The organism is Streptosporangium sp. NPDC049376, assembly GCF_044466505.1.
GTDB lineage: Bacteria > Actinomycetota > Actinomycetes > Streptosporangiales > Streptosporangiaceae > Streptosporangium.
Window position 1 is genome coordinate 1 of sequence record NZ_JBITMT010000002.1, and the last position, 226,130, is coordinate 226,130.

Consider the following 226,130-nt stretch of genomic DNA (forward strand, 5'->3'; position numbering starts at 1 on the left):
CTTGGTAGGCCACTACCCCACCAACAAGCTGATAGGCCGCGAGTCCATCCCCAACCGAAAAAACTTTCCACCACCATCCCATGCGGGAAGAGGTCATATCCGGTATTAGACCCGGTTTCCCAGGCTTATCCCAGAGTCAGGGGCAGGTTACTCACGTGTTACTCACCCGTTCGCCGCTCGAGTACCCCGAAGGGCCTTTCCGCTCGACTTGCATGTGTTAAGCACGCCGCCAGCGTTCGTCCTGAGCCAGGATCAAACTCTCCAAACAATGCTTTTCGAGTCAACCCCGGCTGAAAGCACACCACCTCAACGCCGAAACGGCGGGAGGCGGGTGTATCAACCAAAGGAATCCATCCCCGCACGGATCATGTCGCCATGTCGTGCGTTAGGACGGGTTTGTGCTTCATGCACTGGCTTTTAGCACACTGTTGAGTTCTCAAGAAACGGACGCGTTCACCGTCCCCCCGAACCGTTTTACCGGCCGGAATTCCGGGGCGTTTCGTTTCGTTCATTTCGTTGTGTCTTTATTCTTTCAGACCCGCTTTTTCGTGTCAAACCGATCCGACCGGATCGCATTTTCTTCGATAAAGCCTGTCCGAGGAATTTCAGACCGCCCCGTCTCCGGAGCAACCCTTCCAACTTACTCCAACATCCGGGCCTTGTCGAACCGGCACTCTGCGCGACGCATGCGTCATGCAGGGAAAGTGGATCAGTGGAAGGGGTCCCGGGGCCTTGGCGATCTTCGCCGACCCCCTCGGGCCTGTGAACTCTATGTAAGGCCTCCGTCGCCGTCAAATCGACGATCACCCTGCGATCGAAGAGGTGATCGGAACGGTGATCAAAACAGGGAACGCATCAAAGACCACCCCACAAGGCCGCTTCTCTTCCCATATGGGTAGAGATCCAATATGACGGAGCAAAGACGGATTCCCCGGGCTCTCGTCGTGCTGCTCTGCGCGGCGGGCGCGGTGGTCACACTTGCCGGAGTACGGGAAGCCGGGTCGATCATCGGGCCCGTTCTGCTCGCACTGGTGCTCGTTCTGGCGGTCGCCCCTGTCAGGGCAAGACTGGAAAGGCGGGGCGCGCCCGGCTGGACGCTCGTCGCGGCTCCCCTGGCTCTCGTACTGCTCCTGCTGTTGAGCATGGTCGCGGTCCTCGCTCTCTCCGCCGCACAGCTGACGACCCTCGCCTCCACCTACGGGCAGCAGTTCGACCAGTTCGTCGTCCAGATACAGCAGTTCGCGGCGCGACTGGGCATCGGCAACCAGCAGGTGAACCAGGTGATCAGAACCCTCGACCCGGGAAAGGTCTTCGGGATCATCAGCGGCTTCGCCTCCGGACTGCTGGGGGTCTTCTCCAGCCTGGTGATCATCGTCATCGTGGTGCTGGCGATGTGCCTGGACGCCCGGGCCATCTCCTCCGTCCTGTCGTCCCGCCTGGCTCGGGAACACTCCGAACTCGTCACGGCGCTCGGCCACTTCGCGCACAACACCCGCCGTTATCTGGTCGTCTCCACGGTCTTTGGGCTTGTCTGCTCGGTGTTGGACGTCATCGCGCTGTGGGTGCTCGATGTCCCGCTTCCGATTCTGTGGGGTGTGCTGGCGCTGTTCACCAACTACGTCCCCAACGTCGGCTTCGTCATCGGACTGATCCCGCCGGCGCTCCTCGGCCTGCTGCAGGGCGGTCCCAAGACCATGGTCCTGGTGATCGTCTGCTACATCGCGATCAACTTCGTGGTCCAGTCACTCGTCCAGCCCAAATTCCTCGGGGACGCGGTCGGCCTGTCCACGACGGTGACCATGATGTCCCTGCTGCTGTGGGCGTTCGTGCTGGGCCCGCTCGGAGCGTTGCTCGCCATTCCGCTGAGCCTGCTGGCCCGCGCCCTGCTGGTGGACAGCGACCCCGAGGGGCGGTGGGTCGCGGCGCTCATCTCGGGGAAAGTCGTCGAGGACGGCCGGGACCGAAAACCCGCGAGGCCGTCCTAGCCTGGAGGCATGTACCGCGAGTGGGCCCCGGATCCGGCGATCGCCGGGCGGGTGACCTGTGTCTGGACGAGCCTCGCCGTCTCGGCGGCCACGCAGCTTGTGGTTCCCGACGGCTGTGTCGACCTGATCTGGGGGCCGGACGGCCCGCACGTCGCCGGGCCGGACACCGGGCCGATGCCGGTGCGGATGCGCCAGGGCGACCGTTACACGGGGGTCCGTTTCCGGCCTGGCGCGGTGGGCGAGGTGTTCGGCGTTCCGGTCGAGGCGCTGCGTGACGCCAGGGTGCCGCTCGACGAGCTGGGGGTGTTGCCGGGCCTGACGCCCCGCACCATGCAGGAGACGCTGGCCGTACGGTTGCGCGAGGTTCCTGAGCCTGATCCGGCGGCGCCGGCCATCGCCGAGGCGCTGCGGACGGGCAGGACCGTCGCCCAGGCGGCTTGGGAGCTCGGTCTCGGGGAGCGGCAGCTGCATCGGCGGTCGCTGCGCGCCTTCGGGTACGGGCCGAAGACGCTGCAGCGGGTGGTGCGTTTCCAGCGGGCGTTGCGGCTGGCCAGGCGCGGGACGGCGCTGGCCGAGGTCGCACTGGCCAGCGGATACGCCGACCAGTCCCACATGGCCAACGAGGTCAGGCGGCTGGCCGGGGTGTCCCTGGGCGGGCTGCTCAGCCGGTGACCCGTTCTCCGGGCGGTGTGGGCGGAGCGTCCAGCCTGATACCGAAATGGTCGCGGTAGGCGGCCAGGATCTCGGCGTCGGTGGTCAGGGTGGTCTCCTCGCGCTCGTCCCCCACGGTGCGGACGAGCTGCCTGTCGTTGAGCGTGAGACGCCCGTCCTCGGTGAGGAGGGAGCACACGAGCGAACGGGTGAAGTGGGACTTGGGCGAGGTCTGCTGCCACCAGCAGGTCGCCTCGTAGTCGGCCAGGACGCGTGGCCGCCGTTCCAGGCGATATTGGGGCACGCCGTTCTGCAACACGTCGATGTCCCCCTCCTCTGCCTCGACCAGCCGGAAGACCCCGCCCTGGTCAGCCTGGTCGGTGCGCAGGTCGAGCCGGAGGGGACGGTTGACGAACCTGCCGAACCCGACGTCGACGAGCCACGGCTCCGGGGTGTCGACGCGTAGCGCCATGTGGTCGAAGGGCGGGCCGAGCGAACCTCCGGAGAAGACCCTGGCCGCCAGCATGGTCACCCGGTAGCCCAGCGAGCGGAGCAGTACGGCGAAGGCACCGTTGAGCTCGTAGCAGAAGCCGCCCCTGCGGCGACCGACGATCTTGTCGATCAGGGCCTGTTCGCTGAGCGTGACGGGTTCGCCGAGGTGGATGCTCAGGTTCTCGAACGGCACCGTCCGCAGGTGACGCAGGTGCAGTTCGCCGAGAGCCTCGGCGTCCGGGCGCGGAGGGCGGGCGGCGCCGATCCGCGCCAGGTATTCGTCCATGGGGGTGTTTCCCGTTCAGGCTGCGGCCGGGGCCGTGGGAGACAGGGGATCCGAGGCCTTGGAGACGCGGCGCGCCCAGGGCATGGCCATGACCAGGATCGGCAGCAGGACGATGGAGGCGCGGGACCAGATCGAGTGCATGGCCCACCAGGTGTCGGTGTCGAACTGGGTCAGGTAGAGGTAGCCGCAGCCCGCCCAGAGGGACACGCCGATGATGGCCGGCCAGGCGAAGCGGGTCGGGCGGGCGACCAGGAACGGCATGAACCACAGCAGGTACTGCGCGCCGAGTCTGGGCGTGGTGACCATGAAGGCGAGCAGCAGGGCGGTGGTGAGGTCGATCGGGTCGGCCCGGCGCCAGAGGAAGGCCACGACCAGCATGGTGAGGTAGATCAGCCGGGTGCCGAAGGTCGCGATCCCGGAGTGGAGGGTCCAGTCGCCACCGACGAGGATGGCGCTGTAACCCCACTCACCGACGATCGGCCTGACGTCTCCCATGACGCGGATGACCTCGGGAAGCTGATCCAGCGAGGTTCCGGCGAAGACGGGCAGGGTGGCCAGGAAGAAGATCGGTGGTACGGCCGTCGCCACGAACGCGGCCAGCCGGGAACGGAAGGTCGGCAGCAGCAGGAGCATCCCGGGGATCAGCCAGATCGGCCAGCTCTTCGCGCACAGGGCCAGTCCCATCAGCAGGCCGGCGATGATCGCCCTGCGCATGACGGCCGAGTCGCCGTCGCGGGGGGCGAGCGCCGTACGCACCGAACCACCGGGGGCGAGCGCGCCGCCCGGCGCGGTGAGGCTCCGTACGGCTCCGCCCAGCCCGAGGGCGGCGACGCGTTCGCGCGCCAGGGCGAACACGTCGATCCTGAGGCCGGGGCGCTCGGGGTCGCCGGGGCCGCGGGCGACCACGAAGGCGGCGACACCGAAGAGCAGGGCGACGGGTTCGACCTGTCCGTGGATCGAGGCGACGAGGATGGCCAGCGGGTTGCAGGCGTACTGGAAGGCGCGCAGGGAGGCCTTGCCGCCGCCCGCGAGCTTGCCGACGAGCGGGATCAGCGCGATGTCGGCGACCACGGTGACGAGCCTGCCGCCGATCTCCCACGGGATGCCCAGCCACAGCAGCAGGCCGTACACGTAGGGGATGGTGGGCAGGAAGTGCCAGCCGCCCTCACTGCCGATCACGGGGTCCTGACGTCTGAGGATCGCCTCGCCCGCGGGCTTGAAGCTCTCCATGAAGTCGACCGGCTGCCATCTGCTCATCGCGGCCAGGACCATGATGAGCACCCGGAACACGATGCCCACCACGAGCACGAGGATGGGAGACGGGCGCCAATCTCGCCACTGGGCGACCAGAGCCAGCACGACACCTGTGACGAGGACAAACCCCGTGAGAATTGCGTAGTCCATGACGGTAACAGCCTGCCGGAACCGGTCGCCTCACGCCCACTCGGTCTCGAAAACGAGACCTGTCTCTCAGCTTACATCACTCAAAGCTCTACAATCGTTACAAATGGTAGCCCCTGGGGGTGAGTCCTGGTCGTTCGGCAAGTGGATCGCCGAACCGCCCAGGAGGGTGTGGGTGGCGCCGGCCCTGCTGGTGCTCGGGGTGGGCTTCGTCGCGCAGAACCGGGTGCCCGCCAGGATCCGCTGGATGGTATTCGGCGTGACCTGGCCGCTGTGGCCGGCCCTGCTCGTGATGCCGGTCGTCGGCGTGCTCATCGGGGTGCCGGCCCGTCGCCGGTCGGCGCGGCGGAGGTGAAGGCCTTCCTGGTGTAGAGCAGCGCGCCCAGCGCCGTCAGGGCGAGCAGGAGATAGCCGATCGTGTAGGCGTGGGCCACGGAGTAGACCACTCCCATGACCAGTGGCGGGAAGTAGCCGCCGAGACCACCCGCCGCGCCGACCAGGCCGGTGACCGTTCCCACCCTGGACGGCTCGACGAGTTTGGCGACCAGGGCGAAGACGCCACCCGTGCCGAGGCCGAGGAACAGAGCCGTCAGCACGAAGCACAGTCCGGCGGGGATCTCGGCGGGCGGTTCGAAGGCCAGCACGACCGCCATGATCGCGGTCCCGGCGAACGAGACCAGCAGCACCCTGCTCGCGCCGATCCGGTCGGACAGCGCACCGCCGACCGGCCTGGCGAGGACCGCGGCCATCGAGAACCCCGCGTCGCGCAGGCCCGCTCCGGTCTGGGTGAAGCCGTAGACGACCTGCAGCAGGGTGGGCAGGTAGGTCGAGAAGGCCACGAAACCGCCGAAGCAGACGGCGTAGAGGAACGCGCACTGCCAGGTCGCCTTGATCTTGACGGCCTCGCGCATCCGGGGCAGCGCGGGCGCCGTCGCGGGTCGCCATTCGGGTGAGTCCCGGCTGACCAGCAGCATCACGACGCCCATCACGGCCAGCAGCACGGCCATCAGCACGTGGGTCTGGGCCCTGCCGAGCCACTCGACCAGGCGGGGCGTCAGGAACGCCGAGACGGCGGTGCCGCCCATGCCCATGCCGAAGACCCCGGTGGCGAAGCCGCGCCGTTCCGGCCGGTACCAGGCGTTGACGAACGGGATGCCGACGGCGAAGGAGGTGCCGCCGAGGCCGAGCAGGAAGCCCCACAGCAGCAACCAGCCGTAGGAGTCGGACCAGCCGACCCCGAGCACCGGGACGATGGTCACGAAGCACGCGACGGCGAACATGAGCCGCCCGCCGAGCTTGTCGGTGAGCACGCCGACCGGGATGCGGCCGAGCGAGCCGACCAGCACCGGGATCGCGACCAGCAGGGAGGTCTGGGGCGGCGACAGGCCGAGCTGCCTGGTGTAGCTCCCGGCGAGGGGCCCTATCAGGTTCCACGCCCAGAAGGTGATGGCGAAAGCGGTCGTTGCGAGCACCAGGTTGACGACCTGGCCCCGGCGAAGTTCGTTCGGCATGCGCACCCCCGACATCACAAATGGTAACCATCTGTGATGGATCACTCACAAGGGGTGCAGCCCGCGAAAGGAAAGATGGACGGATTCCGGCCTGCGACCTTGGCCGGAATCCGTCCGCCGGGCGGAAACTCAGCAGCTAAGGTTGCCGCCCGGAGTCACACCGAGGATCTGAGTGAACCTCTGGTAGCTGTTGATCCTGCTCTGCACCTGGGAGGGGTTGCCTCCGTTGCACTCCAGGGCGCCGTTGATGCTGCGGATCGTCTCACCGAATCCGGCGCCGTTGACCATGGCGTTGTGCGGGGTCATCGTGCCGGGGCCGTTCTGGGTCATCCAGTACCAGATGCCGGTCTTCCAGGCCACGGCCGGGTCGTTCTGCACCAGGTTGGGGTTGCGCAGCAGGTCGATGCCCAGGGCGTCGCCGGCGGCCTTGTAGTTGAAGTTCCAGCTCAGCTGGATCGGGCCCCGGCCGTAGTAGGCGGCCTGGCCGGCGGGGCAGCCGTACGGCTGGCTGGCGTCGCAGTAGTGCGGGTAGTTCGAGGTGTTCTGCTCGACGACGTAGACCAGGCCGCCGGTCTCGTGGCTGACGTTGGCCAGGAACGCCGCCGCCTCCTGCTTCCTGACCGTGTCACTGCCGGTGCCCGCGAACGCCGGGTAGGCGCTCAGCGCGTTGACCAGGCCGTTGTAGGTGTAGAAGGGGTTGCGGCTCGGGAACATCTGGTTGAACTGCGCCTCGCTGACCACGAAGCCGCCCGGGTTCGGCGTCGTCGACGTCGGGGTGGGCGTGGGGGTCGGCGTGCCGGAGGGGCGGCAGACGTACGGCGACCAGTACCACGTGCTGATCACGGGGTCGTAGCCCGGGTTGTCGTGGGTTGCCTGGTAGTAACGGCCGTTGGTGTACCTGACGATGTCGCCGGTGACGTAGTTCCTGCCCGCGACCCAGTCGGGGTGGTCACAGGTCGGGACGGTCGGGGTCGGCGTGGGGGTCGGCGTGCCGTTCCCGCACACCCCCTGGTCCGCCCACACGATGGCGACGCCCGGGGTCTCGTTCTGGGTCCACCACTTGGCCGACCAGTTGTGGCCGTTGTAGGAGGCGGTGTTGCCGCCCGTGTAGACCTTCGAGGAGTTCCAGGGGTCCGCGCAGGCGGCGGCGACCGCGGTGGAGGTGGTTGCGGTCGTTGAGGCGGTCGTTGAGGCGGAGGCCGCCGGGAGGACGACCGCCAGGGCGCCTGTCACCGCGGCCGCGGCGATGGACGCCATGATGCGTAGTCTCGTCACTTGCTCACTCCTTGGGGCGAAGTCCTTGGGTGGAGTCCTGCGCGGACTCCTGGGGGAGTCCCTGGGGTGATGTCCTGGGGCGGAGACACGGGGACCGGCAAAGACAATCGGCGCCGGAGGTCCGTCTCCCCCGGCGCCGATGGGAACCTCGCCGCCGGGGGTCCGTCTCCCCCGGCGGCGATGAACACCTCGCCTCCGAGGGTCCGTCTCCCTCGGTGACGATGTACACCTCGCCGTCGGAGGTCCGTCTCCTCCTCCGGCGATGGAGACCTCACCGCCGGGGGTCCGTCTCCCCCGGCGGCGAGGGGCCTGTCAACTCAGGGCGTCAAGGTAGGCCCTGTGGTTGCGGGAGAACTCGAAGTTGTTGTACTTGTCCCAGTTGATCGACCAGGTCATCAGACCCCGCAGGCCACGGTAAACACCCTTCGGCTTGTAGGAGCCGCAGTTGGTGCCCTTGCTCAGGCAGTCGAAGGCCTTCTGGACCTCGGCCACCGAGGTGTAGCCGTTGCCCGCGTACTGCGCGGCGGGCAGGCCGATGGCGACCTGCTCGGGGCGCAGGGCGGGGAAGACGTTGTTCGGGTTGCCCGCGATCGGGAAGCCCGCCAGCAGCATGTCGGTCATCGCGACGTGGAAGTCGGCGTTGCCCATCGTGTGGTACTGGTTGTCAAGACCGGTGATCGGCCCGGAGTTGTAGTCCTGGACGTGCAGCAGGGTCAGGTCGTTACGCAGCGCGTGGATGACCGGCAGGTAGGACCCGGCCCGCGGGTCGGCGGAGCCGCTCGCGCCGGGACCGTAGAACTGGTAGCCGAGCTGGACGAAGAACGTCTCCGGGGCCATGGTCAGGACGAAGTTGGCGCCGTACTTGGCCTTGAGGGTCTTCAGCGCGGAGATCAGGTTGACGACGACCGGGGTGGTCGGGGACGCGAGGTTGGTGTCACCGGCGTTGAGGTAGAGCGAGTGGCCCTCGAAGTCGACGTCGAGGCCGTCGAGGCCGTATTTGTCGATGATGGCGCTGACCGACTCGACGAACTTGTCACGCGCGGCCGTCGTGGTGAGCTGGACCTGGCCGTTCTGGCCGCCGATCGAGATCAGCACCTTCTTGCCCTGGGCCTGCTTGGCCTTGATCGCCGCGATGAAGTCGGCGTCGGACTCCACGCTGGGGCACTCGGCGACCGGGCAGCGCACAAAGCGGATGTCACCGGAGGTCACCGAGGTCGGCTCTCCGAAGGAGAGGTTGATGAAGTTCCACTCCTTGGGCACGTCGGCCATCCGCACGTAGCCGGAGCCGTTGGCGAAGGAGGCGTGCAGGTAGCCGACCAGCACCTTGTTCCCGGGCGGCGGGCTGTCGCCGACCGTGACCGAGACCTCGGCGGACTTGCTCGACTCACCGACGGGGTTGAAGGCGCTGACCCGGTAGGCGTAGGTGCCGGCCGGGAGGGTCTCGCTGAAGCCCCGGGTCGTCGTCGTGCCGACCTTGGTGTTGCCCCGGTAGACGTTGTAGCCGGTCACGCTGCCCGTGCCGGGGTTCCAGCTCAGCGTCACGGTGGTGCCGTTGACCGTGGCGGCCAGACCGGTCGGGGTTCCGGGCGGCGGCGGGGTGTCGTTGCCGACCGTGACCGAGACCGTGGCGGACCTGGCCGACTCACCGACCGCGTTGACCGCGCTCACCTGGTAGTCGTGGTTGCCGGGCTGGGGGCTGTCCGCGTAGGTGGTCGTCGTGGCCGAGCCGACCTTGGCGCCGTCGCGGTAGACGTTGTAGCTCGTGGCGCCCTCTGAGGCGTTCCACTTCAGCGTGGCGGTGGTCACGCTGCCCGTGCCGGTCAGGCCGGTGGGGGTGGCGGGCACCTGCGGGGTGTCGTTGCCGACCACCAGCGTGACCGACGCCGACTTGGCCGACTCGCCCACGGCGTTGACCGCGGTCACCTGGTAGACGTGGGAGCCCGCCGGGGCGCCCAGGTCGGTGTAGGTGGTCGTCGTGGCCGAGCCGACCTTGTTGCCGTCACGGTAGACGTTGTAGCTGGTGGCCCCCTCGGAGGCGGACCACTTCAGCGTGGCGGTGCTGGGGGTGCTGCTGCCGGTCACGTTCGTGGGAACGGCGGGCGCCCCGGCTCCGGGAGGGCCGTCCAGGACGATGTCGTCGGCCTGGTAGGCGCCCTGGCCGTACCAGCCGTTGACGTAGACCGTCACCGAGTTGGTCGAGGCGCCGGTGGTGAAGGTCCGGGTCAGCTGGGAGTAGGCCGACGGCGAGGACGTCCACGTGCTCTGGTCGGTCGTGCCGGTGCCGGTCACGCCGAGGAACACGTAGCCGCCGCGCACCCAGCCCGACAGCGAGTAGGAGGAGGACGGCTTGACGCTGACCGTCTGCTGGCAGCGCGCGGTGTCCGAGCCCTGCGGCGTGGCCTGCAGGGCCTTGGACCCGCCGTGCACCGGCGAGGAGACCGCCGTCGCGCCGGAGGAGGCCGTGCAGGTCCAGCCGGACAGGCCGTCCTCGAAGCCGGGGTTGTTCGCGATGTTGGCGGCGCTGGCGGGCGTCGCGGCGAGCATCGTGCCGCCGATCGCCAGTACGGCCGCCGTGGCGAGCTTCCTGAGGTTCATCCGGTGAATCCCTTGAAGATTGTGGTGAACTCCCACGGCGACTGTGAGATGCCGCTGCAGGTGGGCGATACCTGACCGTTGGGGCAGCCGCCGTTGTCACGGCCGGCCGACCAGAAGCCGATGTAGGCCACGTGGTTGCTGTTGGCCCAGTTGAGCAGCGAGCGCGCGTCCGCCTGGGTGGTGGTCGACCCGGTGTCGTTCTTGCCGATCATCGGGGTGAGACCGAGCATCTTCTTGAGCTGCGCGTCGGTCTTGGCGGGCCAGACGCCCTTCATCTGGTTGAGGGTCGCCTGGGCGGCGCTGATCAGTGCGGCGCCCCAGTTGCCGCTGTAGCCGAAGTCCATCAGCATCGGGTTGACGATGAGGTTGAGACCCTTGGCGGCGGCGTCCTGCAGGATCGACACGGAGAACGGGTCGAGGCCGTAGTCCGCGCCCTGGATGCGCAGCGTGTAGCTGATCACGGTGCCGCGCTCGGTCTGGAGCTGCTTCAGCGCGGTGTTGACCTTGTTGACGTCGATGGAGGCCTCGACGTCGACGTCGAGGTGGTTGGTGCCGACGGTGTCGAGCACCTTCTTGTAGGCGGTGAGCAGCGCGGCGGAGGTGCCGCAGGTGTGCTCAAGGTAGGGACCCTGGGCGCCACCGGTGGCCACGATGACCTGGCCGCCCTTCGCCTGGAGCGCCTTGACGTCGTTGATGATGCGCGGCTCGTCGATCGGGATGGTGCCGCCCCAGGCCGGGTTGCAACCGGTGCTGTCGCCGAGGGCGAAGGCCAGGGTGTAGTTCTTCACCCCGGTGGCGTTGGACGCGCTGACCAGGGAGGGCGTCGGCATCGTGATGTCGATGTAGGGCGCGTAGCGGATCTCACCGGTCGGAGGGAGGGTGTCGTCGCTGGTCTTGCCGCTGACCGAGGGACCGTACGCGGAGCAGTTGTTCGATCCGTCGCACGCCCTGACCCGGAAGCCGTAGGTGGTGTTGGCGGTCAGGCCGGTCGCGGTGTGGCTCAGGTTCGCCCCCGCGCTGACCGGGGCCCCGTTGTCCCTGGAGACCTCGTAGCGGTCGACCTTGCCCGAGTCGTCGGTCGAGGCCGACCACGCCAGGTTCAGCGAGTTGGCCGTGGGACCGCCCACGGTCAGGCCGGCCGGCACGCTCGGCGGGGTGGTGTCGGGGCCGCCGGTGGTGGTGCCGTTCACCACGGATGTGTAGGCGGAGCAGTTGTCCGAGCCGTCACAGGCGCGGACCCGGAAGCCGTAGGTGGTGCTGGCGGTCAGGCCGGTCGCGGTGTGGCTCAGGTTCGCGCCGACGCTGACCGGCGTCCCGTTGTCCCGCGACACCTCGTAGCGGTCGACCTTGCCGGAGTTGTCGGTCGAGGCCGACCAGCTCAGGCTGAGCGTGCTGTTGGTGGCGCCGCCGACGGCCAGGTTGCCGGGGACGGTCGGCGGGACGGTGTCCGGGGGCGGGGTGTCGTCACCGGGAGGGCCGTCCAGGACGATGTCGTCGGCCTGGTAGGCGCCCTGGCCGTACCAGCTGTTGACGTAGATCGTCACGGACTTGGTGGACGCGCCGGTGGTGAAGGTCCGGGTCAGCTGGGAGTAGGCCGACGGTGAGGACGTCCAGGTGTTCTGGTCGGTCGTGCCGGTGCCGGTCACGCCGAGGAACACGTAGCCGCCGCGCACCCAGCCCGACAGCGAGTAGGACGAGGACGGCTTGACGCTGACCGTCTGCTGGCAGCGCGCGGTGTCCGAGCCCTGCGGCGTGGCCTGCAGGGCCTTGGATCCGCCGTGCACCGGCGAGGAGACCGCTGTGGCCCCCGAGGCCCCCGAGCAGGTCCAGCCGGTCAGGCCGTTCTCGAAGCCGGGGTTGGTGGCGATGTTGGCGGCGTGGGCCGGCGTGGCGGCGAGCATCGTGCCCCCCACCGCCAGTGCGGCCACCGCGGCGAGCCTCCTGAGGTTCATCCGTTGTACCCGACGAAGATCTTGGCGAACTCGTAGGGCGTCTGGGGGATGTTGGTGCACTTGTACAGGGGGCCGTTGCAGGCGTTGCGGTCCCGCGTGCCCTCCCAATACGAGAGCATCCCCAGGTGCTTGGACTTGGCGAAGGCGACGAGCTGGCGGGCGTCGGCCTGGTCGAAGACCCTGCCGTCGTCGTTCTTGCCGAGCATCGGGGTGACGCCGAGCATTCTCCACAGCTGGGCGTCGTTCTTGGCCGGGTAGAGGGTCTTGAGCTGGTTGAACGTGCTGTTGGCCGCCTGGATGGCCGCGTCACCGTAGTCGGCGTCACGGTAGTAGTCCATGGCCATGACGTTGACCAGGTCGAGGTTGACCCCGGCGTCCCTGGCCGACTTGACCACGTTGATGCCGCTCTCGACGAGGCCCTCGGGCAGCACCGGCAGGGTCAGCGAGATCTTGAGGTTGGGGTAGGTCTGCTGGAGCTTGGCCAGCGCCTGCGACCTGCGGTTGACGGAGGCGGTGTCCTGGGTGGCCGCGCCCTCGATGTCCAGGTCGATGTACTTCAGGCCGTAGGTGTCGACGACCATCTTGTACTCGTTGTAGAGCGCGGTGACGTCGGTGCAGGCCTGGGCTAGCTCGACGCCGCTGGCGCCGCCGAAGGAGATCTTCACGTCACCGCCGGCCGCCCTGATGGCGTCGATCTGGTCCTTGGCCCACCCGGAGCGCGGGTCGAAGGCGCCGAACCAGGTGGCCTTGCAGGTCCCGGCGCCGATGAAGGCGAGGGTGTAGTTCTTGACCCCGGAGGCCGTCACCATGTCGGACAGGACCGGCGTCGGCCAGGCGCCCATGTCGACGTAGGGGGCCATCCACAGGTTCCCGCCGGGCTGGACCGTCGGAGTCACGGTGGGAGTCACCGTCGGGGTCACGGTGGGCGTGACCGTGGGGGTCACGGTGGGCGTGACGGTCGGCGTCGGCGTGGGGGTGGAACCGCCGTCGCAGGGGTTGCCGTTGAGCGTGCAGCCGGTCGGCGAGCCGGTGCCGGTGGAGACCCAGCCGAAGGTGGCGGTCGCGCCGGGCGCGAGCGTGCCGTTGTAGTCACGGTTCTTGAAGGTGTACTTGCTCCCGGACTGCGTCATGAGCGAGTCCCAGTAGGAGCCGACCCCGGTGCCCGAGGGCAGGTCCAGGACCACCGTCCAACCGTTGAGCGTGGTGGTACCGGTGTTCTTCACGGTGATCTGGCCGGTGTAACCGCCCGACCACTCCGATGCCTTGGTGAAGGTCGCGGTGTCCGCCTGGGCGGGCACGTTGACAAGCAGTGTCGCTCCGCAGGCGAGCGCCGCGGCGACGGCGAGCGTCGACAGCCGCACTCGTGTTGATCGTTGGTTCATGACCTGCCTCATGGGACTTCTGGGGGGTGTGGGGGGTGTCATGGGGTGTCATGGGGGTACGGCCCGCGGCCCGGTGCACGGGGCCGCGGGCCGTACCGGCTAGAAGCCGGCGGTGATCTTGGTGAACTCCCAGTCGGCCTGCGCGACGCCGCTGCAGGTCTCCTGGACGCCGCCGCCGGGGCAGGGGCGGTCACGGTTGGTCGACCAGAAGGCCAGGCGGGTCAGACCCTTGGACTTGGCGTAGTCGGTGATCTGCTGCCAGGTCGCCGGGCTGGTCACCTCCTGCTGGTCGGACAGACCGTTCATGCCGGAGATGCCCATGTGGGCGTAAGCCTGCGCGTCGGTCCAGCCGTTGGCGGACTTCAGCGCGTTCTTCAGACCCTCGGCCGCGTTGACCGTGCTCTGGTACATGTTCGCGCCGCCGTTGAAGTCGAACGGCATGATCGTGTAGTTGTCGATCGGCACGGCCAGCGCCTTGGCCTGGTTGATCAGGCGGATGCCGTGGCTGGTCGGGCCGGTGGTCGCGGTGCCGAAGGTCACGACGATCTTGACGTTCGGGTTGGCGGCCTTGACGATCTTGAGACCGTTGAGGATGCGGTCCTGGACGGTGTAGTTCTCGAACTCGTCGGTGTTCTCGATGTCGAAGTCGACCACGGCCGGGCCGACCGCGTCGATGACCTTCTGCACGGCGCCGGCGAAGGCCTGCGGGGTCGAGCAGTTCGGGCCGAGCTTGTTACCGCTCCAGCCACCGAAGGAGATCTGGACGTTGCCGCCCGCGGCCTTGACCGCGTTGATCGCGGCCTGGTCGGCGCCACCGGTCAGCGGACGCTGCCCGTCCCAGGCCGGGTTGCACCCGTTCTGGGCGAGGATGAAGGCCATCGTGAAGGACTTGATGCCGGTGGCGTTCATGACGGTGGTGACGCTGGGCGGGTTGCCCCAGCCCATGTAGAGGTACGGCGCGCCGGGCATCTTGGCCGGGTTCGGGTTGGTGCAGCCCGTGGTGGTGCCGGTGACGGCGGCGCTGGCGGCCGACTCGCCCTGAGAGTTGTAGGCCTTGACCGTGTAGGTGTGCGGCTCACAGGTGCCCAGGTTGGAGACCGTCGCCGAGGTGCCGGTCACGGTCGCCTTCACCGTGGAGCCCTCGTAAACGCGGTAGCCCGTCACCGTGCCCGAGGAGGCGCCCCACGACAGCGAGATGGAGGTGTCGGTGGTGCCGCTCACGGTCACGTTGGCCGGTGCGCCGGGGGTGCCGGTGGTGCAGCCGGTGGTGGTCGCGCTGACCGGGTCGGTCTTGGCACCCTCGCCCGCGCCGTTGTAGGCCGCGACGGTGTAGGTGTGCGCCTCACAGTCACCCAGACCGGAGATCGTCGCCGAGGTACCGGTCACGGTCGCCTTCACCGTGGAACCCTCGTAAACCCGGTAACCGGTCACCGTACCGCTGGCCGCGCCCCACGACAGGGACACGCTCTTCGAGCCACCGGTCGCCGTCACCGCGCCGGGCTTGCCCGGGGCGGTCTCGGTGCTGCCGCCGCCGCAGTCGGCGCCGTTGACCTTGCAGCCGGTCGGGGTCGCGTCACCGGGGGAGGCGATGAAGCCGAAGCTCACGCTGCTCCCGGCCGGGAGGCTGCCGTTCCAGCCGACGTTGCTGAGCGTGAAGTGGGTACCGCTCTTGGTCAGGCTGGCGTCCCAGGCGGAGCTGACGTTGCCGCCCGCGGGCAGGTCGAACTCGACCTTCCAGCTGCTCAGGGCGGCGCCGCTGTCGTTCTTGATCGTGTACTTGCCTTCGAAGGCCGAGCCCCAGCTTGAGGTCTTGGTGAAGGTCGCCGTCACCCCGGCCGCGTGGGCCGGGGAGGAGGCGAGCAGTACACCCGAGGCGGCGATGGCCGCCGCCACGAGAATACGAAGAGGACGCATGTTCCCTCCATGGGGAAGAGGTGCGAGAAGTGCGGTCTTACTTGGGGGGTGTCACTTCGTCGTGACCTAGGTAGGGCCCGCGCCCCGGGGGCGGAAGACGCGGGCCGTACCGGCTGTGTGCCCTGGGAGGTGCTTCCCCTAGGGAAGAGTGGCGAGGTGCGGCTTGACGGTCTTGGAGAAGTTCCAGTTGTTGCTGGCGTCCCAGTTGATCGACCAGGTCATCGCGCCCCTGATGCCGGGGTAGGCGTTCGGGGGAACGAAGGAGCCGCAGTTGGTCTTGGTGGCCAGGCAGGTCAGCGCCTGGTTCACCATGGAGGGCGCGACGATGCCGCCGCCCGCGGCGCCGGGGCCCGCAGGCAGGCCGAGCGCGACCTGGTCGGGGCGCAGACCGTTCTCAAGCTGGATGCAGGCCAGGGCGGTCATGAAGTTGACCGTGCCCTGCGAGTAGGCCGCCATCTTGTCGCAGCCGAGCATGGAGCCCGAGTTGTAGTACTGCGTGTGGACAACGGTGAGGATGTCCTTGATGTTCAGCGCGAGCTTGAAGTACTCGGCACCCGGCGACTGCATGTCGATCGTCTGCGGCGCCATCGTGATGATCAGGTCGGAGCCGGCCTTGGCTCGCAGCGACCGCAGGGCCTGACCCATGTAGGTGGCGTTGAGGCCGTTCTCCAGGTCGATGTCGACGCCGTCGAAGCCGTAGTTCTGCATCAGGGCGTAGACGCTGTCGGCGAACCTGGTCGCCGCGGCCGAGCTGGCGACCTGGACGCGGCCCTTCTCACCGCCGACCGAGAGGATGACCTTCTGGCCGCGCGAGTGCACGGTCTGCACGTCGGCCTTGAACTGGGCGTCGGTGTAGCCGCCCAGGGAGGCCGACAGGCCCGGGTCGATGCCGAAGACGACCTCGCCCGCGGTGGAGCTGGCCTCGCCGAAGGAGACGGCGATCAGGTCGTACTCCTTCGGCACCGAGGAGAGCTTCAGCTCGACCGCGGGGTTGTCGAAGTTGTGCCAGTAGCCGGTGAGGAAGTGCTTGGGCAGCGGGGTGGTGGTGCAGCCCGTGGTGCTGGTGCTGGCCGGGTCGCTCTTGGCGCCCTCACCGTTGTCGTTGTAGGCCGCGACGGTGTAGGTGTGCGCCTCACAGTCACCCAGACCGGAGATCGTCGCCGAGGTACCGGTCACGGTCGCCTTCACCGTGGAACCCTCGTAAACCCGGTAACCGGTCACCGTACCGCTGGCCGCGCCCCACGACAGGGACACGCTCTTCGAGCCACCGGTCGCCGTCACCGAGCCGGGCTTGCCGGGGGCGCCGGTGGTGCAGCCGGTGGTGCTCGCGCTCGCCGGGTCGCTCTTGGCACCCTCGCCCGCGCCGTTGTAGGCCGCGACGGTGTAGGTGTGCGCCTCACAGTCACCCAGACCGGAGATCGTCGCCGAGGTACCGGTCACGGTCGCCTTCAGCGTCGAGCCCTCGTAAACCCGGTAACCGGTCACCGTACCGCTGGCCGCGCCCCACGACAGGGACACGCTCTTCGAGCCACCGGTCGCCGTCACCGCGCCCGGCTTGCCCGGGGCGGTCTCGGTGCTGCCACCACCGCAGTCGGCGCCGTTGAGCTTGCAGTTCAGCGGTACGGAGTTGGCGCCGCCCGGGGTGCCGAGGAAGCCGAAGCTCACGCTGCTGCCGCTGGGGACGCTGCCGTTCCAGCCGACGTTGCTGAAGGTGATGTGCTGGCCGTTCCTGGTCAGCGTGGCGTCCCAGAACGAGCCGACGCTGACACCGGCGGGCAGGTCGAACTCGACCTTCCAGCTGCTCATGGCGGTGCCGCTGTCGTTCTTGATCGTGTACTTGCCTTCGAAGCCCGACCCCCAGTCGCCGACCTTGACGAAGGTCGCGGTGGCCGAGGCGGCCTGTGCTGGGAGTGCGACCGCCGTCGCCGCCGCGGCGAGGGCCGCCGCGGCGACGAGCGATCCGGCTATGACGCGAAATCTCACGTTAACCTCATGCATTCGGTGGGGGGGTGGCCGTACGGCTCGCGCTCCTTTTTTGGGGGGTGCTCCTCTGCAGGCGGCGAGGAGGCGGAGCGCAAGCCGTACGGCGGGTAGGGCGCGGTCCCGGGGCCGCAGGAAGGCCGGGTCCACGCCATGGTTCAGCGCAGGCCGTCGCCCGGCACGCCGAACGAAGAGGCGCCGTCGCTGGTCGTCTCTTGGTTCGCCGTACCGGTCGCGTGCCCGATCTTCCGGTGTTCACCGGTGATGACCGGCTGTACGCCGACCCGCGGAGTCCGGCCGACGGTGTGTTCGGCCCGTGCGGACGCGCGCGGATCGCCCGGGGTGTTCCGCGTGGCCGCGTCGTTACGGCTCACGCTGGTCGAAACGCTGGTCGAAACGCTGGTCAAGGCGATGATGGAGCCGAGATGCCGCCCGTGACCGGTGGGCGGCGTGTTCTCGCGCCGGGTTTGCCGGTGCGCGGGAACCGCGATGGTGACATCCTTGGGCGTGTGCCCGCCCCGTGGCCCCGACCACCGGCCGCAAGGCCGGACGAGGGTGGCGGTGGTGGTGCCACCTGGCGCGAACGCCCCGTGCGGGGAGCTTGCAGCCTCAGTCAGGACGAGTAAGGGAAGGGTACGCCACATGATCGCTCCCTTGACAGGGGAACCTGGGGGGTGGAGTCGTCCGAACGGCCGGACCTTCACATGGTGATGACTGCCGTCTTGGCGTTCTCGCAGCTCGCGATCGATCAAGGCGGTGGGGGGCGCACCATCGTCGTCTCGTCTCCTCATTTCTTTTAGGAAAGTTTCCTAAGAGTTGTCGCGATCGTAGCCTTGACAGAGATTTGCCACAAGGCCCAAAAGCTCAAGGATTCAACGATCCAGCTAGGCACGTTCCAAAATCTGCCCTCCTTTCCGCCTCCGCGCGCCGGTCACTCCTCGCCGAGCACCTGTGACAGCGGTTTGCGGGTGAGATCGGGAACCTCCGCGTCGTGGGCCGCGTAACCGACCGGGAACAGAATGTAAGGGCGCTCACTGCCGGGACGTCCGCAGATCTCGGTCAGGAACGCCATCGGGTTCGGGGTGTGGGTGAGCGTCGACAGACCCATCTCGTGCAGCGCGGCGATGAAGAACCCGCACGCGATGCCGACGCTCTCGTTGACGTAGTAGTGCTTGACCCGGGTGCCGTCGGGGCGGACGCCGTACTTCTCCGCGAAGCAGACCACCAGCCACGGCACCGTCTCCAGGTAGCCCTTGTCCGAGGTGGTCTCCAGGTGGGCCAGGGCCTCGCGCCACTCGGCGGTCAGCCGGCCGCCCTCGTAGTTCTGCCGCTCCTCGATCTCGGCGGCCTCCCTGATCCGCTTCCTGGTCTCCGGGTCGCCGACGACGATGAACTTCCAGGGCTGCTGGTGCGCCCCTGACGGCGCGGTGTTGGCGGACCTGATCGCCAGCTCGACGCACTCGCGGGGCACGGGCTCGTCACTGAAGAAGCGCACGCTCCTGCGCCGGTCCATGTGCTCGTAGAACCTGCGGCCCCGCTCCACCATCTCGGCCTCGGGGTACCGCGTGGGCCGGTAAGGAATGAAAGGGTGGGAATGCTCGCGTGCCATTTCTCCTCCATCTTTGCCGTATATGCCATATATGCAGGCGTAGTGTGATTGGCAGTCCCAGACTGGGCAACACACCCGCCGTTTCACTGCCAGATCGTCGGTGAAGGGCACGGCGCGCACTTCGGAGGTGGACAGATTGGCAGCCCGGCGGAACGGCCTGGACGAGCTCGACCGCAAGGTGCTCCACCTGATCAGGGAACGCCCGAGGACCGGGCTGCTGGAGATCTCCCGCCTCCTCGGCGTCGCCAGGGGCACCGTCCAGGCCCGCCTCGACCGGATGGTCTCCGACGGGGTGATCACCGACTTCGGCCCCAACCTCTCCCCCCGCGCGCTGGGGTACCCGGTGCAGGCCTTCACCACGCTGGAGGTCGAGCAGGTCTCCAGGGCCGAGATCTCCGCCGCGCTCACCGCGATCCCCGAGGTCCTGGAGGCCCACATCGTCACCGGCCCCGGCGACGTCTGGTGCCGGATCGCGGGCCGCGACCACGAGCACATCCAGGAGGTCATCGACGAGACCCTCACGATCCCCGGCGTACGGCGCAGCAGCACGGTGATCACGTTGTCCACGGTCGTCCCGCACCGGGTCCAGCCCCTGGCCGACCGAGGCTGAGACACCGGTTCCCGGGAACAGCCGGCCTCCGGCGGGCGATCCGGAGGCGGGCATGCCGGCGGCGGAGGCGGACTGCCGAGCCGGGGAGGCCGGGAAGGGCTGTGACAGGACGAACGGCGGGCCGCCGCGACGGCCCGCCGTACCGGACTCCGGTCTCAGGCGGCGCTGAACCCGCCGAACAGTGCCAGCGCAAGCCCGAGGGCGACGACCACGTTGACCAGGGTCGCGGCGGCGAAGACCCCGACCGGGCGCCAGCCCGCCTCCCGCAGCGAGGCGACCCTGAACTCCAGGCCGATGCTGACGAAGGCCAGGATCAGGAACCAGACCCGCAGGTCGTTCACCTCCCCGATGACCGCCTTGGCCTGCGTGACGGCGACCGTGCCCTGCCACCAGGTGGCGATCACCGAGGCGGCGACGAAGCCGAGCACGAACTTCGGGAAGCGCCGCCAGAACTCGCCGAGACCCGGCCCGCGCGTGCCGGGGCGCCGCTCGACCCGGAAGGCGAAGTAGGCGGTCAGCCCGATGGTCACGACGCCGATCAGGGCGTTCTGGGTGACCTTGACGATGCTCGCCACCGCGAGCGCGTTGTCGCCGACGATCGCGCCCGCCGCCGTCACCGCCGCGGTGGTGTCGATGTTGCCGCCGATCCACGCCCCGGCGACCTCGTCGCTGAGCCCGAACACGCCCGCGAGCCAGGGCAGGACGAAGATCGAGGGCAGCGCGAAGGCGATCACCAGACTCGCGCTGTAGGCCAACTGCTCACGCCTGGCCTGTACGGCTCCCGCCGCGGCGATGGCCGCGCTCACCCCGCAGATCGAGACCGCGGCCGACAGCAGCGCGCGCAGCCGTTCCTCAAGGCCCAGCCTGCCGCCGAGCCACCAGGTGAACAGGAACACCGAGGTGATCAGCACGATCGCCTGGACGATCGCGGGACCGGCGGCCGTGACGATCACCCTGAGGTTGATCGAGGCGCCCAGCAGGACCAGGCCCGTCTTGATGAAGAACTCGGTCCTGAAGCCGCCGGACAGGCGCTCTCGCACCCCGGCCAGGGTGAGCGCGGCGTTGCCGGCCAGCCCGATGACGATCGCGTAGACCGGGTACTCGACGGTGGCCGCGATGTTCCCGAGCGGGGTCCCCTTGAGCAGTTCGGGGACGTTCTGGTCCAGATAGCGGGTCGCCGCGGCCAGCAGCAGCACGACCAGGACGCCCGACAGCGCCCATCCGGCGCCGCCCTGACGCCGGGACACGACGTTCGTCTCCTCGATGCTCATCAGGGCACCAGCCCTACGGGGATCACGCCGACGAGGACCAGTGCCAGCAGCACCAGACCCACGATCGTGGCCGCCCAGTCCTCGTTGACCGCCGTGCGGCCCTCGCTCTCCACCGCGGTCTCCACAGGGGGATCGGTCTCGCTCATCTCACGACCTCACTCGTCGTCCGACGTCACCCCCGAGTCATTTCCATGGTAATTCGATAGGGATTAAAGGTAAAGCGGTACGACGCGTGGCGGTAGCGTGTGACGGATCACGCAACGTCCCCCTGGAGCACGACCATGTTCTTCGGCATAACCGACATATGGACTTATGTCCTCGGCGCCTTCTTCATCATCCTGTTGCCCGGCCCGAACTCGCTCTACGTGCTCACCACCGCCGCGCAGCGCGGCGTACGCCAGGGATACCGCGCGGCCGCCGGGGTGTTCATCGGCGACAGCGTCCTGATGGTGCTCGCCTCTGCCGGGGTCGCCTCACTGCTGAAGTCGACGCCGATCCTCTTCAACGTCGTCAAGTACGCCGGCGCGGCCTACCTGGCGTGGATCGGCTTCCAGATGCTGCGCGGCGCCTGGCGCTCCTGGCGGACGTCACAGGACGCCCAGGCGGCCCAGGGAGCGCAGGCCGGGCGGACGACGCAGGCCGCGTCCCGGCGCGGTGGGGAGAACCCCCTGCGCAAGGCCCTCGTGATCAGCCTGATGAACCCGAAGGCGATCCTGTTCTTCATCTCCTTCTTCATCCAGTTCGTCGACCCGGCCTACGGCATGCCCGCGCTGTCGTTCCTGATCCTGGGCGCCATCTGCCAGGTGTTCAGCATGCTCTACCTGTCTCTGCTGATCTTCGGTGGAACGTTCCTCGCCGCCCAGTTCAGGACGCGCCGCAAGCTGGCCGCCGGGCTGACCACCGGGGTCGGCGCGCTCTTCCTCGGCTTCGGCGCGAAGCTGGCCACGGCCTCCATGGGCTGACGCCTCCCCGGCCCCGGCGGGACGGCTCGGGCACTCACCCGGCTCGGATACGGTGAATCGCCGTCCGGCACGGGAGTCTCCGTCCCCCGATCCGAGACGGGCGGCGGCCGTCCCCTGGGGAGCGTCATGAGCCATCCGCCCGTCGTCCTGCCCCGCCTCACCGCCCTGGTCCGGCAGGCCGTGCCCAAGCTCCTCGAAGGGGTGGTCGCCCCCCTGGCCGTCTTCTACGCCGCGCTGGCCGTGCTCGGGCTCAACGGGGCCCTGATCGCGGCGGTGAGCTGGGTCTACGCGGGGGTCGGCTGGCGCCTGGTCCGGCGGGTCAGGGTGCCGGGGACGATGGTGCTGGCCGCCATCGCGATCACCGTGCGGGCGCTGTTCGGGCTGTGGAGCGGAAGCGCGGTGGTCTACTTCCTCCAGCCGGAACTGGGCACCATCTGCATCAGCGTGGCCTTCCTCGCCTCGGTGCGGCTGAACCGGCCGCTGGCGCAGAAGCTCACCCTCGACTACATCCACCTGCCCTCCGCGGTGCTCAGGCACGAGCGGGTGCGGCGGTTCTTCGCCCGGATCACCCTGCTGTGGGCCTTCGTGCTGCTGGCCAACTCCTCGGTGAGCATCTGGCTCCTGCTGCACGAGTCGATCGGCACCTACCTGCTGGTCCGCACCGGCGTCGTCGCGCTGATCAGCGGTCTCGCCGCGGCCGTCTCCGTCTACGCCTTCCGCCGCGTCCTGCGCCGCCTGCACCACGACCCGGCCCCCGCCTGAGCGTTTCCCTCCCCGCCGGGGAAACCGTCCTCGTCTGAGCCACGAAGACAGGGGCAGGGAGGCCCTCATGGACATCGCGGAAAATCCGAAACGCTGGCTCGTGCTGCCCGTCTTCATCCTCGCCCTCGCCCTGGTCGCCGCGGCCGGGGCGCTGGCGGCGGGAGACGCGGGCGGTGAGTACCTCATGCTCGACCGCCCCGCGTGGGCACCGCCGCGGTGGCTGTTCGGTCCCGCGTGGACGGTGCTCTACGTCATGATCGCGCTGTCGGGCTGGCTGGCCTGGTCGGCGCGCGGCCTGACCCCCGCGCTCGGTGTCTACGCCGTCCAACTCGTCCTCAACGCGCTCTGGACCCCGCTGTTCTTCGGCGCCCACCTGTACGGCGTCGCCTTCGCCGAGATCGTGGTGCTCTGGGGGACGATCGTGGCCACCGTCGTCATGTTCCGGCCGATCAGCCGCCCCGCCGCCTGGCTGCTGGTGCCGTACGCGCTGTGGGTCACCTACGCGGGCGCGCTGAATCTGGCCGTCTGGCTGATGAACTGACCCCGCCGTCGCGGGATCTCCCGCCGGAACAGGAGGGCGCATGACGAAAGTAGGGGGTCACCACGACCGAACGCGGGATGTGCCGACCGCCCTCTGCTTCCTAGGGTCGAGATGACGCGCCCCTGAGGGGCCCTCAGGGGGCGCTCCCCGAAAGCTCGGGGACTCCCCCTGATGCCCGACATGCGGGCCGCCCGGCACCGTGCTGTGTGCGGTTCCCGACACCTACAGGAGTGCGGCTGTGACACAGGCCATCCTCGACGCCGTCCACCAGGCGATGTCCTCGCCGTGGATCTATCTGGCGCTGTTCGCGCTGGCCATGCTCGACGGCTTCTTTCCCGTGGTCCCCGCGGAGACGGCCGTCATCACGGCCGGTGTCTTCGCCGCCTCGACCGGCGCACCCAGCCTGTGGCTGGTGATCGTGGTCGCGGCACTCGGAGCGTTCGCGGGCGACCACATCTCGTACGCCATCGGGCGCACGACCAACAGCCGCCTGAGGGGCGGAAGGCGCAGCGGCAAGGCGATCGCCTGGGCGGAACGGGCCCTGGCAGAACGCGGCGGGCTGGTCCTGGTCGTGGCCCGTTACATCCCCGCGGGCCGGACCGCGTGCACCCTCACCATGGGCGCCGTCGCCTACCCCCGGCGCTCCTTCGCCCTCTTCGACGCCCTGGCCGCCGTGTCCTGGGCGATCTACTCGGGGCTGATCGGCTTCGTGGGCGGCGCCGCCTTCGAGAACGACCCGATCAAGGGGCTGCTGCTCGGCCTCGGCATCGCCCTGTCGATCACGGCGGTGGTCGAGGTGGTCCGCTTCACCCGGCGGCGCCGTACGGCCGAGCGGCGCGAGCGGACCGCGGCCGGGGTCCGCGACTGACCCCTACCTCCTTTCCCCCGCGCCCGCGGGGAGGGAACTCCGTCACCTCGGAGAAGGCCGTCGCTCCGGCCACGAGGCCCTGACGGCCCCCGAGCCCGACCCCGGGGAATTCCCCGGGGAGTCAGGGAGAACCCCGATGGTTCCGGGGTCCGTGCCGCGAGACGCTGCCACTGGTTCACCGGAAGACCCCAACCGGTCGCTTCCTTGAGGTGTCTCGGCCATCTCGCCATGTCTTCATCTGCAGTGGAAGGAGTGCGCATGACCGTGTTGGCCGTCGGCCTGGCGTTGCTGGGATCGCTGTTCTTCGCGCTCGGAGCCGCGTTGCAGCAGCACGAGGCGGCCGGTGCGGAACGACCCACGATCGGCCGTCTGTTCCGGCGCCCGCGATGGCTGCTCGGCGGGCTGTCCATCGGGGTCGGGACCGGCCTGCACGTCCTCGCCCTGAGGTACGGCCCGCTCACCGTCGTCCAGCCGATGGGCGTGGCCAGCCTGCTGTTCGCCCTGCCCTGCGCCGCCGCCCTCGGCGGTCGCAGACCCACGTCCCGTGAACTGTCCGCCGCCGCGGTGATCGCCGTCGGGCTCGGCGGCCTGGTGCTGGTCGTGCCCCAGGGCACCGGAGACCCCCACCTGAGCACGACGGGGGTGGTGGCCCTGCTCGCGGGGGCGGCCATCACCGCCCTGGCCCTGTGGGCGGCCTCCCGGCGGACCTCTCCGGCGGGACGGGCCGGGCTGCTCGCCATGGCCGCGGGCGTGCTCTACGGGGCGACCGCCACCCTCACCAGGGTCCTGGTCTACGGCGACTGGGACCTCTGGCTGGTGCTCGCCGTACCGCTGCCCTGCCTGGTCGCGCTGGTCCTGCTGCAGCACGCCTACGCCGCCGGCCACTTCGGCGTCGCCTTCGCCGCGCTCCAGGTGGCGGACCCGCTCACCGCCGTCGTCTTCGGAGCCCTGCTGCTCGGTGAACCGCTGCCGACCGGCGCGGTGAGCACGCTGACCGCGCTCGCCGCCGCCTGCCTCACCGCCGCGGGCACGGTCGCGCTGGCCCGTACGACCCCGCTGTCCCCCAACGTCCGATTAGATCGATGAAGGAGTATCGATGGTCACCTCAGCCGCCCCGATCCTCGCCCCGTCCCCCCTTCCCCAGAGGCCGAGACGGGTTCTGATCGCCACCGACACCTACCCGCCGGACGTCAACGGCACCGCCTACTTCACCCACCGCCTGGCCTGTGGCCTGGCCGGGCGGGACAACGAGGTCCACGTGATCTGCTGCTCCGACGAGGGCCCGGCCAGGACCGAGTCCCTCGACGGGGTGACCGTGCACCGGCTGCGCTCGGCCCCGCTGCTGGTCCACCCGACCATGCGCGTCTCCCTCCCCTCCAGGCTCGACCGGTTGGTACGGCACATCGCCCCCGACGTGCTCCACGTCCAGGGACACTTCGTGGTCGGCAGGGCCGCGATCTCGGCGGCCAGGCGCGGCGGCGTCCCGGTGGTCGCGACCAACCACTTCATGCCCGACAACCTCTTCCAGTTCGCGCACGTCCCCGGGCCGCTGCGGGAGCAGGTCGCCCGGCTGGCCTGGCGCGACTTCAACCGGATCTTCTCCCGTGTCGACCGGGTCACCACGCCGACCAGGATCGCCGCCGGGCTGCTCACCGACCGGGGCTTCACCCGCTCGGTCGAGGCCGTCTCCTGCGGCATCGACCTCGCCCGCTTCCACCCGCACGCCGAGCCCAGGGCGTGGGCGCGCAAGGCCTTCGACCTGCCCGACCGGGACACGGTGCTGTTCGTGGGGCGCCTGGACGAGGAGAAGCGGCTTGAGGACCTCGTCCGCGCGCTGCCGTACGTCCTCAACGAGACCGACGCGCAGATCGCGCTGGTCGGCACCGGCGGGCAGCGGGCGGCACTGGAGCGGCTGGCGCACCGGATCGGGGTCGGCGACCGGGTGATCTTCCTCGGTTTCGTGCCGGACGAGACGATCCCGCAGGTGTACGCCGCGGCGGACGTGTTCGCGATGCCCAGTGTCGCGGAGCTGCAGAGCATCGCGACGCTTGAGGCCATGGCGACGGGCCTGCCGGTCGTCGCCGCCGACGCGATGGCCCTGCCCCACCTCGTACGGCCCGGCGAGAACGGCCACCTGTTCGCCCCCGGCGACGTGCGGGGGCTGGCCAAGCACCTGGGCGACCTGCTGCGCAGCCCGCAGGCGCGCGCCTCCATGGGCGCCGTGAGCCGCTCGATCGCGCTGACCCACGACCACCAGGCCTCCCTGGCCAGGTTCGAGGCGATCTATCAGGAGGTGGCGCGGTGAGCGCGGGCGCCCTGGGCAGGGGCGCCGTCGGCACGGGAAAGGAAAGCGAAGGAACCGTGAAAGAGGAGAACGCGGGCGCACGCGCCGTGTGGCGCTGGCCGGGGGTCGCGGCGGCGCTGCTGGCCGTCGCCGCGACGCTCTACGCGCACGTGGCCGCGGGCCAGGTCGATCCGATGACGACGTTGATCAGCGACTACGCGCTGCTGGGCGCCAGTGCCCCGGCGATGGTCCTCGGCACGATCGCGCTCGCCGTCGGCTCGGTCTGGGTCTCCTACGGCCTGGCCCGGGTGGACCCGGCGCGCAGCGCCGCCGCCCGGGTGCTGTTCCTGGCCGGGGCCGTCGGCCTGCTGCTGACCGCGGCCTTCACCACGGACACCGCCGCCGGGACCCTCTCGGCGGGCGGGGAGATCCACCGCTGGTCGGCGGCCGTGGTCTTCACCGCGCTGCCCTGCGCGGGCTGGCTGCTCGGCAGGAGGTTCAGGAACCCGCTGCTCTCGGTCGTCAGCGCGCTCTCGGTGGTGCTCCTGGCCGCCTTCCTGGCCGCCCACCCGGGCTCGCTGGTCTCCTCCCTCATCGACGGCCCCGGCTACTACGGCCTGCTCCAGCGCCTGCTGGTGCTGAGCGACGCCCTGGTCGTCCTCCTCGCCTCCCTCGGTCTGGGCGGCAGAGGTGAGACATCTCGCGTACCGACCCTCGGGGTACCTACGCTAACGTAGGTTACGGTTCCGTAGTCTGTGAGGGAGAAGACCGCAATGCGCGAGTTCAGCCAGACCGAGCTGTTGCTTGAGCTTGAGCCCGTCGTCGCCGGGGAGCTGGACCGGCATCACAAGGTGGCGAAGGAGTGGTTCCCCCACGAATACGTCCCGTGGTCCGAGGGCAGGGACTTCGACGGCGTGCTCGGCGGCGAGGCCTGGGTCGAGAACGACTCGAAGCTGCCCGAAGAGGCGCGCGTCTCCCTCATCGTCAACCTGCTGACCGAGGACAACCTCCCCAGCTACCACTACGAGATCGCCACCGCCTTCGGCCGCGACGCCGCCTGGGGCACCTGGGTGCACCGGTGGACCGCGGAGGAGGCCCGGCACGGCGCCGCCCTGCGTGACTATCTGACGGTCACCCGCGCGGTCGACCCGGTCGCCCTCGAACGCGCCCGCATGTTCCACATGGAGGAGGGGTTCACCAACTCCTACGAGGGAGTGCTCCACTCACTGGCCTACGTCTCCTTCCAGGAGCTGGCCACCCGGATCTCGCACCGCAACACCGGCAGGGCCTCCGGCGAGCCGAACTGCGAGCGGCTGCTGGCCAGGATCGCCGCCGACGAGAACCTGCACATGCTCTTCTACCGGAACCTTCTCGACGCCGCCTTCAAGCTGGCCCCGAGCCAGACGATGCGCGCCGTCACCGACGTGGTGACCACCTTCCAGATGCCGGGGACCGGCATCGAGGGCTTCAGCCGCAAGGCGATGATCATCGCCAACGCCGGGATCTACGACCTGCGCCTGCACATCGACGACGTCCTCATGCCGGTGCTGCGGCAGTGGGCCGTCTTCGACATGAAGGACCTCGACGGCGAGGGCGAGAAGGCCCGGGAGGAGCTCGCCGAGTTCCTCGCCCGTCTGGAGGTCTCCGCCTCCCGCTTCGTCGAGCGCCGCGAGGCCCGCCGCGCCCGCGAGGCCGCCCGCTCCTGAACCTTCTCGCGCCTTCCGCCGGGGGCTCGGGAAGCGGCCCCCGGCGGAAGGACGCGCGGATCAGGACTTCGCCAGGTCCGCGAGCGGGACCCCGGGGTCGGCGAGCCGCTCGGCGTCCACGGCGACGCCCGAGCGGATCAGGTTCTGCACCGGGCCGATGCCGTCGTCCCACAGGTTGACGTGCATGCCCGCCACGACGCGGCCCCCGCTGAGCCAGAAGGCGTAGAAGGCCTGTTCCTCCCGCTCTCCCCTGACGACGACGGAGTCGTAGCCGCCCGGCTCGAACCAGCCGGAGAACTCCATGCCCACGTCGTACTGGTCGCTGAAGAAGTAGGGCGGCCTGTCGTAGACGACCTCCTGGCCCAGCATGGACCTGCCCGCGGCGAGGCCGCCGTTGAGCGCGTTGGCCCAGTGCTCGACGCGGACGCGGGTGCCGTACAGGGGGTTGAAGGCGTTGGCCACGTCACCGGCGGCGTAGACGTCGGGGTCCTCCGTGCGCAGCGCGGCGTCGACCAGGACTCCGTTGTCCACCGGCAGACCGGACAGTACGGCCAGCTCGGCGTTGGGCCGCACGCCCACGCCGACGATCACGACGTCGGCCGGGACCTCCACCCCGTCGTCGGTCGCGACGGCCCTGACGCGCCCGTCACCGAGGACACCGGTCACCTGACGGCCAAGCCTCAGGTCGACCCCGTGCCGCCGGTGCAGGTCGGCGAAGAAACCGCCCATCTCCGGCCCGAGCGCGGCCTGCAGCGGCACCGGGCGCGGCTCGACGACGGTCACCTCGCAGCCGTACTCGCGGGCCGCCGCCGCCGTCTCAAGGCCGATCCAGCCCGCGCCGACGACGACGACCCGGCCGCCGCCCTTGATCGCGTCACGGAGCCGCTGTGAGTCTCCGAGGTCACGCAGGTAGTGCAGGCCCTCAAGGTCGGCGCCGGGCACGTCGAGGCGGCGCGGGGAGGCGCCGGTCGCGAGCAGCAGCTTGTCGTAGCCGATCTGCCCTCCGCCGTCCAGCTCCAGCCTGCGCGCGCCCCGGTCGAGGTCGGTCACCTGGCTGCCGGACACCAGCTCCACGGAGTGCTCGCGGTACCAGGCCTCGTCGTGGACGTAGACCTTGGCCTGGTCCTCCTTGCCCAGGAGATAACCCTTCGACAGCGGAGGACGTTCGTAGGGCAGTTCGGACTCGGCGCCGACAAGGGTGATCCTGCCGTCGAAGCCCTCCTCCCGCAGGGACTGGGCGGCCTTCGCGCCTGCGAGGCCCGCCCCAACGATGACGTACGTCTGCTCGGTGGTCATGCTCCTCTTCTTATCGGATTACCGCCCCGCTATCGATCAGTTGGCGTGATCCGTCTCCACGGCGGCGCTCCCCCTTATTTCATCACTTGTTGACTTTCTGGTCGCACCGACCTACGTTTACGGGAGAAAGACACTGATCACCGCCCGTGGCCTTGTGGAGGCTCGCCGATGTCCGCCAGCCCGTTGATCCTGCCGTTCTCCGACATCGGAGCGGAGGCGCTCCCCCTGGCCGGCGGCAAGGCCGTCAACCTCGGCGTGCTCACCAGGGCCGGTTTCCCCGTCCCGCCCGGGGTCTGCCTCACCACACGGGCCTACCGCGCGGCCACCGAGGGAGCGGGTCTCGGCGACGTGCTCGACGCGCTGGCCACGACCCCCGCCGGGGACGTCACGGCCCTGAACGAACTGGCCGCCAGGGCCCGCGCCCTCGTGCTCGCCGCCCCGGTGCCCCCCGAGGTCGCCGAGGCCGTACGGCACGGCGTGCGCGGTCCCGGCGGTCCCTCCGGCCCGGTCGCCGTGCGCTCCTCGGCGACCGCCGAGGACCTGCCGCACGCCAGCTTCGCCGGGCAACAGGACACCTACCTCAACGTGGTGGGCGAGGAGGCCGTGCTCGACGCGGTCAGGCGCTGCTGGGCCTCGCTGTGGACCGACAGGGCGGTCTCCTACCGGGCGGCCAACGGCGTCGACCACCGGTCCGTCCTGCTGGCCGTCGTGATCCAGGAGATGGTCTCCTCCGAGGTCGCCGGGGTGATGTTCACCGCCAACCCCGTCACCGGCAGGCGGCACGAGGCGGTGATCGACGCCAGTCCCGGGCTCGGCGAGGCCGTGGTCTCCGGCTCCGTCAACCCCGACCACTTCGTGGTGGACGTCGCGACCGGCCGGATCACCGGGCGGCGCCCCGGCGACAAGCTGCTGGCCGTACGGCCGCTGCCCGGGGGAGGCGTCGAGCATGTCGGCCTCGGGGACGGGACGGGGTCGGCCTGCGTCACCGACGACCAGGTCAGGGCGCTGGCCGCGCTGGGCGGGCGGGTCGAGGAACACTACGGGAGCCCGCAGGACACCGAGTGGGCCATCGACGCCGACGGCGCGCTGTGGCTGACCCAGTCGCGCCCGATCACCACCCTCTTCCCCGTCCCCGAGAGCGCCGCGGCGCGGGCGGAGGGCGGCCCCCGGATCTACTTCTCCTTCAGCGTCGCGCAGGGCGTCTACGCGCCGTTCACCCCGATGGGCGTCTCGGCCTTCCGGCTGATCTCCTCCTCGATCTCGGCGCTGGCGGGGAACCCGGTGGCCGACGTGACCGCCGGGGCCCCGCAGCTGACCGAGGCGGCCGGGCGGCTGTTCCTCGACGTCACCGGCGTCATGCGCGGACGGGCCGGCCGTGCGATCGTGCCGCGCCTGCTGGACGTGATGGAGGCCAGGTCGGCGGTGGTGCTGCGCGGCCTGTTCGACGACCCCCGTTTCGGGGTGACCCGGCGCTCCGTGCTGCCCGCGCTGCGGCGGGTGCTGCGGATCGCGCGCCGCTTCCGCGTCCCCTCCAACGTCGTGCGGGCCGTGCTGGACCCCGGGGCCACGCGGGGGCGGGTCGAACGCCTCAGGTCACGGCTGCGGGCCGAGCTGGCGCCGCTGCCGGAGAGCGCCACCCCGCTTGAGCGGCTCGACCGGGTCGAGCGGACGCTGAGCGCGCGGACCGTCCCCCTGCTTCCCCACGTCGTGCCCGGCCCCATCGCCGGGTTCGCCATGCTGGGCCTGGCCGCCCGTCTCCTGGGCGGACGGGCCCGGCCCGGGGAGCTGACGACCGTGCTGCGCGGGCTGCCGCACAACGTCACCACCGAGATGGACCTGGCCCTGTGGCGGCTGGCGGGCCGGATCAGGCGGGACGCCGACGCCGCCGCCCTGCTGCTCACCGTCCCCGCCGCCGACCTGGCCCGGCGCTTCCACGACGGGACGCTGCCGCGGACGGTCCAGCGGGAGCTGCGGGAGTTCCTCGCGGTCTACGGCGTCCGCGCGGTCGCCGAGATCGACCTGGGGGTGCCCCGCTGGTCGGAGGACCCCACGCACGTCCTGGGTGTGCTGGCCAACTACCTGCGCCTGGACGACCTCTCCCAGGCTCCCGACGAGGTGTTCGCCAGGGGCGCCGCGGAGGCGGCCGTCATGATCAGGACACTCGCCGCCCGGGCCGGTGGCCTCCGCGGGCCGCTCGTCCGCTTCGCCCTCGGCAGGGCGCGGGCCCTGGCCGGGCTGCGTGAGCTGCCCAAGTTCCTCGTGGTGACCGTGCTGGCCGCGATGCGCGCCGAGCTGGCCGCCGTCGGGGCCGAACTGGCCTCCCGCGGCGTCCTCGACTCCCCCGGCGACGTCTTCTTCCTGACGATCGGCGAGGTCAGGGCCCTGCTGTCTGCCCCGCCCGCCGACCCCGCCGGTTCCCGGGCGCTCGTCGCGGAACGGCGCGCCCAGGCGGACCGGGAACGGCTGCGCAGGCACCTGCCCAGGGTCGTGCTGTCCGACGGCACCGAACCCGAGGCCGTCGCCACGGCGGAGCCGGTCGACGGCGCGCTGACCGGGACCCCCGCCTCGGCGGGGACGGTGACCGGGACGGCCAGGGTCGTCCTCGACCCCGTCGGGGCCCACCTCGAACCCGGGGAGATCCTGGTCTGCCCCTCGACCGACCCCGGCTGGACACCGCTGTTCCTCACCGCGGGCGGCCTGGTCATGGAGATGGGCGGGGCCAACTCACACGGCGCCGTGGTGGCCAGGGAGTACGGCATCCCCGCCGTCGTCGGCGTCGCCCACGCGACCGAACACGTCGTCACCGGCCTGCGGATCACGGTCGACGGCACCTCGGGAACGGTGACCACGACCTGAGGCGACCTGAGGCTCATCCGCGCAGCACCTCCGCACACCACCCGAGGCCCGTCACGGCCCGGTCGACCAGCGCCTGGTCGGCGAACTCGTCCGTGCCGAGCAGGCCGAGCAGGGCGAAGGTGTCGACGGCGTAGGCGGCGATCGTCCGCTCGTCGGCCGGTTCGCCCCCGGCCCGGCCGTACCCCGCGAGCAACGGCCCCTCCAGCAGGCCGTAGGCCCTCATCCGGCCGAGTTCGGCGGCGGGGTCGCCCATCGTGCAGTTGGACAGGTCGAGCACCGCGACGAGGTCGTCCCCGTGAAAGCACAGGTTCTCCCTGCGCAGATCCATGTGGAGCAGCCGCAGCGGCGCCCGCCCGGCCCGCTCCCCGGCCACCGCCGTGGCCGCCTCGACGAGCGCCCGGTGCCCGTCGAGGGGGACGCGGGCGGCCAGCGCGCCCACCCGGGTCTCGATGCGCCTGGCCATCGCCTCCGGGGCGCAGTCCGCGCCCAGTCCCGCGCGCCGGGACGCCGGGACGTCCGCCGTGTGAACGCGCGCCAGGACCTCACCGAGGCGGCGCAGCCGCGTTTCGCCGAGTTCGGCCGCTCCGTCGTCGGGGACGAGGTCCAGGAGCATCCACGACCGCTCGCCCTCACCCCGGGCTCGCCGCCACCCCCTGAGACCGGCGACGGGCACACCCGACCGGGCGAGAACCCCGTGCGCCAGGACCTCGCGTTCGAGGACGGCCCCGAAGTCGACCGTCCCGTCGTAGGCCGTCGGGGTGACCTCCCGCAGCGGCACCCTGAGCACGAACCGCCGTTCGCCGTCCGCCTCGACGAGCAGCGCGGCGTAGTCGGCGCCCCGGCGCCAGGGTGAGATCACACACCCCGGCGGCAGCCGGTCGGCCAGCTGCCGGGCCATCCACCCGGCGAGCCGTTCCTCGTCGGGAATCTCCAGACCGCGCAACACGACATCCCCCCTGTCCCCGTTCCCCGCCCGATTGTAAGAATCGGCTCGGTGGGTCGCCTCGGGAAAGGACCGTCACGTGTCCCGTGATCGGATCGCCGTGCTCGGCGAGTGTGTCGCCGACGCCTTCGTCACCGGTACGGCGCCGGGAGGCGGGCTCGCCCTGCGGGTCCTGCCCGGCGGCGGTCCCGCCAACACCGCCGTGGCCCTGGCCCGTCTCGGCACGCCCGTCCGCTTCCTCGGGCGGATCTCCCGTGATCCCTTCGGGGAGCTGTTCCGCGCCCACCTGGACGCCTCCGGCGTCGATCTGACCGGCTGCGTGAGCGCGCAGGAGCCCAGCGTCCTGGCCGTCGCCACCCTGGACGAGGCGGGACGGGCGGCCTACTCCTTCCACGCCGAGGGAGCGGCCGACTGGCGGTGGAGTGCGGCGGAGCTGACCGGCGAGCGGGTCGGCGACGCCGTCTGCCTGCACACCGGCTCCCTCGCCCTGGTCCACGACCCCGGAGCGGGGCGGATCGAGGAGCTGCTCGCGCGGGCCGCCGCCGGGGCGACCGTCTCGATCGACCCCAACGTACGCCCCGGCGTCGTCCCTCTTGAGCGCTACCGGGAGGCGATGCCCCGCTGGTGCGCGCTGGCCGACGTCGTCAAGCTGAGCCTCGACGACCTGGAGCTGATCCGCCCCGGTGAGACGGCCGAGCGCGCCTGCGACGCCTGGCACGCCGCGGGTGCCCGGCTGGTCGTGGTGACCCTCGGTCCCGGGGGCGCGCTCGTCTCCCTGGACGGCCTGCGCGTGAGGGTGCCCGCGCCCGCCGTACGGGTCGTGGACACCGTCGGGGCCGGTGACTCCTTCACCGCCGCGTTCCTGCACCGGCTGCACGCGGACGGCCTGCTCGGCGGGCGGCTCGACGCCCTCGACCTGGACGCGGCCGGGCGGGCGGCGGCCTTCGCGGCCGGGGCCGCCGCCCGCACCTGCTCGGTTCCCGGAGCCGACCCTCCGTGGGCCGGTGACCTGTGAGCCTCGCTAGCTCCTCGGTCCCGTGGAGAGGGCCTCGGCCCGTTCGCGCCCGCCCGGCAGCAGGCGGGCGAACCACTCCGAACGGCTGGCGATCAGCGGCCCGAACAGCGCGAGGATGAGCACGTACCCGGCGATGAACGGCGCGAGCCTGCCGTCGAGCCCGGCGGCCACGGCCATGGTCGCCAGGACCAGGGCGAACTCCCCTCTGGAGAGCACGGTCAGTGAGATGTTCACCGCCTGTGTCGCGCCGAAGGAGTTCATCCGGGCGGCCAGTGCCCCCGCCGCCACGTTGAACACCAGGGTGAGCACGACCGCGATGGCGACGGGCCAGGCGACGGAGAGCATGTCCCCGGGCTCGATGGACAGGCCGAACGCGAAGAAGAACAGGGCCGCGAAGGCGTCCCTGAGCGGATGGACGAGCTGGCGGATGCGCGGCGCGGCCTTGGTCGAGCTGAGGATCAGGCCGATCATGAAGGCCCCGATGGCGTCGGAGACGCCGAGTTCCTCCGCGACGCCCGCGGTGAGGATCGCCAGTCCGGTGAACATCACCACGAGCAGCTCGTCGTCCTTGGTGGTCACGAGCCTGTCGACCAACCGGGTGCCCCACCTGGCCAGCGCGGTCAGCGCGATCAGGAAGGCGAAGGCCTTGCCGAAGGAGAGCGCGGCGGCGGCGAAGGAGTCGGCACCGCTGAGCACCGGCTGCAACACCGCCAGGTAGAGGGCGAGGAAGATGTCCTCGACCACGATGATTCCCAGGATGAGGCGGCTCTCCGGGTTGCCGATCCGCCCGAGGTCGACGAGCAGTTTGGTCGCGATGGCCGAGGAGGAGATCCCGACCACCCCGGCCAGGACCAGCGCCTCCCTTGTCCCCCAGCCGAGGGCGAACCCGAAGATCAGGCCTCCCCCGACGTTGAGCAGGATGTAGACGGTCCCGGCGAGCGCCAGCCTGCTGCCGCCCGCGATGAGACTGTCGAGGGAGAACTCCAGGCCGAGGTAGAACAGCAGGAAGATCAGGCCGAGCGTGGCGATGACCTTCAGGTCGGCCGGGTTCTCCACAAGGGCGAGCCCGGGGGTGTGCGGCCCGAAGATGATGCCCGCGAGCATGAACAGGGGGATCGTCGGCAGTCCGATCCGGCCGCCGAGCCTGGCGATGATCCCGGCGGCGAGGAAGGAGCCGCCGAGGGCGATGAGAGCGTCACCCAGTGCCACGGTGGCCTCCTTCCGGCCTGATTCCGGGCATGGTGAAAGCGCATTCGTAGAACATGAAAAAACCTCCGTCGGACGATCTCGATCTGGTGCGTCAGAGATCGCCGGACGGAGGCGCCCGGGGTTCGGACGGGCCGTGTACGGCCCGCGTGACGACGGTGACGGGCGGCCGGGGGCGCAGCCACACCACCCGTGCCGGACCGGCGTGCCGGACCGTGGGCGGAGGCAGGCCGTGCCCCGCCTTGTACGGCGAGGCCGGGGGCAGGATCGCGCCGCTCGCCAGGGCCACGGCGACGCCGGGTTCGTGGCGTAGCCCGTGGTGCGCCTGGAGCGGCGCGTGGATGACGGTGAGCAGAACGAACAGAAGGGAGGCGACCGTACCGACGACCCTCTTCTGCAAACCGGACCCTAACCCTGAGGCGAATTGTCCGTTATTTTATCATCTGTCACCGTCGTTTCCCGGGCCGGGCGCCACGACATCAGGTACGCCCGCTGCCAGAGGATTTCGAGCGGCCCCCGCTCGAAGCGGCGCAGCCACAGCGTGGCCAGCGCCATGAACACCGCGCAGATGGCCGCCCAGGCGGCGACCGTCCACCACGGCCGCAGTCCCTCGAACCGCGTGGCCAGGCCGAGCCCCCAGCCGTAGCAGAGCACCGCCCCCGCCAGGTTCTGGAAGACGTAACAGCTCAGCGCAGTCCTGCCGACGGCCGTCAGCCCCCGGCGCATCCGGCCCTGAACGTCCCCCGCCCTGAGCGCGACCGTCGTCACCAGCCCCAGCAGGCCGAGCGCGACCAGCGGCGGCAGCAGGTAGCGGTCGACCAGGAACCAGCCCTCTCCGGAGAAGGCCGTCAGCAGGTTCAGCGGCGCGCCGACGCCGAGCCCGAGGACCATCAGCCTGCGCCGCAGGACGGCACCGCGTTCCGAGTCCTCGAAGACCCCCGCCCGCACCAGGCGGGAGCCGAGCAGGAACAGCACGACGCCCAGCGGGACGATGAACACGGCCTCGAAGCGGTAGGTGCCCATGTTGACGATCCTGGCGGTGACCTGGTCGAGGTAACCGCCCTCGGCGAACCGTCTCGACGGCGCGGCCCCTGAGGAAAGATCGGCGACGCCGTACAGGAGGGCGAGGGTGATCAGGCCGATCACGGCGGCGAACACCGTCCCCGTCACGATCATCCAGGCCCTGACCACCCGGTCGCTCCTGCCGATGAGGAAGGCCACCAGGACCGAGACCACGGCGTAGCCCATGAGCACGTCGAACTCGAAGATCAGCACGTAGTGGAGCAGTCCCTCGACGAACAGCAGCGCCGCCCGCCACAGGTACCGGCCGGGCCAGGTGACGCCACGCCGTACGGCCGAGCGGTACTGCAGCTCCATGCCCACCCCGAACAGCAGGCTGAGCAGGGCCAGGAACTTGCCGTTGGCCAGGAAGTGCAGGAAGGTATCGGCCGCCCCGCTCCCGGAGAGGGCGTCCATGACCCCGGCCGGCCCCAGGGGGTCGGTGAAGATCCAGATGTTGGTGCCGAGCGTGCCCATGATGGCGATGCCCCTGAGCACGTCGAGCACGTCGATGCGTCGCGTCGTCACCCTTCAACGATCGCCGTCCTCGGCCCGCGGGACATCGTCGCGCGGACCCATCCGTCGGCTACATCGATCTATGTAGCCTCTCCCCCGCTGGGGCGATCTCTAGACCGACAAATCCAGATATGTCGCCCTTCAGAGGTGTTCGGCGAGGAACTCCGCCGTGGCCTCGACCGCCCGGGTGACGCAGGGCTCGACGTCGTAGAGGTCGGTGTGCCGCCGGGCGTCCACCCAGACGAGCCGCTTGGGCCCCTCCATCCGCCGGTAGACCTCCTCGGCGCCCTCCGGGGAGCTCATCCGGTCGATCACCCCGTGCACGACCAGGCCCGGCGTCGGGGCCAGGAAGTCGGCGCCGGTCATGTCGTCCACGGTGAGCAGCTCACCCAGAGAGGCCCTGGTGACCCGGTTTCGCCAGTGCGGGCAGGCGCCCCGCCCCGTGCCGTAGTAGTCGAACGGCTCCGGCCCCGGCATGGCCGCCTCACCCTCCTGCGCCACGGCGGGCAGGTACTCCACCTCCCCGCCCCGGTCCTGACGCTCCATGACCTCGGCGTGGCGGGCCAGCGCCTCCCGGTAGCCCGCCCCCATCGTGGCGCGCGTGCCGTACGGATTGCCGTAGGACCCCGCGATGCCCGCGAAGGCCCCGACCCGGGGGTCGAGGGCGGCGAACCTGAGCGCGTAGCCCGCGCCGAGGCAGATCCCGACCGCTCCGATCCGGCCGCCGTCCGCCTCGGGACGCGAGCGCAGCAGCGAGACCGCGGCCCGCAGGTCACGCAGCTTGCCCTGCGGATCCTCGTGCCCGCGCGGCGTGCCGCCCGACTCGCCCCAGTTGCGGTGGTCGAAGGCCAGCGTCACGTAGCCGGCCCCGGTCAGCGCCTCGGCGTAGCGGCCGGCGACCTGGCCGCGTGTCCCGGTGAACGGCCCGGTCAGCACCAGCGCCGGACACGGCCCCGGCCCCTCGGGCACGCGCAGGTCACCGACGAGTGTGATCCCGTCGGCCTCGAACTCAACCCTCTCGCTCATGCCCCCAGACTGTACGGCTCCGCGAACGTCCCCGGCCCTCGGCCGTACGCGCCGAGAGCCGGGGACGACGGCTAGGAGTCGAACCCGAGACCCATCTTGTCCAGGGTGCGCAGCCAGAGGTTGCGACGGCCCTGGTGGAGGTCGGCCTGGGCGATCGACCAGCGGGTCATCTGGATCCCGGCGGAGCGGACCGGCTCCGGCGGGAACGGCAGCGGCTTCTCCCTGACCATCCGCAGCTCGGTCCGCTCGGTCGATTCGCCGCCGAGCAGGTCGAGCATGACGTTCGCGCCGAACCTGGTCGCGCCGACCCCCATGCCGGTGTATCCGGCGGCGTAGGCCAGGCGTCCGCCGTGCGCGGTTCCGTAGAAGGCGCTGAAACGGCTGCAGGTGTCGATGACGCCGCCCCACCGGTGGGTGAAGCGCAGCCCCGACAGCTGCGGGAAGGTCGTGAAGAAGTGCTCGGCCAGTTTGACGAAGGTCTCGTCGCGCTGTTCGTACTCCGGCTTGATCCTCCCGCCGTTGTAGTAGACCGCGTCGTAGCCGCCCCAGAGGATGCGGTTGTCCGAGGTCAGCCGGTAGTAGTGGAACTGGTTGGCCGAGTCTCCGACGCCCTGCCGGTTGTGCCAGCCGACCGAGGCCAGCTGCTCCTCCGACAGGGGCTCGGTCATCAGCGCGTAGTCGTAGACCGGCACCAGGAAGTGCTTCAGCCTGCGCAGCAGCGGCTGGAACACCCCGGTGCCGAGCGCCACCTTCTCGGCCCTGACCGTGCCGTGCGGGGTGAGCAGCTCCATGTGCGTCCCGGTGTCCCGCATGTGCCTGACCGGCGTGCGCTCGTGGACGCGCACGCCCAGTGAGAGACAGGCCTGCCTGAGGCCCCAGGCCAGCCGGGCGGGGTCGAGCATGGCGCAGCCGTCACGCTCCCAGTGGCCTCCCACGTAGGTGGGCGAGTTCACCTCCGCCCTGACCTGGTCCTGGTCGAGGACGTCGAAACGGACACCCAGCTCCCTGGCGACCTCGACGCTTTGGTGCATCTCCGCGAGCTGCCACGGCTCGGTGGCCACGTGCAGCTCCCCGGTCCGCTCATAGCCGCAGTCGATGCCGTACCTGGCGACCGTCTCGCCGAGCTCGTCGAGGTTGGTCAGTCCCATGTGTTCGAGGAGGGCGATCTCCTCCGGCCAGCGCTCAAGGCCGTTGGCGATGCCGTGGGTGAGCGTCGCCATGGCGAATCCGCCGTTACGGCCGGACGCCGCCCAGCCGATCTTCTTTCCCTCCAGCAGGACGACGTCCAGCGACGGGTCCCGCTCCTTGGCCATCAGGGCCGTCCACAGCCCCGAGAAGCCACCGCCGACCACCGCGAGCCCGGCGGTCGTGTTTCCGAAGAGCCGCGGCAGCGGCTCGGGTTTCGCCGGACTGTCGAGCCAGTACGGCTTGCGCTCCGCGTCAGCAAGAGCCTTCAGCGGATCCACAAATCTCACTTCCCTACGGTGAGTCAAAGAGTCTTTGTGTGTGTCGCGGGGCCTTGGGGGCCACGCGCGGGTTCCCCCCGCCTGAGTCCGATCTCGCCTCCCTGTTCTCTGTCGAGGATCCTGATGCGCCTGAGCCCGTGCCACCGGCGGCGGCACGGGCTCAGGCGACGGTCAAGTGCGGCGGCGGGCGGTCACCGTGTTGACCACGGCGATCACGACGCCTACCGCGAATATAAGCGTTCCCAGGATGTTGACCTGCGGCGGGATGCCGATCCTGGTGGCCCCCCAGATCCACAGCGGGAAGGTCTCCATGGCCCCGCTGGTGAACTGGGTGATCACGAAGTCGTCGATGGACAGCGCGAAGGCCAGCAGCGCGCCGGAGACGACGCCGGGCAGGATCATCGGGAACGTCACCCGCCAGAAGGTGGTCCAGGTGGAGGCGCCCAGGTCCCTGGCCGCCTCCTCGACCGACCTGTCGAGCCCGATCACCCTGGCCCGCACGGTGATGGCCACGAACGACAGCGAGAACAGCACGTGCGCCACGACCACGGTCCAGAACCCGGTGTCCACCCCGGCGCTGACGAACAGCGACAGCAGCGAGGCGCCCATGACGAGCTCGGGTGAGGCGATCGCGGCGAACAGCACCAGGTTGGTCGCGCCCTGCCCGCGGAAACGGTGACGGCCGAGCGCCAGCCCCATGAGGGTGCCGATCACCGTGGTGATCAGCGTGGCGAGCAGGGCCACCTGCAGTGAGTTGCCCACGGCCCCGATCAGCTCGGGGTAGTCGCCCAGCCTGCCCCACCACCTGAGCGTGAAGCCCTGCCAGGTGACGTTCGACTTGCTCGCGGTGTCGTTGAACCCGAAGACGATCATGACCACGATCGGCAGGAACAGCCAGGCGATGACCAGCCAGACGTAGCCCCACAGCAGCCGCTCGCCGAACCTGACCCTGGGTCTGGTGATCTCCGGTGCGCTCATCGGGCCGCCGCCTCCAGCACGTTCTCGGTGCCCAGCGCCCTGGCGTAGGCGAAGATGCCGACCAGCATCACCGCCATCAGAGTGAACGACAGCGCCGCCGCGGTCGGATAGTCGGCGTTGACGAGATACTCGGTCTGGATGATGTTGCCGATCATCGTGTTGGCCGGGCCGCCGAGGATCCCGGCGTTGACGTAGTCGGCGGTCATCGGGACGAACGTCATCAGCACCCCGGCGAAGACCCCGGGCAGCGAGAGCGGCAGCACGACCTTCGTGAAGGCCTGGCTCCTGGCCGCGTAGAGGTCCTGGGCCGCCTCGACCACCCGGGGGTCGATCCGTTCGAGCGCCACGTAGATCGGCAGGATCATGAACGGCAGGTAGTTGTAGACCAGGCCGCCGATCACCGCGACCGTGGTCTGCAGGACGTGGAAGTCCTGGGCCACCAGGCCCATCGCCTTCAACGGCGACAGCAGCAGGCCGTCGTCGGCCAGCAGGAACTTCCACGAGACCGTGCGCAACACGAACGACACGAAGAACGGCAGCAGCACCAGCAGCAGGTAGGTGGACTTGCGGGAACCGCCCCTGAAGGCGATCCAGTACGCCACCGGATAGGCCATCGCGATGGAGACGGCCGTGCCCACGAGGCCGTACCCGACCGAGCGCAGGAACTGCGTCTGGTAGCGCGTCAGGGCGTCGCCGTACACGGAGAAGTCGAAGGTCTGCACGAAGCCGTTCAGGATGTCGCCCTCCTGGGTGGAGACCGAGGCCATGAAGACCATCGGCAGCACCAGGAAGATCAGTAACCACAGACCGCCCGGCAGGATGAGCAGGTAGGGGGTGAGGCGCTTCACCGGGGCTCTCCGTCAGCCCTGGGTGATCGGCTGGAAGATGGACTCGAAGGTCTTCTCCTTGGCCCCGTCGAGGGTCACGTAGGAACGCAGCCTGGCCATGTCGGCGTCCGAGGGGTAGATCATCGGGCTGTTCGCCAGCTGTTCGAGCGCCGCCTTGTCCTCACCGGACTGCTTGGCCGCGTCGGCGAGGACCAGGTCCTTGGTCGCCGGGACCGGCGTGATGTAGTTGATGGCCTCGACCAGGGTCGTCGCGATCTTGGGCTGGTAGACGTAGTCCATGTACGTCAGCGCGTCCACCGGGTTCTGCGCGGTCCTGGGGATGCACATGTTGTCGGTCCAGATCGTGCCGCCCTCCTGGGGGACCACGAACTTGAGGTCCTTGCCCTCGGCGACCTGCTGGAAGATGTCGCCCGACCAGGCCATGGTGATCCACACGTCGCCCCTGGCGAGCGCGTCCACGTAGTCGTTCTCGTAGTACTTGCGCACCAGCCCCGCGTCGCGCTGCGCCTGGAGCCGCTCGGCCGCCTTGCGCCAGTCGGCCTCCGTCGAGGTGTCGGGGTCGATGCCCAGGGAGAACAGCCCGACGTTGGCGATCTCCTCGCTGTCGGTCATCATGCCGACCTTGCCCTTGTACTTGGGGTTCCAGAGGTCCTCGACGCTCTTGACCTCGTCGACGTACTTGGGGTTGTAGGCGATGCCGGTCAGCCCGACCGTCCACGGGATCGTGTGGGCGTTGCCCGGGTCCCACGTCGGGTTCTTGACCTTCTGCGCGGCGTTGGCGGCGAAGTTGGGCAGCTTGGAGTGGTCCAGCGGGGCCAGGTAGTCGAGCTGGATGGCCCGGCCGAGGTGGATGCCGTTGGTCAGCACCATCAGGTCGTGGCCGATGTCGTTGCCCGCGGCGAGCAGCGGCTGGATCTTGCCGAAGAAGGACGGGATCTCCTGGATGACCTCCTTGTAGGAGACCTTGATCCCGGTGTCGGCGGTGAACATCTCCAGCGACGGGTACCTCTTGCCGTCCTTGTCGATGTACAGCGGCCAGTTGGCGAACCGCATCGTCCCGTTGCGCTTCTTACCGGTCCAGAAGTCGGCGACCGCGTCCTTCTTCGGCGTGGTCACGGGCTTCTTGCCCTGGATGCCGCAACCGGCCAGGGCGAGCCCGGCGGCCGAGAGCCCGGCCAGACGCAGGGCGTCGCGGCGGGTGACCGAGCGGTTTTGCGTCAGGCCCCGCAGCAGGGCGGGGTTGGAGCGGGGGTCCATGGCTGTGGTCAACGTCAACTTCCGATCACGTACGAGTGGCGTGCCTGCCACGACAACCAGACGGCCTCGCCACGCTCGGCCGTGCTCGTGCTGTCGAGCGCGTTCTGCTGGAAGACGGTGATCTCGGCGCCGTCGGCGAGGCGCACCGTGTAGCTGTTGTAGAGCCCCAGGTAGACGACCTCGGAGACGGTGCCGCGCACCGCGCTGAGGTCGCCCTCCGGCTCCCCGGCGGAGATCGTGATCTTCTCCGGGCGCACGGTGACCGCGACGCGGTCCCCCGTGACGTGGGCGTCCCCCTCGACCAGGACGCGCCCTCCGTGTCCCGCCCGCAGGACGGCCCGCCCGGCGCCCGTCTCCTCGACGACGCCGTCGAGGAGGTTGGAGGTGCCGATGAAGCCCGCGACGAACGCGGTGGCCGGACGCTCGTAGATCTCACGGGGCGGGGCGAGCTGCTCGACCAGGCCGTCGTTCATGACGGCGATGCGGTCGCTCATGGTGAGCGCCTCGCTCTGGTCGTGGGTGACGTAGACGAAGGTGATGCCGACCTCGCGCTGGATGCGCTTGAGCTCGATCTGCATGGCCTGGCGGAGCTTGAGGTCCAGCGCGCCGAGCGGCTCGTCGAGCAGGAGCGCGCGGGGGTTGTTGACCAGGGCGCGGGCCAGGGCGACGCGCTGCTGCTGGCCGCCGGACATCTCCCTGGGGCGGCGCTTCTCCCGCCCGGTGAGGTCGACGATCTCCAGCATCTCCCCGACGCGCCGTTTGATCTCGGCCTCGGCGACCTTCCTGCGCCGCAGGCCGAAGGCGACGTTCTCCCAGACGTTCATGTGCGGGAACAGCGCGTAGGACTGGAAGACCATGTTCACATCGCGCCTGTTCGGCGGGACCCCGGTGACGTCCTGGCCGTGCAGCCTGACCGTGCCGCGCGAGGGGTCCTCGAACCCGGCGATCATCCGCATGGTCGTCGTCTTGCCGCAGCCCGAGGGCCCCAGGAGGGAGAAGAACTCGCCTCCGGCGATGCTCAGTGTGACCCCTTTGACCGCCTGGACGACCTCACCCTGGGCGAGGTACTCCTTGACGACTCCGGAGAGCTCGATGGCGGGCACCTGGGGGGAGGAGGGGACGGCCGCAACCGCCCCCTCCTCTTCTGAGCCCGCCTGGATTTCGGTCATACCAGGCTTAATCTCTCTGTCTGCGGCTACTCGCCGATGTAGTGCATGACGTGCTTTACGCGAAGGTAGTCGTGAAGGCCGAAAACCGACAGGTCCTTACCGTATCCGGAGTGCTTGAACCCTCCGTGCGGCATCTCCGAGACGAACGGGATGTGGGTGTTGACCCACACGACGCCGAAGTCCAGCCTCCTGGAGACCCGCATCGCCCGGCCGTGGTCGGAGGTCCAGACCGAGCTGGACAGGCCGTACCTGACACCGTTGGCCTTGGCGACCGCGTCGGCCTCGTCGGAGAAGGTCTGCACCGTGATGACCGGGCCGAAGACCTCGTTCTGCACCATCTCGTCGTCCTGGCGCAGGCCGTCGACGACGGTCGGGGCGAAGAAGTAGCCCCGCTCGCCGACCCGCTCGCCGCCGGTCAGCACCTTGGCGTGCCCGGGGACGCGCTCAAGGAAGCCCGCGACCCGCTCCAGCTGGGCGGCGTTGTTGAGCGGGCCGTACAGGGCGTCCTCGACGGACAGGTCACCGGTGACGGTCGCGGCCGCGGCCTCGGTGAGCGCGGCGACGAAGGCGTCATGGACGTCCTCCTGGACCAGCACCCGGCAGGCCGCGGTGCAGTCCTGACCCGCGTTGTACAGCCCGGCGGTCGCGATGGCCTCGGCGGCCGCCTTGAGGTCCTTGACGTCGTCGAAGACCACCACGGGGGCCTTGCCGCCCAGTTCGAGGTGGACGCGCTTGAGGTCGTCGGCCGCCGACCTGGCCACGGCCATGCCCGCGCCGACGGAGCCGGTGATCGCGACCATCTGGGCCGACGGGTGGCCGACGACCAGCGCGCCGGTCTCGCGGTCGCCGACGACGACGTTGAAGACGCCCTTCGGCAGGATCTCACCGATGATCTCGGCGAGCTTGACGGTGGAGACCGGGGTGGTGTCGGAGGGCTTGAGCACCACGGTGTTACCCGCGGCGAGCGCGGGGGCGATCTTCCACACCGCCATCATCAGCGGGTAGTTCCACGGCGTGACCTGGCCGACGACGCCGATCGGCTCGTGCCTGATCACGGAGGTGTGGTCGGCGAGGAACTCACCCGACGTCGGCCCCTCAAGCGTGCGCGCGGCGCCCGCGAAGAACCGGAAGTGGTCGGCGGCCACCGGGGTCTCGTCCTCGGCCATGCGGGCGAGCGGCTTGCCGGTGTTGCGGCACTCGGCCTCGTTCAGCTCATCCGCCCTGGCCTCGATCGCGTCGGCGACCTTCAGCAGCAGACCGGCGCGCTCACCCGGGGTGGTCTGGCTCCACGACTCGAAGGCGGCGGTCGCGGCGGCGTAGGCGGCGTCGACGTCCTCGGCTCCGGAGACCGGGGCCTGAAGGTAGGCTTCCCCGGTGCAGGGGTCGATGACGTCGGAGAACCTGCCGCTTCTGGCGTCCACGAGCTCACCGTCGACGTAGTTGCGCAGCCGGGCGGATTCACGGTTCTCAACCGGGGTGGTCACCGTTGACCTCCTAGTTCTTTCGAGCTGAGTCGTCGAGACTCTTACAGAGGAGAAGACCCTCGACAAGGGATTTCGTTGTTAAGATATCAAATTGCTACGAAATCGCTTGACAGAGACGTAATAACTGACACGATGTCGCACCAGAGCCGCGAGAACACCGGCGACACACACGCATCAGGACGTCTCAGGGAGCGCGCATGACGACCCCGTCCAAGGCACGCCGCGAGAACGACGCCAGACCCGGCACCGTCGTCCTCGACGAGATCTCAAAGAAGATCATCGAGCAGTTACAGGCGGACGGGCGCAAGCCGTACGCGGCGATCGGCAAGGCGGTCGGCCTGTCCGAGGCCGCGGTGCGCCAGCGGGTCCAGCGCCTGATCGACGGTGGTGTCATGCAGATCGTCGCGGTCACCGACCCGCTGACCCTCGGCTTCTCCCGCCAGGCCCTGATCGGCATCAAGTGCGAGGGCGACCTGGAGGCGGTGGCCCAGGAGCTGTCCCTCATCGCCGAGCTCGACTACGTCGTGCTGACCGCGGGCGCGATGGACATCATGGTCGAGGCGGTCTGCGAGAGCGACCAGCACCTGCTGGAGATCCTGGGCAAGATCCGCGCCATTCCCGCGGTCCGCGGCACGGAGACGTTCGTCTTCCTCAAACTCCACAAACAGACCTACTCCTGGGGCACCCGCTGACCCCTTGGAGCGCTTCTCGGGAAGCCCACTACCCTTCTGGGACATTCCTTGGGGGACCCACCGGCCTCCTGGGGCGGCACGCTTTCTGTTAACTTTATTTCCTAATTGCTAGCGTTTCCCCGCGACCACACGCGCGCCTCAGCGACGGAAACGGGTGATCACGAAAGTGGTACCAGGCATGCGACTCTCCAAGGTGTTCTTCAGATACTCGCGACGCGGTCCGTGGGTGCTGCGGGACATCGACCTCACGCTACGGCCCGGCTCCGTCATCGAGGTCACCGGCAAGAACGGAGCCGGCAAGTCCACCCTGCTGCGCCTGCTGGCCGGGATCGTCCCGCCCTCCAAGGGCACCGTCGCCCAACGGCCCCGCGTCGTCGGCTACGCCCCCGACGTCTTCCCCATCGGCCAGCCGTTCACCGTCACCGCCTACCTGACCCACATGGCCGAGATCCGGGGGGTCTCCCCCGACGCCATAGGACGCCTCGCCGACCGGCTTGAGGCGACCCACCTGCTCGAACAGCCGCTCGGCGACCTGTCGAAGGGCAGCGCCCAGAAGATCGGGCTCATCCAGTCGCTGCTGGACCCGCCGGACCTGCTCATCCTGGACGAGCCCTTCGCCGGGCTCGACGCGCACACCCGGGGCGAACTGCCCGCCATGATCGGCGAGATCGCCGCCAACGGCGGGACGGTCGTGGTGAGCGACCACCAGAACCAGCTGGAGAACTTCCCCGGCGCCGACCACTGGCTGGTCGCGAGCGGTACGGTGACCACCCAGGCGGGAGAGCGCCCCAAGCAGGTCGTGATCGAGGTGCTCGTCGACGCCGCGGAGGCCGACGAGGTCGAGCAGAAGCTCCACGCCGACGGCTACACGACCAGGCGGGCCCTGTGACCCCCTCCGCGTCACGCCTTCCCGGCGTCAGGCAGATCACTCCCTACGGCGCCCTCCCCCATCCGAAGGCGGCCGCAACGCCCAGGAAGGCCAGATGATCCCCCTCGTCCGTTTCAAGCTGGCCGCCTACACCCGGTCGCACCGCCTGCTCCAGCCGGTGATCGCCCTGTTCGCGATGCTGGCGATCTTCTACTCGTCGCCGGGACCCGCCCTTGAGGGCTACAGCGACTCGGCCGCGCTGCTCATCGTCGTCTTCGCCTGGGCCGCCAGGAGCCTGCTCGACACCGAGCCGCCGACCCAGCGGCTGATCTCGATGACGGCGGCGGGAAACCCCGGCCGGGAGGTCACCTCTGGCCTGGTCGCCGCCTTCGCCGTCAACCTCGGCCTGGCGGCGGTCGCGATCGTGGCCCCCCTGATCATCCGCTTCGGCGTCCTGCCCGCGCCGGGCGACCTGGCGCGCGGCGTCGGGCTCCACCTGCTCGGGGTGTGCGTCGGCACCGCGCTCGGCGCGCTCGCCAGCGCCCCGATCCTGCCCTCCCCCGCCACCTCCCTGGTGGCCCTGTTCGGCGGCTACACGGCCATGCTGCTGCTCAGCCTCACCCCGATCGGGTCCTTCCTGGTGCCGATCATGCCGTGGATGCGGGCGACCAACTCGGGCAGGCTCGACGAGGTCCTGCTCCCGATCGCCACCGCGACGCTCCTGTGGTCCGCGGCGGGCGTGCTGGCCTACCTCAGACTGCGCCGCTCCCGCCCCTGACGGACGCCGCCCTTGGCCCGTGTCAAGGCGTGACGGCGAGGACCGGGTGCGGCGGGGGGCGCCGGGTGCGGGGACGGGTCGGCACGACGGGCGGCGGCCGGGGGGCCGGCCGTAGGGCCTGGGGGTTGCCGGGGCTGTTCGGGGCTATTCGGCGGCGGCGAGTTGGCCGCAGGCACCGTCGATCTCGCGGCCCCTGGTGTCGCGGACCGTCACCGGGACGCCGTGGAACTCCAGGCGGCGGACGAAGGCCTGCTCGTCCTCCGGGCGGGAGGCGGTCCACTTCGAGCCCGGGGTGGGGTTGAGCGGGATCAGGTTGACGTGCACGAGCTTGTTCCTGACCAGCTTGCCGAGCAGGTCGGCCCGCCACTCCTGGTCGTTGATGTCCTTGATCAGGGCGTACTCGATCGAGACCCGGCGCTTGGTCCTGGCCGCGTACTTCCAGGCGGCGTCGAGGACCTCGGCCACCTTCCAGCGGGTGTTGATCGGCACCAGGGTGTCGCGCAGTTCGTCGTCCGGGGCGTGCAGCGACAGCGCCAGCGTCACCGGCAGCCCCTCCTCGGCGAGCTTGCCGATCGCCGGAACCAGGCCGACGGTCGAGACCGTGACCCCGCGCGCCGAGATGCCCAGCCCCGAGGGGGCGGGCTCGACCAGCCTGCGCACGGCCCCGATCACGGCCTTGTAGTTGGCCAGCGGCTCGCCCATGCCCATGAAGACGACGTTGCTGATCCGGCCCGGCCCTCCCGGGACCTCACCGGAGGCGAGAGCCCTGGCTCCCGCAACCACCTGCTCGACGATCTCGGCGGTGGACATGTTTCGGGTCAGGCCCGCCTGGCCCGTCGCGCAGAACGGGCAGTTCATCCCGCAGCCCGCCTGAGAGGAGACACAGATGGTCGTCCGGTCCGGGTAGCGCATCAGGACGGACTCGACCAGCGCGCCGTCGAACAGCCGCCACAGCGTCTTACGGGTCGTGCCCCTGTCGGTCGTCAGCTCCCTGACCGACGTCAGCAGCTTCGGGAACAGCGCGGTGGCGAGCTTCTCCCTGGCCGCTGCGGGCAGGTCCGTCATGAGGGCCGGGTCGCCGTTGAGCTTCTCGAAGTAGTGCCGGGAGAGCTGGTCCGCGCGGAACGCCTTCTCACCGAGCTCCGTGACCGCGGCCTTGCGCTCGGCCATGGTCAGATCGGCCAGGTGACGGGCGGGCTTCGCCCTGCGGGGCGCCACGAAGGTGAGCTGACCGGGGGCGGGAGTCCGGCTCTGGCTCTGGCTGGCAGTGGACACGGTGCAAAGCCTTCTCTCGACGGTTACGCGAATACTTCGGAAGCGGTGCTCGCCCCTGATCTAGAGTCCGGAGGTATGGCGACAATCCGCTCCACGGGCGAGCGGGGAGACGACGTCGAGGTCGTGTTCACCGACGTCAATCCCTACGGGAGCCGCACCCTGGTGGTCGAACGCGACGAGACCTCCTCGGTAGCTTACCTGCGCGGGCCTCACGGCACGGTTCACGGAGCGGTGTGGCTGGCCAACCACGGCCGCGCCCCCGAGGCCTTCGACCCGTCCCGTCCCGAATCCGGGCTTCCCCCGGTGGCGCCCAGGGCGAACACCGGGCACCCCGACGGCAGGGCACCGCTGGGCAGGTTGCGGGCACTGTGGTTCGAGGAGGGCGACGGCGTCGCCCTGTACGAGAACGACGAGTTGCTGGCGGTCATTCCTGGCTGGGCCGACATGAGCCGCGGCATGCCGGGCTACTCCTTCGACGCCGTCGGAGAGTTCCCGTTCGCCTGGTCGCTTGAGGAGGCCCTGGAGGGGCTGGCCCCCAGGCTGGCCAGGGCCCGCGCCTACTGGGACTGGCGGACGGGTGAGGGAGCCTGGGCGACGTTCCAGCAGTTCGTGATGGGCCACCTGGACAGGACGGTGGGAACGGCGGGCAGGTTCTGGGACGCCGGAGGCGACCGGCTGCCGACGGTCGGCATCACGGAACGGCCCCCCGAGGGTCAACGCGAGTACACCGTCCTGTCCACGGTCGGAATGAGCTGCCAGCCGATGCCGACCGTCGAGCAGTACGTCGAACGGCCCCAGGCCCGCACCAGGATCGAACTCGCCGTCGCCACCCCCGGCGACCCGCGTGAGGCCGCCAGGCTCTTCCTGTGGCTTGCCCAGTATCCCTGGCACTCGGTCACCTGGCTGGGACACGGCCACACCGCCAGGTGGTACCACCGCCCCGAGACGTTTCCGCTCGGCTCCCCCTATGGGGGCGTCATCATGCTGAGCGGCCTGCCCGGCCTGCCCGACCTGTCGGGTTTCGCCTTCGGCGGGGACGACGTCGAGTGGCTGTGGCTGGTCCCGATCACCGCCGAGGAGCTCGACCTGGTCGGCGAGGAGGGCCACCGGGCGCTCCTGCCCCGCCTCTCCTCGGCCCGGATCACCGGGACCTGAGGCTCACACCAGCAGCGTCAGCAGCGCCCAGATCGGGATCAACGCGGCCAGCAGCGAGTCGAGGCGGTCCATCAGGCCACCGTGACCGGGCAGGACGCTGCCCATGTCCTTGACGCCGAGGTCCCGCTTGATCACCGACTCGACGAGGTCTCCCAGCGTGGCGAAGGCGACCGCGACCGCGCCGATCAGCACGCCCTTCCACACGGCGTCGCCGAGCAGCCACGCGACCAGCCAGCCGCCGACGGCCATGCAGGCCAGTGCGGAGCCTGCCAGCCCCTCCCAGGTCTTCTTCGGGCTGATCCGCGGCGACATCTTGTGCCTGCCGAACAGGATGCCCGCGAAGTAGCCGCCGATGTCGCTGGCGGCCGTGGTCGCGACGAAGACGACCACCCGGTCCGGCCCCTGGTCATCGGCGAGCAGAAGCCCGACGAACCCGGCCAGCAACGACGGGTAGACGGTCACCAGCAGGGTCGCGGAGATGTCGCGGACGTAGCCCTCCGTGCCCTGGAACATCCGCCAGATCATCAGCACGAGCACGGTCATCGCGAAGGCGCCGACGAGCCACGCGGGCCCGTCCCTGCCGCCCCAGTAGGCGCCGCAGACCATGATGGCCATCCCGGCCAGAACCGGGACCACCGGGACGTTGATGTCCCTGGCCGCGAACGACTTGACGAGCTCCGTCACGCCGATGCCCACCGCCGCGATCACCACGGCGAGGAAGAGCCACTCGACGAAATAGAGGGAGGCGATGATGACCGCTCCCAGACCGGCACCCACCGCGATCGCGACGGGGAGATTCCGGCCGGTACGGCTACCGCCCGTCGCAGGTTCCACGAGGCCCTACTCTCATGCGAAAAATCCTTGTCCCGCGCGGAAGGCCGGGCGGGACAAGGATCACAGGCTCAGACTTCGAGCAGCTCGGCTTCCTTGTGTTTGAGCAGCTCGTCGATCTTGGCGACGTGCCTCTGGGTGAGGTCGTCGAGCTCCTTCTCGGCGCGACGCACCTCGTCCTCGCCCGCGTCGCCGTCCTTGACCATCTTGTCGAGGGTCTCCTTGGCGTGACGGCGGATGTTGCGGACGGACACCCGGGACTGCTCCGCCTTGGTGCGGGCGACCTTGATGTACTCCTTGCGGCGCTCCTCGGAGAGCTCGGGGAAGGCCACCCGGATGACCTGACCGTCGTTGCCCGGGTTGACGCCGAGGTCGGAGTTGCGGATCGCCTTCTCGATCGCCGCCATCGAGCCCTTGTCGAAGGGCTGGATCACGACCATACGGGCCTCGGGGACGTGGAACGAGGCCAGCTGCTGAATGGGCGTGAGGGCGCCGTAGTACTCAGCGCTGATCTTGTTGAACATCGACGGGGTGACCCGGCCCGTGCGGATGCCGGCGAAGTCGTCCTTCGCCACGGCCACGGCCTTCTCCATCTTTTCTTCGGCTTCGAAGAGAGTTTCGTCAATCACAGCGGCTCCTGCCTTCTCGGTCACTCACCATTCCACACCCGCTTCGCGGAACGCCGTACCATCCGGAGGGGTCCCTCCATATGGCCGGTGCCGCCTTCCGCTCCGCTCACCGCGGTCAGGCTCGCTCCCCGTCTTCCGGGTCACCGACCCGACTCACTCACTTCACGGGAGACTCCTACGTCGCCCACCGCTCCGCTCGCTCCGTCAGGCTCGTTCCCTACCTCCAGGTCACTCACCCGACTCACTCACCTCGCGGGAGACTCCTACGTCGCCCACCGCTCCGCTCGCTCCGTCAGGCTCGTTCCCTATTTCCCTGCCGGGCTCACCAGCGTGCCGATCTTCTCACCGCGTACGGCCCGCAGGATGTTGCCCTCGCCCATGAGGTCGAAGACCACGATGGGCAGGCCGTTGTCCATGCAGAGGCTGATGGCGGTGGCGTCCATGACACCGAGACCGCGGGTCAGCACCTCACCATATTCGAGGTGGTCGAACCTGACGGCGTCGGGGTTCTTCCTGGGGTCGGCGTCGTAGACGCCGTCCACCTGGGTTCCCTTGAGCAGTGCCTGGGCGCCGACCTCAAGCGCGCGCTGGGCGGCGCAGGTGTCGGTCGAGAAGAACGGCGAGCCGAGCCCGGCCCCGAAGATCACCACGCGCCCCTTCTCCAGGTGGCGGATGGCGCGACGGGGCAGGAAGGGCTCGGCGACCTGCTGCATGGTGATCGCCGTCTGAACGCGGGTGTCGATGCCGCGCTTCTCCAGGAAGTCCTGGAGGGCCAGGCAGTTGATGACCGTGCCGAGCATGCCCATGTAGTCGGCCCTGGCCCGGTCCATGCCGCGCTCGGACATCGCCGCGCCGCGGAACATGTTGCCGCCGCCGACCACGACCGAGACCTGGACGCCCTCGCGGACCGCCTCGGCGATCGAGTCGGCCAGCTGCCCGACGACGCGGGGGTCGATGCCCAGCGGCTCGCCCCCGGCGAACGCCTCACCGGAGAGTTTCAACATGACGCGTTTCCAGCGAAGCGGGCCCGCGTACGACGAAACCGCCGACGTAGCGGGGTCTGATTTCTCCTGCACGGCGGCGGCCTCCTCGTTGTTCTAACGCTCTGGTGAGAGAAGCTGGGTCAAGCCTAAGCCTGGCCCACCTTGTAGCGGACGAAGGCCTGGACCTGAACGCCGTTCTCGGTGGCGAACTTGCCGACGGACTTCTTGTTGTCCTTGACGAAAGCCTGCTCAAGCAGGGTGAAGTCCTTGTACCAGCCGTTGATGCGGCCGTCGACGATCTTGCCGATGGCGGCCTCGGGCTTGCCCTCCTCGCGGGTCATCTCCTCGAAGAGCGCGCGCTCCTTCTCGATGACGTCCGCGGGGACCGCGGCGGAGTCGAGGTACTTCGGAGCCATCGCGGCGGCGTGCTGCGCGATGTCCTTGGCGACCTCGGCGTTGGCCGTGTCGAGCTGGACCAGCACGCCGACCGCCGGGGGCAGCTGCGGGTCGGTCTTGTGCATGTAGGCGCCGATGAAGCCGCCCTCAAGGACCGCGAACCTACGGATCTCGATCTTCTCGCCGAGCGCGGCGTTGGCCTCGTCCAGCTGCTCCTTGACGGACTTGCCACCGAGCTCGGAGTCGAGCAGGGCGGGCACGTCGGCCGGCTTGGTGGCCAGGATGTGCTCGACGACCTGGGCCGCGAGCTCCTGGAAGCGCTCGCCCTTGGCGACGAAGTCGGTCTCGCAGTTGAGTTCGAGCAGCGCGGCGGAGGAGTCGCCGTCCTGCTTGAGGGCGATCAGGCCGTTGGAGGCGGTGCGGGCCTCGCGCTTGCCGACGTCCTTGGCGCCCTTGAGACGCAGGAGCTCGACGGCGCGGTCGAAGTCGCCCTCGGACTCCTCAAGAGCCTTCTTGCAGTCCATCATGCCGGCGGCGGTCAGCTCACGAAGCCGCTTGACGTCGGCCATGTTCACGGAAGCCATTGTCTTCTTCCTCGTGGGAATCGTCGTGGATCGGGTGGGTGCCCCGCGCTGGCGCACCCACCCGTGAAAGAGCCTTGCGGGTCGTACGGCCGGGCCGTACGAGGTGGGCCTAGGCCTGCTTGTCGGCGTCCTCGGCGGCCGGGGCGGCGGCCTCGGCCTCAGCCTCGGTGGCCTCGGCGGTCTCGGCGACCTCAGCGGCCGGGGCGGCCTCGGTCGCGGCGGTGGCCTCGGCGCCCGCGAGCAGCTCCTGCTCCCACTCGGCCAGCGGCTCGGCGCCACCGGCGACGGCCGGCTTGTCGTCACCGCGGTTGGCGCCCGCGCGGGCCATGAGGCCGGCGGCGACGGCGTCGGCGACGACGCGGGTCAGCAGACCGACGGCGCGGATGGCGTCGTCGTTACCCGGGATCGGGTAGTCGACCTCGTCCGGGTCGCAGTTGGTGTCGAGGATCGCGACGACCGGGATGTTGAGCTTGCGGGCCTCGCTGATCCCGATGTGCTCCTTCTTGGTGTCCACGACCCACACCGCGCTGGGCACGCGGGACATGTCACGGATACCGCCGAGGGTGCGCTCCAGCTTCTCCTTCTCACGGCGGCGCATGAGGAGCTCCTTCTTGGTGAGCCCCGAGCCCGCGACGTTGTCGAAGTCGAGCTCCTCAAGCTCCTTCAGACGCTGGAGCCTCTTGTGCACGGTGGAGAAGTTGGTGAGCATGCCACCCAGCCAGCGCTGGTTGACGTACGGCATGCCGACGCGGGCGGCCTGCTCGGCGATGGCCTCCTGCGCCTGCTTCTTCGTGCCGATGAACATGATCGTGCCGCCGTGCGCGACGGTCTCCTTGACGAAGTCGTAGGCCCTGTCGATGTAGGACAGCGACTTCTGCAGGTCGATGATGTAGATGCCGTTGCGCTCGGTGAAGATGAAGCGCTTCATCTTCGGGTTCCAGCGACGGGTCTGGTGACCGAAGTGGACGCCGCTCTCAAGCAGCTGCCGCATGGTGACGACGGGGGTGGACATGTGATTGTCCTCCAGGTCGGAGCGCCCATCTCTGGGCGCTGTTCTCGGTTGACGCGACGGTCCGCGACCGTCGCCCTGATGCTCCGAACCGCCTCCAGCCGGGTTCTCACCCGGACCGATGGATGTGGTTCCTGATGGGGCATGCGAAGTCGGCCCGTGAGACACAGGCCATCGAAAATTGTACCCTCAGCCGGGCATCCCGCTGACCTCGGCGCGTCGGCGGCCCCTCACGCGTCGCGGGGAAGGCCGTGCGGCCGCCGTACGGCCCTGGGGAAGAGGTTGACCTGTGCCTCGGCGACCCTGGCGTCCGCGGGGGCCTCGTCCCGGCTGCGCGCGGTGAGCCGGTAGGGGGCGAGCAGCTCGTCGATCCGCCGGTTGAGATCCCCCAGCTCCTCCGAGTCGACCAGCAGGATCGTGCGGGAGAACGCCGTCGCCTCAAGCCAGTGCCTGGGCTCCCGGTCCAGTGCCGCCAGGGCGCGGGCGGCCTCCTCGGCGGCCTGGTCGCGCATGACCTTGATCAGCAGGTCCTTGGCCGTTCGCACCTCGGGACCGTCCTCCGGCTTCCGGGTGACGGACATCCTCTTGGAGGAGCTGCGCCAGAGCCGTTCCCTGCCGTCGCCCCTGGGCGGCGCGTCCTCGGCGAAGCCGTACTTGGCGAGCATGCGCAGGTGGTAGCTGGCCGCGCTCGGGGTGATCCCGACGACCTCGGCGACCTCGGTCGCGGTGGCGGGCCCCTCGACCTGGAGCCGGTTCAGGATCGCCAGCCGCGCGGGGTGGGCGAGGGCGCGCATCGCCACGGGATCGGTGAGCGGCTCACGTTCCTGGGTCATGTGCAAACCGTACCCACCCTTCGATGTGAAGGATTGCCTTCACAATTATGAAGTACTACCTTCATAGTTGTGAAGCATTCCCTTCACACCTGCTCCCCGAAGGTGGTCCTCCGTGCTCCAGACCGTTCCGTTGCGCGCCCAACGCGACTACCGGTTGCTGCTGTCCTCCCGCGCCGTCTCCGAGATCGGCACCGAGATCTCCAAGCTGGCCGTGCCGCTGACCGCCGCCGCCCTGCTCGGCGCCTCCCCGATCCAGATGGGCCTGCTCACCGCCGCCTCCTCGCTGCCCTCCCTGATGTTCGGGCTGCAGGCAGGGGCCCTCGCCGACCGGCTCAGGAGGCACAGGCCGGTCATGGTCGCCTGCGAGGCGGCCTCCGCGATGGCCATGGCCACGATCCCTCTCGCCTGGTTCGCCGGGCTGCTGACGGTGCCGTGGCTGATCGCTGCGGCGTTCGTCGTCGGCACCGGCACCACGCTCTTCCGCGCGGCGAACTTCCCCCACCTGGCCGTGGTGGTCGACGAAAGGCAGCGGACCGAGGCGCTCGCGGGCCTGCACTCGGTCTTCTCCCTCGCCTCCATCTGCGGCCCCGGCCTCGCCGGACTACTCGTCCAGTTGTTCACCGCGCCGTTCGCGATCGTCGCCGACGCGTTCTCCTTCCTGGCCTCGGCGTTCCTCGTCCGGTCGATCAGGACCCCCGAGGACCACACTCCGGCTCCCCCGCGCGGTCTGTGGGCCGAGATCAACGAGGGTCTGCGAACGGTCACCGGCAACCCCGTGCTCAGAACGCTCTGCGGCTGCGGGGTCGTCATCAACTTCTTCGGGGCCGCCTACACGGCGGTGTTCGTGATCTACGCGCTCGCCGAGCTTCACCTGCCCGTGGGGCTGATCGGCCTGCTCACCGCCAGCTTCGGTGTCGGCGGCCTGGCGGCCACGGCCCTCATCCCGCGCCTGACCGCGAAGTACGGCGAGCACCAGGTGATCGCGTGCGCCGTCATCGCCTTCCCGCTCGACTACGTGATCACGGCGACCGCCTCGGGGCCGACGTGGGCCGCCTTCCTGGCCCTGGCCGCCGGCGGGCTGGTCAGCGGTGCGGCCGTCATCGCCTTCTCCGTCTGCTTCGGCGCCGTGGTCCTGCGGGAGACCCCCGCCAGCCTGCGGGGCCGGGTCAACGCGACCAACACCTTCGCCGTCCAGGGCGTGCTGGCCCTCGGCGGCATCGCGGGCGGCCTGCTCGGTCAAGTGCTCGGGCTGCGCCCCGTCCTGTGGATCGGCGCGGCCGGGGTCGCGCTCACGATCCCGTGGATCTGGCTCTCCCCCCTCGGCCGTTCCTCCGCACCGCGAACACGATGACCCCGGTGACCAGCCAGACGAGCCCGGCGACCTTGGCGAGCGGAGCGGCCAGGATGATGATCCAGATCGCGACGAGGCCGCCCGCGACCGGCACGACCAGGTGCCGCCACAGGTCACGGCTCCCCCGGCGAACCCTGAAGTATCCGATCACCGAGCCGTGCAGCATCGTGAACGCCGCCAACGCCCCGATGTCCACGACCGAGACCAGCACGTCAAGACCGTCCGGCCTGCTCGCCGCCCAGACCGAGACGACCAGCGTCACCGCCCCCGCGCTGAGCAGCGCCGCCCGTGGCGTCCCGGAGCCCGGATCGACCGTCGAGAGCGCCCGGGGCAGGCCGCCGTCCCTGGCCATGCCGTACAGCAGCCGCCCGGCCGCGGCCACCGCGGTCATCGCGGCGAACGCGGGACCGACCGCCTTGGCCACCTTCATCAGGCCCGCCAGCCAGGGGGCGACCGACCGCTCGACCACGTCGTAGAAGGCCGTGCCCTGCGTGGCGGGGTCCGCGGCCAGCTCCGCCGGGCTCATCGGGGCCAGCAGGCCGGCCAGGAAGGTCTGCAGCACGAACAGCGCCCCCGCGACCCCCAGGCAGAGCAGCACCGCCCTGCCGACCTGGCGCGAGTCACCGGTCGTCTCCTCCGCGAACGAGGCGATGGCGTCGAACCCCAGGAAGGACAGCACCGCGACCGAGACGGCCCCGATCACCAGGGTGGTCGTGGTCCCGCCGACTCCGGTGAAAGGCGACGCCCACGGCCTGACCGGTCCCTCGGCGACCAGCACGGCCACGGCCATCACCACGAAGATCGCCAGCACCACGATCTCGGCCAGCAGCACGACCAGGCCGACCCGGGCGGCCAGCCGTACTCCCGAGACGTTGAGCGCGGTGGTCACGGCGAAGGCCAGCGCGGTGAAGGCCCAGGCGGGGACGGCGGGAAAGAGCGCGTGCAGCGCGATCCCGGAGAACAGGTAGGCCACGCTGGGGATGAGCAGGTAGTCGAGCATGATCAACCAGCCCGCGAGGAACCCGGCCGCCTGACCGAGTCCCGCCGAGGCGTAGGCGAACACCGATCCGGCCCGCGGCACGACCCGTGACATCTCGGCGTACGACAGAGCGGTGAAGGCCATGGCCACCGTGGCGATGACGTAGACGAGCCCGACCGCCCCCGCGCTCCTCGCGTCGAGCACCCCGAACACGCCGACCGGGGCCAGCGGCCCGATGAACAGCAGTCCGTAGACGATCAGGTCCCGGACCGAGAGCGTACGGCGCAGCCTCGCCCGTGTCTCCACGCCATCCCTCCCCCGCGCAGGATGCACTCGTCCCTGGACCATCCCCTCATCCGGCGTTGTCATCCGGGGTCGCCGCCGGAGGTTCCGGATCGGGCCGCTCACCACCAGGCGGGCGGGTGCTCCCCCTGTCCCGGTGGCGGGCTCGTCCAGTACGGCCGGGCACCGTCGACGCTCCCCGGCGCCCTGACGTAGGTGAGCCTCCCGAACGGGCTGTCCATCTCGCTCAGCAGGTCGGCGACCCGCGGCCCCTTCCCTGTGACGTTCTCCGCCTCGGCGCGGCCGAGCGAGTCGAGCCACAACGCGGTCCTGGCCAGCGACACCTCGACCCGCCAGGAACCTCCCTCCCGCGAACGGCGCGTCAGGGCGGCCATCGCGCCGAAGGCCGCCAGATAGCCCGTGGCGTGGTCGAGCGCCTGGGCGGGAAGCGGGCGCGGCCCGGCCCCGCCGCCACCCTCGTGGGCGATGCCGCACACCATCTGGACCAGACTGTCGAAACCCCGCCTGCCCGCCCACGGGCCGTGCGCGCCGTAGGCGGAGAGATCGACGCACACGATGCCCGGCCTGATCCCGGCCAGTTCCTCCGGACCGAAGCCCAGCGCCTCCAGCGCGCCCGGCCGGTAGGACTGCACGAACACCTCCGCCCCGGCGACCAGGTCACGCAACGCCGCCGCCCCCCGCGCGGTCCTCAGGTCGAGGTGGCAGGAGCGCTTGCCGAAAGCGGTGCCGACCACCAGCCCCGGCACCTCCGGCAGGTGCCCGGCCCCCACCCTGAGCACCCGCGCCCCGTGGGCGGCGAGCGTGCGGGTGGCCACCGGCCCGGCGATCACCCGTGTCAGGTCCAGCACCCGCACCCCGTCCAGCGGCCTGTCCCTCCTCCCGCCCGGTGCCCGTACCGGCCCGTCGCCGATCCTGGTCAGGCCGACGAGCGGCGAGCGCGCGACCGCCGCCCTCTGCGGATGGGCCCGCCACCCGGCACGGCTGCGCATCATGGCCGCGCATCCCCCCTCGGCCGTGACCACCTCCTCGACCTCGAAGGCGGTACGGCCCGCGCACGCCCTGGCGACGGCCTCACCGTCCGCGCCGGCGGGCAACCCGAGGGCGGCCAGCGCCGCGTCCCTGTGGTGGTCGAAGTTGCAGTGCAGCCGGACCCACCCGTCAACGGTCCGGTAGTCGCCGGAAAGCGCCGCCCACCCGGCGGGACGAACTCCGTCGATCATGAAGTGGCGCTCGTCCAGGAAGGCGACCGCCGCCTCGCGGACGTCCACCTCCGCCCCCGTTCCTCCCCCGAGACCGGCCGCCGCGGCGGTCGCGGCCCCGACGGAGACCGCGGCCGCCGTGTCGACGTGGAAGACGGACGGCAGCACCGGCTCCGCGCCGGTGACCCGCAAAGGCGGCAGTTCGACCCCTACCTCGGCGCCCAGCCTTCGCACGAGGTCCTCGACGACCTCTTCTCTCTCCTCACACATGCGACGAAGCCTCGCACTTCGCCTTTCCATCCGCGGGCCTTCGGCGGGTTCTGGCTCTGGACACCACCCGAGGTCGTCTCCCGTATGGGTTTTCCACAGGCCGGCCGGTCCGCGTGCCGTTTTCCACAGAACCGGATTCGGTCCCTCGCGGGCGGGGCGAGCTGCGCGAAGGTCTGGGACCGGAGGTGGTTTCCATGGCCGCGAAGGACGATCTCGGCAGGCACGGCGAGCAACTCGCCGTCGCCTACCTGCTGACCCGTGGCATGCGGGTTCTCGACCGCAACTGGCGATGTTCCGACGGAGAGATCGACGTGGTCGCCCGCGAGGACCACACGCTCGTCGCGGTCGAGGTGAAGACCCGTTCGGGGCGCACCCACGGCACGGCCTTCGAGGCGGTGACCGAGGAGAAGGTCGCCCGCCTGCGCAGGCTCATCGCCAAATGGCGGAACGAGCGGTGCGCCCCGTCCGAACGGTTCGACGCGATCCGTGTCGACGTCGTCGCCCTCGAACGGTTCGCCGGGGCCTTCACCATCCGTCACGAACGAGGGATGTGCTGAATGTCCCTCAGACCATCACAGGGAGTGTGAGAAGTGACCGTCGCGCGCACCCGGTGCGTCGCCCTGCTCGGAGTGACCGGTCATCCCGTCGACGTGGAGGCCGACGTGGGCAGCGGCGTCGCGGGCACGCATCTCATCGGCATGCTGGACACCGCGCTCAGCGAGGCCCGCGACCGGGTCCGCTCCGCCGTGGTCAACAGCCGCCACACCTGGCCGGACGCCCGCATCACCATCAGCCTGTTCCCCGCCAGCCTCCCCAAACGAGGCAGCATGTTCGACCTCGCCATCGCCGTCGCGTTGCTGGCCGCGGCCGGAGTCGTGCCCGTGGCGCGGGTCGCCGACCCGTTCTTCCTGGGTGAGCTCGGCCTGGACGGCTCGCTGAGACCCCTGCGAGGGGTGCTGCCCGCCGTGCTGGCCGCCGCCGCGGCCGGTGCCCGCACCGTCGTCGTCCCGTCCCGCAACGCCGCCGAGGCCGCGCTCGTGCCCGGTGTGACGGTGGTCCCCGTCTCCACCCTGAGCCGGCTGGTCGACTGGTTGCGCGACGACGACCAGACCACCGTGCCCGCGACCCCCGACCCCGCCCCGGACGAGACCGGCGAGTCCGTACGGCCGTGGGCCTCCTCCACCACCGAGAGAAGAGCGGGCACCCCCGACATGGGCGACGTGGCCGGTCAGCCCTTCGCCCGCCGCGCGCTTGAGGTCTGCGCCGCAGGTGGGCACAACCTCTGGATGCTGGGGCCGCCGGGCACCGGCAAGACGATGCTCGCCGAGCGCCTGCCCACCCTGCTTCCCCATCTGGAGCGCGAGCAGGCCCTGGAGGTGACCGCCATCCACTCCGTCGCCGGGGCGCTGCCCGAGGATCGCCCCCTGCTGGTCCGGCCGCCGTTCGTCGCGCCCCACCACACCGCGACCGTGGCGGCCGTCATCGGCGGAGGCAGCGGGGCGATCCGGCCGGGCGCGGTCTCCCTCGCCCACCGAGGGGTCCTCTTCCTCGACGAGGCCCCCGAATACCCGGCGACCGTTCTCGACTCCCTCAGGCAGCCGCTTGAGTCCGGCACGGTGACGGTGTCCAGGGCGATGGGCTCGGTGACGTTTCCCGCGCGGTTCATCCTGATTCTCGCGGCCAACCAGTGTCCGTGCGCGCGTCCCTCGGGGCCCGCCGACCCGTGTCGCTGCACCCCGATGGCCCGCAGACGTTACCTTTCCAGGCTCTCCGGCCCGCTGCTCGACCGCGTCGACATCAAGATCGCACTGCATCGGTCCAGCCGCCGTGAACTTCTCGCCGACCGCCGGTTCATCGAGCCGAGCCGGGTGGTGGCCGAGCGGGTCCTTGCCGCCCGCGAACGGGCCGCGAAACGGTTCGCGGGCACACCGTGGCGGTGCAACGCGGAGGTGTCGGCCCAGGCTCTGCACACCGGCTACCGTCCGGCTTCGAAGGCGATGGCCCCGCTGCTCCGCTGTCTCGACAGCGGAGAGCTGAGCGCCCGGGGGCTCGATCGAACGCTCAGAGTGGCCTGGACGCTCGCCGATCTCGCGGGAAAGAACGCGCCCGAGGTCACCGAGACCAACGCGGCGCTCGGCCTGTGGCTTGGGGAGGCACGATGAACGACCGTCTCGCACGGGTCACGCTGATGCGGGTGGCGGAGCCCGGCGACCCCGTGGTCGGCCGTCTCGTCGCCACCATCGGCGCCGAGGCCGCTGTCAGGCGGATCCGCCGTGGCCGTCCTGATCCGGAGCTCGTCCGCTGGTTCGCCGACACCTGCCGTCCTGCCCCTCCGAGCACACGGCCTTCCCGCCCCGTCCGGCCGGTCTCCGGCGATCGGAACGATCACGCCGCCCACCCACCCGGCGCCGCCGGACACCTCGCCTGGAAGCCGCCGACGAACGAGACAGAGGATGACGATGCCACCTTTGGGGCCACCTTCGGGGCCGCCTTCGAGCCGGATGGCCACGGTGTCCGTCCTGGGGCGAGCGGCGTTCCTCGGCCACGCGCCACGGGGCCGGAGAGCCGGGCTGCTGGCGTTCCTCTCAGCCCGGAGAGCTCCCACGGGGTGTGCGCCACTCTGCCGGACGGCCATGACAGCGCTCCTGGGAGGCGAGCCGGTCAGGTGTCGCTGGACCGGGCGAGGGGTGATCGTGTCCGTCCGGGGCCGGATGATGTTCCTGGGGTGGGCACGGGAGAACACGACCTCCGGAGCGTTTCCGGCGCGTGCGGCGCCCACGCCGGGGGCGACCATCCGGGTGTTCCGGGGGGCTCTCATGACGGCCGCTCCCCCGGTGATCTCACCGCGTCCGGGGGTTCGCCGATCCGGCGTCACGGTTCCTCGTCCCGTGCGGGCGGCGAACGGGCCGTTGAACGGCTCGGCCGGATGTTCTCCTCATGGGCGGCCCGCCTCGAAGCAGCCGATCCCACCCGGGACCTGGCCTCGGGAGAACGGCTCGGGGCCAGACTGGTGGTTCCGGGAGATCCCGAATGGCCGACCCAGCTGAACGACCTCCAGGAGCGCGCACCGTACGGCCTGTGGCTCAACGGGGAGGCGGACCTCCGCTTCTCCTGCCTGCGTTCCGTCGCCGTCGTCGGCTCCAGGGCGGCCACGCCGTACGGCACGCACATGGCCGCGGAGTTCGGCGCCGAACTCGGCGAGCGCGGCTGGAGCATCGTCTCCGGGGGCGCCTACGGCATAGACGGGGCGGCTCATCGCGGCGCTCTCGAAAGCGGGGCGCCGACCGTCGTGGTCCTGGCCTGCGGCACCGACGTCGCCTATCCCAGCGCGCACCACGACCTGTTCGCGGCCGTGCGGTCGCAGGGGCTCCTGGTGAGCGAGTGCCCGATGGGCGCCCGCCCCACCCGGCCACGCTTCCTGATCCGCAACCGTCTCATCGCGGCGCTGTCACGGGGAAGCCTGGTGATCGAGGCGGCCGTGCGCAGCGGGGCGCTGAACACCGCCGGACACGCGACCTCGCTGAACCGCGTCGTGGCCGCCGTCCCCGGGCCCGTGACGTCGGAGATGTCGGCCGGGTGTCATCGGCTGATCCGTCAGGGGGCCGCGGTCTGTGTCACCACCCCGGCGGAGATGATCGAGCTCGTCGGGGTGATGGGAGACGATCTCGCCCCCGAGGTCCGGGGGCCCGTGCTCCCCCGTGACCGGCTGGACCCGGAGACCCGTCAGGTCCTGGAGGTCATCCCCGCCCGTACGGGAGCCGGCCCGGCCGTGATAGCGACGGCCGCGGGCGTCGATCTGGAGACCGTGCTGTCCTGCCTGGGCGGCCTGGCCGCCGCCGGATACGTGGAACGTGTCGCGAAAGGCTGGCGGTTGCGCCCGAACAGATCACCGGGAGGCTGACTCCCTCTCGCCGCGACGAGGGGCTTTGGGGGATCGGCGCGAAACGCGTCACGAGGCCAAGGAGGCCCTACCGGGAACCCGGACGAAACCAGCGAAAGGCGAGCCATGGCTGTCGTATGCCGGCGTCGTATTCGCCCCCACCGGGTCTCTCGACGCCGTCGCCCCCGACCTCCATCGCCTCCCGTCACTTTCCGGACGTCCTGCCCGGGAGGCCGCGCTCAGGGAATCGCGGCCACGGCGGTGATCTCCACGAGTTGGCCGGTGTATCCCAGGCACGAGACGCCCAGCAGGGTCGAGGTGTGCGGGCCCTCCGCGAGGCCGGACTCACGCACGACCTGCCACACCCGGCCGAGGGGTTCGGGGATGTCCGCCACCACGTAAACGGTGCTGGACAGCACATGGCTCAGGTCGCTGCCCGCCGCCTGCAACGCGGTCCGCAGATTGGCCAGCACCTGCCGGGTCTGCGCGACCGGATCACCGGCCCCGACAAGGCCGCCGTCACCGTCCAGCGGGACGGCACCGGCCATGAAGGCCAGCCGCTGACCGGCCTCGACCACGACCGCGTGCGCGTAGTCCGGGGGCGGGAACAGCCCCGCGACGGTCATCCGATGGATCATCACACTCCTGACGCTTGGCTGCCCCACGCACCGGTCTCCCCGCACGTTGGCCTCCCGGCAGACGGGCTTCCCAACATACCGGTCTTCTGACGACGCTGTTCCAGAACGGAACCCCGGCCTCCTGAGGCACCGGTTTCCCGCCATGCCGGTCTCCTGGCGCCCTGGCATGATGATCGCCGTCTCCGGCTCCGGTGTCATCCGGGTTTTCCCGCGCCGCACCCCCGTCATATCCGGCATCCGTCAAGCCCGGATGACCCCACCGCACCCCGCTGACCGTCGAAGCCGAGGCGGCCCGTTGACCTCGCCCCTTGCGGACATGGGCGGCCCGTTGCCTCCACGGCCGCCGGGCACGGGTGATCCTCCGGCCGACCGGGCACCGGATCACCGGGGTCCCACGGGCCAGACCGGGAGCAGCCTGACCCGTCCCTGTCCCAGCAGGAGGAGCGGGTCGAGGTATGAGTGGTCCCGTAACAGACCCCAGTGCAGGCAGGCCGTACGACAGTGGCCGGGAACGTCCTGGACGACGCCGATGACCTCGCCCCGGCTCACCCGCTGGCCACGCCGTACCGAGGGGCGGACGGGAAGGTAGGTCGTCCGCAGGCCGCCGGGGTGAAGCACCGTCACCACCGCCCGTCCGGCGAGCGGCCCCGCGTAACCGATCGTCCCCGCACCGGCCGCGTACACCTCCGCACCGGGGGTCGTGGCGAGGTCGACCCCCCGATGGCCGGCCAGCCACGGCCGGGCCGGAGGGTCGAACCCCCTGAGCACGACGGGACGCCCCACGAGCGGCCGGCCCCACCGGGCGGAGACGGTGTCAGGGGACGCGCCGCGGGTGCCCCCGGCCGCCGGGAGGGCGAACAGCGGCACCACCAGCAGGATGACGAGGAAGGATCTCACGCATCGAGGATGCGCGTTCCCAGCCGGAGACGACGGACCGAACGGCGTTCTGTGGACAGCCGACGTCCCCCGGAGCGGAGGACGTCGGAGGAGATCCCGGCGAAAGACACCGGGAGGGCGCAAACGGGCTCAGTTCGAGAAGCCCTCCTTGGGCATCTCCAGGTCGGGCTTGGCGAGTTCCTCGACGTTGACGTCCTTGAAGGTGACCACGCGGACGTTCTTGACGAACCTCGCGGGCCGATACATGTCCCAGACCCAGGCGTCCTGCATCTTCACGTCGAAGAACACGTCACCGTTCTCGGCGGTACGGACGTCCAGATCGACCGAGTTCGTGAGGTAGAAGCGCCGCTCGGTCTCGACCACGTAGGTGAACAGACCGACGACGTCGCGGTACTCACGGTAAAGCTGCAGCTCCATCTCGGTCTCGTATTTTTCGAGATCCTCTGCGCTCATACCGGTCCTCCTGTCGCACGCCCTTCCCGGGCCGTCTGATCAGACGACACCGGCCCCCATTTCATTTTCACCCATCACCTCACCCGGCCTGGACCTCGCCACCGTCGCGAACGAGAAACGGTGGTCGGGGCACGGACCGTACATCTCCAGTGCTCTGCGATGATCCACGGTGCCATACCCCTTGTGCTCCGCGAAGCCGTACACGGGATGGCGTTCGTGGAGCGCGATCATCATTCTGTCTCGCGTCACCTTCGCCACGATCGACGCCGCCGCCACACAGGCGGCGACCTGGTCCCCCTTCCAGACACCCAGCGAGGGAACCGGCAGGCCGGGGACGGGGAAGCCGTCGGTGAGCACGTAGCCGGGATGGAAGGAAAGCCGCGCGACGGCACGGCGCATTCCCTCGATGTTCGACTTGTGCAGGCCGCGCCTGTCGATCTCCTTCGGAGAGATCGTCACCACGCTGAACGTCCTGGCCGTCATCATGATCCGGTCGTACAGCGCCTCCCGCCGGGAGGCCGTGAGCGTCTTGGAGTCGCCGAGCCCCTCGATCCTGCGCCCGAGGACGACCGCCGCGATCACCAGGGGTCCCGCGCAGGCTCCCCGGCCCGCCTCGTCGACCCCGGCCACCGGGCCCAGGCCACGGCGTGCCAGAGCCCGCTCATAGCCGTACAGGCCTGAGTCGCGCCGGACCACGCTAGGCGTGGGACGGAACGCAATCGTCATCGCACCACGGCAGACATAGCGACCATGAGCAGAGAGTACGCCCCATCCGGACCATTCGGTACCGCTATCTCAGCTTGGTGAAGGTCTCCGGCGTGGAGAGCAGTCCTACCCTGGAGAACGGCCAGTAGATCGCGAAGGCCCGGCCGATGACCGCCTTCTCCGAGATCGTGCCCTCTCCCTCCTGCTCCTCGTGCGTCCGGGAGTCGGCGGAGGCCGAACGGTGGTCTCCCATGACCCACAGCCGCCCCTTGGGCACGACCTTCTCGAACTTCTCACCCGAGGGGAAGTCGTCGGGGTGGAGGTAGGCCTTCTCGTCGAGCGGCACCCCGTTCACCGTGATCCGCCCCTGGGCGTCACAGCACTTCACCGTGTCGCCGCCGACCGCGATGACCCGTTTGATGGTGTCCTCGCCGTCCCAGCCCTTGAAGACGACGACGTCGCCACGATCGGGCGTGCCGGACAGCTTGTTGACGAACACCCGGTCTCCGTTGATCAGGGTGTTCTCCATCGACTCCGACGGAATGGCGAAGGAGTCGAGGACGATCAGGCGCAGCAGCAGCGCCACGAGCACGCCGCCCAGCAGCAGGAGCGCCGACTCGATCAGGCTCTTCCTCTTCGAGCCCTTCTTCTCAGGCTGGGGGGAGGGCTCGTCCTCGGGGGTGACGGGCCTGTTCTCGGGTTCCACGGTCATGGGGTACGGCTACCGCCTCGAACGCCGGCGGCGCCGCCACAGCACCAGGGGCACGGCCCCCGCGAAACCGGCCACGAAGGGGACTGCCTCCCCCGCCGCTACGGCGGCCTTGAGGGCCGGCTGGTTGAAGGTGCTGGGGATGGGGATGATCTCGGCCCTTGAGAAGGGCCACACGATCACGAAGGCCCGGCCGATGACCTTGTCGATGGGGATGCTCCCGCCGCCGGGGTCACCCATGTGCAGGCGGGAGTCCAGGGAGACGGAGCGGTGGTCGCCCATCACCCACAGGCGGCCCGGCGGGACCTTAACGCTGAAGGTCCTGTCGGAGGGGACGTTGCCGGGATAGAGGTAGGCCTTCTCGTCGAGCGGCACCCCGTTCACCGTGACCCGCCCCTGGGCGTCACAGCACTTCACCGTGTCACCGGGCACTCCGATGACCCGCTTGATGTAGTCCTTCTCGCCCGGGACGACGCCGAAGGCGGAACCGGCCCACCTGAAGAAGGCGACCACGGGGTTGGCCGGCTCCTCGATGTTCACCTCGCTGTCCCAGGAGTCGACGCCGGAGAAGACCACCACGTCACCGCGTTCGATGTCGCGGACCCGGTAGACGAGCTTGTTCACCAGGACACGGTCGTTGACCAGGAGGGTGTTCTCCATGGACTCGGACGGGATGTAGAACGCCTGGACCACGAAGGTCTTGATGACGAGCGCGAGCACCAGCGCGACGACGATCAGGACGGGGAGTTCCTTCCAGAAGGCCCCCTTCTTCTTGCCCTCGCCATCGGCCCGCTCGTCCCGGCCGCCCTCGGCGTTCGTCTGGGTCTCTCCGGCGATCACGCCCACCTCGTCCTCGACAGGTCGACGCGAGGCTGCGCCGGACTCCCGGTCTTCGCTAGTCATCGGTGACGAGCCTAGATGATGGAAAGCGCCGGTCAGCCGCCCGCCGGGTTACCTGACAGCTATGGGTCCGCCATAGGAGGTCAAACCCTCCTGCATGCGAATGGCCCGCACCACCGACGGCGGAGCGGGCCAGAACGTTCGAATGCGGGCGCGTCAGCGAGCCTCGCGCTTCTCCTTGATGCGGGCGGCCTTGCCGCGCAGGTCGCGCATGTAGTAGAGCTTGGCGCGGCGGACGTCACCACGGGTCACCACGACGATCTTCTCGATGACCGGGCTGTTCACCGGGAAGGTGCGCTCGACGCCGACGCTGTAGCTGACCTTGCGCACGGTGAAGGTCTCACGGGAGCCACCGCCCTGGCGGCGCAGGACGAAGCCCTTGAACACCTGGATACGGGACCGGTTGCCCTCGATGACCCGTACGTGAACCTCAAGCGTGTCGCCGGGGCGGAAGGCCGGGATGTCGGAACGGAGCGAGGCCTTCTCGATCTCGCTGATCAGCGTGTGCATGACAGTGGTACCTCGTCTAGATGAGCACGTGGAGGTTCATCCGGCCGCGGCGGGCGGCATCGCGATGGACACACGTGCTGAATTGGATGTGTCTGGGAACCGGGCCGTCCGCCCGGTTGCGCGCGCCAACCCGTGGACAGCAAGCGGCAACGCTTCAGTTTGCCATATTTCTCCGACCGACCGGAAATCAGCACGTCAGACCGGGTGGTCGCCCTCCTGAGCGGGCTGTCCCAGCTCCGCCAGGAGCTTCAGGTCGTGCTTGTCCAGGCCCCGCGGGTCGAGCGCGGCCAGCAGCTCGGGCCGGTTTCTCGCGGTACGGCGCAGCGCCTCGTCCCGCCGCCACCTGGCGATCCGGCCGTGGTGCCCGGACAGCAGGATCTCGGGGACCTCGTGTCCCCGCCACTCGGGGGGCTTGGTGTAGACGGGCCCCTCTAGGAGGTTCTCCATCGCCCCCGGCGCGAACGAGTCGTCCACGGCGGAGCAGGCGTTGCCGAGCACCCCGGGCAGCAGCCGTCCCACGGCCTCGACCATCACCAGCACCGCGGCCTCACCACCGGCCAGCACGTAGTCGCCGACGCTGACCTCGTCGACCCGCGTCCGCGTGCCGTACTCGGCCATGACGCGGGAGTCGATGCCCTCGTAGCGGGCGGGGGTGAACAGCAGCCACGGCTCGGCGGCGTACTCCATCGCGAGCCGCTGGGTGAAGGGCACGCCGCTCGGGGTCGGCACGATGATCCGGGCGGGCGCGTCCTGGCCGGTCGAGAGGACGGCGTCGATGGCCTCGCCCCACGGGTCGGGCTTCATGACCATGCCGGGGCCGCCGCCGTAGGGGGTGTCGTCCACGGTGCGGTGGACGTCGTGGGCCCAGTCGCGCAGCTGGTGCAGGCGCACGTCCAGGATGCCGCGCTCACGCGCCTTGCCGATGAGGGAGACGCCGAGCGGCGCGAAGTACTCGGGGAAGATCGAGATGATGTCGACGCGCATGTCAGACGGCCTCGTCCGGGTCGAGCAGGCCCGCGGGCGCGTCCACGACGAGGTGCCCCTTCTCCAGGTCGACCACGGGCACCAGCGCCTTGACGAACGGCACGTAGACCTCCCTGCCCTGCCTGCGCACCACGAGCAGGTCCTGCCCGTGGTGGAGCACGTCGGACACCTCACCGGCGCGCTCCCCGTCGGGGGTGAGCACGGTCAGGCCGATGAGCTGGTGGTCGTGGAACTCGTCCGGGTCGTCGGAGGGCGGGATGTCCGCCGAGTCGATGACGAGCATGGTGCCCCTGAGCCCCTCGGCCCGGTCACGGTCGTCGACGCCCTCGAACCTGACCAGCAGGACCCCGGCGTGGTTGCGGCTCGACCGGACGACGAGCGGGCCCGCGGCGGCGGGGTCGGTGGCGATGGCGGCCCCGGGAGCGAAGCGCCGCTCCGGGTCGTCGGTGCGCACCTCGACGGACACCTCGCCGCGAAGTCCGTGGGGACGGCCGATCCGGCCTACGACAAGCTGCACGCCCGCCTCCCGAGATAGTGGTGTGTGAGAAGACGAACGGGCCACCCACACTGGGTGGGTGACCCGTTCGCCGGTGGATCTCATGTGGGTGCCTGACCCCGTTCCCCGGACCGGAACGCCCGGGGAGAGGGACCTCTAACGGGCCTCGTTCAGGTCGAGCAGGTCGACCCGGATGTACTTGCCGTCGCCCAGGGCGTTCACCACGGTGCGGAGCGCCTTGGCCGTACGGCCGCCACGGCCGATGACCTTGCCGAGGTCCTCGGGGTGGACCCGGACCTCAAGCACACGACCGCTGCGGATGCGGCGCGCGTGAACCTGGACCTCGTCGGGATGTTCGACGATGCCCTTCACCAGGTGCTCGAGGGCCTCCTCAAGCACCTCAGGCCTCGCCTTCCGGCTTCTCCTCCGCGGCCGTTTCCTGGGCCTCGGCGGCAGGCTCGTCGGCCTTCGCCTTCTTGGCGGACTTCCTCGGCGTGGTGGCGTTGTCCAGGGACAGCGCCTCCTTGGCCGCGGCCTCGTAGAGGGCGTGGCGGTCGGCCTTGGGCTCGGCCACCTTGAGCGGAGCCGGAGCAGCCTCGCCCTTGAACTTCTGCCAGTCGCCGGTGAGCTTGAGGAGCTTCAGCACGGGCTCGGTCGGCTGCGCGCCGACACCCAGCCAGTAGGCCGCACGCTCAGCGTTGACCTCGATGCGCGAAGGGTTCTCCTTCGGGTGGTACAGACCGATCTCCTCGATCGCCCGGCCGTCACGCTTGGTGCGGCTGTCGGCGACGACGATGCGGTACTGCGGGTTGCGGATCATGCCGAGCCGCTTGAGCTTGATCTTGACTGCCACGGGTGTGGTCTCTCCTGCATTAGAGCGTGGGTGAGCGGCGTCTCATCGAGTGGGGTACGAGGAGAGGACCGTTCAGGGGACAGGCGCGGCACGCGGGGGTGAGAGGGCACCCACGTGACCACGATGTTCCAACATGTCATTCTGCCAGACGCACAGAGGTGCCCGACCAACGACGCCCCATCCCGCACGGCACGCGGACGGCAAATCTCGGTAATCCGCGTGCGCGGTGGGCGTGCGGCCCGCTTCGCGACGCCGGGCGGCCACCACGAGAACCCCGCCATGGGCGAGGCGGCCGTCCTCGGACCCGTTTCAGCCGGAAGGAGCGCCGTCCTCCCCCGCCCGAGGCCGGGAGAGGACGTTCACCGGGGGCGCACCCCCAGCAGTTCGAGGGCCGTCATGATGATGAATCCGACCATGATGGCCACCCAGATCCATCTGGCCCGCCGATGGAACCGGTCGTCTCCGGTCACTTCTGGCCGGGAAGCTTGAACTTCGAGGGGTCGAAGCCCGGCGGGAGCTCAAGGCCGGGAGGAAGCTGACCGGCTCCGAGCCTGCCGAGGGCGCCGCCCGCGCCGGGGGCGTCGGGGGCCGCGGCGGAGGCGTTCTTGCCGAGTGCGGCCTTGCGCGGGTCGCCGCTGACCCTGCGACCCTTGGCGGCCTTCTTCTGCGCGCCCTTGTTCTTGCGCCCGCCCGGCATGCCGGGGATGCCCAGGCCGCCCGCCATGCGCTTCATCATCTTCTGCGCGTCGAAGAACCGGACGACCAGGTTGTTGACCTCGGTCACGCTGACGCCGGAGCCCTTGGCGATGCGGGCGCGGCGGGAGCCGTCGATCATCTTGGGGTTCTGGCGCTCGCCCGGGGTCATCGAGCGGATGATGGCGGCGACGCGGTCCAGGTCACGGTCGTCGACCTGGTTGATCTGGTCACGCATCTGCCCCATGCCGGGCATCATGCCGAGCAGGTTCTTGATGGGGCCCATCTTGCGGACCATCATCATCTGCTCAAGGAAGTCTTCGAGCGTGAAGCCCTCGCCGGAGGTGAGCTTGCCCGCCATCTTGGCGGCTTCCTGCTCGTCGAAGGTCTTCTGCGCCTGCTCGATCAGGGTGAGGATGTCACCCATGTCGAGAATGCGGGAGGCCATCCGGTCCGGGTGGAAGGCGTCGAAGTCCTCAAGCTTCTCACCCGTCGAGGCGAACATGATCGGCTTGCCGGTGATGTGACGCACCGAGAGGGCGGCACCGCCCCGGGCGTCGCCGTCGAGCTTGGTGAGCACGACGCCGTCGAAGCCGACGCCCTCCATGAAGGCCTGGGCGGTGGAGACCGCGTCCTGACCGATCATGGCGTCGACGACGAACAGGACCTCGTCCGGGGAGACCGCGTCGCGGATGTCGGCGGCCTGCTTCATCAGCTCCTGGTCGATGCCCAGGCGGCCCGCGGTGTCGATGATGACGATGTCGTGCTGCTGGCGCCTGGCGTGCTCGACCGACTGGCGGGCCACGGCGATCGGGTCGCCGACGCCGTTGCCGGGCTCGGGGGCGTAGACCGCCACGCCCGCGCGCTCGGCGACGACCGAGAGCTGCTGGACCGCGTTGGGGCGCTGCAGGTCGGCGGCGACCAGCAGCGGCGTGTGGTTCTGCTCACGCAGCCAGCGGGCGAGCTTGCCGGCCAGGGTGGTCTTACCGGCGCCCTGGAGACCCGCGAGCATGATGACGGTCGGCGGGTTCTTCGCGTAGCGAAGCCGCCGGGTCTCGCCACCCAGGATCTCGACCAGCTCGTCGTTGACGATCTTGACGACCTGCTGCGCCGGGTTCAGCGCCTGGGACACCTCGGCGCCCCTGGCCCGTTCCTTGACCTGGGCCACGAACGTCCTGACCACCGGCAGCGCGACGTCGGCCTCAAGCAGCGCGATGCGGATCTCGCGGCAGGTCGCGTCGATGTCGGCCTCGGACAGGCGCCCCTTGGAACGAAGGGAGGAGAAGACCGATGTCAGCCGGTCGGAAAGCGTCTCGAACACGTGATTGGCCAGCCTCTGCGCTCTCGGGTCTGCGACTCGACATCCCAGCCTATCCGCTGGAGAGGGCGGAACACGCCCTCGCGAGACGGTGGTATGCCCGCGACGTACCGGTCGCGCGGGCGGCGACGGTACGTCCGTGCCCCCTGCCCGGTCCCGCGGGAGACCGCGCCCGCTCTCGCGGAACCGGGCAGGAGGCACGGACGCCGGGACGTCCGGGGCCGGGACGTCCCTGAGGGGTCACCCGGGCACGGCACGACGGCCGCGGGCACACAGCGGGCGCACGATGGACACGCGGTGTGCGTACCGTGGGCACACGGTGACACACAGTGGACATGACGAGACGCCGGGACCGCCGGTCGCGGTTCGGGTCCCGGGCGCCCCGGCCGGGCGGGACTGTCTCAGCGGCCCCAGCCGGGGACGGCCATCCGCATGGTGAGGGCGTGCTCGACCAGTGTGATGAGCGTGGCCTTCACCGCGTCCCTGGAGCGCGCGTCGGTGCGCGAGATCGGGATGTGCGGCGCCAGCGTGAGCGCCTCGCGCACCTCCTCCTCGCCGTGCAGGTAGGTCCCGTCCCAGCCGTTGACCGCGACGACGAAGGGGAGCTTGGCCTCCTCGAAGTAGTCGATCGCCGGGAAGCTGTCGGCCAGCCGCCGGGTGTCGACGAGCACGATGGCGCCGATGGCGCCGCGCACGAGGTCGTCCCACATGAACCAGAACCGGTGCTGGCCCGGCGTGCCGAACAGGTACAGGATCAGGTCCCGGTCCAGGGAGACGCGCCCGAAGTCCATCGCGACCGTGGTCGTCGTCTTGTTCGGGGTGAGGCCGAGGTCGTCGATGCCGGCGCTGGCGTCGGTCATCACCGCCTCCGTGGTCAGCGGCAGGATCTCGGAGACCGCTCCCACGAACGTGGTCTTGCCCACACCGAAGCCACCGGCGACGACGATCTTCGTCGATGTCAGGCCGCCGCCGCGGCTAGAGCCTGCGAAGTCCACTGAGCACCCTTTCCAGCAGGTTGAGATCCGGCTTGCCCGCGTCCAGTTGCGGCTGGTGCAGCTGGACCAGTCCCTCAGCCGCCATGTCCGCGACCAGGATCCGGGTGACGCCGAGCGGGATGCGGAGCATCGCGGAGATCTCGGCGACCGAGCGCACTTGCCGGCACAGGGCACTGATGGCCTGGTACTCCGGCGTGCGGTTGGACAGATCGTGGTGCGCGGACGTCGCCGAGGAGACCAGGGCCTCCATGGCGAGCTGGGTCCGGGGGGCGGTTCGCCCTCCGGTGACGGCGTACGGCCTGACCAGGGAGCTCTGCTCCACGGGCGCCGGTTGCATGAGATGTGAAGGACCACCCTGTTGCCGGTGGGGGTCGTCCATGGACTGGTAGGGAGGCCCGCCTAGCGGGTCCCCCTCACCGGGCCAGCCGCGGCCTGCCACGGCATCCTCCTATGGTCGTCGCCATCACCGGGGGTGTGAGGCCTGGAGTTCGGCGCGGACCGCCGGTGTCAACACCTGGCCCGCTCGTTCGACAAGCAGGGTCATCTGGTAGGCCACGAGACCCATGTCGCAGTCGGCCGCGGCCAGTACGGCCAGGCAGGAGCCGTCGCTGATCGACATGATGAGCAGCAGTCCTCGCTGCATCTCGACCACGGTCTGGGTGACCGCTCCGCCCTCGAAGACCCTGGAGGCGCCTTGGGTCAGGCTGATCAGCCCGGCGGCGACCGCCGCGAGCTGGTCGGCCCTGTCCCTGGGGAATCCATCGGAATACGCCAACGGCAGGCCGTCGGCCGACACAACGACCGTGTGGGCAACGCCTGGGACGTTGTTCACGAAGTCGGTGATCAGCCAGTTGACCCCCCGGGCGGCCTGGCTCATTTCGCGCACGTGTCATCCTCCTTGGCGACCGGGGCGAGCTCGCTCACCGGTCTTCCTCGTTTCCTTCAACGTCACGGCTGAAGTCGGGATAGGGCTGTCCCTCACCGACTTCGCCCCTGGCGACCGCGCGGCCCTGCCGTACTCCTTGCTGGAAGCTCGCCAGGCGGTTGCGTACCGCTTCAGGGGAGACGGAAGGCCTGAACGCGGGGGTCTGGGGGGCCGCGGCCGAGCCGGGCGCGGCCGTACCGGGAACCAGGTTCGCCTTGGGCACCCGCTTGGGCAGCCCGGCTCCGGTCATCCCGCCGAGGGTCGGCTCACTGGCCGCCCGCGCCGCCTGCCAGCCCGCGTCGGCGGGCGAGGACCAGACGTCGGAGGGCGGGGCCACGGGGGGCGGGACGACGGCCCCGGGCTCCTCCACCTTCTCCGGCTTCTCGGGAGTGGGCTCGACCTTCTTGAACCAGTCGGACTCGACGGCGGCGAAGATCGGCAGGAACTCCTCCTTCGCCTCCTCCATGAGCGAGGGCTCGGGAACGACGGGCAGCGGGCCCGTGTTGTCCGAGGGCTCGAACACGCTGCTGTCGAAGAGACGTCCGTTCTGGCCGGGCGGGCCGGGCCAGGAGCCGTCGTTCTCCTTGGCGGGGGTGCTGCTCCAGATGCCCGAGTCGCCGCGCGCGGGCGCGTCCGGCCACACGCTCGTGTCCGGCTGGGAGGCGATCGGCCAGCCTCCCGGCCCGCCGGGCTCACCCGGGCGCGGGGAGCCGGACCAGCCGGTCGCGTCCGAGGAGAGGTTCGACCAGCTCGGGCCGCCTCCCTGCTGCGGCACCTGGCCGGACCACACGCTGTCGAAGGGCGACTGGCTGAAGTGGTCGATCCCGGCGGGGCTGTTCGGCGCCTCGAAGGAGGCGAGCTGCTGCCGTACGTCGAACTGGTCGAAGGGGCTCTGGGTGACGTCGAAGGAGGTGAAGGCCGACTGGGTGGGGTCGAGGGTCGGGCTGGCCAGCAGCGGCGGGCGGTCCATCACCGCCCGCTCCTGCGGGCCCATGGCCGCCGACCAGTCGCCGCCGCCGTTGGTGACCGGCGCCTGACGGGAGTCCGCGTCGGAGAGCAGGTTCTCCGGGATCAGCACCATGGCGGTCAGGCCGCCGCTGTCCTGCTGCCTGAGCTGGACGCGGATGCCGTGGCGCAGGGCCAGGCGGCCGACCACGAACAGGCCCATTCTGCGGGAGACCGAGACGTCGACCACGGGCGGGTTGGCCAGACGCCAGTTCGCCTGGGTGAGCTCGTCGGCGGTCATGCCGATGCCGACGTCGGCGACCGAGACCATCACGCCACCGCCGTCGATCCGGTTGCTGGACACGACGACCTTCGTCTCCTTGGGAGAGAAGGAGATCGCGTTCTCCACCAGCTCGGCGATGAGGTGCACGACGTCGTTGACGGAGGTGCCGACGACGGAGACGCCCGCCGACAGGTGCAGGGCCACCCGCTCGTAGTTCTCGACCTCGGACAGCGAGGCGCGCACGACGTCGATGAGCGGGATCGGCTGGCTCCACCTGCGGGCGGGTTCCTGACCCGCGAGGACCAGCAGGTTCTCGCTGTTGCGGCGCATGCGGGTGGCGAGGTGGTCGAGGCGGAACAGGTTGCCGAGACGGTGCTCGTCCTGTTCGCCCTGCTCCAGGCTCTCGATCAGGGACAGCTGGCGTTCGACCAGGGTCTGGCTGCGGCGGGAGAGGTTGACGAACATCGCGTTGACGTTGCTGCGCAGCGTGGCCTCCTGGCCCGCGAGCCGTACGGCCTCGCGGTGGACCTCGTCGAAGGCGCGCGCGACCTCACCTATCTCGTCGTCGGAGTTGACGCCGATGGGCTGGACCTTGACCGAGTCGGCGTCACCGCTCTCGCGCAGCGACTGGACGGTCTCCGGCAGGCGCTGCTCGGCGACGGACAGGGCCTCGGTGCGGAGCCTGCGCAGCGGCCTGACCAGCGAGCGCGCCATGATCGTGGTGACGATGAGGACCAGCAGGAGCAGCAGGCCGCTGGCGCCTCCGGCGATCACCGCGCCCTGCTGCTCGGCCTCCTGGAGGGTGCGGCTCTGCGTGATGACCGAGTCGGCGACGGCCTTCTCGACCGTGCGCATCTTGTCGATGATGACGCTGGAGGCGTCGAACCACTGGGTCTGGTCGCCCGCGCCGGTGCCGGTCGCGCTGACGCCGACGAGGGGGGCGTTGGCGGTGGCCAGGACGAGGGACCTGAGGCGGATGAACTCGGCTCGGTCGACCTTCTGGCCGCTGACGGTGTCGTCGTAGAACTGGCGCTGGTCCAGCGAGGCCTCGCCCCTGAAGGCGGCCAGTTCGCTGTCGCGCTGGGCGCGGGCGACGATGAACTCGTCGAGGCCCTCGGTGCTGAACTGCCTGTTGGCGAGGGCGACGGCGAGTTCGGCCCGCTCTCTTGAGGCCTGTTCCTTGGCCCTGGCCAGGGCGGCGAAGGCCGCCGCGCTGCTGCTGAGGGACTGGTCGGCGTCGACCTGGACGATCTTCTCGTGGAGCGCGAGCAGGTCGCCGATCGTCTGGGAGTAGGTCTGGATGACGGGCTGGGCGGGCAGCGCGCTGCCGACGACGGTCTTGCGCACGTTGGCGAGCTCGTCGAGGCGGGTGCTCATCTGCGCGATGTCCTCCCGCTCCCGGGAGGCGAAGTCACCGGCCGCGGCGGTGCGCAGCCGTTCGCGCACGACCGTGACGATCTTGTCGACGACGCCGTACTGGTCGTCGAGTTTGGCGCGGGCGCCACGGAGACGGCCCTGGGCCACGTATCTCGCGGCCAGGTCGCGTTCGAGCTGCAGGCCGTGCACCAGGCCGCTCAGGTCGGCCGAGAGCTCTGCGACCACCCTGACCTGCTCGTACTCGGCCGCGTTGTTGACCGAGGCGACCACGCGCAGCCCGCCGAGGACGATCGCCGCGGTCGTGGGGATGACGATGAGTGCGATCAGTCGCGACCGCACGCGCCAGTTCCTGAACGCGAACCTGCTGCCGTTCTCACGGGTGCTGTCACGCCGCCCGCGTTTGGTGGCCTTCACCGCCTTGGCGCCGTCCTCCTGCGCCTCCGTCTCGCCGAAGACCTGGGCAGCAACCAGCCCGGATTCGCGTTCACTGGGGATTGCCGTCCTCACTGGCCTCCGCTACCTCTCCTCGTTTGTCTGATTGGAGGGGAATCCTGTCATGCATCTGATCTTCACGTGACGCGGATGCATCCTTGGGGCGAGGGTTATTGGAGCATAGCCCGAACAGTTCGGCCAATAGCCCATAAGTCGCAACTTATGGGCAATCGGGACTAGATGCTTGCAACCGGGCAACCCCCACCGGGCCTCCCGAGCAGATTTATACGGGGATATCCGCCCCGGCGCCCACTCTTTCACAACATGTCATCGCCCCTTCGGCCGGAGAGTTTGGAACGCTCCGATTCGCCACCGACCCATCCGAAAACCCGACATCAAAAGTCCATATTTGTCCGATTTACCCCTATTAGCCAATACTTGCGATTAAGCACACCCCCTCCGCTACGCTGCTGCACGGCCGGGAGCCCCCTCATCCTGCGCTTTCTTGGACCATCTCCATCGCATGACGGCTTCCGGCGGATCAGGCCCGAACGGCCAATCGCCCCCTAAGGAGACCCCATGCGCCTCGGACCCATCAGCCGGACGTCTCACGCGGAGCAGGTCGGGTGAGCGGTCGGGCCCTGTTGCGCAACAGGGTGTTCTGCGGCGCGCTCGGGGTCACGGCGCTGCTGCTCCTGGCCGAGACCGCGGGCAGGGCGGGCCTGATCGACCCGGACGTCCTGCCGCTGACCTCGACGATCCTGACCAGGACCGCCGAACTCGCCGTCGACGGGGAGTTCCTGACCAACGTGGCGGCCACCATGCTCGCCTGGACCCTCGGCCTGCTCCTCACCGTCGCCGTCACGGTCCCGCTCGGGCTGCTGCTCGGCAGCCTGCCGAGGCTGGAGGCCACGGCCCGGCCGCTGATCGAGTTCCTCCGCCCGATCCCCTCCGTCGCCCTCATCCCGCTGGCGATCCTGCTCTTCCCCGACCGGCTCGACCTCAAGATCGCCGTGATCTTCTACGCCTCGTGCTGGCCGATCCTGATCAACACGATGTACGGCCTGCGGGACGTCGACCCGGTGGCCAAGGAGACCCTGCGCAGCTTCGGCTTCGGGCCGCTGGCCGTACTGTGGCGAGTCTCACTGCCGAGCACCGCGCCGTTCATCGCCACCGGCGTACGGCTCGCGGGCGGCATCGCGCTCATCCTGGCCGTCAGCGCCGAGTTGCTCGCCGGCGGCTCGGACGGCATCGGCGCCTACGTCCTCAAGGCGGGCAGCAGCCCCGACGGCCTTGAACTCATCATCGCCGCGACCGTCTGGGCGGGAATCCTCGGTGTCGTGACGAACAGCCTGTTCATCGGGGCCGAGCGGAGACTGTTCCGCTGGCACACCGCACGGGCGGGGGTGGCCTCGTGAACATACGACGCGCCCTGGTCCGCCTGTGGCCGGTTCCCGTCGCGCTGGTGCTGTGGGAGGTGGGCACCCGGGCCGCGGACAACCCCTTCTTCCCGCCGCCGACCACGATCGCGGTCAGGATGCGGGAGCTGTGGCTCACCGGTCCCCCCGGTCGCCTGTGGCTGAGCGACGCCGCCCTGGACAACTTCCCACCCAGCCTGGCCAGGCTCTTCGCCGGCTGGATCCTCGCCGGGGTCGTCGGCGTCGTGTTCGGCGTGCTGCTGGGCCGCTCGGTCGTCCTGGCGCGTTTCGTCGATCCGCTCGTCCACTTCGGACGGGCGGTCCCGCCGCCGATGCTCCTGCCGCTGCTGATCCCGCTGATGAGCATCGGCACCCCGATGCAGCTGACCACGATCGTGTTCGGCGTCGTCTGGCCGGTGCTGCTCAACACCGTCGAGGGCGCCCGTTACGTGGACCGCCAGCACGTGGAGACCGCCAGGGTCTTCGGATTCTCTCGCCGGCAACGGCTCTGGCGGGTCATCCTGCCCTCCGCGACCCCGAAGATCTTCGCGGGCCTGCGGCTCAGCCTCTCCCTCGCCCTGATCCTCATGGTCGTCTCCGAACTGGTGGGCAGTACCAACGGGATCGGCTTCCAGCTCCGTGACGCGGAGCGCGCCTTCGACCCACCCGGCCTGTGGGGCTCCCTCGTGGTGCTCGGCCTGCTCGGTTACGTGCTGAACCTGGCGTTCTTCACCGCCGAGCGACGGGTCCTGTCCCGGCACCGCGCCGCCAAGCAGACAACCTGAGGAACCTCCGTGCTTGAGATCTCCAACCTGACCCACACCTACGGAAACGGCCCCTCCGCCCACAACGCGCTCGGCGGTGTCGACCTGCACGTCGCCGAGGGGGAGCTGGTGTGCATCGTCGGGCCCTCCGGGTCCGGCAAGTCGACCCTGCTGCGCTCCATCGCCGGGCTGCTGCGCCCGACGGGCGGCCGGATCACGCTCAACGGCACCCCCGTCGCGCAGATCCCGGACGACCTGGCCGTGGTCTTCCAGGACTACAGCCGCTCGTTGTTCCCCTGGATGTCGGTCGCCGACAACGTCTCGCTGCCGCTGCGCCGTAAGGGCCAGGGCAGGAAACAGCGGGCGCTCTCGGCAGCCGAGGCACTCGAACAGGTGGGCCTGGCCTCGGCCGGGAGCAAGTATCCCTGGGAGTTGTCCGGCGGCATGCAGCAGCGTGTCTCCATCGCCCGCGCCCTGGCCTACCGGCCGAAACTGCTGCTGATGGACGAGCCCTTCGGGTCCGTCGACGCCCAGACCCGTGAGGACCTGGAGGACCTGACCCTGCTGGTCCGCGGTCTGCACAACATGACCATCCTGCTCATCACCCACGACATCGACGAGAGCGTCTACGTCGGTGACCGCGTCGTGGTGCTCTCCAAGGCCCCGGCCAGGGTGGTGGGTGACCTCCGGGTCGACCTGCCAGGCCCCCGTGACCAGATCGGCACCAGGGAGCACCCCGACTTCGTACGGCTGCGCGGCGAGGTCGGCCGCCTGGTGCGTGGTGTGCGTCCCGCGCAGACGTCGTCGCTGTGAGAGGCCTGTGAGAGACGCCGCGAGAGCTCTCCCGTGTCCCGGGGCGACCACCCGGGACGCGGGGGACGGGCCGGTGTTGAAGGGTCCTTCAGAAGCGCCGGGCGGGGCGGCGACCGTCCGGCCCGCCTCTGACATGGGGGCACGCGAACGTCGCCGCGCCCCTTGACCACCCCGTTTGAAGATCGGTGTAAAAGGTTTTCGAGACTCCGGTAAATCCGGATCAGATGCCTAGAGCGTTCCATTTTATATCGTACGGATACGAAAGAAAATGCCATACCAGCGTCAAGCCCCACACATTCCGGTGGCCCGAAACGGTCGCGACGCCCGATCTGGCGGCGTCAACTCCCTACATACGGATGGCCGGAAACCGGCAACCCCCCGCAACAGGAGCCTCAATTCCGTCAAGTAGGCACTTCACTAAACCGGTAAATCACCCATTACAGCAACAAAACATGCTATATGGGGACATAAATTATGGACTGTCGCTAAACCCGACGTTAAGGGTTGCTGCTGGATTTGAGAGCATCTACGATCGCTCCTTGATCTCTTCTCCCCGATTCCGGGACGTCCAACTCATGCCGCATTCCCTCACCTCTTCGAGGAGCCACATATGAGGTTCCGTCCACTAACACGAGCATGCCTGGTCATCGTCGCTCTTTCCGTTCTCGCCACCGCCTGCAGCAGCGGGAAAAGCGCAACGAGCGCGGCGAACGGCCTGGAGAAGACCGACATCACCATCGGTATGCTGCCGCTCCCCGAGGTGGCACCGGTTCAGATCGCCATCAGCCGGGGCTTCTTCAAGGAAGAGGGCCTCAACGTCAAGTTCTCCCTCATCGAGGGTGGCGCGGCCGCACTCCCCACGCTGCTCAGCGGTGGGTTCGACGTGCTGCACAGCAACTACGTCTCCGCCTTCACCGCCTCCGCGCAGAACGTCGCGGACCTGAAGGTGATCGCGGAGGCGACCGTCGCGACGCCCGGCTCCTTCGTCCTGTTGACCGCGCCCAACTCGAACGTCACCAAGGTCGAGGACCTCAAGGGCAAGAAGGTCGGCGTCAACACGAAGAAGAACATCGCCACGCTGGCGACCAGCGTGACTCTGAAGGTACACGGCCTGGACGTCGTCCGCGACAAGATTGACTTCATCGAGGTGCCCTTCCCCAACATGTGGCAGGCCCTCAAGAGTGGTCAGGTGGATGCGGCCTTCCTGCCCGAGCCGTTCGTGAGCGCGGCCGCCGCCGACGGCGGTGTGAAGCTCGCCGACACGATGGCCGGCCCCACGGACAGCTTCCCGATCGCGGGCTACTTCGTCACCTCGGAGTTCGCGGGCAAGAGCCCCAAGACCGTCGCCGCCTTCCAGCGCGCCCTGCTGAAGGCGCAGACGGTCGCGGCGAACGACCGCAAGGCCGTCGCCGAGGCGATCCCCCAGTACACCAAGATCAACGCTCAGACCGCGCAGATCATGCAGCTGCCCGGCTTCCCCGTCACGACCAACGCCGTACGGCTGCAGCGGGTCTCCGACCTGATGCTTGAGTACGGCTACCTGCCCAAGCCGTTCGACGTCAACTCTCTCCTGCTCGGAGGACAGAAATGATCGAGGCATACCAGGCGGTCGGCCTGGTTCCCACCATGCGCGGCGTCCGCAACCGGGACGAGATCCAGATCAACCTGGAGCACATCGAACACCTGGTCAAGGCCGCCTCCTGGCTGTCCAGCCTCGACCTGCCCGTCCGCCTGATCGCGATTCCCGAGGGCGCCCTGCAGGGGTTCAACGACGAGGTCCTCGACCTCGACCACGAGGACTTCGCCAGGGAGGTCGCGATCGAGGTGCCCGGTCCTGAGACCGACCGGCTCGGCGCGCTGGCCCGCCAGTGGAACACCTACATCGTCGCCCAGGCCAAGGCCCTGCACCCCGAGTTCCCCGGACGCTTCTTCAACGTCGGCCTGGTGATCGACCCCGAGGGCGCGATCGTCATGACGCACTACAAGACGGTCCCGCTGCTGCCCGTCGAACACTCGGTGACCCCGCACGACGTCTGGGACCGCTGGGTCGAGCTGTACGGCAAGACGCTCGACGCGTTCTACCCCGTCGCCGACACCGCGATCGGCAGGATCGGCGTGCTCATGGCCAACGAGGCCTCCTACCCGGAGAACGCCCGTGGCCTCGCCATGAACGGCGCGGAGATCATCTACCGCGGGCCGTACCCGCACCCGCACGTCGGCAACGGGCTCTACGCGATCCAGAACCAGGCCAGGGCGCTGGACAACAACTGCTACCTGATCGCCTGCAACGTCGGGACCTACTATCTGACCCCCGACTCCGACGTCCCGATCGACACCTTCGGCGGCCACTCGATGGTCGTGGACTACAAGGGGCAGATCGTCGGGCGCCACGACTACGGCGGCGCCTCCTCCTGGGTCTCGGGCACGATCGACATCGAGGCCCTGCGCAGGTTCCGCGCCAACGCGCAGTGGGACAACTGGATCAAGGACCTCAAGACCGAGCAGTACCAGCTCATCTACGAGAAGCCGATCTACCCGAAGAACCTCTACCTCGACCGCAAGCCGTACAACCACACGGAGTTCCGCACCGAGGTGATCGACAGGCAGATCGAGCTGATGCACGAGCGCGGAGTCTGGGTTCGCCCGGAGAAGTAGGAAGAGAAAGACCGGTGTGACCGGGCCGGCTCGCCGGTGAGGCCGGCCCGGTGTGGGATCCGCCGTCGTGGCGGGTCCCACACCGGGAGAGAAAGATCAGACGCGAAGCGTCAGAACGTGCTCGACCAGGGTGATCAGGGTCGACTTGACCGCGTCCCGCGAACGGGCGTCGGTCCGTACGACGGGGATGTGCGGAGAGATCGTCAGAGCCTCCCGCACCTCCTCCTCACCGTGTAAGTGCGTACCGCCGAAGCCGTTGAGGGCGACGACGAACGGCAGCCCCGCCTCCTCGAAGTAGTCGATCGCCGGGAAGCTGTCGGCCAGCCGCCGGGTGTCGACCAGCACGATCGCGCCGATGGCGCCCTTGACGAGGTCGTCCCACATGAACCAGAACCGGTGCTGACCCGGCGTACCGAACAGGTACAGGATCAGGTCCCGGTCCAGCGAAACCCGGCCGAAGTCCATGGCCACCGTGGTGGTCCGCTTGGTCGGGATGTGCGAGAGGTCGTCGACCTCCGCGCTGGCCTCCGTCATAACCGCTTCCGTGGTCAGCGGCATGATCTCGGAGACCGCTCCGACGAAGGTCGTCTTGCCGACACCGAATCCTCCGGCGACAACGATCTTCGTTGACGTCATTCCGGCGTCAGAGCCTGCGAAGCCCACTGAGCACCCTTTCAAGCAAGTTGAGATCCGGCTTTCCGGCATCCAGCGACGGCTGGTGGATCTGCACCAGGCCCTCGGTCGCCATGTCCGCGATCAGCACCCGGGTCACGCCCAGTGGCATGCGCAGCAGGGCGGACAACTCCGCCACCGAGCGCACCTGCTGGGACAACGAGATGATCGCCTGGTACTCCGTGGAGAGCGTGGCGGTGTCCACGCTCATGAAGGTCGCTGAGGAGACCAGGGCCTCCAGAGCGAGCTGCATGCGGGGCGCCGTCCTGCCTCCGGTCACAGCGTACGGACGAATCAGACGATTACGTCCGCTCTTGGCCTGAGGCGTGCTTGGGGGTTCCTCACCCGGGCGCCAACCTGGTGCGTCCATATCACCTCCCTATCGCTGAGCCGACTGCAACTCGGCCCGAAGAGCAGGTGTCAACGCCTGCCCCGCGCGCTCAGCCAGCATGGTCATCTGGTAGGCCACCAGGCCCATGTCACAGTCCGGCGAGGCCAGTACGGCCAGCGCGGAGCCGTCGCTGATCGACATCGTCAGCAGGAGACCCCGCTGCATCTCGATCACGGTCTGCGCGACGGGACCGCCCTCGAAGACCCGGGAGGCTCCCTGGGTCAGGCTGATCAGACCGGCCGTGATCGCGGCGAGCTGGTCGGCGCGGTCCTTCGGGAAGCCCTGCGAGTAGGCCAGCGGAAGACCGTCCGCGGAGACGATCACCGCGTGGGCCACACCGGGCATCTCCTTGACGAACTCGGTGATCAGCCAATTGAAGCCTCGGGCGGCCTGACTGAGTTGGTGGTTCACTGGTTCTCTCCCTCAGCGGCGTTCAACCGCTCGATCATCTCGGCGCGGCCCTGCCGTATGCCTTGCTGGAAACTGGACAGACGACTACGCACCCGCTCCGCCGATATCGGGGGCAGCGGGGCCACCGGAGTGCTCGGGGCCGGGGCGGCCGTTCCGGGCACGAGGTTGGCCTTCGGCACCCGCTTCGGCAGGCCCGAACCGGTTACACCGCCCTCGACGGGCTTCTTCGCGACCTCGGCCGCGGCCCATCCCTGGTCGGACGGGGAACTCCACGGCTGCCTCTCCGGCTGCTCCTCCGAAGGAGGCGGTCCCTGGCGCCCCGGCCGCCTGATGGGCAGCACGGGCGACTCCTCCTGGAGCGACCGCTCCGGTGAGGGCGTCTCCTGCCTTTCCTCCTCCGCGGGCTCGGCTTCGGCCTCGGGGTCGGCCACGAGCTCGGCGGAGGTGTTGCGGAACCAGTCCGATCCTACCGCCGCGAAGATCGGCAGGAACTCCTCGGGCTCGGGCTCCGTCGGCGACACCTCGACCGCGGGCAGGGCCTGGGTGTGGTCCGGAACCTCGCGCCTGGGCGGCGTCCACGGGTCGACCGGCGGCATCTCCGGCCATGCGGGCGGCTGCCCGCCCCTCGGTGGTTCGCCTCCCGGGAACGGCGACTGCGTCGTGGAGAACGACGAGTCGGCGGGGAAGGAGGGGTGGGCGGCCGGGAACGAGGGCTCGGCCGGGAAGGACGGCGGCGCCGCGGGGAAGGACGGCTCGGCCAGGAAGGACGACTCCGACTGACGCGGCGGCTGCGCCGTGGGGAAGGACGGGTCCCCCGCCGGGAACGACGGATGCGCCGGCGGGAAGGACGGCGGGGACGGGGTGAGCGGCGAGGCCCACAGGTCCTCGACCGCCGCCGCGGAGACGACCGGCGCCGACCACAGGTCCGCGACCGAGGGGGCCGGGTTCTGCGGGATCGAGGGCTCCGGAGCGGGCGGGACCGGCAGGGACGGCTGGGCGGGCGGGGCCTGCCTGACGGCGCCCATCGAGGGAACGCTCCCGAACGGGTCGGAGCTGGGCGCCCCGCTGAACGGGTCGTTGCCGGACAGGGCCGAGGGGCCGTTCTGACCGGCCATGGCCAGCTGCGGCATGAGCGGCGACTGGGCGACGACCTGCGGGGGAAGCAGCACGACGGCGCTCAGGCCGCCGGTCTCGGGGCGGCGCAGCTGGACCCGGATACCGTGACGCATGGCCAGCCGGCCGACCACGAACAGGCCCATTCTGCGGGAGACCGACAGGTCGACCGCGGGGGGCTCGGCCAGACGACGGTTGGCCTCGGCCAGCTCCTCGTCGCTCATGCCGATTCCCGAGTCGGTGACCGCCAGGATAATGGCCCCCGTCTCGTTGGCGTTGCCGCTCACCATGATCTTGGTGTCCTGCGGCGAGAAGAAGATGGCGTTCTCGACGAGCTCCGCGATCAGGTGGACGATGTCGTTGACGGCGGAGCCAACGATCATGGTACCCGCCTCGACCCGCAGGCCGACGCGTTCGTAGTTCTCGACCTCCGACAGGGAGGCTCGCACGACGTCGCTCAGCGGAACCGGCTCACTCCACCTGCGGCTCTGCTCCTGACCCGCGAGGACCAGGAGGTTCTCGGAGTTACGGCGCATGCGGGTGGCCAGGTGGTCCAGCTTGAAGAGGCTGGCCAGCTGGGCGTCGTCCTGCTCGCCCTGCTCCAGGTCGTCGATGAGGTCGATCTGCCGTTCCACGAGCGACTGGGTGCGCCGGGAGAGGTTGATGAACATCGCGTTGACGTTGTTACGCAGCCTGGCCTCGTCGCCCGCCAGGCGGATGGCCTCGCGGTGGATCTCGTCGAAGGCCCGGGCGACTTCCCCGATCTCGTCGCGGGAGTCCACGTCGATGGGGGAGACTTCCACGCTCGGATCGGCCTCACCGGTCTCCCGCAGCACGCGGACGGTCTCCGGCAGCCGGTTGCCAGCCACCTCCAGGGCCTCGCTGCGCAGCTGGCGCAGCGGCCTGACCAGCGTTCCCGCCACCCAGGCGGTGACGAGCAGGATCATGATCAGCAGGACCAGGATCGTCGCACCGGTGACGATGGCGTTCTGCTCCTCGGCGGCCTGCAGTTCCTGGCTTCGGGAGGTGACCGAGGCGGCCAGGCTTCGCTCGACGGCGTTCAGTCCGTCGACGAGGGCCGAGGAGGCCTCGTACCAGGCGTTCATGCCCATCTCCCTGGGCAGGCCCAGGTTCTCGCGCATCCGGGAGATGACCAGGGCGCGCATGGCGTCGGCCTTGGAGATCTTCGGGTCGGTGAGCACGTCGTTCAGACGCTTGATGTCCGTCGTCGACGCGGTGGACCGGAAGGTGGCCATCGCGTTGAGCTGGCCCTTGTAGGCGCCCAGGAAGTCGGCGGGGTCGTCGAAGTCGAACCGGCCCTCGATGCGGGCGACGAGCAGAATGCCGCGCTGCCTCGCGACCTGCTCTCTTGCCTGGGTGAGGGCGCCGAGCGCGAGGACGTCACCGACCAGACGTTGGTCACGGGCGCTGCGGCCCAGATCGTCGTGTAGCGTCATGAAGTCGGCGATCATGCGCGTGTACATGCCGAGGGCGGCACGAGGAAGCACGTCGCCGCTGGTGAGAGCCTTTCTCAGGCTGAACAGACCGTTGAGCCAGTTGCGGACCTGGGCGACCTCGGCGACGATGCGCGGTTCCTGGTCGTCGCCCAGGGCGTCGATCGCGGTGAGCACCTTCGTACGGGTCAGGTCGACCCGGCCCTGCATGTCCTTGACCCTGGCCAGGCGCGCCTGCCTGCGCCGGTCGGCGATGTACCAGGCGGTGAGGTCACGCTCGTCGGCCATCTCGTAGGACAGGTCGGTGAGCTGCTCGATGAGCGAGGCGACCTCGGCGTTCTTGCGGTATTCGGTGGCGCCGGTCAGCGAGTTGGTGAGCTGGAGTCCACTCAGCACCACCGCCGCGGCCGTGGGGAGCAGGATCAGCGCGACCAGACGGGGACGCACGCGCCAGTTCGAGGGCAGGAAGCGACTGCCCACCGCTGACTCACGGTGGTTGCGGCGGTCTTGTGTCATCACTGGCCTACGTAACCCCTCGCCGGTTTTGGATACGGCGGTAGCAATTTGAGCACATCCTTTATGTCACTTCGAATGGAGTATGTGCCGCTAAATCCCCACAAAAGGGATATTTGGCGACAAACCTCACGAGGGCCGGAAGGATTCTCTCGCCTCCGGAACCTGGTGCTTGATCATCAAATGGCGCGTAACCGAGTACGCCTGGACCGCCTCCTGACTCATGTCCTTGCCGAAGCCACTGCCCTTGACCCCGCCGTGCGGGGCCTCCGACGCGATGGGCAGATGGTCGTTCACCCAGGTCACACCCACGTCGAGTCGATGGGAGACGCGTAGTGCCCGCGCCACGTCCGTGGACCAGACCGAAGAGGCTAAACCGTACCTGGTGTCGTTGGCCAGCCGTACCGCCTCGTCCTCGTCGTCAAACGGTAGAGCCAGAAGGACCGGTCCGAAAAGCTCTTCTTGGGCGATCTCACTGTCCTGTGTCACTCCCGTGACCAGCGTGGGCGGGTAGTAGAAGCCCGGCCCCTCCTCCGGGACGCCGCCCAGCGCCACCGAGGCGCCCGCGGCGACCGCCCGCTCGACGAAGCCGTGCACGCGTTCGCGGTGCTCACCGGAGATCAGCGGGCCGATGTCGGTCGCCGGGTCCCACGGGTCTCCCGTCCTGATCCCCTCAAGCGTCGCGCGCAGCGCCTCGACGGCCTGGCCGTACACCTCGCGGGCGATGTAGACGCGGGTCGCGGCGGTGCAGTCCTGGCCGGTGTTGTAGGTCGCGCCCATCGCGACCCCCCTGGCCATGTCGGCCAGGTCGGCGTCACCGAAGACCAGCGCGGGCGCCTTGCCGCCGAGTTCCAGGTGGACCTGCTTGGGGAGGACCGCCGCACCGCGCATCACGGCGCGGCCCGTCTCGGTCGAGCCGGTGACGCTCACCAGGTCCACGCCGGGGTCGGCGACCAGCGCCTGGCCCACCTCCGCGCCACCGAGGACGACCTGGAGCAGCCCGTCGGGCGCTCCCGTCCCGGCGAACAGCTCGGCCAGCCGCAGCGTGGTGCCCGGCGTGCGCGGCGCGGGCTTGACGACCACCGCGTTGCCCGCGGCGAGCGCGGGGCCGAGCTTCCACACCGCCATCACCAGCGGGAAGTTCCACGGCGCGATCGCCCCGACGACGCCGACGGGACGGCGCACCAGCACCGAGGTGTAGCCGGGACTGAGCACCCCGGCCCCGGTTCCCTCAAGCGAGCGCGCGGCTCCGGCGAAGAAGCGCAGGTTGTCCACGGCGAAGGGCAGTTCACCCTCGCGGAAGACCGAGGCGGGCTTGCCCGTCTCGCCGACCTCAAGCCGGGTGAGTTCCTGGGCGTCGGCCTCGACCAGGTCGGCGAAACGCAGCAGCACCCTGGCCCGCTCGGCCGCGGTCGCCCCGCTCCACTCCTGGTAGGCCTCACGGGCCCGCCGTACGGCCGTCGCGACCCCGGCCACCGGGGTGTCACGCGCCTCGGACAGGAACTCCCCGGTCGCCGGGTTGATCAACGTGCTCATGGAACTTCTCTCGTCATGTCATGGTGCCGGGGGCGTCAGGCTCCGGCCCGCTCGATCAGGTCGGCGGCCCGGCGCAGGCCGTCGCGGCGGCGGATCTCCTCACCCGCCGCGGCGAGCCGCTCACGCAGCGCGGTGTCACCGAGCAGCCTGTCCAGCGCGCCGGTCAGTTCCTCGTCGGTGAAGGTGTAGGGGGCCAGGCGCACGCCGTAGCCCAGTTCGTCGACGCGCTGGGCGTTGTCGTACTGGTCCCAGAACAGGGGAAGCACGATCATCGGCTTGCCGAAGTGCAGCGCCTCGGTCGTGGTGTTGTTGCCGCCGTGGGTGATGACCAGGTCGACCAGCGGGAGGATCCTGGTCTGCGGCAGGAACTCCGCGCCCCACATGTTCTCCGCGAGCTTGATCTCCTCGTGCAGCGGGCCCTTGGAGACGACGAAGCGGTGCGGCGTCGTGCCCAGCACGTCGATCACCCGCTGCATCAGCGCGACGTCCGCCGAGCCGAGCGAGCCGAGCGAGAAGTAGACGAGGGCGCCCTCCCCCGAGGCCAGCGGCTCGGGCAGCGCGAAGTCCTCGTCGGTCTCGCGCACCGAGGAGTCCAGCCGGTGCCAGGTGTCGCCGAGCGGCCTGTCGCCGGTGTAGTCGAGGACCTCGGGGAAGACGTAGAGGTTCAGGTCACCCTCGTGGACGAAGTCCAGGTCGGGCAGCGGCGGCGCCCCCTGGGCGACGACCCACTCGTTGAAGGAGGTCCACACCTCACGGTGGGTCCTGTCGTACTCGGCGCGGAAGGCCTCCCACTCGGAGCGGTCGTCGGCGGGCAGCCCGGAGAAGACCGGCGCCACGCCCTCGCCGCGCACCTCAAGCGGGTTGCAGGAGACGATCCTGACGAACGGTTTGCCCGCGGTGAGCAGCGCGGGAAAAGTGATCACGTTGTCCTCTACGATCACGTCCGGCCTGACGCGCTCGATAATCTCCTTCAACCGCGGTTCGCAGTACTTCACACCGTCGATGAGCGCGTCCCAGATCGGCTTGGTCACCGTCTCAAGCTGCTCGGCGGTCGACTTGCGATATTCCGGCGCGGTGTCCCGGATGAAGTCCTTCCAGAACTGTCCCGGGTCCTGCTCCTCTTCGGCCGGGGGCGCCAGGTCTACCAGGTCCTCCTCGAATCCGAGGGCGGTCAATTTCCCTTTCCATGAAGCCTCAGCTGCGAAAACGACTCGGTGGCCGCGCTTGCGAAGAATGTCACCGATGCCGATGCAGTTGTTCGTGGGTCCGTAGGCGCTTTCCGGCATGAACAGGATCGTGAGTGACATCACGCCTCCAAGTGACTGGGAGTTATGCGGCTTGAAGAATGATTCAATACTTGCTCTAGCTAAAACGCTAGGAAACGGTCACTATGGACCCCGGTACTGAACCGGGTCCCGAACGAGTGGGGGAATATGACGCGCAAGAGACGGGCGGATCGGCGCCTCGATCTCATCGCCGCCGCACACCGGGCGATCATCCGGCACGGCACCGAGGGGGTGCACCTCAACCACGTCGCCGAGGAGGCCGGTCTGACCTCCGGCGCCGTGCTGTACCACTACCCCCAGCTCGGCGAACTGCTGGTCGACGCGCACCACGCCGGCATGGAGCGCTTCTACGAGCAGCGGATCAAGCGGATCAGCGGCATGCGCGACCCCGTCGAGAAGCTTGTCGTGACCATCCGCTCCGGCCTGCCACACGGTCCCGACGATCCGGAGGTCCGGCTGCTCAACGAGCTCGGCGGAGCCGCGCCCCGCAACAGGATGTACGCCCTGCTGCTCACCACGCTCTACGACCGCCAGGTCTCGATGTACCAGAGCATCCTGGAGACCGGAGCCGCGCTGGGGACCTTCACCCTGTCCGACGACTCCCTGGTCATCGCGCGCAACCTCGTCGCGCTCGAAGACGCGTACGGTTACCGCATAACGGCCCGCCACCCGGTGATCGGCCCGGATGAGGCGGCGGAGCTGATCCTCGCCTACGCCAGGACCGCCACGAACAACCCGCTCAAGACGTCTCATTGAGGGATCAGCACCCCGTCCTCCGCCGCCCAGGTGAGGGTCACCGAAGACCCCACCTGGACCCGCGTCGCCCCCTGCGTCGCCACAAGGACCACGCCGTCGCGACCGGGCACGAGAACCGAGACGTGTGACACGCCGCCGTAGAAGCTGACGTCGGCCACCCTCCCCCGCAACGCTCCGGCAGCCTCAGTGGCCTCAGAAGGCGTATTGTCCACATCCGGGCCCTTGTCAGCGGATGCCGTCCCTTGGCCCTCAGTGACGACCTCAGCGTCCTGCAGGGCCTCCTGCGCCGCCTGCCCGGTGTCACCGGAGGCGTTCTCCCGCTCGGCGGTCCCGGAGGCGTCGTCACCGCCGTTCTCAGAGAGCCGCTCAGCGCCGTTTTCCGCCTCCTCGCCCACGCCGTCGCCGCTCTCAGAGGCGCTCACGGAGGCGCTCTCGGCGGTGCTCTGGACGACGCTTTCGACGGTGCTCTCGACGGCGTCACCCGGATCCGGCGCCACGGGTTCCGCGACCTCCGTGAGCCTGATCCGCTCCGGCCGTACGGCCAGCAGCGCCGCCGCCCCCTCGGGCAGCCCGTCCGGCCCGGCCAGCACACCGACTCCCTCGCAGGTCAGCCCGCCCGCGCAGGCCGTACCCGTGAAGAGGTTGTTGGCCCCGACGAACCCGGCGACGAACGGCGTCGCGGGCCGTTCGTACAGCGTGACCGGGGCGTCCACCTGCTCGACCCGGCCCGCGGACAGGACGGCGATCCGGTCGGCGAGCGACATCGCCTCCTCCTGGTCGTGGGTGACCACGACGAAGGTGATCCCGACCTCGTGCTGGAGCCGCTTGAGTTCGAGCTGCATCTCGGCGCGGACCTTCTTGTCCAGCGCGGAGAGCGGTTCGTCCAGCAGCAGCAGCCTGGGCCGTTTCACGATCGCCCTGGCCAGCGCGACCCGTTGCCGCTGGCCTCCGGAGAGCCTGTCCGGCCTGCGGCCCGCCGTCTCGGCCAGGCCGACCTTCTCCAGGACCTCGGCCACCCGTTCCCGGATCTCGGCCTTGGGCAGCCGCTCCCGCTCAAGGCCGTAGGCGACGTTCTTGGCCACGGTCATGTGCGGGAACAGCGCGTACGACTGGAACATGAGGTTGACCGGGCGGCGGTGCGCGGCCTGGGTGAGCAGGTCGGCGCCGTCGAGGGTGACGGTGCCCGCGTCCGGCGTCTCGAAGCCCGCCAGGATCCGCAGCAGGGTGGTCTTGCCGCAGCCGCTCGGGCCGAGCAACGCGAAGAACTCCCCCTGGCGGATCTCCAGGGAGACCCCCGACAGCGCCGTGACGTCGCCGAAACGGCGGCTGACATCTGTGATCTGCAGCATCAGGACAGTGACTCCGTCAGTCGGGTCATCCGCTGGGCCGCGATCACCACCGTGAAGCTCACGGCCAGCAGCAGCGTCGCCAGCGCGTTGATCTCCGGGGTGACCCCGAAGCGGACCATTGAGTAGATGACGATGGGCAGGGTCGGCGTGGTCGGCGCCGCGGTGAAGAAGGCGATCACGAACTCGTCGACGGAGAGTGTGAACGCCAGCAGCGCACCCGCCACGATGCCCGGCGCGAGCTGCGGCAACGTGACACGCACGAACGTGGTGAACGGCGAGGCGCCCAGGTCCTGCGACGCCTCCTCAAGGGAGTCGTCCACGTGGGTGAGCCGGGTGCGCACGACCGCCGTCACGAACGCCATGCCGAAGACCGTGTGCGCGAGCAGCACCGAGTGCAGGCCGAGCGTCATCCTGACCGCCGCGTAGAAGACCAGCAGCCCGATGGCCAGCACCAGGTCGGGCAGTACGGCCGGCAGCACGCCAAGTGTGTCGAGCACCCGTGACCTGGTGTACCTGGCCAGGCCGACGGCGAGCAGGGTGCCGAGCACGGTCGCGAGCACCGTCGATCCCGCGGCCACGATCAGCGTGTTGACCAGGCCCTCGCGTACCAGGGCGTTCCCGGCGAGCTTGCCGTACCACTTCAGGCTGAGGCCGGTGAAGGAGTAGGGCGACCTCCCCGCGTTGAACGACATGACGACGAGCACGACGATCGGCGTGTAGAGGAACACATAGGTCGCCCAGAAGGGGACGTGGAGGAGACGCGGTCTACGCACGGCGGGCACTCCATGCCTGCAGGAGGAGCAGGACGACCAGCACCGCGAGCAGCGCCAGCGTGAGGGCGGACCCGAACGGCCAGTCCCGCGCGGTGAGGAACTGGTCCCTGATCAGGTTGCCGACCATGATCGAACGTCCGCCGCCGAGCAGTTCGGGGATGACGAAGTTCCCGAAGCTCGGGACGAACACGAACAGGCAGCCGGTCAGGACGCCGGGCAGCGTCAGCGGCAACGTCACCGAGAGGAACGTGCGGGCGGGCCTGGCCCCGAGGTTGGCCGAGGCCTCGGCCAGGCGGGGGTCGAGCCGCTCGATCGCCGCGTACAGCGGCAGCACCATCAGCGGCAGGTAGGAGTAGACCAGCCCGACGACGACGGTGCCCTGGTTGTACAGGAACTCGAAGGGGCCGAGACCGAGCCTGCCCAGGGCGGAGTTGACCAGCCCGGGGCCGCTCAGCAGCACGATCCAGGCGTAGACCCTGATCAGCAGGTTCGTCCAGAAGGGCAGCACGATCGCCACCAGCGCGACCGTCTTCCATTTCCTGGGAAGCCTGGCGATCAGATACGCCGTCGGGTAGCCGAGCAGCAACGCGACCAGCGTGGCGATCAGGGCCGTCCGCAGCGAGCCGAGCAGGATGTCGAGGTAGATCGGATCGGCCAGGCGCACGAGGTTGTCCGCACTGGCCTCGTAGATGACCCCGCCGAAGCGCCCCCTGCGGAACAGGGAGAAGCTCAGGACCGTCACCAGCGGGATCAGCAGCAGGACGATCAGGTAGGCCAGCCCAGGCCCGAGGAAGGCGAGCCGCTCCGCCAGACGTGACCGGCGCGACCGGGAGTTGACGGTCGCGCCGGAGACGGCGGGGGCTGTCACTGCGCTGCCTTGACCTCGGTGGCGAGTCGGGTGTACTTCGCGGAGTCATCGCCCAGGTCGACGATGGACTCGCCGGCGAGCAGCTGGGACGGGGTCATCTGCAGCGGCGCGTTCTTCTGCTTGAGCTCGGCGGGCAGCGCGTCCATGGCGGCCTTGTTCGGAACCTTGTAGAGGATGTTCCGCGCGGCCCAGCCGTGGATCTTCGGGTCCAGGATGAAGTTGATGAAGGCGTGCGCCGCCTCCTTGTTCTTGGAGCCGCGCAGCACGACCATGGTGTCGACCCACAGGTCGCTGCCCTCTCTGGGCACCACGAACTTGATGTTCTTCTCCGAGGTGGGGCACCAGCCGTCCCACGCCTCGACCATGACGGCCTCGCCGCTCTTGAGGCGGTCGCCGAAGGTGACGTCGTCGTAGCCGAGCAGGTTCGGCTTGGCGGCGACCAGCTTCTCCTTGACCTTGGCCAGGTCCTGGTCGTTGCGGGTGTTGACGGACATCCCGAGCGCCTTGACGGCGGGCAGTGCCAGCCAGCGCTCGGTGGTCATCATGGTGACCTTCTTCCTGGCGTCCTCCGGCGGGCTGAGGATGTCGTTCCAGCTCGTCGGCGGCGTCTTCAGCAGGTCACTGCGGTAGCAGATGCCGGTCGTCCCCCAGGTGTAGGGGACGGAGAAGGCGTTGCCCGGGTCGAAGGCGAGCTCCTTGGCCTCGGGGTAGAGGTTGGCCAGGTTGGGGATGAGCTCGGGGTGGATCGGTTCGAGCAGGCCCGCCGCGTTGAGCGCCTGGGCGTACTGGCCGGAGACGAAGGCCACGTCGATACCGGTGTCGGCGCCCCCGGTCAGCTTGCCCATGATGATCTCGTTGGTGTCGTGCGTGGCCACCTTGAGCTTGAACCTGAGCTTCTCCTCGACCCGCGCGGCCAGGTCCTCGGGGGTATAACCCGGCCACACCGAGATGGTCACGCTCTGCTTGGACAGGTTCGCGTTGGGGTTGAGCTGCTCCGCCGACGCCGAGGGGGTCGCCTCGGGAAGGGCCGCCGTGGTTCCTCCGCCGCAGGCCGATACGGCTAATGCGAGACCGGCCACCAGGGTGACAGCCGGAAGACGACGGGGGTACCGGGCACGGGACACGGCCGCTACTCCTTCAGTTTTCGGGATAAGTGGTGGACACCGACCGTTACGGACACGGCAGACCAAACCAGGAGTGTTGCAGCCAACCATAACTTGGGCAAGACTTTGCGCGTCATCACCCCTGGAAAGTTTGGTCCGCCTGTTGCACTCCACTTCAATCTGGACTCGGCTGAACACCGTGCCACAGGCGGGAGACGGCCGCAGTCACGCGCTGGTCGAGGCCCTGAACAGCGAGATTCCCCCTCCCTTCACGGTCAGGAGATTCGGCCCTCTCCCCTTCGCCCCGGTCTCCGACTTTTCAACAGGAGTTCAACTAACGGCCTCCCGTGTTATGGGTTCCGGCGCCGAGCGAGGGGTCGGCGTGGACCAGACCAACCACTCGGTGGTCGTCGGGGAGAGCGTGGTCGTCAAGTGGTTCACCCCGCCCGCCCCGCTCCCCCAGCCCGCCCCTGACGTGCTCGCCCATCTCGCGGAGACCGGTTTCACCGCGACCGCGACGCCGTACGCGGCGCTCTGCCGGGAGGGGAGGCTGCTCGCCCTGGTCACCGCCTACCTCCCCGGCGCGGTGGACGGCTGGCAGTGGTGCGTCGAGGAGGCCGCCGCGGGCCGTACGGCCTTCGCCGCCGACCTGGGCGCGCTGGCCGCCGACCTGCACGCGGCGCTCGCCACCCCCTCCGCGACCTTCCCCGACCCGGTACGGCGGGCGCACGACCTGGGGCGGGACCTGGCCGCCCGCGCCGAGAAGGCCCTGCGGGAGGCGCTCGCCCTGACCGGGGACACAGGGGACACAGCCGGAGACACGGACGGGCGCTGGCTGCGCGAGCGCGCCGACGCGCTGCGCGCCGGGCTGGCGCCGCTGGCCTCGACCGGCCCGACGCCGCTCGTGCGCGTCCACGGCGACCTGCACGTGGGACAGATCCTGCGCTGGCGGGAGGGGTACGCGGTGATCGACTTCGACGGCAACCCCACCGTCACCGAGGCGGACCTCCACCAGCCCGTGGCCCGTGACCTGGCCCAGCTCACCACCAGCCTGGAGCACGCCGGGCAGGTCGCCGTCAGACGCCGCGGCGCCGACCCGTCGGCGACCGGCCGGTGGGCGGCCGAGGCCGTCGCCGTCCTCGGGGAGGCCTACCTGACCCGGCTGGCGGAGCACGGCCACGCCGGCCTGCTGGACCGTTCCCTGCTCCACCCGTTCGAGATCGAGCAGGAGTGCCGGGAGCTGATCTACGCCGCCCGGCACCTGCCCCGCTGGCGGTACGCCCCGATGGGCGTCCTGCGCTCCCGTTACCCGTGACAGCGCCCACCCGTGACAAACGCGTATGCGTCACCCGTGACGGCGCGCGAGCCGACGCCCTACGAGCCGACCAGGAGAGACCGTGAATCCCGAGCTGTACCTCGCCGACCTGGAGGCCAAGCCCGCCGCGCTGGCCGACCTCGCCGGGCTCCTCGCCGAGACCGACCCCTTCGCCGGACTCCCCGGCCGGATCGGGCGGGTGCTCCTGCTGGGCATGGGCAGCTCACGGTACGCCGCGGGGGTCGCCGCGCTGCGGCTGCGGGCGGCGGGGGTCGAGGCGGTCGCCGAGTACGCCTCCGGTGACCTGCTGCCCCCGGCCCTCCCGGACACCCTGGTCGTCGCGATCTCCGCGACCGGCGGCAGCCGGGAGACCCTCGACGCGCTGGCCCGTTACCGGGGACGGTCCTTCGTGCTGGCGATGACCAACACCCCGGGCTCCCCGGTCACCGAGGGGGCCGACCTGGTGGTGCCGATGGCGGCGGGCGAGGAACGCGGTGGCGTCGCCTGCCGGACCTTCCAGCACACCCTGGCCCTGCTGCTGGCCCTGCGCGACCGTCTCACCGGCACCGGCACCGGTGTGCCCGCGCTGCTGCGCCGTACCGCCGAGGCCACCGGCGACCTGCTCGAACGCCGTGACCTGTGGCTTGAGACGGCGGCCGAGCTGCTCGACGGGCCGGACGGCGTCCACACGATCGCCCCCGTCGAGCGCCTGTCCTCGGCCGAGCAGTCGGCGCTGATGTTCCGGGAGGGACCGCGCCGGGCGGCCGACGCCTGCGAGAGCGGCGACTGGTCCCACGTGGACGTCTACCTCACCAAGACCCTCGACTACCGCGCGCTGCTGTTCCCCGGCTCGCGCTACGACGACCAGGCGATGGAGTGGATCACCCGGCGCGGCTCGGCCGTCCTGGCGGTCGGCGGTGAGGTGCCCGGCGCCAGGGCGAGTGTGCGCTACCGGCACGACGACGACCGGGACGTCGCCCTGCTCACCGAGACCCTCGTGGCGGAGCTGGTCGCCGCGCGCTGGTGGCTCGCGGGAGCCCTCGCGGAAGCCTGAGCCGGGTCAGAGGCGGTGCAGCCCGCTGAGGACCCGTTCGAGGGTGGCCAGGTCGGGACCGCCCGCCTCGCCCCTGGGACGGTGCACGCGCACCAGTCCCTCCGCCTCCATGTCGGAGATCAGGACCCGGGCCACGCCGAGCGGAACGCCCAGCAGGGCCGAGATCTCGGCGACCGAGCGGACCTGGTGGCACAGCTCGCTGATCGCGCGGTACTCCCGGACGTAGGACAGGCCGAGCCTGGCCGAGGTGGCCGAGGAGACCAGGGCCTCCATGGCGAGCCCGGCCGAGGGCGTCGTCCTTCCCCCGGTCACGGCGTACATCCTGACCAGGGAACTCTCCTCCTCGGCCGGTTCGGCGGGCCGTTCGCCGTACCAGGGGTCGTGTCCCGCCATGGCTCAGCTCTCCCGTTTCGGGAGTTCGTTGCGGGCCCTGCGCACCCCGTCCTGGAAGCTCGACATCCGGGTGCGCGCCAGGTCGGCCGACCTGGCGTGCCTGGTCGGGGGCGGACCACCCGGGGGGCCGGCGACGGAGCCCGGCACCAGGTTCGCCCGCGGGGTACGGCGCGGCAGGCCGGAGGAGGTCGTCCCCCCGAGGGCCGGGTCGCCTGCGACCTTGGCCGCCTGCCAGCCGTCGTCCCCCGGGGAGGACCACGATCCCGGCTCTCCCGCCACGATCGGGACCTCTCCCGTCGATCCCGGGCCTCCCGTCGAGGCCGAGCCGGAGAACGGGGGCGCGGCTCCGGCGCGGAACCAGCCCGACTCGACCGAGGCGAAGATCGGCAGGAACTCCTCCTCCTGCGCCGGGATCCCGGTGCCGGGCAGCGGCGCGACGGCCTCCTCGGACACGACCGCGGGCGCCGCGAGGACCGCCGCCCCGTTGTGCGTGGTGACCGAGGTCAGGAGTGTCTCGGGCAGCAGGACCATGGCGGTCAGGCCCATCGCCTCCTGCGGGCGGAGCTGGACGCGGATGCCGTGCTTGAACGCGAGACGGCCGACTACGAACAGGCCCATGCGGCGCGCGGTCGAGGCGTCGGCGCCCTGCGGGCCCGCCAGGCGCCGGTTCACCTCGGCGAGTTCCTCCGGCGTCATGCCGATGCCCTGGTCGGCCACCGAGATCATCACGCCCCCGCCGTCGATGACGCCGCTGGAGACCACGACCGGGTTCTCCTTCGGGGAGAAGGACAGCGCGTTCTCCAGCAGTTCGGCGAGCAGGTGGACCACGTCGCTGACCGCGGGGCCGATGACCGCGGCCTCCGCCTGGACGCGGATCGCCACCCGGTCGTAGTTCTCCACCTCCGACAGCGAGGCGCGGACCACGTCCATCAGCTCGACGGGGGTCCGCCAGCGCCGTGCGACCTCCTGGCCGGCCAGGACGAGGAGGTTCTCGCTGTTGCGGCGCATCCGGGTCGCGAGGTGGTCGAGTTTGAACAGGTCGGCCAGGCGCCGGTCGTCGCGTTCGCCGCGTTCGAGCCGTTCGACCAGGGTGAGCTGGCGTTCGACCAGGGTCTGGCTGCGGCGGGAGAGGTTGACGAACATCGCGTTGACGGTGGTGCGCAGCCTGGCCTCCTCCCCCGCCAGCCGTACCGCCTCCCGGTGGACCTCGTCGAAGGCGCGGGCGACCTCGCCGATCTCGTCGCGGGACAGCACGCCGACCGGGACGACCTCGGTGGCGACCTCGCCGTCACGTGACTCGCGCACCTGCTGGACGTAGGCGGGCAGCCGGTCCTCGGCGATCCGCAGCGCCTCCCTCCGCAGCCGCCGCAGCGGCTTGACCAGCGAGCGCGCGACCCCGGTGGTGATCAGGAGCACGACCAGCAGCAGACCGGCGACGCCTGCGGCCGTCAGCAGGGCGCGGCTCTGCTCGGCGGCGCCGAGTTCCTGGCTGCGGGCGACGATGGCCTGGGTGTGCCGCCGTTCGATCTCACGCATCCGGTCGATGGTGACGGTCGCCGCGTCGTACCACTCCTTGGCGTCGTCCTTCCTCGCCAGGTCGAGGCCTTTGAGGGAGGCGCCGGAGGAGGCGCGCAGCAGCACCAGTTCGCGGAGGAACTCGGCCCGGTCGGCGGTACGGCCGTCGGCGGTCTCGCCGAACAGGCGGCGTTCCTCGCTTCCGGCCTCGACGGCGAAGGCCCGGCGCGCGTTGCGTTCCTCGGAGAGCGCGCCGAGGAACCTCTCCATCTGGTCCTGTTCGAACCGGCCCGCGACCAGGACGACGGACAGCAGCGCCCGTTGCAGCGACAGGGCCTCCTTCGCCCTGGCCAGCGCCCCGAGGGTCAGCGCCTGGCCGAACAGCGCGTCGTCGTCGCTGCCCTTGCCGAGTTCGTCGTGGAGGGACAGCAGGTCGCCGATGACCAGGGTGTAGGCGTCCACGGCCGCGTCCGGCAGCAGCGAGGGGCCCATCGCCCGGTCCCGCAGCGGGCCGAGGTCGTCCAGCCGGGTGATCACGGTCTCGACCTCGTCCCTGGTCCGGCCGCCGACCGCGGTCCTGAGCAGGGCCGCGCCGTCCCGCACGCCCGTCGCCTCGGCGTCGACCGCCTCCGTCTGCCGCCGTACGGCCTGTGTCTGACGCTGCGGACGGCCCTGGGCGACGTACCAGGAGGTCAGGTCCCGTTCCTGGGCCAGCGCGTGGGTGAGCGCCCCGATGTGGTCGGAGAGTCTGGCCAGGTCGTTGACCCGCTGGTAGTCGGTGGAGGCGCGCAGGGAGGCGGCGACCTGGATCCCGCCGAGCAGCACCGCCGCCGCCGTGGGAACCAGGATGAGCGCGACGAGCCTGGAGCGCACCCGCCAGTTCCGCAGGCGGAGGCCGCTGCCCGCCCCCTCGATCTTGTGTGTACTCACCGAACGCTGCCTCTCGGTGGACGAATACCGGCCGAATTTCCCACGGCCCCGGCAATTCGAGCACATCTCAACCTATTGGGCCAATCGAACACACCTTCATGAATGACTACTTATGGGACCACACCCCGGAAGTATCAATCCTCATTTCCAGACTGGAATCCTCGTTACGGACATCCTTATATATCCATTACGTTTTTATGCGTCACTTGACCGTTTACACCGTTCCAGTCAACAATTAAGGACAGCCGTTTAAACCACAAAACATCTCCAGAAGGCCACATCATTGTAATTGGCGATATTTCCCTCATATCTTGACTGACTACGTCCTTGGCCCACCGAATCCGGATGTCAGGTTGGAGGAGTCAGTGGTCCCGTCCGGCGGTGCCGCGATCGAGGTGCGCGGGCTGTGGAAGATCTTCGGCCCCGGCGCCGACCGCCTTCCCCGCGACCTCCTCACCCGCCTGTCCCCTACCGAGCTCAGGGAGCGCACCGGCTGCGTCGCCGCGGTCAGGGACGTCGCCCTCTCGGTACGGCCCGGCGAGGCGTTCGTCGTGATGGGCCTGTCGGGCAGCGGGAAGTCCACCCTGATCCGGTGCCTGACCCGGCTGGTCGAGCCGAGCGCCGGAGAGATCACGATCGCCGGGCAGGATGTGCGCACCGCCTCCCCCGCGCAGCTCAGGCAGCTGCGGCGGCACCGGGTGAGCATGGTCTTCCAGCACTTCGGCCTGCTGCCGCACCGGGGGGTCCTCGACAACATCGCCTACGGCCTGGAGATCCAGGGCGTCCCCAGGGCCAGGCGCCGGCGCAGAGCGGGGGAGCTGCTGTCCCTGGTCGGCCTCGACGGCTTCGCCGACGCCCGGCCCGACACGCTCTCCGGCGGCATGCGGCAGCGGGTCGGCCTGGCCAGGGCGCTGGCCTGCGAGCCCGAGGTGCTGCTGTTCGACGAGCCCTTCAGCGCGCTCGACCCGCTGATCCGCAGGGACATGCAGGCCGAGGTCACCCGCCTGCACCGCGAGGCCGGCACGACCATGGTGTTCGTCACCCACGACCTGTCCGAGGCGCTCAGGCTGGGCGAACGCATCGCGATCATGCGGGACGGCGGGATCGTCCAGCTCGGCACCCCCGAGGAACTGGTCGGCACCCCGGCCGACGGCCACGTGGCCGCCTTCGTCAGGGACGTGCCCAGGGGCGAGGTGCTCTCGCTGCGCTGGATCTGCCGCCGCCCGCGTGACGGCGAGCGCCTCGACGGCCCGCCCCTGCCCTCGGGGACCGTCATCCGCGACGCGGTGCCGACCGCGATGGGGACGGCGCTGCCGATCGTCGTCGTCGAGGACGGCCGGGCCGTCGGCGTCGTCGACCGGCTCGACCTGCTGTCCGCGATGAGCGGCCTGCCCGGCGCGGGAACGGCGACGGGAACGGGCCGCGTGTGACCTCCTCCCCTTTACGCTCCCCCTTGAGCTCCCCCGTGCGAGCCGCCCCGGCCCCGCCCGCCGTACCGGCGCTCACCGCCACGGCCGCGGCCACAGTGGCTGCCACAGTGCCGATCGCAGTGGCGGTCGCGGCGATCGTCGTGGCCTGCCACCTGCTCTTCGGGGGAAGCGCGACGCTGCCGCACGACGAGGACGCGGCGGCCTTCCGCCTCATCGGCGACCTGCGCGACTGGGTCGACGCCAACAGGAACGCCAGCCCGATCTTCCTGTTCCTGGTCAACTACGTGCGCCTGCTGGCCGGCGGCCTGAACGACGCCTTCGCCCTGCTCCTGCGGGAGCTCGGCTGGGCCGGGACCATGGGACTGGCGGGCGGGATCGGCTGGCTGGCCGGTGGGCCGAGGACCGCGGTGACCGTGCTGGCCGGGTTCTGCGCGTTCGGGGTGCTCGGTGTGTGGCCGGAGAGCGCCGAAACCCTCGCGCTCGTGCTCGCCTCGGTCCTGCTCTCCCTGCTGCTCGGCCTGCCGCTCGGCGTGTGGGCAGGCCGCTCGGTACGGCTGCGCCGCCTGCTCGACCCGGTCCTCGACGTGATGCAGATCATGCCGACCTTCGCCTACCTGGCGCCGATGGTGCTGTTCTTCCAGATAGGACCGGCCGCGGCCGTCGCCGCCACGACGGTCTACGCGATCCCCCCGGCGATCAGGATCACGGCGCTGGCCGTCGAGCGGGTCTCCCCCTCGGCGGTCGAGGCCTCGGCCTCGCTCGGCGCGACCCGCTGGCAGACGCTGCGCACGGTCCACCTGCCCCTGGCCCGCGCGACGATCGCGCTGGCCGTCGGCCAGACCGTCATGATGGCGCTGTCCATGGTGGTGATCGCCGCGCTGATCGCGGCCCCCGGCCTCGGCTCGGGCATCGTCACCGGCCTGTCCCGGGCCGACGTCGGCCTCATGCTCCCCTCCGGTCTGGCCGTCGTGGTGCTGGCCGTCGTCCTCGACCGGACGGTCGCCGCCTGCGCCGTACCGGGAGGACGGCCGCGCCGGGCCGTACTCGCCGCGGCGGTCCTGGCGCTCTGCGGCGCCGCCGCCTCCCTGCTGCTGGGCACCGGGTTCCCTCCCGGCTGGACGCTCCACCTGGCCGGACCGGTCAACGACGCCGTGACCTGGGCGAAGTTCTCCTGGTACGGCGTCACGGACGCGATCAGGAACCTCGTGACCGAGGCCCTGCTCAACCCGTTGCAGGAGGTGCTGACCTCCTCCCCCTGGTGGCTGGTCGCCGGGGTCGTGCTGGTGGTCGCCTGGCGCCGGGCCGGTCCCCGCGACGCCGTCGTCGCCGTCTGCTGCCTGCTGGCCACGGCCCCGCTCGGGCTGTGGCGGCACACCATGGAGACGCTGACCACCGTACTGACCGGGACGGCGCTGACCCTGGCCGCCGGGCTCGCGCTCGGCGTCGCCGCGGCCCGCTCCCCCCGCTTCTCCGCCGTGCTGCGCCCGCTGCTCGACGCCGCGCAGACCATGCCGTCGTTCGTCTACCTGCTGCCCGCGCTGGCCCTGTTCGGCGCGAGCAGGTTCACCGCGGTCCTGGCCTGCGTGGTCTACGCCCTGCCCCCGGTCGCGCGGCTGGTCCAGGACGGGATCGGCGCCGTCTCCCCGGCGGCCGTCGAGGCCGCCCGATCCTGTGGCTCGACCGAGTGGCAGGTGCTGTGGAAGGTCCGCCTGCCCCTGGCCCGCGGGGCGATCCTGCTGGCCGCCAACCAGGGCGTCGTCATGACGCTCGCCATGGTCGTGGTCGGCGGGCTGGTCGGCGGGGGCGGGCTCGGCTACGACGTCGTCTCCGGCTTCGCCCGGCGTGCCGACTTCGGCATGGGGCTCGCCGCCGGAGTGGCGACGGTTCTGGTCGGGGTCACGCTCGACCGGATCACCAGGGGCGCCGCGGAGCGCCCCGCCAGGAAGGTCCCCCGATGGTCTCCCGGAAAGAAGAGGATCTCATGAGGATCGGACGCAGCATCCGTCTGCTCGCCGGCGCCCTCACCGTCGCGCTTGCCGCGGGATGCGCGGGCGCCAGGGTCGAGACGGGTCAGGCCGCGGCGCCGTCGCCGGCGGACTCCGTCGTGCGGATCGCCGTCAACCCGTGGGCCGGTTACGAGGCCAGTACGGCGGTGCTCTCCCACCTGCTGGAGAAGAAGCTCGGCTACACCGTCAAACGCGAGAACCTCGCCGAGCAGGTCTCCTGGGAGGGCTTCGAGAAGGGCGACGTCGACGTCATCGTGGAGAACTGGGGCCACGAGGACCTGAAGAAGACCTTCATCCAGGACAGGAAGGTCGCCGTCGAGGCCGGTTCGACCGGCAACAAGGGCGTCATCGGGTGGTACATCCCCGGCTGGATGGCCAAGGAGTATCCCGGCATCACCGACTACCGCAACCTCAACAGGTACGCGAACCTGTTCAGGACCTCCGAGTCCGGCGGGAAGGGCCAGCTGCTCTTCGGCGACCCGTCCTACGTCAGCAACGAGGACGCCCTGATCAAGAACCTCGGGCTGAACCTGAAGGTCGTCGTGGCGGGCAGCGAGGCCGCGCTGATCGAGTCCGCGACCCAGGCGCAGCGCCAGCGCAGGCCGCTGCTGTTCTACTTCTGGAAGCCGCACTGGCTGTTCGACAGGATCGACCTGGTCAGGATCACCCTGCCCCCGCACACCGAAGGCTGCGACGCCGACCCCAAGAAGGTCGCCTGCGACTACGCGGAGCTGGACCTCGACAAGGTCGTGAGCAGGAGGTTCGCCGAGACCGGCGGCCGGGCCTACCAGCTGGTCAGGAACTTCTCCTGGACGAACGAGGCGCAGAACGCGGTCGCGAACGACATCGTCAACAACGGCCTGAGCGCCGAGGCCGCCGCGGAGAAGTGGATCAAGGCCAACGAGTCCGTCTGGTCCTCCTGGATGCCCCAGTGAGGGCACTGTCGCATCCGCTGACCCGCCTCGTGGCGGCGGCCGTACTGCTGGTGTGGCTGCCCGGGTGCTCCGCCCCGCAGCAGAGGCGGCCGGTGACCGGCGGCCTCGTGCGGATCGCCGTCAATCCGTGGGTCGGCTACGAGGCCAGCGCCGCCGTCCTCGGTGTGCTGCTGGAACGGGAGCTCGGTTACACGGTGCGGAAGGTGCCGCTCAACGAGACCGAGTCATGGGAGGGAATGGAAAAGGGGACGGTCGACGTCATCGTCGAGAACTGGGGTCGGGAGGCGGAGAAGAAAACCTATATCGAGGACAGGAAAGTCGCGGTCTCCGCCGGGCGCAACGGCAACAGGGGTGTCATCGGGTGGTACGTGCCCCAGTGGATGGCCGAGCGATATCCCGGCATCACCGACTGGCGCAACCTCAACAAATACGCCGGGCTGTTCAGAACCAAGAAGTCCGGTGACGCCGGGCAGGTTCTCGACGGCGACCCCTCCTATGTCACCAATGACGAGGCGCTGGTGCGCAATCTCCGTCTCGACTACAAGGTGGTCTACGCGGGAAGCGAGAAGGCTCTGATCAACGCCGCGGAGGTCGCCACGGAACGGCGGACCCCGCTGCTGATGTACTTCTACGAGCCGCAGTGGCTGTTCACCCGGCTCAAGCTGGTCAAGGTCAACCTTCCTCCCTACGCGATCGGCTGCGACGCCGACCCCAAGAAGGTGGCCTGCGACTACCCTCCCTACCTGCTGGACAAGGTCGTGAGCAGGAGGTTCGCCGAGACCGGTGGCAGGGCCTACGAGCTGGTGCGCAACTTCACCTGGAGCAACGACGACCAGAACGCGGTGGCCGACGACATCGTCAACGCGAACATGACCCCGGAGAAGGCCGCGGAGAAGTGGGTCAGGGAGAACGCGATCGTCTGGAAGGACTGGATCCCCGCCTGACCGGCCGTACGGGAGAGAGCGGCGCGGGAGGGGGCCCTCCCGCGCGCGCCGTGCTCGGAGGTCTCAGACGGGCATGCCGTAGGCGGCGCGGACCCGCAGGACGTGCTCGACCAGTGTGATGAGCGTGCCCTTGACGGAGTCGCGGGAGCGCGCGTCGGTGCGCACGATGGGGACGTGCGGGGCGAGCGCCAGGGCCTCGCGCACCTCCTCCTCCGTGTGGAGGAACCTGCCGTCCCAGCCGTTGATGCCGACCACGAAGGGGAGCTTGGCCTCCTCGAAGTAGTCGATCGCCGGGAAGCCGTCGGCCAGCCGCCGGGTGTCGACCAGGACCACCGCGCCGATGGCGCCCTTGACGAGGTCGTCCCACATGAACCAGAACCGGTGCTGGCCCGGCGTGCCGAACAGGTACAGGATCAGTTCCTGGTCCAGCGACAGCCTGCCGAAGTCCATGGCGACCGTGGTCGTCGCCTTGTTCGGGGTGAGGCCGAGGTCGTCGATGCCGGCGCTGGCGTCGGTCATCACCGCCTCCGTGGTCAGCGGCAGGATCTCGGAGACGGCACCCACGAACGTGGTCTTGCCGACGCCGAAGCCACCGGCGACGACGATCTTCGTCGACGTCAGGCCGCCACGGTTAGAGCCTGCGAAGTCCACTGAGAACCCTTTCGAGCATGTTGAGATCCGGTTGTCCCTTGTCGAGGCTCGGCTGGTGGAGGCGGACGAGTCCCTCGTCCGCCATGTCCGCCACCAGCACGCGGGCCACGCCAAGCGGGACCCTCAGCAGCGCCGAGATCTCGGCGACCGACCGGAACGCCCGGCACATCCTGATGATGGCCTCCTGCTCGGGGGTGAGCAGGGCCAGCTCCTCGTCCATGATGAACGAGGAGGAGACCAAGGTCTCGATCGCCATGTGGTAGCGCGGCTCGGCGCGACCGCCGGTGACCGTGTAGGGACGGAACAGGGGTTCCTCGTCCCCACTTCCATCACTCCCGAGCACGGCCCCCTCCAGTGAACCTCATCGTCATCTCCGGGATGCCTGTAGTTCGGCCCGCAGAGCGGGGGTGAGCACCTGACCCGCACGGTCGACCAGCAGGGTCATCTGGTAGGCGACCAGTCCCATGTCACACTCGGGGGAGGCGAGGACGGCGAGCACCGAACCGTCGCTGATCGCCATGACCAGCAGCAGCCCGCGCTCCATCTCGACCACCGTCTGGGTCACGGCCCCGCCCTCGAAGACGCGGGACGCCCCGACGGTGAGGCTGAGCAGGCCCGCCGCGACGGCGGAGAGCTGGTCGGCCCTGTCGTCGGGGAAACCCTCCGAACTGGCCAGCCGCAGCCCGTCCGCCGACACGCACACGGCGTGCGCCACCCCTGGAGTGCCCCGGACGAACTCGGTGATCAGCCAGTCGAACCTGCTTGCCTCGTGGCTCAGGGTCGTCACGAGCCCTCCTCCTTATCCGCCAGGGTCCTGGCGGAGTCCTCGTTGAGTTCGGCCCGTCCCCGCCGTACCCCCTGCTGGAAACTCGACAGGCGGCTGCGGACCCGCTCGGGCGAGAGGGGCGGCATCGGAGTCGACGGTACGGCCGCGGCCGTACCCGGGACCAGGTTGGCCTTCGGGGTGCGCTTGGGCAGGCCCGCGGCGGTGATCCCGCCGAGGGCCGGGTCGCTGGCCGCCTGGGCGGCCCGCCATCCGGCGTCGGCCGCTGCCTCCCAGTTCTCCGGCTCGCGGACGGGTGTCCGCGGCCTGAGCGGTCGTGCGACGGGCTCGGACGCCTGGCCGGGATCGCCGGCCTCGGCCTCCTGTGAGTCGTCACGTGTCTCCGGGCCGGGAAGGGCCTGCCTGACGGCCTGCGACGTCTGGCCGGCCTCCTCCGGTTCCTCGGTCTCATGAGGTTCGTCGGCCGTCTCGCCGTGCCCGGCGGCCGCCTCGGTCCTGCGGAACCAGGCGGACTCGACGGAGGCGAAGATCGGCAGGAACTCCTCCTGCTCGGGTTCGAGCGGGGAGACCCGTACGGCGGGCATCGACGCGGTCGCCGGGTCGTCGTGGGCTTCGAGCGCGTCGTGGGAGCTGTGCCCCCAGGCGGAGAAGCCGCTCGACGGGGCGGGGGCGCCGCTCGCCGCGCCGCCGCCCGTCCCGGGGACCGGCCGCTTGGGCAGCGGGTAGGCCGTGCCGGACGGGGCGCCGAGCGAGCCCGAGGCGATGGGCTGGTCGGCGGGGATGGGGTGCTCGTCGGGGAAGGACACCGAGCTGAAGGGGTCCGCCTGCGGGAACGAGGGATGTCCCTGCCCGAGGGAGGTGTGCCCGAAGGAGGTCCGGCTGAGGGAGGTGCCCGCGAACGAGCTCTGCCCGAAGGAACTCTGCCCGAAGGAGCTCTGGCTCTGCGACTCCCCGCCCCACGACGGGGTCTGGCTCGGCTGGACCGTCTCGACGATGAGCGCGGCGGGGAACAGGACCATGGCGATGAGGCCACCTGACTCCTGCGGGCGCAGCTGGACCCGGACGCCGTGGCGCAGGGCCAGGCGGCCGACCACGAACAGGCCCATCCTCCGGGAGACCGAGACGTCGACCACGGGCGGGTCCGCCAGGCGCCGGTTGGTCTCGATCAGCTCCTCGTTGGTCATGCCGATGCCGGCGTCGCTGACCGCGAGCAGCGCGCCGCCGCCCTCGATCATGCTGCTGGAGACCACGACCTGGCTGGCCCGCGGGGAGAACTGGATGGCGTTCTCCACCAGCTCGGCGATCAGGTGGACGACGTCGTTGGCCGCGCTTCCCGAGACCGAGAGCGTGCGGTGCACCTTGACCTGGACCCGCTCGTAGTCCTCGACCTCCGACAGGGAGGCGCGCACGACGTCGACGAGCTTGGCCGGCTGGCTGCGCCTGCGGGAGGGCTCGTGGCCCGCCAGGACCAGGAGGTTCTCCGAGTTGCGGCGCATGCGGGTGGCCAGGTGGTCGAGCCGGAACAGGTCGGCGAGCCGCCCGCCGTCCTCCTCGCCCTTCTCCAGGCCGTCGATCAGCGAGATCTGCCGTTCGACCAGGGTCTGGGTGCGGCGGGAGAGGTTGACGAACATCGCGCTGATGTTGGAGCGGAGTTCGGACTCCTCGGCGGCCAGCCGTACGGCCTGCTGGTGGACCTCGTCGAAGGCCTTGGCGACCTCTCCGATCTCGTCCTTGGAGTCGACGGAGATCGGGGCGATGTCCGGCGCCCTGGTGTCTCCCGAGACCCGCAGGTTGCGCACGACCTCGGGAAGCTTGAAACCCGCCACGTCCAGTGCCTCGGAGCGCAGACGGCGCAGCGGCAGGACCATCGAGCGGGCGATGAGGACGGTCAGTCCGAGGATCAGCATCAGCAGGAGCAGGATCAGCCCGGAGGCGATGATCGCGTTGCGCTGCTCGGTGTCCTCAAGCTCCCTGGCCCGGGTGATCACGGCCGTGGCGACCTGGGTCTCGACCTTCCCCATCCGGTCGAGGATCGTGGTGTTGTCGGCGAACCACTGCTTGACGGCGGCGAAGTCGGTCAGCAGGCGCCCCTGCGACTGCGAGCCGCTGGCCAGCACGATCGCCCTGGCCTTGGTCAGCTCGGCCCGGTAGACCTTCTCGTCCATCAGGGCCTTGACGAGGAGCTGGCGGTTGGCGCCGCTCGCCTCGATGGTGAAGTCGGCCTTGTACTCCTCCATGCGCGATCTGGAGGCGATGAACTTCTCGATCTCCTGGGCGGTGATCTGCGAGGGGGCGTAGTAGCCCGCGAGCAGACGCGAACGCTGCCGGGAGACCTCCTCCTTGGCGCGGGCCAGCGCGCTGAGCGCCCGGGTGTTGCCGACGATCTCGGGGTCGTCGCTGACCAGGGTGAGTTCCTCGTGCAGCTGCAGCAGCGGGGCGATCATGATGCTGTAGCGCTCTGCCCGGTTCGTCCCGGGCAGCTGCCGCAGCTCGCCCAGGCCCGCGAGCTGGTAGCCCACGTCCCTGGCCGCCTCCGCGGCGCGCTGGCCGTAGCTGTCGTCGATGTTCTGCAGGTCGAGCCTGACCTTGCCGACCAGGGCGTCGACGGTCTTCGCCTGCGCCGCCGCCGCGTCCTGCAGGCCCTGGTTCGAGGGCTGGAAGGCGGCCCAGGCGACACGGTCACGTTCCAAACCGAGGGCCTGCGCCAGTTCTCGCAGCGATCCGGAGTACTCGGCCGCCGAGGCGGTCCGCTGGTATCCGGCCACGCTGTCGATGGAGGCGACCACGCGCGTTCCGGCGAGCACCACGCCCACCACGGTCGGCACGAGGATCAGGGCGGTGAGGCGCGTCCGCACACGCCAGTTCCGCAAACCGAACCGGGCGGCGAAGCGCCTGCCGCGGCTGTGTGCCGCGGTACCGCCGCCCTCGGTTGTCGCCGTCGTCACCGCTCTCGCTCTACCTCTCACCATCACGACATAGGTGGCCCTCATCAGACCACATGGTCACGGGACGCAATCGACAAAGCCGACAAACCGGACGCAATCGTTACGAAGGTGACGAGAGAACGATTTCCTATGGTTATCGCAAGGCGGCAAGCACCTGGTCCCGCACCAGTGCCCGCTGGGCCTCGTCAGTCAGAGGACGCCCGGCTCTATCGACAACGTAGAAGACATCCACCGCCTCTGCGCCGAGAGTCTCTACACGTGCGGCTCGCACGTCAAGACCACAGTCTCCAAAAGCCCCGCCGATTCGCCACAATAGTCCCGGTCGGTCCCGTGCGCGCACCTCCACCACGGTTGCGGTGTTGGACGCGTCGTCAACAATAGTGACCCGTGGTGGCGCGACCGGCACCCGGGGCGGCCGGGCCGAAGCGGCCCTGCGGGCCAGGCGCCGCCCGATGTCGAGCCGTCCGGCGAGAACGAGCCGCAGGTCAGCCTCCAGGGTCGCCGGATCGGGCGGCGAGCCGTACTCGGGGACGACCGCGAACTCGATCACCGCCGTCGCCCCCGCGGAGGCGGCCGAGGCGGCGCGGACGACCATCCGGTGCGCGGCGAGCACCCCTGCCGCGCTCCACAGCAGCCCGGCCCTGTCCGGGGCGACGACGGTGACCGCTCCCCCGTTGACCCGTACGGCGCCGCCACCGTGTCTGGCCAGGGACGTCTGGGCCGCCGAGAGCACCGGGGCCGGTCTGACGGGCGTGCCGGACAGCACCGAGCGCACCCGGCGCACGAGGTCGGCGACCAGGGACGCCTTCCAGGAGTTCCACGCGGCGGGTCCCGTGGCGCGGCCGTCGGCGACGGCGAGCGCGGCCAGCAGCTCCAGGACCTCGCGTGATCCGACCGCCTCGGCCACCCTGGAGATCGTCACCGGGTCGTCGAGGTCGCGGCGGGTCGCGGTCTCCGGCAGCAACAGGTGGTGACGGACCACCCGCTCCAGGGTCTCCACATCTGGCGCGGAGAGTCCCATCCGGGCGCCGATATCCCGAGCCACGACCGCCCCGGTCACCGAGTGGTCCCCGGGCCATCCCTTGCCGAGGTCGTGCAGCAGCGCGGCGACGAGCAACAGGTCGGGCCGGGCCACCTCGCGGGTGAACGACGCCGCCCCCGCGGCCGTCTCGATGAGGTGCCGGTCCACGGTGTGGCGGTGCACGGGGTTGCGCTGCGGGCGGTGCCGTACACGCTCCCAGTCGGGCAGCAGACCGACCACCACGCCCGCCTGGTCCAGCTCCTCCCAGACCGGCACCGCGGCCTGTCCCGCGCCGAGCAGCCCGACCAGGGCGTCGCGCGCCTCGGCGGGCCAGGGTACGGGCAGCGGCGGCGAGTGGGCGGCGAGCGCGCTCACCGTGGCCTGCGCGAGCGGCAGCCCCGCCTCGGCGGCGGCCGCCGCGGCGCGCAGCACGAGCACCGGATCGGCGCGCGGGTCCGCGTCGCGGGCGAGCACGACCTCGCCGCCCTGCTCGACCACGCCGTCGGCGAGCGGGCGGCGCCCCCTGGGCGCGGGGCCGCCGACCAGCCGGTCGACGGCGCGCCAGGTGGCGTCGAAGGCGTGCGTGACGGTCCGCCCCGCCTCCGCGAGAGCGCGCATCAGCACCTCGGCGTCGAGCAGGCCGAGGACGCCCGCGACCGCCTCCTGCTCCTGGAGCACCAGCCGGTCGCTCCCCCGCCCGGTCACCAGGTGCAGGGCGTGCCGGACGTCCAGCAGCAGTTCGTGGGCCTGCCTGACCCTCGGCCCCGGCGCCGAGGCGACCCAGGCCGCGGCGACCGCCTGCATGACCTGCACGTCGCGGATGCCGCCGCGCGCGTCCCTGAGGTCGGGTTCCAGCAGGAAGGCCAGCTCACCGCGGGCCGCCGCCCGCAGGCCCGCGGCCTCACGAAGCTCGGCGAGCCTGCGCCGAGCGTCGGCCCGCCACCCGGCCAGCACGCCCTCCCTGGCCGCCCTGGTCAGCTCCGGGTCGCCCGCGACGTGCCGGGCCTGGATCAGCCCGAGCGCCGCCTTCAGGTCGTCTCCGGCGACCGCGACGGCCTCCCCGACCGTCCGCACCGAGTGGTCCAGGCCCGCGCCCGAGTCCCAGATCGGGTACCAGAGCCGGTCGGCGACGGCCGCCACGTCGTGCCGGCCGTCGTGCAGCAGGACCAGGTCGAGGTCGCTGCCCGGCGCCTGCTCGCCCCTGCCCAGGCTGCCGACCGCGACGAGCGCGATCCCGGACGGCTCGCGTTCCCCGCTCCCCGCGCCGTCCTTCCCGTACGGCGCGCCGCGGGCGCTCCTCAGCAGTCCGGCCAGCCAGCGGTCGACCTCCGCGGTCCGCTCCCTGCGGGCCGCGGCGTAGGAACGCCGGTTCACAACGCCTCTGGGCCGCGTTCCCCGGTGCGGACCCGCACGACCGTGTCCACGGGGACGGACCAGACCTTGCCGTCCCCGATCTTGCCGGTCTGCGCCGCCTTGACGATGACGTCGATGACGTCGTCGGCGTCGTCCTCCTCGGCCAGCACCTCAAGCCGGACCTTGGGCACCAGGTCCACCTGGTACTCCGCGCCCCGGTAGACCTCGGTGTGGCCACGCTGGCGGCCGTACCCGCTGGCCTCACTGACCGTCATGCCCCTGATGCCGAACTGTTCCAGCGCGGCCTTCACGTCGTCGAGCTTGAAGGGCTTGATGACGGCGGTGATGAGTCTCATGCGTCCACCTTCTTCGCGGTGCCACTGGCCGCCGGGGTCCTGACCGTGACGCCGGAGGCGTGCACGGTGCCCAGGTCGTAGCCGGTCTCGGCGTGGGAGGTGATGTCGATTCCGGTGACCTCGTCGTCGGCGCCGATCCTGAACCCCACGGTCCTGTCGATGATCTTGGCGATGACCCAGGTGACGGCGAACGAGTAGGCCGCGACCACGACCGGGCCCAGCAGTTGCAGTCCCAGTTGCCCGAGGCCGCCGCCGTACAGCAGTCCCTTGCCCTGCTGGCCGAGGAGGGGGTAGGCGGCCAGGAAGCCGAGCGAGACCGCGCCGAGCACGCCGCCGACCATGTGGACGCCGACCACGTCGAGTGCGTCGTCGAAGCCGAGGCGGTACTTCAGGCCCACGGCACTGGCGCAGACCGCGCCCGCGACGGCGCCGATGACGACCGCGCCCCAGGGGTCGACGAAACCGCACGCCGGGGTGATCGCGACCAGGCCCGCGACCGCGCCCGAGGCGACGCCCAGGCTGGTCGCGTGGCCGTCGCGCGCCTTCTCCACGACCAGCCAGGCGCCCGCGCCGACGGCGGCGGCGATCTGGGTGTTCATGAACGCCAGCCCCGCGGTCCCGTCGACGGCCAGTTCCGAGCCCGCGTTGAAGCCGAACCAGCCGAACCACAGCAGGCCCGCGCCGAGCAGCACCAGGGGCAGGTTGTGCGGGCGCATCGGCTCCCTGCGCCAGCCGACGCGCCTGCCGAGCACGAGGGTCAGCGCGAGCGCCGCGGCCCCGGCGTTGATGTGGACGACCGTGCCGCCCGCGAAGTCCTCCACGCCCAGGTCGAACAGCCAGCCGCCGCCCCAGACCCAGTGGGCGACCGGGAGGTAGACCACGCTCGCCCAGACCGCGGTGAACAGCACCCACGCGCCGAACCTGGCGCGGTCGGCGACGGCGCCGCTGATCAGGGCGACGGTGATCACCGCGAAGGTGAGCTGGAAGGCGGAGTAGACCAGGCTCGGCATCCCGGTGCCGTCGGCCTTGGTCGCCGTGCCCACCAGGCTCTGCAGCCCCAGGGCGTCCAGCCCGCCGACGAAGGCGTTGACGATCCCGTTGCCGTTCTCGGTGAAGGCCAGTGAGTGCCCGTAGAGCACCCAGGCGACGGTGACGGTGACGATGCTCGCGAACGACATCATCATCATGTTCAGGACGCTCTTGGCCCTGGTCATGCCGCCGTAGAAAAGTGCGAGCCCCGGAGTCATCAGCAACACCAGCGCGGTGGCCGTGAGCATCCAGGCAGTGGTGCCGCTGTCGATCTTCATTCGAAGCGACCCTCCTTACGAATGGCGCGTGCCTGTCTCAGGTCGCAGTGAACGCCTCCGGGCTCCGTCGACCGTGCGCACTGACGATGCGCCCCAGCGTGTTCCCCGGTGGTTTCACGGCGCCGCACGATGTGTTTCGGATCTGTGAAACTCCACGACACGGTGTTTCAGCCACGTTTCGGACAGAGTCCCCGAAGGCCGCGATCCATCCCAAACCAGCCGCCGGACAGGTTGGTTTTCCCACGAAAGGCCACGAAAGAGAATGCCCCGACACATCGCCACAGGCCGGGACGGTGACACCAGCCCCTTACTCACAAAACGGACGAACGTCAGCAAATATCGACAAGATCATCAATAACTGACTACGAACGGGATCGCCGACCTTATCGTGTGTGACGACAGCGGAATACGCGTACGACAGGAGACCTCCCCCTGTGGTGAAACGTGATGATTCACCTTCCTCCCCGCAGAATCCTTCCGAATGGAAGCTTTCCCAGCAGAAGCCAGAAATCGACACCACCGTCCCGCACTCGGCCCGGATCTGGAACTACTGGCTGGGCGGCAAGGACAACTACCCGGTCGACCGCGAGGCCGGCGAGCAGTTCGCCGAGGTCTTCCCCGGTATCGCCGGGCTCGCCCGCGCGTCCCGGCACTTCCTCGCCCGCGCGATCCGGCACCTGGCCGGCGAGGAGGGGATCCGCCAGTTCCTCGACATCGGCACGGGCCTGCCGACCGTCGACAACACCCACGAGGTGGCCCAGCGGGTGGCCCCGGACTCCCGCATCGTCTACGTCGACAACGACCCCCTCGTCCTGGTGCACGCGGGCGCGCTGCTCACCAGCACCCCCCAGGGCATGACCACCTATATCAATGCCGACCTGTACGACCCGGACACGATCCTGGCCGCCGCGGCCAAGACGCTGGACCTCACCCGGCCCGTCGCGCTCGTGCTGATGCAGATCACCGGGCACGTCCGCGACACCGGCGAGGCGCACGCCATCGTGAGACGGCTCATGGACGCCCTGCCCTCGGGCAGCTTCCTCGCCTTCAACGACAGCGTCGACACCAACGCGGAGAACTTCGCGGCCACGCAGCAGTACAACGACAGCGGCGCGGCCCCCTACCACCTGCGCAGCCCGGAGGAACTCGCCGGCTTCTTCGACGGCCTCGACCTCCTGGAACCCGGTGTCGTCCCGATCACACACTGGCGGCCCGAGGTACCTCTCCTCGACCCGGTCGCCGACGTGGACGCGCTGGGCGGCGTCGCCCGTAAGAGGTAGGTCTCCACCACACCTCGCGCGGACCGCGCCGTGACGGTCCGCGGTGGCCTCTCCCGGACACACGGTGACCACCCCGCCCCCGTACGGGATCTCCCGCGCGGGACGGTGGACGGTCGCCGTGCTCCGGTGTTCCCGAGACCGGCGCGCCGCGGTCCGACGTCGGCGACCGTCGCCAGAAAGTGACTGAACATGAACATCGAGACCGTGAAGGACCGGCCCGACGGCCGGACCACGGACGACTCCCCCGCAGGGAGCGGACCCACCGTCCTGCGGATGCTGCTGGGCGTCCGGCTCCGCAGGCTGCGGGAGGTCAGCAACATCAGCCTTGAGGAGGCGGGCGAGACGATCCGGGCCTCGCGCTCCAAGATCAGCCGCCTGGAGCTGGGACGCACCGGCTTCAAGCAGCGCGACGTGGCCGACCTTCTCACCCTCTACGGCCTCACCGACGAGGCGGAACGAGCCACGCTGCTGGCGATGGCCAAACAGGCCAGCCGGCGCGGTTGGTGGCACCCCTACAGCGATCTGGTGCCGAGCTGGTTCGACGCCTATCTCGGTCTGGAACAGGCCGCCGACGTCATCCGCGGTTACGAGGTCCAGCTCATCCCCGAGCTGCTGCAGACCGAGGACTACGCCCGCGCCGCCATCCGGCTCGCCCACCAGGACGCCACGAGCGCCGAGTGCGAACGTCGGGTCGAGCTGCGCATGAGGCGGCAGCGGATCCTGCACCGGCCCAACGCCCCGAGGCTGTGGACCGTCATCGACGAGGCGGCGCTACGCCGTCCGGTCGGCGGCACGGCGGTGATGCGCGCCCAGCTGGAACACCTGGTCGCCGTCACCGGGCTCAACCACGTCACCGTCCAGGTCCTGCCGTTCAGCGCGGGCGGCCACGCCGCGTGCGGCGGGCCCGTCACCATCCTGCGCATGCCCGAGCAGCAGCTTCCCGACGTCGTCTATCTCAGGCAGCTCATCGGGGCCGCCTGCCCCGACAGGCCGAGTGACGTGCAGCGCTTCTGGCACGTCATGAACCAGCTGGTCGTCCAGGCGGAACCGGCGCTCATGACGCGGGACATTCTTCACCGCTTCATCGAGGAACTCCCCGGACGCTGACCCCGGACCCGATCCGGTACGGCTCCCCGAGGCCGTACCGGATCGTAGGGGTTCAGGCCGCCATCGCCATCTTCCGCAGCCTGGCCAGGGCGTCGCGCTCGATGCGGCGGGCGCGGTCACGGCCGATGCCGTAGCGCTCGCCGACCTCGGTCAGCGTGTGCTCACGGCCGTCGATCAGGCCGTAGCGCCAGCGGAGCATCTCACGGGTCTGTCCCTCAAGGCCGGTCAGCCACTCCTCAAGGCGCTCGCGCTCCAGGATGTCCATGGCCTGCTGCTCGGGGTCGGCCCACGTCTCGTCGGCGATCATGTCGCCGAGTTCGGTCTCGTCCTCGTCGCCCACGCCGAGCTGCAGGGAGACCGGGTCGGAGGCCCAGCGGCGCAGCTCGCGCACCCTCTCGATCGGCAGTTCGAGCACCTCGGCCAGGTCGGCGTCCGTCGGCTCCTGGTCGAACTCGGCCAGCATGTCGCGCCTGACACGCATCAGCCTGGTCATCTGCTCGCCCGCGTGGGTCGGCAGCCGCACCGGCCTGGCCTGCTCGTGGATCGCCCTGCCGACGGACTGGCGGATCCACCACGTCGCGTACGTCGAGAACTTGTAACCGCGCCGGTAGTCGAACTTCTCAACCGCCCTGACCAGCCCCAGGTTCCCCTCCTGGACCAGATCGATCAACGGCATTCCACGCCCTGAGTACTTGCGCGCCACCGCCACCACAAGACGTAGGTTGGCCTGAATGAACTCATCCTTGGCCCGCTGCCCGGAAACAGCCAGTCTTTCGAGCTCCTCGTCGGCGGCGTCCGCGATACGCGGTTCCCGCAACCCGCCGTCGAGCAGTTGCTCGGCGAAGAGACCGGCCTCGATCCGCTTGGCGAGCTCGACCTCCTCCTCCGCCGTGAGCAGGGGGACCCTTCCGATCTCAGCCAGGTATGTCCCAAGCAGGTCTCGATCAGAGACGTGCTGATCCTGCGTCCGATTCCCCGTCGGCCTTGCCATCAGATGGCACCTCGTTCCGCCTGCTTATGGCAGGCCCGCGCGCTCAATCGAGACCCCGGGCGCGCGAACATGCCGCTTGCCTCAACAACGCCCGGACCAGGGCAAAGATTCCCCAAAAAAGTACGCCGAGAGAACGGTTTTGGATTTCCTCCTCAAGGAGGATGTCTCAGGACACAGCGCCATGAGGTCCCCCGGTTCCCCGCCCGGGAGGGCTCAAACCACGCCGCGCACCTCGGCGATCACCGCGGCGAGCGCGGCGCCCACGTCTCCCAGGACGTGCCTGCCCTCCTCGACCACCCGGCGGCCCCCTGAGACCACGGAGTGGACGTCCGCGGCCGTCGCGGCGAAGACCGTGATCTCCACGGCGTCCTCCTGGCAGGCCCCCGCGGTGCGGACCGAGTCCAGGCGCACCGAGACCAGGTCCGCCCAGGCCCCCGGCACGAGCATGCCCGCCTCGGGGAATCCCAGCGAGGCGTGCCCCGCGGCGGTCGCGGTCTGGAGCAGCTCGGCGGCCGTCCAGTGGCCGCGCCGTTCGGTGACGAGCCGCTCGCTCAGCTCGACGCCGCGCGCCTCCTCGAACAGGTCGATCACCGCCTGGCTGTCCGAGCCGAGCGTGACGGGCGACCCCGCGTCGAACAGCGCCCTGACAGGGCCGAGGCCGTCGGCCAGGTCCCGTTCGGTCGTCGGGCACGCGCAGACGTGGGCGCGTGACTGCCCGAGCAGCGCGACGTCCACCTCGGACAGATGTACGGCGTGCACGGCCGTGGTGCGGGGTCCCAGGACGTCGTGCTCGGCCAGGAGCTGGACGGGGCTGGCGGTGTAGGCCTCGACGCACGCGGCGTTCTCCTCGCGCCGCTCGGACACGTGGACGTGCAGCGGGACCGCGTGGTGGTGGGAGAAGGCGCCGACCACGGGCATCTGCTCGGCGGGCACCGCGCGCACCGAGTGGAGCGCTGCCCCGACCTCGACGTCGTGTTCCCCCCGGTAGGCCCCCAGCAGTTCCTCCGCCCGGACCGCCCACCGCTCCGAGTCGCCGTCCCCGAAGCGGAGCTGGGCGCCCGTCAGCGGAACGCCGATGCCACCGGCCAGATAGCAGGTGTCCAGCAGCGCGATGCGCAGGCCCGCCCGTCGCGCCGCCTCGACGAGCGCGTGTCCCATCGCGTTCGGATCGCCGTACGGCCCGCCGCCCGGTGAGTGGTGGAGGTAGTGGAACTCCCCCACACAGGTGATCCCGGCCAGCGCCATCTCCGCGAAGACGGCCGTGGCGAGCCTGTGGTGGGAGTCGGGGTCCAGGGTCGCGGCGACGCCGTACATCCGCTCACGCCAGGTCCAGAAGTTGCCCTTCTCCCGCTGTGTCAGCCCGCGCAGCGCCCGGTGGAAGGCGTGGGAGTGCGCGTTGGCCAGCCCCGGCAGGGTCAGCCCGGCCAGCCGTACGGCCCCGGCGGGAGGGACGGCGACGCCGGAGGCAACCTCGGAGATCCGTGAGCCCGTGACCGTGACGAGCACCCCTGAGGCGACCTCGCCCGGTGGCAGCCAGGCCAGCTCACACCAGTAGGCCGTCTCCGGCACGGACGCTCCCCGCCCGGGCGTCCGGGACGCTCCTGGCGAGGACGGGAAGGAGTCTCCCCGCGCTGCGGCGAACACCCTTCATTATGTGAACAGGGTCGTTCACGGGCGCCCCGCACGGCTCACATGAAGGGCAAAAGGGTCGTCCAAGACACCGCTCAGTTGACCGGGCCCGCGCTGGGACGGACGGTGATCTCGGTGACGTGGGCGTCCGGGGTGGCGCTCACCGCGGTGAGCACGACCCGCGCGACCGACTCGGGCGTCAGATATCTGTCCGGCTCGTAGGCCGCGCCCTCCTGCTCGCGGACCCCGCGCTGCATGTCGGTGTCGATCCGCCCGGGATAGACGGAGGTGACCCGCAGGGCGGGCTCCTCAAGGCGGAGCGCGTCGGCGAGGGCCCGCAGCGCGAACTTGCTGGCGGCGTAGGGGCCCCAGTCCGGGTTGGCCCGCAGTCCCGCCCCGGAGTTGATCAGCACGACCCGCCCCTGGGCCGCGCGCAGGGCGGGCAGCAGCAGCCGGGTCAGTTCGGCGACCGCGACCACGTTGAGGTCCAGGGTGCGCCGCCAGACCTCGGCGGGCGTCGTGGCGATCCGCCCCAGGATCGCCATCCCGGCGCTGTGCACCAGCACGTCGAGCCGGTCGATCCCGGCGACGTCGGCCTCGGTGACCGCGGTCAGCTCGATCGGCCAGGGGCGCGAGCCCGGCAGTTCCGCGGACAGCGCGGCGAGCGCCGCGGTGTCCCGGCCACCGAGCAGCAGGTCGTGGGTGGGGGCCAGGGCGCGCGCGACCGCGGCGCCGACCCCCCGCGAGGCTCCGGTCACCAGTGCCAGGGGACGTTCGGACATGTGGATCACCCTACTCGGGGCGGAAGGTGTCCGGCCCGGGACGCTCCAGGGTGAGCGCGTAGACGTCGTGCGGGTAGTCGTGGCCCGTCGGCCGGACCCTGACCTCCCGCTCGTCGGCCTCCAGGATGACGCACCGGTGCCACCTGCCCTCCTGCAGGAACAGCCACGGCTCGCCCAGCACGGAAAGTCCCGAGCGGTGGACCTCCTCGGCCGCCTCCTCGTCCGGGCGGGGCTCCCCCAGCGGATAGCCGAACACGGTCAGCGGCTGCCAGGCGTCCCCCACCGGCCGCAGGTAACCCAGAAGGGCGCCGTCGTCGTCACGTCTGATCTCTCTCACGCCGGGCACCGTAGCCCACGATTGACATCGTATTCAAACTTGAATAAAAAATTGCACATGTCCTCCACTCGTGTTCTACTGCTCGGCGTACTGCTCGACGGCCCTCTCCACGGTTACGAGGTGCGGCGCCGCCTCGAACTCATGGGCACCCAGCACTGGGCCAACGTGGCCTACGGCTCGATCTACCACGGACTCGCCAAGATGGCCGACGAAGGCCTCCTTGAGCGGGTCGAGGAGGGAAAGGGAGGCAAGACCGTCTATGGGATCACCGAGATCGGCCGTGCGGAGTTCGCCCGGCACCTGATGAGCCACTGGTGGGAGATCAAGCCGATCGTGGACCCGTTCCAGGTCGCTCTCACCTTCATGGACCGGCTCTCACCCGCCGACCTGACCTCGGCGATGGAGGCCAGGGCCGCGCAGCTGCGCTTCTCGATCTCCATGACCGAGCGCGCGATCGGCGGCAAGCAGGCCTTCGGCGCCCCCCGGCACATCGACGAGTGCCTGCGGCTCAACATCCTCCAGCTCCAGGCCCAGCTCACCTGGCTCGAAGAGGCCATGGAGAAGGTTCGCGACGGGAAGCTGCCGTGAAAAGGGGTTGAGCCTCACACCGCGAGAGGGTCCAGCCTTTCCCGGGAGGTCGCGCGAGCGCCTCCCCACCCCCAGTCACCCCCGGACACCCGGCGGAACGGAGTGTAATGATCATCGAAGCGCGCGGACTGCGCAAGACCTTCACCAGGCGCGGGCGAGGCGGAAGCGAGCAGGTCGAGGCCGTCAGAGGCATCGACCTGTCGGTCTCCGAGGGCGAGATCTTCGCCGCCCTCGGCCCCAACGGAGCGGGCAAGACCACCACGGTCAGGATGCTCGCCACCTTCACCGCCCCGACCGCGGGAACGGCCACCGTGGCCGGATACGACGTGGTACGGCAGGCGGCCAAGGTCAGGGAGCGGATCGGGTACGTGGGCCAGACGGGCGGGATGGACGACAACGCCCCCGGCCTCGACAGCCTCCTGCTGGCCGCGCGCCTGGCGGGCCACTCCCGCAGGCAGGCGGCCGTCCGGGCCGACGAACTGCTCGCGGCCTTCAGCCTGACCGAGATCGCCCGGCGCCCCCTCAAAACGCTGTCCGGCGGCCAGAAGCGGCGCTTCGCGCTGGCGGTCGGCCTGGTGAACCGGCCGCCGCTGGTCTTCCTCGACGAGCCGACGACCGGCCTCGACCCGCAGAACCGCGCCAACCTGTGGCAGGAGGTGCGCGCCCTGCGCGACCAGGGCACCAGCGTGCTGCTGACCACCCACTACCTGGACGAGGCCGACGCCCTGTGCGACCGGCTCGTCATCATCGACAACGGCCAGGTCGTGGCCGAGGGCACCCCGCAGGGACTCAAGCGGGAGATCTCCGGGGACGTCGTCACCCTCAGGGTCGACGACCGGGCCGCGGCGCTGCCGCTGCTGGCCGCGCAGCCGTACATCAAGGAGACCCAGGAGCGGGACGACGCGCTGCTGGCCTACCTCGACGACGGCGAGCGCAACCTGACGTCACTGCTGCGCGCCCTTGAGGCCGGCGGGCTGGCCATCCGGTCCATCTCCCTCGACCGGGCCACGCTGGACGACGTCTTCCTGCGGCACACGGGGCGTTCCCTGCGTGACGCCGCCTGACGACCACCCCCACCGTCGAAACGTTAGGACCCCCCATGTTCCGGCACACCGCACTGTTCTTCGGCCACGAGCTGCGCGCCATCCTGCGCAATCCGGCCTGGGTGCTGATCGGCATCATGCAGCCCGTGCTCTACCTGCTGTTGTTCGCCCCGCTGCTGACCACGACCACCCGGGGCGGGACGATGGGTGAGGCGCTGCGGATGTTCACCCCCGGCGCGATGATGATGATCGCGCTGTTCGGCTCGCTCTTCACCGGCTTCGCCATGATCAACGAGACCCGCAACGGCGTGCTCGAACGGTTGGCGGTCAGCCAGGCCTGGCGGCCCGCGATCATCCTCGGCCGGGTCGTCAAGGACATGCTCGTGCTCGCCTGCCAGGCGCTGCTGGTGATGGGCGTCGCCGTGCTCATGGGCCTGCGGCTGAGCCCGGCGGCGGCCCTGCTGATGCTGCTGCTCATGGCCACCACCGGCCTGTTCGCCGCCAGTCTCTCCTACGGCCTGGCGCTGGCCATCCGCGACGAGAACGGCCTGTCGCAGATCGTGCAGTTCTTCGCCCTTCCGCTGACCCTGCTGGCCGGGATGCTGCTGCCGGTCTCCCTCGGCCCGCAGTGGATGCAGACCGTCGCGAGGTTCAACCCGCTCTACTACGCGGTCGAGGCCGGGCGCTCGCTGTTCGCCGAGCGCCTGACCGACACCACGATCCCGGTGGCCTTCGCCGTCTTCCTCGTGCTCGGCGCCCTGACCCTCACCTGGTCCGTGCGTTCCCTGCGGAAGCTGGCGGGCTAGCCGTACCCGGCCGGTTCCCGGTGAAGACCCCGGCCCTGTCGATCATCCGCTCGTACTCCTCAAGCCGGGCCTGCGTCCGCAGCGGCGCCGCGTCCGCCATGGCCTCGACCAGCACCATGGCCAGGGCGAGCGGCGCCGTGTGCGCGTCGAACACCAGGCGTTCACCGACCGGGGCGTCCAGGATCACGTCTGCCTCGAACGGCACGTCGCGCCTGTCGGTGATCACCGCGGTCCGCAGGCCCAGCTCCCTGGCCCCGCGCAGGGCCCGTACGGCCTCGGCCGGATAGCGGGGAAGCACCACGGCGACCAGCCAGGCGGCCCCCGCCCTGCGCGCGGCGTCCAGGCCGTCGGCCAGCTCGGAGCCGCCGTGGGTCAGCAGGCGGACGTCGGGGTGGATCCTGCGGGCGAAGTAGGCGAACGTGGTGGCCAGCCCGCTCGAAACCCGCAGCCCGAGAACGGGCAGCGGCTCGCACCCGGCCAGCGCGGCGCCCAGTTCGGCGATGACCGAGGGGTCGGCCAGCCGGTCGCGCACACTCCGCAGGTTCTCGATCTCCGCGTCGATCGCGGTCTGCAGGTCGTTGGCCCGCGACAGGGGCCGCTCGCTCACCACGAACGGCCGCAGCGCCTGCCTCAGCTCGGGATAGCCGGCGAAGCCGAGCGACGTGGCGAACCTGGTCACCGAGGGCTGGCTCACCCCGGCCCGTTCCGCCAGCTCCACGCTGGACAGGAAGACGGCCTCGGCCAGGTGGTCGTTGAGATAGCGCGCGATCCGCCGCTGCACGGGCGAGAGCCTCCGGCCCTCAAGAAGTCGATCGAGTCCTTCCCCCACGTCCCCTCCAACCGCTCGCCCCTCCACCGGCATTCCATCTCCCTCCCGTCCCGGTGTCGTTCATACACCTCACGGAAAGGTGGACATGACGGCGGAGGCGCCATGGCAGGGGTGAACCCATAAAAAAGGGGGCGTCCCAGGCCGCACGCCGGGACGCCCCATCCTTTCCACCACCGCCACATCGGCCTGTGCCCTGCCCTGTCCCGCACGAACCGGACCGGAGGCCGAACCCGGTGAGCGTCCCGAGGGGCGCTCCTGAGCGAAGAAGAGGCTTCGCACAGGGCGGATGCCCGGTTTCCTCCGGCGCCAACCGACGGAGGAGACCGGCGCCCGAACCATCGCCCTCTCCACCACGTAAATTTGCGGGAGCCTTACGAAACCCGGGAGATCAGTTCGACTCCGGCGGCCGTCTCCCTCAGGTCGGCAGCAGGAACTGGGTCGCGGCCAGCTCGCGGTAGAGGTCGTCGTCGTCGAGCAGCTCCCCGTGGGTGCCGATCGCCCGTACGACCCCGCCCTCCATGACCACGATCCGGTCGGCGCTGGTCACCGTGGACAGGCGGTGGGCGATCACCAGCACGGTCGTCTCCTTCGCCACCTCGGCGATCACCTCGCGCAGCCGCATCTCGTTGACCGCGTCGAGCTGGGAGGTCGCCTCGTCGAGCAGGAGCACCCTGGGCCTGCGCAGCAGGGCCCTGGCGATGGCGACCCGCTGACGCTCCCCACCGGAGAGCATGATCCCGCGATGGCCGACCTGGGTCTCCAGACCCTCGGGGAGCCGGGCGACCAGGTCGTCGAGCCTGGTCAGCGAGAGCACCCGCCGGACGTCGGTCTCGTCGACCCCGGGGGCGGCGAAGACGAGGTTCTCCCGCAGCGTGCCGTCCAGCACGGGCGCGTCCTGCTCGACGTAGCCGAGGACGGCCCGCAGCTCGGGCAGCGGCCAGTCCCGCACGTCACGGCCGTCGACGGTGATCGTCCCCGACTGCTGCTCGTAGAAGCGCTCCAGCAGGGCGAAGACCGTGGACTTGCCCGCCCCCGACGGGCCGACCAGGGCGGTCAGGCCGCGCGCCGGGATCTCGAAGGAGACGCCGCCGTGCACGACCGGCCGGTCCTCGCCGTAGCGGAAGACCACGTCCCGGAAGCCCACCCCGGCGGGAGTCGTGCCGGAGACGCCCGCCGGGGTCCCGATCTCCTCCGCGGGGAGTTCCTCGATCTCCCTGATCCGCCTGACCGCGGCCAGGCCGTTCTGCATCTGGGTGAAACCGTGCACGAGCTGGCCGATCGGGGAGACCAGGTAGAAGAGGTAGAGCAGGAAGGCGACCAGCGAGGAGACCGCGAGCGCACCCGAGGCGACCCGCGCGCCGCCGACGCCGAGCACCGCGACGAAGGCGAGCTGGGCGGCCACCCAGGTGGAGATGCCCGCGATCGAGGTCCACCAGGCGACGGCGACCCCCCTGTCACGCGCCTCGCGGGCCGCGGCGTCCACGGTGGCGATCTCGCGTTCCTCCGCGCCGCTGGCCTTGACCGTGCGGAAGGCCTGCAGCACCCGGTCCAGCACCGCGCCCATCTCGCCGACCGCGACCTGCGCCTGGGTGGAGGCGCGCCGGATGCGCGGCATGACCAGGCCGACCAGCGAGCCGACCACGGCCAGGACCACCAGGGTGACCACCAGCAGCAGCCCGTCCATGACCGCCATCATCACGATGGCGCCGACCAGCATGAACAGCGCGCTGACCATCTCGACGACGCCCTCGGTGAACACCGCGCGCAGCAGTGTGGTGTCCGAGGTCACCCGGGACAGCAGGTCGCCCGGTTTGAGACGGTCGACCTCGGAGACCCGCAACCTGAGGATGCGTCCGACCAGGCCCCGCCTGGCGGCGAAGACCACTCCCTCCCCCATGCGTTCGAGCACGTATCTGCCCAGCGCGCCGACGACCGCGCCCACGACGACCGCGACCGTCAGGCCGAGCACCGGCCCGGCCAGGGACCGGTTCGCGCCGAAGGCGTCGATGACCGTCTTGGCGAGCAGGGGCATGGCCAGGCCGGCGAGCGAGCCGACCAGGCTGAGCGCGCCGCCGAGCAGCAGGGCGGAACGGTGTGGCCTGATGTAGGCGAACAGCGGGCGCCACGACGCGGTCTCTGACAATTCCCGTCTCCTTTGAGATGACATGACCGGCCCCCGACCGACGTGCTTCATATCTACTGCGCACACGCCCCTTTCGAGCGGCACGGCCGGTTTCGTAGACGAAAGTCGATTCCGTCAACATAGGTTGACGCGATCGGCATGTCAACCATGGTTGACGTAAGAGAAGCGGGACACCCGGGGAGGGATGCCCTCTTCGGTCTCCCCAAGGGAAAAATCCATGAATTTTCTGCTCTTTCCGCCGTGCCGCCGCACGAAAGAGCCACCCGGAGCCGGAAGCATTCCAGCGGCGACCAGGCGGCCACCGGCGGGCCGGGCACTCCCCGGGGCACCGCAGGCCGCCGACGCCGAGATCGAACGTTCGCCGGCACGACGGAGCCCCGTCCGCGTCCGTGAGCCTCGGGAGGTTGCATGACATCGGCACAGGTCCCACCGCCCGCGGGCCGGTACGGCGCGCGGGAACGGCGTCGTGGAGGGCTCCTGTTCGTCCTCTCCTGCCTGGCGGTCGCGATGTTCCCCGCCTCCGCCCCGCCCGCCGCCGCGCATCCGCTGGGGGACCTCACCGTCAACCACTACGACGGCCTGCGGATCACCCCCGACCGGATCGAGAACACGGCGGTCGTCGACAGCGCCGAGCTGCCCACCCTCCAGGCCATGACCGAGATGGACACCGACGGCTCGGGCAGGGTCTCCGCCGCCGAACTGGCGGCCTACGGCGCCGCCCGCTGCGCCGCGCTCGCCGGGGCACAGCGGCTGACCGTCAACGGCTCCCCCGTCACCTGGCGTGTCGCCGGGAGCGGCCTGCGGTACGCCCGGGGGCAGGGCGGCCTGCGGACCAGCCGCCTGACGTGCGACCTGACCGCCGACGTCCGCGCCCGGGGGACGGTCGACTTCAGCGACGACTACCTGCCCGACCGGACCGGCTGGCGGGAGATCACCGCGGTCGCCTCCGGCGGTCTGCGCCTGAGCCGGTCCTCCGTTCCCGGGACGAGTGTCAGCGGACGGCTGCGGTCCTACCCGGACGACCTGCTGGCCGCCCCGCTCGACCAGCGGACCGCGCGGTTGAGCGTCACCCCGGAGACAGGTCCCTCGGCGGCCGTGCCGTCCCCGACGCCCGGGCCGTCCGACCTGTCCGGGCTTTCCGGCGGTCCGCTCGGCGGTGTGACGGCCTGGCTCGACCACACCTTCACCGGCCTGGTCGGCACCGACTCGCCGACCGCGCCGCTCGTGCTGCTCTCGGTGCTCATGGCCGTCGCGCTGGGCGCCGGGCACGCCCTCATCCCGGGACACGGCAAGACCATCATGGCCGCCTACCTGGCGGGCAGACGGGGACGCCCGCGTGACGCGCTGATCGTCGGCGCGACCGTCACCGTGACCCACACCGTCGGCGTCCTGGTGGCCGGTCTGCTGCTGACCGTCCTGTCCGCGCTCACCGGCGAGGCGGTGCTCGCCTGGCTCGGCCTGGTCAGCGGTCTGCTGATCACCCTGGTCGGGGCCGGGCTGCTGCGCTCCGCCTGGCATGCCCACCGCACCGGCGAGGCCCCCGCCCACGGTCACGGGCACGGCCACACCCACGGCCGTGCTCCCCTCGTTCCCCGGCGCTCCCCCGTCCGGGAGGTCCCCGGCGGTGCGGCCCACGGGTACGCGCCGGTCGCCGTCCTCGAACGGCGGGCCGATGAGGACCTCCCCCGCGAGCCGACGCCCCGCTCCCGGCGCGGGCTGGTCGGCCTGGGGGTGGCCGGAGGGCTGGTGCCCAGCCCCTCGGCGCTCGTCGTCCTGCTGGGCGCGATCGGCCTCGGCCGCACATGGTTCGGGATCGCGCTGATCCTGGCGTACGGCCTCGGCATGGCGGGCACGCTCACCCTCACCGGGCTGCTGCTGGTCAAACTCGCCGGGCGTCTCGGCCGCCTGGCGGCCGGGGGAAACGGCGTGGCGAGCCGCCTGTCCTCGCTCCTGCCGATCGGCACCGCCGTGGCCGTCATGCTGCTCGGTCTCGGCCTGACCGTGCGGAGCCTCATCGGCGCCGCGTGAACGACCCCGGACCGCCTACTGGGTCTCCTCCTGCAGGCGCGCCCACAGCCCGGCGAGCGCGTCCACGTCACCGGAGCTCCTGAGGGAGTTGCCGCCCGCCCCGCGCCGGTTCCACAGGTGGAGCAGGAGGTCCTCCGGCTCGCCGTCGATCCGTGCGTCCGGCGTCGCCCCCTCCTTCGCCCACACCGCGCGGTCCGCGCGCAGCGTCAGCGCCCACTCCCGGTCCCCGCAGCCCAGCACGACCGTACGGCCGACGCCCTGCTCCCGTTCGGGCCTGCCGCCGAAGTCGTGGGTGATGAAACCGAGCAGCTCGTCGACGCCGTCGGCCGCCGGCTCGGGGTCGACCGGGGTCGGCCCCCCGTCGATCAACTCGGCGTCGATCCGGTGGACGACCGTCTCGTGGGCCATCCTGCGGTACCAGAAGCCGATCGTCTGGTCCGGCGGGAACCAGGTGTGGGAGGGCGCGCCCGGCCCGCGCATGACGAGCTGGTCGAGCAGCGTCTCACGCTGGGAGAGGAACCAGTCCCTGAGCGCGGCGTCGCCGGGCAGCGGCGCCCGCTCGGCCTTCTGCGGGTCACGCCCGAGCCGCATGCACAGGACCTTGTGGTCGTAGACCCCTCCGACGTGGTGGAGCAGGTCACGGCCGGTCCAGCCGGGGCACGACGGCACCCGGGCGTCCAGCCCCCGCTCCGCGGCCGCGAGCAGGAGATCACCGTCGGCGCGGATCAGGTCGAGATAGCGAGTGTGATCCATGGGCGGCATCATGCCGTACGGCCCCGACGGTCTTCTCCCTGTTTCCCGCTCGGCCGGTGGGCGCCGCGCCCCGGCGTCACCGGGCGTCGAGCACCTCGCGAAGCAGCTTCCCGAACTCGGCGGGGTGGGTGCTGAGCCCCGTGTGCCCGCCGGGGAAGTGGACCAGCTCCGTGCCGAACCGCTCCGCCAGGAGGGCCGCGGGACGGTAGGGCAGTTCGCCGTGGGAGTCCGCCCCGGCCGCGAGCACGAGCCGGTCCGACAGGGCCCGCAGCCGGTCCACGTCCGGGACGTGGGCCATGAAGCTCGGGATGACACGCCCGATGAAGTAGGGGGCGTCGGCCATCGACCGTTCGACGCGCGCGGCCGCCCTGGGGGACAGCTCGGCGGCGGGCCGCGCGCCGGCGCTCTCCCCCGGGCGCCTGAGACCGGCCGCGAGCACGGTCGCCGCGGCCATCGACCCCTCCCGGTCGAAGGCCTCCCGGACACGGGCGAGCATCGCGCGGTGCTCGGCGGCGTCCGGCAGCACCTCGGCCAGCGGCGGCTCGTGCGCCACGACACGTGCGACCCGCCCGGGGTGGGCGGTGAGCAGGCGCATCGCGACGATCGCCCCCGAGCTGCAGCCCACCACGCTGACGGGCTTCCCGGGGGACAGCAGGTCGATCAGCCCGAGGGCGTCCTCGGCGTGCTGTTCCACCCGCTGAGGCGCCGCCGGGTCGTCCAGCGGGCTGTTGGACAGGCCGCGCGGGTCGTAGGTGACGACCGTGCGGTCGGCGGCCAGGTCGTCGACGATCTCCTCGAAGGAGGCGGCGCCGCCGGTGCCGCCGGGGATCAGCAGCAGGAGCGGCCCGCGCCCCCGCACCTCGTAGTACAGCTCGGCGCCGTCCACACGCAGGCGTCCGGTGGTCATCTCGGTCATGTCCTCTTTCCTTCACCGTGTGGTTCGTGATCGGCGGGCCAGCGCTCCAGGAGGGTGTGCAGGGCGTCGAGGCAGCGTGACCACGACTCCTCGGCCGGGCGCGAGTGCGCGAACCCGCCCGCCGCCTCAAGGCTGATGAAGCCGTGCAGCATGCTGCGCAGCAGCCGTACCGCGTCGGTCAGGTCGGGCTCCCCGAGGGCGTAGGCGCGCAACATGCCGTAGGTCAGCTCGATCGCGCGCCGCGGCCCGCGCGCCGCGGCCAGGAGCTCGGGGTCGATCTCCGTGGGGATCTGCGTCGCCATGTAGCGGCCCGGGTGTTCGCGGGCGTAGTCCCGGTAGGCGGTCGCGTACGCGACCAGCGCGTCCCTGCCCGCCAGCCCCGCGGTGGCCTCCGCGATGCGGACGCTCTTCTCGTCGGCCGCCAGCAGGGCGATCCGGCCGCGCAGGTCCTCAAGGCCGCGAACGTGCGCGTAGAGGCTGGCGTCCTTCACCCCGAGCCGTCGTGCCACCGCCGACATGGTCAGCCGGTCGAACCCGACCTCGTCGGCCAGTTCGGCACCGGCGAGCGTCACCCGATCCGTCGTCAACCCGGCCCGCGCCATACGCGCCCCTCTCTCCTAGATTCCCTAGACTGTAACTAATCCCATTAATTTCTGTCTAATGAGATTAGTTTCACCGGGCGCGCGACAGTACGGCACGGCGGTTCACCGAGGTCAGCGGCGTGGCCGCAGGCGGGAGGAGGGCAGGTCGTGACGGCCGGAGACGAACTCCTGGAAGGCGATCTTGACCTTGATGGCCGGGCGACGCCAGCGCTCCTCACGGCGCTGCGCCCTGGCCAGCTTCCAGGGCCTCGGCCTTCGGGAGCCCGGGGCGAAGAACCAGTGGGCCCAGGGGGAGCCGGGCCGGGCCAGCCGCAGCGCCCCGACGATCAGCAGCAGCGGGACGAACAGACCGACCATGCCCGTCCAGATCTTCCCCTTCAGCAGGGTGACCACGGCGAGCATGAGATTGAGCACGAGGAAGCCGACCGCCAGCCACGTCCCCTGCGGCGTGCCGTCCGGCCGCTCCCAGCCCAGCGGGCGCAGGCCGAGCAGGAGCAGACCGGTGACGGCGATCGCGATGAACACCGCGTCGACCGACGTGCGGCCCTCCTCCTCCCAGTAGACGTCGTGCAGGTGCAGGATCAGCGCGAACTCGTCCAGGATGAGGGCGGCGCCCACCCCGAAGACGGCCGCGGTCAGGGCGTACCACCCCTGGGACACGCCGGAGACGAGCAGGCCGGAGACCCCGCCGAGCATCGTCAGCACCACGCCGAACACCACATGGTGGATGTGCATGTCGCCGACGCTGACGTTGCCGAACCAGCCGATCTTGGCGCGGATGAGCCGGACGTTGATGCGGGTGAAGACGAAGGCGACGATCAGCGCGACGAAGAAACAGAAGAGCGGTAGCCGTCCTGTTTCCACGATTCGATGTTGGAACAAATCCCCCACTGCACCTTCAGGTTATGCGAGAGCCGTCATGATCACGCCTAACCGGACACTCTGTCCCGACCCGGGGATTTCGCTCGGCCCTCGCCTACGGTTAGGCTGGCCGGGACACCGACGAGCCCGCGCGGGAGAGCGTCCTGACATCCAGGCCAGGACCCCTGAAGGAGCAAGCCCTCCCCGCAAACCTCTCAAGGCAAAGGACCGCGTGGGTAGGTGCCTCTGGAAAGCAGGCCGTACGGCCTCGCCGAAGGTGAAAGTCCGGCAAAAATCGGGCGAAGCTCTCAGGCATCCATGACAGAGGGGGAGGATGCTTCTCATCCGACCCCTGTCTGAGGTGCGAACATGTCCCGACCCACGCCGCTGCGCGGTGTTCACGAGGCCCTCGGCGCGACGCTGACCGACTTCGCGGGCTGGCTGATGCCGCTGCGCTACGGAAGCGAGTCCGCCGAGCACAACGCGGTCCGCCAGGCGGCCGGCCTGTTCGACCTCTCCCACATGGGAGAGATCTTCGTGACGGGCCCGCAGGCAGGCGAGGCCCTCGACTACGCGCTCGTCGGTCACATCTCCGCCCTTGAGCCGGGACGCGCCCGCTACACGATGATCGTCGATCCCCAGGGCGGCGTACTCGACGACCTGATCGTCTACCGCCTGGCCGACCAGGAGTTCATGGTCGTCGCCAACGCCTCCAACTACCCCCGGGTCGCCGCCGAGCTGACCGAGCGCGCCGGGGCCTTCGAGGCCGCGGTCGAGGACCGCTCCGAGCAGTACGCGCTGGTCGCGGTACAGGGGCCGCGCTCCCGCGAGATCCTGGGCGGGCTCACCGACGCCGACCTCGACGGCCTGAAGTACTACGCGGGCCTTCCCGCGACCGTCGCCGGGCTCTCCGCCCTCGTCGCCCGCACCGGCTACACCGGCGAGGACGGCTTCGAGCTGTTCGTCGCCGCCGACGACGCCGAGCCGCTGTGGGCCGCGCTCACCAAGGCGGGCGAGCCGTACGGCCTGCTGCCCGCCGGGCTTTCGGCGCGTGACACCCTCCGTCTTGAGGCGGGGATGCCGCTGTACGGCAACGAGCTCTCCGCTGATCTCACCCCGTTCGACGCGGGGCTCGGCCGTGTGGTGAGGTTTGACAAACCAGGCGACTTCGTCGGCAGGGCCGCCCTTGAGCCGCTCAAGGACGTCCCCCCGGCCCGCCGCCTGGTGGGACTGATCGCGACCGGCCGCAGGGTGCCCCGCCACGGGTATCCGGTGGTCTCCGGCGACGGCGTCGTCGTCGGAGAGGTGACCAGCGGAGCGCCTTCCCAGACCCTGGGCAGGCCGATCGCCATGGCCTACGTGGACAACGGAACGTCCGCTGGACTGGCCGTGGACATCCGGGGCAGTCACGAGCCGGTCGAGGTCGTTGAGCTGCCTTTCTACAGGAGGAAAAAGTGAGTGACATTCCCGAGGAGCTGCACTACACCAAGGAGCACGAGTGGATCTCGGGCATAGACGACGGCCTGACCCTGACCGTCGGCATCACCGCCTACGCCGCCAACGCCCTCGGTGACGTGGTCTTCGTCCAGTTGCCCGAGGCCGGTTCCTCGCTCACCGCAGGTGAGGCGGTCGGCGAGGTCGAGTCGACCAAGTCGGTGAGCGACATCTTCGCGCCGGTCGGCGGTGAGGTCGTCGAGGTCAACGAGGCCGTCGTCGACGACCCCTCGCTGGTCAACAGTGACCCCTATGGCGACGGCTGGCTGTTCCGCGTCCGGCTTGAGGGTGACCCGGAGGACCTGCTGTCCCCCGAGGAGTACACGGCACTCACTTCGGGCGAATCCTGAAATATCTAATCTTGCGTCGTGATCACGCGCGTCCACCGGCGCGCGTGATCACGACCGCGGGACAGCGCAAAGGCAGGGCAGATCAATGGCGATCAGCGTCTTCGACCTCTTCAAGATCGGTATCGGCCCGTCCAGCTCGCACACCGGCGGCCCGATGGCCGCCGCCCACAGGTTCGCCAGAGGGCTCGACCACGACGGCCTGCTCGACAAGACCACCCGGGTCGAGGTCATCCTCTACGGCTCACTCGGCCTGACCGGCAAGGGCCACGGCAGCGACAAGGCCGTCCTTCTCGGCCTGACCGGCGACAAACCCGAACTCGTCGACGTCGACACCGTCGACGAACGGCTGGCCGCCATGCGCGCCTCGGGAACGATCCGGTTGTACGGCTCCCGCGAGATCCCGTTCGTGGTCGGTGAGCATCTCGTCTTCGAACGCAAGATCTCCCTGCCGCACCACCCGAACGGCATGCGGTTCACCGCCTTCGGGGAGACCGGCGACGTCCTGCGGGAGAAGGTCTACTACTCGGTCGGCGGCGGCTTCGTGGTCGACGAGAACGCCACCGGCGCCGACCGCATCAAACCGGACGACACCGTCCTGCCGTACCCCTTCACCACGGCGGCCGAGCTGCTCGGCCACTGCACGGAGACGGGTCTTTCCGTCTCGGGGCTGATGCTGGAGAACGAGAAGGCCTTCGGCCTGTCCGAGCGGGAGATCCGCGACCGGCTGCTGAATCTGTGGCGCGTCATGAGCGAGTGCGTCGGGCGCGGCATCGCCAAGGAGGGCGTGCTGCCCGGCGGCCTGAAGGTCAGGCGCAGAGCCCACCAGCTCCACCGGAGGCTGCAGAGCGAGGCCGCGGAGAAGGACCCGCTGCACGCGATGGACTGGGTCTCGCTGTTCGCCCTCGCGGTGAACGAGGAGAACGCCGCGGGCGGGCGGGTCGTCACGGCGCCGACGAACGGCGCGGCGGGCATCGTCCCGGCCGTGCTCACCTACTACGACCGGTTCGTCCCGAACTCCGACGACGACGGGGTGGTGCGCTTCCTGCTCACCGCGGGGGCGATCGGCGTGCTGTTCAAGGAGAACGCCTCCATCTCCGGCGCCGAGGTCGGCTGCCAGGGCGAGGTCGGCTCCGCCTGCTCGATGGCGGCGGCCGGGCTGACCGAGGCGCTCGGCGGCACCCCCGAGCAGGTGGAGAACGCCGCCGAGATCGGCATCGAGCACAACCTGGGGCTGACCTGCGACCCGATCGGCGGCCTGGTGCAGATCCCGTGCATCGAGCGCAACGCGGTGGCCTCGATCAAGGCCATCACCGCGGCCAGGATCGCGCTGCGCGGCGACGGCCGCCACTTCGTCTCCCTGGACAAGGCGATCAAGACGATGCGCGACACCGGCCGCGACATGCTCGACAAGTACAAGGAGACGAGCAGGGGCGGCCTGGCGGTGAACGTCATCGAATGCTGACCCGGCCTCCCGGCAAACACGCCAAACTCCACGAACTTTGACATCTCACCCGGCCACTCGCCGTAGCGCCCCTATGCTGGGTGCCGCTGTCACCGAGAGTCGGGAGGACGTCGTGCCGACGGAGGTCTCACAGCCGGAGAAGACACGTCCGGGAGGCCGGGCCCGCCACCGCGCGTCCGCCCTCCCCGGCGACCACCGTGACCACAGCGGCTCCCCGGGCTCCCGTGGTTCCCGTGGCTCTCACTGGTTCTTCGCGCTGGCCCTGCTCGCCGGGATCGGGGTGCGCGCGCTGGCCGTGCTCGGTTACCGGCCCACGCTGTGGTTCTGGGCCGACTCCTTCGTCTACCTCGGCGCCGGACTCGACCCCCGGCCGATGGAGTCCCGGCCCTCCGGCTACTCCCTGCTGTTGTGGGCGCTGCGCCCGCTGTCCAGCGTCCAGGCGGTCGTGGTGATCCAGCACCTGCTCGGGCTCGCCACGGCGTTGTGCGTCTACCTCCTGCTGCGCCGCCGGGGAGGGCTGCCGGGGTGGGGGGCGACGCTGATCACGCTCCCCGTGCTGCTCGACGTCCACCAGGTCCAGCTCGAACACCTCGTCATGGCGGACCTGCCGATGGAGTTCCTCGTGGTCGCGGCGGTCACGCTGGTGATGTGGCGGCGGCGCCCGCCTGCGTGGGCGGCGCTGCTCGCCGGGCTCCTGCTCGCGGCGGCGACCGTGACCAGGACGATCGGGCTGCCGCTGGCCCTCGTGGTGCTGGTGTGCATGGTGATCGGACGGTCCGGATGGCGGGCGGTCACGGCCACCGCGCTGGCCTGCGCGATCGGCCTGGGCGGCTACGCGGCCTGGTTCGCCTCCGAGTACGGCAACTACGGCCTGACCAGGGGAAACGCCTTCCTCTGGGCGCGCACCATGACCTTCGCCGACTGCGCCAGGATCAAACCCGCCGGTCCCGAGGCCGCACTGTGCCCGACCGTCCCCGTCGCCGAGCGCAAGGCCCCGCCCGTCTACATCTGGGACGCCTCCTCTCCCCTGAACAAGGTCAAGGGAACCTGGGCCGAGCGTGACAGGCTCGCGGGCGCCTTCGCGGCCCAGGCCATCAGGGCGCAGCCGCTCGACTTCCTCACCGCGGGCCTCACCGACGTGGCCCATGTCTTCGACTGGGAACGCAGGGTCTACCCGACCCCCGGCCCGCAGAGCGCCTACGTCTTCCCCGCCGTCGCCAGGCCCTTCCCCACCGGCGCCGCCTCCCAGGGCAGGACCGCCGAGGAGCTGACCGTCGCCTACCAGGGCGCCTCCGGCGAGACCCGTCTCGTCGAGCCGTACGCGGGCTGGCTGCGCCTCTACCAGGAGAACGGCTTCCTGCGCGGCCCGGTCCTCGCCGTGATCGTGCTGGTCGGACTGGCCGGGGTGCTGCGCAACTGGCGGCGGCTCGGCGGGGTCGTGCTGCTGCCGTGGGCGGCGGGGGCCGTACTGCTGGCCCTGCCGCCCTTCATCGCGGCCTTCGACCACCGCTACGTGGTCCCGGCCGTCCCGTTCGCCTGCCTGGCCGCGGGACTCGCCTTCGCCGTACGGGACCGTGCCCCCGCCGCCCCCGCCGCCCCCGCCGTCCCGGAACCGGCGGCACCGGGACCGGCGGGGTCAGCGGCCCCGGACGTGCAGCCTGACCCAGGCGCCGAGGTTCTCGTCCCCTATCGTCCTGCGGACCTTGGAGACCGCGTCCTTGTTCAGCCGCGCGACGAGCCTGCCGACGTCGGTGGCCGGCCCGCAGGTGATCGCGACGCGCAGACGATCGTCCTTCGCGTGCCTGACGCCAACTCGGACGAGCCCTTCGATTTCTTTAACCGCGACCCCCAGCATGGCCGTACCGGTGGCGCTACGGCGCCCCACCCGTCCCCAGCCCAGGGCGCGCAGCAGCCACCTGATCGACAGCAGCGCCAGCACCACCAGTAGCAACGCCACCAGCCATCCCAGCCACGCGTGCTGCTCCAGGTAGGAGGGCAGCCCCCGGCTCATGATCCGGTCGTCGCGTGGCTGGGAGGAGAGCTTCCCCTGCCCCCGCAGGCAGGCGTACATCCCCGCCCCGGTCAGCGTCACCCCTGTGAGGGCCAGGCCGACCCTGTTGTCCAGGTAGGCCCGCATCAGGCTCCCCTCCTGCACAGCCGTACGACGATCTCTCGCGCGCACATCGCGCCCAGGGCCGTCAGCCGGTCGCCCACGACGATGCCCACCTGACGCAGCAGGTGGCCCGTCCGGTCGGCGTCGGTGAACACGGTGACCTCGATGTCACGCGAGCCGAGCCGTACCCGGGCCCGCCCGACCCCGTCGACCGACTCCGCCGCCGCCCGCAGCGTACGGCGAAGCCCCGCCCTGGTCAGGCCGATCACCATCCGGGAGTCCGCGGACTCCAGCGGCACCAACCGGGTCTTGCCCGGCAGCACGGCCAGGGCGAACAGCACGATCCCGGCCGCCGTCACCGCCAGCGCCACGGCGAAGACCGCGGGGTCGGACCACCTGGCCGCCCCGATCCCCTCGGCGACCCTGCGGTACGGCACCCGCCCCATCGGGGAGCCCATCGTCAGCCCCGCCGTCACACAGGCCGCGGCCGAGAGCGCCGCCGAGACCAGTACGGCGGCCACCAGGCCCGCCGGATTGCGCTCAGGCCGCAGCAGCCGTACCGATCTGCGCCGGACGGCGTGCAGGTGCTCCCCCGCCGTGGTTCCGCCCGTCCCCGCCATGATGTCCTGGAGAGTGCTCATCACCTGGACAGGTCTACGCGTCCCGGAGTCGTCACGCGGGGGTGAAGCGGCGACTTTCACGATCCCGGAGTCGCCCTGGCCGGAGAATTTACCGCCGGCATCTCAACATGAACACTGCTCATATTAGTCGTTTTACGGCTATTCTGCGGGCATGGACGACCGTCAGCGCTACGACCGGGCGACAGCGCACCTGGATCCTCCGTTCGCCGTGCTGGACCTGGAAGCCCTGCGCTCGAACGCCTCCGCCATGGCCCGGCGGGCGGGCGGCAAACCGATCAGGGTCGCCAGCAAGTCCATCCGCTCCAGGCCCCTGCTCGAACGGATCCTCGCCATGGACGGCTTCGCCGGAATCATGGCCTTCACCCTGCCCGAGGCCCTCTGGCTGGTCTCGACCGGCCTGCGGGACGTGCTCGTCGCCTACCCCACCGCCGACAGGACCGCGCTGGCCGAGTTGGCCGCCGACCCCGTGGCGGCGCGGGAGATCACGCTGATGGTTGACAGCGCCGATCACCTGAACCTCGTGGACGCCGCGATCGGCGGCCTCCCCCATCGCCACGAGATCCGCACATGTCTCGACATCGATGCGGGGTTCGTGGCCTTCCGCGGCAGATTCAGGGCCGGAGCGCACCGCTCCCCGGTACGCAGGCCCGACCAGGCGGCCGACCTGGCGGCCACCATCGCCAAACGCCCCGGCTTCCGCCTGGTCGGCGTGATGGCCTACGAGGCCCAGATCGCCGGAGTCGGCGACGACCAGCCGGGCAACCCCGCCCTCACCCGGGCCGTCCGCCTCATGCAGGCCCGCTCCCGCCGCGAACTCCTCGTCCGCAGAGGCCGCGTCGTCCAGGCCGTCGCCCAGGTGGCCGACCTGGAGTTCGTCAACGGCGGGGGCACGGGCAGCATCGACCTGACCGCCAGGGAGAAGGCCGTCACCGAGGTCGCCGCGGGATCCGGCTTCTTCCACCCTCGCCTGTTCGACTTCTACCGCGGCTTCACCGGACGCCCCGCCGCCATGTTCGCCCTGCCCGTCGTCCGCCGCCCCGCCCCCGGCGTCGTCACCGTCCTGGGCGGCGGCTACCACGCCTCAGGTCCCCCGGGACGAGACCGCCTCCCCCACCCCTACCTGCCCCACGGCCTGCGCTACGCCCCCGGTGAGGGCGCAGGCGAGGTCCAGACCCCGCTCCTCGGCCCCGCCGCACACGACCTGAGAACCGGTGACCGCGTCTGGTTCCGGCACGCCAAGGCCGGCGAACTGTGCGAACGATTCACCGCCCTGCACCTGATCGAGGGCGAGGAGGTCGTCGAGACCGTCCCCACCTACCGCGGTGAGGGCCGCACCTTCCTCTGACCCGGCCCGCCCGCCTCAACGGCGACGGCGCCGCCACAGCATGACCACCGCGGTGACCGCCAGCACGGCGCCCACGCCGATCAGCACCGGCGCCAGGCTCGGCTCCTCCTCGGCCCACAGGCCCTGCGGCTCGTCCCCCGGCTTGACCGGACGCGGCGTGACCCCGACCACGTCCCCCACCCTGTCTCCGACCGAGACCAGGAACTGCCTCGCGCTCGTCTCGGCCTTGGCGACGGTCCTGCGCGCGACGTTCTTCGGGCTCACCCGGTCGGCGATGGCGTCAACCGTCTTGGCCAACTCCGCACGGGTCCGCTCGATTCTCCGCTCAAGCTCCGCGGGATCGGTGTCCGCCATCGGATCTCCTCTCGTCACCCTTGACATTGATCAGTCTGTCAGGTCCGGTCCGCCCGCGGCACTTCGGGCAGGCCGGTAAGTTGACCCGGGAACGAGTCCACGGAGGAAACCCATGAAACTAGAGCCCGGCGACGCCGCCCCGGACTTCGCGCTCCCCGCCGCCGACGGCGGCACCGTCTCCCTCGACGCCTACCGCGGCAAACGTGTGATCCTCTACTTCTACCCCGCCGCGATGACCCCCGGGTGCACCAAGCAGGCCTGCGACTTCCGCGACAGCCTCGAATCCCTGGCCGCCGCGGGCTTCGCCGTACTCGGTGTGTCCAAGGACACCCCGGCCAAGCTCGCCAAGTTCGTCGAGCACGACGCCCTGACCTTCCCCCTGCTGTCCGACCCCGGCCTGGAGGTCCACCAGGCCTACGGCGCCTACGGCGAGAAGACGATGTACGGCAGGACCACCGTGGGCGTGCTGCGCTCGACCTTCGTCATCGACGCGGACGGGAAGATCGAGAAGGCCCTCTACAACGTGAAGGCGACCGGTCACGTGGCCCGCCTCCGCCGCGAACTCGGCGTGGACTGATCCCCTTTTTTCGCCATTTAATGTGATTGGCGCATGCCCCAGGAATTGTCGGTCTCCTTCCGTAACCTCGGGGCATGCCGGCGAAGTACAAATACACCCCCGAAATGCTGGCCGAGGCCGCGGCCGCCTCTCTCAGCGTCACCGACGTCCTGCGCCGCCTCGGCATCACGATCGCGGGCGGAAACCACGCGCACATCAGCCGCCAACTGAAACGCCTCGGCATCGACACCTCACACTTCCGCGGCCGGGCGCATCACCGCGGACGGCGCTCCCCCAGACGCCTGCCTCCCGAGGAGGTCCTCCTGGTCCGTCCGCCCGGCTCCCTCAGGACCAAGCCCCCGATGCTCCGCCGCGCACTCCAGGAAGCCGGGGTGCCCTACCGGTGCGGTGCCTGTAAGATCGGGGGCACCTGGGAGGGCGAGCCCCTCACGTTGCACGTCGACCATCTCAACGGCGACTGGCTCGACAACAGAATAAACAACTTGCGATTTCTCTGCCCGAACTGCCACTCTCAGACAGAGAACTTCGCGGGAAAAAACAAAGGGGCCGTAGCCCAACGGCAGGAGGCAGCGTCTTTAGGTGGCGCGCAGTATGGGTTCGAATCCCATCGGCCCCACAATAAAACGGAAAACGAAACGCAGGCGTTCATCCCGGTGACCGTCAGCGTCACCCTGGCCCCTCAGGACGCCGCCTTCGTCGAGGCCTACGTCACCCAGGGCAGGGCCCCCTCCCGATCCGCCGCCCTCCGCGAGGCCCTCCGCCTGCTCCGCGTCTCCGCCGACGGCCTCCCCTCACCAGTCGCTCCCTCCCAGAACGGCCGTGTGGAGATCGCCGATGTCGAGTCCTCCCCGGTGGAGGACCTTCCCTCCGGCCCCCAGGACACGGTAGCCGCACGCGCGCAGCCGTTCCCTGGACAGGCCGGGGGGTGAGAAGAGGGCCAGTCCTGTGCCGGTGACCAGGGCGCCGAGTCCCCACAGCAGTCCCTGAGCCTGTTCCCGGTCGACGTGGCCTTCGGCGGCCGCGGCTGCCCTGGTCAGGTCGGGGCGGAAGGCGGGGTCCTCGTGCTGGGATGTGGGCCAGCCGAGTGGCGCGGGTTCTCCGAAGCGTTCTCCCAGCCGGATCTTGATGGCGACGTGGCCGGGTGCGGCGTCGGGGACGGGGGTCAGGATCAGGCCGTCGTCCGTCCGGAGGGTGCGGGTGCGGCGTGTCGGGGTGCCGTCGGAGCGGTAGGTGACGGAGGGGGAGATCTTCACCGCGGTCGTCCGCGGGGGGCCGAGCACGATGAGGGTGTGGTCGGGGTCTGCGGAGATCCAGGCGATGCCGTCCCTGCCCGTCATGTTCGGGGGTTGCGGGTCGGCTCTCAGAGCCTCCACGGGGTTCCCGCCGTGCCGTACAGGATGACCGTGCCGCCCATGGCGGGGTTCTTCGGGGAGACCGCCACGATGACGCGGTGTCCTGCCCTGTCCCCGGCGTAGAGGACGCGGGCGCCGGGGTCGCCGGTGATCCCGGGGTGTCCTCTGAGCCGTTCCAGGCCGCGTGAGGCCTGGCTTTTGACCGTGCCGAGGGAGCAGCCGAGTGTTCTGGCGACCTCGGCCTCCGGCAGGTCCTCGAAATAACGCAGGACGAGTACGGCGCGCATTCTGGGGGGAAGGGTCAGCATCGCCGTCCAGAGCGCGTCGCGGGTTTCGTAGCCGGTGTGCGGGTCCTGGACGGCTGTCTCCGGGACGGTGCCGGTGAGGTGTTCGGTGATCCGTCTTCGCCGCCACCAGGAGATGTTGAGGTTGGCGAGCACCCGGCGGGTGTAGAGCTCGGGGTCGTCGATCCTGTTCCAGCGTCTGTGGGTCCTGACCAGCGCGGTCTGGAGCAGGTCCTCGGCTCTGCCGTGGTCTCCGGTCAGCAGGTAGGCGGTGCGGAGCATGGCCTGCCAGCGTGAGGTGACGAAGTCGCGGAAGTGTTCCTCCACGCTTTCCACGCCTGTTTCCACGTTTCCCTCCCGGCCCGCCCTCTTCTTTCTCAGATACCGGGCCGGTGGGAAAAGGTTGAGAGGGGTCGGTCAGTGAGGGGCCGGGAATGACGACGGGCCGCGCGATGCGTCCTCTTCATCGCGCGGCCCGGCATTGTTGTGATCCGCCATCACAAACAATCTCTCCCTTTACTCACCCCGGAGGGTGCTCCCGAAAACCATGGTGCCCGAAGGGGCGTAAGAGGGGTGTAAGGGCTTTGGAGGTGCGACCTGGGTCGTAGGCGCGGTTCCGCCCTGAGGGGGAAGGGCATTGATCTGCGTATACGTATCGTGGTGACGTGTTCGGCAGATTACTCGACTGGAGCCGTCGGCATCCCGGTGCCGTGGATGCTCTCTGGCTGGTGCCTTTCGCCGCGATCTCGGTGGCGAACGGGTGGTTCGTCGCGAGCCTGACGGGTTCGGGGGCGAGGAGTGTGCCGTGGCCGGGGGTCGTGACGGGGCCGTGGGCGATCCTGGTCTTCGGGCTGATGGTCTCGGTTCCGCTGTTGTGGCTGCGGCGGCATCCTCTCGGGGTCTTCGCGGCCGTCTCGCTGGGGAGTTTCCTTCAGTGGCTCGCCGGGGTCGATCCGCTGGCGTTCAACGTGTCCGTGCTGATCGCCATGTACGCCGTGGCCGCGCGGCGCCTGTTGCGCTGGGCGGTCGCCGCGGGCCTGGTGGCGGAGCTGGGGCTGGCCCTTTCCTTCGGGCGGCTCGTGACATATCCGGATTTCGTGAGCTGGGCCAGCCTCTCCGTGTTCGTGGTGGCGATCTGGATCGCGGGCATCTACGCCAACACCCGCCGCCGTTATCTGCTGAGCCTTGAGGAGCGGGCCGTACGGGCCGAACATGAGCGTGACCAGCAGGTACGGCTGGCCGCCGCGGCCGAGCGGACCAGGATCGCCCGTGAGCTGCACGACGTGGTCGCGCACAACGTGAGTGTGATCATCGTTCAGGCGGACGGCGCGGGGTACGCGATCGACAACGATCCCGAGCAGGCCAGGGAGGCCATGCGGGCCATCTCGTACACGGGCAGGCAGGCGCTGGCCGAGATGCGCAGGATGGTCGGCGTGCTGCGCACCGACGGCGTGTCCGGGGCGGGTTCCGCCGAGAAGGGTTCCGCCGGGCAGGGCAGGGCCGAGGAGTACGCTCCGCAGCCGAGCCTGTCGCAGCTGGACGACCTGGTGGCCCAGGTGTGCGCCTCGGGGGTGCCTGTCGAGTTGCGGGTCACCGGCCCGGCCCAGGGTCTGCCCGAGGGGGAGCAGTTGACGGTCTACCGGATCGTCCAGGAGGCCCTGACCAACACGCTCAAGCACGGCGGCCCCGGCAGCAGCGCGGTGGTCGAGATGGAGTACGGTCCGCGTGAGCTGCTGGTCCGGGTGACCGACGACGGGCGGGGCGCGGCGGCGCCGCGAAGTGTGGACGGGCACGGCCTGGTCGGCATGCGGGAGCGGGCGGCGATGTTCGGCGGGAGCGTCGAGGCGGGTCCGCGCCCCGGTGGCGGGTTCCGGGTGACGGCGCGGTTGCCGATCGGCGAGATGGGCAGGAGCAGGGCCGCGTGAGGGGGGCCGGACGGAAGGGTGCCGGGGAGCGGTTTCCCGGTGGGAAGGTGGGTGGCCGGTGATTCGCGTGATGCTGGTGGACGACCAGGCGCTTCTGAGGGCCGGGTTCCGCATGGTGCTGAACGCCCAGCCGGACATCGAGGTCGTCGCCGAGGTGGGTGACGGGGCGGCGGCGGTCGAGGTGGCCGGAGGCGGCGGTGTCGACGTGGTGCTGATGGACGTGCGGATGCCGGTGATGGACGGCGTCGAGGCGACCCGTCTGATCCGCGCCGCCGAGGACGGGCCGCGGGTGCTGATCCTGACGACGTTCGATCTGGACGACTACGCGTTCGCGGCGTTGAAGGCGGGGGCCTCCGGGTTCCTGCTGAAGGACGTGCCGCCTTCCGACCTGGTCAGCGCCATCCATTCGGTGCACAGCGGGGACGCGGTCGTCGCGCCGAGCACGACCAGGCGGCTGCTGGAGCGTTTCGCCGTGCATCTTCCCTCGCCGGGTACGGCGGAGCCGACGGTGTTCGGCGGTCTGACGGCGCGGGAGCGGGAGGTGCTGGTGCTGGTCGCCCGCGGTCTGTCCAACGGGGAGATCGCCGAGCGGCTCGACCTGGCGGAGGCCACGGTCAAGACGCATCTGGGCAGGGTGCTGGCGAAACTGGGGTTGCGGGACCGGGCCCAGGTGGTGGTCTACGCCTACGAGTCCGGGCTTGTGACGCCGCATTCGACGGATTCGTGAGCCCTTCCCGGCAAGGTCTTTCACGGGCCGGCCCCGCGAGCCAGGCCCCCGGCTCGTCCGAATGGCCGATACGGGGACTACGTCACGGGTCGTAGCCGCCCGGGAACAAGCCTCCTTCGGCGGAGACCGACTCTGTCCCGCAGGCCGATGAACGGCCCTGTCCTGCGCCAATAGCGTTCTTCCAGTTCGCAAGACACGCTTTTGGCAAGGAGACAGAGACGTGACCATCACCGGAGAGGTCGGCGCGGGGCACGCGCGCAGGGACACGGCGGCGGCCGTGGTGGCCAGGGGCCTGACCAAGGTCTACGGCCAGGGAGACGCGGCCGTGGAGGCCCTCCGGGGAGTGGACGTCTCCTTCGCGACGGGCGCCTTCACCGCGATCATGGGGCCCTCCGGGTCCGGCAAGTCGACGCTGATGCACTGCCTGGCCGGTCTGGACACCGTCACCCACGGGCAGGTGCACATCGGCGAGGTCGAGCTGACGGGTCTCGACGACAAACGGCTGACGCTGCTGCGCCGCGAGCGGATCGGGTTCATCTTCCAGGCGTTCAACCTGCTGCCGACGCTGACCGCCGAGCAGAACATCAGGCTTCCGCTGGAGATCGCCGGAAGGCAGGCGGACCAGGTCCTGTTCGACCGGGTCGTGGAGACCGTCGGCCTGCGGGAGCGGCTCGGGCACAGGCCCAGCGAGTTGTCCGGCGGCCAGCAGCAGCGGGTGGCGGTCGCCCGCGCCCTGATCAGCAAGCCGCAGGTCATCTTCGCCGACGAGCCGACCGGCAACCTGGACTCGCGCAGCGGCGCCGAGGTGCTGTCGTTCCTGCGCACGTCGGTGCGTGAGCTGAACCAGACGATCGTGATGGTCACCCACGACCCGGTCGCGGCGTCCTACGCCGACCGGGTGATCTTCCTGCGGGACGGCCTGCTGGTCAGTGAGCTGTTCCAGCCGACCCCGCAGAGCGTGCTGGACACGCTGATGAAGCTGGAGGCCTGAAGGTGCTCAAGACGACCTTCGCCGGGCTCAGGGCACGCAAGCTGCGGCTGCTGCTCACCTCGCTGGCCATCGCGCTCGGGGTCGGCTTCATCGCGGGCACGTTCGTGCTCACCGACACCATGCAGGCCGGTTTCACCCAGAAGTTCGGCGCGGCGGCCGACAAGATCGACGTCGCCGTGCTTCCCGCCCCCGACAAGGCGGACCTTTCCCAGGCCGTGCTGGAGAAGGTCCGCGCCGTCGGCGGTGTCGCCGAGGCCCAGGGTCTCGTACGGGGTACCTCCGCGCTGATCGGCAAGGACGGCAAGGCCGCCGGTGACTACCCGACCTCGGGGGTCTCCATCGTCCAGGGGCCGCTGAGCCGTACCTCCATCGTCAGCGGTTCGGCGCCGAGCACCGCGACGCAGGCCGTGCTCGACAAGAACACCGCCAAGACGCGGGGGTTCAAGGTCGGCGAAACCGTCGCGGTGCTCGACTCCAAGAACGTCAGTCACGAGTTCACGCTGGTCGGGCTGTTCGACGTCGGCCTCGACCAGGAGCTGGCCTACACCGGCGCGGTCGGCTTCGTCACCGAGACGGCCAGGGCGATGACCGGTGAGAAGGGCTACCGGGAGATCGACGTCGCGGCGGCCGAGGGGGTCTCCCAGGAGGACGCGCGCGCCGCGGTCGTCAAGGCCCTCGGGGCCGGCTACGAGGTGAAGACCGGCAAGCGGTACGCCGACGACATGGTCAAGGCCAACGGCGCCGACAGCCAGTTCCTCACGATGGGTCTGTTGCTGTTCGGCCTGGTGGCGATGTTCGTCGCGGCGCTGGTCATCTACAACACCTTCAACATCCTCGTCGCCCAGCGGACCCGGGAGATGGCGTTGCTGCGCTGCATCGGCGCGACGCGCGGGCAGGTGTTCGGCTCCGTCCTGCTGGAGTCGGCGGTGGTCGGCCTGATGTCGTCGCTGCTCGGCCTGCTGCTCGGGTACGGCATGGGCGCGGGGGCGATGGTGGTGCTGCGTACCTCCGGTGCCCCGCTGCCCGAGGCGACCGCGACCCTGACGCCGTTCACCGTGGCGCTGGCCGTGGCGGTCGGCATGGTCGTCACGGTCGGGGCGGCCCTGCTGCCCGCGCGTTCGGCGACGCGGGTCGCGCCGATCGCCGCGCTGCGCGCCCAGGTGGAGGAGCACACCTTCAGGGCGGGGGTCGTGCGGGTGATCGTGGCGGCGTTGTTCCTGGTCGCCGGGGTCGCGGTCACCGTGGTCGGGGTGACGATGGATCCCGGCCAGGCGGCGCTGTTCACCGTGATGGCGGGCGGCGCGCTGGTGTTCTTCGCGGTGCTGGTCCTCGGACCGGTGATCGTCAGGCCGCTGGGCGCCTTCGTGGGCTGGCTGCCGGGCAGGCTCTTCGGGGTGCCGGGCAGGCTCGCGCTGGACAACTCGGGGCGCAACCCGCGACGTTCCGCGACCACGACGGTGGCGCTGACCGTCGGCGTGACGCTGATGACGCTCATCTCGGTGCTCACCGGCACGCTGCGGCTGACCTACTCCCAGAAGCTCGACGAGCAGTTCCCCGTCGACTACATGGTCCAGGCCCAGGACCGCGAGTCGCGTCTGCCGCGTGACCTGGCGGAGAACCTGCGGACCAGGCCGGAGCTGACCTCGGTCGTCGCGATCCGCCAGACCGACGCCAAGGTCGGCGCCGAGGACTCCACCTACCGGGCGGGAACGTTCGCCGCCACCCGGGACTTCGCCCCGGCCTTCACCTCGGGGTCGGTCGGCGCGCTCAAGCCGGGGACCGTGGCGGTGGCGGGCTACGTGGCCAAGAACCTCAAGGTCGCGGTCGGCGACCGGCTTCCGCTGCGCACGAAGAAGGCGGGCCGGGTCGAGCTCACGGTCGTCGGGGTCTTCGACGCCGATCAGACGGGCCTGGCGGAGCTGACGGTTCCCGCGGCCGACTTCGACCGTTACTTCGGCGTGGTCGACGACAGCCGGATCCTGGTCAACGCCAAGGAGGGGGTCGCCCCCGACGTGACGCGCAAGGTGGTCGAGGCGGCGGCGCAGCCGTACCCGACGGCGAAGGTGGCCAGCTCCACGGAGGTCAGGAGCGGGTTCGACGAGGCGCTCGACATGAGCGTGATGATCATCACGGGGCTGCTCGGGCTGGCGGTGCTGATCTCGCTGCTGGGGATCGCCAACACGCTGTCCCTTTCGGTCCACGAGCGGACCAGGGAGTCGGCGCTGCTGCGGGCGCTGGGCCTGACCCGGTCCCAGCTGCGGGCGATGCTCTCGGTCGAGGCCCTGATCCTGGGGCTCATCGGGGCGCTGGTCGGGGTGGTGCTCGGTGTCGTGTTCGGCTGGGCCGCCGCACGGACCGCGACGACCGGCGTCGTGTTCACCGTTCCCGTGCCGCAGGTCCTGGCGTTCGTGGTGCTGTCCGGTCTGGCGGGCGTGCTCGCCGCCGTGCTGCCCGCCCGTAAGGCCGCCCGGGCCTCGGTCGTGGACGCCCTGGCCGCGGGCTGACCGGTGCCGGGGCGCCCTACGGGGTGCCCCGGCCCTTTCGCCCGGCTCATCCGGGGTACTGGTCGGCGATGGTCTCCGGGTTGAGGAGGGGCCTGATCGTGATCTCCCCTGTGGCCTTGTCGATCACGAGGCATCCGCCGCCGACGGTGTCGGGCAGCACGCCGGGGTCCTCGGGTTCGGGCTCCTTGGCCCAGGCGACGTATCCCTCGGCGAAGTCGTAGATCCGGATCTCCACGGCGGCGTCGAGGCCTCTGACGCCGTTGAAGTACTCCTCCGCGACCGCCCTGGCCTGTTCCAGGTTCACAGCCCGCGTCCCTCCGCGTCGAGGATCACGCAGAACACCCCGGTCACGAACTTGTAGAGCGGCTCATCCGCGAGTCTTCCGAGCTGCGCGTCGAGCCAGAGCACCTCTCCGGAGGCGTTCACCGCGTTCCAGGCGTGGCTGCCGCCCCCGGGCCAGCGGTTGACGATGATCGCGGCGGATCCGTGGCCACCGGCCAGCAGCGCCGGCCCGATCGGGCCGTAGGCCTGTCTTCCCTGTCCGAGGTACTGGAAGCGCTGTCCGAGCCACCGTTCCGCGCGGGCCGCCCCGCCTTCCTCTCCGGTCAGCAGGGGTCTGCCGGCCCGGTCGTACTCCGGCCGTCTCGGCGCGGCGACGACCGGCGTCCCGTACCAGGTGGACAGCACCGACAGGGCGCAGTCCAGGGAGTTGGTCGCCCGGAACGGGTCGTCCGCCGCGCCGGCCCCGTTGATCGCCTTGATCCACTCTCCCCGGGGGTCGGGGAAGCGCGTGGGCGTCCCCTCTTCGGTCACCGGCACCGAGCACAGCAGGTCCTCCTGGATCTGCGGGTCCGGCATCACCAGCCCGCCCACCGCGCCGTACGGCCTGCACCGGTCCAGCCTGATCGGCCGCCACGCGACCCGCTCCGGCTCCCTGGGCGGCGCCACGACGACCGAGGAACGCGGGTCGAGCTCGAAGTCCCGCCACCGCTGCCCGTCCGCGGTCACCACGGGGTTGTACGTCCTCGTTTGTAATACCGCGGTTGAAAACGCCTGTTCCACCGGTCCCCCTCGGCCTCGTTTCGGGCCGATGTTAGGGCGCTCGGCCGTACGGCACCGGCGAGTTGACCAGATCTGGAAGGAGCGTCCCCGGCTCAGGTGACCCGGACGTCCACGGTGTGCCAGCCGGTGGCGCCGTCGGGGCCCACGGGGGCGCGTTCTGCGGTCTGGGTGTAGCCGGTGGCGTCGGTCGCCCGTACCTCGATGGTGTGCTCGCCCGGGGTGGCGTCCCAGTCGTCGACCACCCACTGGCGCCAGGTGTCGGCGGTCGGCGCCTGGGCGAGTCTCGCCTGGCGCCACGGCCCCCGGTCGATCCTGACCTCGACCGCGTCGATCCCCTTGTGCTGCGCCCAGGCGACCCCCGCGATCACCGCACGGCCCGCGGGCAGGTCGGCCCCGTCCCTGGGCAGGTCGATGCGCGACTCGGTCTTGACGGGTCCCTTCGGCGCCCATCCCCTGGGTGTCCAGTAGGCCTCATCCCGGTCGAAACGGGTGACCTTGATGTCGGTCACCCACTTGGTCGCCGAGACGTATCCGTACAGGCCGGGCACGACCTGGCGGACCGGGAAGCCGTGCGCGAAGGGCAGCGCCTCACCGTTCATCGCGAAGGCCAGCAGGGCGTCACGGCCGTCGAGGACGACGTCGACCGGGGTGCCGCAGGTCCAGCCGTCGGCCGAGGTGCTCAGCAGCATGTCCGCGTCCCGGTGCACGCCCGCGTCGCGCAGCACTCCCGCCAGGTCGGCCCCCAGCCACCTGGCGTTGCCGACATAGGGGCCGCCGACGTCGTTGGAGACGCAGCACAACGTGACGTCCGCCTCGACCACGGGCCGTTTCAGCAGGTCGGCGAAGGTCAGTTCGACGGGCCTGTCCACCATGCCGTGGATCCTGAGGGTCCAGGAACGGGGGTCCACCTGCGGCAGCACGAGGGCGGTGTCCACCCGGTAGAAGTCCGCGTTCGGGGTGACGAACGGCGACAGTCCCTTGATCCTCAGGTCGGCCCCGGCCGGGATCGGGGGAAGCGGGGTCGCGGGCCCGGGCAGCCTCAGGGAGGCCCTGGCCGCGCTCACCGCAGAGCGTCCCGACGTCAGCGCCTGGCCGATCACGCCGCTCACCCCGGCGAGCGCGAGACCACCCGCCGCCCCGATGAGCAGTCCGCGCCGGTCGATCGCGGCGCCCTCCCCCGAGGTCGTGGGGGCCGGGCCCCGCAGGGCGCGTCCGGTCAGCAGGCGCAGGGTGACGATGCCCGCGACCACGCCCGCGAGCGTGGGCACGGCGTCCAGGACGCCCGCGTCCGGACGGGTCAGGGCGGCCGAGACGCCGACCACGCCGAAGGCCGCCAGCCCGGCGGTGCCGTACCTGAGGTCGCGCAGGGCCAGCGTCCCGACGGCCGCGGCGATCGCGGCGAGGACCACGAGGACGCCCGCGACCAGGACGTTCTTGTCGTTCTCCCCGAAGACGCGGATCGCGAACTCCTTCGCCCCCGCGGGGGCGAGGTCGACGGCGGCGTCGCCGACCGCGACGACGGGGAAGGCGGACGCCCTGACCAGCCCCGCGGCCGCCAGGGAGACCCCCAGCGCCGCCGCGCAGGAAACCAGGCCGATCAGCGGGCCCGTCCACCCGGGCGCACGTCTGTTGCTCTCCATGCCTGCGACGTTACGCCTGTCCGCGCGCCGGTCGCGGCGCGCGTCCTCAGCCGAGGAGCTCCGCGATGACGGGGGCCAGGGCGCGGAAGGCACGGCCCCGGTGGCTGATGGCGTTCTTCTCCTGGGCCGAGAGCTCGGCCGCCGTACGGCTCTCGCCCTCGGGCACGAAGATCGGGTCGTAGCCGAAGCCGTTGGCGCCGCGCGGGGCGTCGATGATCACCCCGTTCAGGGTGCCCTCGATGATGCGCTGCTCACCGGAGGGCAGCGCCAGAGCCGCCGCGCACGCGAAGTGGGCGCCCCGGTGCTCCTCCGGCACGTCGGACACCTGGGCGAGCAGCAGTTCCAGGTTCGCCCGGTCGTCGCCGTGCCTGCCCGCCCAGCGGGCGGAGAAGATGCCCGGCATGCCGTTCAGCGCGTCGACGCACAGGCCGGAGTCGTCGGCGATGGCGGGCAGGCCCGACTGCTCGGCGACGGCGCCCGCCTTCAGCAGGGCGTTCTCGGCGAAGGTCAGGCCGGTCTCCGCGACGTCACCGATCTCGGGGAACTCCTCAAGCCCGAGGATCTCGGCCGTGATCGAGGCGTCGGCCAGGATCCGGCGCAGCTCGGCGATCTTCCCGGCGTTCCTGGTCGCCAGGACCAGTTTGATCGAGGAGCTCACGCCAGCGCCTCGCGCTGCAGGCGGGTCAGCTCCACGCATCCGGCGGCGCCGAGGTCGAGCAGTTCGTCGAGGGCGGCCCTGTCGAACGGCTTGCCCTCGGCGGTGCCCTGGACCTCGACGAACTGGCCGCTTCCGGTCATCACCACGTTCATGTCGGTCTCGGCGGCGACGTCCTCGGTGTAGCAGAGGTCGAGCAGCGGCGTGGAGCCGACGACGCCGACAGAGACGGCGGCGACGGAGTCGATGAGGGGGTCGCCCGCGCACATCTTCCGCTCGCGCATCCACCGCACCGCGTCGGCGAGGGCCACGTAGGCGCCGGTGATCGCGGCCGTGCGGGTGCCGCCGTCGGCCTGGAGCACGTCGCAGTCGATCACGACGGAGTTCTCGCCGAGCACCTTGTAGTCGACGCAGGCCCGCAGGGAACGGCCGATGAGGCGGGAGATCTCGTGCGTCCTGCCGCCGATCCTGCCTCGCACCGACTCACGGTCGTTGCGGGTGTTGGTCGCCCTGGGCAGCATGGCGTACTCGGCGGTCACCCAACCCTGGCCGCTGCCCCTGCGCCAGCGGGGCACGTTGTCCTGCACGGAGGCGGCACACAGCACCCTGGTGCCGCCGAACTCGACGAGCACCGACCCCTCTGCGTGGGCGAGCCAGCCACGGGTGATGGTGACGGGGCGAAGCTGATCGGGAGAACGTCCATCTGCGCGAGCCATGGACCTCACCCTAGGGCCTTTCACGCCTCCAGGTCGTAGTGGGCACCGCTGCGGGCCAGTTCGATCCGGCCGGCGAACCCGCCCCGCGACGCCTCGTCGAGAACCCGTTCGGTGGCGTTCCAGGGGACCAGGTGGGTCAGCACCAGGGTGCCCGCGCCCGCCGCCGCCGCGTGTTCGGCGGCCTGGCGCCCGGTCAGGTGCAGGTCGGCGGGCAGGTCAGGGCCCTCGACGAAGGAGGCCTCGCACAGGAACACGTCCACCCCCGAGGCGAGTTTGACCAGTTCGGCCGACTCCCCGGTGTCCGCGGAGTAGGCCACGGAACGGCCGCCGTGGGAGACGCGGAAGCCGTAGGTCTCGACCGGGTGGTTCACCCTGGCGGCCGTCACCTCGAAGGGGCCGACCCGGAAGACGCCGGGCGACAGCCGTACGAAGTCGAAGGCCGTCTCCAGGCCCGGCTCGGCGGGCATGCCGTAGGCGGCGGCCAGGCGGCGGGGCGCGTCCGCGGGGGCGTGGACCGGCACGCGGGGCAGCGGGCCGTGCGGGGAGTAGGTGCGCACCACGTGGTAGGAGCAGATGTCGAGGCAGTGGTCGGCGTGCAGGTGGGACAGGCAGATCGCGTCCACGTCGTAGAGGCCGATGTGCCGCTGGAGCGCGCCGAGTGAGCCGTTGCCGAAGTCCAGCAGCATGCGGAACCCCTCGGCCTCCAGCAGGTAGCAGGAGGCGGGGCTGTCAGGGCCCGGGAAGCTCCCGGAGCATCCGATGATCGTCAGTTTCACGGCGGCCTCCTACTCGCTGTCTGTCACGTTACGTCGCGTGCCACCGGGGGCTCCCACCTCAGCGGGTCATCCGGTGGACCCGCTGCCCGTTTCCCCTGACGGGCCCGCCGTCCCCGGCGCCGTCACCGACCGTCGCGAGTTCGACCGCCTGGATCTCGGGGCCGAGGAAACGCTGGCCGAGCCTGGCGAACAGGTCGGTGTCCCCGGTGGTGGTGAACCTGTGCGCGGCGGGGCCGCCGGTCGCGGCCATGCCACGGTCGTGCAGGACGCGGTAGACGTCCTTGGCCGTCTCGTCCGCACTGGAGACCAGCGTGACGCCGTTGCCCGCGACGTAGGAGATGGGGCCGGTGAGCAGCGGATAGTGGGTGCAGCCCAGGATCAAGGTGTCGCAGCCGTCGTGCAGCACGGGTTCGAGATACTCCCGGATGGCCTCGATGACCTCCTCGCTCGTCGTCTCCCCCCGTTCGACGAACTCCACCAGGCGGGGCGCGGCCACCCCGGTCAGCCTGACGTCCGGGGCGGCGGCGAAGGCGTCCTGGTAGGCCATCGACTCGATCGTGGCCCTGGTCCCGATCACCCCGACCCTGCCGTTCCTGGTCGCCTGTACGGCCCGGCGCGTCGCGGGCTGGATGACCTCGACGACCGGCACGTCGTAACGCTCGCGGGCGTCCCGCAGCACCGCCGCGCTCGCGCTGTTGCACGCGATCACCAGCATCTTGACGTCGTGCTCGACGAGGTGGTCCATCACCTCAAGGGCGTAGGCCCGCACCTGCGCGATGCTCTTCGGCCCGTACGGCTGGCGTGCGGTGTCCGCCACGTAGAGGAGTGACTCGCTCGGCAGCTGGTCGATGATCGCCCTGGCCACCGTCAGGCCGCCGACCCCGCTGTCGAAGATTCCAATGCTTGCTTGCGACACGGTTCCCAAGGTTAGGCGACCTGGGACGACCGCTCACGGTAAGAATCCTCACAACACGATCAATCATCGCGAAAAGATCAGCCGCGCCCCACCCTGGCGAGCTGCCGCGACTGGGCGACGAGGCGTCCGGCCGAGTCCCAGACCTCGACCTCCTCGTCGAACCAGCCGTCGCCGATCAGCCGTCCGCTGCCGAGCAGGGTGAGCCAGCCGGGGGCGGGCAGGGCGCGCAGGTGCCAGGTGAGGTCCACGGTCGGCGCCCAGCCGCGGGCGCCCGCGGAGAAGACCACCGGCGGCAGGCAGTCGACGGCCATCGCCAGCACGTAGGGGTCGGGTTCCCTCCCCTCGGCCAGCCGGAAGTAGGCACGGGCCTCGGGACGCCCGGTGGGCCTGCCGTCGAGCCAGCCTGCGGTCGGCGGGTCGAAGGCCAGTTCCATCCGCTCGTTGAGCGTCATGCCCGAGCCGGGATCGGGGACGGGCGGCCTGAAACACTCCTCGATGGGGGGCATGGTCGCCGAGGGACCGTCGCTCCAGTCGGGGGCGACGTCGTTCAGGGTGGCGGTCGTGACGAGGGTCTCGATCAGCGGGACGTCGTCCTGCAGGAGGGTCGCCCTGGTCATCGTGACGGTCCTGCCCGACTTGAGCGGTTCGAGCCGCACCCTGGCGGGGCCGGGCGGGGCGACGCGCAGGAACTGCGCGCTGGTGGTCACGGGGTGCTCGTGCGGGGAGGCGTCCACGACGGCGCGCAGCAGTACGGCCAGCAGGTAGCCCCCGTTGAGCGGTCCTCCGACGGCGTATCCGGGGTCCAGGTGCACGTCGTAGGTGGTCTCGTCCACCCGGACCGCCCGCGTCGCCTCATCGAACTTCGTCATCCACGCTCCCCGAACTATATTCTGGAAGGGTCACTCTATCGGGTTTGACCGGTATTCCTGGCTCCCCTTGGCATATGTCACCTTTTGGAAGAAGACGGGGTGTTTCTCGGGAAGATCAGCGGCCTCCGGCGTGCGGGCGCGTTGGATGGAGCAATCGCGTGGTTAGTTCAATGCAAGCGGGTTGCTACCGATGTGCACTAACTTCTCGGTATCCGAGAGAAGTCCACATTGTGAGTGAGCATGTCTGCCAACAACCCCCCCGGCCAGCCGCCCTACCCGGGCCAGGAACCTGACAGGACGATCGCCTACCGGCCACAATCTCAGGGCTACCCCCAGGACGGCGGTTACCAGCAGCCCGGCTACGGCCAGCAGCACCAGGACCAGCAGGTCTACGGCCAGCAACAGGCGTACGGCCAGCAACCCGGTTATGGCCAGCAACCCGGCTACGGTCAGCAACCTGGTTACGGCCAGCAACCCGGCCACGGTCAGCAGGCGTACGGCCAGCAGGCGGGGTACGGCCAGCAGGCCCAGCCGGGTTATCCGCAGAACTACGGCCAGCAGCCCGGCTACGGCCAGCAGCCCACCTGGCAGCAGAACCCGGACTTCCTCGGCCCCGGGCAGCCGACCGCCCGGCCCGCCAAGAAGGGCAGGGGCTGGCTGATCGGGTTGATCGCCGCGCTGGTCGTCGCCCTCGTCGGCGGTGGCGGCGCCTTCGCGGTCAGCCTGCTGAGCGGCGGCGGCACCCAGCCCCACGACGTGCTGCCCGGTGACGCGATCGGCTACGTGCGCCTGGACCTCGACCCGGCCGCCAACCAGAAACTGGCGCTGTTCAGCATCGCCAGGAAGTTCGACGTCACCCGCTCCTCCTTCACCGGGGACGACCCGCGCAAGGCGCTGTTCGACCTGATCAAGGAGGACGGCGGCCTGGACAAGATCAACTACGCCACCGACGTCGAGCCCTGGCTCGGCAGCCGCATCGGCGTCGCCGTGCTCTCCCCGACCAAGGCGGGCGCGGAGCCGGGCGTGGTCGTGGCCGTGCAGGTCTCCGACCAGGACAAGGCGAAGGCCGGGCTCTCCAAGCTGATGGGCGGCGCGAAGTACGGCGTCGCCTTCCGTGAGGACTACGCACTGCTCGCCCAGACCCAGGACCAGGCCGACCAGGCCGTCAGGGTCGCGCCGCTGTCCGACAACACCGCCTTCTCCGACGACCTGAACGCCCTGGGCGAGACCGGTGTCCTGTCCTTCTGGCTCCACGCCGGGAAGATCGCCGAATTCGCACCCGAGGTGGCCACCCGCAACCCCGAGGCGCTCGCGCAGGTCAAGAACCTCAGGGTCGCCGGCGCGCTGCGCTTCGACGGCGACTACGTCGAACTGGCCGGCGTCACCCGTGGCGCGCAGAACCTGGACATGGGCCAGCCCGAGACCTCCAGGATCAGCACGCTTCCCGCCTCGACCGCCGCCGCCCTGTCCATCTCCGGTCTCGGTGACGTCGTCGGCAAGCAGTGGGCCCAGATCCTGAAGTCCGCCGACCAGACCGGCGCCGGTCTTCAGCGGTTCGCCGACCAGGCTCAGCAGCAGTACGGCCTCGCCCTGCCCGCCGACCTGTCCACGCTGCTCGGCAAGAACCTGACCCTGGCCCTGGACTCCAGGGGCCTGGACGCCAACCAGCCGAAGTTCGGCGCCCGCGTCATCACCGACCCGGCCAAGGCCCAGGAGATCGTCGCCAAGATCGAGAAGGCCCTCGCCGACTCCGGCACCACGACCCCGCAACTGGCCAAGGCCCCCGGCGACGGCAGCTTCGTGCTGGCCAGCTCCCCCGAGTACGCCGCCGAACTGGCCAAGGACGGCGCCCTCGGCGACGACGAGGGCTTCAAGCTGGCGGTCCCCGACGCCGAGAAGGCGACCTTCGCCGCCTATGTCGACCTCGACAAGCTGGAGCACCTCTACCTGCAGAACCTCCAGGGCGAGGAGCGGGCCAGCCTTCAGGTCCTGAAGGCCGTGGGCATCAGCGGAACCCAGTCGGGCAGCGACTCGACCTTCTCCATGCGGCTGGTGTTCAACTGACCCTTCCCGAACCCACCGTCTGAGGGCGGGCGTCCCACCTGGGACGCCCGCCCTTTCGCGTTTCTCCCCGCCGTGGACCACGACCCCGCACCCCTCGATGCGAACCCGCGAAGCCGGTGAACCGATCCCCCGTCTCCGACGTGTCATCGTCGTGAAGTCCCTGCCCGTGATCGTGATCGTCCTGGCCGTCGCCGGGTGCGCAACCGCCGTACTGGCCTCGCGGTCGGCCGCCGGGCCTCCTGCGGCCCCGCCACCGTGCCCGCAGCGGTGGGGCGGCGAGGCCCCCGGCGGCTGGGTGCCCGGACCCTCCGGCGTCGCCGGGGCCGGCGGGTCCCTCGTGCCCGGCGATCCGGTCTCGGCGCTGATCTGCGCCTACCCCGGGGACAACACCCACCCCGGCGGCACGCGGCTGGCCGGGTCCAGGTCCCTGACGGAAGGAGCCGTGGCGATGGCCCGCGACCTGGACTACCTTCCCGCCGCCGGGAAAACGCCCTTGGGGCCCTGCACGCTGATGGGCGGCCCGATGACCAACTACCTCGTCCGTTTCGTCTACGACGACGGGAAGGTCCTGTGGCTGGGCAGCGCCGAGGAGGTCAACTCCTGTGTGACGACCACCAACGGCGCCGTCGGCAGCCCCTCCTACATCGGGCCGGAGATCACCGCCGCCTACGAGAGCGGCACCTGGCGCCCCGTACGGCCCGCCGACCCCTGCCAGGGCCGGCCGACCGGCCGCAGGGGACAGAACGAACAGATGGTGCCAGAGGGAGCCGTCTCGGTCCTGGCCTGCGGACGGCCCCACCGGCCGGACGCTCCCCCCGTACGGCGGGAGCACGACGCCGAGACCGCCGAGTCCCTGACCAGGGCTCTGAACTCCCTTGGGACCCGGCCCGGCGACAACACCTGCCGCCGGGTCTCGGACCTGCGCGAGCGGCCCTTCCAGCTGCGCTTCCGCTATCCGGACGGCCCCGCCGCGATCGTCGACGTCATGCCGGGCTGCGTCCCCATGGTGAACAACGGCCTGCTCCAGGCGGACGCCGACGACACCGTCCGCGAGCTCACAAAGGCGGCCTCGCCCTACGCCCGCTAGGGACCCCCATCCCGGAAGGCCTTCTCACGGCCTCCCGGGGGCCACGGGGAGAATCAGGCCCAGAGCTGGCCTTCGAGGCGTTCCTCGGCCTCGTCCAGGGTGCCCTCGTAGGCGCCGGTCGACAGGTACTTCCAGCCGCCGTCGGCCACCACGAACACGATGTCGGCGCGCTCGCCCTCCTTGAGGGCCTTGGCCGCCATGCCGAGCGCCCCGTGCAGGGCGGCACCGGTCGAGACACCCGCGAAGATGCCCTCGGTGGACAGCAGCTCCCTGGTCCGCCGCAGCGCGTCTCCCGAGGAGACGGAGAAACGGGTGGTCAGGACGTCGGGGTCGTAGAGCTCGGGGATGAAGCCCTCGTCCACGTTGCGCAGGCCGTACACCAGCTCGCCGTAGCGCGGCTCGGCGGCCACGATCCGCACGCCGGGGACGCGCTCACGCAGGAAGCGGCCGACGCCCATCAGGGTGCCGGTCGTGCCCAGGCCCGCGACGAAGTGGGTGACGGACGGCAGGTCCTCCAGGATCTCCGGCCCCGTCGTCTCGTAGTGCGACCGCCAGTTGGCCGGGTTTCCGTACTGGTAGAGCATCACCCAGTCGGGGTTCTCCGCCGCCATGCCCTTGGCGACCCGTACGGCCTCGTTCGAGCCACCGGCCGCCGGAGAGGAGACGATCTCCGCTCCCCACATCCGCAGCAGCTGACGGCGCTCCTCCGAGGTGTTCTCCGGCATCACGCAGATCAGCCGGTAGCCCTTGAGCCGGGCGGACATCGCCAGTGAGATGCCCGTGTTGCCGCTGGTGGGTTCGAGGATCGTGCAGCCGGGCCGCAGCAGCCCGTCCTTCTCGGCCTGCTCGATCATCCACAGCGCCGGGCGGTCCTTGATCGAGCCCGTCGGGTTGCGGTCTTCGAGCTTGGCCCAGATCCGCACGTCCTGTGAGGGGGAGAGTCGGGGCAGGCCGACCAGGGGGGTACGACCTACCGAGTCGATCAGTGAGTCAAAGCGCATGGTGTAGGGCTTCCGCCTCGTGTTAACAAACCAGAAACATCGGCGTGGGCCACCACCGAACCGGTGGTGGCCCATGTGTCTCGCTAGCGGGAGCCGCCGGCCACGGCCGGAAGGACGGTGACCGTGTCGCCGTCGGCGACGGGGGTCTCCAGGCCGCCCAGGAAGCGGACGTCCTCGTCGTTGAGGTAGACGTTCACGAAACGGCGCAGCGCGCCCTTGTCGACCAGACGGTCCTTCAGCCCGGGGTGCCGGGAGTCCAGGTCGCCGATCAGCTCCTCCAGCGTCGCGCCCTTGGCGTCGACAGCCTTGGCACCCTCGGTGAGGGTGCGCAGGATGGTGGGAATGCGAACCTCGATGGCCATCGCGGGTCAGTCTCCTTGTGTCGTCGTGCTGTCGTCGGGGAGGCGTCCACCGGTTCGGAACACCGGTGGGCACGGGGGGATTGCGGAGGGAGGTCCGGAGCTGTCATCAGCGACAGTCGTAGACGACGACGGAGGGGGTGTGCGCGAACAGGAAGTTCTGCACGGGCGCGAGGCCCGCGTTCCCGGCCCACGCATCGGGACGTGAGAGCACGACGTCCTCCTGGCTCGGGTCGGCGGTCATCATGACCGCCAGTCTACCCAACGGGTTTTCCTCCCCCATTGCCGTGTCACCCCCCGAGACGGCCGTCACGCTGGGACGATCTTGACCTCTTCCTCGGTCACCACGCCGTCGAGGATGCGGTAGGACCGGAACTCGACCTCCTCGCCCAGCTCCTCACGGGTGGAGATCAGCACGTAGTGGGCGTTGGGCTCCGAGGCGTAGCTGATGTCGGTGCGTGAGGGGTAGGCCTCCGTCGAGGTGTGGGAGTGGTAGATGACCACCGGCTCCTCGTCGAGGTCGTCCATCTCGCGCCAGACGCGCAGCTGCTCCAGCGAGTCGAAGCGGTAGAAGGTCGGCGACCGTTCGGCGTTGACCATCGCGACGAACCGCTGCGGGGAGTCGGAGCCGATCGGTCCGGCGATCACGCCGCAGGCCTCGTCCGGGTGGTCGGCCCGTGCGTGCGCGATGATCCTGTCAACCAGTTCCCGGGAGATGGTGAGCATGCCTGGAAGTTACCAAAGGGCGTGAACCAGGGTCTCCTGGAGGTAGGTCAGCCAGTCGTACAGGACGAGGACCGGATAGCGGGGGTCGTCCTCGCTCATCCCGGCCAGCTCGTTGTGGGCCTCCTCGGTCACCTCAAGCCGGGTGCCGAGAACCAGCCGGACGTCGTTCAGGGCGCGCATCCAGGCCCGCGCCTGCTCCAGGGTGAGCTCGGCGTGACCGGTCTCCAGGCCGTCGAGCATGGTCTGCGCGTCGGCCCGCTTGCCCTCGCGCAGGGTGGTCTCGGTGTAGCGGCGGAAGTCGGCCGACTGTTCGGCGTCCTCGTAGGCGGAGGGGAAGAGCCTGGCGAGCACCGGGTCGTCGGGCTTCTCCGCGGGCCCGATGCCCAGCGCGCGCTCCAGCGGGTCGTCCCCCGTCTCACCCGGTTCGACCAGGTCCAGCGTGTGGGAGGCCAGCGATCTCAGGATGGAGACCTCGGCGTCGTCGAAGTTCGTGACGACGCCGCCCTCACGGCCACGGCTGAATCCCGAACTCACCGTTCGCTCACCACTTTCGTTCGTCCGCACGCCTCACACGCCACGGCGCCCTCTGATGTCACCGCCGCGTCGGGCGGGCCGCACTCACGAGTCCTGCTGCAGCGTGGCCCACAGCCCGTAGGAGTGCATGATCTGCACGTCGCGTTCCATCTCCTCGCGCGTGCCGCTCGACACCACGGCCCTGCCCTTGTGATGCACGTCCAGCATCAGTTTCTCCGCCTTCTCCTTCGAGTATCCGAAGACGGATTGGAAGACATAGGTGACATAGGACATCAGGTTGACCGGGTCGTTCCAGACGATCGTCAACCACGGCCGATCGGGCCGCACGTCGATCGACGGACGCTCGACCTCCATTGGAGCAGTGCTACCCACGTACCCCAGTCTGCCCTACCTCGGGCTTAGTCTTCGACTCGTGAGTACGAGCATGAGCAGCGCGCTGCTGACCGACCACTACGAGCTGACGATGCTGCAGGCGGCGTTGCGCGACGGGGTCGCCTCCCGGCGGGCGACGTTCGAGGTGTTCGCCAGGCATCTGCCCGAGGGACGGCGCTACGGGGTGGTGGCGGGCACCGGGCGCCTGCTCGACGCGCTGCGCGACTTCCGGTTCGGCGAGCGTGAACTGGCCTTCCTGCGGGAGAACCGGGTGGTCGACGAGCCCACGCTGGAGTTCCTGTCCGGCTACCGCTTCTCCGGCGACGTGTACGGCTACCGCGAGGGAGACTGCTACTTCCCCGGCTCCCCCATCCTGACCGTCGAGGGCACCTTCGCCGAGGCCGTGCTGCTGGAGACCGTGGTCCTGTCCATCCTCAACCACGACTGCGCCATCGCGGCCGCGGCCTCCCGCATGGTCCACGCCGCCGGGCCGAGGCCGATCATCGAGATGGGTTCGCGGCGCACCCACGAGATGGCCGCCGTGGCCGCCGCGCGGACCGCCTACCTGTGCGGGTTCGCCTCCTCCTCCAACCTGATGGCGGGCCACCTGTACGGCGTGCCGACCGCCGGGACGGCCGCCCACGCCTTCACGTTGCTCCACGACTCGGAGAAGGCGGCCTTCCGGGCCCAGATCGACTCCCTCGGCGCCGGGACCACACTGCTGGTCGACACCTACGACGTGGCGCAGGCCGTACGGACCGGCGTCGAGCTCGCGGGACCCGACCTGGGGGCGGTCAGGCTCGACTCCGGTGACCTGGCCGAGGTCGCCTACGCGGTCCGCGCCCAGCTCGACGAGCTGGGCGCCCACAAGACCCGGATCATCGTCACCAGTGACCTGGACGAGTACACCATCGCCGCGCTCGCCGCCGCCCCCGTCGACGGCTACGGCGTCGGCACCTCGCTGGTCACCGGTTCCGGGGCGCCGACCGCGGCGCTGGTCTACAAGCTCGTCGCCAGGCAGGACGAGGAGGGGGTGATGCGCCCGGTGGCCAAACGGTCGGTGGGCAAGCCGAGCCGGGGCGGTCGCAAGCACGCCTTCAGAAGGCTGGACGAGTCGGGTACGGCGGACGCCGAGCTGGTCACCGTCTCCGGCGAGCGGCCCGCCGGCAGCCGCCCGCTCCAGGTGGAGCTGGTGCGCGGCGGGGAGATCGTGGGCGCCGAGCCGCTGGAGGCCGCCCGTGAGCGGCACCGGCTGGCCGTCGCCGAACTGCCCGCCACGGCCCGTCAGCTGGCCAGGGGCTACGAGGCCGTCCCCACCGTCTTCGACGAGTGAGGACGGGTGAACCCGGCTGCCGGACACGGCCTCGGACGTGTTTGACTGACCCCATGGCAACAGCGCTGATCGTCGTCGACGTCCAGAACGACTTCTGCGAGGGGGGCAGTCTCGCGGTCGGCGGTGGCGCCGAGGTCGCCGCCGCCATCTCCAGGCACGCCGCCTCGCACGGCTACGACCACGTCGTGGCCACCCGTGACTTCCACGTCGATCCCGGCGACCACTTCTCCGCCTCCCCCGACTACGTGGACTCCTGGCCCGCCCACTGCGTGGCCGGGAGCCACGGCGCGCTGTTCCACCCCGCCTTCGACACCGCCGGGGTCGAGGAGGTCTTCAGCAAGGGCGCCGACGCCGCCGCCTACAGCGGTTTCGAGGGCAGCGCCCCGGACGGCACGAGCCTGGCCGAGTGGCTGGCGGCCCGCCGGGTGGACACGGTCGACGTCGTGGGCATCGCCACCGACCACTGTGTGCGCGCCACCGCCCTGGACGCGGTCCGCGAGGGGCTGGCCGTACGGGTGCTGCTCGACCTGACGGCGGGGGTCGCCAGGGGGACGACCGAGGCGGCTCTCGACCAGCTCAGGGCCGCGGGGGCCGTTCTCACCGGCGAGCCGGTGCTCCGTTCCTGACCGGCCTCCCGTATGCGGCCACAGACGGGTCATCAAAGGTCAAAGGCCGCCGCCGCCCGGCACGGCAGGAGCTAGTTACGGAGAGTCGTATCCCATGACCTCCGGTGGTGATCCCACATGCTCCTGCTCGGCATCTCGTGGCTGGTCCTGGCTCCGCTCGGCCTGTGGCTGGTGATGCGGGGCCGCGGCTCGGCCCGGGTCGGAGGCGCTTTCGCGCTGGTCGGCCTTGAGGCGACCACGTTCTGGATCAGTGGTCCCACGCTGACCAGGCCGACGATCCCGCTCGAACAGCCCGCTGCCGTCTCCTCGGCCACGCCCCGCCCCTCGGCGTCCCCGACGCCCACGGAGGCGTCCCCTGAGCCTGCGCGGCCCGCACGGAAAACGGCACGGAAAACGGCACGGGAGACATCAAAGGAGACGTCACGGAAAGTGCCGCGGAGGGCGTCCGGGCCCTGCCGGGCGCCGGTCAGCGCGAGCGCTGGACGGCCCACTGGCGGATCTTGTCGATCCGCTCTTGGACCTGTTCGGCGGTCGCCTGGGCGATAGCCGGGCCGCCGCAGGCCCGGCGCAGCTCGGCGTGGATGACGCCGTGGGGCTGGCCGGTGCGGTGGTTCCAGGCCCCGACCAGGGTGTTGAGCTCGCGGCGCAGGTTGGCGATGAGCTCGTGCGGGGCGACCTGCGTCTCCTTGGGCTCGGGGGCGGCGCGCTTGGCCTTCAGCTGGTCGGACTGCCGTTTGCTCAGCAGCGTGCGCACCTGGTCGGGCTCCAGCAGGCCGGGCAGTCCGATGAAGTCCTCCTCCTCGGGGGAGCCCGGCTCCGCGCCGGTGCCGAACTCGCCGCCGTCGAACAGGACCCGGTCGAAGGTGGCGACCGCCTCAAGCGTCTCGAAGGGCAGCTCGTCACCGACGACGTCAGGGTTGTCCTTCTTGCGCTGGGCGTCGTCGAGCAGGAAGTCGTCCAGGCCGTCCTCCGGCGGCTTGCGGTCGAGCACGTGGTCGCGCTCGGCCTCCATCTCCCCGGCCAGGCCCATCAGGGTCGGCACCGAGGGCAGGAAGACCGAGGCCGTCTCCCCGCGCTTGCGCGCCCGCACGAAACGGCCGACGGCCTGGGCGAAGAACAGCGGGGTCGAGGTGCTCGTGGCGTAGACCCCGACCGCCAGGCGCGGGATGTCGACGCCTTCGGAGACCATCCGGACCGCGACCAGCCAGCGGTCCTGCGAGGCCGAGAACTGCTTGATCTTCTTGGACGCGTCGGGGTCGTCGGAGAGCACGACCGTGGCGCCCTCCCCGGTGATCGTGCGGATGTGCCTGGCGTAGGCGCGGGCCGTCTCGTGGTCGGTGGCGATGACCAGGCCTCCGGCGTCGGGGACGCCCCTGCGCACCTCGGTCAGCCGCCGGTCGGCGGCGTGCAGCACCTGCCGGATCCAGTCGCCCTTGGGGTCGAGGGCGGCCTTCCAGGCCTGGCCGAGCTGGTCCTTAGTGAGCGGCGTGCCCAGCGTCGCGGCGATCTCGTCGCCCGCGCGGGTCCGCCAGCGCATCTCCCCCGCGTAGGCAAGGAAGATCACCGGCCGGACGACGCCGTCGGCCAGGGCCGGCCCGTAGCCGTATGAGTAGTCGGAGACGCTGCGCCGTACGCCCTCGCCGTCCTCGGCGTAGGTGACGAACGGGATCGGGTTGACGTCGGATCTGAACGGCGTGCCCGTCAGGGCCAGGCGCCGGGTCGCGGGCTCGAACGCCTCGCGCACCCCGTCGCCCCAGGACTTCGCGTCACCCGCGTGGTGGATCTCGTCGAAGATGACCAGGGTCTTGCGCGCCTCGGTCCTGGCGCGGTGCAGCGCCGGGTGCATCGAGATCTGGGCGTAGGTGACGGCGACCCCGACGTAGTCGCGTGAGGTCGCGCCCTGGCTGTTCTTGAACTCCGGGTCGATGGCGATGCCGACCCTGGAGGCGGCGTCGGCCCACTGTTGCTTGAGATGCTCGGTGGGTGTGACGATCGTCACAGCCCGGATGAGCCCGCGCGACAGCAGCTCACTGGCGATGCGCAGCGCGAAGGTCGTCTTGCCCGCGCCGGGCGTGGCGACCGCGAGGAAGTCGCGCGGCTCACGCCTGAGGTACAGGTCAAGCGCCTCCTGCTGCCACGCGCGCAGCTTCGGCGCGGTGCCCCAGGCGGCACGGTCCGGAAACGAGGGGGACAGGTGGGAGGCGGCGAAGGTGCTCACAGTGTCATCAGAGTAATCGCCGCAACCGTCAGGCGTGCCGATCGGGCGAGATCCTCGCCGATAACGCCCCCGCGTGCTAGGGCCCCTCCCATCCGGGTACGGCCCGCCCCACGGCCGCCGCCCGCCGCCCGCCGCCAGGCCCTCACCGGCGCCGACGCCCGCTCCCCCACCCGCCGTCACGCCCTGACGCCTCCCCTGGGACCCCGGGGGGGAAACACCCGAGGCCCGTGGGGCCCTTGCGGGCCGGAGTAGGGGCTAACGGAGCCCGGAGATCACCTTGTCGATCGCACCGCGCAGGGCGGGATCGTCGGGCTGGGCGACACCGACCACGACGACCGGTTCGCCGCCCTTCCCGGTGAGCAGGACCAGCCTGAGGTAGGCGGGCCGGTTGACGACGTCGTGGTACTCCGCGCGCAGGGAACGGCTCCGTCCGGTCCGCCCGTTCACGGTGACCGCCCGGTCGTCGACGACCTTGACCTCGTCGCCGTGGAGCAGCAGTCTGCCGTACAGGTCGGCCAGACCGGCCGCGGTCTTGGCGGGGTCGTCTCCCGGCTCGGCGGGCCCGGTCATGACCGTCACCGCGCCGTCGCCGCCCGCGATGGAGGTGAACCCGGTGACCGGCGGCACCGCGCCGACCCGCCAGCCCGCGGGCAACGGGTACGTCACACCCGTGACGGGGTCGCTCACCACGGCGGGCCTGGTGGCGGCCTGGGCGTCCGAGGGGGCCTGCCACAGCAGCAGCGGGGGGAGCAGCACGGCGACGGCGAAGCCGACCGCGAGACCGGCCGCCGCCGCCACCGTCCCGAGGAGCAGGCGCCGCAGCCGCCCCGCCCTGCTGGGGGGAGGCGCCACGGGTGAGCCGTACCAGCGGGCCGAGGGCGGCAGCTCGTCCTGGGGGGAGTCGTCGTCGTTGAGCGGCCAGGGCCGGTGGGTCTCCCAGACCGACTCCTCCGGCCAGATCCCCTCCCCCTCCCGCTGTGCCCTGCCCAGGCGCCGGGCACGTCCACGCCTCCAGAACGCCCAGGGCCCGGCGGTCCGCCCCCGGAACTCCTCCGAGGTCCACCCCCGCAGGTCTCCGTCGTCGGTCTCCTCGGACACCCAGCCGCCACGTCCGCCGTCGACCGGCGCGAGCACCGGCGTGGGCACCGTCTCGCTGTCCGCCGTCTCTGGGGTCTCGGCCGGTCTCGGCGCCTCTGGGGGCTCCGCCTCGTCCCGGTCCCAGAGCGAGGCCCGGTGCTGGGCGGGACGCGGACGTCTGTCCGGTGGCCATGTCCCCGGCGCCCCCGGCGCCCCGGACTCCCCCGGCGTTCCGCCCGTCTCCGCCACCGGTGACCACACCAGGTGACCCTCGTCCCGGCCGTCACGTGCCTCCTGTGAGACGTCGGGCTCGTGCGGCTCGGCGGGGGGCTCGAAGGTGGGGGCGGCGTGAGCCCGGGTCTCCTGAGCCGCGTAGGGAGCGCTTCCACGACGCTTGCGACGCGGCGTGTCCTGTGGCACGCGGGACACGCCGGAGGCGTCCTCCCCCTCGGGGCGCTCCGGCGGCCACGCCTGGCGAGGTCGTTCGTCCACGACGCCTGCCTTCCCGGTGGTCACGGTTCTACCGTCCTACCATGCCCGTCCTTACCCGGTCCGGCTATAGATGATCGTCGTCAGCGGGAAAACGACCGGCTCAGGCGGCTTCCCGCATGCGGCCCGCGACGGCCACCCCCAGCAGCCCGACCGCCGCCATCAGGACGGCGATCGTGGTGTAGCCGGTGGCGATGTCGTCGTGGCCGATCACGTTGATCAGCACTCCGCCGAAGCCGATCGTCAGGGCGCTGCCGAGGGTGTCGACGACCTGGAGGGCGGCGGAGTTCGCGCCCTGCTCGGCGTCGGGAGACTGGCGCATGGCGGTGACGTTGACGCTGGTCATGGCGATGCCCATGCCGAACCCGGCGAGCACCCAGGCGGGCACGGTGATCCAGCCGGTCACCCCGGGCACCAGCGCGAGCAGGGTGAGCAGGACGCCGGAGGTGACCGAGGCCGCGCCGAGCCGTACCAGGCGGGGGCGGTCGAACTCGCGCCTGGACTGCAGGTAGGAGCCGGTCGTCCAGCCGAGCGCGCCGATGGTGAGCGCCACCCCGCCCTCGATCACCGAGAAGCCGCGCACCTGGGTGAGCAGCAGCGGGATGAAGGAGTTGATCCCGAAGAAGGAGGCGGAGAGCACACCGCGCATCATCACCGTGGTCGACAGGCCCCGGCCGAACATGAGCGCCCGGCGCGGCAGCAGCCTGGGCAGGCCCGCGGCCAGCAGCGCCAGACCGGCCAGGGTGGCGGACCAGCCGACCCCCGGGTTCAGGTGCAGGAGATCGACGCCGTACAGGAGCGCTCCGGCGCCCGCGGCGGTCGCCGAGGCCGCCAGGGTCATCGCCAGCGGCCTCGACCGCTCCCCGGAGGGCGCCGGAGCGACCCCCGCTTCCGTGTCCGGCCCGGCACCTGGTTCGGTTTCGGCCCCACGCGGGCGCAGCGCGGGCAGGAGCATCAGCAGGGCGGGGATCACCAGCGGCACGATGCCGTAGAAGACCCAGCGCCAGCCGAGCGTCGCGGCGACGAGCCCGCCGAGGCCGGGGCCGACCAGCGCGGGCAGCACCCAGGCGGCCGACAGGGCGGCGAAGACCTTGGGTCTGGCCTCGGGCACGTACACCCGCGCGATCATCACGTAGACCGCCACGATGACCGCCCCGCCGCCGAGGCCCTGCACGGCCCGTGCCACGATGAACAACTCCTTCGACCCGGCGGCGCCCGCCATCGCCATGCCGGTCACGAACAGGCCGACCCCGAGCAGGAAGGGCCAGGCGTGCCCTCTGCGGTCGGACCAGAGCCCGGCGACGACGTTGGCGAAAAGGCCCGCGATGAGGAAGGCCGAGAAGCTCATGCCGTACAGGTCGAGCGCGTCGAGGTCCTCGGACACCGCGGGCATCACGGCACCGACGGACATGCCTTCGAAGGCGATCAGGGTGACGACGAGCAGGATCCCGAGGGAGGCCGTGCGGTATTCCGGACCGAAGATCCGGGGGGACTGGTATGGAGCGTAGAGGGTCTTCGGTACTGTCACCCGTTAAGGGTAGTGGCCGCCTCCCGACTGCGGTAAAGGGCCCATATTTCATGCATTCTGCCCGCTTGTCCGGTGGTGAACTCGGACATACAGCGATCCTGGGCGTAGTCCATGAAGTTGTGGATCGGGTCGGAACCGCCACCCTTGCAGGTGTCCTTGGCCGCCGGGCAGCCCTCGGTCGGCTGAGCCTCCGGCGGGGTGTCGTCGACCGCGTCTCCGGGCGACTCGCAGCCGTTCTCGAAGGTGTGCAGCAGGCCCAGCCAGTGGCCGATCTCGTGGACGGCGGTGAACCCCCGGTCGAAGTTCCGCAGCGACCCGCCGGGCAGCGTCCGCCAGTCGACGACCACGCCGTCGAGCTGGGGCTCGTTGCGGTACCAGTGGGGGTAGGTCGAGTAGCCGAGCACGAGCTGGCCGAGCTGGGCGATGTAGAGGTTGAGGGTCTCCGGGCCACCCCGGCGCATCTGCTTGAGCGGCCGTTCGTAGGTGAGCGGACCGCGGAACCAGGCCGTGTTCTCGGTCCTGGTGATCCCGTCGAGCCGGAAGCGGACCCCGGTGTCCACGCCGCCGTAGCGGCCTCCGTAGGCGGAGTTGAGGGCGGCGATCTGCGCGCGCACCGCGTCGTCCTGCGCCCCGAGGACACCCTCGGTGACGACGTGCGCCCAGGTGGGGACGGTGATGGTGGCCGTCGGGACGCGTCGCGCCCGCGACCGGCGCAGCGCGAGGTCGGCGAGCATCTCGGCGACCTGCGCGGGCCGGGGGGCGTACGGTTCTGAGCCCCTGCCGGGGAGCGCTCCCCGCGCGCCCGCCGTACAGCCTCGTCCGCTCACGGCGGCCGCCGTGGCGGGGAGTCCGGGCAGGGCGCCCACGGTGAACAGGCACGCCGAGACGACGGCGATCGCACGCCGAGCCATGCACTCCCCCGAGATGTCACGTTCGCTGGCCGTCAACCGCCAGGCGGTGACATCCCGACCGTAGCCTCATCGGCGGCGATCACCCGTCAGCAACACTCATTCCTTGCCGCTGTCGTCCTCGCCCTTCGGGAGTCCTTCGTAGATCTCCTTGCACTCGGGGCAGACCGGGAACTTCTGCGGGTCCCGGTTCGGCACCCAGACCTTGCCACAGATCGCGCGCACCGGGGTGCCGGTGAACGCGCTCTCCATGATCTTGTCTTTCTCGACGTAGTGGGCGAACCGCTCGTGGTCGCCGTCACCGAACGAGAGGTCGGGACGGATGTCGCTCTCAGGGAGAATTTTCGTGCTCACCCTGACGATTTTATGCCCGCGGGGCCGCGATCCCGGATCCGGCGCACGCCGTTTCTCCACCGACCCCGCCAGGAACGGGTACGGCTCCCGCCGGCAAGGGCGGGAGCCGTCGCAGGGATCACCCCATGTGGATGGGGGCGTCCTCGCTCTTGCGGCCCGCCTTGACGAACAGCGCGAGCACGGCGGCCAGCACCGCGACGCCCGTGCTGACGGTGAAGCCCAGGTGCATGCCGTCCAGGAAGGACAGGTGGGAGACCTTGCCGATGGCCTGCACGAGCGGCTCGGGCACGCCCGGCATCATCTGGGCGGTCGGCGCCCCACCGAAGGTGGCGAGTTCCTGCAGCCCGTCCACCTGCTGCGGAGGCAGTGCGGGGAGCTTGGCCTGCGACCAGTGGTCCTGGTAGACGTCGGCGACCCTGGCCGAGACGATCGCACCGAGGATGGCGGTGCCGAGCGCTCCGCCCACCTGCATGGCCGACTGCTGGACTCCGCCCGCGACGCCGCTGAGGTCCTCCGGGGCGTTGCCGACGATGATCTCGGTCGCGCCGACGAAGACCGGCGAGAGGCCGAAGGCGAGCAGGGCGAACGGGATGCCGCTGTCGATGAACGCCGCGTCGAGGCTGAGCCGGGACAGCAGGAACATCGCCAGCCCGGTGATCAGCATGCCGCCCGTGATCGTGATCTTGGTGCCGAACCTGCCGATGAGCACGGCGGCCAGCGGTGAGGCGACGATCATGCCCGCGCTCATCGGCAGCATCCGCAGACCCGACTCCAGGGGCGAGAGGCCGTGCACGCCCTGGAAGAAGAACGTGAGGAAGAACATCGCGCCGAACATGGAGAACGCGACCAGCATCATCAGGCCGGTGCCGATGGAGACCGAGGCGTTGGCGAAGAGGCTGAGCGGCAGGAGCGGCTCCGACGAGCGGGTCTGCCACCACAGGAACACCCCGCCGACCACCACGGCCGCGGCCAGGAAGCCGATCGTGCGCGCGTCGCCCCAGCCCCAGGTGGGAGCCTGGATGATCGCCCAGACCAGGGAGAACATCGCGACCGACAACAGCAGGACGCCCAGCCAGTCGACCCTGGACAGGGTCCGCGCCCGGCTCTCGGTCAGCACCCACAGGCCCATGGCCAGGGCGGCGATGCCCACGGGGACGTTGATGAAGAAGACCGACTGCCAGCTGACGTTCTCGACCAGCAGGCCGCCGACGATCGGGCCCGCGGCGCTGGACAGGCCGATGATGCCGCCCCAGGCACCCATCGCCGTCTTCAGCCGCTCGCCGGGGAAGGCGACCCGCAGCAGCGCGAGGGCGGCGGGCTGCAGCAGCGCGCCGAACAGGCCCTGGAGAACGCGCAGCCCGATCAGCATGCCGACCGAGGAGCTGAGGCCGATCGCGAGCGAGCTGAGCGCGAAGCCCGCGACGCCGATCAGGAAGATTCGCTTGTGTCCGAACAGGTCACCGAGTTTCCCCGCGGTGATCAGGAACACGGCGAGCGCGAGCAGGTAACCGCTGGTCACCCACTGCAGGTCGGACAGAGATGCCTTGAGGTCCTGGGCGATCACCGGGTTGGCGATGGAGACGACGGTGCCGTCCAGCATCACCATGATCACGCCGAGCGACACGGACAGAAGTGTGAGCCATGGGTGGCCCTGTCGCGTCGTGCCCAGGTCCGACGGTGGTGGTGCGGCCACCGTCTTGGCTTGTGCCATGGGAAGGGGTCCCCTCGTGAGTTCGCTTCGCCCCGCTTATGTCGATTGAGGCGTCAACACCCGGTAATTTATGACAGTCGCTGACAAGTGACAAATCCTTTGAAGAGGCAGCCCATGACTTATGGCAGACTGTGAACGATACGTTTCGGAGAGGTGACACGCATGGGTCAGCACGGCCTGCGCGAGCGCAAGAAGCACAGAACCAGGCTCGCGTTGATCGACGCCGCCCTTGACCTGTTCGCCGAGCAGGGCTACGAGGCGACGACCGTCGACCAGATCGCGGCCGCGGCGGACGTCTCGCCTCGCACGTTCTTCCGCTACTTCGCGACCAAGGAGGACGTCGCCCTCTCGCTGCCTCTCGACGGCCAGGAGGTCATGCTCGCCGAACTGGCCGCCCGCCCGTCCGAGGAGCCGCCGTTCACCGCCCTCGGTCACGCCATGCGCGCGGTCGTCGCCATGCTAGAGGAGTCCGATCCGACCGAGACGGCCAGGTTCCTCAAGGCGCGTGAGCTGATCGAGAGCACCCCCGCCCTCCTCGCCGGGAGCATGCACCGCCTGATGGGCAACGAGCGGCGGCTGATCGAGGAGGTCGCCAGGCGCGAGGGCGTCGGCGACGACGACCTGCTGACGCACTTCGCCGTCGCGCTGTTCGTCTCGGTGGCCAGGACGGGCTTCGAGCACTGCCGGGTGAACGACGTCTCCATCACCGGCTCCATCAGCGCGCGCCTCGACGCGGTGCTCGCGATGGCCGAGGAATCACTGCGTCCCGGCTGGGACCGACCGCCGACCCGCCCCGTTCTGCCCGGTCAGTTCATCGAGGGGTCGTCGGGGCAGGTCGCCACGTAGGCCAGTTCGTCGCGCTGACGACGGAGCACCGCCCGCCACAGCGATCCGGGGTCGTGGTGGAAGGTGTCGCCGGGTTCGGAGTCCACGACGTACCACGCCCCCTGGCCGATCTCGGCTTCGAGCTGCCCGGCCGACCACCCCGCGTAACCCGCGAAGATCCGCATTTGTGCGATCTCCCCGGCGAGGATCTCCGGAGGGGCGTCCAGGTCGACGGTCCCGATCCTGGAGACCGCGTCGGTTCCCGAGTGCAACCGCCGCCACCCCAGGGGCTCCTGCCCGCTCGGGACCGCGGCCAGGGCCAGGGCACTGTCGGTCTGCACCGGCCCTCCCTGGAAGAGCACCGACGGGCCGGTCACCATGGGGTCCCAGGTGGGCAGCACCTGTGTCACCGAGATGTCACTCGGCCGGTTGAGCACCACGCCGAGCGTGCCGCCGTCGAGGTCGTGCTCCAGGACGAGGACCACGCTCCGCCGGAAGTTGGGGTCGTCGAGCCGCGGCGTCGCCACCAGCAGGCCACCGACGTAGATCGCCTCCGCCATGTCTCCATCATGAAGGGTCAAAGGCGGATCTCGCTGCGCTACCCCCACTCCAGATCTTCCAGATATCACCCTGCGTTACGCAAAGCAGCCAAACGGGAACCCTCAGTACATACACCAATAAATGGGGGAGAAATGCGACAGGATGGCGAGGCGACGATCACCCCCGTGGCGTTCTTCGCGCTGGTCTTCCTCTTCGTCGCGGGCACCCTCCCCACACAAGGCACCGGCGAGCCGCACCGGACGGGCGCACCCCTCACGGGACACGGCGTCAGGGCGCCGAGCGCCGGACACCAGAGGGCACGACCGGGGCGCAGGACCCCGCGGTCCCTGTCCGTTCTCGGTGCGCCGCGTCCCTGGGAGACGGGCCCGCTCGCCGGAGTCGAACCCGCCGTCGGCCTGCCCGCCTGGGCCGCGACCGCCGCAGGCGTGACGCTCACCGGCGGTGCGCTGTGGTGGTACGGCGTGCTGTGGCCACGCCGTACCCCGTCACAGCCGATCGGCCCCGGACACCCGCCGGACGGCCGCCGCCGTCCCGGGCGGAGGCTCTGAGTGCTACGCCTCGGTCATGCCGGTGCGCGCCCTGCCACCCGCCGACTCGCGCACGGCGGCGGCGACGGCGCCCGCGACGTCGGCGTGGAACACGCTGGGAATGATGTAGTTGGGGCCGAGTTCCTCGGCGGTGACCACGGCCGCCAGCGCCCGAGCCGCCGCCAGCAGCATCTCCTGGCTCACCACGCTGGCCTGCGCGTCGAGCAGACCGCGGAAGACACCGGGGAAGGCCAGCACGTTGTTGATCTGGTTCGGGTAGTCCGAACGACCGGTGGCGACCACGGCCGCGTGCTCGCGGGCGTCGTCGGGCGAGACCTCGGGCTCGGGGTTGGCCAGCGCGAAGACCACCGCTCCGTCGGCCATCGTCGCGATGTCGTCGCCGGTGAGGATGCCGGGGGCGGAGACGCCGACGAACACGTCGGCCCCCTTGATCGCGCCCCGCAGGTCACCGGCGTAGCCCTCGGCGTTGGTGTGCTCGGCGATCCAGCGCAGCGAGTCGTCGAGGTCCTCCCTGCCGCTGTGCACCGCGCCCAGGTAGTCGCAGACGACCACGTTGCGGGCACCGGCCGCCAGCAGCAGGCGCAGCACCGCCGTACCGGCCGCCCCGGCGCCGGCCAGCGTGATGCGGACCTCGCCGAGCTCCTTGCCGACCACGCGCAGCGCGTTGGTGAGCGCGGCCAGCACGCAGATCGCGGTGCCGTGCTGGTCGTCGTGGAAGACCGGGATGTCCAGCAGCTCCCGCAGCCGCCGCTCGACCTCGAAGCAGCGCGGCGCGGAGATGTCCTCCAGGTTGATGCCGCCGAAGCCGGGGGCGATGACCTGGACGGTGCGGACGATCTCGTCGACGTCCTGGGTGTCGAGACAGATCGGCCAGGCGTCGATGTCGGCGAAGCGCTTGAAGAGAGCGGCCTTGCCCTCCATGACGGGCAGCGCGGCGGCGGGGCCGATGTTGCCCAGACCGAGCACCGCGGAGCCGTCGGTGACCACGGCGACGGTGTTCCGCTTGATGGTCAGCCGCCTGGCGTCCTCCGGGTTGCGTGCGATGGCCATGGAGACCCGGGCGACGCCGGGCGTGTAGGCCATGGACAGCTCGTCACGGTTGCGCAGCGGCACCTTGGAGCGCATCTCGATCTTGCCGCCGAGGTGCATGAGGAAGGTCCGGTCGGAGACCTTGTGGAGGACGACTCCCTCCACGGCGTCCAGCTTGTCGACGATGGCCTGGGCGTGGTCGGTGTCACGTGCGGCGCAGGTGACGTCGATGCGCAGGGTCTCATGCCCGGCGGTGGTGACGTCGAGTGCGGTGACCACCCCTCCGGCTGACTCTACGGCGTGGGTGAGCTGGCTGACGGCCTTGCCCCCTGCGGGCACCTCAAGGCGCACGGTGATGGAGTAGGACACGCTCGGCACGGTCGCCACAGTCATTCGCTCCTTCGCGACAGGACTGGTTGGAGTCCCTCCATCGTGCCACCAACGGACCGGTGTCCGTACCGGGTCGCTCAGCTCAGAGCTGTCGATGCGGTCACAATCAGCTCCACGCATGTGTCGACCGGGATGCTCGTGCTGTCCAGCACGAGGTGGTAGAGGGTCGGGCAGGCCGCGTCCGCGCGGTAGAAGTGGCGGACGTAGGCGGCCCGCGCCCGGTCGTTGTCCTCGATGATCCGGCGCGCCTGACGCTCGGTCACTCCGCTCAGGGTCGCCGTCTGGACGACCCTGCGGGTCAGCGGCGCGTCCAGCCGTACGTGCAGGGCGCCGGGGTGGTCGGCCAGCACGAGCGCGCCCGCCCTGCCGAGGAACACCCCGCCCTGCTCCCCGGCGATCTGTCTGATCACCCGTTCGGTGTGGGCGACGAAGTCCTCGGCGGGCAGCGGCATGACGCCGGGGATGTACATGTCGATGCCGCCGAAGCTCGCCGCGGGCAGCCGCATCGCCCCGGCCAGCAGCCGGGCCAGCCCGTGCTCGGCCCGGTCGTCGTGCGCCAGGACGTCCTCCAGGCTGCAGCCGAGCTCGACGGCGACCGTGCCGGGGATCGCCCGGTCGAGGAAGGGGACTCCGAGACGCCCGGCGACCGCCGGTCCGATAACGCTTCCGGCGGTGCCGTACGTCGCGGAGATGGTGACGACCCGCATGACCTGTTCATGCCCGGAAACCGGGGGCGTCCATACCCGTGGGCCGGCGCTTTTACGGCGGACCCTTATCCGGGGCGTCCCGGCCCTCCCGGCGCGGGTGGCGGACACACACGCGGCGCCCGGGAGGCCTCGGACGGGTCAGAACAGGGCGCTGGCCAGGTTCCTGCGGGCCTTGCCCACGGAGGGGTCGTCCGCGGGAAGGGTCTCGAACAGGCTGAGCAGGCGGGTCCTGACCCGGTCTCGGTCGTCGCCCGAGGTGCGCCGCACGACCGCGACGAGCCGTTCGAAGGCCTGGTCCACGTCGCCGGAGAGCATCTCGAAGTCGGCGGCCAGGAGCTGGGCGTCGAGGTCGGCGGGGTCGGACAGGCGGCCCTGCACCTCGGCGGGGTCGACGTCCTGGGTACGCCGGATCAGGCCGAGACCCGCCAGGCCGATCTTGGCGTCCTCGTTGTTCGGGGAGCGCGCCAGCAGCCGCTCGTAGGCGGCGACCGCGGCGTCGAGGTCACCGGCGTCGATGGCCTGCTCGGCGGCGAGAACGTCCGGGTCGGTGGGAGGCTCGGCGGGCTGCTCCTGTGCCTGCCCGCCCTCGGGGACCGGGGGGAGATACTGCGCGAGGGCCTCAAGGAGCTGCGAGAGCCAGTCGCGCAGCTGCGCCTCCGTCGCGATGCCCGGGACGACGGCGACCGGCTGGCCCTGGAAGAGGGCGTAGAGCGCCGGCACGTTCTGCACCCGCAGTGCCTGGGCGATCTGCGGGCTGACCTCGACGTCCACTCTGGCCAGGGTCCACCGGCCCGCGTTCTCCGCGGCCAGTTTCTCCAGCAGCAGGCTGTACTCCCTGGCCTGTTCCGCCCTGGTCACCGTGAGCTCCAGCAGCACGAGGCTGTTCATGGAGCGTTCGACGACCTCCTGCGTGAAGTTGGTGTCGTCCACGTCGACGACCGGAGCCGGTACTCCGCCGGTCTCCTGGGCGGTGGCCTCCCGGCGCGCCTGCGCGTCGAGCGCCTGCTTGCGCGCGCCGAGATCGACGGCACCGTAGAGCGATCCTGCTCGTTTGAAGTCCGCTGGGCTCATACTCCAATCCTGCCGCATCCGGGCGGCTGCGCCGACTCGGCACCACGCCGGGACGCCTTCCGGAGGACAGGCCGGGGCCGGGCGGCCGCGCCCACCGGACCCCCCGCGCCGTAGGGAGGCAGGTGGGCCGTCTCGCCCGGCCCTCGGGTCTTCGGGATCCCGCTAGAAGCGCGCGGGCTCGGTGTAGACGCCCCACACCTCGCGCAGCGCGTCGCAGATCTCGCCGAGGGTGGCCTCGGCGCGGACCGCGTCGAGCATGGACGGGATCAGGTTGCCCTCTCCCCTTGCCACCTCGACCATCGTGGCGAGCGCCCGCTCGACGGCCTGCCCGTCGCGTGCCGTCCTGCGCTCGGCGAGGACGCGGTTCTGCTCGCGCTCGACCTCGTGGCTGATCCTGAGGATCTCCAGCGGCTCGTCGATGGAGGCGGTGTGGCAGTTGACGCCGACGATCCGCTTCTCGCCCTTCTCCAGCTTGCGCTGGTAGTCGAAGGCCGCCTCGGCGATCTCGGACATGAACCAGCCGTCCTCGATGCCGCGCAGGATGCCGGACGTCATCGACCCGTCGGAGCCCATGTCCCGGACCTTGGCGAAGATCGCCTCCGCCTCGGCCTCGATCCTGTCGGTCAGCGCCTCCACGTACCAGGAGCCGCCGAGCGGGTCGGCCACGTTGACGACCTCGGTCTCCTCCATGATCACCTGCTGGGTGCGCAGCGCGATCTCGGCGGCCTTCTGCGAGGGCAGCGCCAGGACCTCGTCGAGGGCGTTGGTGTGCAGCGAGTTGGTGCCGCCGAGCACCGCGGCGAGCGCCTCGATCGCGGTGCGCACCACGTTGTTGTACGGCTGCTGCGCCGTCAGGGAGACACCGGCCGTCTGGGTGTGGAAGCGCAGCCACTGGGCCTTGTCGGTCTTGGCCCCGTAGACGTCGCGCAGCCACCGCGCCCAGATCCGCCTGGCGGCCCTGAACTTGGCGATCTCCTCGAAGAAGTCGATGTGCGCGTCGAAGAAGAACGACAGGCCCGGCGCGAAGACGTCCACGTCCAGCCCCCTGGACAGGCCGAGTTCGACGTAGCCGAACCCGTCGGCCAGGGTGAAGGCCAGCTCCTGCGCCGCCGTCGCCCCGGCCTCGCGGATGTGGTAGCCGGACACGCTGAGCGGCTTGTAGGCCGGGATGTTCGTGGCGCAGAACTCCATCAGGTCGCCGATCAGCCGCAGGTGCGGCTCGGGGGCGAACAGCCACTCCTTCTGGGCGATGTACTCCTTGAAGATGTCGGTCTGCAGCGTCCCGTTGAGCCTGCCGACCGGCACCCCCTGGCGTTCCGCCGCGACCACGTACATGCAGAAGATCGGCACGGCGGGACCGCTGATCGTCATCGAGGTGGTGATGTCGCCGAGCGGGATGCCGTCGAAGAGCAGGTCCATGTCCAGCGCGGAGTCGATGGCGACGCCGCAGTGGCCGACCTCCCCGAGCGAGCGGGGGTCGTCGGAGTCGCGGCCCATCAGCGTCGGCATGTCGAAGGCGACGCTCAACCCGCCGCCGCCCGCGCCGAGGATCATCTTGTAGCGCTCGTTGGTCTGCTTGGCGTTGCCGAACCCGGCGAACTGCCGGATGGTCCACGCCTTGCCCCGGTAGCCGGTGGGGTGCAGGCCTCGGGTGAAGGGGTACTCCCCCGGCCAGCCGATCCGTTCGAAGCGCGGATCGTCCTCCTTGGGCCCGTATACGGGCGCGACGTCGAGGCCGGAGAGCGTCCGGAACTCGGAATCACGCTTGGCTGCCTTGTCGAAACGCGCCTGCCAGCGCGCCCTGCCAGCCTCGATCTCCTCGGCGTCCATGGCCAACTCCCTCTAACGCCCTTGTACGGCTCGGCTTCTCGTGACGGCTTGTGGCCTCGAAAAGATACTAGGACGTCCTACTAATTTTTGGCCAGCATACGGGAAAGCGACCGGCCCCGCGATCAGCCCTCGAAGTCCCCCGCGGCCACCCTGATGGTCCTGAGCAGGCCGAACATCTGGCCGAGCTCCGCCTCGCCGTACATGGTCATGCCGAAACCGGCCGCCATCAGGTCGTCCGTCGCCTCGCTCACGACCTCCCGGCCCCGGGTGGTGATCTCGGCCAGCACCCCGCGGCCGTCGCGGGGGTTGCGCATGCGGCGGACCAGCCCGGCGCGTTCGAGGCGGTCGACGGTGTTCGTGACACTCGTCGGGTGGACCATCAGCCGCTCGCCGATGCGCGACAGCGGCAGCGCGCCGGACTTGCTGAAGGTCAGCAGCACCAACGCCTCGTATCGAGCGAAGGTCAAGTCATACGGTTTGAGCAGCGTGTCCAGTTGCGCCAGCAGGATCTGGTGCGCTCTCATGATCGACGTGACGGCGGCCATGGCCGAGGACTGTCCGAAATGAACGCGCCACGTCTCCGCGGCACGCTCGATGGGGTCGAACGGCAGATTCAGCTGACCTGTAGCCACAGGGTTACGTTAGCGCGGCCTCGTCCCCGTCCGCCCGTGCCCACAGGGCGCTGAACCGATGGCTTCGCCAAGAACCCGGACGTCAAACGTCACGCTCGGTTATGGTTCCCACATCGAATGGTGAGGGCGCGGCCAAATGGTCGCGCACGCTCAGTCCGGATCTGCGGGGGACGCCGACCGGACCGGTGGCCGAGGGGAACGGTCATCGAACATTCACAGCACGGGGGGTGCTTGATGAACGACGACTCGACGGCGCTTGTACGCCGTATGACCTATGGCACGTGTCCAAGCACGGACGGCACGGCGTGGACCGCTTCCACGCACGGCGGTGCGTGAGCACAGGGGCGTTTCACGCGAGGAACTCCAGCAGAGCGCGTTGGTGGCTGTCGCCGTCCTGCTCGTGCTCGGCGTGGTCGCGGCGTGGAGCGTCCTCATACCCGGCGTCAGCGCGTGGGAGAACGTCATCGCCGCGGTGATCGGCTCGCTGCGGCTCACCGGGCCCGTGGCCGCCGCCTTCGCCGCCTGGGTCGCGGTGCGCAGGCGGCGCGGGGCCAGGCGGCGCCCGCAGAGCGCGTGGCAGGCCGTGCGCGCGCCACTGGCCATCGCGGTGGTCGTGGCCGCGCCCTTCACCGCGACCGCGTTGATCATGGCGGTCAGGACCGTGCTCACCGAGCAGGCGGGGCTGCTGCTGCCCAGCGGGCTGGTGATGGGGGTCGCGGGCCTGACGCTGTACGTCGCGCTCGGATGGGTGACCGGGTGGCTGCTGCCCTGGACGATCACCCCGGTGTTCGCCGGGCTCGGCTGCTACGGCCTGTTCACCTGGCTGGCCAGGGGGCAGACCTGGACCGACCGCCTCACCCCCGCCACGCGGGAGCCGTACGACGTGTTCCGCGGGCTGAGCTCGACGGCCTTCACCGACCAGTCGCTGTGGCTGCTCGGCGTCAGTACGGCGTTGCTGCTCGGCTGGGCGGCACTGGTGACACGTCAGGCGCTGGCGCTGGCCGGGGCGCTGCTCGCGGTGCTCGCCGCGGGCACGGGGATGGCCAGACTGCTCAGCCAGCCCGCGACCGTCTCGGCCCAGCGGGTGGTCTACAGCTGCCAGGAGTGGCCGATCACGGTCTGCGTGCACCCGGGGATGCGCACGGGGCTGCCCGAACTCGGCTCCGCGTTCGTCAAGATCGCCTCCCGTCTCGCGGGAACGCCCGGGGAGTTCTCCCGGCTTGAGCAGCGGCCCCGCAGCGACGCCGCGGCCCCCGCCTCCGGCGCCATCCCGATCCACGTGGACGACCTGTCGACCGGGTTCGCCGACGCGGCGGCCGACGAGTTCGTCGAGGGCCTGGCCCGGCAGTGCGACGGCAGCCCGGCGGCCGGATACCGCGACATCGTGATCGCCTGGCTGCGCGGAAAGCCGCTGCCCGGCGGGCCGCTGCCCGAGCACCAGTACGCCGCCGCCTGGTTCTCCGGGCTCACCGAGGCCCAGCGGCGCGAGTGGCTGCGGCTGAACTACGCCGACTTCGCGGCCTGCAGGCTGCGCGGCGACCTCTTCGGCGGGCAGGCCGTACAGGCGGCGCAGCCGTTCCAGACCGCCCGGCCCGCCCAGCCGTTCCGCCCCTTCCAGCCGGCCCAGCCGGTCCAGGACGGCGAGGCCTCGCCGCTCGTCCCACGGGAGCAGCTCGCCGCCCCGGAGCAGCCGGGACGGGTACGGCGCGCCGGGCACTCGGGACGGATGACGGCTCCCCGGCGGCAGGTCGGGCAGGAGAACGGCATGAGCCGTCACGAGGAGTGTGCCGCCCGGGGCGCGGACGGGGGAACGAGACAGGCGCGTCCGGCCCACCACGAATGACATGATCGGCATAGGCTTCGGCACGGGAGCGTGGTCCGTCCGGGACCGCCCGATATGAGAGCGCCGATCCGGATGAGTCGTTCCACGCGGGAAGGCGGCCCCTCCTCCGGCCGCCCGCGTGAGAACGCGGCCACCGAGGGAAGGAGACCGCCGTGAACGCCCCCTTGGAAGCGCCGCCGCAACCGGCGTCCGCGCCGCCCCCGCGCAGGGGCGCGCGCCTGCTCGCCGGGCTGCTCGTCACCGTCGTCCTGCTCGTCGTGGGCGCCCGTCTGGCCTGGTCGTGGCTGAACCCGTTCGGCGAGAACACCGTCGACCGCAGTCAGCCCGCGCTGCTCGAATCCATCCACAACCTCAGCCGTTTCGAGGCGGCCACCGGCAACTTCCAGGTCGTCGTGGACCTGGAGAAGGACGCCGCCTTCCTGCCCGACGCCATCAAGGGCAGCCGTACCCTCTTCGTCGGCGCGGGCGGGGTGGACGCCTACGTCGACTTCGGCGGCCTGGCCTCGGGCGCGCTGACCGTCTCCCCCGACCGCAGGCAGGTCACGGTACGGCTGCCGCACGCCCAGCTGGAGAAGCCCAACCTCGACAACAGGCGCTCCTACGTCTACGCCCAGGAGCGCGGTCTCTTCGACCGGGTCGAGGACTTCCTGTCCTCCTCCCCCGGCGACCAGCAGGAGCTCTACGTGCTGGCCGAGAAGAAGATCGCGGATGCGGCGCAGGCCAGTGACCTGCGCACCCGCGCCGACCAGAACACCAAGACCATGCTTCAGGGCATGCTCGGCGGACTCGGCTTCGAGAAGGTCACCGTCGACTTCGCCGCCCAGCCCTGACACCCGGCTCTGAGCCTCCCAGTCCTGAGCCGCCCGGCTCCGAACGGCCCGGCCCTGATCGGTGTTCCGGTCAGGGCCTTCGGTCGGCCGGTGCCGGTCGGCCAACAGCGGTCAGTCGCCGCTCAGTCGATGGCGGCCAGCAGTTCGTCGGCCGCGCGGTAGGGGTCGAGCCCCTCGTCGAGCACCCGGCGGGCCAGCGCGTCCAGACGCCGGTCGCCGTGCAGGTGCGCGAAGCGTGAGCGGAGGGTGGCCAGTGCGATCGCCTCGATCTCGTCCCTGGCCCTGGCCTGACGTCTGCGCCCGAGCTCGCCCGACTCCTCAAGGTGTGCCCAGTGCGCGTCGAGGGCGTCGACCACGTCCTGCGCCCCTTCGCCCCGGTAGGCGACGGTCGGCACGATCGGCGGCTTCCAGTCCCGTGCGACCAGGGCGATCATGTTGCGCAGTTCCCTGATGGCCGCCTGAGCGCCGTCACGGTCGGCCTTGTTGACCACGAACACGTCGGCGATCTCCAGGATGCCCGCCTTGGCCGCCTGCACGCCGTCCCCCATGCCCGGGGCGAGCAGCACGATGGTGGTGTCGGCCAGCGAGGCGATGTCCACCTCCGCCTGGCCGACCCCGACGGTCTCGACCAGGATGACCTCGCACCCGGCGGCCTCCAGGACACGCAGCGCCTGGGGGGTCGCCCATGACAGACCGCCCAGATGCCCCCGGCTTGCCATCGAGCGGATGAACACCTCGGGGTCGGTCGCGTGGTCCTGCATCCGCACCCGGTCGCCGAGCAGGGCGCCGCCGGTGAACGGCGAGGACGGGTCGACGGCGAGCACGCCGACCCTTCTGCCCTGCTCGCGGAAGGCCCGCACCAGCATCCCGGTCGAGGTCGACTTGCCCACGCCGGGAGAACCGGTCAGCCCGATGATCCTGGCCCTGGCCGGACGCTCCGCGCAGAGCCTGGCCATGATCTCTCTGAGCAGGGGCGAGCCGTTCTCCACCAGGGAGATCAACCTGGCGACCGCGCGAGGCTGCCCGGCCCGTGCCCGCGCGACCAGATCGGAGACGTCGGCCTGCGGGGGGTGCCCGTTCCCCGTGGCCGCGGGCCGCTCGCGGGTCACCGGTCCCGGGTCTCGCACCGTCACGCCGAGGGGACCCGGATGATCAGGGCGTCACCCTGGCCACCGCCGCCGCACAGTCCCGCCGCGCCGAGGCCACCGCCACGGCGCCTGAGCTCGTGGGCGAGGGCCAGCACGATGCGGGCTCCCGAGGCCCCGATCGGGTGACCGACGGCGATGCCGCCGCCGTTGACGTTGATCTTGTCGAGCGGGACGCCGAGCTCCTTGGCCGACTGCAGGACGACCTGGGCGAAGGCCTCGTTGATCTCCAGCAGGTCGAGGTCGTCGACGGAGAGCCCCTGCTTGTCCAGGGCGTGCCTGATGGCGTTGGCCGGCTGGGACTGCAGGGAGTTGTCCGGGCCGGCGACGTTGCCGTGCGCGCCGATCTCGGCCAGCCATTCGAGCCCGAGCTCCTCGGCTTTGGCCTTGGACATCACGACGACCGCGCAGGCGCCGTCGGAGATCTGCGAGGCGGAGCCCGCGGTGATCGTGCCGTTCTTGCCGAAGGCGGGGCGCAACCGGGCCAGGGCCTCGACGGTGGTGTCGGCGCGCACGCCCTCGTCTGCGGCGAAGACCACCGGCTCGCCCTTGCGCTGCGGGATCGTCACCGGGACGATCTCGTCGTCGAGCACACCGTTCTTGATCGCCGCGGCGGCCAGCTCGTGCGAACGGGCGGAGAAGGCGTCCTGCTCCTCACGGGTCAGGCCGAGGCGCTCGTTGTGCCGCTCGGTCGACTCGCCCATGGACACCTGGTCGTAGGCGTCGGTGAGGCCGTCGTGCGCCATCGAGTCCACGATGCCCGCCTCGCCGTACTTCACCCCTCTGCGCAGGCCGGGCAGCAGGTGGGGGGCGTTCGACATGGACTCCATGCCGCCTGCGACCACGACGTCGAACTCGCCCGCCCTGATGAGCTGGTCGGCGAGGGCGATGGCGTCGAGGCCGGACAGGCAGACCTTGTTGATCGTCAGCGACGGCACGGTCATCGGGATTCCGGCCTTGACGGCGGCCTGACGGGCGGGGATCTGCCCCGCTCCGGCCTGCAGGACCTGACCCATGATCACGTACTGCACGGCCTCGGGAGCGACGCCTGAACGCTCCAGCGCGGCCTTGATGGCGATGCCGCCGAGCTCGACGGCCGAAAGACCGGACAGCGAGCCGAGCAGCCGCCCGATGGGGGTACGAGCTCCGGCGACGATGACGGAACCAGACATAGCAGGGCCTCCCTGGCGGGGCTTGGGACGACTTTGCCACCATACCCATGGGTACCCGAGTAGCCGCCATGGAGGTTGGACATATGTTCATGCGGATCGATCATGTGGGAATCGCCTGCCACGACCTTGAGGAGAAGATCGCATTCTTCGAGCGGACCTTCGAGCTGACCGTGGTCGCCCGCGAGGTCAACGAGGAGCAGGGCGTCAAGGAGGCGATGCTGCACATCGCCGACGGCAACGGGGGCGGGTCGTACATCCAGCTCCTCGAACCGCTCGGCCCCGACACACCCGTCGGGAAGTTCCTCGCCAAGCGGGGTGAGGGGGTCCATCACGTGGCCTTCGGGGTCCCGGACGTCGCCGAGGCGATGCGGGAGATCGGCGACCGGGGCGTCAGGCTTCTCGACGAGGCTCCCCGGCACGGCACGATGGGTTCCTCCATCGCTTTCCTGCATCCCAAGGATGTCGGCGGAATGCTCACCGAACTCGTTCAGGCGCCAAAGCACTAAAGGCGCACCATGTCAAATGTAAGAAACGTTCGTACGTAACAAGTCGCGCAGAAAGCCAGAGGAGACCGACAACTCGGCGACTCCAGAGTACGCTGGCCTACCACCGGACGTGTGGATCCCCGCCACGGCTCCGCCTCGGATGTCCGACCAATCCCCCGTCCGGCCCGTGTAGCCGCCTCGACAACCCAGGATCGAGCCTCCATGCAGTCCGACATCGACGCCCAGCTCAACAATTTCTTCGAAGACGCCCCCGCTCGGGAATTCGACGTGGTGCTCCGAGGCTATGACCGGCACCAGGTCCACGACCATCTGAAGCAAGTCGACAACGAACTGCGCCAGACCAGGGAACAGCTCCAGGGCCTGCAACGAGAACTCGCCGACTCCCAGCGTCAGCTTCAGGAGCAGGAGCGTCCGACCTACTCGGGGCTGGGCGCCCGTATCGAACAGCTGCTGCGTCTGGCCGAGGAGCAGGCCACCGAGCTGGTCCAGGCCGCTCGTTCAGAGGCGAACGAGATCAAGGCCGCGTCCAAGGTCGAGGCCGCGGACCTGCGTGCCGCCGCGGAGAACGAGGCGGCGGAGAAGCGCGCCCTCGCCACCCGCGAGGCCGACGACATGCGCACCACCGCCGAGCGGGACGCCGACGAGATCCGTTCGACCGCTCGCCGTGAGGCCGACGAGCTGACCGCCACCACCGAGCGCGAGGTCGCCAAGCTCAGGGCGACCGCCGACCACGAGGTCGCGGAGAAGCGCGCGGACGCCGAGCGTGAGATCGCCAAGCTGCGCACCACCACCGAGCGCGAGGTCGCCCAGCTGCGCGCCTCGACCAAGCGCGAGCGCGACGAGATCCTGACCACCGCCAAGCGCCAGGCCGACGAGATGCGCGCCCAGGCCCAGCGGGTCCTTGAGGAGTCCGAGGCCAAGCGCGCCCAGGACGAGGCCGAGTTCGAGATCCAGCTCGCCTCCCGCCGCGAGGAGGCCGAGCGCCAGGAGGCCGAGCGCCACGCCACCGCGCAGGCCAACACCCAGAAGCTGGTCTCCGAGGCCGAGCAGCGCGCGGCGACCGCCGAGCAGCGCGCGACCAAGGCGACCCAGCAGGCCGAGCAGACCCGCCGCGAGGCCGACACCCACGCCAAGCAGCTGCTCGCCAACGCCCGCAAGAACGCCGACCAGCTCGTGGCGGACGCCAAGTCCAGCGCCGAGTCGATCGTCTCCGAGGCCAAGTCCGAGGCCGAGCGCAGCCGTACGGTCGCCCAGCGCCAGGTCGACGAGCTGACCCGCCAGCGCGACAGCATCACCAGCCACCTCGCGCAGCTGCGCCAGCTGCTCGGCGGCGCGCCGCTGCCCGCGGCCGACCCCGAGCCCGCGATCGCCGCGGCGCCGCCCAAGCCGGCCATCCCGGCCTCCAACGGCAGCGAGAAGCCGCTCGCGCCCGCCGCGAAGTCGCCCGCCAAGGACGACGACGCGGAGTGGTGGCAGGAGTAGCCCCCCGCCTGGCGAGGCGTCACGACGGCTACACATGACGGCTACGAGAGAGCCTGGCGACCCTGAGGGTCGCTAGGCTCTCTTGTCACGTTCCCCGCCGTTCCCCCACCGCCAGGAGCACCAGTGTCCGAAGCGTCCCAGCCGCCCCAGGCGTCTCCGGCGCCTCAACCGCCCCAGGCGGCCGACGCCGCCCGGCCCGCCGTGCCGAAGGCCAGGCCCGAGTTCGCCGAGCCGTACGGCAAGCCGGGCAAACCGCTGACGAGGAACCCGTTCCTGATCGGGCTGACCGGGGGCCTGGGGATACTGACGGCCTGGGCGCTGGCCCAGGCGCTGATCACGGCGCGCAGCGTGATCGTACTGGTCGTCGTGGCGATGTTCCTCGCCGTCGGGCTCAACCCGGCGGTCGAGGCGTTGCAGCGGCGCAGAATGCCCCGCCGGGGGGCGATCTCGATCGTCTTCGGCGGGGTGATCCTGTTCTTCGTGCTGTTCGGTCTGGCGATCGTCCCGCCGGTGAGCCGGGAGGCGGCCTCCTTCGTCAGCGCGGTGCCCGGCTACGTCAGGGAGCTGCTGGCCAACCCCACGCTGAGGGCACTGGACAGCGACTACCAGATCCTCACCAGGATCGGCGACTACGTCACCAACGGCGGCCTGGCCCAGGCCGTGGCCGGCGGCCTGGTCGGTGCCGGCGCCGTGGTGTTCGACACGTTCTTCTCCGGCTTCACGCTGCTGGTGCTGACGCTGTACTTCCTCGGCTCGCTGCCCTCGATCAAGGACTACCTCTTCCGGCTCGTGCCGAGCAGCCGCAGGGAGCGGACCAGGGCGCTGGGCGACGAGATCCTCGACGGCATCGGCGGTTACGTGGCCGGGAACCTGCTGATCTCGGTGATCGCCGGGGTGACCACCTGGGTGTTCCTCGCGGTGCTGAACATGCCCTACGCGCTGGCCCTCGCCCTGGTCGTGGCGGTCGCGGACCTGATCCCGCTGGTCGGGGCGACGATCGGCGCCGTGCTGGTGACGCTGGTCGCGCTGCTGCAGTCCTGGACGCTCGGCGTGGCCTGCGGGGTCTTCTTCCTGATCTACCAGCAGATCGAGAACTATCTGATCTATCCGCGCGTCATGAAGCGCTCGGTCGACGTGGCCCCCGCGGTCACCGTGATCGCCGCATTGTTCGGCGGCGCGCTGATGGGCATCGTCGGGGCGCTGCTGGCCATCCCGGTGGCCGCGGCGATCGCGTTGATCATCCGTGAGGTCGTGCTTCCCCGGCAAGCCCGGCTGTGAATGCGGCCACGGCGCCGTTGAACGCCTCTGGCTGTTCGAGCGCGCTCAGATGCCCGGCCCGCTCGATCACGGCCAGCCGCCCGTCGGGTACGGCCTCGACCATCGCCCGCGCTTCGGCGACCGGGGTGGTCTCGTCCTCCTCCCCCACGATCACCAGGGCGGGGACCGTGAGCCCGCGCAGGGTGTCGAAGGAGTCGGGACGGCCCGCCATGGCCCGTTGCGCCCAGGCGACCGCCCCCGGCGGGGCCGACTCGATCAGGGCGCGCACCCGGCCGAAGACCATCGCCCTGCTGCGCGCGGTCGTCCTGCCGACCATCGCGGGCATGATCTCCCCGGCCAGGAAGGAGGAGCCCTCCGCGAGCACGGTCGTGGCGACGCGTTCGCGGTACGCCCTGGCCTCCTCGGTGTCGGCGCTCGCCTTGGTGTCGGCGAGCACCACTCCGAGCAGCCGGTCGGGGTGGCGCCTGCACATGGCCATCGTCACGTAGCCGCCCATGGACTGGCCGACGACGACGGCCCTGTCGATCTTCCGGTGGTCGAGCAGGCGCGCCACGTCGTCGGCCATCACGTCGACGGAGGGCTCCTGGTCACCGAGTGGGGAGCCGCCGAAGCCGCGCAGGTCGGGGGTGATGACCTCGCAGGAGGAGGACAGTCCCTCCCGCTGGGTCAGCCACATGGCCGAGGAGAGCGGGAAGGCGTGCAGCAGGATGACCGGGAGTCCCTGCCCGGCTGATCGCGTGTACATGAGCACGCTGTCCACCGTAGCCCCGCCGTCCGTGATTCGCGGCCCCTATCCCTCGCCGGGCACCTCGCCGAGCATCTCGTGGGGTACCTCGTGGGGCAGCGGATGGGCCGCCGGGTTGACGCGCCGTACGATCTCGTTCAGGACGATCCGCACGTACGGCTCGCCGACCCACAGGTGTTTCGCGCCCTCGACCCCGACGACCTCGGCCTGCGGCACCCGCGCGAAGCGGGCCTTGGCCTCCTGCGGCCTCAGGTAGTCGTCGAACTCGGGGACCAGCGCCGTCAGCGGACGGCCGAAGGCCGCCCAGGCGTCGAGGTCGGCGTCGGTCGCCCGGCGCAGCGGCGGAGAGAGCAGGACGGCCCCCGTCACCAGCGGGTCGCGGCCCCATTTGAGCGTCAGCTCGGTGCCGAAGGACCAGCCGACCAGCCAGACGTTCGGCAGGTCGTGGAACTCGGCGTACTCCAGCGCCGCGGCGACGTCGAAGCGCTCCTCCTCGCCGTCGCCGAAGACGCCTTCCGAGGCGCCGCGCTCGGAGGAGGTGCCGCGCGTGTTGAACCGCAGCACCGCCAGGTCCGCCAGCGCGGGCAGCCGGTTGGCGGCCTTGCGGTACAGGTGGCTGTCCATCATGCCGCCGTGCGTGGGCAGCGGGTGCAGGCAGACCAGCGTCGCGACCGGCGGCCTTCCCGGGGGAAGGGCCAGCTCTCCGACGAGCCTCAGCCCGTCGCCGGTGTGCAGCTCGATCGGCTCCCTGCGCGCGGGCAGCACCGTCGAGGACCTGATCTCCATGTCTGTTCCGTGTCTCCTCACCGGCGGCCGGAGTGCCGCCGTTTTTCCGTACCCGGCCCGGTGTTCGGCGCCGGGTCTCAGTATCGGCTCCGGCCTGGACCGCGCCGTATCCGGTTGCGCCAGCACGCGGTGTGCCAGTGCCTGCGTTCCTGCTCTCCGCCCCGCCAGGCGGGCCAGCTCACCAGGTGCGGAACGCCCGGTCTGAGTTCCTGGTCACAGCCGGGGCACCGGTAGACCTTGTCCGCGCCCGCGCCGGTGACCCGGCGCACGAACCAGTCGCCGTCCGGCCACTCCTCGACCTGGTCGACGCCGGGCACCGAGGAGCCGACGGGGCGTGCGGGGCTTCCCCGTCCGTCGCCCCGGTCGAAGGGGTCGATCCGGCGGGCTCTGCGGGGGCTCATGACAGGCCGCGAATGCTTCGCACGCCGGCCGTGACGAGCTGGTCGAGCAGCGGCGCGGGGGCGAAGGCCGGGTCGCGGTACTCGGCGTAGAGGGCGCGCAGTCCGTCGCGGACGGTTTCCAGGCCCAGCGTGTCGATCATCTCGAACGGCCCCGCCGGGTATCCGCAGCCGAGCCGCATGGCCGCGTCGATGTCCTCGGTCCCTGCGTAGCCCGAGTCGTACATCCGCACGGCGTCGTTGAGGTACGGGTACAGCAGGGCGTCCACGACGAACTCGGCCCGGTCCTTGCAGTGCACCGGGACCCGGCCGACGATCTTGGTCAGGCCCTCGACGGCGCATGTCGCCTCCGGCGAGGTGAGCACGGTCGAGGCGACCTCGGCGAGTCTGTCCCCGACCAGGTGCAGGCCGACCAGGCGCCTGGGGTGCGGCAGCCGCGCGGCCAGTTCGATCACGGGGGTGTGCGACAGCGCGATGACCACGTCGGCGGTTTCCACCGTGCCCTCAAGCGTGTCCTCCGCCTCGCCCGCCGTCACCGTCTCCAGGGCGGTCGTCCTGAACCCGGCGTCGCCGAGCCTGGCCGCGAACTCGCGCGCGCCCTCACCGAGCACCGCGACGGAGCTGACCGTGGGCTTGCCCGACGCCGGAGGGGTGGCAACGGCCTGCCCGTCGTAGAAGCCCGCTCCCGTCTTACGGCCGAGCAGGCCCGCGGTGACCAGCTCCCGCAGGATCGGCGCGGGGGCGTGGCGGCGGTCGCGTGTCTCCTGGAACAGCACGCACATCACCTCGTAGGAGGTGTCCAGGCCGATCAGGTCGAGCAGCGCGAAGGGGCCCATCGGCACGCCGACGCCGAGTTTCATCGCGGCGTCGATGCCGTCGCGGGTGGCCAGGCCGTTCTCCAACAGGACGGCGGCGTGGTTGAGGTAGGTCAGCAACAGCCGGTTGACCACGAATCCGGCGCGGTCGCCGACGCTCACCGGCGTCTTGCCGAGCCGCCGCGCCAGGGCGGCGATCTCCTCGGCCAGGCCGTCCTCGGTGACCACCGTGTGGACCACCTCGACCAGCCTCATGACCGGCGCGGGGTTGAAGAAGTGCATGCCGACGACGCGCCCCGGCCTGCCGGTCGTGGCCGCGATCTCGGTGACGGAGAGGGAGGAGGTGTTGGTCGCGAGCACCGCGGACGGCTTGCAGATCCGGTCCAGGTCGGTGAACAGGGCCCGCTTGAAGTCCATGACCTCGGGGATGGCCTCGATGACGAGGTCGGCGTCCGCGAGGTCCTCCCGCGAGGTCGTCAGGGTGATCCGGCCGAGGATCTCGGCCCGCTCCGCCTCGCTCAGCCTGCCCTTGGCCAGGGCCCGTCCGGTCGAGTTCTCCAGGTTGTCCCGGCCTCGCCCGAGCGCGTCGGGATCGGCCTCGACGCCGATCACCCTGAGCCCCGCGCGGGCGAAGACCTCCGCGATCCCCGCCCCCATCGTGCCGAGCCCGACGACTCCGACCTTCTCAAAGCTCCGCGTCATGCCGCCAGTCTCCCAGAGCCCATCACCTCCCCCCAAAACCAACCCAGATAATCAACCGGTAGCAACCCCGACGCCTCTTCCCGGTACCGTCCGGCGAAATCAAAGCAGTCGGTGAACGGATGAAGCCCTGCCGTCCTCGACGATGGACCACGCTCTCGCCGCGCGGCGAGAGCGGTCGCCCGCAGCCGAGGCTCGACGTCTAGAGACCCCGCGCCACCGGCTGCCCCGCCCGATAGACCGCGCGGACCCGGCGTACGTCGTCGATGTGGTGGACGGGATCGCCGTCGACGACGAGAAGGTCGGCGTCATAACCGGGAGCGACACGGCCTTTGCGGTGCCCGAAGCCGCAGGACTCGGCGGCGAGGGAGGTGACGGAGGCGAGCGCTTCGACATTGGTGGCGGCCTGGGCGGCGAAGTAAACGAGATCGCCGGGAAGTACGTCATGAGGTTTGTGAGGGTTGATGCCCGCGTCGGTGCAGCAGACGACGCGCACGCCATGGCGTTGCATGTAGGCCTGGTTCTCCCAGTAGGGCTCGATGGTCTCCAGGACCTCGGGAGGCATCCCCTCACGGGGTTTGACGACCGTACAGCCGACGAAGGTGCCGGCCGCGGCCATGGCGTCAACGGTCCGAGGGTCGAGCCGCACCCCTGACCGCGTCATGAACGTGCAGTGTTCGATGCCGTCGACTCCGGCTGCCACGGCGTCGGTGATTCCCGCCGCAGCGTGCGCGTGCGCGGTGACAGGCAGTCCCAGCCCGTGAGCGGTCCGGGTGACCGCCCGCAGATCCGCCAGACCGTACTGCGATCCCCCGGGGTTGGTCCCCTTGGTGGACATGCCCCCTGTTGCCATGATCTTGACGAGGTCGGTCCCGTGTTCGGCGCGGGAGGTGACGGCTGCGACCAGTTCCTCCGCCCCTTCGGCCTCTCCGCCGAGGTACCAGCAGTGTCCACGGTTACTGGTGATGGGAGGGCCGGCCGCGACGATCTGAGGGCCCGGTTCCCCCGTGGCGTACTCCTCGCGCAACCGTAGCGAGAGATATCCACGGTCGCCGAGGTCGCGAAGGGTGGTGATGCCGGCGTGCAACGCCTGGGCGGCGTGTTCCCGCATTCGCGTCATGACGGTGGCGTCATCGTCGTGCAGCATCTGATGTTCGGTGCTGCCGTTCGGGTCGAACGCCAGGTGGGTGTGCGCGTCCACCAGCCCCGGCATGAGGGTCACGGCCCCCAGGTCCGCCAGCGCCACCCCTTCCGGCGGGGGAGCGCCGGTGAGGTCGACGTCAACGATCCGGCCGTCTTCGATCAGGACCATGACCGGACGCGGATGCGCGGTCTCTCCGTCGAACAGGCGCGCACCGCGGACAACCAGTCGAGAATCTCTCACGAACGCACTCCCATTATGGTCATGAATAATTCTCCGTTTCGGAACTCCTTACCGCCGGTGAAAATACTGCGTTCGGTGGCGCAAGCACCGGTGGCACGATCCGTCCCAGGTGAATTCATCTCCCGGGGGCATCGGAAATCGTAGGTCACCGTGGCCCGAAGTCGATAACGACCGATCAGCCCGGCGGGTGAGAAACGGCGGCGGAAAGAACGTCGGCGCAGGTGAGGCGTATGATTCCGTCGCCTGAACGGCGTGGCGGGCAGGGGTTGTTCCGGGTCACCGAAACAATCAGCCTCGTGCATTTCTTGTTTCTCCTCCTCGCGGGCACCGCCCGACCGATGCGGAAGCGGCATCGACCGTGTCCGCACCGGAAGCCCGGTCCCGACACGGCTTGGCGAAAGACGGCGGCAGCGGGCACAACGCAACCTGATCGATTCCGATCACCGCCAAAACGACGGGGACAGGCGCCAAAGCTCTTCGGCCAGGAAGGGGTACACCGCCGATCACCTCACCTGCCCCGAGCCGCCCGCCGTTCCTCGGTCGCGGGCGGAGCGGCAGGATCGGAAACGGGTCACGGAGCGAACCGGGCGAAGAGCCTCCTCGTCCTGTCGTGGAACCGGCCTTCGTCGGCGGTGAAGCCCGTATGGACCGCCTCATATCCGTGACGACGCGGGATATGAGGCGATCCGGAACCGGCGACGGGTGGCTGGGTCTAGGCTTGGGTGCCATGCGTCTGGTCATCGCGCGGTGCAGCGTGGATTACGTGGGAAAGCTCACCGCTCATCTTCCGATGGCGCCCAGGCTCATCCTGATCAAAGCCGACAGCTCGGTCTCCATCCATGCGGACGACCGGGCGTTCAAGCCTCTGAACTGGATGAACCCGCCCTGCAAGCTCCGTGAGGAGGAGGGCACCTGGACGGTCACGCACGGCAAGACCGGGGAGAAGCTCGTCCTGACGATGGAGGAGATCCTGCACGACTCCAGCCATGAGCTGGGGGTCGACCCCGGCCTGGTCAAGGACGGGGTCGAGGCCCACCTGCAGGAGCTGCTGGCCGAGCACATCACCACGCTGGGCGCGGGCTGGACACTGGTCCGCCGCGAGTACATGACGGCGATCGGCCCGGTGGACATCCTCTGCCGTGACCACACCGGCGCCTCGGTCGCCGTCGAGCTCAAGCGCCGGGCGAACATCGACGCCGTGGAACAGCTGACCCGCTATCTGGAGCTGATGAACCGCGACCCGCTGCTCGCGCCCGTCAGCGGGATCCTGGCCGCCCAGGCCATCGTGCCGCAGGCCAGGACCCTGGCCGAGGACCGCGGCATCCGCTGCGTGACCCTCGACTACGACGAGCTGCGCGGCATCGAGCGCACCGACACCCTGTTCTGAGACCACTGTCACGAGGCCGCTGTCCTCCGTTCGGAGGACAGCGGCGTTCCACCGGTCGTGGGTGCCGCCGAAGCCGTACAAGGCGGACGCTTGAGGCATGGATACGGCGGTGAAGGTACGTGGCCTGACCAAACGGTACGGCGACGTGCAGGCGGTCGGGGGCATAGACCTCGACATCCACGCGGGCGAGGTGTTCGCGATCCTCGGCCCGAACGGCGCGGGCAAGTCGACCACGGTTGAGATCCTCGAAGGGCACCGGACCAGGGACGCGGGCGAGGTCAGCGTCCTGGGTGCCGACCCCGGCAGGCCGACCCGGGACTGGCGTTCCCGGATCGGGATCGTGTTGCAGACGGCCAACGACATGACAGAGGCGACGGTCGGGGAGACCGTACGGCACTTCGCCGGGTACTACCCGGCTCCGCGCGACCCGGACCAGGTCATCGAGCGGGTGGGCCTGACGGACAGCGCGGGCAAGCGCGTCCGGCAGCTCTCCGGAGGGCAGCGGCGACGGCTGGACGTGGCGCTCGGGGTGATCGGCGATCCTGAGCTGCTCTTCCTCGACGAGCCGACCACCGGGTTCGACCCGGAGGCCAGGCGGCGGTTCTGGGAGCTGATCCGGGACCTGGCGGGCCAGGGGACCACGATCGTGCTGACCACCCACTACCTGGACGAGGCCGAGGCGCTGGCCGGCCGGGTCGCCGTGGTCTCCGGCGGCCGGGTCGTCGCCGAGGGCGAGCCCGCGACGCTGGGCGGGCGGGCCAACGCCAAGGCCAGGGTGAGCTGGTCGGACGGGGGTGAGCGGCGCACGCTGGAGACGGACACCCCGACCGGGACCGTGCTCGAACTGACCCGGCGCTTCGACGGGGAGGTTCCCGAGCTCACCGTGACCAGGCCGACCCTGGAGGAGATCTACCTCGGGCTCGTCACCCCCTCCGAGGTGACCTCATGAGCCGGACGACCACCCATGTCCCCGTTCGGAGACCGTCCGCGGCACGACTGGGGCTGTCGCGGGCGGCCATCGAGACCCGGATGTTCCTCCGCGAACGGGACGCGGTCATCTTCGTCTTCTCCCTCCCGATCATCCTGCTGGCGATCTTCGGGGCGATCTTCAGCGGCACCCTTGAGGGAAGCGGCGTCAGCGTCGCCCAGCTGTACGTGTCCGGGCTGATCGGCTCGGCGGCGATGACGGGCTTCCAGAACCTCGGCATCGGCATCGCGATCGACCGTGACGACGGCACGCTCAAGCGGCTCGCGGGCACACCGCTGCCGCGTTCCTCCTACTTCGTCGGCAGGGCGTTGCAGACGCTGTTCCTGTCGCTGTGCCAGGTGGTGCTGCTGCTGGCCGTCGGGGTGCTGGCCTTCGGACTCGACCTGCCCACCCGGGTCTCGGCCTGGGTGACCTTCTCCTGGGTCTTCGTGCTCGGCGTGCTGTCCTCGGCGCTGCTGGGCGTCGCGGCCAGCAGCCTGCCCCGCTCGGGCCGGAGCGCGAGCGCGGTGATCTCCATGCCGTTCGTGGTGCTGCAGTTCGTCTCCGGGGTGTTCATCCCGGTCAGCCAGCTGCCCTCATGGCTGGTGAACATCGCCTCGGTGTTCCCGCTGAAGTGGATGTGCCAGGGCTTCCGCTCGGTCTTCATCGGTGACGCCGGGGCCACACTTGAGGTCGCCGGGTCGTACGAACTGGACCGGGTCGCCATGGTCCTGGGAGCCTGGGTCGTCGGAGGACTGGTGCTGTGCCTGCTGACGTTCCGGTGGAAGAGCCGCCGCGACGGATGACCCCTGAGGAACGGCCCCGTCCGGGCGGTGACCCGGCGGGGCCGAACACGTGGGAGTCGTCACCGGCCGTCTGGGAGATCCTGCTGGTCCCGGCGATTCTGCTGCCGGTCGTGCTCGTCGTCACCGGCGGCATGACCGTGCCGGGGAAGGCGGTCGCGGCGGGCTGCCTGCTCGCCGCCGAGGTGCCGGGATGACGCCCGCCCCCGGGGAACGGCACGCCTACCACCGCATGGACGGCTGGGAGCGGCTCTATCTTCTCGACCTCATCGTCTCCGTCGCCTTCGTCCTCCTCGACGACGCGCTCACCGTCGCCTGGAAGGCGGTCGTGCTGTGCCTGCTGGGCGGTTGCACGGCGGCCTACGTGTTCCTGGGCAGACGCATCCCCGGGGGACCGTACGGCACGAACGGGCGCGCCTACGTGGTGCTGTCGATCGTGCTCTTCACCCCGGTCTCGGTGCTCTGCCCGCCGACCCGTTTCCTGCTGTTCGCCTTCGGGCCGCAGTACTACATCCTGCTGCCGAAGCGGCAGGCGATGCTCGCGACCGTGGCGCTGAACGTGGCCCCCGTGCTGTGCCTGCCCCTGTTGCCCTCCAGTGGGGAGGACCTGCTCGCGTTGTCCGTCATCGGGCTGCTCTCGCTGGCCTCGAACCTGGTCTTCGGGCCCTGGATCCAGGATGTCGTCGAGCAGAGCAAGGGACGCGCCCTCCTCATCGAGGAGCTGGAGAACAGCCGTGCCGAGGTGGCCAGGCTCTCGGCGGCGCAGGGGGCGGCGGCCGAGCGGGAACGGCTGGCCGGGGAGATCCACGACACCCTGGCCCAGGGCTTCACCAGCATCATCATGTTGCTGCAGCAGCCGGACGAGCGGCGGATCGGGCTGGCCGTGCGGACGGCGAGGGAGAACCTGGCCGAGGCCCGCGCGCTGATCGCCGCGCTCGGCCCGGCGCCGCTCGACGGCTCGACGCTGGAGGAGGCGCTGGGGCGGATGGTTTCCCGGTTCGGTGAGGAGCTGGCCGTCACCGCCTCGTTCGGGGTGAGCGGCGAGTCGCAGCCGATGTGGACCGGGGCCGAGGTCGTCCTGCTGCGCGCGGCGCAGGAGGCGCTGGCGAACGTCCGCAAGCACGCCCGCGCCTCGGCCGTCACGGTGACGCTGGACCATCTTCCCTCCGCGGCCCGGCTGACCGTCCGCGACGACGGCGTGGGGCTCGGGCCCTCGGCCGCCGACGGGTACGGCCTGCGCGGCATGCGCGCGCGGGCCGAGCAGGTGGGAGGGTGTCTGTCGCTGACGGCCGCCGCCAGCGAAGGCACCGTCCTGGAGATCACCGTCCCCGTTTCCCCGGCGACGGTCAGACGAGGAGTTTGACGAGTGCTACGACTGATGATCGTCGATGACCACCCCGTGGTCCGTGAAGGCCTGCGGGGCATGCTTGAGGCGGCGCCGGAGATCACCGTGGTCGGGGAGGCCGCCTCCGGGGACGAGGCGGTGGCGCGGGCCGTGCAACTGCGACCCGAGGTGATCCTGATGGACCTGCGGATGCCGAACGGCGACGGGGTCAGCGCGACCTCGCGCATCCTGGCCGCCCTGCCGCGGAGCCGGGTGATCGTGCTGACCACCTACGAGACGGACCAGGACATTCTGCGGGCGGTCGAGGCCGGGGCGGCCGGTTACCTGCTGAAGGACACCTCGCGGGCCGACCTGCTGGCCGCGATCGCCTCCGCCGCGCGTGGGGAGACGGTGCTGTCGCCGTCCGTGGCGACCCGGCTGGTGACCAGGATGCGCGCCCCGGCGGCCGAGACCCTGTCGCCGCGCGAGGCCGAGGTGCTGGCGCTGGTGGCCGAGGGGCTCACCAACGCCGAGATCGGCCGGGCGCTGTTCATCAGCGAGACCACGGTGAAGACCCACCTGCTGCGGGTCTTCGGCAAGCTGGGGGTCTCCGACCGTACGGCCGCCGTCACCACCGCTTTGGACCGTGGGTTCCTCGTCCGCTGAGGCCCTTCACGGACGTGGGTGACTTGACTGCCCAGTCAGGCTCGTGACCTTCTTGCATGAAGTGTGCAAGCAACAGGACACTTACTCTTCCGCAAAAAGGATCTTGCACCCATAATGGGGGATTCCGGGGGCCAGGATCATGAGGTGGAAGTGATAAAACGAGCATTTGTCAACCCCACGTCAAGGCGGGGTGCTTGACATGAACGGCCGGCCTTACCGGGGAATGTCAGCGGAGGAACGTCTCGCCGAACGACGGGAACGTTTGATCTGCGCGGCGTACACCCTCTATTCCGACCCCGGATTCCCAGAGACGACGATCGAGAGGCTGTGCGCCACGGCGCGCATCTCCAACCGCGCGTTCTACGAATGTTTCTCCGGGCGCACCGAACTCATGCGGGCACTGCACGAGAGGTGCGTCCAGGAGGCCGTCTCGGCGGTGGCGAAGGCCGTCGAGGAGGCTCCCGACACCCTGCTCGGCAGGGTCGAGGCGGGCATCACGGAGTACATCAACTTCGTCACCGAGGACAGAAGACGCGCCCGGATCATGCACCTGGAGGTGCGCAGGGCGGGCGACTGCCTCACCACCTCACGGCAGCAGGCCGTACGGGCCTTCGCGAGGATCGTCGCAGCCGGTGCCCTCGGTCCTCCGGACACGGTCGGGGTCAACCGGCACCTGCTCACGCTGGGCATGATCGGCGCCGTCCACGAACTGCTCATCGAGTGGGTGCTGGCCGAGGACCCGCCCCCGGTCTCCGACCTGGTCGGTACGGCCGTGCACATCTTCCACCGGTCGTTCGCGACATGACCGCCAGGTGAGCCCATCCGTCCCCCTCGCCCCGGCCGTCTCCGGGGCGTGGGGGGTCAGGCGACCGCGGCCATGGGCACCTCGACGATGAGCACCCGGTTGAGGCGGGTCACCGCCAGCACCCGCATGACCCGGACGGGCACCCCTCTCAGCACCAGGCGGCGCCCGGTCTCAAGCGCCCGGCGATGCGTGCCGACCAGCACGCCCAGGCCGGTGGCGTCGATCATCTCAAGTCCGGAGAGATCGACGATCAGATCACCGTCACCGGAGTCGACCGCGCTGTGCAGTCGCGGGCGCACCACGGCTACGGTGCCCACGTCGAGGCGGTTGCCCACCACGACCACCTGCGCCCCGGGCTTTCCAACGGCGCGCATACCCCCTCCTCAGACCGATCTCGGCGCCACCTCGGTCGGCCGACCACGTGCACATCGGACCATGTGAAAGCCCTGTCCCAGGACTGGGCTTTCTGCCGTCATGAGGAGCCATTGCCCCCTTCTGGGAGAAAGATGCTGTTCATAACCAACCTTTTTCCTGCGCGACACGGATCGCGGTGATCCGGTTGGTCGCGCCGAGCTTGGTGATGGAGCTGGACAGGTAGTTGCGCACCGTCCCCTCGGTGAGGTGCAGTGAGGCCGCGATCTGGGCGACCGTCGCCCCCTGGGAGGCCAGGGACAGGGCGTCGCGCTCGCGTTCGGTGAGCGGGTTCTCCCCCGCCATCATCGCCGAGGCGGCCATCTCGGGGTCGAGATATCGACCGCCCGCGTGGATCTTGCGGATCGCCGCCGCCAGCTCCTCGGCCGAGGCGTCCTTGGGGACGAACCCGCGCACCCCCGCGGCCAGCGCCCTCCTCAGGTAGCCCGGCCGCCCGAAGCTGGTCAGGATCAGCACGGCGTGACCGGGCAGCGTCTCGGCCACGCTCAGCCCGTCCATCCCCGGCATCTCGATGTCCAGCACCACCACGTCCGGGCTGTGATCCTGTACGGCCTGCGCCACCAGGTCGCCCCTGGACACCTCGGCGACCACCTCGATGTCCGGCTCCAGGCCGAGCAGCGTGGCGATCGCCCTGCGGATCAGGTGCGCGTCGTCTGCCAGCAGAACCCGGATCATCGTGCCCCCTCCAGCGGGATCGTGGCCCGCAACCTGAACTCCCCCGCGCCCTCGCCCGCGCCCGCAGTGAGGACCCCGCCCATCGCCGTCACCCGCTCCGACATGCCCGTCAGCCCGGTGCCGCCGCGCCCGGTCGGCCCGGTGGCGCCGTCGTTGGTCATCTCCAGCACCGCCGTACCCTCCCGCAGGGTGATCGCGATCCGGCAGCGGGTCGCCGAGCTGTGCCTGAGCACGTTGGTCGTGCCCTCCCTGATCACCCAGGCCAGCAGCGTGGCCGCCTCCTCGGGGACCCCCTCCTTCGGGAGTTCGAGGGAGCAGCCGATGCCGCCCGCCTCAAGCACGGCCGTCATGCTGCGCAACTCGGCGTCGAAGTCGACCGTGCGGTAGCCGCGCACCGCCGTACGGATCTCCTTGAGCGCCTCGCGTGCCAGCACGCGCACCTCACCCATCTCCGCGGCGGCCCGTTCGGCGTCCACGGCCGACAACTTGGCGGCGACCTCGCTCTTGAGCGCGATCGCGGACAGGCTGTGCCCGACCAGGTCGTGCAGGTCACGGGAGAAGCGCAGCCGTTCCTCGGTCACCGCCAGCCTGGCCATGGCCTCCTTGCCCTCCTCGGCCGCTCTGACCACCTTCCAGAACCAGAGCTGGAAGCGGTTGGCCCACGGCATGAACATGGCCATCGCGAGGAAGGTCGCTATCGCGAGGGCGGAGGTGTCGTCGAGCCCGAGACGTCCGCTGGGCACGACGAGCACCGCGACGGCCGCCGCGCCGACGGACACGGCGATCGCCCCTCTCCTGTCCAGCAGCAGGGCCGCACCCGAGGACCAGGCGACGGCCAGGAGCCCGAGGGACCACAGCTCACCGTGCAGGGACACCAACATGACCAGGACGAGCGCGCCGGAGGCGATCATCTCGCGGGTCGCCCTGACCCCGGCGATCGAGGCTCTGACCATCTGCACGTACAGGATGCTGAAGGCGGCCGTCCCCGCCATATCGAAGATCGTCAGAGGGGCCAGGAGGTGCCGGCCCTGCGCGGTGAGCCTCACGAAGGTGCCGAGCCAGGCGAAGGCCACGCCGATCAGCAGCGTGCCGACGGTCGACCTGCGCAGCCGCTCGACACTCGTACGCCCGGGATGGCACCACAGCGACATCCGCAGCTTGCCGAGGACGGTCTTCCAGGACGGACGTCCGGGCTCTCCGGAGAACGCCGGCGAGGCGGGAGGCATGTCGCCTCCCACCTCACCTGTGTCACTTTTTGTCTGCATCTCGCGGTAGACGTTATCCGTGCCGGGGTTCCCACCGGAACAGCCATCCGGCCAACAGGGCCGTCACCGCGATCCAGACAATCAGGATTCCGAAGGAGGGCAGCGCCCCCGTCCACTGCTCCAGCACGCTCAGCGCCCTGCCGCTGCCGGAGTAGTGGTCGGAGCCGAGGAAGGCGCTGCGCATGATCTTCACGATCGGGGTGATCGGGAGCAGGCCGGAGATCGTCCCCAGCAGGCCGGGCAGCGCGTTCGTCGGGAAGGCGACCGGCGAGCCGATCATCAGGAGCAGGAGGATCGGGAGCACCGTGATCTGGGCCATCTCTGCGTTGGGGGTCAGGCCGGAGCAGGCGGCGGCCAGCAGCCCGAACACCGTCACCCCCAGGACCGCGGCCAGGAGCATCAACGGCACGTTGACCGGGGTCGCCCCCTCGGTGCGCTGGATCCAGATCCCCAGCAGGACGACCTGACCGAAGAAGAGAGCGAGCGCACCGAGGGCGCTTCCCGCCAGAACCGCCGCCGCAGAAGGCTGGCCCCCGCGCAGCCGCTTGAGCACCAGTTCCTCACGACGGGCCGTCAATGAGTTGACCAGGTTGACGAAGACCGCGAACCCCATCATCAGGCCCGGCATTCCGGTCAGCACGAAGAGCTTGGCGGACACCCCCTCGATGATCGCGCCCCCCTGGGTCTGGGTGAACAGCCAGGCCATCAACAGCGGCATCAGCAGCACGGTGAACAGGACGGTGGTGTTTCTGAAGATCAGGGTCAGGTCGATCTTGGCCAGCCGTACGGCGTGCAGGGCGTCGGTTCTCATGGTCTGTCGTTGCCTTCCGGCCGTCGTGCGGCCTGTCGTCTCCCCGCGGATCGCTCCGCCGTCCACCCGGATGGTCTCCGGTCCTACGCCGTCTCCCCGAGGACCCGCATGAAGGCGTCCTCCAGGGTCCCCCGGCGTACGGTCAGCCGCTCCAGGACCTCGCCCCGGCTGTCGGCCCAGGCCAGCAGCGGTGAGAGGGCGGCGTGCGCGCGGGCCTGGACCTGGTCGCCGGTCAGCGTGTAGGCGACCTCGGTGCCGTCGCCCGTGTAGGTGAGCGCCGGGGCCGCGCCGTCCAGGAAGGGCAGTTCGTCGTAGGAGCGGGAGGCCCCGCCGAGCCGGAAGGAGATGGTGTCGCCGGAGCCCGCGACGACCTCCTCGACCGTCCCGTAGGTGTGGATCCGCCCCTCGTGCATGATCGCCAGGCGGCCTGCGAGGCGCTCGGCCTCCTCCAGGTAGTGCGTGGTGAGCAGCACGCTCGTGCCGCGTTCCCGCAGGTCCTCGATCACCCGCCACGTGGTACGGCGCGCCTCGGGGTCCATACCGGTGGTCGGCTCGTCGAGGAAGAGCAGCTCCGGGGCGGACAGTACGGCCAGCGCGAGGTCGAGCCTGCGCTTCTGACCGCCGGAGAGCTGCTTGACCCTGGTCCTGGCCTTGTTCTCCAGGCCGACCAGCTCAAGCGCTCCCATGGTCTGCCGGTCGACGCCCTTCGTCCAGCCCGTGATGGACAGGCGTCCCGGCGTCCCGGTGCCGGACAGGGTCACGGGGCGTCCCGCGTCCTCGCTCAGCCCCTTCCACAGCCCGACGGTCTCGGCGACCGTGAGGTCCCCCAGGAAGCCACCCTCCTGCAGCATGATCCCGATACGGGGACGCAGACTGCGGCGCTGCCTGATCGGGTCGAGGCCGAGGACCCTGACGCTCCCCTCGGTGGCGGGCGTGAAGCCCCCCAGGACCTCCATGGTGGTCGTCTTGCCCGCGCCGTTCGTGCCGAGCAGGGCGAAGATCTCGCCCCTGGCGACGGTGAAGGAGACGCCGCGCACCGCCTCGAAGTCGCCGTACTTCTGCCGGAGCCCGCCGACCTCGATCACGTTTTCGAGGCCGACGGTTCCGATCTCCGCCGTGTCCGCGAGCTGTGGTGTTCTCATGGCGACAATCCTGCTGTTTCCGCCTTTCACCAGGTAGTCGCCGATATCACCACACCAGCAGAGAGATGTCAGCCGACGGAGCTGACAAATGTCATCCGGACCGGGGCGGCAGCGCCGGACGACGCCGGGACGGACGCCGCGAGAGGTCGGGAGCCTTCGCCGCAGGCCGCTCCTCAAGCGCGGCCAGCGCCAGCCGTACCGCCTCCTCGATCTGCGGGTCCCGGCCCCGCGCCCAGTCACCAGGGGTGATCTCCACCTCGACGTCGGGATCGACGCCGTAGTTCTCGACCCCCCAGCCGAGCTCGTCGAACCAGAAGGCGTACCTCGCCACGGTGATGTAGGTGCCGTCCACCAGGCGGTGGTCGCCCTCCGTGCCGATGACGCCGCCCCAGGTCCGGGTGCCGACCACGGGACCGAGCTTGTGGATCTTGAAGGCCGCCGTGACGATGTCGCCGTCCGACCCCGCGTTGTAGTCGGTGACCGCGACCAGCGGGCCACGCGGGGCGTCCTCGGGATAGGTGACCGGGTTCAGGCCCCTGGGCAGGTCCCAGGCGATGATCCGGCGGATCAGCTTCTCGATGATCAGCTCGGAGGTGTGGCCACCCCGGTTGCCACGCAGGTCGACAACCAGTGCCTCCCTGGTCATCTCCCTGCGCAGATCACGGTGGAACTGCGCCCAGCCCTCCGCGACCATGTCCGGGATGTGCAGATAACCGACCCTGCCTGCCCCCAGCTCACGGACGTGCGTCCTGCGCTCGGTGACCCAGTCCTGGTAACGCAGGCGCCGGTCGTCGCGCAACGGGGTGACGACGACCCTCCGCCCACCGCCCAGGGTCAGCTCGACCGGTTTGTCCGCCGCACCGATCAGCAGCGGCGCCGGGCCCTGCGGGGGCACCGGACGGCCGTCCACGGCCAGCAGCCTCTCCCCCGGCGTGATCCCCGCCCCCGGTACGGCCAGCGGTGAGCGGGCGTGCACGTCCGAGGACTCGCCGGGCAGTACCCGGTCTATCCGCCAGTGGCCCTCCTCGTCCCGGGACAGGTCGGCGCCGAGTAGACCCACCGGCTCGGAGACCCGGTGCCCCCACGGAGCCGCGTAGACGTAGCAGTGCGAGGTGCCCAGCTCCCCCATGACCTCCCACAGCAGGTCCGCGAAGTCGTCCTGGGTCGCCAGACGCTCGACCAGCGGCCGGTACTCGTCGAGCACGGCCTCCCACTCCACCTCCGCCAGGTCCTCGACCCAGAAGTCGGCCCTGACCCTGCGGCCCATCTCGGTGTAGGCGTGCCGCCACAGGGCGACCGGGTCGGCGGTGACGCGGATACGCGACAGGTCGACGGTCGTGTCCTCACCGTTCTTGCCCGTGACCGGCCTGACCGTGAGGGTCCCCTTGTCCGAGACGACGAGCTGGGTGCCGTCCCCGCTCACCGCGTACCAGTCGAGCTTGTCCACCACCTCCTCGCACTTGCGCTTGACCAGGTCGAAACGGTCGAGCGCGGCCCTGGGGGCCTCACCGCCGACCTTGTCCCGGTCCTCACCCAGCTCACCCGCCAGCGGCTCACGCAGCCAGACGATGCCGTCCTTGACCGCGCTGAGCGCCGAGTAACGTCCCTCCGGCACCGGCACCTGCACCACCCTGGAGGCGATGCCGTCGAGATCGACGGTGAACGGGAGATCGCCGTCCTTGTCGTCCTCAGGGTCCGTCAGGGGCCGCCCCTCCCCGCTCGGCGCGAACGGCGAAGGCGTCGCCGCGGCCAGCGGCACCAGGTACGGCCGGTAGCCGAACGGGAAGGACATGTCGAAGGAGTGCGCGTCGTAGACGGGGTCGAAGCCCCTGCGCGACAGGAACGCCAGATACCTCCCGGCGAAGGCGGGCGAGACGTCGACGAACCGCCCGTCGGTGACGTCGGTGACGACCCGGTCGGCCATCCTCGCCAGCCTGATCCGGCGCAGCGGGGTCGCGTCCGGGTGCGACCACGCCAGCCATGCGGAGTCCGGAGACCAGGTCAGCCCGCTGATCTCGCCGTTCGCCCTGGACAGCTCGACGACCTCCCCCGAGGCCACGTCGACCAGGAGCAGCCCGCCGTCCCTGGCCGCGACCGCGATCGTGTTCGCGTCGGGCGCCACGGCCAGGTCACCGACCTCGCCCAGCCGCCCGGCGGCGATCCTGCGGGTCTCCCCACCGCCGGCCGGGCCGATCTCCAGCCCCTGACGCTCCCCGTCGTCGAAGACCCACACCACCCGGTCCGCGCCCAGAAGCCGAGGCGTGCCGGCGGCCAGGCCCGTGCTGAGCTGCCGCGCGGGCCCGTCCCGGTGGGTGAGCCAGTGCACCGTCCCCTGGACCTCGACCGCGCTCGCCTGCCCCGTCGCGTCCACCGCCAGATCGTGCAGCCGCCACCCCGGATTGACCTGGTACGGCTGCCGCCCCCTCGGCGGCGAACCGAGCGTCACGTCGAGTTTGCGCGAGGAGCCGTCGAGATCGTCGAGCAGGTAGACGTCCCCGGCGTTCTGGTAGACGATCCTGGTCCCGTCAGTGGTCGCGTGACGGGCGTAGAAGACGTCATGGTCGGTGTGGCGGCGCAGTCCGGTGCCGTCGAGCTCACAGGAGTAGAGGTTGCCGACGCCCTCGTGGTCGGAGAGGAAGACCAGCCGTCCCCCGACCAGCATCGGGTTGGCGAAGGTGCCTCTCACCTCCGGCAGGACCTGTTCGAACTCGTCCGACAGGCCGCGCCGTACCCACAGGCGGCCCGCCGTACCGCCTCGGTAACGCTTCCAGACGGCGGGGTCGCGGGAGAGTGAGGCGGTGAGCAACGCGACCGTCGCCCCCGCCTCCCCCGATCCCCCGCCGTCCCCCGTGGCCGACAGATCGAAGACCGGCCCGTACGGCAGCCGCTCGACATGGCCGTCGCCGAGCGCGTAGGCCCAGTTCCGCCAGACGAACGGCTCGCCGGTCGCGCTGATCGCGAGAACCCTGCCGTCCGGAGTCCAGCCGCGGGTACGGGTCCTGGGGTCGTTCCAGTAGGTCAGCCTCTCCGCCGACCCGGACTCAAGGTCGGCGAGGTGCACCTCGGGGTGGCCGTCGCGGACACTCGTCCACGCGACCCTGGTCGCATCGGGAGAGAGCCGGGGATGCGAGGCCGGCGCCCTGTCCGAGGTCAGGCGCCAGGCCCTGCCGCCTTCGGCGGGAGCGGTCCAGACGTCGTCGTCGGCGACGAAGGTCAGAGTCTCCCGGGAGATGTGCGGGAAACGCAGGTAAAAACCGGAAACCATCGGTAAATCATATTGTCAGCTATCTAACTAATCAGGAGTAATTCTGCGCAAGATACGCTGAGTCTCATGACCCGAGCTGACAGAGACAACCCGGTGGTGCTCTCCAAGATCTACACGCGCACCGGCGACGACGGCACGACGGCACTCGGCGACATGAGCCGCACCCGCAAGACCGACTCCCGGCTCGCCGCCTACGCCGACGTGGAGGAGGCCAACGCCGCGATCGGTGTCGCCCTGGCCGTGGGCACCCTCGACGAGGACGTCACCACGGTCCTGACCCGGGTGCAGAACGAACTGTTCGACCTCGGCGCCGACCTGTCCACGCCGATCACCGAGAACCCCGAGTTCCCCCCGCTGCGCGTCGAAGCCTCCTACGTCGAGTGGCTCGAAGCCAGGTGCGACGAGTTCAACGAACGGCTCAGGCCACTGCGCAGCTTCATCCTGCCCGGCGGCACCCTCGCCGTGGCCCAGCTCCACGTCGCACGGACCGTGGCCCGGCGCGCGGAACGGACCGTCTGGGCGGCCCTTGAGGAGCACGACGACGTCAACCCGCTGACCGCGAAGTACCTCAACCGCCTCAGCGACCTGCTGTTCATCCTGTGCCGCGTCGCCGCCGGGGGCGATGAGATCCTGTGGAAGCCGGGGGGTACTCGTTAGCGCTTGCTCCGCCTGGCTGTGTCTCTTTGCGCCGCCTTCGGCGCCGCGGGGCTTGGGCGCCCCGAGTCGGCGCTTTCCCTCGTCACTCCGTCGCTTCGCTCCTGCGTTCCTCAGTCCAAGCACCGACGCGCCCAAGCCGACACTCCTCACACACGGCACCGGGAAAGCAAAGATCAAACCCCTTAGAAGCGGCGTCCCGGTGTCCGGGTGGAACTCTTCACGTTTGGGGCCGGGGCGCCCGAGGACCCGGTGTGAGGGGGCGCCTCCTGCTCCCGTGTGGGGGTGGTCGCCTGTGTCGTCGGCTGGGTGGGACCAGGGGCTCCCCGCGTAGGCGCGATGGGTGCCAAAAGTTTATTTTTCGTGTGTTGGTTGGTTGTTGCCATGGGATGGGGCGCTTCGCCGGAGGGCTTAAAGATCTTGGGTGAGATGGGTCATCATGCCCGGGAATGAGCCTCCTGGAGGTTCACCGAAAGGCCAACGGCGGCCGAATCCGGAGCGGTTAAATCTGTTTGGAGCCGAAAGAGAAGGAGAAGGCGGACGGCTTTCTCACAATTGAGAAACAGGAGACCGGAGCCTACGGCAACGGCCTTCACCTGGCGGTTCCCCGAGAGGCCGCCCCACGGGCACGACCGCCGCGGACGGGCCGACGGACACGTCTCCGGGTTTCCATGAACGGCACGAGCGGCCGACAAGTCGGGCTTTGACCTCGCCGTCGACCATCATCCCCGCGATGGCAAAATGTCATGACTTGCCCCTTATAGGCGGGTGACACTTATCGCCGAATGGGCGGGGTCCGCCGACGCGAATCCCCATAGAACGCCCCGCCGTCCACGGACCGGCCGGAACGTTCCCACCACCCGGCTACCGGCCGGAACCGGCGACGGCCCGGCCGGGCGGGCTCGAACCCACAGGCCGGTGCGACGCGCGACAGCGGAGATCCACCCGGTTCGAACGCCGAGCCCACCCCGACCGGGATCACCTCGGTCCCCCACCGACCAGGCCGGGCCCCGCCCGGAGCGCGAATCCCGCACACGCGCCGTGACCCCGCCCCTTCCCCATCCGGGCCGAGATCTCCGTCCCGAAGCCGGGTTCCATTCTCCGAGAGTTATGGTCGCCGCGCCGCCGTCCGCGCACGGACCGGGCGCAGCGCGCCAAGCCGGGGAGACGATATGGGCCCCGACCTCCCGCCCCTTGGACGCGCTCCGTCGCACATGCGCAGCGTGGACGGGTGGCGACGGAGGGTTCCGAGAGTCGTTACTTACCGTTTGCCTTGACATACGAAAATGCTATGCCTTTACGAGGCTTGTCAATCTATCTGTTGCATGTCACCTTTAGTGCAGCCCTGGCCGGCCACGGGCTCCTGCTAGTCCCTTCCCCCCTTTGTGGGACTTGTGAGAGGAGTCATCCGTAGTGAGGTCCAAGACAAGGTTGGGGGGCGTCGCCGTACTGGCGGCAGCCGCCCTGGCCACATCCGCGCTCACGAGCGCGACCGGCGCGTACGCCCAGCCGAACGGCACCGGCCCTTCGGCCACCGCGAACTCCGATGGCGCCTACGCCCCGCCGGACGCCCAGAGCAGTGAGCGTGCGATCGCCACCGCGGACAGGGCGCTGGTGGCGCAGTCCCAGGCACTGCACAAGGCTCCGGAAGACAGCTTCGTCCGCGAGAAGACCGTCGTGGGCACCTTCGGCCTCCAGTACGTGCACTACAAGCGCAGCTACCGGGGCCTTCCCGTCTACGGCGGTGACGTGATCGTCGCCACCGACCGGACGGGCGAGCAGGCGCGGGACGTCGTCTCCGGGCAGCAGGCCACGCTCAACCTGGACACCACCCCCGTCGTCAGCGCGGACGCGGCCGCGGCCACCGCCCGCGGCCAGCTCACCACCGTCGCGACCGCCTCCGCGCCGGTGCTCGTCGTCCACGCGGCGACCGAGACCCCGGCGCTGGCCTGGGAGGTCGGGGTAACCGGACGCTCGGACAACGCCGAGAGTGTTCTCCACGTGTACGTCGACGCGCGCACCGGCGCCGTCATCGACAAGGTGGACGAGGTCAAGGAGGGAACCGGCAACAGCTACTACAACGGCAACCCGGTCACCATCCAGACCTCGGGCTCGGGTGGCTCCTACTCCATGACCGACGGCACCAGGCCCGGCCTGAAGTGTGGCGGCCAGAGCGGCTCCGCCTACACCAAGAGCTCCGACTCCTGGGGCAACGGCTCCGGCACCAACCTTGAGACCGCCTGCGTCGACGCCCTCTACGCGGCCCAGAAGGAATGGGACCTGCTGAGGAACTGGCTCGGCCGCAACGGCTTCAACGGCAGCGGCGGCGCCTTCCCGGCTCGCGTCGGCCTGAACCAGGTCAACGCCTTCTGGAACGGCTCCTACACCAACTTCGGCCACAACCAGTCCAACAACCGGCAGGCCACTCCGATCGACGTGGTCGCCCACGAGTACGGCCACGCCATCTTCCAGTTCTCCGGTTCCGGCGGCTCCGGCAGCGGTAACGAGGCCGGCGGCCTGAACGAGTCCACCGGTGACATCTTCGGAGCCCTCACCGAGGCCTACGCCAACAACGCCTACGACCCGCCGGACTACACCGTCGGTGAGGAGGTCGACCTGGTCGGCAGCGGCCCGATCCGCTACATGTACAAGCCGAGCACCAACGGTGACCCCAACTGCTACAGCTCCTCCATCCCCAGCACCGAGGTGCACAAGGCCGCAGGCCCGCAGAACCACTGGTTCTACCTGCTCGCCGAGGGCACCAACCCCGGTGGCGGCAAGCCCGCGAGCCCGGTCTGCTCCGGCCCGTCGAGCCTGACCGGCATCGGCGTCCAGAAGGCCGGACGGATCTTCCAGGGCGGCCTCAACCTCAAGACCATTCCCTGGACGCACGGCAAGGCGCGCGTGGCGACCCTGAAGGCCGCCAAGTCCCTCTACACCTGCGCCGAGTTCAACGCGGTCAAGGCCGCCTGGAGCGCGATCAACGTCGGCGCGCAGAGTGGTGAGCCCACCTGCCCGTGACAGGCGCCGGATGTGTGCGGTGGTGATCCCGCCGGCACGCGCGAGGCCCGTCGGCTCCCGTCATCGGGCAAACCCCCGGCACCCTCATCGGCGAATCGCCTCAGGGCGAAAGCCGCCGCCGGCTCGGTGACGGCGTGTGGACCCGGTTGGACGGCACCGTATGAGTGACAACCCGCACCGTCACTCATAGGACCGTCCCCGGGGCCGCGTTCTCCCCTGAGAACGCCGGATGGCCCGGACCGCACCAGGTCCGGGCCATCTTCCATGCCGGGGTGGACCGCCCTCACTCAGGAGGGTCAGGCCACGTCGAGATGGGCGCTGGGCGGGGCGGACTCCAGCCAGGCGACGAAGCCGGTCAAGGCCCGGTACCCCATCGCGAGCTCGAACGCCACACGCTCGTTGCGGCACTCCAGCGCCGTCACACCTTCGATGAAGCCGTAAAACTCGTCCGACCCGATCCTGCGTCGCCCAGAAATGACAAGGCCGCGCCTCACGATCACGTGGCGCGGCCTTGGAAGCAGACCTATGAGCGGAATCCAGTTGAGGTGACCGTCGGCGTAGCGGGCCACACCGACCCGCCAGCCTCGTTCTCCCGACATCGGACGCAGGCAACACAGCACCGAACCCCGGGATCGGGTCAGGATCAGCACGCGGGAGGCGAGGAGGGCGGCCAGCAGCGCCACGACGATGAGTACGTCCAGCACCACCATGTCCCCGCCCCCAACAACCGATACCGCGCTCAGAAGCAGAATTTATCCGACTTCTTCGCCCGCCGCGCGCAACCTTGCCCTGGCGCGCTTGACCTCGATTGCGGCGTCGACGTCCTCCTGGTTGGCATCGATGGATGCCTGGGCCCGCTGGAGGGCGTCCTTGGCGGCGGCGACGTCCACCTCGGAGCCGAGTTCGGCCAGCTCGGCCAGGATCGACACCTCGTTGTCCGCCACCGAGAGGAAGCCTCCGTGGACCGCGGCGACGAGGTCGGGCTCGCCACCGCCGCGCTTGACCGTCAGCACGCCGCCCTCAACGAGGACGCCGAGCACGGGCGCGTGCTTAGGCATGATACCGATCTCGCCGTCAATGGTCTTGGCAATCACCATGTCGGCCTCGCCCGACCAGATCTCACGCTCCGGCGAGACAACGCCTACTCGCAGCTTCGCCACTTTCCTGAGTTCCTTTCGAACCAGGCACCGGTACGGCCGGGCCGTACCGGTGCCGATGGCGACTAGCGGGCGAGTTCCTTGGCCTTGGCGATGGCCTGCTCGATGCCACCGACCATGAAGAACGCCTGCTCGGGCAGGTGGTCGTACTCACCGGCGCACAGACCCTTGAACGAGGCGATCGTCTCGTCCAGCGGCACGAACTCACCCGGCTGACCGGTGAACGCCTCGGCGGCGTACATCGGGTGCGACAGGAAGCGCTCGATACGGCGGGCCCGGTTGACGGTGACCTTGTCCTCTTCGGAGAGCTCGTCGATACCCAGGATCGCGATGATGTCCTGCAGTTCCTTGTACTTCTGCAGAATCCGCTTGGTCTCCTGGGCCACGCGGTAGTGCTCCTCGCCGAGGATCAGCGGGTCGAGGATCCGCGAGGTGGAGTCGAGCGGGTCCACCGCGGGGTAGATGCCCTTCTCCGAGATCGGCCGGGACAGAACGGTCTGCGCGTCGAGGTGCGCGAACGCGTTGTGCGGGGCCGGGTCGGTGATGTCGTCCGCGGGGACGTAGATCGCCTGCATCGAGGTGATCGAGTGACCGCGGGTCGAGGTGATGCGCTCCTGGAGAACACCCATCTCGTCGGCCAGGGTCGGCTGGTAACCCACCGCGGACGGCATACGGCCGAGCAGGGTGGAGACCTCGGAACCGGCCTGGGTGAACCGGAAGATGTTGTCGATGAACAGAAGCACGTCCTGCTTCTGCACGTCACGGAAGTACTCCGCCATGGTGAGGGCGGAGAGCGCGACGCGCAGACGGGTGCCCGGGGGCTCGTCCATCTGGCCGAAGACGAGGGCGGTGTCCTTGAGGACGTTCGCCTCCTCCATCTCCAGCCAGAGGTCGTTACCCTCACGGGTGCGCTCGCCGACGCCCGCGAACACCGAGGTGCCCGAGAACTTCAGCGCGACTCGGCGGATCATCTCCTGGATCAGAACGGTCTTGCCGACACCGGCGCCACCGAACAGACCGATCTTTCCACCCTTGACGTACGGGGTGAGCAGGTCGATGACCTTGATGCCGGTGGGCAGCATCTCGGTGCGCGACTCAAGGGAGTCGAAGGAGGGCGAGGGACGGTGGATGCCCCAGCGCTCCTCGATCTTCAGCGACGCGGTCGGCACGTCCAGGGACTCGCCCAGGGTGCTCCACACGTGGCCCTTGACGACGTCGCCGACCGGCACGGAGATCGCGGCACCGGTGTCGGTCACCGGAGCGCCACGGGTCACACCGTCGGTGGGCTGCATGGAGATGGCGCGGACCAGGTTGTCACCCAGGTGCTGGGCGACCTCCAGGGTCAGGGTCTTGGTCTCCCCCGCGAGGAGGACGTCGACCTTCAGCGCGTTGTAGATATCGGGCATCGCCTCGACGGGGAACTCCACGTCGACGACGGGACCGGTGACCCGCGCGACGCGGCCCACGCCGGTCTCAACAGTCTGTGCAGTCATTTCACTCTTTCCCCGCTGCGGCGTCAGCCAGCGCGTTGGCGCCACCGACGATCTCGCTGATTTCCTGGGTGATCTCGGCCTGGCGAGCCTGGTTCATCTGCATGGTGAACACACGGATCAGCTCGTTGGCGTTGTCGGTCGCCGACTTCATGGCCCGGCGACGCGAGGCGTGCTCGGAGGCGGCCGACTGGAGCAGCGCGCTGAAGATACGCGATTCCACGTAACGCGGCAGCAGCGTGTCGAGCACGGCGCCCGCGGTGGGCTCGAACTCGAAGTACGGCAGCGGCGTCTCCGGCTTCGCGGTGGTCTCCTCGATCTCAAGCGGGAGAATCCGCCTGACCGCGACCTCCTGCGTGAGCATCGAGACGAACCCGGTCGAGACGATGTGGATCTCGTCCACCCCGTCCTGCGCCGAGAACGCCTCGATCAGCGTGTCCGCGATCTGCTTGGCGTGGGTGTAGGACGGGTTGTCGGAGAAGCCGTCCCACTTCCCGCCCATCTCGCGGCCGCGGAAGGTGTGCCAGGCGATGCCCTTACGACCGACCACGAAGGGAACCGGCGTGATGCCCTTGCCCTTCAGCAGCGTGCCGAGGGCCTCGGCCTCACGCAGGATGTTGGCGTTGAAGCCACCGCAGAACCCGCGGTCACTGGTGACGATGAGCACGGCCGCCTTGGCGGGCCGCTCCTTCGACACCGTCAGCGGGTGGTCGACGCTGCTGGTGTTGCTGACGACGCCCGTGACGGCGCGGGTGATCTCACGCTCGTACGGCACGGCCGCCTGCATACGCTGCTGCGCCTTGACGATGCGCGACGAGGCGATGAGCTCCTGGGCGCGGGTGATCTTCGCCGTGGACCTGACCGACTTGATCCGCCGCCGCAGCAGTCTTAGCTGGGCACCCATCGGCTACTTCTTCTCGGCAGAGCGGACGTGCTTGGTGATCTTCTCCTGGCCGACCTCGTCCGCGGACAGCGCGGCGACCGGCTCCTCGTTGACCAGCAGCTCGCCCGACGAGGTCTCGAAGGTCTTCTTGAACTCGGTGATGCCGTCCTTGAGGGCGGTCACCGTGTCGTCGGAGAGGTCCTTCGTCTCGCGGATGCTGTCGAAGACGCCCTTCTTCTCCCTGGCGACGTAGTCCAGGAACTCCGCCTCGAAGCGGCGGATGTCCTCGACGGGGACGTCGTCCAGCTCGCCCGTGGTGCCGGCCCAGACCGAGACGACCTGCTTCTCGATGGGGAAGGGGGCGTACTGCGGCTGCTTGAGCAGCTCGACCAGGCGCTGGCCGCGCTCCAGCTGGGCGCGGGAGGCCGCGTCCAGGTCGGAGGCGAAGGAGGCGAAGGCCTCCAGGTCACGGAACTGCGACAGCGACAGACGCAGCGTGCCCGCGACCTTGCGCATCGCCTTGATCTGCGCGGAGCCACCGACTCGGGAGACGGAGACACCGACGTTGATGGCCGGACGCACACCCGAGTTGAACAGGTCGGTCTCAAGGAAGCACTGACCGTCGGTGATGGAGATGACGTTGGTCGGGATGAACGCCGAGACGTCGTTGCCCTTGGTCTCGATGATCGGCAGACCGGTCATCGAGCCCGCGCCCATCTCCTTCGACAGCTTCGCGCAGCGCTCCAGCAGACGGGAGTGCAAGTAGAAGACGTCGCCGGGGAAGGCCTCACGGCCCGGCGGGCGGCGCAGCAGCAGGGAGACGGCGCGGTAGGCGTCGGCCTGCTTGGTCAGGTCGTCGAAGACGATGAGGACGTGCTTGCCCTGGTACATCCAGTGCTGGCCGATGGCCGAGCCGGTGTAGGGGGCGAGGTACTTGTAACCGGCGGGGTCGGAGGCCGGGGCGGCGACGATGGTGGTGTACTCCATCGCGCCCGCCTCCTCAAGGCGGCCCTTGACCTGCGCGATCGTGGAGCCCTTCTGACCGACGGCGACGTAGACGCAGCGAACCTGCTTCTCGGGGTCGCCGGAGAGCCAGTTCTCCCGCTGGTTGAGGATGGTGTCCACGGCGATGGCGGTCTTGCCGGTGCCACGGTCACCGATGATCAGCTGACGCTGGCCGCGGCCGATCGGCGTCATGGCGTCAACCGCCTTGAGGCCGGTCTGCAGCGGCTCCTTGACCGGCTGGCGCTGAACGACCGACGGGGCCTGGAGCTCAAGGGCGCGCAGGCCCTCGGACTCGATGGCACCCTTGCCGTCCAGCGGAACACCCAGCGGGTCGACCACTCGGCCGAGGAAGGAGTCGCCGACCGGCACGGACAGGACCTCGCCCGTCCTGCGGACCGACTGGCCCTCCTCGATCTTGCTGAAGTCGCCCAGAACAACGACACCGATCTCCCGGACGTCCAGGTTCAGTGCCAGGCCGCGCGTACCGTCCTCGAACTCAAGCAGCTCGTTCGCCATCGCCGAGGGAAGGCCGGAGACATGGGCGATACCGTCGCCGCAGTCGACGACGGTCCCGATCTCCTCGCGCGCGGCGCCTTCCGGCTCGTACGCCTGGACGAAGCGCTCAAGCGCGTCCCGGATCTCGTCCGGCCGGATCGTAAGCTCCGCCATCTCTCTTCAGTCTCCCTATTCGCCTAGCCGGCCAACCGGCGGCGGACTTCTTCGATTCGTCCCGCGATCGTGGTGTCGATGAGGTCGTCCCCGATCCGCACCGAGAACCCTCCGAGCACTCGCGGGTCCACCTCGACGTTCAGGTGAACGTCGCGGCCGTACGAGGTGCGGAGCCACGTGGCGAGACGCCGCTTCTGCTCCTCGGAAAGCTCGACCGCGCTGCGCACCACCGCGACGAGGCGCTGCCTCTGGGCGGCGACCAGGCTGCCGAACTCGTCCAGCCCTCTGTCCAGGCTACGTCCTCGCGGATGCAGCACAAGCTGCGTGACCAGACGGAGCGTGGTGGGGGCGACCTTGCCGTCGAGCAGGGAGCCGAGCAGCTCCTGCTTGGCCTGTCCGGTGACGGCGGGGTCGGCCAGGACGCGCTGCAGGTCCAGGTTCGAGGCGACGATGCGCCCGAACCTGAACAGTTCGTCCTCGACGTCGTCGAGTTTGCTCTGTGCCTCGGCCTCGGCCGAGGCGGCGACGACGCCGAGCCGCTCAAGGGCGTCGGCCAGGTCTCCGGAGCCGGACCACCTGACGGAGACGGCCTGGATGACCGTCTCCAGGGCGGCACCGCTGACCTTGCCCTCCAGCAGAACCCGTACGGCCTGGGCCTTCTGGGACGCCGGGCGGGCCGGGTCGGACATATAGCGCCGGAGCCCGTGCTCACGGTCGAACAGGTCGGCGACCGCGAAAAGCTCGTCGGCCAGCGAGCCGAGGTCGGCGCTTCCCGCGACGGCGTTGAAGCGCTCTTCGACCTCGGCCAGCGAAGCCCTGCTCAGACCTCGCATCAGCGAACCGCCGCGCTGCTGCCGGCCTCAAGCTCCTCAAGGAACCGGTCGACGGTACGGCGCTGGCGCGCCTCGTCCTGGAGGGACTCACCGACGATACGACCGGCGAGGTCGACCGACAGGCGGCCGATCTCCGTGCGAAGCTGGGCGAACGCCTGCTGGCGGTCGGCCTCGATCTGGGCGTGCGCGGCCTCGATGAGACGACGGGCCTCGGCCTGCGCCTCCTCGCGGAGCTCGGCCTTGATCTGCGCGCCCTGCTCCCGGGCCTCTTCACGCAGGCGGGACGCCTCGTGACGAGCCTCGGCCAGCTGGTCGCGGTACTGCTTGAGGGCCCGCTGCGCCTCTTCCTGAGCGTCGGCGGCTCGCTTCAGGCCGCCCTCGATCGCGTCGACGCGCTCGGCCAGGGTCTTCTGGATACGGGGAACCAGGAGACGCCCGACGATGAAGAGGACGACCAGGAACGCGAACCCGCCGACGACCATCTCGGCCACGTTGGGCACAAGCGGATTGCTTGCTTCCTCTGCCGCTAGGAGATACATGGGTGCTGCCTTCCGTCAGAGCGGGGTGGTGTTTCTCAGGCCCGGAAGACGAACGCGAGCGCGATACCGATCAGCGCGAGCGCCTCGGCGAACACGAAGCCCAGGATCATGTTCTGGCGGATCAGGCCGTAGGCCTCGGGCTGGCGGGCGATGGCCTGCACACCCTGACCGAAGATGATGCCGATGCCGACACCGGGGCCGATCGCTGCGAGGCCGTAGCCGATGGAACCGAGGTTGCCGGTCACTTCGGCGAGCAGACCACTCATTGGTTGGTTTCCTTTTCTATCGACCAGTGGAGTGTCCACCGGGGTTCTCTGGCGGTGAGAGGGAAAAGTCTTAGTGCGCGGCGTGCAGGGCGTCGTTGATGAACATGGCGGTCAGCAACGCGAACACGTAGGCCTGCAGCGCCTGGATGAACAACTCGAAGGCCGTCAGCAGGATCGTCATGACGACCCCGAGCACGCCCACCGGAGCGCCGAGCGGGGTCAGCTGGACGAACAGGAAGTGCCAGCCGACCTCGGAGAACAGGGCGATGATCAGGTGACCGGCCATCATGGTGGCGAACAACCGGATCGCGTGCGTGATGTGACGCAGGAAGAACGTGGAGATGAGCTCGATCGGCGCGACCAGGAAGTAGATCCAGGTCGGCAGGCCGGGCGGGAACATCACGTTCGTGAAGAACTTGATGGGGCCCTGGTTCTTGATGCCCAGGTACATCACCAGCACCCACACCCCGATCGCGAGGACCGCGGGATAACCGATGCGTGACATCACCGGGAACTGGATGAAGATGATGGAGCCGAACAGGTTCATGATCCACACGAAGAGGAACATGGTGAACAGCAGCGGCATCCACCGGTCGCTGTCCCTGCCGAGGTTCGGCCTGGCGATCTGCTCGCGGACGAACTCGTAGGCGAGTTCGCCGACGTTCTGCACGCCCCTGGGCACCAGCTTGGGCCGGGAGAAGGCGGCGAAGGCGAAGGCTATGACCAGCAATCCGCCGATGAAGGCGAGGAGAGCGGGCTTGTTGAACCAGGCCTGACCTTCGACGAGCGGCGGCCAGTCGAATATGCCGAGCCCCGGAGCATGGAACTCCTCGGAGGCGAGAGGCGTCAGCGCGGCGCTCACTCGGCGTTCCCTTCGTCGTGATGATTGGTCAAGAGGGTGTCATCCGGCTGCCGCGCCGTATGCAGGCCGGCCGGACGAGGAGGGTGAAGATGGTGAGGAGACCAGGGCTCGATGGCTCCGAAGGACGTTCCTCTACCTTCGTCTATCGCGATGTTTATCGCGCACGCGACAATAGCAGGCGGGGCTCTGACTAGTCATACCGGGCCAGCCTCCAGGGTTCTCTCTCCCGGGAGGGCCGACCGTGACCGGTCCCGCCTCGTCTGCCATGACGAGCTTAGGGGACGGGCTGTGAAGATCGCGACTTGTCATCGCTTGCTCCCGAACTGGCCGGGCACCGTGGCGTCGGGGTCGACGTAGAGGATCCGGAGTTTCAGGAAGCCGCGTGCCTCACCGGCCGTCCAGCAGATCGTGCACGCGATGACCGTCAGGGCGAAGGCCATCGGGCTCCACACGGTGGTGTCCTCGAAGGCGGTCAGCAGCACCACCAGCGCGAGGATCTTGGTGAAGAAGACGCCCATCGCGGCGGCCATCATCATCGTGGGCGAGATCCGGGCCGCGTAGACGACGGCCAGCAGGCCGATCGTGAAGAAGGCGCCGACCACGAGGACGCCTATGCCCGCTCCCAGTGCCCCCTTGCCGCCCGAGAGGACCGCGGAGACGACAACGGCGACCAGCCCCAGTAGCGCCGTGGGGATCGCGGCGGCTTTGAGAACTTGGAGATCGTTGGCCTGCATCGGTGCTCCAGGTACGGTTATCAAGCGAGCAATTGCTACGGCGCAGGATGCGTTCATGACGCCTGCCTGCTAGTGAAAGCTATCACAAGCTCTCGAAGGCCGCCTTTACCTGCCGTTTCAAGTAAACGATCAAGAAGTGTTCGGCGGCCGGACCCGGCACGACCCGGCGCCCTCCGGAACGACCGGCGCGCCTTCCACAGGAAAGCGGCATTCGGCCGCACCGGGCCGTCGGCACCCCTGACGGCTCACCCGACCCCCGCGGACCGGTGGATACAGGCCACCGATCCCGGCGAACGAGCATACCCTTTTCCGCCCCCTGCGGTTCGCAATCGATTTCGCCGCACCATTAACCAGGGAAAAAGAACTGTTTTCCCTTAATGCCTCTCATGCGCAAAATCAAACGAATACGAACTCTGCCTGACCGGGATCGAACACGGCCTTCCGAGCCCGGAGTAAAGCGGCACCCGAATCAGGGATTCGTTATACGGAGTCATGACCTTACCCCGGATTCCACCGTGGACGTCGGCGTCGGCCCCTCCACGCCCCCACGACGTACGGCACCGCCCACCTCTGATCAGCGATCTCTCCACGGAGCCCCCACCCCCCGCCGCGAGGAGCGACTCGCGCTCCCGGAGAGGGCCGTCCTGCCCGGACCGGACGACGGCACCGAAGAACGCATCCGAATTGCGGCTTTCATACCTCTCATCGACCCCACGCGGAGATCACTCCAGCAACAATTCAGACTTCACATCTCATAGGACGACAATCCCATGCATCACCCTGCGGGGCGATCTCCCATCCCCGCCCACCGAAGCACGATGAACCGACCGGCATTCATGAAGAAAGAGATCACTTCTCGGGGTTCGCTCTGTTTTCCCCTACCGGGAATCCGTGTCCGATATCCCGCCACCGGACGTGTGCGGGAGGTCACCGCCGTTCCCGTCGCCGGGACGGCCGAGGCTCACGCCCGGCGTCCTCACAGGGGCATCACACGCCCGGGAAGGGGCACGGGGAGACACCGGCCCCAGCCGTACAGTGACGGATCACACACCGAACGACCTCAGGGCAGCGTCTCCGGGTTGGAGAAACCGGGTCCGGGGAGCGCCGACAGCACAGCCGTGTCCTCTCCCACACCGGGCACCTGAGGGGCGGGCGGATAGGCCACCGGTGCTCCCAGGGCGGCCATGGGGGCGCCGGGAGGGCCGGGGGGATACGGAGGCTGAGCGGGGAACGGCGGTGCCGGCTGGACGGAGGACGGCTCCGCGTCCGAACGCACGTGGCGGCCGCCCCCCGCGTTCCTGCGCGCGCGCCAGCTGGGCAGCGCCATCACCACCAGCACCACGACCGCCAGCAGGAAGGTCAGCAGGAACAGCACAAGCGGGAGGCCCTCAACGGCCATCGCCACAACGGTGAAGGCGAACAGGATCGTCCAGGCGTACATGATCAGCACCGTGCGCCGGTGCGAGTGGCCGATGTCCAGCAGCCGGTGGTGCAGGTGGCCCCGGTCGGGCGCGAAAGGCGACAGACCGTTCGAGGTGCGCCGGATCACCGCCATGATCAGGTCGAGCAGCGGAAGCACCAGGATGGCGACGGGCACCAGCAGCGGCAGGATGACCGGGAAGCGGTTGATGGTGGTCGAGTCGAGCGGCGTGATGGTGATCATCGTGGAGGACAGGACCAGCCCGAGCAACATCGCCCCGGTGTCACCCATGAAGATCTTCGCCGGATGGAAGTTGTGCGGCAGGAAGCCCAGGCAGACACCGATCAGCACCGAGGCGATGACCGCCGTGACGTTGATGCTGGTGTTGCCGTAGTAACTGGACAGGACGACGGAGTAGACCCAGGTGGCCATCGCGGCGATGCCGACGATCCCGGCGGCGAGCCCGTCGAGCCCGTCGACGAAGTTCACCGCGTTGATCGCGACGACCACGACCAGGATGGTGATCAACGGGCGGAGCGTCGAATCGAGGCCGAACGGCCCGCCCATGGCGTTGGGCAGCGGAAGCCACGGCAGGGTGACGTCGAAGGCCACCAGGACGCCCGCGGCGCCGATCTGCCCGGCCAGCTTGACCAGCGCGCTCATCCCCCACCAGTCGTCGAGGAAGCCGGTGAGCGTGATCAGGCCGCCCGCCGCGATCAGCGCGATCGCGGTGTTGCCGCCGGCGAAGGTCTCCTCCCCCAGCTTGCCTCCCGCGTACGGCAGGCTGCTCGCGATCAGCAGGCCGGCGACGAGTCCGCCGTACATGGCCAGGCCGCCGAGTCTGGGGGTCGGGACGGTGTGCACGTCACGGTCACGGACCTCCGGCATCGCGCCGATGCGGATGGCGAACACGCGGACCAGTGGGACCAGCAGGTACGTGGCCGCCGCCGCGACCAGTGCCATGAGTAGGTATTCGCGCACGGACCTAGTTTCTCTGATAGTCGGGCCATCTGTGACCGAAAACCGTGACAGAACGCCTCATAGTTCCCTGGCATATGTCTGGTGGGCGTGTGCCAGCTCCCTCGCCCGCTCTCTGGTCTCCGCCACGGCGGCCGGGTCCTTGACGACCCGCGCCACCATCGAGGCGATCTCCTTCATCTCCTCGGCTCCCATCCCCTGGGTGGTGACGCAGGGGGTGCCGACCCGGATTCCCGAGGTCACCGTGGGTGGTTCCGGATCGTAGGGGATCGCGTTGCGGTTGAGCGTGATGCCCGCGGAGGCGCACCGCTGTTCGGCGAGGGCTCCGGAGATCCCTGTGTCCCGCAGGTCGACCAGGGCGAGATGGCTGTCGGTGCCCCCGGAGACGGGCCGCATGCCCTCGGCGGCCAGTCCGTCGGCCAACGTCTGGGCGTTGGCGACCACCTGACGGGCGTACTCGGCGAACTCGGGACTGAGCGCCTCCCCGAAGGCGACGGCCTTGGCCGCGATCGCGTGCATGAGCGGGCCGCCCTGGGTGAACGGGAAGACCGCGCGGTCGATCCTGCCCGCCAGTTCCTCGGTGCACATGATCCCGCCGCCCCTCGGCCCGCGTAGCGCCTTGTGCGTGGTGAAGGTCACCACGTCCGCGTACGGCACGGCGGACGGCATGGCCCCTCCGGCCATCAGCCCCACGGTGTGCGCGATGTCGGCCAGCAGCCAGGCCCCGACCTCGTCCGCGATGCCCCTGAAGGCCGCGAAGTCGATCCGCCGCGGATAGGCCGTGGCACCGCAGATGATCATCTTGGGCTGGTGCCGCAGCGCCAGTTCCCTGACCTCGTCGTAGTCGATCAGCTCGGTGTCCCTGCGCACGCCGTACGCCACGACACCGAACCAGCGGCCGGAGAAGTTGACCCGGGAGCCGTGGGTGAGGTGGCCGCCGTGCGGCAGCGCCATGGCCAGCACGGTGTCGCCCGGCTGGAGCAGCGCCGCGTAGGCCGCCAGGTTGGCAGAGGTGCCGGAGTGGGGTTGCACGTTGACGTGGTCCGCGCCGAACAGGCGTCTGGCCCGCTCGACCGCGAGGCGCTCGGCGCGGTCGACGACCTCGCACCCCGCGTAGTAGCGCCTGCCGGGATAGCCCTCGGCGTACTTGTTGGTCAGCGTCGACCCGAGCGCGGCGAGCACGGCGGGCGAGGCGGAGTTCTCGCTGGCGATGAGCTGCACACCGTCCCGGACCCGTTCGAGCTCGTCGACGAGGACCTGCGCTATCTCGGGATCTTGTCTCTGCAGGAGGCCGAAGTCGGGCCCGTAGTACGGCTCAGCACCCATGGTTCACATCCCGGGGATGACGTCTCACCCCACTGTATGCCTGTCCGCCGTCTACGCCCCACGCCAGGGGAGCGTTTCCCCGTGGGCGCAGGCCCGTGGGCGCCTCACGAGAAGGCGTGCGGTGCCCCCGCGTTGACGGGTATCCACCTGGGCGTGTCGGCCGCCTGATCACTGATGGAGGTCAGGATCGCCTGCCGGTAGAGGCCGAGCCGGGTGCGCCACTCGGCCATCTCCTCCACGTAGCGCCCGGAGACAGGGGCGTCCCAGACGTCCTTGCTCCTGGCCATCTGATAGGCCTTGTCCAGGCTTGAGGTCAGCGCGTCAAGCTCTGACAGCACCTGCCGCCACATCATGACCAGCCGCTGGTAGTCGGGATTGAACTCCCAGGAGACGGCCATGTCCGGTGTGGGCAGCCCCGGGCTCCCGGAGACGGGCGGGGTCTCCCCCGGCTGCAACGGCTGTGGAGCGGGCGGATCGACGAACATCACAGACTCCTCACGTTCACTTCACCGCACCGGGACCGGACGGCGTGGACGGCCGTGACGGGTCCTCCCGCAGGACGGCCCCCCGCGAGTCACCCTGTCCGTCGCTCGTGGACTTCCACGTCCCTTCCTCCTCCCAGTCGTCGCCGTAGAACCCGCCGGCCCCTCCCTTGCCTCCGGTCTCATCGGCTTCCTTGGCCCACTGCGCGAGCACCCCGTCCTTCGGGTCCGCGGAGTGGGCCACCGGGTGAACGGACCCGGTGTTGATGATCGTCTTGTGAGCGCCGTCGGAGGCCGGATGGGTACCCGCCGCGTGGGTGTTCACCGCGTGCGTGCCCGTGGCATGGGTGCTCGTCCCATGGCTTCCGGCCGCGTGGGTGTTCGCGGTGGTCGTGTGGGTGCCCGCCTGCTCCGTCGTACCGCCGTCGTAGAAGGCGCCGACGGCCTGGGTGCCCGTGTTCTGGGGGGCGGGGTCGAGGGCCTGCTCGACGGTGTCGGGGATGGGCAGGGCCGGTTTGGCCGACGGCAACGCTTCGTACGGATCCGCCTTGCCCGCCTGGTGGGAGTCGGCACCGCTGGGGCCACTGTGCAGACCGGGGTTGCCGTCGTCTCCCTGCGGAAGGGAGCCCGCGTCTCCTGTCTGGAGGCCGGAGGCCTGCGGGGCCGTACCGCCCGGGTCCGGGTCGCCGTCCGCCGCGTCGAGAAGCGGGACGTCCTCTATGTGGTCGAGCAGCGTGTTGACCTGCTCCGCAGTGGGCGAGTCGAGGGGGATCTGCAGCACCTTCGCCCCGTCCACCTCCACGACCTTCGCCTTGCTTCCGCCGGCCTGGTCAACGTCGTCGGGATGGTCCTTCTGCGGGGTGTCGAGGATGTCGACCTTCCCGTCGCTTCTGGGCGAACGCTCGTCCCCCTTGGAACCGGCGTCGGGCTTGGCGTCCGAGGAGGAGTCGTCCCCGGCGTCCTCGTAGGACCCGTAGGGAGAGTCCCCGTCCCTGGGAGACCGCTCGTCGCCCTTCGAACCGGCGTCAGGCTTGGCATCCGACGAGGAATCACCCTCAGAGGACCCGTAGAAAGAGTCCTCCTCTCCGGAAGGCCGCTCGTCACCCTTCGAGCCGGCGTCCTCGTAGGACCCGTAGGGGGAATCCCCGCCCCTCGGAGACCGCTCGTCACCCTTGGAACCGGCATCGGGCTTGGCGTCGGGACCCGAATGGCCGCCCCTCGGCGAACGCTCGTCACCCTTGGAGGCGTTGTCCGGCTTCGTGTCGGAACGCTCGTCACCCTTGGAACCCGCGTCGTGCTTGGTGTCGGGACCCGGATGCCCATCTCTGGGAGACCGCTCGTCACCCTTGGAACCCGTGTCGTGCTTGGCATCCGGTTTCGCGTCAGGTTTGGCATCGGGCTTGGTGTCGGGGTCCGGATGCCCGTCCCTCGGAGACCGCTCATCGCCCTTGGAACCCGCGTCGGGCTTGGCGTCGGAGTCCGTACGACCACCGGAAGAGGACGAATGCCCCTCTCTGGGGGAACGTTCGTCGCCCTTGGAGCCCGCGTCGGGCTTGGGGTCGGGTTTGGTGTCGGAACCCGAGTGCCCGTCCTTCGGTCCCGCGTCCGGCTTGTGCTTCTGGTCGTCGTCCGGCCGTACGGCGGGCTTGAGATCCTCCGCCTTGGGGGCGGCCGGCTTCGCGTGATCCTTCGCGTCGGCGCCCTTGGCGTCCGTCTCCTTGGAGGCCTCGCCCCTGGCGTCCGCGACCCCGGACGTCTTCTCCTTGTGGTCTTCGGCCTTCTCGCCGCTCGACACCGGTTGTCCCGCCGGGGAGCCGCCCTCCTGCTTGACCCTCTTCTCCAGGAGTTCGACCCGGGAGGAGACGTCGCGGACCATGATGTCGCATGACTCCGCGACCTGGACGGGGCGGTGCGTGGACTGCGCGGACAGCCCCGCGGCGCTCATCATGCGAGCGACCCGGCCCTCCGTCGTCCGCATGCGCTCCGCCGCCTGTCGGACCTCGGACAGCAGATCACGGACCAGCTTGGGGTCCATTCCGTCTAACTTGCCCATGGACGTCTCCCGGAAGTGTCGGCCACCTCAAGGTACCGGCGGGGCAGCCCGGCGTCACGATCATAATCAGACTGTATGGATCACGATATGGAGCGCGGATCCACCGTTCAGTCGCGGGAATCCGGCTTCACACCGGCCTCCGGCTTCGCCTCGGCCCCGGCTTCGGGCTTCGCCTCCGGCGCCGGGTCTGGCTTGACCTCCGGCTTCGGTGCCGCGTCCGGCTCGGAGTCCGGCTCAGGGTCCCCGTCCGTGGCCACGTAGCCGACCACGCCGCGCAGCCGTCCCACCGGGATGGCGCCCCTGCGCAGCAGCCTGGGCACCGCCGTGGTCAGGTCGAGGATCGTGGAGGGGATGTTGTCCTCGGTCGGGCCGCCGTCGAGGTAGACCCCGACGGAGTCGCCCAGCTGCGCCTCGGCCTCGGCGGCCGTGGTCGCCGCGGGGGCTCCGGAGCGGTTGGCGCTGGAGACCGCGAGCGGACCGGTCTGCTTGAGGAGTTCGAGGGCCAGGGGGTGCTGCGGCATCCTGATGGCCACGGTGCCCTTGGTGTCGCCCAGGTCCCAGGAAAGGGACCGGTTGGCGCGGCAGATCAGCGTGAGCGGGCCGGGCCAGAAGGCGTCGATGAGGTCCTGGCCGTACGGGCCGAGACTGTCCACCAGGGCCGTGGCCGCGCGCACGGTTCCGACCAGCACCGGCGGGGGCATGTCGCGCCCGCGCCCCTTCGCCTCCAGCAGCTTCGTGACGGCCGGCGGGATGAAGGCGTCAACCCCGACCCCGTAGACGGTGTCGGTCGGGAAGACTATGAGCTCGTACTTCGGGATGGCTATTACCGCGTCGGCCAGCCCCATAGCCCGCTGATCAGGGTCTGAGCAGTCATAACGTCGACTCACGGCAAACCATCCTATTCTTGCCTATTCTTGGCCGAAACGGGCGGTAACGAAGCGGTCCCTGCGGGTCAGGTCTTGGCGGCTACGCACATCACGCCAGCCGTTGTCTTCGGGGAAGAGCAGATATACCGCGGTTCCCTGCTCGTCGGCGTGCTCGACGGCGACGAACCCGCCGGGACGCAGCAGCCGCCTCGCGGTCCGCTCGACGGCCCTGACCTCGTCGAGGCCGTCGCTGCCCGAGCCGTACAGCGCGCGGCGCGGGTCGTAGTCACGCACCTCGGGATCCCTGGGGATCGCACCCGGCGGAATGTACGGCGGGTTGGAGATGACCAGGTCGACCTGCCCGTTGAGTTCGGGCAGCGCGTCGGCCAGGTCTTCGGGGTGCAGGTGGACCCGGCCCTGGCCGTGTTCGAGGATGTTGCGCTTGGCCCAGCGGTAGGCGTCGGGATCGACCTCGACGGCGTGCACGATGGCCAGCGCGATCTCCTGCGCGATGGACAGCGCGATGGCGCCGGAGCCCGTGCCGAGGTCGACGACCACCGGCGAGGCGACGTCCATCTCCCGCAGGCGCTCGATCGCCCATCCCGCGACGACTTCGGTCTCCGGACGCGGGACGAACACCCCGGGCCCCACTTCAAGGGACAGGTAGCGGAAGTAGGCGCGGCCGGTGATGTGCTGGAGCGGCTCGCGGGCCTCACGCCGGGCGATGCCCTCCCAGAACAGCGCGTCGAAATCCGCGTCGGTCACGTTGTGCAGCTCGCTGCGCCGTACTCCGTGGACAAAGGCGGCGATCTCCTCGGCGTCCGTGCGTGGCGACGGCACACCTGCCTCGGCGAGCCGGGCGGTGGCGAGGGCGATCTCGTCCAGCAGAAAGGTCATGGGCGCGTTCTATGAGTGGTCTGCGAGCTTCTCCGCCATCTCGGCGTCGAGCAGGGACTGAATCACAGCCGTGAGGTCGCCGTCCAGCACCTGGTCGAGGTTGTAAGCCTTGAAACCGACGCGGTGATCGGAGATGCGGTTCTCGGGGAAGTTGTAGGTGCGGATGCGCTCGGAGCGGTCGACGGTACGGATCTGGGACTTGCGCTCGGCCATGGCGGCGGCGTTGGCCTCCTCCTCCGCGATGGCCTGGAGACGGGCACGCAGGATGCGCATGGCCGACTCCTTGTTCTGCAGCTGGCTCTTCTCGTTCTGGCAGGAGGCGACCACACCGGTCGGGATGTGCGTGATCCGTACGGCGGAGTCGGTGGTGTTGACGCTCTGGCCGCCGGGGCCGCTGGAACGGTAGACGTCGATCCTGAGGTCGTTCGGGTCGACCTGCACGTCGACCTCCTCGGCCTCCGGGTAGACGAGGACGCCCGCGGCGCTGGTGTGGATGCGCCCCTGCGACTCGGTCACCGGCACCCGCTGGACCCGGTGCACACCGCCCTCGAACTTCAGCTTCGACCACACGCCGTCGTCGCCCCTGGCCTTGACCGCCACGGTGACGTCCTTGTATCCGCCCAGGTCGGAATGGGTGGCGTCGATCAGCTCGGTCTTCCAGCCGACCCGCTCCGCGTACCTGAGGTACATCCGCAGGAGGTCTCCGGCGAACAGCGCCGACTCCTCACCGCCCTCGCCCGCCTTGATCTCCATGATGATGTCCTTGTCATCGTTGGGATCACGCGGGATCAGCAGGTGCCTGAGCTTCTCCTCAAGCTCGGGGGCACGGGCCTCAAGCTCCTTGGCCTCCTCGGCGAACGCCTCGTCCTCCGAGGCCAGCTCCCTGGCGGTCTCCAGGTCGTTGTGGACCCCCTGGAGCTCACGGTAGGTGTTGATGATGGGAGTCAGCTCGGCGTAGCGCCTGCCGAACGTACGCGCCTGCGTGGGGTTGGCGTGCACGGTGGGATCGGCGAGCTTGAGTTCCAGCTCGGCGTACTCACTGAGCAGCTCGTCGAGATTCACCGTGCGTCCTCCTCGAAGTCCTGACGAAACCTGCCTCATCACCACGAACGCCGACCCGGGGTACTCCTCGCGGGCGAGGAGCGTTCCGGGCCGGCGTCGGGATGAGAGCTACTGGCCCGTGGTCTTCTTGCCGAAGCGCTTCTCGAAGCGCGCCACCCGGCCGCCGGTGTCCAGGATCTTCTGCTTGCCCGTGTAGAACGGGTGGCAGGCGGAGCACACGTCGGCGTGGATCACGCCGGACTTCGCGGTGCTGCGGGTGGTGAAGGTGTTACCACAGGTGCAGGTCACCTCGGTGGTGACGTACTCCGGGTGAATGTCGGGCTTCATGTCCTTCGGTTCCTCTCCAATGCGCGGTCGCCGGGTCGCCACTGTCTTTCGCCTGTTCGAGGCTTACGCGCTGTAGCACACCGAGGTGCGCGCGGGCGGGAACCGGAACCGCTGCGGTTCGGCTACCAGTGTGCCAGATGCTCCAACCATCCCAGGCCACGGGACATTCCCGGAGACCATGATCGGGTTCGTATGGACGGGTCCCATTCGTACCACTAGGCTCCGGTGTCCAAACCGTAACTTTTATCACTATCTTCACCCAAGTTGGGGGCCCAAAGATGAGGAACGGAATGCGGTTGCTTCTGGCCACCGCGACGGGGGCAGCCGTCTTCGCCAACGGTACGGTCGCAGCCCTCGCCTCCCAGTCCGCCCAGTCCAGCGCCCGCGCGGACACCCGCTGCTCCGGCTCCGCCGAGTTCTCCAAGGTGGAGTGGACCGAGGCGTTCGTCCCCCTC

The 226,130-nt window shown here is 70.1% G+C and carries 211 protein-coding genes, 1 tRNA gene, 1 rRNA gene and 2 riboswitches (1 of these 215 running past the window's edge); of the genes, 72 read left to right on the forward strand and 141 right to left on the reverse strand.

Annotated elements, in window-relative coordinates:
• Positions 1-268, reverse strand: a 16S ribosomal RNA gene (locus ACIBVQ_RS05455); the annotation flags it as partial.
• Positions 269-908: 640 nt separating this feature from the next.
• Between ACIBVQ_RS05455 and ACIBVQ_RS05460 the strand changes: the two genes are divergently transcribed.
• Both ACIBVQ_RS05460 and ACIBVQ_RS05465 read left to right on the forward strand, forming a co-directional pair.
• Positions 909-1,985, forward strand: a complete 1,077-nt coding sequence (locus ACIBVQ_RS05460; protein ID WP_399175837.1) for an AI-2E family transporter — start codon at positions 909-911, stop codon at positions 1,983-1,985.
• 9 nt (positions 1,986-1,994) lie between these two features.
• On the forward strand, positions 1,995-2,657 hold the full coding sequence (locus ACIBVQ_RS05465; protein ID WP_399175839.1) for a DUF6597 domain-containing transcriptional factor: 663 nt from the start codon (positions 1,995-1,997) through the stop codon (positions 2,655-2,657).
• Here ACIBVQ_RS05465 and ACIBVQ_RS05470 read toward each other — a convergent pair.
• Complete coding sequence (locus tag ACIBVQ_RS05470; RefSeq protein ID WP_352009472.1) at positions 2,647-3,414, reverse strand: arylamine N-acetyltransferase; 768 nt, start codon at positions 3,412-3,414, stop codon at positions 2,647-2,649. The genes ACIBVQ_RS05465 and ACIBVQ_RS05470 overlap by 11 nt on opposite strands.
• Before the next feature lie 15 nt (positions 3,415-3,429).
• On the reverse strand, positions 3,430-4,716 hold the full coding sequence (locus ACIBVQ_RS05475) for a hypothetical protein (protein WP_399175841.1): 1,287 nt from the start codon (positions 4,714-4,716) through the stop codon (positions 3,430-3,432).
• Positions 4,717-4,921: 205 nt separating this feature from the next.
• Between ACIBVQ_RS05475 and ACIBVQ_RS05480 the strand changes: the two genes are divergently transcribed.
• A complete protein-coding gene (locus tag ACIBVQ_RS05480; protein WP_399175843.1) occupies positions 4,922-5,170 on the forward strand; it encodes a DUF1049 domain-containing protein in 249 nt (82 codons plus the stop codon).
• On the opposite strand, the gene ACIBVQ_RS05485 is transcribed toward ACIBVQ_RS05480, so the two are convergent.
• The 9 genes from ACIBVQ_RS05485 to ACIBVQ_RS05525 all read right to left on the reverse strand — a co-directional run bounded on the left by ACIBVQ_RS05485 (position 5,127) and on the right by ACIBVQ_RS05525 (position 19,033).
• The gene (locus ACIBVQ_RS05485; RefSeq protein ID WP_399175845.1) at positions 5,127-6,326 is read right to left on the reverse strand and encodes a nitrate/nitrite transporter; all 1,200 of its coding nucleotides are present in this window, start codon (positions 6,324-6,326) and stop codon (positions 5,127-5,129) included. The two genes, ACIBVQ_RS05480 and ACIBVQ_RS05485, sit on opposite strands and share 44 nt — an antisense overlap.
• A 129-nt stretch (positions 6,327-6,455) precedes the next feature.
• Positions 6,456-7,601: a glycoside hydrolase family 19 protein gene (locus tag ACIBVQ_RS05490; protein WP_362909673.1), complete on the reverse strand. Its 1,146-nt coding sequence runs from the start codon at positions 7,599-7,601 to the stop codon at positions 6,456-6,458.
• A gap of 312 nt (positions 7,602-7,913) precedes the next feature.
• On the reverse strand, positions 7,914-10,196 hold the full coding sequence (locus tag ACIBVQ_RS05495; protein WP_399175847.1) for a carbohydrate binding domain-containing protein: 2,283 nt from the start codon (positions 10,194-10,196) through the stop codon (positions 7,914-7,916).
• Positions 10,193-12,148 (reverse strand): fibronectin type III domain-containing protein, encoded by a 1,956-nt coding sequence (locus ACIBVQ_RS05500; RefSeq protein ID WP_399175849.1) that lies wholly within the window; start codon positions 12,146-12,148, stop codon positions 10,193-10,195. Before ACIBVQ_RS05500 ends, ACIBVQ_RS05495 begins: the two co-directional genes overlap by 4 nt.
• Positions 12,145-13,530 carry a cellulose binding domain-containing protein gene (locus ACIBVQ_RS05505; protein ID WP_399175851.1) on the reverse strand — a complete coding sequence of 462 codons (1,386 nt, stop codon included), beginning with the start codon at positions 13,528-13,530 and terminating at the stop codon, positions 12,145-12,147. Before ACIBVQ_RS05505 ends, ACIBVQ_RS05500 begins: the two co-directional genes overlap by 4 nt.
• Positions 13,531-13,629: 99 nt before the next feature.
• The gene (locus ACIBVQ_RS05510; protein WP_399175853.1) at positions 13,630-15,444 is read right to left on the reverse strand and encodes a cellulose binding domain-containing protein; all 1,815 of its coding nucleotides are present in this window, start codon (positions 15,442-15,444) and stop codon (positions 13,630-13,632) included.
• Between the two features lie 138 nt (positions 15,445-15,582).
• Positions 15,583-17,427 carry a cellulose binding domain-containing protein gene (locus ACIBVQ_RS05515; protein WP_352009481.1) on the reverse strand — a complete coding sequence of 615 codons (1,845 nt, stop codon included), beginning with the start codon at positions 17,425-17,427 and terminating at the stop codon, positions 15,583-15,585.
• Positions 17,428-17,582: 155 nt separating this feature from the next.
• Positions 17,583-18,068, reverse strand: coding sequence for a hypothetical protein (locus tag ACIBVQ_RS05520; protein ID WP_352009482.1), 486 nt, complete (start codon positions 18,066-18,068; stop codon positions 17,583-17,585).
• Between the two features lie 287 nt (positions 18,069-18,355).
• Complete coding sequence (locus ACIBVQ_RS05525; RefSeq protein WP_399175855.1) at positions 18,356-19,033, reverse strand: nitroreductase family protein; 678 nt, start codon at positions 19,031-19,033, stop codon at positions 18,356-18,358.
• Between the two features lie 127 nt (positions 19,034-19,160).
• Here ACIBVQ_RS05525 and ACIBVQ_RS05530 point away from each other — a divergent pair, with 127 nt between their 5' ends.
• Positions 19,161-19,643 (forward strand): Lrp/AsnC family transcriptional regulator, encoded by a 483-nt coding sequence (locus ACIBVQ_RS05530; RefSeq protein ID WP_352009484.1) that lies wholly within the window; start codon positions 19,161-19,163, stop codon positions 19,641-19,643.
• Between the two features lie 155 nt (positions 19,644-19,798).
• Here the strand turns inward: ACIBVQ_RS05530 and ACIBVQ_RS05535 are convergent, their stop codons facing one another.
• Positions 19,799-20,914 carry a YeiH family protein gene (locus ACIBVQ_RS05535; protein WP_399175858.1) on the reverse strand — a complete coding sequence of 372 codons (1,116 nt, stop codon included), beginning with the start codon at positions 20,912-20,914 and terminating at the stop codon, positions 19,799-19,801.
• Complete coding sequence (locus ACIBVQ_RS05540; protein ID WP_362909684.1) at positions 20,914-21,060, reverse strand: hypothetical protein; 147 nt, start codon at positions 21,058-21,060, stop codon at positions 20,914-20,916. The genes ACIBVQ_RS05535 and ACIBVQ_RS05540 overlap by 1 nt, the downstream gene beginning before the upstream one ends.
• A gap of 135 nt (positions 21,061-21,195) precedes the next feature.
• Between ACIBVQ_RS05540 and leuE the strand changes: the two genes are divergently transcribed.
• The 8 genes from leuE to ACIBVQ_RS05580 all read left to right on the forward strand — a co-directional run bounded on the left by leuE (position 21,196) and on the right by ACIBVQ_RS05580 (position 28,037).
• Positions 21,196-21,876 (forward strand): leucine efflux protein LeuE, encoded by a 681-nt coding sequence (leuE, locus tag ACIBVQ_RS05545; RefSeq protein ID WP_399175860.1) that lies wholly within the window; start codon positions 21,196-21,198, stop codon positions 21,874-21,876.
• 126 nt (positions 21,877-22,002) lie between these two features.
• Entirely contained in the window at positions 22,003-22,638 is a 636-nt protein-coding gene (locus ACIBVQ_RS05550; RefSeq protein WP_399175862.1) for a VC0807 family protein, read from the forward strand.
• Positions 22,639-22,705: 67 nt separating this feature from the next.
• On the forward strand, positions 22,706-23,179 hold the full coding sequence (locus ACIBVQ_RS05555) for a TspO/MBR family protein (protein ID WP_352009489.1): 474 nt from the start codon (positions 22,706-22,708) through the stop codon (positions 23,177-23,179).
• Between the two features lie 238 nt (positions 23,180-23,417).
• Positions 23,418-24,047 (forward strand): DedA family protein, encoded by a 630-nt coding sequence (locus ACIBVQ_RS05560; protein WP_399175865.1) that lies wholly within the window; start codon positions 23,418-23,420, stop codon positions 24,045-24,047.
• A gap of 258 nt (positions 24,048-24,305) precedes the next feature.
• On the forward strand, positions 24,306-25,133 hold the full coding sequence (locus ACIBVQ_RS05565; protein WP_352009491.1) for a DMT family transporter: 828 nt from the start codon (positions 24,306-24,308) through the stop codon (positions 25,131-25,133).
• A 10-nt stretch (positions 25,134-25,143) separates the two neighbouring features.
• Positions 25,144-26,352 carry a glycosyltransferase gene (locus ACIBVQ_RS05570; protein WP_352009492.1) on the forward strand — a complete coding sequence of 403 codons (1,209 nt, stop codon included), beginning with the start codon at positions 25,144-25,146 and terminating at the stop codon, positions 26,350-26,352.
• On the forward strand, positions 26,349-27,068 hold the full coding sequence (locus ACIBVQ_RS05575) for a DUF998 domain-containing protein (RefSeq protein ID WP_352009493.1): 720 nt from the start codon (positions 26,349-26,351) through the stop codon (positions 27,066-27,068). Before ACIBVQ_RS05570 ends, ACIBVQ_RS05575 begins: the two co-directional genes overlap by 4 nt.
• 36 nt (positions 27,069-27,104) lie before the next feature.
• On the forward strand, positions 27,105-28,037 hold the full coding sequence (locus tag ACIBVQ_RS05580) for an acyl-ACP desaturase (protein WP_362776889.1): 933 nt from the start codon (positions 27,105-27,107) through the stop codon (positions 28,035-28,037).
• A gap of 60 nt (positions 28,038-28,097) precedes the next feature.
• Here the strand turns inward: ACIBVQ_RS05580 and ACIBVQ_RS05585 are convergent, their stop codons facing one another.
• Entirely contained in the window at positions 28,098-29,333 is a 1,236-nt protein-coding gene (locus ACIBVQ_RS05585) for an NAD(P)/FAD-dependent oxidoreductase (RefSeq protein ID WP_399175868.1), read from the reverse strand.
• A gap of 168 nt (positions 29,334-29,501) precedes the next feature.
• Here ACIBVQ_RS05585 and ACIBVQ_RS05590 point away from each other — a divergent pair, with 168 nt between their 5' ends.
• Complete coding sequence (locus ACIBVQ_RS05590) at positions 29,502-32,189, forward strand: PEP/pyruvate-binding domain-containing protein (protein WP_399175870.1); 2,688 nt, start codon at positions 29,502-29,504, stop codon at positions 32,187-32,189.
• Between the two features lie 13 nt (positions 32,190-32,202).
• Here the strand turns inward: ACIBVQ_RS05590 and ACIBVQ_RS05595 are convergent, their stop codons facing one another.
• Entirely contained in the window at positions 32,203-33,135 is a 933-nt protein-coding gene (locus tag ACIBVQ_RS05595; RefSeq protein ID WP_399175872.1) for a phosphotransferase family protein, read from the reverse strand.
• A gap of 76 nt (positions 33,136-33,211) precedes the next feature.
• Between ACIBVQ_RS05595 and ACIBVQ_RS05600 the strand changes: the two genes are divergently transcribed.
• A complete protein-coding gene (locus tag ACIBVQ_RS05600) occupies positions 33,212-34,147 on the forward strand; it encodes a carbohydrate kinase (RefSeq protein ID WP_399175874.1) in 936 nt (311 codons plus the stop codon).
• Positions 34,148-34,153: 6 nt separating this feature from the next.
• Here the strand turns inward: ACIBVQ_RS05600 and ACIBVQ_RS05605 are convergent, their stop codons facing one another.
• The 10 genes from ACIBVQ_RS05605 to ACIBVQ_RS05650 all read right to left on the reverse strand — a co-directional run bounded on the left by ACIBVQ_RS05605 (position 34,154) and on the right by ACIBVQ_RS05650 (position 45,156).
• Positions 34,154-35,356 carry a cation:proton antiporter gene (locus ACIBVQ_RS05605; RefSeq protein ID WP_362776901.1) on the reverse strand — a complete coding sequence of 401 codons (1,203 nt, stop codon included), beginning with the start codon at positions 35,354-35,356 and terminating at the stop codon, positions 34,154-34,156.
• 91 nt (positions 35,357-35,447) lie between these two features.
• Entirely contained in the window at positions 35,448-35,753 is a 306-nt protein-coding gene (locus ACIBVQ_RS05610) for a hypothetical protein (RefSeq protein ID WP_386192813.1), read from the reverse strand.
• An 8-nt stretch (positions 35,754-35,761) separates the two neighbouring features.
• Entirely contained in the window at positions 35,762-36,940 is a 1,179-nt protein-coding gene (locus ACIBVQ_RS05615) for a DUF418 domain-containing protein (protein WP_399175876.1), read from the reverse strand.
• 129 nt (positions 36,941-37,069) lie between these two features.
• Entirely contained in the window at positions 37,070-37,954 is an 885-nt protein-coding gene (locus ACIBVQ_RS05620) for an alpha/beta hydrolase (protein ID WP_362909714.1), read from the reverse strand.
• Positions 37,955-38,025: 71 nt separating this feature from the next.
• Positions 38,026-39,420: an FAD-dependent oxidoreductase gene (locus ACIBVQ_RS05625; protein ID WP_352010155.1), complete on the reverse strand. Its 1,395-nt coding sequence runs from the start codon at positions 39,418-39,420 to the stop codon at positions 38,026-38,028.
• A 171-nt stretch (positions 39,421-39,591) separates the two neighbouring features.
• Entirely contained in the window at positions 39,592-40,398 is an 807-nt protein-coding gene (locus ACIBVQ_RS05630; RefSeq protein ID WP_352009503.1) for an ABC transporter permease, read from the reverse strand.
• Complete coding sequence (locus ACIBVQ_RS05635; protein WP_399175880.1) at positions 40,395-41,246, reverse strand: ABC transporter permease; 852 nt, start codon at positions 41,244-41,246, stop codon at positions 40,395-40,397. Before ACIBVQ_RS05635 ends, ACIBVQ_RS05630 begins: the two co-directional genes overlap by 4 nt.
• A 12-nt stretch (positions 41,247-41,258) precedes the next feature.
• Positions 41,259-42,503, reverse strand: a complete 1,245-nt coding sequence (locus ACIBVQ_RS05640; protein ID WP_352010156.1) for a spermidine/putrescine ABC transporter substrate-binding protein — start codon at positions 42,501-42,503, stop codon at positions 41,259-41,261.
• 14 nt (positions 42,504-42,517) lie between these two features.
• Complete coding sequence (locus ACIBVQ_RS05645; protein WP_362909716.1) at positions 42,518-43,672, reverse strand: ABC transporter ATP-binding protein; 1,155 nt, start codon at positions 43,670-43,672, stop codon at positions 42,518-42,520.
• Between the two features lie 26 nt (positions 43,673-43,698).
• Entirely contained in the window at positions 43,699-45,156 is a 1,458-nt protein-coding gene (locus tag ACIBVQ_RS05650; RefSeq protein WP_386192824.1) for a gamma-aminobutyraldehyde dehydrogenase, read from the reverse strand.
• A 197-nt stretch (positions 45,157-45,353) separates the two neighbouring features.
• Here ACIBVQ_RS05650 and ACIBVQ_RS05655 point away from each other — a divergent pair, with 197 nt between their 5' ends.
• The 3 genes from ACIBVQ_RS05655 to ACIBVQ_RS05665 all read left to right on the forward strand — a co-directional run bounded on the left by ACIBVQ_RS05655 (position 45,354) and on the right by ACIBVQ_RS05665 (position 47,494).
• Positions 45,354-45,848 carry an Lrp/AsnC family transcriptional regulator gene (locus ACIBVQ_RS05655; protein WP_352009507.1) on the forward strand — a complete coding sequence of 165 codons (495 nt, stop codon included), beginning with the start codon at positions 45,354-45,356 and terminating at the stop codon, positions 45,846-45,848.
• A 178-nt stretch (positions 45,849-46,026) separates the two neighbouring features.
• A complete protein-coding gene (locus ACIBVQ_RS05660; protein ID WP_399175883.1) occupies positions 46,027-46,737 on the forward strand; it encodes an ATP-binding cassette domain-containing protein in 711 nt (236 codons plus the stop codon).
• 94 nt (positions 46,738-46,831) lie between these two features.
• Positions 46,832-47,494 (forward strand): hypothetical protein, encoded by a 663-nt coding sequence (locus tag ACIBVQ_RS05665; protein WP_352009509.1) that lies wholly within the window; start codon positions 46,832-46,834, stop codon positions 47,492-47,494.
• A gap of 144 nt (positions 47,495-47,638) precedes the next feature.
• On the opposite strand, the gene rlmN is transcribed toward ACIBVQ_RS05665, so the two are convergent.
• Positions 47,639-48,769 carry a 23S rRNA (adenine(2503)-C(2))-methyltransferase RlmN gene (rlmN, locus tag ACIBVQ_RS05670; RefSeq protein ID WP_362909723.1) on the reverse strand — a complete coding sequence of 377 codons (1,131 nt, stop codon included), beginning with the start codon at positions 48,767-48,769 and terminating at the stop codon, positions 47,639-47,641.
• A 75-nt stretch (positions 48,770-48,844) separates the two neighbouring features.
• Here rlmN and ACIBVQ_RS05675 point away from each other — a divergent pair, with 75 nt between their 5' ends.
• Positions 48,845-49,924, forward strand: coding sequence for a suppressor of fused domain protein (locus ACIBVQ_RS05675; RefSeq protein ID WP_352009511.1), 1,080 nt, complete (start codon positions 48,845-48,847; stop codon positions 49,922-49,924).
• A gap of 3 nt (positions 49,925-49,927) precedes the next feature.
• On the opposite strand, the gene ACIBVQ_RS05680 is transcribed toward ACIBVQ_RS05675, so the two are convergent.
• From ACIBVQ_RS05680 to ACIBVQ_RS05705, 6 genes are all read right to left on the reverse strand, one after another.
• Complete coding sequence (locus ACIBVQ_RS05680; protein ID WP_352009512.1) at positions 49,928-50,758, reverse strand: phosphatidate cytidylyltransferase; 831 nt, start codon at positions 50,756-50,758, stop codon at positions 49,928-49,930.
• 68 nt (positions 50,759-50,826) lie between these two features.
• On the reverse strand, positions 50,827-51,384 hold the full coding sequence (gene frr, locus ACIBVQ_RS05685) for a ribosome recycling factor (RefSeq protein WP_352009513.1): 558 nt from the start codon (positions 51,382-51,384) through the stop codon (positions 50,827-50,829).
• A 305-nt stretch (positions 51,385-51,689) separates the two neighbouring features.
• A complete protein-coding gene (gene pyrH / locus ACIBVQ_RS05690) occupies positions 51,690-52,388 on the reverse strand; it encodes a UMP kinase (protein ID WP_386192836.1) in 699 nt (232 codons plus the stop codon).
• A 125-nt stretch (positions 52,389-52,513) separates the two neighbouring features.
• Positions 52,514-53,347: a translation elongation factor Ts gene (gene tsf / locus ACIBVQ_RS05695; protein WP_352009515.1), complete on the reverse strand. Its 834-nt coding sequence runs from the start codon at positions 53,345-53,347 to the stop codon at positions 52,514-52,516.
• Between the two features lie 109 nt (positions 53,348-53,456).
• Complete coding sequence (rpsB, locus tag ACIBVQ_RS05700; RefSeq protein ID WP_399175888.1) at positions 53,457-54,359, reverse strand: 30S ribosomal protein S2; 903 nt, start codon at positions 54,357-54,359, stop codon at positions 53,457-53,459.
• A 227-nt stretch (positions 54,360-54,586) separates the two neighbouring features.
• A complete protein-coding gene (locus ACIBVQ_RS05705; RefSeq protein WP_352009517.1) occupies positions 54,587-55,189 on the reverse strand; it encodes a winged helix-turn-helix domain-containing protein in 603 nt (200 codons plus the stop codon).
• A 112-nt stretch (positions 55,190-55,301) separates the two neighbouring features.
• On the opposite strand from ACIBVQ_RS05705, the gene ACIBVQ_RS05710 reads away from it, so the two are divergent.
• Positions 55,302-56,540, forward strand: a complete 1,239-nt coding sequence (locus ACIBVQ_RS05710; protein ID WP_399175890.1) for an MFS transporter — start codon at positions 55,302-55,304, stop codon at positions 56,538-56,540.
• On the opposite strand, the gene ACIBVQ_RS05715 is transcribed toward ACIBVQ_RS05710, so the two are convergent.
• Together ACIBVQ_RS05715 and ACIBVQ_RS05720 are read right to left on the reverse strand one after the other, a co-directional pair.
• Entirely contained in the window at positions 56,479-57,825 is a 1,347-nt protein-coding gene (locus ACIBVQ_RS05715; RefSeq protein WP_362909727.1) for an APC family permease, read from the reverse strand. The genes ACIBVQ_RS05710 and ACIBVQ_RS05715 overlap by 62 nt on opposite strands.
• A gap of 98 nt (positions 57,826-57,923) precedes the next feature.
• Positions 57,924-59,291: a CoA transferase gene (locus ACIBVQ_RS05720; protein WP_399175893.1), complete on the reverse strand. Its 1,368-nt coding sequence runs from the start codon at positions 59,289-59,291 to the stop codon at positions 57,924-57,926.
• Between the two features lie 194 nt (positions 59,292-59,485).
• Between ACIBVQ_RS05720 and ACIBVQ_RS05725 the strand changes: the two genes are divergently transcribed.
• The 3 genes from ACIBVQ_RS05725 to dprA all read left to right on the forward strand — a co-directional run bounded on the left by ACIBVQ_RS05725 (position 59,486) and on the right by dprA (position 63,192).
• Positions 59,486-59,848 carry a YraN family protein gene (locus ACIBVQ_RS05725; protein ID WP_352009521.1) on the forward strand — a complete coding sequence of 121 codons (363 nt, stop codon included), beginning with the start codon at positions 59,486-59,488 and terminating at the stop codon, positions 59,846-59,848.
• Positions 59,849-59,881: 33 nt separating this feature from the next.
• Complete coding sequence (locus ACIBVQ_RS05730; protein ID WP_399175895.1) at positions 59,882-61,453, forward strand: YifB family Mg chelatase-like AAA ATPase; 1,572 nt, start codon at positions 59,882-59,884, stop codon at positions 61,451-61,453.
• A 764-nt stretch (positions 61,454-62,217) separates the two neighbouring features.
• The gene (gene dprA, locus ACIBVQ_RS05735; protein WP_399175897.1) at positions 62,218-63,192 is read left to right on the forward strand and encodes a DNA-processing protein DprA; all 975 of its coding nucleotides are present in this window, start codon (positions 62,218-62,220) and stop codon (positions 63,190-63,192) included.
• Between the two features lie 218 nt (positions 63,193-63,410).
• On the opposite strand, the gene ACIBVQ_RS05740 is transcribed toward dprA, so the two are convergent.
• The 16 genes from ACIBVQ_RS05740 to ACIBVQ_RS05815 all read right to left on the reverse strand — a co-directional run bounded on the left by ACIBVQ_RS05740 (position 63,411) and on the right by ACIBVQ_RS05815 (position 77,359).
• Entirely contained in the window at positions 63,411-63,809 is a 399-nt protein-coding gene (locus ACIBVQ_RS05740) for a RidA family protein (protein ID WP_399175899.1), read from the reverse strand.
• Positions 63,810-64,190: 381 nt separating this feature from the next.
• The gene (locus ACIBVQ_RS05745; protein WP_399175901.1) at positions 64,191-64,706 is read right to left on the reverse strand and encodes a murein hydrolase activator EnvC family protein; all 516 of its coding nucleotides are present in this window, start codon (positions 64,704-64,706) and stop codon (positions 64,191-64,193) included.
• A 129-nt stretch (positions 64,707-64,835) separates the two neighbouring features.
• Positions 64,836-65,159: a DUF2469 domain-containing protein gene (locus ACIBVQ_RS05750; protein ID WP_012888569.1), complete on the reverse strand. Its 324-nt coding sequence runs from the start codon at positions 65,157-65,159 to the stop codon at positions 64,836-64,838.
• Positions 65,160-65,198: 39 nt separating this feature from the next.
• On the reverse strand, positions 65,199-65,885 hold the full coding sequence (locus tag ACIBVQ_RS05755; RefSeq protein WP_352009527.1) for a ribonuclease HII: 687 nt from the start codon (positions 65,883-65,885) through the stop codon (positions 65,199-65,201).
• 64 nt (positions 65,886-65,949) lie between these two features.
• Positions 65,950-66,576: a signal peptidase I gene (gene lepB / locus ACIBVQ_RS05760; RefSeq protein ID WP_352009528.1), complete on the reverse strand. Its 627-nt coding sequence runs from the start codon at positions 66,574-66,576 to the stop codon at positions 65,950-65,952.
• A gap of 9 nt (positions 66,577-66,585) precedes the next feature.
• Positions 66,586-67,476 carry a signal peptidase I gene (gene lepB / locus ACIBVQ_RS05765; RefSeq protein WP_362909735.1) on the reverse strand — a complete coding sequence of 297 codons (891 nt, stop codon included), beginning with the start codon at positions 67,474-67,476 and terminating at the stop codon, positions 66,586-66,588.
• A gap of 153 nt (positions 67,477-67,629) precedes the next feature.
• Positions 67,630-67,983, reverse strand: a complete 354-nt coding sequence (rplS, locus tag ACIBVQ_RS05770; RefSeq protein ID WP_352009530.1) for a 50S ribosomal protein L19 — start codon at positions 67,981-67,983, stop codon at positions 67,630-67,632.
• A 195-nt stretch (positions 67,984-68,178) separates the two neighbouring features.
• Entirely contained in the window at positions 68,179-68,967 is a 789-nt protein-coding gene (trmD, locus tag ACIBVQ_RS05775) for a tRNA (guanosine(37)-N1)-methyltransferase TrmD (RefSeq protein ID WP_352009531.1), read from the reverse strand.
• Between the two features lies 1 nt (position 68,968).
• Positions 68,969-69,484: a ribosome maturation factor RimM gene (gene rimM, locus ACIBVQ_RS05780; RefSeq protein ID WP_352009532.1), complete on the reverse strand. Its 516-nt coding sequence runs from the start codon at positions 69,482-69,484 to the stop codon at positions 68,969-68,971.
• A gap of 135 nt (positions 69,485-69,619) precedes the next feature.
• Positions 69,620-69,862, reverse strand: a complete 243-nt coding sequence (locus ACIBVQ_RS05785; protein WP_184713302.1) for an RNA-binding protein — start codon at positions 69,860-69,862, stop codon at positions 69,620-69,622.
• Between the two features lies 1 nt (position 69,863).
• On the reverse strand, positions 69,864-70,316 hold the full coding sequence (gene rpsP, locus ACIBVQ_RS05790) for a 30S ribosomal protein S16 (RefSeq protein WP_352009533.1): 453 nt from the start codon (positions 70,314-70,316) through the stop codon (positions 69,864-69,866).
• Between the two features lie 466 nt (positions 70,317-70,782).
• Positions 70,783-72,330, reverse strand: a complete 1,548-nt coding sequence (gene ffh / locus ACIBVQ_RS05795; protein ID WP_352009534.1) for a signal recognition particle protein — start codon at positions 72,328-72,330, stop codon at positions 70,783-70,785.
• A 398-nt stretch (positions 72,331-72,728) separates the two neighbouring features.
• Entirely contained in the window at positions 72,729-73,322 is a 594-nt protein-coding gene (locus ACIBVQ_RS05800) for an ATP/GTP-binding protein (RefSeq protein ID WP_012888558.1), read from the reverse strand.
• Positions 73,303-73,659 (reverse strand): DUF742 domain-containing protein, encoded by a 357-nt coding sequence (locus ACIBVQ_RS05805; RefSeq protein WP_352009535.1) that lies wholly within the window; start codon positions 73,657-73,659, stop codon positions 73,303-73,305. The genes ACIBVQ_RS05800 and ACIBVQ_RS05805 overlap by 20 nt, the downstream gene beginning before the upstream one ends.
• 126 nt (positions 73,660-73,785) lie before the next feature.
• The gene (locus tag ACIBVQ_RS05810; RefSeq protein WP_197048434.1) at positions 73,786-74,199 is read right to left on the reverse strand and encodes a roadblock/LC7 domain-containing protein; all 414 of its coding nucleotides are present in this window, start codon (positions 74,197-74,199) and stop codon (positions 73,786-73,788) included.
• A gap of 43 nt (positions 74,200-74,242) precedes the next feature.
• Positions 74,243-77,359, reverse strand: a complete 3,117-nt coding sequence (locus tag ACIBVQ_RS05815) for a nitrate- and nitrite sensing domain-containing protein (RefSeq protein ID WP_362909740.1) — start codon at positions 77,357-77,359, stop codon at positions 74,243-74,245.
• A gap of 551 nt (positions 77,360-77,910) precedes the next feature.
• Between ACIBVQ_RS05815 and ACIBVQ_RS05820 the strand changes: the two genes are divergently transcribed.
• The 5 genes from ACIBVQ_RS05820 to ACIBVQ_RS05840 all read left to right on the forward strand — a co-directional run bounded on the left by ACIBVQ_RS05820 (position 77,911) and on the right by ACIBVQ_RS05840 (position 82,934).
• Positions 77,911-78,702: an ABC transporter permease subunit gene (locus ACIBVQ_RS05820; protein WP_352009537.1), complete on the forward strand. Its 792-nt coding sequence runs from the start codon at positions 77,911-77,913 to the stop codon at positions 78,700-78,702.
• A complete protein-coding gene (locus ACIBVQ_RS05825) occupies positions 78,699-79,487 on the forward strand; it encodes an ABC transporter permease (protein WP_399175908.1) in 789 nt (262 codons plus the stop codon). The genes ACIBVQ_RS05820 and ACIBVQ_RS05825 overlap by 4 nt, the downstream gene beginning before the upstream one ends.
• Positions 79,488-79,496: 9 nt before the next feature.
• Positions 79,497-80,279 (forward strand): ABC transporter ATP-binding protein, encoded by a 783-nt coding sequence (locus ACIBVQ_RS05830; RefSeq protein WP_352009539.1) that lies wholly within the window; start codon positions 79,497-79,499, stop codon positions 80,277-80,279.
• Between the two features lie 610 nt (positions 80,280-80,889).
• Complete coding sequence (locus ACIBVQ_RS05835) at positions 80,890-81,870, forward strand: ABC transporter substrate-binding protein (RefSeq protein WP_352009540.1); 981 nt, start codon at positions 80,890-80,892, stop codon at positions 81,868-81,870.
• A complete protein-coding gene (locus ACIBVQ_RS05840; RefSeq protein WP_352009541.1) occupies positions 81,867-82,934 on the forward strand; it encodes a nitrilase-related carbon-nitrogen hydrolase in 1,068 nt (355 codons plus the stop codon). The genes ACIBVQ_RS05835 and ACIBVQ_RS05840 overlap by 4 nt, the downstream gene beginning before the upstream one ends.
• Before the next feature lie 96 nt (positions 82,935-83,030).
• Here the strand turns inward: ACIBVQ_RS05840 and ACIBVQ_RS05845 are convergent, their stop codons facing one another.
• From ACIBVQ_RS05845 to ACIBVQ_RS05870, 6 genes are all read right to left on the reverse strand, one after another.
• Entirely contained in the window at positions 83,031-83,570 is a 540-nt protein-coding gene (locus tag ACIBVQ_RS05845; RefSeq protein WP_184713291.1) for an ATP/GTP-binding protein, read from the reverse strand.
• Between the two features lie 7 nt (positions 83,571-83,577).
• Positions 83,578-83,976 carry a DUF742 domain-containing protein gene (locus ACIBVQ_RS05850; protein WP_352009542.1) on the reverse strand — a complete coding sequence of 133 codons (399 nt, stop codon included), beginning with the start codon at positions 83,974-83,976 and terminating at the stop codon, positions 83,578-83,580.
• A 9-nt stretch (positions 83,977-83,985) separates the two neighbouring features.
• Positions 83,986-84,408, reverse strand: a complete 423-nt coding sequence (locus ACIBVQ_RS05855; protein WP_184713289.1) for a roadblock/LC7 domain-containing protein — start codon at positions 84,406-84,408, stop codon at positions 83,986-83,988.
• Positions 84,405-87,491 (reverse strand): nitrate- and nitrite sensing domain-containing protein, encoded by a 3,087-nt coding sequence (locus ACIBVQ_RS05860; RefSeq protein WP_399175913.1) that lies wholly within the window; start codon positions 87,489-87,491, stop codon positions 84,405-84,407. The genes ACIBVQ_RS05855 and ACIBVQ_RS05860 overlap by 4 nt, the downstream gene beginning before the upstream one ends.
• A 126-nt stretch (positions 87,492-87,617) precedes the next feature.
• The gene (locus ACIBVQ_RS05865) at positions 87,618-89,024 is read right to left on the reverse strand and encodes an aldehyde dehydrogenase family protein (protein WP_399175915.1); all 1,407 of its coding nucleotides are present in this window, start codon (positions 89,022-89,024) and stop codon (positions 87,618-87,620) included.
• A 35-nt stretch (positions 89,025-89,059) separates the two neighbouring features.
• Positions 89,060-90,199, reverse strand: coding sequence for a nucleotide disphospho-sugar-binding domain-containing protein (locus tag ACIBVQ_RS05870; RefSeq protein WP_362776955.1), 1,140 nt, complete (start codon positions 90,197-90,199; stop codon positions 89,060-89,062).
• A gap of 258 nt (positions 90,200-90,457) precedes the next feature.
• Between ACIBVQ_RS05870 and ACIBVQ_RS05875 the strand changes: the two genes are divergently transcribed.
• Positions 90,458-91,066 (forward strand): TetR family transcriptional regulator, encoded by a 609-nt coding sequence (locus ACIBVQ_RS05875; RefSeq protein WP_352009546.1) that lies wholly within the window; start codon positions 90,458-90,460, stop codon positions 91,064-91,066.
• Here ACIBVQ_RS05875 and ACIBVQ_RS05880 read toward each other — a convergent pair.
• From ACIBVQ_RS05880 to ACIBVQ_RS05895, 4 genes are read right to left on the reverse strand one after another with little or no spacing between them, the layout of a single operon-like run.
• Positions 91,060-92,415 (reverse strand): ATP-binding cassette domain-containing protein, encoded by a 1,356-nt coding sequence (locus ACIBVQ_RS05880; protein ID WP_399175918.1) that lies wholly within the window; start codon positions 92,413-92,415, stop codon positions 91,060-91,062. The genes ACIBVQ_RS05875 and ACIBVQ_RS05880 overlap by 7 nt on opposite strands.
• Positions 92,415-93,188: an ABC transporter permease gene (locus tag ACIBVQ_RS05885; RefSeq protein ID WP_386192881.1), complete on the reverse strand. Its 774-nt coding sequence runs from the start codon at positions 93,186-93,188 to the stop codon at positions 92,415-92,417. The genes ACIBVQ_RS05880 and ACIBVQ_RS05885 overlap by 1 nt, the downstream gene beginning before the upstream one ends.
• Complete coding sequence (locus ACIBVQ_RS05890) at positions 93,181-94,056, reverse strand: ABC transporter permease (RefSeq protein ID WP_352009549.1); 876 nt, start codon at positions 94,054-94,056, stop codon at positions 93,181-93,183. Before ACIBVQ_RS05890 ends, ACIBVQ_RS05885 begins: the two co-directional genes overlap by 8 nt.
• Positions 94,053-95,180 carry a spermidine/putrescine ABC transporter substrate-binding protein gene (locus tag ACIBVQ_RS05895; RefSeq protein WP_352009550.1) on the reverse strand — a complete coding sequence of 376 codons (1,128 nt, stop codon included), beginning with the start codon at positions 95,178-95,180 and terminating at the stop codon, positions 94,053-94,055. Before ACIBVQ_RS05895 ends, ACIBVQ_RS05890 begins: the two co-directional genes overlap by 4 nt.
• Before the next feature lie 361 nt (positions 95,181-95,541).
• Between ACIBVQ_RS05895 and ACIBVQ_RS05900 the strand changes: the two genes are divergently transcribed.
• Together ACIBVQ_RS05900 and ACIBVQ_RS05905 are read left to right on the forward strand one after the other, a co-directional pair.
• Entirely contained in the window at positions 95,542-96,474 is a 933-nt protein-coding gene (locus ACIBVQ_RS05900; RefSeq protein WP_399175921.1) for a hypothetical protein, read from the forward strand.
• An 82-nt stretch (positions 96,475-96,556) separates the two neighbouring features.
• The gene (locus tag ACIBVQ_RS05905) at positions 96,557-97,528 is read left to right on the forward strand and encodes an SIS domain-containing protein (RefSeq protein ID WP_386192888.1); all 972 of its coding nucleotides are present in this window, start codon (positions 96,557-96,559) and stop codon (positions 97,526-97,528) included.
• Between the two features lie 6 nt (positions 97,529-97,534).
• On the opposite strand, the gene ACIBVQ_RS05910 is transcribed toward ACIBVQ_RS05905, so the two are convergent.
• Positions 97,535-97,921, reverse strand: coding sequence for a DUF742 domain-containing protein (locus ACIBVQ_RS05910; RefSeq protein ID WP_352009553.1), 387 nt, complete (start codon positions 97,919-97,921; stop codon positions 97,535-97,537).
• Between the two features lie 3 nt (positions 97,922-97,924).
• Complete coding sequence (locus ACIBVQ_RS05915) at positions 97,925-100,366, reverse strand: nitrate- and nitrite sensing domain-containing protein (RefSeq protein WP_399175924.1); 2,442 nt, start codon at positions 100,364-100,366, stop codon at positions 97,925-97,927.
• Between the two features lie 353 nt (positions 100,367-100,719).
• On the opposite strand from ACIBVQ_RS05915, the gene ACIBVQ_RS05920 reads away from it, so the two are divergent.
• From ACIBVQ_RS05920 to ACIBVQ_RS05935, 4 genes are all read left to right on the forward strand, one after another.
• A complete protein-coding gene (locus tag ACIBVQ_RS05920; RefSeq protein WP_399175926.1) occupies positions 100,720-101,796 on the forward strand; it encodes a glycine betaine/L-proline ABC transporter ATP-binding protein in 1,077 nt (358 codons plus the stop codon).
• A 107-nt stretch (positions 101,797-101,903) separates the two neighbouring features.
• Positions 101,904-103,781 carry an ABC transporter permease subunit gene (locus ACIBVQ_RS05925; RefSeq protein WP_399175928.1) on the forward strand — a complete coding sequence of 626 codons (1,878 nt, stop codon included), beginning with the start codon at positions 101,904-101,906 and terminating at the stop codon, positions 103,779-103,781.
• The gene (locus tag ACIBVQ_RS05930) at positions 103,778-104,737 is read left to right on the forward strand and encodes an ABC transporter substrate-binding protein (protein ID WP_399175930.1); all 960 of its coding nucleotides are present in this window, start codon (positions 103,778-103,780) and stop codon (positions 104,735-104,737) included. The genes ACIBVQ_RS05925 and ACIBVQ_RS05930 overlap by 4 nt, the downstream gene beginning before the upstream one ends.
• Positions 104,734-105,681, forward strand: a complete 948-nt coding sequence (locus ACIBVQ_RS05935; protein WP_352009558.1) for an ABC transporter substrate-binding protein — start codon at positions 104,734-104,736, stop codon at positions 105,679-105,681. Before ACIBVQ_RS05930 ends, ACIBVQ_RS05935 begins: the two co-directional genes overlap by 4 nt.
• Before the next feature lie 63 nt (positions 105,682-105,744).
• Here ACIBVQ_RS05935 and ACIBVQ_RS05940 read toward each other — a convergent pair whose 3' ends face one another.
• The 7 genes from ACIBVQ_RS05940 to ACIBVQ_RS05970 form a co-directional block, all read right to left on the reverse strand.
• On the reverse strand, positions 105,745-106,332 hold the full coding sequence (locus ACIBVQ_RS05940) for an ATP/GTP-binding protein (RefSeq protein ID WP_352009559.1): 588 nt from the start codon (positions 106,330-106,332) through the stop codon (positions 105,745-105,747).
• Positions 106,313-106,675, reverse strand: coding sequence for a DUF742 domain-containing protein (locus ACIBVQ_RS05945; protein ID WP_352009560.1), 363 nt, complete (start codon positions 106,673-106,675; stop codon positions 106,313-106,315). The genes ACIBVQ_RS05940 and ACIBVQ_RS05945 overlap by 20 nt, the downstream gene beginning before the upstream one ends.
• 24 nt (positions 106,676-106,699) lie before the next feature.
• On the reverse strand, positions 106,700-107,119 hold the full coding sequence (locus tag ACIBVQ_RS05950) for a roadblock/LC7 domain-containing protein (RefSeq protein ID WP_352009561.1): 420 nt from the start codon (positions 107,117-107,119) through the stop codon (positions 106,700-106,702).
• Positions 107,116-110,061 carry a nitrate- and nitrite sensing domain-containing protein gene (locus tag ACIBVQ_RS05955; RefSeq protein ID WP_399175933.1) on the reverse strand — a complete coding sequence of 982 codons (2,946 nt, stop codon included), beginning with the start codon at positions 110,059-110,061 and terminating at the stop codon, positions 107,116-107,118. Before ACIBVQ_RS05955 ends, ACIBVQ_RS05950 begins: the two co-directional genes overlap by 4 nt.
• 133 nt (positions 110,062-110,194) lie before the next feature.
• The gene (locus ACIBVQ_RS05960; protein WP_352009563.1) at positions 110,195-112,456 is read right to left on the reverse strand and encodes a [protein-PII] uridylyltransferase; all 2,262 of its coding nucleotides are present in this window, start codon (positions 112,454-112,456) and stop codon (positions 110,195-110,197) included.
• Entirely contained in the window at positions 112,453-112,791 is a 339-nt protein-coding gene (locus ACIBVQ_RS05965) for a P-II family nitrogen regulator (RefSeq protein WP_399175935.1), read from the reverse strand. Before ACIBVQ_RS05965 ends, ACIBVQ_RS05960 begins: the two co-directional genes overlap by 4 nt.
• Positions 112,788-114,098, reverse strand: a complete 1,311-nt coding sequence (locus ACIBVQ_RS05970) for an ammonium transporter (protein WP_399175937.1) — start codon at positions 114,096-114,098, stop codon at positions 112,788-112,790. Before ACIBVQ_RS05970 ends, ACIBVQ_RS05965 begins: the two co-directional genes overlap by 4 nt.
• A gap of 437 nt (positions 114,099-114,535) precedes the next feature.
• Here ACIBVQ_RS05970 and ACIBVQ_RS05975 point away from each other — a divergent pair, with 437 nt between their 5' ends.
• Together ACIBVQ_RS05975 and ACIBVQ_RS05980 are read left to right on the forward strand one after the other, a co-directional pair.
• A complete protein-coding gene (locus ACIBVQ_RS05975; protein WP_352009565.1) occupies positions 114,536-115,378 on the forward strand; it encodes an SAM-dependent methyltransferase in 843 nt (280 codons plus the stop codon).
• Between the two features lie 189 nt (positions 115,379-115,567).
• Entirely contained in the window at positions 115,568-116,485 is a 918-nt protein-coding gene (locus tag ACIBVQ_RS05980; protein ID WP_362776985.1) for a helix-turn-helix transcriptional regulator, read from the forward strand.
• Between the two features lie 52 nt (positions 116,486-116,537).
• Here the strand turns inward: ACIBVQ_RS05980 and ACIBVQ_RS05985 are convergent, their stop codons facing one another.
• The 4 genes from ACIBVQ_RS05985 to ACIBVQ_RS06000 all read right to left on the reverse strand — a co-directional run bounded on the left by ACIBVQ_RS05985 (position 116,538) and on the right by ACIBVQ_RS06000 (position 120,224).
• The gene (locus tag ACIBVQ_RS05985) at positions 116,538-117,476 is read right to left on the reverse strand and encodes a sigma-70 family RNA polymerase sigma factor (RefSeq protein WP_352009567.1); all 939 of its coding nucleotides are present in this window, start codon (positions 117,474-117,476) and stop codon (positions 116,538-116,540) included.
• A gap of 213 nt (positions 117,477-117,689) precedes the next feature.
• Positions 117,690-119,045 (reverse strand): formimidoylglutamate deiminase, encoded by a 1,356-nt coding sequence (locus ACIBVQ_RS05990; RefSeq protein WP_352009568.1) that lies wholly within the window; start codon positions 119,043-119,045, stop codon positions 117,690-117,692.
• 155 nt (positions 119,046-119,200) lie between these two features.
• On the reverse strand, positions 119,201-119,887 hold the full coding sequence (locus ACIBVQ_RS05995) for an SDR family oxidoreductase (protein ID WP_399175940.1): 687 nt from the start codon (positions 119,885-119,887) through the stop codon (positions 119,201-119,203).
• A 10-nt stretch (positions 119,888-119,897) separates the two neighbouring features.
• The gene (locus tag ACIBVQ_RS06000; protein ID WP_352009570.1) at positions 119,898-120,224 is read right to left on the reverse strand and encodes a hypothetical protein; all 327 of its coding nucleotides are present in this window, start codon (positions 120,222-120,224) and stop codon (positions 119,898-119,900) included.
• 57 nt (positions 120,225-120,281) lie between these two features.
• Between ACIBVQ_RS06000 and ACIBVQ_RS06005 the strand changes: the two genes are divergently transcribed.
• The 3 genes from ACIBVQ_RS06005 (at position 120,282) to ACIBVQ_RS06015 (ending at position 122,661) form a co-directional block, all read left to right on the forward strand.
• Entirely contained in the window at positions 120,282-120,812 is a 531-nt protein-coding gene (locus ACIBVQ_RS06005; protein WP_352009571.1) for a PadR family transcriptional regulator, read from the forward strand.
• A gap of 107 nt (positions 120,813-120,919) precedes the next feature.
• Positions 120,920-121,876 carry an ATP-binding cassette domain-containing protein gene (locus ACIBVQ_RS06010; RefSeq protein WP_386192914.1) on the forward strand — a complete coding sequence of 319 codons (957 nt, stop codon included), beginning with the start codon at positions 120,920-120,922 and terminating at the stop codon, positions 121,874-121,876.
• Positions 121,877-121,911: 35 nt separating this feature from the next.
• A complete protein-coding gene (locus ACIBVQ_RS06015; protein ID WP_352009573.1) occupies positions 121,912-122,661 on the forward strand; it encodes an ABC transporter permease in 750 nt (249 codons plus the stop codon).
• On the opposite strand, the gene ACIBVQ_RS06020 is transcribed toward ACIBVQ_RS06015, so the two are convergent.
• Both ACIBVQ_RS06020 and ACIBVQ_RS06025 read right to left on the reverse strand, forming a co-directional pair.
• A complete protein-coding gene (locus ACIBVQ_RS06020; protein WP_362776997.1) occupies positions 122,621-123,442 on the reverse strand; it encodes a MurR/RpiR family transcriptional regulator in 822 nt (273 codons plus the stop codon). The two genes, ACIBVQ_RS06015 and ACIBVQ_RS06020, sit on opposite strands and share 41 nt — an antisense overlap.
• 463 nt (positions 123,443-123,905) lie before the next feature.
• The gene (locus ACIBVQ_RS06025; protein WP_399175943.1) at positions 123,906-125,657 is read right to left on the reverse strand and encodes an ABC transporter ATP-binding protein; all 1,752 of its coding nucleotides are present in this window, start codon (positions 125,655-125,657) and stop codon (positions 123,906-123,908) included.
• Positions 125,658-126,041: 384 nt separating this feature from the next.
• On the opposite strand from ACIBVQ_RS06025, the gene ACIBVQ_RS06030 reads away from it, so the two are divergent.
• On the forward strand, positions 126,042-127,661 hold the full coding sequence (locus ACIBVQ_RS06030) for a High-affinity nickel-transporter (protein ID WP_399175945.1): 1,620 nt from the start codon (positions 126,042-126,044) through the stop codon (positions 127,659-127,661).
• 15 nt (positions 127,662-127,676) lie between these two features.
• Here ACIBVQ_RS06030 and ACIBVQ_RS06035 read toward each other — a convergent pair whose 3' ends face one another.
• The 4 genes from ACIBVQ_RS06035 to ACIBVQ_RS06050 form a co-directional block, all read right to left on the reverse strand.
• Positions 127,677-128,414: a maleylpyruvate isomerase family mycothiol-dependent enzyme gene (locus ACIBVQ_RS06035; RefSeq protein ID WP_399175947.1), complete on the reverse strand. Its 738-nt coding sequence runs from the start codon at positions 128,412-128,414 to the stop codon at positions 127,677-127,679.
• 76 nt (positions 128,415-128,490) lie between these two features.
• Complete coding sequence (locus ACIBVQ_RS06040; RefSeq protein ID WP_399175949.1) at positions 128,491-129,330, reverse strand: alpha/beta fold hydrolase; 840 nt, start codon at positions 129,328-129,330, stop codon at positions 128,491-128,493.
• On the reverse strand, positions 129,327-129,932 hold the full coding sequence (locus tag ACIBVQ_RS06045) for a TetR/AcrR family transcriptional regulator (protein ID WP_362909785.1): 606 nt from the start codon (positions 129,930-129,932) through the stop codon (positions 129,327-129,329). Before ACIBVQ_RS06045 ends, ACIBVQ_RS06040 begins: the two co-directional genes overlap by 4 nt.
• Before the next feature lie 111 nt (positions 129,933-130,043).
• Positions 130,044-130,796 carry a hypothetical protein gene (locus tag ACIBVQ_RS06050; RefSeq protein ID WP_352009580.1) on the reverse strand — a complete coding sequence of 251 codons (753 nt, stop codon included), beginning with the start codon at positions 130,794-130,796 and terminating at the stop codon, positions 130,044-130,046.
• Positions 130,797-130,935: 139 nt separating this feature from the next.
• Positions 130,936-131,034, forward strand: a riboswitch (glycine riboswitch).
• A gap of 2 nt (positions 131,035-131,036) precedes the next feature.
• Positions 131,037-131,121, forward strand: a riboswitch (glycine riboswitch).
• Between the two features lie 41 nt (positions 131,122-131,162).
• Here ACIBVQ_RS06050 and gcvT point away from each other — a divergent pair.
• The 4 genes from gcvT (at position 131,163) to ACIBVQ_RS06070 (ending at position 136,047) form a co-directional block, all read left to right on the forward strand.
• The gene (gene gcvT / locus ACIBVQ_RS06055; RefSeq protein WP_352009581.1) at positions 131,163-132,251 is read left to right on the forward strand and encodes a glycine cleavage system aminomethyltransferase GcvT; all 1,089 of its coding nucleotides are present in this window, start codon (positions 131,163-131,165) and stop codon (positions 132,249-132,251) included.
• On the forward strand, positions 132,248-132,637 hold the full coding sequence (gene gcvH, locus ACIBVQ_RS06060) for a glycine cleavage system protein GcvH (RefSeq protein ID WP_352009582.1): 390 nt from the start codon (positions 132,248-132,250) through the stop codon (positions 132,635-132,637). The genes gcvT and gcvH overlap by 4 nt, the downstream gene beginning before the upstream one ends.
• An 85-nt stretch (positions 132,638-132,722) precedes the next feature.
• Entirely contained in the window at positions 132,723-134,099 is a 1,377-nt protein-coding gene (locus tag ACIBVQ_RS06065) for an L-serine ammonia-lyase (RefSeq protein WP_352009583.1), read from the forward strand.
• A 112-nt stretch (positions 134,100-134,211) separates the two neighbouring features.
• Entirely contained in the window at positions 134,212-136,047 is a 1,836-nt protein-coding gene (locus tag ACIBVQ_RS06070; protein WP_399175953.1) for a hypothetical protein, read from the forward strand.
• Between the two features lie 188 nt (positions 136,048-136,235).
• On the opposite strand, the gene ACIBVQ_RS06075 is transcribed toward ACIBVQ_RS06070, so the two are convergent.
• Entirely contained in the window at positions 136,236-136,853 is a 618-nt protein-coding gene (locus ACIBVQ_RS06075) for a DUF6286 domain-containing protein (protein WP_352009585.1), read from the reverse strand.
• 151 nt (positions 136,854-137,004) lie between these two features.
• Here ACIBVQ_RS06075 and ACIBVQ_RS06080 point away from each other — a divergent pair, with 151 nt between their 5' ends.
• Positions 137,005-138,198: an amino acid deaminase/aldolase gene (locus tag ACIBVQ_RS06080; protein WP_362909791.1), complete on the forward strand. Its 1,194-nt coding sequence runs from the start codon at positions 137,005-137,007 to the stop codon at positions 138,196-138,198.
• A 15-nt stretch (positions 138,199-138,213) separates the two neighbouring features.
• Here ACIBVQ_RS06080 and ACIBVQ_RS06085 read toward each other — a convergent pair whose 3' ends face one another.
• Positions 138,214-138,552, reverse strand: a complete 339-nt coding sequence (locus ACIBVQ_RS06085; RefSeq protein ID WP_352009587.1) for a DUF3618 domain-containing protein — start codon at positions 138,550-138,552, stop codon at positions 138,214-138,216.
• 112 nt (positions 138,553-138,664) lie between these two features.
• Here ACIBVQ_RS06085 and bcp point away from each other — a divergent pair, with 112 nt between their 5' ends.
• The gene (bcp, locus tag ACIBVQ_RS06090; RefSeq protein ID WP_352009588.1) at positions 138,665-139,129 is read left to right on the forward strand and encodes a thioredoxin-dependent thiol peroxidase; all 465 of its coding nucleotides are present in this window, start codon (positions 138,665-138,667) and stop codon (positions 139,127-139,129) included.
• A gap of 542 nt (positions 139,130-139,671) precedes the next feature.
• A tRNA-Leu gene (locus ACIBVQ_RS06095) sits at positions 139,672-139,745 on the forward strand.
• Between the two features lie 175 nt (positions 139,746-139,920).
• On the opposite strand, the gene ACIBVQ_RS06100 is transcribed toward ACIBVQ_RS06095, so the two are convergent.
• Positions 139,921-140,502: a hypothetical protein gene (locus ACIBVQ_RS06100; RefSeq protein ID WP_399175956.1), complete on the reverse strand. Its 582-nt coding sequence runs from the start codon at positions 140,500-140,502 to the stop codon at positions 139,921-139,923.
• Positions 140,490-141,101: a SigE family RNA polymerase sigma factor gene (locus ACIBVQ_RS06105; RefSeq protein ID WP_399175958.1), complete on the reverse strand. Its 612-nt coding sequence runs from the start codon at positions 141,099-141,101 to the stop codon at positions 140,490-140,492. Before ACIBVQ_RS06105 ends, ACIBVQ_RS06100 begins: the two co-directional genes overlap by 13 nt.
• A gap of 329 nt (positions 141,102-141,430) precedes the next feature.
• Here ACIBVQ_RS06105 and ACIBVQ_RS06110 point away from each other — a divergent pair, with 329 nt between their 5' ends.
• From ACIBVQ_RS06110 to ACIBVQ_RS06125, 4 genes are all read left to right on the forward strand, one after another.
• Positions 141,431-142,690: a sensor histidine kinase gene (locus ACIBVQ_RS06110; RefSeq protein WP_399175960.1), complete on the forward strand. Its 1,260-nt coding sequence runs from the start codon at positions 141,431-141,433 to the stop codon at positions 142,688-142,690.
• A gap of 58 nt (positions 142,691-142,748) precedes the next feature.
• Positions 142,749-143,417 carry a response regulator transcription factor gene (locus ACIBVQ_RS06115; protein ID WP_352009591.1) on the forward strand — a complete coding sequence of 223 codons (669 nt, stop codon included), beginning with the start codon at positions 142,749-142,751 and terminating at the stop codon, positions 143,415-143,417.
• A 220-nt stretch (positions 143,418-143,637) separates the two neighbouring features.
• Positions 143,638-144,408, forward strand: coding sequence for an ABC transporter ATP-binding protein (locus tag ACIBVQ_RS06120; protein ID WP_352009592.1), 771 nt, complete (start codon positions 143,638-143,640; stop codon positions 144,406-144,408).
• Positions 144,409-144,410: 2 nt separating this feature from the next.
• Positions 144,411-146,912: an ABC transporter permease gene (locus ACIBVQ_RS06125; protein ID WP_399175963.1), complete on the forward strand. Its 2,502-nt coding sequence runs from the start codon at positions 144,411-144,413 to the stop codon at positions 146,910-146,912.
• A 46-nt stretch (positions 146,913-146,958) separates the two neighbouring features.
• Here the strand turns inward: ACIBVQ_RS06125 and ACIBVQ_RS06130 are convergent, their stop codons facing one another.
• The 8 genes from ACIBVQ_RS06130 to ACIBVQ_RS06165 form a co-directional block, all read right to left on the reverse strand.
• On the reverse strand, positions 146,959-147,216 hold the full coding sequence (locus ACIBVQ_RS06130) for a hypothetical protein (RefSeq protein ID WP_352009594.1): 258 nt from the start codon (positions 147,214-147,216) through the stop codon (positions 146,959-146,961).
• A complete protein-coding gene (locus ACIBVQ_RS06135) occupies positions 147,213-147,920 on the reverse strand; it encodes a toxin glutamine deamidase domain-containing protein (RefSeq protein ID WP_399175966.1) in 708 nt (235 codons plus the stop codon). Before ACIBVQ_RS06135 ends, ACIBVQ_RS06130 begins: the two co-directional genes overlap by 4 nt.
• Before the next feature lie 146 nt (positions 147,921-148,066).
• Positions 148,067-149,614 carry a molybdopterin-dependent oxidoreductase gene (locus tag ACIBVQ_RS06140; protein ID WP_399175968.1) on the reverse strand — a complete coding sequence of 516 codons (1,548 nt, stop codon included), beginning with the start codon at positions 149,612-149,614 and terminating at the stop codon, positions 148,067-148,069.
• A gap of 46 nt (positions 149,615-149,660) precedes the next feature.
• Positions 149,661-150,311 (reverse strand): XTP/dITP diphosphatase, encoded by a 651-nt coding sequence (locus ACIBVQ_RS06145; protein ID WP_399175970.1) that lies wholly within the window; start codon positions 150,309-150,311, stop codon positions 149,661-149,663.
• Positions 150,269-150,985: a ribonuclease PH gene (gene rph, locus ACIBVQ_RS06150; RefSeq protein WP_352009597.1), complete on the reverse strand. Its 717-nt coding sequence runs from the start codon at positions 150,983-150,985 to the stop codon at positions 150,269-150,271. The genes ACIBVQ_RS06145 and rph overlap by 43 nt, the downstream gene beginning before the upstream one ends.
• A 20-nt stretch (positions 150,986-151,005) precedes the next feature.
• The gene (locus tag ACIBVQ_RS06155) at positions 151,006-151,761 is read right to left on the reverse strand and encodes an MBL fold metallo-hydrolase (protein ID WP_352009598.1); all 756 of its coding nucleotides are present in this window, start codon (positions 151,759-151,761) and stop codon (positions 151,006-151,008) included.
• A gap of 58 nt (positions 151,762-151,819) precedes the next feature.
• A complete protein-coding gene (gene murI, locus ACIBVQ_RS06160) occupies positions 151,820-152,677 on the reverse strand; it encodes a glutamate racemase (protein ID WP_352009599.1) in 858 nt (285 codons plus the stop codon).
• A gap of 77 nt (positions 152,678-152,754) precedes the next feature.
• A complete protein-coding gene (locus ACIBVQ_RS06165) occupies positions 152,755-153,546 on the reverse strand; it encodes a thioesterase family protein (RefSeq protein ID WP_352009600.1) in 792 nt (263 codons plus the stop codon).
• 240 nt (positions 153,547-153,786) lie between these two features.
• On the opposite strand from ACIBVQ_RS06165, the gene ACIBVQ_RS06170 reads away from it, so the two are divergent.
• On the forward strand, positions 153,787-155,610 hold the full coding sequence (locus tag ACIBVQ_RS06170; protein ID WP_399175973.1) for a DUF3352 domain-containing protein: 1,824 nt from the start codon (positions 153,787-153,789) through the stop codon (positions 155,608-155,610).
• A 151-nt stretch (positions 155,611-155,761) separates the two neighbouring features.
• Positions 155,762-156,697 carry a hypothetical protein gene (locus ACIBVQ_RS06175; protein ID WP_399175975.1) on the forward strand — a complete coding sequence of 312 codons (936 nt, stop codon included), beginning with the start codon at positions 155,762-155,764 and terminating at the stop codon, positions 156,695-156,697.
• Positions 156,698-156,750: 53 nt separating this feature from the next.
• On the opposite strand, the gene ACIBVQ_RS06180 is transcribed toward ACIBVQ_RS06175, so the two are convergent.
• The 6 genes from ACIBVQ_RS06180 to clpS form a co-directional block, all read right to left on the reverse strand.
• Positions 156,751-157,698 (reverse strand): cysteine synthase, encoded by a 948-nt coding sequence (locus ACIBVQ_RS06180; protein WP_352009603.1) that lies wholly within the window; start codon positions 157,696-157,698, stop codon positions 156,751-156,753.
• 83 nt (positions 157,699-157,781) lie between these two features.
• Positions 157,782-158,060: a MoaD/ThiS family protein gene (locus tag ACIBVQ_RS06185; protein WP_399175977.1), complete on the reverse strand. Its 279-nt coding sequence runs from the start codon at positions 158,058-158,060 to the stop codon at positions 157,782-157,784.
• Positions 158,061-158,166: 106 nt separating this feature from the next.
• Entirely contained in the window at positions 158,167-158,304 is a 138-nt protein-coding gene (locus tag ACIBVQ_RS06190; RefSeq protein ID WP_352009605.1) for a hypothetical protein, read from the reverse strand.
• A 62-nt stretch (positions 158,305-158,366) separates the two neighbouring features.
• Positions 158,367-158,783, reverse strand: a complete 417-nt coding sequence (locus ACIBVQ_RS06195; RefSeq protein ID WP_399175979.1) for a Mov34/MPN/PAD-1 family protein — start codon at positions 158,781-158,783, stop codon at positions 158,367-158,369.
• A 9-nt stretch (positions 158,784-158,792) separates the two neighbouring features.
• Positions 158,793-159,317, reverse strand: a complete 525-nt coding sequence (locus ACIBVQ_RS06200) for a DUF2017 domain-containing protein (RefSeq protein WP_352009607.1) — start codon at positions 159,315-159,317, stop codon at positions 158,793-158,795.
• An 84-nt stretch (positions 159,318-159,401) separates the two neighbouring features.
• The gene (gene clpS, locus ACIBVQ_RS06205; protein ID WP_386192970.1) at positions 159,402-159,671 is read right to left on the reverse strand and encodes an ATP-dependent Clp protease adapter ClpS; all 270 of its coding nucleotides are present in this window, start codon (positions 159,669-159,671) and stop codon (positions 159,402-159,404) included.
• Between the two features lie 70 nt (positions 159,672-159,741).
• On the opposite strand from clpS, the gene ACIBVQ_RS06210 reads away from it, so the two are divergent.
• Positions 159,742-161,022: a nicotinate phosphoribosyltransferase gene (locus tag ACIBVQ_RS06210; RefSeq protein WP_399176666.1), complete on the forward strand. Its 1,281-nt coding sequence runs from the start codon at positions 159,742-159,744 to the stop codon at positions 161,020-161,022.
• Positions 161,023-161,075: 53 nt separating this feature from the next.
• Positions 161,076-161,648, forward strand: coding sequence for an isochorismatase family protein (locus tag ACIBVQ_RS06215; RefSeq protein WP_352009609.1), 573 nt, complete (start codon positions 161,076-161,078; stop codon positions 161,646-161,648).
• Positions 161,649-162,114: 466 nt separating this feature from the next.
• Here the strand turns inward: ACIBVQ_RS06215 and ACIBVQ_RS06220 are convergent, their stop codons facing one another.
• The 6 genes from ACIBVQ_RS06220 to ACIBVQ_RS06245 all read right to left on the reverse strand — a co-directional run bounded on the left by ACIBVQ_RS06220 (position 162,115) and on the right by ACIBVQ_RS06245 (position 169,933).
• Entirely contained in the window at positions 162,115-163,866 is a 1,752-nt protein-coding gene (locus ACIBVQ_RS06220) for a DEAD/DEAH box helicase (protein WP_352009611.1), read from the reverse strand.
• Positions 163,867-164,121: 255 nt separating this feature from the next.
• Positions 164,122-165,459 (reverse strand): hypothetical protein, encoded by a 1,338-nt coding sequence (locus tag ACIBVQ_RS06225; RefSeq protein ID WP_399175983.1) that lies wholly within the window; start codon positions 165,457-165,459, stop codon positions 164,122-164,124.
• Between the two features lie 76 nt (positions 165,460-165,535).
• Positions 165,536-166,960, reverse strand: a complete 1,425-nt coding sequence (locus ACIBVQ_RS06230; RefSeq protein WP_399175985.1) for an MFS transporter — start codon at positions 166,958-166,960, stop codon at positions 165,536-165,538.
• Entirely contained in the window at positions 166,957-167,871 is a 915-nt protein-coding gene (locus tag ACIBVQ_RS06235; protein ID WP_352009614.1) for a zinc metalloprotease, read from the reverse strand. Before ACIBVQ_RS06235 ends, ACIBVQ_RS06230 begins: the two co-directional genes overlap by 4 nt.
• Before the next feature lie 96 nt (positions 167,872-167,967).
• On the reverse strand, positions 167,968-168,222 hold the full coding sequence (locus ACIBVQ_RS06240) for a DUF3039 domain-containing protein (RefSeq protein WP_352009615.1): 255 nt from the start codon (positions 168,220-168,222) through the stop codon (positions 167,968-167,970).
• Between the two features lie 118 nt (positions 168,223-168,340).
• On the reverse strand, positions 168,341-169,933 hold the full coding sequence (locus tag ACIBVQ_RS06245; protein ID WP_399175987.1) for an MFS transporter: 1,593 nt from the start codon (positions 169,931-169,933) through the stop codon (positions 168,341-168,343).
• Between the two features lie 162 nt (positions 169,934-170,095).
• Here ACIBVQ_RS06245 and ACIBVQ_RS06250 point away from each other — a divergent pair, with 162 nt between their 5' ends.
• On the forward strand, positions 170,096-170,779 hold the full coding sequence (locus tag ACIBVQ_RS06250) for a TetR family transcriptional regulator (protein WP_352009617.1): 684 nt from the start codon (positions 170,096-170,098) through the stop codon (positions 170,777-170,779).
• On the opposite strand, the gene ACIBVQ_RS06255 is transcribed toward ACIBVQ_RS06250, so the two are convergent.
• Positions 170,740-171,318, reverse strand: coding sequence for a YqgE/AlgH family protein (locus tag ACIBVQ_RS06255; protein WP_352009618.1), 579 nt, complete (start codon positions 171,316-171,318; stop codon positions 170,740-170,742). The genes ACIBVQ_RS06250 and ACIBVQ_RS06255 overlap by 40 nt on opposite strands.
• A gap of 132 nt (positions 171,319-171,450) precedes the next feature.
• On the opposite strand from ACIBVQ_RS06255, the gene ACIBVQ_RS06260 reads away from it, so the two are divergent.
• A complete protein-coding gene (locus tag ACIBVQ_RS06260) occupies positions 171,451-171,867 on the forward strand; it encodes a hypothetical protein (protein ID WP_386192984.1) in 417 nt (138 codons plus the stop codon).
• A gap of 3 nt (positions 171,868-171,870) precedes the next feature.
• On the opposite strand, the gene ACIBVQ_RS06265 is transcribed toward ACIBVQ_RS06260, so the two are convergent.
• The 5 genes from ACIBVQ_RS06265 to ACIBVQ_RS06285 all read right to left on the reverse strand — a co-directional run bounded on the left by ACIBVQ_RS06265 (position 171,871) and on the right by ACIBVQ_RS06285 (position 177,526).
• Positions 171,871-173,283, reverse strand: coding sequence for an NAD-dependent malic enzyme (locus ACIBVQ_RS06265; protein WP_352010159.1), 1,413 nt, complete (start codon positions 173,281-173,283; stop codon positions 171,871-171,873).
• A gap of 80 nt (positions 173,284-173,363) precedes the next feature.
• Positions 173,364-173,993 (reverse strand): cytidylate kinase-like family protein, encoded by a 630-nt coding sequence (locus ACIBVQ_RS06270; protein WP_352009620.1) that lies wholly within the window; start codon positions 173,991-173,993, stop codon positions 173,364-173,366.
• A gap of 138 nt (positions 173,994-174,131) precedes the next feature.
• On the reverse strand, positions 174,132-175,064 hold the full coding sequence (locus ACIBVQ_RS06275; protein WP_352009621.1) for a tetratricopeptide repeat protein: 933 nt from the start codon (positions 175,062-175,064) through the stop codon (positions 174,132-174,134).
• A 162-nt stretch (positions 175,065-175,226) separates the two neighbouring features.
• Positions 175,227-176,894: a methylmalonyl-CoA mutase family protein gene (locus tag ACIBVQ_RS06280; RefSeq protein ID WP_352009622.1), complete on the reverse strand. Its 1,668-nt coding sequence runs from the start codon at positions 176,892-176,894 to the stop codon at positions 175,227-175,229.
• A gap of 122 nt (positions 176,895-177,016) precedes the next feature.
• The gene (locus ACIBVQ_RS06285) at positions 177,017-177,526 is read right to left on the reverse strand and encodes a MarR family transcriptional regulator (protein ID WP_352009623.1); all 510 of its coding nucleotides are present in this window, start codon (positions 177,524-177,526) and stop codon (positions 177,017-177,019) included.
• Between the two features lie 328 nt (positions 177,527-177,854).
• On the opposite strand from ACIBVQ_RS06285, the gene ACIBVQ_RS06290 reads away from it, so the two are divergent.
• Together ACIBVQ_RS06290 and ACIBVQ_RS06295 are read left to right on the forward strand one after the other, a co-directional pair.
• Positions 177,855-179,369 (forward strand): hypothetical protein, encoded by a 1,515-nt coding sequence (locus ACIBVQ_RS06290; protein ID WP_352009624.1) that lies wholly within the window; start codon positions 177,855-177,857, stop codon positions 179,367-179,369.
• A gap of 152 nt (positions 179,370-179,521) precedes the next feature.
• Positions 179,522-180,199: a DUF4230 domain-containing protein gene (locus tag ACIBVQ_RS06295; RefSeq protein WP_399175992.1), complete on the forward strand. Its 678-nt coding sequence runs from the start codon at positions 179,522-179,524 to the stop codon at positions 180,197-180,199.
• A 122-nt stretch (positions 180,200-180,321) separates the two neighbouring features.
• On the opposite strand, the gene meaB is transcribed toward ACIBVQ_RS06295, so the two are convergent.
• Positions 180,322-181,245: a methylmalonyl Co-A mutase-associated GTPase MeaB gene (gene meaB, locus ACIBVQ_RS06300; RefSeq protein ID WP_399176668.1), complete on the reverse strand. Its 924-nt coding sequence runs from the start codon at positions 181,243-181,245 to the stop codon at positions 180,322-180,324.
• 83 nt (positions 181,246-181,328) lie between these two features.
• Complete coding sequence (locus tag ACIBVQ_RS06305) at positions 181,329-182,516, reverse strand: acetyl-CoA C-acetyltransferase (protein WP_362909823.1); 1,188 nt, start codon at positions 182,514-182,516, stop codon at positions 181,329-181,331.
• Positions 182,517-182,599: 83 nt separating this feature from the next.
• Between ACIBVQ_RS06305 and mce the strand changes: the two genes are divergently transcribed.
• The 3 genes from mce (at position 182,600) to ACIBVQ_RS06320 (ending at position 185,782) form a co-directional block, all read left to right on the forward strand.
• The gene (gene mce, locus ACIBVQ_RS06310) at positions 182,600-183,022 is read left to right on the forward strand and encodes a methylmalonyl-CoA epimerase (protein ID WP_352010161.1); all 423 of its coding nucleotides are present in this window, start codon (positions 182,600-182,602) and stop codon (positions 183,020-183,022) included.
• Between the two features lie 201 nt (positions 183,023-183,223).
• Positions 183,224-184,504 (forward strand): DivIVA domain-containing protein, encoded by a 1,281-nt coding sequence (locus ACIBVQ_RS06315; RefSeq protein ID WP_352009627.1) that lies wholly within the window; start codon positions 183,224-183,226, stop codon positions 184,502-184,504.
• Between the two features lie 123 nt (positions 184,505-184,627).
• Entirely contained in the window at positions 184,628-185,782 is a 1,155-nt protein-coding gene (locus ACIBVQ_RS06320) for an AI-2E family transporter (protein ID WP_352009628.1), read from the forward strand.
• Here ACIBVQ_RS06320 and ACIBVQ_RS06325 read toward each other — a convergent pair.
• The 5 genes from ACIBVQ_RS06325 to ACIBVQ_RS06345 form a co-directional block, all read right to left on the reverse strand.
• A complete protein-coding gene (locus ACIBVQ_RS06325; protein ID WP_352010162.1) occupies positions 185,742-186,527 on the reverse strand; it encodes an alpha/beta fold hydrolase in 786 nt (261 codons plus the stop codon). The two genes, ACIBVQ_RS06320 and ACIBVQ_RS06325, sit on opposite strands and share 41 nt — an antisense overlap.
• Before the next feature lie 45 nt (positions 186,528-186,572).
• On the reverse strand, positions 186,573-187,313 hold the full coding sequence (locus ACIBVQ_RS06330; protein ID WP_386192993.1) for an alpha/beta hydrolase: 741 nt from the start codon (positions 187,311-187,313) through the stop codon (positions 186,573-186,575).
• 77 nt (positions 187,314-187,390) lie between these two features.
• Positions 187,391-187,714 (reverse strand): ATP/GTP-binding protein, encoded by a 324-nt coding sequence (locus ACIBVQ_RS06335; RefSeq protein WP_352009630.1) that lies wholly within the window; start codon positions 187,712-187,714, stop codon positions 187,391-187,393.
• Positions 187,711-189,228, reverse strand: coding sequence for a 3-hydroxyacyl-CoA dehydrogenase family protein (locus ACIBVQ_RS06340; protein ID WP_399175995.1), 1,518 nt, complete (start codon positions 189,226-189,228; stop codon positions 187,711-187,713). The genes ACIBVQ_RS06335 and ACIBVQ_RS06340 overlap by 4 nt, the downstream gene beginning before the upstream one ends.
• A gap of 199 nt (positions 189,229-189,427) precedes the next feature.
• A complete protein-coding gene (locus ACIBVQ_RS06345) occupies positions 189,428-190,609 on the reverse strand; it encodes an amidohydrolase family protein (RefSeq protein WP_399175997.1) in 1,182 nt (393 codons plus the stop codon).
• A 727-nt stretch (positions 190,610-191,336) separates the two neighbouring features.
• On the opposite strand from ACIBVQ_RS06345, the gene nucS reads away from it, so the two are divergent.
• The 7 genes from nucS (at position 191,337) to ACIBVQ_RS06380 (ending at position 196,561) form a co-directional block, all read left to right on the forward strand.
• Positions 191,337-191,996: an endonuclease NucS gene (gene nucS / locus ACIBVQ_RS06350; RefSeq protein WP_352009633.1), complete on the forward strand. Its 660-nt coding sequence runs from the start codon at positions 191,337-191,339 to the stop codon at positions 191,994-191,996.
• A 97-nt stretch (positions 191,997-192,093) separates the two neighbouring features.
• Entirely contained in the window at positions 192,094-192,945 is an 852-nt protein-coding gene (locus tag ACIBVQ_RS06355) for an ABC transporter ATP-binding protein (RefSeq protein WP_352009634.1), read from the forward strand.
• The gene (locus ACIBVQ_RS06360) at positions 192,942-193,769 is read left to right on the forward strand and encodes an ABC transporter permease (protein ID WP_399176000.1); all 828 of its coding nucleotides are present in this window, start codon (positions 192,942-192,944) and stop codon (positions 193,767-193,769) included. Before ACIBVQ_RS06355 ends, ACIBVQ_RS06360 begins: the two co-directional genes overlap by 4 nt.
• The gene (locus ACIBVQ_RS06365) at positions 193,766-193,963 is read left to right on the forward strand and encodes a hypothetical protein (protein WP_399176002.1); all 198 of its coding nucleotides are present in this window, start codon (positions 193,766-193,768) and stop codon (positions 193,961-193,963) included. Before ACIBVQ_RS06360 ends, ACIBVQ_RS06365 begins: the two co-directional genes overlap by 4 nt.
• Positions 193,960-195,129 (forward strand): sensor histidine kinase, encoded by a 1,170-nt coding sequence (locus tag ACIBVQ_RS06370; protein WP_399176004.1) that lies wholly within the window; start codon positions 193,960-193,962, stop codon positions 195,127-195,129. The genes ACIBVQ_RS06365 and ACIBVQ_RS06370 overlap by 4 nt, the downstream gene beginning before the upstream one ends.
• Before the next feature lie 3 nt (positions 195,130-195,132).
• Positions 195,133-195,756, forward strand: coding sequence for a response regulator transcription factor (locus tag ACIBVQ_RS06375; protein WP_352009638.1), 624 nt, complete (start codon positions 195,133-195,135; stop codon positions 195,754-195,756).
• 199 nt (positions 195,757-195,955) lie between these two features.
• The gene (locus tag ACIBVQ_RS06380) at positions 195,956-196,561 is read left to right on the forward strand and encodes a TetR/AcrR family transcriptional regulator (protein ID WP_352009639.1); all 606 of its coding nucleotides are present in this window, start codon (positions 195,956-195,958) and stop codon (positions 196,559-196,561) included.
• Positions 196,562-196,617: 56 nt separating this feature from the next.
• Here the strand turns inward: ACIBVQ_RS06380 and ACIBVQ_RS06385 are convergent, their stop codons facing one another.
• The 6 genes from ACIBVQ_RS06385 to ACIBVQ_RS06410 all read right to left on the reverse strand — a co-directional run bounded on the left by ACIBVQ_RS06385 (position 196,618) and on the right by ACIBVQ_RS06410 (position 204,151).
• On the reverse strand, positions 196,618-196,935 hold the full coding sequence (locus ACIBVQ_RS06385) for an STAS domain-containing protein (protein WP_352009640.1): 318 nt from the start codon (positions 196,933-196,935) through the stop codon (positions 196,618-196,620).
• A gap of 139 nt (positions 196,936-197,074) precedes the next feature.
• Positions 197,075-197,668, reverse strand: a complete 594-nt coding sequence (locus ACIBVQ_RS06390) for a response regulator transcription factor (protein ID WP_352009641.1) — start codon at positions 197,666-197,668, stop codon at positions 197,075-197,077.
• Positions 197,665-198,894 carry a sensor histidine kinase gene (locus ACIBVQ_RS06395; protein WP_399176008.1) on the reverse strand — a complete coding sequence of 410 codons (1,230 nt, stop codon included), beginning with the start codon at positions 198,892-198,894 and terminating at the stop codon, positions 197,665-197,667. The genes ACIBVQ_RS06390 and ACIBVQ_RS06395 overlap by 4 nt, the downstream gene beginning before the upstream one ends.
• A gap of 52 nt (positions 198,895-198,946) precedes the next feature.
• The gene (locus ACIBVQ_RS06400) at positions 198,947-199,744 is read right to left on the reverse strand and encodes an ABC transporter permease (RefSeq protein ID WP_399176010.1); all 798 of its coding nucleotides are present in this window, start codon (positions 199,742-199,744) and stop codon (positions 198,947-198,949) included.
• A gap of 83 nt (positions 199,745-199,827) precedes the next feature.
• Positions 199,828-200,886, reverse strand: a complete 1,059-nt coding sequence (locus tag ACIBVQ_RS06405) for an ABC transporter ATP-binding protein (RefSeq protein ID WP_352009644.1) — start codon at positions 200,884-200,886, stop codon at positions 199,828-199,830.
• A gap of 91 nt (positions 200,887-200,977) precedes the next feature.
• Positions 200,978-204,151 (reverse strand): S41 family peptidase, encoded by a 3,174-nt coding sequence (locus ACIBVQ_RS06410; protein ID WP_399176012.1) that lies wholly within the window; start codon positions 204,149-204,151, stop codon positions 200,978-200,980.
• A 66-nt stretch (positions 204,152-204,217) separates the two neighbouring features.
• On the opposite strand from ACIBVQ_RS06410, the gene ACIBVQ_RS06415 reads away from it, so the two are divergent.
• Both ACIBVQ_RS06415 and ACIBVQ_RS06420 read left to right on the forward strand, forming a co-directional pair.
• Entirely contained in the window at positions 204,218-204,808 is a 591-nt protein-coding gene (locus ACIBVQ_RS06415; protein WP_362777085.1) for a cob(I)yrinic acid a,c-diamide adenosyltransferase, read from the forward strand.
• A 1,410-nt stretch (positions 204,809-206,218) separates the two neighbouring features.
• Positions 206,219-207,826: a M4 family metallopeptidase gene (locus tag ACIBVQ_RS06420; RefSeq protein WP_399176014.1), complete on the forward strand. Its 1,608-nt coding sequence runs from the start codon at positions 206,219-206,221 to the stop codon at positions 207,824-207,826.
• Positions 207,827-208,122: 296 nt separating this feature from the next.
• Here ACIBVQ_RS06420 and ACIBVQ_RS06425 read toward each other — a convergent pair whose 3' ends face one another.
• The 18 genes from ACIBVQ_RS06425 to rpmE all read right to left on the reverse strand — a co-directional run bounded on the left by ACIBVQ_RS06425 (position 208,123) and on the right by rpmE (position 225,675).
• A complete protein-coding gene (locus ACIBVQ_RS06425) occupies positions 208,123-208,536 on the reverse strand; it encodes a DUF2550 domain-containing protein (RefSeq protein WP_352009648.1) in 414 nt (137 codons plus the stop codon).
• Between the two features lie 42 nt (positions 208,537-208,578).
• Positions 208,579-208,986: a F0F1 ATP synthase subunit epsilon gene (locus ACIBVQ_RS06430; protein WP_399176016.1), complete on the reverse strand. Its 408-nt coding sequence runs from the start codon at positions 208,984-208,986 to the stop codon at positions 208,579-208,581.
• Positions 208,987-209,048: 62 nt separating this feature from the next.
• Positions 209,049-210,476: a F0F1 ATP synthase subunit beta gene (gene atpD / locus ACIBVQ_RS06435; RefSeq protein ID WP_352009650.1), complete on the reverse strand. Its 1,428-nt coding sequence runs from the start codon at positions 210,474-210,476 to the stop codon at positions 209,049-209,051.
• A 1-nt stretch (position 210,477) separates the two neighbouring features.
• The gene (locus ACIBVQ_RS06440; RefSeq protein WP_352009651.1) at positions 210,478-211,377 is read right to left on the reverse strand and encodes a F0F1 ATP synthase subunit gamma; all 900 of its coding nucleotides are present in this window, start codon (positions 211,375-211,377) and stop codon (positions 210,478-210,480) included.
• A 3-nt stretch (positions 211,378-211,380) separates the two neighbouring features.
• Positions 211,381-213,030 carry a F0F1 ATP synthase subunit alpha gene (gene atpA, locus ACIBVQ_RS06445; RefSeq protein ID WP_352009652.1) on the reverse strand — a complete coding sequence of 550 codons (1,650 nt, stop codon included), beginning with the start codon at positions 213,028-213,030 and terminating at the stop codon, positions 211,381-211,383.
• A gap of 23 nt (positions 213,031-213,053) precedes the next feature.
• Positions 213,054-213,863, reverse strand: a complete 810-nt coding sequence (locus ACIBVQ_RS06450) for a F0F1 ATP synthase subunit delta (RefSeq protein ID WP_352009653.1) — start codon at positions 213,861-213,863, stop codon at positions 213,054-213,056.
• Positions 213,863-214,402, reverse strand: a complete 540-nt coding sequence (locus ACIBVQ_RS06455; protein WP_352009654.1) for a F0F1 ATP synthase subunit B — start codon at positions 214,400-214,402, stop codon at positions 213,863-213,865. Before ACIBVQ_RS06455 ends, ACIBVQ_RS06450 begins: the two co-directional genes overlap by 1 nt.
• A gap of 35 nt (positions 214,403-214,437) precedes the next feature.
• Complete coding sequence (gene atpE, locus ACIBVQ_RS06460) at positions 214,438-214,668, reverse strand: ATP synthase F0 subunit C (protein ID WP_364073744.1); 231 nt, start codon at positions 214,666-214,668, stop codon at positions 214,438-214,440.
• A gap of 70 nt (positions 214,669-214,738) precedes the next feature.
• Positions 214,739-215,530 (reverse strand): F0F1 ATP synthase subunit A, encoded by a 792-nt coding sequence (gene atpB, locus ACIBVQ_RS06465; protein WP_399176020.1) that lies wholly within the window; start codon positions 215,528-215,530, stop codon positions 214,739-214,741.
• 305 nt (positions 215,531-215,835) lie between these two features.
• Complete coding sequence (locus ACIBVQ_RS06470) at positions 215,836-216,264, reverse strand: hypothetical protein (protein WP_352009657.1); 429 nt, start codon at positions 216,262-216,264, stop codon at positions 215,836-215,838.
• 1,060 nt (positions 216,265-217,324) lie between these two features.
• Complete coding sequence (locus tag ACIBVQ_RS06475) at positions 217,325-218,665, reverse strand: MraY family glycosyltransferase (protein ID WP_362909853.1); 1,341 nt, start codon at positions 218,663-218,665, stop codon at positions 217,325-217,327.
• A gap of 57 nt (positions 218,666-218,722) precedes the next feature.
• The gene (gene glyA / locus ACIBVQ_RS06480; protein ID WP_399176023.1) at positions 218,723-219,988 is read right to left on the reverse strand and encodes a serine hydroxymethyltransferase; all 1,266 of its coding nucleotides are present in this window, start codon (positions 219,986-219,988) and stop codon (positions 218,723-218,725) included.
• A gap of 104 nt (positions 219,989-220,092) precedes the next feature.
• Entirely contained in the window at positions 220,093-220,473 is a 381-nt protein-coding gene (locus tag ACIBVQ_RS06485; RefSeq protein ID WP_399176025.1) for a hypothetical protein, read from the reverse strand.
• 16 nt (positions 220,474-220,489) lie between these two features.
• Entirely contained in the window at positions 220,490-222,523 is a 2,034-nt protein-coding gene (locus ACIBVQ_RS06490; RefSeq protein WP_399176027.1) for a hypothetical protein, read from the reverse strand.
• Between the two features lie 107 nt (positions 222,524-222,630).
• The gene (locus ACIBVQ_RS06495; protein WP_362909858.1) at positions 222,631-223,410 is read right to left on the reverse strand and encodes an L-threonylcarbamoyladenylate synthase; all 780 of its coding nucleotides are present in this window, start codon (positions 223,408-223,410) and stop codon (positions 222,631-222,633) included.
• A 21-nt stretch (positions 223,411-223,431) separates the two neighbouring features.
• Positions 223,432-224,286 (reverse strand): peptide chain release factor N(5)-glutamine methyltransferase, encoded by an 855-nt coding sequence (gene prmC, locus ACIBVQ_RS06500; protein WP_352009663.1) that lies wholly within the window; start codon positions 224,284-224,286, stop codon positions 223,432-223,434.
• 9 nt (positions 224,287-224,295) lie between these two features.
• The gene (gene prfA, locus ACIBVQ_RS06505; protein ID WP_399176030.1) at positions 224,296-225,348 is read right to left on the reverse strand and encodes a peptide chain release factor 1; all 1,053 of its coding nucleotides are present in this window, start codon (positions 225,346-225,348) and stop codon (positions 224,296-224,298) included.
• 108 nt (positions 225,349-225,456) lie between these two features.
• Positions 225,457-225,675 carry a 50S ribosomal protein L31 gene (gene rpmE, locus ACIBVQ_RS06510; RefSeq protein ID WP_352009665.1) on the reverse strand — a complete coding sequence of 73 codons (219 nt, stop codon included), beginning with the start codon at positions 225,673-225,675 and terminating at the stop codon, positions 225,457-225,459.
• A 290-nt stretch (positions 225,676-225,965) separates the two neighbouring features.
• Here rpmE and ACIBVQ_RS06515 point away from each other — a divergent pair, with 290 nt between their 5' ends.
• Positions 225,966-226,130 carry the 5' portion of a hypothetical protein gene (locus tag ACIBVQ_RS06515; protein ID WP_399176032.1) on the forward strand. Its footprint extends 975 nt past the window's final position, so only the first 165 of its 1,140 coding nucleotides appear in the window; it begins with the start codon at positions 225,966-225,968; its stop codon lies off the right edge, out of view.

Excerpts from the sequence above, each read along its gene's own strand:
- ACIBVQ_RS05980 (WP_362776985.1), top strand. The coding sequence starts at position 115,568 with ATGAACATCGAGACCGTGAAGGACCGGCCCGACGGCCGGACCACGGAC.
- ACIBVQ_RS05465 (WP_399175839.1), top strand. The coding sequence starts at position 1,995 with ATGTACCGCGAGTGGGCCCCGGATCCGGCGATCGCCGGGCGGGTGACC.
- leuE (WP_399175860.1), top strand. The coding sequence starts at position 21,196 with ATGTTCTTCGGCATAACCGACATATGGACTTATGTCCTCGGCGCCTTC.
- ACIBVQ_RS05840 (WP_352009541.1), top strand. The coding sequence starts at position 81,867 with ATGATCGAGGCATACCAGGCGGTCGGCCTGGTTCCCACCATGCGCGGC.
- ACIBVQ_RS06395 (WP_399176008.1), bottom strand. The coding sequence starts at position 198,894 with ATGCCTCCCGCCTCGCCGGCGTTCTCCGGAGAGCCCGGACGTCCGTCC.
- lepB (WP_362909735.1), bottom strand. The coding sequence starts at position 67,476 with ATGACTAGCGAAGACCGGGAGTCCGGCGCAGCCTCGCGTCGACCTGTC.
- atpD (WP_352009650.1), bottom strand. The coding sequence starts at position 210,476 with ATGACTGCACAGACTGTTGAGACCGGCGTGGGCCGCGTCGCGCGGGTC.
- ACIBVQ_RS05470 (WP_352009472.1), bottom strand. The coding sequence starts at position 3,414 with ATGGACGAATACCTGGCGCGGATCGGCGCCGCCCGCCCTCCGCGCCCG.
- ACIBVQ_RS06080 (WP_362909791.1), top strand. The coding sequence starts at position 137,005 with ATGGACGACCGTCAGCGCTACGACCGGGCGACAGCGCACCTGGATCCT.
- ACIBVQ_RS06255 (WP_352009618.1), bottom strand. The coding sequence starts at position 171,318 with ATGGCGGAGGCGATCTACGTCGGTGGCCTGCTGGTGGCGACGCCGCGG.
- ACIBVQ_RS06440 (WP_352009651.1), bottom strand. The coding sequence starts at position 211,377 with ATGGGTGCCCAGCTAAGACTGCTGCGGCGGCGGATCAAGTCGGTCAGG.
- ACIBVQ_RS05570 (WP_352009492.1), top strand. The coding sequence starts at position 25,144 with ATGGTCACCTCAGCCGCCCCGATCCTCGCCCCGTCCCCCCTTCCCCAG.
- ACIBVQ_RS06010 (WP_386192914.1), top strand. The coding sequence starts at position 120,920 with ATGATCATCGAAGCGCGCGGACTGCGCAAGACCTTCACCAGGCGCGGG.
- ACIBVQ_RS05805 (WP_352009535.1), bottom strand. The coding sequence starts at position 73,659 with ATGCAACCGGCGCCCGTGGAGCAGAGCTCCCTGGTCAGGCCGTACGCC.
- ACIBVQ_RS06400 (WP_399176010.1), bottom strand. The coding sequence starts at position 199,744 with ATGAGAACCGACGCCCTGCACGCCGTACGGCTGGCCAAGATCGACCTG.
- ACIBVQ_RS05555 (WP_352009489.1), top strand. The coding sequence starts at position 22,706 with ATGGACATCGCGGAAAATCCGAAACGCTGGCTCGTGCTGCCCGTCTTC.
- ACIBVQ_RS05640 (WP_352010156.1), bottom strand. The coding sequence starts at position 42,503 with ATGGACCCCCGCTCCAACCCCGCCCTGCTGCGGGGCCTGACGCAAAAC.
- ACIBVQ_RS06190 (WP_352009605.1), bottom strand. The coding sequence starts at position 158,304 with ATGATGACCGCCGACCCGAGCCAGGAGGACGTCGTGCTCTCACGTCCC.
- ACIBVQ_RS05965 (WP_399175935.1), bottom strand. The coding sequence starts at position 112,791 with ATGAGACTCATCACCGCCGTCATCAAGCCCTTCAAGCTCGACGACGTG.
- ACIBVQ_RS05535 (WP_399175858.1), bottom strand. The coding sequence starts at position 20,914 with ATGAGCATCGAGGAGACGAACGTCGTGTCCCGGCGTCAGGGCGGCGCC.
- ACIBVQ_RS06165 (WP_352009600.1), bottom strand. The coding sequence starts at position 153,546 with ATGACGAAGTTCGATGAGGCGACGCGGGCGGTCCGGGTGGACGAGACC.
- ACIBVQ_RS06075 (WP_352009585.1), bottom strand. The coding sequence starts at position 136,853 with ATGAGCACTCTCCAGGACATCATGGCGGGGACGGGCGGAACCACGGCG.
- ACIBVQ_RS06260 (WP_386192984.1), top strand. The coding sequence starts at position 171,451 with ATGCGACAGGATGGCGAGGCGACGATCACCCCCGTGGCGTTCTTCGCG.
- ACIBVQ_RS06245 (WP_399175987.1), bottom strand. The coding sequence starts at position 169,933 with ATGGCACAAGCCAAGACGGTGGCCGCACCACCACCGTCGGACCTGGGC.
- ACIBVQ_RS06360 (WP_399176000.1), top strand. The coding sequence starts at position 192,942 with ATGAGCCGGACGACCACCCATGTCCCCGTTCGGAGACCGTCCGCGGCA.
- rpsB (WP_399175888.1), bottom strand. The coding sequence starts at position 54,359 with ATGTCCACCCCCGTCGTCACCATGCGGCAGCTGCTTGAGAGCGGCGTC.
- ACIBVQ_RS05755 (WP_352009527.1), bottom strand. The coding sequence starts at position 65,885 with ATGACGATTGCGTTCCGTCCCACGCCTAGCGTGGTCCGGCGCGACTCA.
- ACIBVQ_RS05655 (WP_352009507.1), top strand. The coding sequence starts at position 45,354 with ATGACGACCCCGTCCAAGGCACGCCGCGAGAACGACGCCAGACCCGGC.
- ACIBVQ_RS06215 (WP_352009609.1), top strand. The coding sequence starts at position 161,076 with ATGGCAACAGCGCTGATCGTCGTCGACGTCCAGAACGACTTCTGCGAG.
- ACIBVQ_RS05510 (WP_399175853.1), bottom strand. The coding sequence starts at position 15,444 with ATGCGTCCTCTTCGTATTCTCGTGGCGGCGGCCATCGCCGCCTCGGGT.
- ACIBVQ_RS05985 (WP_352009567.1), bottom strand. The coding sequence starts at position 117,476 with ATGGCAAGGCCGACGGGGAATCGGACGCAGGATCAGCACGTCTCTGAT.
- ACIBVQ_RS06335 (WP_352009630.1), bottom strand. The coding sequence starts at position 187,714 with ATGAGCCCCCGCAGAGCCCGCCGGATCGACCCCTTCGACCGGGGCGAC.
- ACIBVQ_RS05505 (WP_399175851.1), bottom strand. The coding sequence starts at position 13,530 with ATGAACCAACGATCAACACGAGTGCGGCTGTCGACGCTCGCCGTCGCC.
- ACIBVQ_RS06280 (WP_352009622.1), bottom strand. The coding sequence starts at position 176,894 with ATGGACGCCGAGGAGATCGAGGCTGGCAGGGCGCGCTGGCAGGCGCGT.
- ACIBVQ_RS06170 (WP_399175973.1), top strand. The coding sequence starts at position 153,787 with ATGTCTGCCAACAACCCCCCCGGCCAGCCGCCCTACCCGGGCCAGGAA.
- prmC (WP_352009663.1), bottom strand. The coding sequence starts at position 224,286 with ATGACCTTTCTGCTGGACGAGATCGCCCTCGCCACCGCCCGGCTCGCC.
- ACIBVQ_RS05630 (WP_352009503.1), bottom strand. The coding sequence starts at position 40,398 with ATGAGCGCACCGGAGATCACCAGACCCAGGGTCAGGTTCGGCGAGCGG.
- ACIBVQ_RS06330 (WP_386192993.1), bottom strand. The coding sequence starts at position 187,313 with ATGGAGATCAGGTCCTCGACGGTGCTGCCCGCGCGCAGGGAGCCGATC.
- ACIBVQ_RS05550 (WP_399175862.1), top strand. The coding sequence starts at position 22,003 with ATGAGCCATCCGCCCGTCGTCCTGCCCCGCCTCACCGCCCTGGTCCGG.
- ACIBVQ_RS06035 (WP_399175947.1), bottom strand. The coding sequence starts at position 128,414 with ATGGATCACACTCGCTATCTCGACCTGATCCGCGCCGACGGTGATCTC.
- ACIBVQ_RS05585 (WP_399175868.1), bottom strand. The coding sequence starts at position 29,333 with ATGACCACCGAGCAGACGTACGTCATCGTTGGGGCGGGCCTCGCAGGC.
- ACIBVQ_RS05875 (WP_352009546.1), top strand. The coding sequence starts at position 90,458 with ATGACGCGCAAGAGACGGGCGGATCGGCGCCTCGATCTCATCGCCGCC.
- ACIBVQ_RS06045 (WP_362909785.1), bottom strand. The coding sequence starts at position 129,932 with ATGGCGCGGGCCGGGTTGACGACGGATCGGGTGACGCTCGCCGGTGCC.
- ACIBVQ_RS06485 (WP_399176025.1), bottom strand. The coding sequence starts at position 220,473 with ATGTTCGTCGATCCGCCCGCTCCACAGCCGTTGCAGCCGGGGGAGACC.
- ACIBVQ_RS05520 (WP_352009482.1), bottom strand. The coding sequence starts at position 18,068 with ATGTGGCGTACCCTTCCCTTACTCGTCCTGACTGAGGCTGCAAGCTCC.
- ACIBVQ_RS05910 (WP_352009553.1), bottom strand. The coding sequence starts at position 97,921 with ATGGCGGGACACGACCCCTGGTACGGCGAACGGCCCGCCGAACCGGCC.
- ACIBVQ_RS05620 (WP_362909714.1), bottom strand. The coding sequence starts at position 37,954 with ATGAGCGAGAGGGTTGAGTTCGAGGCCGACGGGATCACACTCGTCGGT.
- ACIBVQ_RS06315 (WP_352009627.1), top strand. The coding sequence starts at position 183,224 with ATGCAGTCCGACATCGACGCCCAGCTCAACAATTTCTTCGAAGACGCC.
- ACIBVQ_RS05495 (WP_399175847.1), bottom strand. The coding sequence starts at position 10,196 with ATGAACCTCAGGAAGCTCGCCACGGCGGCCGTACTGGCGATCGGCGGC.
- pyrH (WP_386192836.1), bottom strand. The coding sequence starts at position 52,388 with ATGTTGAAACTCTCCGGTGAGGCGTTCGCCGGGGGCGAGCCGCTGGGC.
- ACIBVQ_RS06015 (WP_352009573.1), top strand. The coding sequence starts at position 121,912 with ATGTTCCGGCACACCGCACTGTTCTTCGGCCACGAGCTGCGCGCCATC.
- ACIBVQ_RS06250 (WP_352009617.1), top strand. The coding sequence starts at position 170,096 with ATGGGTCAGCACGGCCTGCGCGAGCGCAAGAAGCACAGAACCAGGCTC.
- ACIBVQ_RS05485 (WP_399175845.1), bottom strand. The coding sequence starts at position 6,326 with ATGCCGAACGAACTTCGCCGGGGCCAGGTCGTCAACCTGGTGCTCGCA.
- tsf (WP_352009515.1), bottom strand. The coding sequence starts at position 53,347 with ATGGCTTCCGTGAACATGGCCGACGTCAAGCGGCTTCGTGAGCTGACC.
- ACIBVQ_RS06235 (WP_352009614.1), bottom strand. The coding sequence starts at position 167,871 with ATGGCTCGGCGTGCGATCGCCGTCGTCTCGGCGTGCCTGTTCACCGTG.
- ACIBVQ_RS06305 (WP_362909823.1), bottom strand. The coding sequence starts at position 182,516 with ATGTCTGGTTCCGTCATCGTCGCCGGAGCTCGTACCCCCATCGGGCGG.
- ACIBVQ_RS06410 (WP_399176012.1), bottom strand. The coding sequence starts at position 204,151 with ATGGTTTCCGGTTTTTACCTGCGTTTCCCGCACATCTCCCGGGAGACT.
- bcp (WP_352009588.1), top strand. The coding sequence starts at position 138,665 with ATGAAACTAGAGCCCGGCGACGCCGCCCCGGACTTCGCGCTCCCCGCC.
- ACIBVQ_RS05480 (WP_399175843.1), top strand. The coding sequence starts at position 4,922 with ATGGTAGCCCCTGGGGGTGAGTCCTGGTCGTTCGGCAAGTGGATCGCC.
- ACIBVQ_RS06490 (WP_399176027.1), bottom strand. The coding sequence starts at position 222,523 with ATGGGCAAGTTAGACGGAATGGACCCCAAGCTGGTCCGTGATCTGCTG.
- ACIBVQ_RS05880 (WP_399175918.1), bottom strand. The coding sequence starts at position 92,415 with ATGCTGCAGATCACAGATGTCAGCCGCCGTTTCGGCGACGTCACGGCG.
- ACIBVQ_RS05970 (WP_399175937.1), bottom strand. The coding sequence starts at position 114,098 with ATGAAGATCGACAGCGGCACCACTGCCTGGATGCTCACGGCCACCGCG.
- atpE (WP_364073744.1), bottom strand. The coding sequence starts at position 214,668 with ATGAGTGGTCTGCTCGCCGAAGTGACCGGCAACCTCGGTTCCATCGGC.
- ACIBVQ_RS06025 (WP_399175943.1), bottom strand. The coding sequence starts at position 125,657 with ATGTCATCTCAAAGGAGACGGGAATTGTCAGAGACCGCGTCGTGGCGC.
- ACIBVQ_RS05500 (WP_399175849.1), bottom strand. The coding sequence starts at position 12,148 with ATGAACCTCAGGAGGCTCGCCGCGGTGGCCGCACTGGCGGTGGGGGGC.
- ACIBVQ_RS05860 (WP_399175913.1), bottom strand. The coding sequence starts at position 87,491 with ATGACACAAGACCGCCGCAACCACCGTGAGTCAGCGGTGGGCAGTCGC.
- ACIBVQ_RS05725 (WP_352009521.1), top strand. The coding sequence starts at position 59,486 with ATGGCCGCGAAGGACGATCTCGGCAGGCACGGCGAGCAACTCGCCGTC.
- ACIBVQ_RS05705 (WP_352009517.1), bottom strand. The coding sequence starts at position 55,189 with ATGACCCAGGAACGTGAGCCGCTCACCGATCCCGTGGCGATGCGCGCC.
- ACIBVQ_RS05460 (WP_399175837.1), top strand. The coding sequence starts at position 909 with ATGACGGAGCAAAGACGGATTCCCCGGGCTCTCGTCGTGCTGCTCTGC.
- ACIBVQ_RS05865 (WP_399175915.1), bottom strand. The coding sequence starts at position 89,024 with ATGAGCACGTTGATCAACCCGGCGACCGGGGAGTTCCTGTCCGAGGCG.
- lepB (WP_352009528.1), bottom strand. The coding sequence starts at position 66,576 with ATGACCGTGGAACCCGAGAACAGGCCCGTCACCCCCGAGGACGAGCCC.
- ACIBVQ_RS06180 (WP_352009603.1), bottom strand. The coding sequence starts at position 157,698 with ATGCGCTTTGACTCACTGATCGACTCGGTAGGTCGTACCCCCCTGGTC.
- ACIBVQ_RS05720 (WP_399175893.1), bottom strand. The coding sequence starts at position 59,291 with ATGTGTGAGGAGAGAGAAGAGGTCGTCGAGGACCTCGTGCGAAGGCTG.
- ACIBVQ_RS06275 (WP_352009621.1), bottom strand. The coding sequence starts at position 175,064 with ATGAGCCCAGCGGACTTCAAACGAGCAGGATCGCTCTACGGTGCCGTC.
- ACIBVQ_RS06380 (WP_352009639.1), top strand. The coding sequence starts at position 195,956 with ATGAACGGCCGGCCTTACCGGGGAATGTCAGCGGAGGAACGTCTCGCC.
- ACIBVQ_RS05540 (WP_362909684.1), bottom strand. The coding sequence starts at position 21,060 with ATGAGCGAGACCGATCCCCCTGTGGAGACCGCGGTGGAGAGCGAGGGC.
- mce (WP_352010161.1), top strand. The coding sequence starts at position 182,600 with ATGTTCATGCGGATCGATCATGTGGGAATCGCCTGCCACGACCTTGAG.
- ACIBVQ_RS05850 (WP_352009542.1), bottom strand. The coding sequence starts at position 83,976 with ATGGACGCACCAGGTTGGCGCCCGGGTGAGGAACCCCCAAGCACGCCT.
- ACIBVQ_RS05660 (WP_399175883.1), top strand. The coding sequence starts at position 46,027 with ATGCGACTCTCCAAGGTGTTCTTCAGATACTCGCGACGCGGTCCGTGG.
- ACIBVQ_RS06145 (WP_399175970.1), bottom strand. The coding sequence starts at position 150,311 with ATGCGTGGAGCTGACCCGCCTGCAGCGCGAGGCGCTGGCGTGAGCTCC.
- trmD (WP_352009531.1), bottom strand. The coding sequence starts at position 68,967 with ATGCGCGTCGACATCATCTCGATCTTCCCCGAGTACTTCGCGCCGCTC.
- ACIBVQ_RS05995 (WP_399175940.1), bottom strand. The coding sequence starts at position 119,887 with ATGTCCGAACGTCCCCTGGCACTGGTGACCGGAGCCTCGCGGGGGGTC.
- ACIBVQ_RS06005 (WP_352009571.1), top strand. The coding sequence starts at position 120,282 with ATGTCCTCCACTCGTGTTCTACTGCTCGGCGTACTGCTCGACGGCCCT.
- ACIBVQ_RS06455 (WP_352009654.1), bottom strand. The coding sequence starts at position 214,402 with ATGTATCTCCTAGCGGCAGAGGAAGCAAGCAATCCGCTTGTGCCCAAC.
- dprA (WP_399175897.1), top strand. The coding sequence starts at position 62,218 with ATGTTCTCCTCATGGGCGGCCCGCCTCGAAGCAGCCGATCCCACCCGG.
- ACIBVQ_RS06040 (WP_399175949.1), bottom strand. The coding sequence starts at position 129,330 with ATGACCGAGATGACCACCGGACGCCTGCGTGTGGACGGCGCCGAGCTG.
- ACIBVQ_RS06385 (WP_352009640.1), bottom strand. The coding sequence starts at position 196,935 with ATGCGCGCCGTTGGAAAGCCCGGGGCGCAGGTGGTCGTGGTGGGCAAC.
- ACIBVQ_RS05835 (WP_352009540.1), top strand. The coding sequence starts at position 80,890 with ATGAGGTTCCGTCCACTAACACGAGCATGCCTGGTCATCGTCGCTCTT.
- ACIBVQ_RS05525 (WP_399175855.1), bottom strand. The coding sequence starts at position 19,033 with ATGGCACGCGAGCATTCCCACCCTTTCATTCCTTACCGGCCCACGCGG.
- ACIBVQ_RS06030 (WP_399175945.1), top strand. The coding sequence starts at position 126,042 with ATGACATCGGCACAGGTCCCACCGCCCGCGGGCCGGTACGGCGCGCGG.
- ACIBVQ_RS06210 (WP_399176666.1), top strand. The coding sequence starts at position 159,742 with ATGAGCAGCGCGCTGCTGACCGACCACTACGAGCTGACGATGCTGCAG.
- ACIBVQ_RS06450 (WP_352009653.1), bottom strand. The coding sequence starts at position 213,863 with ATGCGAGGTCTGAGCAGGGCTTCGCTGGCCGAGGTCGAAGAGCGCTTC.
- ACIBVQ_RS06340 (WP_399175995.1), bottom strand. The coding sequence starts at position 189,228 with ATGACGCGGAGCTTTGAGAAGGTCGGAGTCGTCGGGCTCGGCACGATG.
- ACIBVQ_RS06370 (WP_399176004.1), top strand. The coding sequence starts at position 193,960 with ATGACGCCCGCCCCCGGGGAACGGCACGCCTACCACCGCATGGACGGC.
- ACIBVQ_RS06195 (WP_399175979.1), bottom strand. The coding sequence starts at position 158,783 with ATGCTCACCATCTCCCGGGAACTGGTTGACAGGATCATCGCGCACGCA.
- ACIBVQ_RS05565 (WP_352009491.1), top strand. The coding sequence starts at position 24,306 with ATGACCGTGTTGGCCGTCGGCCTGGCGTTGCTGGGATCGCTGTTCTTC.
- ACIBVQ_RS05590 (WP_399175870.1), top strand. The coding sequence starts at position 29,502 with ATGTCCGCCAGCCCGTTGATCCTGCCGTTCTCCGACATCGGAGCGGAG.
- ACIBVQ_RS06405 (WP_352009644.1), bottom strand. The coding sequence starts at position 200,886 with ATGAGAACACCACAGCTCGCGGACACGGCGGAGATCGGAACCGTCGGC.
- nucS (WP_352009633.1), top strand. The coding sequence starts at position 191,337 with ATGCGTCTGGTCATCGCGCGGTGCAGCGTGGATTACGTGGGAAAGCTC.
- rplS (WP_352009530.1), bottom strand. The coding sequence starts at position 67,983 with ATGCACACGCTGATCAGCGAGATCGAGAAGGCCTCGCTCCGTTCCGAC.
- ACIBVQ_RS06470 (WP_352009657.1), bottom strand. The coding sequence starts at position 216,264 with ATGCAGGCCAACGATCTCCAAGTTCTCAAAGCCGCCGCGATCCCCACG.
- rph (WP_352009597.1), bottom strand. The coding sequence starts at position 150,985 with ATGGCTCGCGCAGATGGACGTTCTCCCGATCAGCTTCGCCCCGTCACC.
- ACIBVQ_RS06065 (WP_352009583.1), top strand. The coding sequence starts at position 132,723 with ATGGCGATCAGCGTCTTCGACCTCTTCAAGATCGGTATCGGCCCGTCC.
- ACIBVQ_RS06425 (WP_352009648.1), bottom strand. The coding sequence starts at position 208,536 with ATGGTGGTGCTGGACGTACTCATCGTCGTGGCGCTGCTGGCCGCCCTC.
- ACIBVQ_RS06325 (WP_352010162.1), bottom strand. The coding sequence starts at position 186,527 with ATGTACACGCGATCAGCCGGGCAGGGACTCCCGGTCATCCTGCTGCAC.
- ACIBVQ_RS05930 (WP_399175930.1), top strand. The coding sequence starts at position 103,778 with ATGAGGATCGGACGCAGCATCCGTCTGCTCGCCGGCGCCCTCACCGTC.
- ACIBVQ_RS05645 (WP_362909716.1), bottom strand. The coding sequence starts at position 43,672 with ATGACCGAAATCCAGGCGGGCTCAGAAGAGGAGGGGGCGGTTGCGGCC.
- gcvT (WP_352009581.1), top strand. The coding sequence starts at position 131,163 with ATGTCCCGACCCACGCCGCTGCGCGGTGTTCACGAGGCCCTCGGCGCG.
- ACIBVQ_RS06085 (WP_352009587.1), bottom strand. The coding sequence starts at position 138,552 with ATGGCGGACACCGATCCCGCGGAGCTTGAGCGGAGAATCGAGCGGACC.
- ACIBVQ_RS05845 (WP_184713291.1), bottom strand. The coding sequence starts at position 83,570 with ATGACGTCAACGAAGATCGTTGTCGCCGGAGGATTCGGTGTCGGCAAG.
- ACIBVQ_RS06365 (WP_399176002.1), top strand. The coding sequence starts at position 193,766 with ATGACCCCTGAGGAACGGCCCCGTCCGGGCGGTGACCCGGCGGGGCCG.
- atpA (WP_352009652.1), bottom strand. The coding sequence starts at position 213,030 with ATGGCGGAGCTTACGATCCGGCCGGACGAGATCCGGGACGCGCTTGAG.
- ACIBVQ_RS05665 (WP_352009509.1), top strand. The coding sequence starts at position 46,832 with ATGATCCCCCTCGTCCGTTTCAAGCTGGCCGCCTACACCCGGTCGCAC.
- ACIBVQ_RS05675 (WP_352009511.1), top strand. The coding sequence starts at position 48,845 with ATGGCGACAATCCGCTCCACGGGCGAGCGGGGAGACGACGTCGAGGTC.
- clpS (WP_386192970.1), bottom strand. The coding sequence starts at position 159,671 with ATGGAGGTCGAGCGTCCGTCGATCGACGTGCGGCCCGATCGGCCGTGG.
- ACIBVQ_RS05810 (WP_197048434.1), bottom strand. The coding sequence starts at position 74,199 with ATGAGCCAGGCCGCCCGGGGGGTCAACTGGCTGATCACCGACTTCGTG.
- rpmE (WP_352009665.1), bottom strand. The coding sequence starts at position 225,675 with ATGAAGCCCGACATTCACCCGGAGTACGTCACCACCGAGGTGACCTGC.
- ACIBVQ_RS06185 (WP_399175977.1), bottom strand. The coding sequence starts at position 158,060 with ATGGCCATCGAGGTTCGCATTCCCACCATCCTGCGCACCCTCACCGAG.
- ACIBVQ_RS06390 (WP_352009641.1), bottom strand. The coding sequence starts at position 197,668 with ATGATCCGGGTTCTGCTGGCAGACGACGCGCACCTGATCCGCAGGGCG.
- glyA (WP_399176023.1), bottom strand. The coding sequence starts at position 219,988 with ATGGGTGCTGAGCCGTACTACGGGCCCGACTTCGGCCTCCTGCAGAGA.
- ACIBVQ_RS06270 (WP_352009620.1), bottom strand. The coding sequence starts at position 173,993 with ATGCGGGTCGTCACCATCTCCGCGACGTACGGCACCGCCGGAAGCGTT.
- ACIBVQ_RS05750 (WP_012888569.1), bottom strand. The coding sequence starts at position 65,159 with ATGAGCGCAGAGGATCTCGAAAAATACGAGACCGAGATGGAGCTGCAG.
- ACIBVQ_RS05580 (WP_362776889.1), top strand. The coding sequence starts at position 27,105 with ATGCGCGAGTTCAGCCAGACCGAGCTGTTGCTTGAGCTTGAGCCCGTC.
- ACIBVQ_RS06140 (WP_399175968.1), bottom strand. The coding sequence starts at position 149,614 with ATGGAGAGCAACAGACGTGCGCCCGGGTGGACGGGCCCGCTGATCGGC.
- ACIBVQ_RS05740 (WP_399175899.1), bottom strand. The coding sequence starts at position 63,809 with ATGATCCATCGGATGACCGTCGCGGGGCTGTTCCCGCCCCCGGACTAC.
- ACIBVQ_RS06355 (WP_352009634.1), top strand. The coding sequence starts at position 192,094 with ATGGATACGGCGGTGAAGGTACGTGGCCTGACCAAACGGTACGGCGAC.
- ACIBVQ_RS06415 (WP_362777085.1), top strand. The coding sequence starts at position 204,218 with ATGACCCGAGCTGACAGAGACAACCCGGTGGTGCTCTCCAAGATCTAC.